This window comes from Kitasatospora sp. NPDC023120 (assembly GCF_055560835.1).
Window position 1 is genome coordinate 54,484 of the sequence record NZ_JBVHHY010000010.1, and the last position, 223,774, is coordinate 278,257.

Annotated in this window: 199 protein-coding genes and 12 pseudogenes (2 of these 211 running past the window's edge); 91 read left to right on the plus strand and 120 right to left on the minus strand. The window is 74.4% G+C overall.

Going from position 1 to position 223,774, the window contains the following annotated elements:
- Positions 1 to 426 (plus strand): annotated as a pseudogene (locus tag ACZ3TI_RS16435) (phosphotransferase family protein); it begins 545 nt to the left of the window's first position.
- Positions 427 to 476: 50 nt separating this feature from the next.
- Positions 477 to 794, plus strand: a complete 318-nt coding sequence (locus tag ACZ3TI_RS16440) for a hypothetical protein (protein WP_465727090.1) — start codon at positions 477 to 479, stop codon at positions 792 to 794.
- On the opposite strand, the gene ACZ3TI_RS16445 is transcribed toward ACZ3TI_RS16440, so the two are convergent.
- The 6 genes from ACZ3TI_RS16445 to ACZ3TI_RS16470 form a co-directional block, all read right to left on the minus strand.
- The gene (locus tag ACZ3TI_RS16445; protein WP_465726893.1) at positions 770 to 1,039 is read right to left on the minus strand and encodes a hypothetical protein; all 270 of its coding nucleotides are present in this window, start codon (positions 1,037 to 1,039) and stop codon (positions 770 to 772) included. The two genes, ACZ3TI_RS16440 and ACZ3TI_RS16445, sit on opposite strands and share 25 nt — an antisense overlap.
- Positions 1,040 to 1,050: 11 nt before the next feature.
- Positions 1,051 to 1,887 carry an NUDIX hydrolase gene (locus tag ACZ3TI_RS16450; protein ID WP_465726894.1) on the minus strand — a complete coding sequence of 279 codons (837 nt, stop codon included), beginning with the start codon at positions 1,885 to 1,887 and terminating at the stop codon, positions 1,051 to 1,053.
- Positions 1,888 to 2,089: 202 nt separating this feature from the next.
- The gene (locus ACZ3TI_RS16455; protein WP_465726895.1) at positions 2,090 to 2,740 is read right to left on the minus strand and encodes a hypothetical protein; all 651 of its coding nucleotides are present in this window, start codon (positions 2,738 to 2,740) and stop codon (positions 2,090 to 2,092) included.
- 102 nt (positions 2,741 to 2,842) lie between these two features.
- Positions 2,843 to 3,520, minus strand: a complete 678-nt coding sequence (locus tag ACZ3TI_RS16460; protein WP_465726896.1) for a response regulator transcription factor — start codon at positions 3,518 to 3,520, stop codon at positions 2,843 to 2,845.
- A complete protein-coding gene (locus tag ACZ3TI_RS16465; protein ID WP_465726897.1) occupies positions 3,517 to 4,959 on the minus strand; it encodes a sensor histidine kinase in 1,443 nt (480 codons plus the stop codon). The genes ACZ3TI_RS16460 and ACZ3TI_RS16465 overlap by 4 nt, the downstream gene beginning before the upstream one ends.
- 97 nt (positions 4,960 to 5,056) lie before the next feature.
- The gene (locus tag ACZ3TI_RS16470) at positions 5,057 to 7,258 is read right to left on the minus strand and encodes an MMPL family transporter (RefSeq protein ID WP_465726898.1); all 2,202 of its coding nucleotides are present in this window, start codon (positions 7,256 to 7,258) and stop codon (positions 5,057 to 5,059) included.
- Positions 7,259 to 7,724: 466 nt separating this feature from the next.
- Here ACZ3TI_RS16470 and ACZ3TI_RS16475 point away from each other — a divergent pair, with 466 nt between their 5' ends.
- Genes ACZ3TI_RS16475 through ACZ3TI_RS16485 form a run of 3 tightly spaced genes read left to right on the plus strand, consistent with a single transcriptional unit; the run spans position 7,725 to position 10,936 of the window.
- Positions 7,725 to 8,849, plus strand: a complete 1,125-nt coding sequence (locus ACZ3TI_RS16475; RefSeq protein WP_465726899.1) for a DegT/DnrJ/EryC1/StrS family aminotransferase — start codon at positions 7,725 to 7,727, stop codon at positions 8,847 to 8,849.
- 39 nt (positions 8,850 to 8,888) lie between these two features.
- Entirely contained in the window at positions 8,889 to 9,830 is a 942-nt protein-coding gene (locus ACZ3TI_RS16480; RefSeq protein ID WP_465726900.1) for an NAD-dependent epimerase/dehydratase family protein, read from the plus strand.
- 14 nt (positions 9,831 to 9,844) lie between these two features.
- Positions 9,845 to 10,936 carry an MGDG synthase family glycosyltransferase gene (locus tag ACZ3TI_RS16485; RefSeq protein ID WP_465726901.1) on the plus strand — a complete coding sequence of 364 codons (1,092 nt, stop codon included), beginning with the start codon at positions 9,845 to 9,847 and terminating at the stop codon, positions 10,934 to 10,936.
- A gap of 62 nt (positions 10,937 to 10,998) precedes the next feature.
- On the opposite strand, the gene ACZ3TI_RS16490 is transcribed toward ACZ3TI_RS16485, so the two are convergent.
- From ACZ3TI_RS16490 to ACZ3TI_RS16510, 5 genes are all read right to left on the minus strand, one after another.
- The gene (locus ACZ3TI_RS16490) at positions 10,999 to 11,763 is read right to left on the minus strand and encodes a polysaccharide deacetylase family protein (RefSeq protein WP_465726902.1); all 765 of its coding nucleotides are present in this window, start codon (positions 11,761 to 11,763) and stop codon (positions 10,999 to 11,001) included.
- Positions 11,764 to 11,770: 7 nt separating this feature from the next.
- Positions 11,771 to 12,571, minus strand: a complete 801-nt coding sequence (locus ACZ3TI_RS16495; protein WP_465726903.1) for an SDR family NAD(P)-dependent oxidoreductase — start codon at positions 12,569 to 12,571, stop codon at positions 11,771 to 11,773.
- A 153-nt stretch (positions 12,572 to 12,724) separates the two neighbouring features.
- Complete coding sequence (locus ACZ3TI_RS16500; protein ID WP_465726904.1) at positions 12,725 to 13,612, minus strand: DMT family transporter; 888 nt, start codon at positions 13,610 to 13,612, stop codon at positions 12,725 to 12,727.
- A gap of 283 nt (positions 13,613 to 13,895) precedes the next feature.
- Positions 13,896 to 14,816 carry a class A beta-lactamase gene (gene bla, locus ACZ3TI_RS16505; RefSeq protein ID WP_465726905.1) on the minus strand — a complete coding sequence of 307 codons (921 nt, stop codon included), beginning with the start codon at positions 14,814 to 14,816 and terminating at the stop codon, positions 13,896 to 13,898.
- 126 nt (positions 14,817 to 14,942) lie between these two features.
- The gene (locus ACZ3TI_RS16510) at positions 14,943 to 15,746 is read right to left on the minus strand and encodes an SAM-dependent methyltransferase (protein WP_465726906.1); all 804 of its coding nucleotides are present in this window, start codon (positions 15,744 to 15,746) and stop codon (positions 14,943 to 14,945) included.
- Between the two features lie 226 nt (positions 15,747 to 15,972).
- Here ACZ3TI_RS16510 and ACZ3TI_RS16515 point away from each other — a divergent pair, with 226 nt between their 5' ends.
- Both ACZ3TI_RS16515 and ACZ3TI_RS16520 read left to right on the plus strand, forming a co-directional pair.
- Positions 15,973 to 16,605 carry an RNA polymerase sigma factor gene (locus tag ACZ3TI_RS16515; protein ID WP_465726907.1) on the plus strand — a complete coding sequence of 211 codons (633 nt, stop codon included), beginning with the start codon at positions 15,973 to 15,975 and terminating at the stop codon, positions 16,603 to 16,605.
- Positions 16,602 to 17,330: a hypothetical protein gene (locus ACZ3TI_RS16520; RefSeq protein WP_465726908.1), complete on the plus strand. Its 729-nt coding sequence runs from the start codon at positions 16,602 to 16,604 to the stop codon at positions 17,328 to 17,330. Before ACZ3TI_RS16515 ends, ACZ3TI_RS16520 begins: the two co-directional genes overlap by 4 nt.
- Before the next feature lie 84 nt (positions 17,331 to 17,414).
- Here ACZ3TI_RS16520 and ACZ3TI_RS16525 read toward each other — a convergent pair whose 3' ends face one another.
- Positions 17,415 to 18,383 carry an acyltransferase gene (locus ACZ3TI_RS16525; RefSeq protein ID WP_465726909.1) on the minus strand — a complete coding sequence of 323 codons (969 nt, stop codon included), beginning with the start codon at positions 18,381 to 18,383 and terminating at the stop codon, positions 17,415 to 17,417.
- Here ACZ3TI_RS16525 and ACZ3TI_RS16530 point away from each other — a divergent pair.
- The 5 genes from ACZ3TI_RS16530 (at position 18,350) to ACZ3TI_RS16550 (ending at position 23,544) form a co-directional block, all read left to right on the plus strand.
- On the plus strand, positions 18,350 to 20,704 hold the full coding sequence (locus ACZ3TI_RS16530) for an ABC transporter ATP-binding protein/permease (protein WP_465726910.1): 2,355 nt from the start codon (positions 18,350 to 18,352) through the stop codon (positions 20,702 to 20,704). The genes ACZ3TI_RS16525 and ACZ3TI_RS16530 overlap by 34 nt on opposite strands.
- Before the next feature lie 221 nt (positions 20,705 to 20,925).
- Positions 20,926 to 21,546, plus strand: a complete 621-nt coding sequence (locus ACZ3TI_RS16535; RefSeq protein WP_465726911.1) for a hypothetical protein — start codon at positions 20,926 to 20,928, stop codon at positions 21,544 to 21,546.
- Complete coding sequence (locus ACZ3TI_RS16540; RefSeq protein WP_465726912.1) at positions 21,543 to 22,547, plus strand: serine/threonine-protein kinase; 1,005 nt, start codon at positions 21,543 to 21,545, stop codon at positions 22,545 to 22,547. The genes ACZ3TI_RS16535 and ACZ3TI_RS16540 overlap by 4 nt, the downstream gene beginning before the upstream one ends.
- 37 nt (positions 22,548 to 22,584) lie before the next feature.
- Positions 22,585 to 22,959 (plus strand): DUF1304 domain-containing protein, encoded by a 375-nt coding sequence (locus tag ACZ3TI_RS16545; RefSeq protein ID WP_465726913.1) that lies wholly within the window; start codon positions 22,585 to 22,587, stop codon positions 22,957 to 22,959.
- A gap of 87 nt (positions 22,960 to 23,046) precedes the next feature.
- Positions 23,047 to 23,544, plus strand: a complete 498-nt coding sequence (locus ACZ3TI_RS16550) for a hypothetical protein (protein ID WP_465726914.1) — start codon at positions 23,047 to 23,049, stop codon at positions 23,542 to 23,544.
- Between the two features lie 13 nt (positions 23,545 to 23,557).
- Here ACZ3TI_RS16550 and ACZ3TI_RS16555 read toward each other — a convergent pair whose 3' ends face one another.
- Positions 23,558 to 24,898 (minus strand): streptophobe family protein, encoded by a 1,341-nt coding sequence (locus ACZ3TI_RS16555; RefSeq protein ID WP_465726915.1) that lies wholly within the window; start codon positions 24,896 to 24,898, stop codon positions 23,558 to 23,560.
- A 386-nt stretch (positions 24,899 to 25,284) separates the two neighbouring features.
- On the opposite strand from ACZ3TI_RS16555, the gene ACZ3TI_RS16560 reads away from it, so the two are divergent.
- Positions 25,285 to 26,640, plus strand: a complete 1,356-nt coding sequence (locus ACZ3TI_RS16560; RefSeq protein ID WP_465726916.1) for a DUF6777 domain-containing protein — start codon at positions 25,285 to 25,287, stop codon at positions 26,638 to 26,640.
- Positions 26,641 to 26,813: 173 nt separating this feature from the next.
- Here the strand turns inward: ACZ3TI_RS16560 and ACZ3TI_RS16565 are convergent, their stop codons facing one another.
- Entirely contained in the window at positions 26,814 to 27,251 is a 438-nt protein-coding gene (locus tag ACZ3TI_RS16565) for a DUF4259 domain-containing protein (protein WP_465726917.1), read from the minus strand.
- A 157-nt stretch (positions 27,252 to 27,408) separates the two neighbouring features.
- Between ACZ3TI_RS16565 and ACZ3TI_RS16570 the strand changes: the two genes are divergently transcribed.
- A complete protein-coding gene (locus tag ACZ3TI_RS16570; RefSeq protein ID WP_465726918.1) occupies positions 27,409 to 28,218 on the plus strand; it encodes a nucleotidyltransferase domain-containing protein in 810 nt (269 codons plus the stop codon).
- A 51-nt stretch (positions 28,219 to 28,269) separates the two neighbouring features.
- Here ACZ3TI_RS16570 and ACZ3TI_RS16575 read toward each other — a convergent pair whose 3' ends face one another.
- Positions 28,270 to 29,943, minus strand: coding sequence for an LCP family protein (locus ACZ3TI_RS16575; protein WP_465726919.1), 1,674 nt, complete (start codon positions 29,941 to 29,943; stop codon positions 28,270 to 28,272).
- The gene (locus ACZ3TI_RS16580; RefSeq protein ID WP_465726920.1) at positions 29,936 to 30,553 is read right to left on the minus strand and encodes a DUF6542 domain-containing protein; all 618 of its coding nucleotides are present in this window, start codon (positions 30,551 to 30,553) and stop codon (positions 29,936 to 29,938) included. The genes ACZ3TI_RS16575 and ACZ3TI_RS16580 overlap by 8 nt, the downstream gene beginning before the upstream one ends.
- 256 nt (positions 30,554 to 30,809) lie before the next feature.
- Between ACZ3TI_RS16580 and ACZ3TI_RS16585 the strand changes: the two genes are divergently transcribed.
- Together ACZ3TI_RS16585 and ACZ3TI_RS16590 are read left to right on the plus strand one after the other, a co-directional pair.
- Positions 30,810 to 31,016 (plus strand): antitoxin, encoded by a 207-nt coding sequence (locus tag ACZ3TI_RS16585; protein ID WP_465726921.1) that lies wholly within the window; start codon positions 30,810 to 30,812, stop codon positions 31,014 to 31,016.
- A gap of 73 nt (positions 31,017 to 31,089) precedes the next feature.
- Positions 31,090 to 31,782 (plus strand): transglycosylase SLT domain-containing protein, encoded by a 693-nt coding sequence (locus ACZ3TI_RS16590; RefSeq protein ID WP_465726922.1) that lies wholly within the window; start codon positions 31,090 to 31,092, stop codon positions 31,780 to 31,782.
- A gap of 66 nt (positions 31,783 to 31,848) precedes the next feature.
- Here ACZ3TI_RS16590 and galE read toward each other — a convergent pair whose 3' ends face one another.
- From galE to ACZ3TI_RS16615, 5 genes are all read right to left on the minus strand, one after another.
- Positions 31,849 to 32,862 (minus strand): UDP-glucose 4-epimerase GalE, encoded by a 1,014-nt coding sequence (gene galE / locus ACZ3TI_RS16595; protein WP_465726923.1) that lies wholly within the window; start codon positions 32,860 to 32,862, stop codon positions 31,849 to 31,851.
- 167 nt (positions 32,863 to 33,029) lie between these two features.
- A complete protein-coding gene (locus ACZ3TI_RS16600) occupies positions 33,030 to 33,671 on the minus strand; it encodes a hypothetical protein (RefSeq protein ID WP_465726924.1) in 642 nt (213 codons plus the stop codon).
- Positions 33,672 to 33,914: 243 nt separating this feature from the next.
- The gene (locus ACZ3TI_RS16605; protein WP_465726925.1) at positions 33,915 to 36,143 is read right to left on the minus strand and encodes an RICIN domain-containing protein; all 2,229 of its coding nucleotides are present in this window, start codon (positions 36,141 to 36,143) and stop codon (positions 33,915 to 33,917) included.
- Positions 36,144 to 36,572: 429 nt separating this feature from the next.
- Positions 36,573 to 37,010, minus strand: a complete 438-nt coding sequence (locus ACZ3TI_RS16610) for a hypothetical protein (protein WP_465726926.1) — start codon at positions 37,008 to 37,010, stop codon at positions 36,573 to 36,575.
- Between the two features lie 166 nt (positions 37,011 to 37,176).
- Entirely contained in the window at positions 37,177 to 37,941 is a 765-nt protein-coding gene (locus tag ACZ3TI_RS16615) for a sigma 54 modulation/S30EA ribosomal C-terminal domain-containing protein (RefSeq protein ID WP_465726927.1), read from the minus strand.
- Positions 37,942 to 38,282: 341 nt separating this feature from the next.
- Here ACZ3TI_RS16615 and ACZ3TI_RS16620 point away from each other — a divergent pair, with 341 nt between their 5' ends.
- Positions 38,283 to 40,739 (plus strand): cytochrome P450, encoded by a 2,457-nt coding sequence (locus ACZ3TI_RS16620; protein ID WP_465726928.1) that lies wholly within the window; start codon positions 38,283 to 38,285, stop codon positions 40,737 to 40,739.
- Between the two features lie 54 nt (positions 40,740 to 40,793).
- On the opposite strand, the gene ACZ3TI_RS16625 is transcribed toward ACZ3TI_RS16620, so the two are convergent.
- The 5 genes from ACZ3TI_RS16625 to pdxR (ACZ3TI_RS16645) all read right to left on the minus strand — a co-directional run bounded on the left by ACZ3TI_RS16625 (position 40,794) and on the right by pdxR (ACZ3TI_RS16645) (position 45,201).
- A complete protein-coding gene (locus tag ACZ3TI_RS16625) occupies positions 40,794 to 40,925 on the minus strand; it encodes a DUF6126 family protein (protein WP_465726929.1) in 132 nt (43 codons plus the stop codon).
- A 60-nt stretch (positions 40,926 to 40,985) separates the two neighbouring features.
- Positions 40,986 to 41,330 carry an ArsR/SmtB family transcription factor gene (locus tag ACZ3TI_RS16630; RefSeq protein ID WP_465726930.1) on the minus strand — a complete coding sequence of 115 codons (345 nt, stop codon included), beginning with the start codon at positions 41,328 to 41,330 and terminating at the stop codon, positions 40,986 to 40,988.
- Positions 41,331 to 41,570: 240 nt separating this feature from the next.
- Positions 41,571 to 42,035, minus strand: coding sequence for a hypothetical protein (locus tag ACZ3TI_RS16635; protein ID WP_465726931.1), 465 nt, complete (start codon positions 42,033 to 42,035; stop codon positions 41,571 to 41,573).
- Positions 42,036 to 42,269: 234 nt separating this feature from the next.
- Complete coding sequence (locus tag ACZ3TI_RS16640) at positions 42,270 to 43,289, minus strand: glycoside hydrolase family 3 N-terminal domain-containing protein (protein ID WP_465726932.1); 1,020 nt, start codon at positions 43,287 to 43,289, stop codon at positions 42,270 to 42,272.
- A gap of 421 nt (positions 43,290 to 43,710) precedes the next feature.
- The gene (gene pdxR / locus ACZ3TI_RS16645) at positions 43,711 to 45,201 is read right to left on the minus strand and encodes a MocR-like pyridoxine biosynthesis transcription factor PdxR (protein ID WP_465726933.1); all 1,491 of its coding nucleotides are present in this window, start codon (positions 45,199 to 45,201) and stop codon (positions 43,711 to 43,713) included.
- Positions 45,202 to 45,229: 28 nt separating this feature from the next.
- On the opposite strand from pdxR (ACZ3TI_RS16645), the gene ACZ3TI_RS16650 reads away from it, so the two are divergent.
- On the plus strand, positions 45,230 to 46,093 hold the full coding sequence (locus ACZ3TI_RS16650) for a methyltransferase domain-containing protein (RefSeq protein ID WP_465726934.1): 864 nt from the start codon (positions 45,230 to 45,232) through the stop codon (positions 46,091 to 46,093).
- A 33-nt stretch (positions 46,094 to 46,126) separates the two neighbouring features.
- Here the strand turns inward: ACZ3TI_RS16650 and ACZ3TI_RS16655 are convergent, their stop codons facing one another.
- The gene (locus ACZ3TI_RS16655) at positions 46,127 to 46,624 is read right to left on the minus strand and encodes a MarR family winged helix-turn-helix transcriptional regulator (protein WP_465726935.1); all 498 of its coding nucleotides are present in this window, start codon (positions 46,622 to 46,624) and stop codon (positions 46,127 to 46,129) included.
- Between the two features lie 153 nt (positions 46,625 to 46,777).
- On the opposite strand from ACZ3TI_RS16655, the gene ACZ3TI_RS16660 reads away from it, so the two are divergent.
- From ACZ3TI_RS16660 to ACZ3TI_RS16670, 3 genes are all read left to right on the plus strand, one after another.
- Complete coding sequence (locus ACZ3TI_RS16660; protein ID WP_465726936.1) at positions 46,778 to 47,701, plus strand: EamA family transporter; 924 nt, start codon at positions 46,778 to 46,780, stop codon at positions 47,699 to 47,701.
- A gap of 62 nt (positions 47,702 to 47,763) precedes the next feature.
- Positions 47,764 to 48,405, plus strand: coding sequence for an NAD(P)-dependent oxidoreductase (locus ACZ3TI_RS16665; protein ID WP_465726937.1), 642 nt, complete (start codon positions 47,764 to 47,766; stop codon positions 48,403 to 48,405).
- A 156-nt stretch (positions 48,406 to 48,561) separates the two neighbouring features.
- Positions 48,562 to 50,172, plus strand: a complete 1,611-nt coding sequence (locus tag ACZ3TI_RS16670) for an alpha/beta hydrolase (RefSeq protein WP_465726938.1) — start codon at positions 48,562 to 48,564, stop codon at positions 50,170 to 50,172.
- Between the two features lie 42 nt (positions 50,173 to 50,214).
- Here the strand turns inward: ACZ3TI_RS16670 and ACZ3TI_RS16675 are convergent, their stop codons facing one another.
- On the minus strand, positions 50,215 to 50,517 hold the full coding sequence (locus ACZ3TI_RS16675; protein ID WP_465726939.1) for a hypothetical protein: 303 nt from the start codon (positions 50,515 to 50,517) through the stop codon (positions 50,215 to 50,217).
- 41 nt (positions 50,518 to 50,558) lie between these two features.
- On the minus strand, positions 50,559 to 50,942 hold the full coding sequence (locus ACZ3TI_RS16680; RefSeq protein WP_465726940.1) for a hypothetical protein: 384 nt from the start codon (positions 50,940 to 50,942) through the stop codon (positions 50,559 to 50,561).
- Positions 50,943 to 51,460: 518 nt separating this feature from the next.
- Here ACZ3TI_RS16680 and ACZ3TI_RS16685 point away from each other — a divergent pair.
- Positions 51,461 to 52,942 (plus strand): lytic transglycosylase domain-containing protein, encoded by a 1,482-nt coding sequence (locus ACZ3TI_RS16685; RefSeq protein ID WP_465726941.1) that lies wholly within the window; start codon positions 51,461 to 51,463, stop codon positions 52,940 to 52,942.
- 111 nt (positions 52,943 to 53,053) lie between these two features.
- Here the strand turns inward: ACZ3TI_RS16685 and ACZ3TI_RS16690 are convergent, their stop codons facing one another.
- The 4 genes from ACZ3TI_RS16690 to ACZ3TI_RS16705 all read right to left on the minus strand — a co-directional run bounded on the left by ACZ3TI_RS16690 (position 53,054) and on the right by ACZ3TI_RS16705 (position 55,373).
- Positions 53,054 to 53,641: a TerD family protein gene (locus tag ACZ3TI_RS16690; protein WP_465726942.1), complete on the minus strand. Its 588-nt coding sequence runs from the start codon at positions 53,639 to 53,641 to the stop codon at positions 53,054 to 53,056.
- Between the two features lie 179 nt (positions 53,642 to 53,820).
- Positions 53,821 to 53,973: a hypothetical protein gene (locus tag ACZ3TI_RS16695; protein ID WP_465726943.1), complete on the minus strand. Its 153-nt coding sequence runs from the start codon at positions 53,971 to 53,973 to the stop codon at positions 53,821 to 53,823.
- Between the two features lie 69 nt (positions 53,974 to 54,042).
- Positions 54,043 to 54,684 (minus strand): hypothetical protein, encoded by a 642-nt coding sequence (locus ACZ3TI_RS16700; RefSeq protein ID WP_465726944.1) that lies wholly within the window; start codon positions 54,682 to 54,684, stop codon positions 54,043 to 54,045.
- Positions 54,685 to 54,719: 35 nt separating this feature from the next.
- Positions 54,720 to 55,373 carry a class I SAM-dependent methyltransferase gene (locus ACZ3TI_RS16705; RefSeq protein WP_465726945.1) on the minus strand — a complete coding sequence of 218 codons (654 nt, stop codon included), beginning with the start codon at positions 55,371 to 55,373 and terminating at the stop codon, positions 54,720 to 54,722.
- A 162-nt stretch (positions 55,374 to 55,535) separates the two neighbouring features.
- On the opposite strand from ACZ3TI_RS16705, the gene ACZ3TI_RS16710 reads away from it, so the two are divergent.
- On the plus strand, positions 55,536 to 55,682 hold the full coding sequence (locus ACZ3TI_RS16710; protein WP_465726946.1) for a hypothetical protein: 147 nt from the start codon (positions 55,536 to 55,538) through the stop codon (positions 55,680 to 55,682).
- 250 nt (positions 55,683 to 55,932) lie between these two features.
- Here the strand turns inward: ACZ3TI_RS16710 and ACZ3TI_RS16715 are convergent, their stop codons facing one another.
- The 5 genes from ACZ3TI_RS16715 to ACZ3TI_RS16735 form a co-directional block, all read right to left on the minus strand.
- A complete protein-coding gene (locus ACZ3TI_RS16715) occupies positions 55,933 to 56,703 on the minus strand; it encodes a bestrophin-like domain (RefSeq protein WP_465726947.1) in 771 nt (256 codons plus the stop codon).
- 1,358 nt (positions 56,704 to 58,061) lie between these two features.
- Positions 58,062 to 59,468 carry a family 2B encapsulin nanocompartment shell protein gene (locus ACZ3TI_RS16720; protein ID WP_465726948.1) on the minus strand — a complete coding sequence of 469 codons (1,407 nt, stop codon included), beginning with the start codon at positions 59,466 to 59,468 and terminating at the stop codon, positions 58,062 to 58,064.
- Positions 59,469 to 60,040: 572 nt separating this feature from the next.
- On the minus strand, positions 60,041 to 60,553 hold the full coding sequence (locus ACZ3TI_RS16725) for a hypothetical protein (RefSeq protein ID WP_465726949.1): 513 nt from the start codon (positions 60,551 to 60,553) through the stop codon (positions 60,041 to 60,043).
- Between the two features lie 249 nt (positions 60,554 to 60,802).
- Positions 60,803 to 62,257, minus strand: a complete 1,455-nt coding sequence (gene pdxR, locus ACZ3TI_RS16730; RefSeq protein ID WP_465726950.1) for a MocR-like pyridoxine biosynthesis transcription factor PdxR — start codon at positions 62,255 to 62,257, stop codon at positions 60,803 to 60,805.
- A 77-nt stretch (positions 62,258 to 62,334) separates the two neighbouring features.
- Positions 62,335 to 62,931 carry a universal stress protein gene (locus tag ACZ3TI_RS16735; RefSeq protein WP_465726951.1) on the minus strand — a complete coding sequence of 199 codons (597 nt, stop codon included), beginning with the start codon at positions 62,929 to 62,931 and terminating at the stop codon, positions 62,335 to 62,337.
- 554 nt (positions 62,932 to 63,485) lie between these two features.
- Between ACZ3TI_RS16735 and ACZ3TI_RS16740 the strand changes: the two are divergent.
- A pseudogene (locus ACZ3TI_RS16740) lies at positions 63,486 to 63,809 on the plus strand (transglycosylase family protein); the annotation flags it as partial.
- Between the two features lie 82 nt (positions 63,810 to 63,891).
- On the opposite strand, the gene ACZ3TI_RS16745 reads toward ACZ3TI_RS16740, so the two are convergent.
- Entirely contained in the window at positions 63,892 to 64,476 is a 585-nt protein-coding gene (locus tag ACZ3TI_RS16745) for a pyridoxamine 5'-phosphate oxidase family protein (protein WP_465726952.1), read from the minus strand.
- A 130-nt stretch (positions 64,477 to 64,606) separates the two neighbouring features.
- On the opposite strand from ACZ3TI_RS16745, the gene ACZ3TI_RS16750 reads away from it, so the two are divergent.
- Positions 64,607 to 65,500 carry a helix-turn-helix domain-containing protein gene (locus tag ACZ3TI_RS16750; RefSeq protein ID WP_465726953.1) on the plus strand — a complete coding sequence of 298 codons (894 nt, stop codon included), beginning with the start codon at positions 64,607 to 64,609 and terminating at the stop codon, positions 65,498 to 65,500.
- Positions 65,501 to 65,671: 171 nt separating this feature from the next.
- Here ACZ3TI_RS16750 and ACZ3TI_RS16755 read toward each other — a convergent pair whose 3' ends face one another.
- Complete coding sequence (locus ACZ3TI_RS16755) at positions 65,672 to 66,106, minus strand: CBS domain-containing protein (protein ID WP_465726954.1); 435 nt, start codon at positions 66,104 to 66,106, stop codon at positions 65,672 to 65,674.
- Between the two features lie 172 nt (positions 66,107 to 66,278).
- Between ACZ3TI_RS16755 and ACZ3TI_RS16760 the strand changes: the two genes are divergently transcribed.
- The 4 genes and pseudogenes from ACZ3TI_RS16760 (at position 66,279) to ACZ3TI_RS16775 (ending at position 69,614) form a co-directional block, all read left to right on the plus strand.
- Complete coding sequence (locus ACZ3TI_RS16760; RefSeq protein WP_465726955.1) at positions 66,279 to 67,175, plus strand: helix-turn-helix domain-containing protein; 897 nt, start codon at positions 66,279 to 66,281, stop codon at positions 67,173 to 67,175.
- A 95-nt stretch (positions 67,176 to 67,270) separates the two neighbouring features.
- Positions 67,271 to 67,696, plus strand: a complete 426-nt coding sequence (locus ACZ3TI_RS16765; RefSeq protein ID WP_465726956.1) for a VOC family protein — start codon at positions 67,271 to 67,273, stop codon at positions 67,694 to 67,696.
- A 106-nt stretch (positions 67,697 to 67,802) separates the two neighbouring features.
- Positions 67,803 to 68,672: pseudogene (gene ligD / locus ACZ3TI_RS16770) on the plus strand (non-homologous end-joining DNA ligase); the annotation flags it as partial.
- 87 nt (positions 68,673 to 68,759) lie between these two features.
- The gene (locus tag ACZ3TI_RS16775) at positions 68,760 to 69,614 is read left to right on the plus strand and encodes an ATP-dependent DNA ligase (protein WP_465727091.1); all 855 of its coding nucleotides are present in this window, start codon (positions 68,760 to 68,762) and stop codon (positions 69,612 to 69,614) included.
- A gap of 58 nt (positions 69,615 to 69,672) precedes the next feature.
- Here ACZ3TI_RS16775 and ACZ3TI_RS16780 read toward each other — a convergent pair whose 3' ends face one another.
- From ACZ3TI_RS16780 to ACZ3TI_RS16825, 10 genes are all read right to left on the minus strand, one after another.
- The gene (locus ACZ3TI_RS16780) at positions 69,673 to 70,257 is read right to left on the minus strand and encodes a type 1 glutamine amidotransferase domain-containing protein (protein WP_465726957.1); all 585 of its coding nucleotides are present in this window, start codon (positions 70,255 to 70,257) and stop codon (positions 69,673 to 69,675) included.
- Positions 70,258 to 70,269: 12 nt separating this feature from the next.
- Positions 70,270 to 70,566 carry a PRC-barrel domain containing protein gene (locus tag ACZ3TI_RS16785; RefSeq protein WP_465726958.1) on the minus strand — a complete coding sequence of 99 codons (297 nt, stop codon included), beginning with the start codon at positions 70,564 to 70,566 and terminating at the stop codon, positions 70,270 to 70,272.
- 20 nt (positions 70,567 to 70,586) lie between these two features.
- On the minus strand, positions 70,587 to 70,985 hold the full coding sequence (locus tag ACZ3TI_RS16790; protein WP_465726959.1) for a hypothetical protein: 399 nt from the start codon (positions 70,983 to 70,985) through the stop codon (positions 70,587 to 70,589).
- 65 nt (positions 70,986 to 71,050) lie between these two features.
- Entirely contained in the window at positions 71,051 to 71,494 is a 444-nt protein-coding gene (locus tag ACZ3TI_RS16795) for an HAD family hydrolase (protein ID WP_465726960.1), read from the minus strand.
- Positions 71,495 to 71,542: 48 nt separating this feature from the next.
- A complete protein-coding gene (locus ACZ3TI_RS16800; RefSeq protein WP_465726961.1) occupies positions 71,543 to 72,481 on the minus strand; it encodes a DUF2268 domain-containing putative Zn-dependent protease in 939 nt (312 codons plus the stop codon).
- A 176-nt stretch (positions 72,482 to 72,657) separates the two neighbouring features.
- A complete protein-coding gene (locus ACZ3TI_RS16805) occupies positions 72,658 to 73,590 on the minus strand; it encodes a carbohydrate ABC transporter permease (protein WP_465726962.1) in 933 nt (310 codons plus the stop codon).
- Positions 73,587 to 74,900: a carbohydrate ABC transporter permease gene (locus ACZ3TI_RS16810; RefSeq protein ID WP_465726963.1), complete on the minus strand. Its 1,314-nt coding sequence runs from the start codon at positions 74,898 to 74,900 to the stop codon at positions 73,587 to 73,589. The genes ACZ3TI_RS16805 and ACZ3TI_RS16810 overlap by 4 nt, the downstream gene beginning before the upstream one ends.
- Before the next feature lie 6 nt (positions 74,901 to 74,906).
- Positions 74,907 to 76,235, minus strand: coding sequence for an ABC transporter substrate-binding protein (locus ACZ3TI_RS16815; protein WP_465726964.1), 1,329 nt, complete (start codon positions 76,233 to 76,235; stop codon positions 74,907 to 74,909).
- 53 nt (positions 76,236 to 76,288) lie between these two features.
- Positions 76,289 to 77,992, minus strand: coding sequence for a glycoside hydrolase family 13 protein (locus ACZ3TI_RS16820; protein ID WP_465726965.1), 1,704 nt, complete (start codon positions 77,990 to 77,992; stop codon positions 76,289 to 76,291).
- Between the two features lie 188 nt (positions 77,993 to 78,180).
- A complete protein-coding gene (locus ACZ3TI_RS16825) occupies positions 78,181 to 79,488 on the minus strand; it encodes an ABC transporter substrate-binding protein (RefSeq protein ID WP_465726966.1) in 1,308 nt (435 codons plus the stop codon).
- A 144-nt stretch (positions 79,489 to 79,632) separates the two neighbouring features.
- Between ACZ3TI_RS16825 and ACZ3TI_RS16830 the strand changes: the two genes are divergently transcribed.
- From ACZ3TI_RS16830 to ACZ3TI_RS16845, 4 genes are all read left to right on the plus strand, one after another.
- Positions 79,633 to 80,136: a PadR family transcriptional regulator gene (locus tag ACZ3TI_RS16830; RefSeq protein ID WP_238864452.1), complete on the plus strand. Its 504-nt coding sequence runs from the start codon at positions 79,633 to 79,635 to the stop codon at positions 80,134 to 80,136.
- Positions 80,133 to 80,894: an ABC transporter ATP-binding protein gene (locus ACZ3TI_RS16835; protein ID WP_465726967.1), complete on the plus strand. Its 762-nt coding sequence runs from the start codon at positions 80,133 to 80,135 to the stop codon at positions 80,892 to 80,894. The genes ACZ3TI_RS16830 and ACZ3TI_RS16835 overlap by 4 nt, the downstream gene beginning before the upstream one ends.
- A gap of 4 nt (positions 80,895 to 80,898) precedes the next feature.
- Entirely contained in the window at positions 80,899 to 83,265 is a 2,367-nt protein-coding gene (locus ACZ3TI_RS16840) for an FtsX-like permease family protein (RefSeq protein ID WP_465726968.1), read from the plus strand.
- Positions 83,266 to 83,349: 84 nt separating this feature from the next.
- On the plus strand, positions 83,350 to 83,508 hold the full coding sequence (locus ACZ3TI_RS16845; protein WP_465726969.1) for a hypothetical protein: 159 nt from the start codon (positions 83,350 to 83,352) through the stop codon (positions 83,506 to 83,508).
- Here the strand turns inward: ACZ3TI_RS16845 and ACZ3TI_RS16850 are convergent.
- Positions 83,490 to 84,182, minus strand: coding sequence for a TNT domain-containing protein (locus ACZ3TI_RS16850; RefSeq protein WP_465726970.1), 693 nt, complete (start codon positions 84,180 to 84,182; stop codon positions 83,490 to 83,492). The genes ACZ3TI_RS16845 and ACZ3TI_RS16850 overlap by 19 nt on opposite strands.
- Positions 84,183 to 84,395: 213 nt before the next feature.
- Positions 84,396 to 85,709, minus strand: coding sequence for a geranylgeranyl reductase family protein (locus ACZ3TI_RS16855; protein WP_465726971.1), 1,314 nt, complete (start codon positions 85,707 to 85,709; stop codon positions 84,396 to 84,398).
- Positions 85,710 to 86,159: 450 nt separating this feature from the next.
- On the opposite strand from ACZ3TI_RS16855, the gene ACZ3TI_RS16860 reads away from it, so the two are divergent.
- A complete protein-coding gene (locus ACZ3TI_RS16860) occupies positions 86,160 to 87,146 on the plus strand; it encodes a PT domain-containing protein (RefSeq protein ID WP_465726972.1) in 987 nt (328 codons plus the stop codon).
- 381 nt (positions 87,147 to 87,527) lie between these two features.
- Here the strand turns inward: ACZ3TI_RS16860 and ACZ3TI_RS16865 are convergent.
- The 3 genes and pseudogenes from ACZ3TI_RS16865 to ACZ3TI_RS16875 all read right to left on the minus strand — a co-directional run.
- Positions 87,528 to 87,665, minus strand: a pseudogene (locus ACZ3TI_RS16865) (ionic transporter y4hA); the annotation flags it as partial.
- Positions 87,666 to 87,689: 24 nt separating this feature from the next.
- Positions 87,690 to 89,258: a serine/threonine-protein kinase gene (locus ACZ3TI_RS16870; protein WP_465726973.1), complete on the minus strand. Its 1,569-nt coding sequence runs from the start codon at positions 89,256 to 89,258 to the stop codon at positions 87,690 to 87,692.
- 8 nt (positions 89,259 to 89,266) lie between these two features.
- Complete coding sequence (locus ACZ3TI_RS16875; RefSeq protein WP_465726974.1) at positions 89,267 to 90,025, minus strand: serine/threonine protein kinase; 759 nt, start codon at positions 90,023 to 90,025, stop codon at positions 89,267 to 89,269.
- A gap of 338 nt (positions 90,026 to 90,363) precedes the next feature.
- On the opposite strand from ACZ3TI_RS16875, the gene ACZ3TI_RS16880 reads away from it, so the two are divergent.
- Entirely contained in the window at positions 90,364 to 90,771 is a 408-nt protein-coding gene (locus ACZ3TI_RS16880; protein WP_465726975.1) for a hypothetical protein, read from the plus strand.
- 231 nt (positions 90,772 to 91,002) lie between these two features.
- Positions 91,003 to 91,785 carry a glucosamine-6-phosphate deaminase gene (locus tag ACZ3TI_RS16885; RefSeq protein WP_465726976.1) on the plus strand — a complete coding sequence of 261 codons (783 nt, stop codon included), beginning with the start codon at positions 91,003 to 91,005 and terminating at the stop codon, positions 91,783 to 91,785.
- Positions 91,786 to 91,879: 94 nt separating this feature from the next.
- On the opposite strand, the gene ACZ3TI_RS16890 is transcribed toward ACZ3TI_RS16885, so the two are convergent.
- The gene (locus ACZ3TI_RS16890) at positions 91,880 to 93,010 is read right to left on the minus strand and encodes an aminotransferase class I/II-fold pyridoxal phosphate-dependent enzyme (protein WP_465726977.1); all 1,131 of its coding nucleotides are present in this window, start codon (positions 93,008 to 93,010) and stop codon (positions 91,880 to 91,882) included.
- An 83-nt stretch (positions 93,011 to 93,093) separates the two neighbouring features.
- Positions 93,094 to 93,738, minus strand: coding sequence for a helix-turn-helix transcriptional regulator (locus ACZ3TI_RS16895; protein WP_465726978.1), 645 nt, complete (start codon positions 93,736 to 93,738; stop codon positions 93,094 to 93,096).
- A gap of 43 nt (positions 93,739 to 93,781) precedes the next feature.
- Here ACZ3TI_RS16895 and ACZ3TI_RS16900 point away from each other — a divergent pair.
- A pseudogene (locus ACZ3TI_RS16900) lies at positions 93,782 to 93,904 on the plus strand (hypothetical protein); the annotation flags it as partial.
- Positions 93,905 to 93,981: 77 nt separating this feature from the next.
- On the opposite strand, the gene ddaH reads toward ACZ3TI_RS16900, so the two are convergent.
- Complete coding sequence (gene ddaH, locus ACZ3TI_RS16905) at positions 93,982 to 94,809, minus strand: dimethylargininase (protein WP_465726979.1); 828 nt, start codon at positions 94,807 to 94,809, stop codon at positions 93,982 to 93,984.
- Positions 94,810 to 95,078: 269 nt separating this feature from the next.
- Entirely contained in the window at positions 95,079 to 95,972 is an 894-nt protein-coding gene (locus ACZ3TI_RS16910; RefSeq protein WP_465726980.1) for an MBL fold metallo-hydrolase, read from the minus strand.
- A gap of 219 nt (positions 95,973 to 96,191) precedes the next feature.
- Between ACZ3TI_RS16910 and ACZ3TI_RS16915 the strand changes: the two genes are divergently transcribed.
- Both ACZ3TI_RS16915 and ACZ3TI_RS16920 read left to right on the plus strand, forming a co-directional pair.
- Positions 96,192 to 96,974, plus strand: a complete 783-nt coding sequence (locus ACZ3TI_RS16915) for an SGNH/GDSL hydrolase family protein (RefSeq protein ID WP_465726981.1) — start codon at positions 96,192 to 96,194, stop codon at positions 96,972 to 96,974.
- 265 nt (positions 96,975 to 97,239) lie between these two features.
- Positions 97,240 to 98,727, plus strand: coding sequence for a DUF2252 domain-containing protein (locus ACZ3TI_RS16920; RefSeq protein WP_465726982.1), 1,488 nt, complete (start codon positions 97,240 to 97,242; stop codon positions 98,725 to 98,727).
- Between the two features lie 3 nt (positions 98,728 to 98,730).
- Here the strand turns inward: ACZ3TI_RS16920 and ACZ3TI_RS16925 are convergent, their stop codons facing one another.
- Genes ACZ3TI_RS16925 through ACZ3TI_RS16940 form a run of 4 tightly spaced genes read right to left on the minus strand, consistent with a single transcriptional unit; the run spans position 98,731 to position 101,478 of the window.
- Entirely contained in the window at positions 98,731 to 99,417 is a 687-nt protein-coding gene (locus ACZ3TI_RS16925) for an alpha/beta fold hydrolase (protein WP_465726983.1), read from the minus strand.
- Between the two features lie 28 nt (positions 99,418 to 99,445).
- A complete protein-coding gene (locus ACZ3TI_RS16930; protein ID WP_465727092.1) occupies positions 99,446 to 100,744 on the minus strand; it encodes an MFS transporter in 1,299 nt (432 codons plus the stop codon).
- 3 nt (positions 100,745 to 100,747) lie between these two features.
- A complete protein-coding gene (locus ACZ3TI_RS16935; protein ID WP_465726984.1) occupies positions 100,748 to 100,918 on the minus strand; it encodes a hypothetical protein in 171 nt (56 codons plus the stop codon).
- Complete coding sequence (locus tag ACZ3TI_RS16940; RefSeq protein ID WP_465726985.1) at positions 100,915 to 101,478, minus strand: helix-turn-helix domain-containing protein; 564 nt, start codon at positions 101,476 to 101,478, stop codon at positions 100,915 to 100,917. The genes ACZ3TI_RS16935 and ACZ3TI_RS16940 overlap by 4 nt, the downstream gene beginning before the upstream one ends.
- A gap of 193 nt (positions 101,479 to 101,671) precedes the next feature.
- Between ACZ3TI_RS16940 and ACZ3TI_RS16945 the strand changes: the two genes are divergently transcribed.
- Entirely contained in the window at positions 101,672 to 102,943 is a 1,272-nt protein-coding gene (locus tag ACZ3TI_RS16945; protein ID WP_465726986.1) for a DUF5685 family protein, read from the plus strand.
- Between the two features lie 188 nt (positions 102,944 to 103,131).
- Here ACZ3TI_RS16945 and ACZ3TI_RS16950 read toward each other — a convergent pair whose 3' ends face one another.
- Both ACZ3TI_RS16950 and ACZ3TI_RS16955 read right to left on the minus strand, forming a co-directional pair.
- Positions 103,132 to 103,275, minus strand: coding sequence for a hypothetical protein (locus tag ACZ3TI_RS16950; RefSeq protein WP_465726987.1), 144 nt, complete (start codon positions 103,273 to 103,275; stop codon positions 103,132 to 103,134).
- 466 nt (positions 103,276 to 103,741) lie between these two features.
- A complete protein-coding gene (locus ACZ3TI_RS16955; protein ID WP_465726988.1) occupies positions 103,742 to 104,305 on the minus strand; it encodes a TetR/AcrR family transcriptional regulator in 564 nt (187 codons plus the stop codon).
- Between the two features lie 103 nt (positions 104,306 to 104,408).
- Here ACZ3TI_RS16955 and ACZ3TI_RS16960 point away from each other — a divergent pair, with 103 nt between their 5' ends.
- The gene (locus ACZ3TI_RS16960; RefSeq protein WP_465726989.1) at positions 104,409 to 104,891 is read left to right on the plus strand and encodes a nuclear transport factor 2 family protein; all 483 of its coding nucleotides are present in this window, start codon (positions 104,409 to 104,411) and stop codon (positions 104,889 to 104,891) included.
- 210 nt (positions 104,892 to 105,101) lie between these two features.
- Positions 105,102 to 106,154, plus strand: a complete 1,053-nt coding sequence (locus ACZ3TI_RS16965; RefSeq protein ID WP_465726990.1) for an LpqB family beta-propeller domain-containing protein — start codon at positions 105,102 to 105,104, stop codon at positions 106,152 to 106,154.
- Between the two features lie 73 nt (positions 106,155 to 106,227).
- Here ACZ3TI_RS16965 and ACZ3TI_RS16970 read toward each other — a convergent pair whose 3' ends face one another.
- A complete protein-coding gene (locus ACZ3TI_RS16970; protein WP_465726991.1) occupies positions 106,228 to 106,821 on the minus strand; it encodes a hypothetical protein in 594 nt (197 codons plus the stop codon).
- 173 nt (positions 106,822 to 106,994) lie between these two features.
- Here ACZ3TI_RS16970 and ACZ3TI_RS16975 point away from each other — a divergent pair, with 173 nt between their 5' ends.
- Positions 106,995 to 107,519 (plus strand): hypothetical protein, encoded by a 525-nt coding sequence (locus ACZ3TI_RS16975; RefSeq protein WP_465726992.1) that lies wholly within the window; start codon positions 106,995 to 106,997, stop codon positions 107,517 to 107,519.
- A 20-nt stretch (positions 107,520 to 107,539) separates the two neighbouring features.
- Here ACZ3TI_RS16975 and ACZ3TI_RS16980 read toward each other — a convergent pair whose 3' ends face one another.
- A complete protein-coding gene (locus tag ACZ3TI_RS16980; RefSeq protein WP_465726993.1) occupies positions 107,540 to 108,091 on the minus strand; it encodes a MarR family winged helix-turn-helix transcriptional regulator in 552 nt (183 codons plus the stop codon).
- A gap of 80 nt (positions 108,092 to 108,171) precedes the next feature.
- Between ACZ3TI_RS16980 and ACZ3TI_RS16985 the strand changes: the two genes are divergently transcribed.
- Positions 108,172 to 109,482 (plus strand): MFS transporter, encoded by a 1,311-nt coding sequence (locus tag ACZ3TI_RS16985; RefSeq protein WP_465726994.1) that lies wholly within the window; start codon positions 108,172 to 108,174, stop codon positions 109,480 to 109,482.
- A gap of 10 nt (positions 109,483 to 109,492) precedes the next feature.
- Here ACZ3TI_RS16985 and ACZ3TI_RS16990 read toward each other — a convergent pair whose 3' ends face one another.
- The gene (locus ACZ3TI_RS16990) at positions 109,493 to 110,389 is read right to left on the minus strand and encodes an alkaline phosphatase family protein (RefSeq protein ID WP_465726995.1); all 897 of its coding nucleotides are present in this window, start codon (positions 110,387 to 110,389) and stop codon (positions 109,493 to 109,495) included.
- A gap of 328 nt (positions 110,390 to 110,717) precedes the next feature.
- On the opposite strand from ACZ3TI_RS16990, the pseudogene ACZ3TI_RS16995 reads away from it, so the two are divergent.
- Positions 110,718 to 111,122, plus strand: a pseudogene (locus tag ACZ3TI_RS16995) (serine hydrolase); the annotation flags it as partial.
- 32 nt (positions 111,123 to 111,154) lie between these two features.
- Here the strand turns inward: ACZ3TI_RS16995 and ACZ3TI_RS17000 are convergent.
- Both ACZ3TI_RS17000 and ACZ3TI_RS17005 read right to left on the minus strand, forming a co-directional pair.
- Entirely contained in the window at positions 111,155 to 113,524 is a 2,370-nt protein-coding gene (locus ACZ3TI_RS17000) for an ATP-binding protein (protein WP_465726996.1), read from the minus strand.
- A gap of 439 nt (positions 113,525 to 113,963) precedes the next feature.
- Positions 113,964 to 116,711: an AfsR/SARP family transcriptional regulator gene (locus tag ACZ3TI_RS17005; protein ID WP_465726997.1), complete on the minus strand. Its 2,748-nt coding sequence runs from the start codon at positions 116,709 to 116,711 to the stop codon at positions 113,964 to 113,966.
- Positions 116,712 to 117,090: 379 nt separating this feature from the next.
- On the opposite strand from ACZ3TI_RS17005, the gene ACZ3TI_RS17010 reads away from it, so the two are divergent.
- Positions 117,091 to 119,988: an AfsR/SARP family transcriptional regulator gene (locus ACZ3TI_RS17010; protein WP_465726998.1), complete on the plus strand. Its 2,898-nt coding sequence runs from the start codon at positions 117,091 to 117,093 to the stop codon at positions 119,986 to 119,988.
- Between the two features lie 29 nt (positions 119,989 to 120,017).
- On the opposite strand, the gene ACZ3TI_RS17015 is transcribed toward ACZ3TI_RS17010, so the two are convergent.
- The 4 genes from ACZ3TI_RS17015 to ACZ3TI_RS17030 form a co-directional block, all read right to left on the minus strand.
- Positions 120,018 to 120,764: a sigma-70 family RNA polymerase sigma factor gene (locus tag ACZ3TI_RS17015; RefSeq protein ID WP_465726999.1), complete on the minus strand. Its 747-nt coding sequence runs from the start codon at positions 120,762 to 120,764 to the stop codon at positions 120,018 to 120,020.
- A 253-nt stretch (positions 120,765 to 121,017) separates the two neighbouring features.
- Complete coding sequence (locus tag ACZ3TI_RS17020; protein ID WP_465727000.1) at positions 121,018 to 121,371, minus strand: hypothetical protein; 354 nt, start codon at positions 121,369 to 121,371, stop codon at positions 121,018 to 121,020.
- A 417-nt stretch (positions 121,372 to 121,788) separates the two neighbouring features.
- A complete protein-coding gene (locus ACZ3TI_RS17025) occupies positions 121,789 to 125,151 on the minus strand; it encodes a right-handed parallel beta-helix repeat-containing protein (RefSeq protein WP_465727001.1) in 3,363 nt (1,120 codons plus the stop codon).
- 170 nt (positions 125,152 to 125,321) lie between these two features.
- Positions 125,322 to 127,661 carry an ATP-binding protein gene (locus ACZ3TI_RS17030; RefSeq protein ID WP_465727002.1) on the minus strand — a complete coding sequence of 780 codons (2,340 nt, stop codon included), beginning with the start codon at positions 127,659 to 127,661 and terminating at the stop codon, positions 125,322 to 125,324.
- 627 nt (positions 127,662 to 128,288) lie between these two features.
- On the opposite strand from ACZ3TI_RS17030, the gene ACZ3TI_RS17035 reads away from it, so the two are divergent.
- From ACZ3TI_RS17035 to ACZ3TI_RS17045, 3 genes are all read left to right on the plus strand, one after another.
- A complete protein-coding gene (locus ACZ3TI_RS17035; RefSeq protein WP_465727003.1) occupies positions 128,289 to 130,349 on the plus strand; it encodes a phosphocholine-specific phospholipase C in 2,061 nt (686 codons plus the stop codon).
- Between the two features lie 172 nt (positions 130,350 to 130,521).
- On the plus strand, positions 130,522 to 131,724 hold the full coding sequence (locus ACZ3TI_RS17040; protein ID WP_465727004.1) for an MFS transporter: 1,203 nt from the start codon (positions 130,522 to 130,524) through the stop codon (positions 131,722 to 131,724).
- Positions 131,725 to 131,774: 50 nt separating this feature from the next.
- Positions 131,775 to 132,509 carry a class I SAM-dependent methyltransferase gene (locus tag ACZ3TI_RS17045; protein WP_465727005.1) on the plus strand — a complete coding sequence of 245 codons (735 nt, stop codon included), beginning with the start codon at positions 131,775 to 131,777 and terminating at the stop codon, positions 132,507 to 132,509.
- Between the two features lie 45 nt (positions 132,510 to 132,554).
- Here ACZ3TI_RS17045 and ACZ3TI_RS17050 read toward each other — a convergent pair whose 3' ends face one another.
- Complete coding sequence (locus ACZ3TI_RS17050) at positions 132,555 to 133,673, minus strand: tryptophan 7-halogenase (protein WP_465727006.1); 1,119 nt, start codon at positions 133,671 to 133,673, stop codon at positions 132,555 to 132,557.
- Complete coding sequence (locus tag ACZ3TI_RS17055; RefSeq protein ID WP_465727007.1) at positions 133,670 to 135,685, minus strand: LodA/GoxA family CTQ-dependent oxidase; 2,016 nt, start codon at positions 135,683 to 135,685, stop codon at positions 133,670 to 133,672. Before ACZ3TI_RS17055 ends, ACZ3TI_RS17050 begins: the two co-directional genes overlap by 4 nt.
- A 210-nt stretch (positions 135,686 to 135,895) precedes the next feature.
- On the opposite strand from ACZ3TI_RS17055, the gene ACZ3TI_RS17060 reads away from it, so the two are divergent.
- Positions 135,896 to 137,209, plus strand: a complete 1,314-nt coding sequence (locus ACZ3TI_RS17060; RefSeq protein ID WP_465727008.1) for an MFS transporter — start codon at positions 135,896 to 135,898, stop codon at positions 137,207 to 137,209.
- A gap of 106 nt (positions 137,210 to 137,315) precedes the next feature.
- Here the strand turns inward: ACZ3TI_RS17060 and ACZ3TI_RS17065 are convergent, their stop codons facing one another.
- Positions 137,316 to 137,822 (minus strand): mycothiol transferase, encoded by a 507-nt coding sequence (locus ACZ3TI_RS17065; RefSeq protein WP_465727009.1) that lies wholly within the window; start codon positions 137,820 to 137,822, stop codon positions 137,316 to 137,318.
- 411 nt (positions 137,823 to 138,233) lie between these two features.
- Here ACZ3TI_RS17065 and ACZ3TI_RS17070 point away from each other — a divergent pair, with 411 nt between their 5' ends.
- The 6 genes from ACZ3TI_RS17070 to ACZ3TI_RS17095 all read left to right on the plus strand — a co-directional run bounded on the left by ACZ3TI_RS17070 (position 138,234) and on the right by ACZ3TI_RS17095 (position 143,740).
- Positions 138,234 to 138,914 (plus strand): L,D-transpeptidase family protein, encoded by a 681-nt coding sequence (locus ACZ3TI_RS17070; protein WP_465727010.1) that lies wholly within the window; start codon positions 138,234 to 138,236, stop codon positions 138,912 to 138,914.
- 53 nt (positions 138,915 to 138,967) lie between these two features.
- Positions 138,968 to 139,351 (plus strand): transposase, encoded by a 384-nt coding sequence (locus tag ACZ3TI_RS17075; RefSeq protein ID WP_465727093.1) that lies wholly within the window; start codon positions 138,968 to 138,970, stop codon positions 139,349 to 139,351.
- Between the two features lie 120 nt (positions 139,352 to 139,471).
- Positions 139,472 to 139,978 carry a DUF6624 domain-containing protein gene (locus ACZ3TI_RS17080; protein WP_465727011.1) on the plus strand — a complete coding sequence of 169 codons (507 nt, stop codon included), beginning with the start codon at positions 139,472 to 139,474 and terminating at the stop codon, positions 139,976 to 139,978.
- A 322-nt stretch (positions 139,979 to 140,300) separates the two neighbouring features.
- Positions 140,301 to 140,621, plus strand: coding sequence for a hypothetical protein (locus ACZ3TI_RS17085; RefSeq protein ID WP_465727012.1), 321 nt, complete (start codon positions 140,301 to 140,303; stop codon positions 140,619 to 140,621).
- A 3-nt stretch (positions 140,622 to 140,624) separates the two neighbouring features.
- Positions 140,625 to 142,751, plus strand: coding sequence for a DUF6571 family protein (locus ACZ3TI_RS17090; RefSeq protein ID WP_465727013.1), 2,127 nt, complete (start codon positions 140,625 to 140,627; stop codon positions 142,749 to 142,751).
- On the plus strand, positions 142,751 to 143,740 hold the full coding sequence (locus ACZ3TI_RS17095; RefSeq protein ID WP_465727014.1) for a hypothetical protein: 990 nt from the start codon (positions 142,751 to 142,753) through the stop codon (positions 143,738 to 143,740). Before ACZ3TI_RS17090 ends, ACZ3TI_RS17095 begins: the two co-directional genes overlap by 1 nt.
- A 93-nt stretch (positions 143,741 to 143,833) precedes the next feature.
- Here ACZ3TI_RS17095 and ACZ3TI_RS17100 read toward each other — a convergent pair whose 3' ends face one another.
- Positions 143,834 to 144,973 (minus strand): PP2C family protein-serine/threonine phosphatase, encoded by a 1,140-nt coding sequence (locus ACZ3TI_RS17100; protein WP_465727015.1) that lies wholly within the window; start codon positions 144,971 to 144,973, stop codon positions 143,834 to 143,836.
- A gap of 282 nt (positions 144,974 to 145,255) precedes the next feature.
- Between ACZ3TI_RS17100 and ACZ3TI_RS17105 the strand changes: the two genes are divergently transcribed.
- The gene (locus ACZ3TI_RS17105) at positions 145,256 to 145,858 is read left to right on the plus strand and encodes a TMEM175 family protein (protein WP_465727016.1); all 603 of its coding nucleotides are present in this window, start codon (positions 145,256 to 145,258) and stop codon (positions 145,856 to 145,858) included.
- 48 nt (positions 145,859 to 145,906) lie between these two features.
- On the opposite strand, the gene ACZ3TI_RS17110 is transcribed toward ACZ3TI_RS17105, so the two are convergent.
- The 3 genes from ACZ3TI_RS17110 to ACZ3TI_RS17120 all read right to left on the minus strand — a co-directional run bounded on the left by ACZ3TI_RS17110 (position 145,907) and on the right by ACZ3TI_RS17120 (position 147,991).
- Positions 145,907 to 146,812, minus strand: a complete 906-nt coding sequence (locus ACZ3TI_RS17110) for an SDR family NAD(P)-dependent oxidoreductase (protein ID WP_465727017.1) — start codon at positions 146,810 to 146,812, stop codon at positions 145,907 to 145,909.
- A gap of 281 nt (positions 146,813 to 147,093) precedes the next feature.
- Positions 147,094 to 147,672, minus strand: coding sequence for a TetR/AcrR family transcriptional regulator (locus ACZ3TI_RS17115; RefSeq protein ID WP_465727018.1), 579 nt, complete (start codon positions 147,670 to 147,672; stop codon positions 147,094 to 147,096).
- A 133-nt stretch (positions 147,673 to 147,805) separates the two neighbouring features.
- Complete coding sequence (locus ACZ3TI_RS17120; RefSeq protein ID WP_465727019.1) at positions 147,806 to 147,991, minus strand: hypothetical protein; 186 nt, start codon at positions 147,989 to 147,991, stop codon at positions 147,806 to 147,808.
- A 461-nt stretch (positions 147,992 to 148,452) separates the two neighbouring features.
- On the opposite strand from ACZ3TI_RS17120, the gene ACZ3TI_RS17125 reads away from it, so the two are divergent.
- Both ACZ3TI_RS17125 and ACZ3TI_RS17130 read left to right on the plus strand, forming a co-directional pair.
- Positions 148,453 to 148,767 (plus strand): metalloregulator ArsR/SmtB family transcription factor, encoded by a 315-nt coding sequence (locus tag ACZ3TI_RS17125; RefSeq protein ID WP_465727020.1) that lies wholly within the window; start codon positions 148,453 to 148,455, stop codon positions 148,765 to 148,767.
- The gene (locus ACZ3TI_RS17130) at positions 148,764 to 149,168 is read left to right on the plus strand and encodes an SRPBCC family protein (protein WP_465727021.1); all 405 of its coding nucleotides are present in this window, start codon (positions 148,764 to 148,766) and stop codon (positions 149,166 to 149,168) included. The genes ACZ3TI_RS17125 and ACZ3TI_RS17130 overlap by 4 nt, the downstream gene beginning before the upstream one ends.
- Before the next feature lie 131 nt (positions 149,169 to 149,299).
- Here the strand turns inward: ACZ3TI_RS17130 and ACZ3TI_RS17135 are convergent, their stop codons facing one another.
- The 3 genes from ACZ3TI_RS17135 to ACZ3TI_RS17145 all read right to left on the minus strand — a co-directional run bounded on the left by ACZ3TI_RS17135 (position 149,300) and on the right by ACZ3TI_RS17145 (position 151,553).
- Positions 149,300 to 149,701, minus strand: coding sequence for a pyridoxamine 5'-phosphate oxidase family protein (locus tag ACZ3TI_RS17135; RefSeq protein WP_465727022.1), 402 nt, complete (start codon positions 149,699 to 149,701; stop codon positions 149,300 to 149,302).
- 137 nt (positions 149,702 to 149,838) lie between these two features.
- Entirely contained in the window at positions 149,839 to 150,471 is a 633-nt protein-coding gene (locus ACZ3TI_RS17140; protein ID WP_465727023.1) for an MBL fold metallo-hydrolase, read from the minus strand.
- Positions 150,468 to 151,553 (minus strand): S-(hydroxymethyl)mycothiol dehydrogenase, encoded by a 1,086-nt coding sequence (locus ACZ3TI_RS17145; RefSeq protein WP_465727024.1) that lies wholly within the window; start codon positions 151,551 to 151,553, stop codon positions 150,468 to 150,470. Before ACZ3TI_RS17145 ends, ACZ3TI_RS17140 begins: the two co-directional genes overlap by 4 nt.
- A 540-nt stretch (positions 151,554 to 152,093) precedes the next feature.
- On the opposite strand from ACZ3TI_RS17145, the gene ACZ3TI_RS17150 reads away from it, so the two are divergent.
- From ACZ3TI_RS17150 to ACZ3TI_RS17160, 3 genes are all read left to right on the plus strand, one after another.
- Positions 152,094 to 153,314, plus strand: a complete 1,221-nt coding sequence (locus tag ACZ3TI_RS17150; protein WP_465727025.1) for a cytochrome P450 — start codon at positions 152,094 to 152,096, stop codon at positions 153,312 to 153,314.
- Positions 153,311 to 153,568 carry a ferredoxin gene (locus tag ACZ3TI_RS17155; protein WP_465727026.1) on the plus strand — a complete coding sequence of 86 codons (258 nt, stop codon included), beginning with the start codon at positions 153,311 to 153,313 and terminating at the stop codon, positions 153,566 to 153,568. Before ACZ3TI_RS17150 ends, ACZ3TI_RS17155 begins: the two co-directional genes overlap by 4 nt.
- Before the next feature lie 137 nt (positions 153,569 to 153,705).
- Positions 153,706 to 154,902 (plus strand): MFS transporter, encoded by a 1,197-nt coding sequence (locus tag ACZ3TI_RS17160; RefSeq protein WP_465727027.1) that lies wholly within the window; start codon positions 153,706 to 153,708, stop codon positions 154,900 to 154,902.
- A gap of 37 nt (positions 154,903 to 154,939) precedes the next feature.
- Here ACZ3TI_RS17160 and ACZ3TI_RS17165 read toward each other — a convergent pair whose 3' ends face one another.
- From ACZ3TI_RS17165 to ACZ3TI_RS17175, 3 genes and pseudogenes are all read right to left on the minus strand, one after another.
- On the minus strand, positions 154,940 to 155,887 hold the full coding sequence (locus tag ACZ3TI_RS17165) for a LysR family transcriptional regulator (RefSeq protein WP_465727028.1): 948 nt from the start codon (positions 155,885 to 155,887) through the stop codon (positions 154,940 to 154,942).
- Between the two features lie 163 nt (positions 155,888 to 156,050).
- Entirely contained in the window at positions 156,051 to 156,926 is an 876-nt protein-coding gene (locus ACZ3TI_RS17170) for a PhzF family phenazine biosynthesis protein (protein ID WP_465727029.1), read from the minus strand.
- Positions 156,927 to 156,982: 56 nt separating this feature from the next.
- A pseudogene (locus ACZ3TI_RS17175) lies at positions 156,983 to 157,405 on the minus strand (ArsR/SmtB family transcription factor); the annotation flags it as partial.
- A gap of 35 nt (positions 157,406 to 157,440) precedes the next feature.
- On the opposite strand from ACZ3TI_RS17175, the gene ACZ3TI_RS17180 reads away from it, so the two are divergent.
- The 5 genes from ACZ3TI_RS17180 to ACZ3TI_RS17200 all read left to right on the plus strand — a co-directional run bounded on the left by ACZ3TI_RS17180 (position 157,441) and on the right by ACZ3TI_RS17200 (position 161,304).
- Positions 157,441 to 157,944, plus strand: a complete 504-nt coding sequence (locus ACZ3TI_RS17180; protein ID WP_465727030.1) for an MFS transporter — start codon at positions 157,441 to 157,443, stop codon at positions 157,942 to 157,944.
- Between the two features lie 22 nt (positions 157,945 to 157,966).
- Positions 157,967 to 158,533, plus strand: a complete 567-nt coding sequence (locus ACZ3TI_RS17185) for a hypothetical protein (RefSeq protein ID WP_465727031.1) — start codon at positions 157,967 to 157,969, stop codon at positions 158,531 to 158,533.
- Positions 158,534 to 158,614: 81 nt separating this feature from the next.
- On the plus strand, positions 158,615 to 159,418 hold the full coding sequence (locus ACZ3TI_RS17190) for an MBL fold metallo-hydrolase (protein ID WP_465727032.1): 804 nt from the start codon (positions 158,615 to 158,617) through the stop codon (positions 159,416 to 159,418).
- A gap of 7 nt (positions 159,419 to 159,425) precedes the next feature.
- Entirely contained in the window at positions 159,426 to 159,857 is a 432-nt protein-coding gene (locus tag ACZ3TI_RS17195) for a nuclear transport factor 2 family protein (RefSeq protein ID WP_465727033.1), read from the plus strand.
- 181 nt (positions 159,858 to 160,038) lie between these two features.
- On the plus strand, positions 160,039 to 161,304 hold the full coding sequence (locus ACZ3TI_RS17200) for an NAD(P)/FAD-dependent oxidoreductase (protein ID WP_465727034.1): 1,266 nt from the start codon (positions 160,039 to 160,041) through the stop codon (positions 161,302 to 161,304).
- Positions 161,305 to 161,319: 15 nt separating this feature from the next.
- On the opposite strand, the gene ACZ3TI_RS17205 is transcribed toward ACZ3TI_RS17200, so the two are convergent.
- Entirely contained in the window at positions 161,320 to 162,306 is a 987-nt protein-coding gene (locus tag ACZ3TI_RS17205) for a right-handed parallel beta-helix repeat-containing protein (RefSeq protein ID WP_465727035.1), read from the minus strand.
- A gap of 136 nt (positions 162,307 to 162,442) precedes the next feature.
- Between ACZ3TI_RS17205 and ACZ3TI_RS17210 the strand changes: the two genes are divergently transcribed.
- The gene (locus ACZ3TI_RS17210) at positions 162,443 to 162,859 is read left to right on the plus strand and encodes a DUF3592 domain-containing protein (protein ID WP_465727036.1); all 417 of its coding nucleotides are present in this window, start codon (positions 162,443 to 162,445) and stop codon (positions 162,857 to 162,859) included.
- On the opposite strand, the gene ACZ3TI_RS17215 is transcribed toward ACZ3TI_RS17210, so the two are convergent.
- Positions 162,846 to 163,811: a Clp protease N-terminal domain-containing protein gene (locus tag ACZ3TI_RS17215; RefSeq protein WP_465727037.1), complete on the minus strand. Its 966-nt coding sequence runs from the start codon at positions 163,809 to 163,811 to the stop codon at positions 162,846 to 162,848. The two genes, ACZ3TI_RS17210 and ACZ3TI_RS17215, sit on opposite strands and share 14 nt — an antisense overlap.
- 167 nt (positions 163,812 to 163,978) lie before the next feature.
- Between ACZ3TI_RS17215 and ACZ3TI_RS17220 the strand changes: the two genes are divergently transcribed.
- The 5 genes from ACZ3TI_RS17220 (at position 163,979) to ACZ3TI_RS17240 (ending at position 168,866) form a co-directional block, all read left to right on the plus strand.
- On the plus strand, positions 163,979 to 165,022 hold the full coding sequence (locus tag ACZ3TI_RS17220) for a S1C family serine protease (RefSeq protein ID WP_465727038.1): 1,044 nt from the start codon (positions 163,979 to 163,981) through the stop codon (positions 165,020 to 165,022).
- A gap of 601 nt (positions 165,023 to 165,623) precedes the next feature.
- Complete coding sequence (locus ACZ3TI_RS17225) at positions 165,624 to 165,971, plus strand: GntR family transcriptional regulator (RefSeq protein WP_465727039.1); 348 nt, start codon at positions 165,624 to 165,626, stop codon at positions 165,969 to 165,971.
- Positions 165,968 to 166,975 carry a DUF1648 domain-containing protein gene (locus ACZ3TI_RS17230; RefSeq protein ID WP_465727040.1) on the plus strand — a complete coding sequence of 336 codons (1,008 nt, stop codon included), beginning with the start codon at positions 165,968 to 165,970 and terminating at the stop codon, positions 166,973 to 166,975. The genes ACZ3TI_RS17225 and ACZ3TI_RS17230 overlap by 4 nt, the downstream gene beginning before the upstream one ends.
- Positions 166,976 to 167,154: 179 nt before the next feature.
- Positions 167,155 to 167,904, plus strand: coding sequence for a hypothetical protein (locus tag ACZ3TI_RS17235; RefSeq protein ID WP_465727041.1), 750 nt, complete (start codon positions 167,155 to 167,157; stop codon positions 167,902 to 167,904).
- A gap of 122 nt (positions 167,905 to 168,026) precedes the next feature.
- Positions 168,027 to 168,866 carry an SAM-dependent methyltransferase gene (locus tag ACZ3TI_RS17240; protein ID WP_465727042.1) on the plus strand — a complete coding sequence of 280 codons (840 nt, stop codon included), beginning with the start codon at positions 168,027 to 168,029 and terminating at the stop codon, positions 168,864 to 168,866.
- 27 nt (positions 168,867 to 168,893) lie between these two features.
- On the opposite strand, the gene ACZ3TI_RS17245 is transcribed toward ACZ3TI_RS17240, so the two are convergent.
- Positions 168,894 to 169,562, minus strand: a complete 669-nt coding sequence (locus ACZ3TI_RS17245; RefSeq protein WP_465727094.1) for a response regulator — start codon at positions 169,560 to 169,562, stop codon at positions 168,894 to 168,896.
- A 50-nt stretch (positions 169,563 to 169,612) separates the two neighbouring features.
- Positions 169,613 to 170,863: a sensor histidine kinase gene (locus tag ACZ3TI_RS17250; RefSeq protein ID WP_465727043.1), complete on the minus strand. Its 1,251-nt coding sequence runs from the start codon at positions 170,861 to 170,863 to the stop codon at positions 169,613 to 169,615.
- A gap of 135 nt (positions 170,864 to 170,998) precedes the next feature.
- Between ACZ3TI_RS17250 and ACZ3TI_RS17255 the strand changes: the two genes are divergently transcribed.
- Together ACZ3TI_RS17255 and ACZ3TI_RS17260 are read left to right on the plus strand one after the other, a co-directional pair.
- Entirely contained in the window at positions 170,999 to 171,922 is a 924-nt protein-coding gene (locus tag ACZ3TI_RS17255) for an ABC transporter ATP-binding protein (RefSeq protein ID WP_465727044.1), read from the plus strand.
- Positions 171,919 to 172,752, plus strand: a complete 834-nt coding sequence (locus ACZ3TI_RS17260) for an ABC transporter permease (RefSeq protein ID WP_465727045.1) — start codon at positions 171,919 to 171,921, stop codon at positions 172,750 to 172,752. The genes ACZ3TI_RS17255 and ACZ3TI_RS17260 overlap by 4 nt, the downstream gene beginning before the upstream one ends.
- A 58-nt stretch (positions 172,753 to 172,810) precedes the next feature.
- Here the strand turns inward: ACZ3TI_RS17260 and ACZ3TI_RS17265 are convergent, their stop codons facing one another.
- Together ACZ3TI_RS17265 and ACZ3TI_RS17270 are read right to left on the minus strand one after the other, a co-directional pair.
- Positions 172,811 to 173,452: a maleylpyruvate isomerase N-terminal domain-containing protein gene (locus ACZ3TI_RS17265; RefSeq protein WP_465727046.1), complete on the minus strand. Its 642-nt coding sequence runs from the start codon at positions 173,450 to 173,452 to the stop codon at positions 172,811 to 172,813.
- A 120-nt stretch (positions 173,453 to 173,572) separates the two neighbouring features.
- Positions 173,573 to 175,042 carry an MFS transporter gene (locus tag ACZ3TI_RS17270; protein ID WP_465727047.1) on the minus strand — a complete coding sequence of 490 codons (1,470 nt, stop codon included), beginning with the start codon at positions 175,040 to 175,042 and terminating at the stop codon, positions 173,573 to 173,575.
- Between the two features lie 261 nt (positions 175,043 to 175,303).
- Here ACZ3TI_RS17270 and ACZ3TI_RS17275 point away from each other — a divergent pair.
- Positions 175,304 to 176,737, plus strand: a pseudogene (locus ACZ3TI_RS17275) (MFS transporter).
- A gap of 118 nt (positions 176,738 to 176,855) precedes the next feature.
- Positions 176,856 to 178,133: a serine/threonine-protein kinase gene (locus ACZ3TI_RS17280; protein WP_465727048.1), complete on the plus strand. Its 1,278-nt coding sequence runs from the start codon at positions 176,856 to 176,858 to the stop codon at positions 178,131 to 178,133.
- A 12-nt stretch (positions 178,134 to 178,145) separates the two neighbouring features.
- On the opposite strand, the gene ACZ3TI_RS17285 is transcribed toward ACZ3TI_RS17280, so the two are convergent.
- The 7 genes and pseudogenes from ACZ3TI_RS17285 to ACZ3TI_RS17315 all read right to left on the minus strand — a co-directional run bounded on the left by ACZ3TI_RS17285 (position 178,146) and on the right by ACZ3TI_RS17315 (position 189,622).
- Complete coding sequence (locus ACZ3TI_RS17285) at positions 178,146 to 179,651, minus strand: hypothetical protein (RefSeq protein ID WP_465727049.1); 1,506 nt, start codon at positions 179,649 to 179,651, stop codon at positions 178,146 to 178,148.
- Positions 179,652 to 179,654: 3 nt separating this feature from the next.
- Complete coding sequence (locus tag ACZ3TI_RS17290) at positions 179,655 to 183,236, minus strand: hypothetical protein (protein WP_465727050.1); 3,582 nt, start codon at positions 183,234 to 183,236, stop codon at positions 179,655 to 179,657.
- Positions 183,237 to 183,272: 36 nt separating this feature from the next.
- On the minus strand, positions 183,273 to 184,343 hold the full coding sequence (locus ACZ3TI_RS17295; protein ID WP_465727051.1) for a hypothetical protein: 1,071 nt from the start codon (positions 184,341 to 184,343) through the stop codon (positions 183,273 to 183,275).
- 94 nt (positions 184,344 to 184,437) lie between these two features.
- Positions 184,438 to 185,535 (minus strand): WD40 repeat domain-containing protein, encoded by a 1,098-nt coding sequence (locus ACZ3TI_RS17300; RefSeq protein ID WP_465727052.1) that lies wholly within the window; start codon positions 185,533 to 185,535, stop codon positions 184,438 to 184,440.
- A 99-nt stretch (positions 185,536 to 185,634) separates the two neighbouring features.
- Positions 185,635 to 185,829, minus strand: a pseudogene (locus tag ACZ3TI_RS17305) (Uma2 family endonuclease); the annotation flags it as partial.
- 112 nt (positions 185,830 to 185,941) lie between these two features.
- Complete coding sequence (locus ACZ3TI_RS17310; RefSeq protein ID WP_465727053.1) at positions 185,942 to 186,727, minus strand: hypothetical protein; 786 nt, start codon at positions 186,725 to 186,727, stop codon at positions 185,942 to 185,944.
- Between the two features lie 114 nt (positions 186,728 to 186,841).
- Complete coding sequence (locus ACZ3TI_RS17315) at positions 186,842 to 189,622, minus strand: SdrD B-like domain-containing protein (RefSeq protein ID WP_465727054.1); 2,781 nt, start codon at positions 189,620 to 189,622, stop codon at positions 186,842 to 186,844.
- A 435-nt stretch (positions 189,623 to 190,057) separates the two neighbouring features.
- On the opposite strand from ACZ3TI_RS17315, the gene ACZ3TI_RS17320 reads away from it, so the two are divergent.
- Complete coding sequence (locus tag ACZ3TI_RS17320; RefSeq protein ID WP_465727055.1) at positions 190,058 to 190,858, plus strand: hypothetical protein; 801 nt, start codon at positions 190,058 to 190,060, stop codon at positions 190,856 to 190,858.
- Positions 190,859 to 190,885: 27 nt separating this feature from the next.
- Here ACZ3TI_RS17320 and ACZ3TI_RS17325 read toward each other — a convergent pair whose 3' ends face one another.
- Positions 190,886 to 191,869 carry a CapA family protein gene (locus tag ACZ3TI_RS17325; RefSeq protein WP_465727056.1) on the minus strand — a complete coding sequence of 328 codons (984 nt, stop codon included), beginning with the start codon at positions 191,867 to 191,869 and terminating at the stop codon, positions 190,886 to 190,888.
- A gap of 191 nt (positions 191,870 to 192,060) precedes the next feature.
- Positions 192,061 to 193,098, minus strand: a complete 1,038-nt coding sequence (locus ACZ3TI_RS17330) for an aldo/keto reductase (RefSeq protein WP_465727095.1) — start codon at positions 193,096 to 193,098, stop codon at positions 192,061 to 192,063.
- Between the two features lie 203 nt (positions 193,099 to 193,301).
- On the opposite strand from ACZ3TI_RS17330, the gene ACZ3TI_RS17335 reads away from it, so the two are divergent.
- Entirely contained in the window at positions 193,302 to 193,931 is a 630-nt protein-coding gene (locus ACZ3TI_RS17335; RefSeq protein WP_465727057.1) for a TetR/AcrR family transcriptional regulator, read from the plus strand.
- Positions 193,932 to 194,486: 555 nt separating this feature from the next.
- On the opposite strand, the pseudogene ACZ3TI_RS17340 reads toward ACZ3TI_RS17335, so the two are convergent.
- Both ACZ3TI_RS17340 and ACZ3TI_RS17345 read right to left on the minus strand, forming a co-directional pair.
- Positions 194,487 to 195,038, minus strand: a pseudogene (locus ACZ3TI_RS17340) (TerD family protein); the annotation flags it as partial.
- A 111-nt stretch (positions 195,039 to 195,149) separates the two neighbouring features.
- A complete protein-coding gene (locus ACZ3TI_RS17345; protein ID WP_465727058.1) occupies positions 195,150 to 196,391 on the minus strand; it encodes a cytochrome P450 family protein in 1,242 nt (413 codons plus the stop codon).
- Between the two features lie 69 nt (positions 196,392 to 196,460).
- On the opposite strand from ACZ3TI_RS17345, the gene ACZ3TI_RS17350 reads away from it, so the two are divergent.
- The gene (locus ACZ3TI_RS17350; RefSeq protein ID WP_465727059.1) at positions 196,461 to 197,804 is read left to right on the plus strand and encodes a pyroglutamyl-peptidase I; all 1,344 of its coding nucleotides are present in this window, start codon (positions 196,461 to 196,463) and stop codon (positions 197,802 to 197,804) included.
- Positions 197,805 to 197,867: 63 nt separating this feature from the next.
- On the opposite strand, the gene ACZ3TI_RS17355 is transcribed toward ACZ3TI_RS17350, so the two are convergent.
- Complete coding sequence (locus ACZ3TI_RS17355; protein ID WP_465727060.1) at positions 197,868 to 198,368, minus strand: inorganic diphosphatase; 501 nt, start codon at positions 198,366 to 198,368, stop codon at positions 197,868 to 197,870.
- A 203-nt stretch (positions 198,369 to 198,571) separates the two neighbouring features.
- On the opposite strand from ACZ3TI_RS17355, the gene ACZ3TI_RS17360 reads away from it, so the two are divergent.
- Positions 198,572 to 199,312 carry a hypothetical protein gene (locus ACZ3TI_RS17360; RefSeq protein ID WP_465727061.1) on the plus strand — a complete coding sequence of 247 codons (741 nt, stop codon included), beginning with the start codon at positions 198,572 to 198,574 and terminating at the stop codon, positions 199,310 to 199,312.
- A 126-nt stretch (positions 199,313 to 199,438) separates the two neighbouring features.
- The gene (locus ACZ3TI_RS17365) at positions 199,439 to 200,512 is read left to right on the plus strand and encodes a restriction endonuclease (RefSeq protein ID WP_465727062.1); all 1,074 of its coding nucleotides are present in this window, start codon (positions 199,439 to 199,441) and stop codon (positions 200,510 to 200,512) included.
- A gap of 49 nt (positions 200,513 to 200,561) precedes the next feature.
- Here ACZ3TI_RS17365 and ACZ3TI_RS17370 read toward each other — a convergent pair whose 3' ends face one another.
- Both ACZ3TI_RS17370 and ACZ3TI_RS17375 read right to left on the minus strand, forming a co-directional pair.
- Positions 200,562 to 200,987, minus strand: coding sequence for a cupin domain-containing protein (locus tag ACZ3TI_RS17370; RefSeq protein WP_465727063.1), 426 nt, complete (start codon positions 200,985 to 200,987; stop codon positions 200,562 to 200,564).
- A 94-nt stretch (positions 200,988 to 201,081) separates the two neighbouring features.
- On the minus strand, positions 201,082 to 201,834 hold the full coding sequence (locus tag ACZ3TI_RS17375) for a Mut7-C RNAse domain-containing protein (RefSeq protein WP_465727064.1): 753 nt from the start codon (positions 201,832 to 201,834) through the stop codon (positions 201,082 to 201,084).
- A 478-nt stretch (positions 201,835 to 202,312) separates the two neighbouring features.
- On the opposite strand from ACZ3TI_RS17375, the gene ACZ3TI_RS17380 reads away from it, so the two are divergent.
- A complete protein-coding gene (locus tag ACZ3TI_RS17380) occupies positions 202,313 to 204,679 on the plus strand; it encodes a xanthine dehydrogenase family protein molybdopterin-binding subunit (protein ID WP_465727065.1) in 2,367 nt (788 codons plus the stop codon).
- Between the two features lie 67 nt (positions 204,680 to 204,746).
- A complete protein-coding gene (locus ACZ3TI_RS17385; protein ID WP_465727066.1) occupies positions 204,747 to 205,214 on the plus strand; it encodes a (2Fe-2S)-binding protein in 468 nt (155 codons plus the stop codon).
- 70 nt (positions 205,215 to 205,284) lie between these two features.
- On the opposite strand, the gene ACZ3TI_RS17390 is transcribed toward ACZ3TI_RS17385, so the two are convergent.
- From ACZ3TI_RS17390 to ACZ3TI_RS17420, 7 genes and pseudogenes are all read right to left on the minus strand, one after another.
- Positions 205,285 to 205,890, minus strand: a complete 606-nt coding sequence (locus tag ACZ3TI_RS17390; protein WP_465727067.1) for a TIGR03086 family metal-binding protein — start codon at positions 205,888 to 205,890, stop codon at positions 205,285 to 205,287.
- Positions 205,891 to 206,066: 176 nt separating this feature from the next.
- Positions 206,067 to 206,822: an SDR family NAD(P)-dependent oxidoreductase gene (locus ACZ3TI_RS17395; RefSeq protein WP_465727068.1), complete on the minus strand. Its 756-nt coding sequence runs from the start codon at positions 206,820 to 206,822 to the stop codon at positions 206,067 to 206,069.
- A 337-nt stretch (positions 206,823 to 207,159) separates the two neighbouring features.
- A complete protein-coding gene (locus tag ACZ3TI_RS17400; protein WP_465727069.1) occupies positions 207,160 to 207,930 on the minus strand; it encodes a transglycosylase family protein in 771 nt (256 codons plus the stop codon).
- A gap of 558 nt (positions 207,931 to 208,488) precedes the next feature.
- Positions 208,489 to 209,157: a response regulator transcription factor gene (locus ACZ3TI_RS17405; protein ID WP_465727096.1), complete on the minus strand. Its 669-nt coding sequence runs from the start codon at positions 209,155 to 209,157 to the stop codon at positions 208,489 to 208,491.
- Between the two features lie 103 nt (positions 209,158 to 209,260).
- Positions 209,261 to 210,931 (minus strand): sensor histidine kinase, encoded by a 1,671-nt coding sequence (locus ACZ3TI_RS17410; protein ID WP_465727070.1) that lies wholly within the window; start codon positions 210,929 to 210,931, stop codon positions 209,261 to 209,263.
- A gap of 108 nt (positions 210,932 to 211,039) precedes the next feature.
- Positions 211,040 to 212,317 carry a PP2C family protein-serine/threonine phosphatase gene (locus ACZ3TI_RS17415; protein ID WP_465727071.1) on the minus strand — a complete coding sequence of 426 codons (1,278 nt, stop codon included), beginning with the start codon at positions 212,315 to 212,317 and terminating at the stop codon, positions 211,040 to 211,042.
- A 46-nt stretch (positions 212,318 to 212,363) separates the two neighbouring features.
- Positions 212,364 to 213,581, minus strand: a pseudogene (locus ACZ3TI_RS17420) (PAS domain-containing protein); the annotation flags it as partial.
- Between the two features lie 94 nt (positions 213,582 to 213,675).
- On the opposite strand from ACZ3TI_RS17420, the gene ACZ3TI_RS17425 reads away from it, so the two are divergent.
- The 3 genes from ACZ3TI_RS17425 (at position 213,676) to ACZ3TI_RS17435 (ending at position 216,345) form a co-directional block, all read left to right on the plus strand.
- Positions 213,676 to 214,008, plus strand: coding sequence for a DUF4326 domain-containing protein (locus tag ACZ3TI_RS17425; protein ID WP_465727072.1), 333 nt, complete (start codon positions 213,676 to 213,678; stop codon positions 214,006 to 214,008).
- 310 nt (positions 214,009 to 214,318) lie between these two features.
- Positions 214,319 to 215,638, plus strand: coding sequence for an outer membrane protein assembly factor BamB family protein (locus ACZ3TI_RS17430; RefSeq protein WP_465727073.1), 1,320 nt, complete (start codon positions 214,319 to 214,321; stop codon positions 215,636 to 215,638).
- A gap of 71 nt (positions 215,639 to 215,709) precedes the next feature.
- The gene (locus tag ACZ3TI_RS17435; protein ID WP_465727074.1) at positions 215,710 to 216,345 is read left to right on the plus strand and encodes a nucleoside/nucleotide kinase family protein; all 636 of its coding nucleotides are present in this window, start codon (positions 215,710 to 215,712) and stop codon (positions 216,343 to 216,345) included.
- Here the strand turns inward: ACZ3TI_RS17435 and ACZ3TI_RS17440 are convergent.
- The 5 genes from ACZ3TI_RS17440 to ACZ3TI_RS17460 form a co-directional block, all read right to left on the minus strand.
- A complete protein-coding gene (locus ACZ3TI_RS17440; RefSeq protein ID WP_465727075.1) occupies positions 216,342 to 217,163 on the minus strand; it encodes a DNA-formamidopyrimidine glycosylase family protein in 822 nt (273 codons plus the stop codon). The genes ACZ3TI_RS17435 and ACZ3TI_RS17440 overlap by 4 nt on opposite strands.
- Before the next feature lie 52 nt (positions 217,164 to 217,215).
- Positions 217,216 to 217,668, minus strand: coding sequence for a universal stress protein (locus ACZ3TI_RS17445; protein WP_465727076.1), 453 nt, complete (start codon positions 217,666 to 217,668; stop codon positions 217,216 to 217,218).
- Between the two features lie 103 nt (positions 217,669 to 217,771).
- Complete coding sequence (locus tag ACZ3TI_RS17450; protein WP_465727077.1) at positions 217,772 to 218,761, minus strand: zinc metalloprotease; 990 nt, start codon at positions 218,759 to 218,761, stop codon at positions 217,772 to 217,774.
- Between the two features lie 97 nt (positions 218,762 to 218,858).
- A complete protein-coding gene (locus ACZ3TI_RS17455) occupies positions 218,859 to 219,566 on the minus strand; it encodes an AAA family ATPase (protein ID WP_465727078.1) in 708 nt (235 codons plus the stop codon).
- Between the two features lie 149 nt (positions 219,567 to 219,715).
- Positions 219,716 to 220,642, minus strand: coding sequence for an LLM class F420-dependent oxidoreductase (locus ACZ3TI_RS17460; protein WP_465727079.1), 927 nt, complete (start codon positions 220,640 to 220,642; stop codon positions 219,716 to 219,718).
- Between the two features lie 153 nt (positions 220,643 to 220,795).
- Here ACZ3TI_RS17460 and ACZ3TI_RS17465 point away from each other — a divergent pair, with 153 nt between their 5' ends.
- The 3 genes and pseudogenes from ACZ3TI_RS17465 to ACZ3TI_RS17475 all read left to right on the plus strand — a co-directional run.
- A complete protein-coding gene (locus ACZ3TI_RS17465; RefSeq protein ID WP_465727080.1) occupies positions 220,796 to 221,152 on the plus strand; it encodes a DUF6401 family natural product biosynthesis protein in 357 nt (118 codons plus the stop codon).
- Between the two features lie 145 nt (positions 221,153 to 221,297).
- Positions 221,298 to 222,053: an alpha/beta hydrolase gene (locus tag ACZ3TI_RS17470; RefSeq protein WP_465727081.1), complete on the plus strand. Its 756-nt coding sequence runs from the start codon at positions 221,298 to 221,300 to the stop codon at positions 222,051 to 222,053.
- Positions 222,054 to 222,083: 30 nt separating this feature from the next.
- Positions 222,084 to 222,191, plus strand: a pseudogene (locus tag ACZ3TI_RS17475) (LuxR C-terminal-related transcriptional regulator); the annotation flags it as partial.
- Positions 222,192 to 222,256: 65 nt separating this feature from the next.
- Here ACZ3TI_RS17475 and ACZ3TI_RS17480 read toward each other — a convergent pair.
- Complete coding sequence (locus ACZ3TI_RS17480) at positions 222,257 to 222,847, minus strand: isochorismatase family protein (protein WP_465727082.1); 591 nt, start codon at positions 222,845 to 222,847, stop codon at positions 222,257 to 222,259.
- A gap of 154 nt (positions 222,848 to 223,001) precedes the next feature.
- Here ACZ3TI_RS17480 and ACZ3TI_RS17485 point away from each other — a divergent pair, with 154 nt between their 5' ends.
- A protein-coding gene (locus ACZ3TI_RS17485; RefSeq protein WP_465727083.1) for a GlxA family transcriptional regulator crosses the window boundary here: on the plus strand, positions 223,002 to 223,774 show its 5' portion. The gene runs 238 nt beyond the window's last position; only the first 773 of its 1,011 coding nucleotides appear in the window; its start codon is at positions 223,002 to 223,004; the stop codon falls past the right edge of the window.

Genomic DNA, 223,774 nt, shown 5'->3' on the forward strand with positions numbered 1-223,774 from the left:
CCTCGCCGAAGCCGCGGCGCGCGACCCTCGGGTCGCGCAGGCCCACGGCCGGCTGGAGGAGCGGCTGGCGGGCCTGGCGGCGGCGGTGCGCCCCCGCGCCGAGTACGCGGTCGTGCACGGCGAACTCGGGCCCGACCACGTCCGGGTGGACGAGGACGGGCACCCGGTGCTGATCGACCTCGAAGGCACGATGTACTTCGACGTCGAGTGGGAGCACGTCTTCCTGCGGATCCGCTTCCACGACGCCTACCGGCCGCTCGCCGCGGACGGCCTGGACGAGGACCGGCTCGCCCTCTACACCCTCGCACAGCGGCTGTCCCTGACCGCGGGCCCGCTGCGGCTGCTCGACGGCGACTTCCCCCCCCCCGCTCGGCCATGGCGGACATCGCCGAGTACAACCTCCGGCACGCTCTGGACCTGCTGTGATGAACGGGATGAAAGGGATCACCTTCCCGGCGTGGCAGGGCTCGCACTATGTGACGCTCGCTGAACTGCTGGCCTGCCTCGGCGACTTCGGCCTGAGGCTGCGGTGGCGGGTCGAGTGCGACGAGAGGTGGGACCTGCCCGCGGAGCTGGAGCGCCGTTCCGCGGGTGACGGCATGGACACCCGGACGCTGCGCTCACTGGTGCCCCCGGGAGTCCAGCTGGTCGATGCCGAGGCCCGCGGCAGCGCCGAGGACGCGCTGGTGGTGGTCCTGACGGAGGTGGACAGCTCGTTCTGGGAGGTCAGGGCTGTCGACGGGCGCGTGATCGACGAACTCCGGCGCCACTACCCGGATGCTTCGGCGCTCTGACGCGGTCTGACGTGCTCTAAGCGGACGGCCTCGTTCGCAGGGAGGCGCAGGCGGACGGCGGCGACCGTCGCGGCGCGATGCGGCAGGATCCGCCACTGCAGGACGGCGAGGCCGCCGATGTCGCCGAGGTCGCCCGGGTAGCGGACGTCCGAACCGGGCCCGCCGGGCAGTACCACCAACGCCTCGCCCTCGCCCGCGAGTTCGTAGGCGATCCGGGAGCCGTCGAAGGACGGGAAGCTCTGCATGCGGCAAACGATCACACGCGGGACGGGCCACCGCCATCGCGTTCCACATGGTGGTCTGGACCACCTTGAGCCGCCGAGACGGATCCCTGACCCCTCAGGAGGCGGCGCAGCACCGGACGGAGGTGGTCGGCCTGCGGGCCGGGGAGAGCGGCGGCCTCGGCCGGGGAACCGAGCAGGGCGATCCGGTCCAGCTCCGGCTCGGTGCCGAGCGACCGGTGGGCGGCGCACAACTCCGCGTGACGCTCGATCAGTTCACGGGCCGGACGGGGAGGGGCGAGGTGGAGCACGCCGAGGTCGCCGTGCTCGCCCTGGACGAGGGTCCAGCGGGTGAGGCGCTCCGGGGGCGTGAACACGCCGGTCTCCTCGGCGAGTTCCCTGGCGGCGTGGCGGCGCAGCGCGGACGGGTCGAGGGGGCGGCCGGGCGGGGGCGGTTCGGCGGAGCCGCCGGGCAGGCCCCAGCGGCCGGGGCGGGCGGTCGAGCCGCCGGACCGGCCGACCAGGATCCGTCCGTCGTCGGCGGGTTGGACGACCGCGACGTACAGCGGGCCCACCCGGGCGGTGGCACCCGGGACGAGGCGCAGGGCGAAGCGGCGGTAGCCGATGCGCGCCCAGTGCAGGACGAGCGTGTCGGGCCCGTCCGGGGTGAGGCCGGTGCAGGCGACGGCCGGACCGTCGAAGAGCCCGGGGTGTGCTCGGACGGCCTGCGTCCAGGCGCGGTCCATCGCGGCCCGCTCCGCCGCCGTGAGGGGCGGTGCGGGGGTCTCGGCCAGCCGGATGCCAGCGGGTTCGAGGAGTCGGACTTCCGCTGACGAAGCCGCTTCGGCCGCGGCTGTCGTGTCTTCGGTCATTCCGCCATGGTGGCAGGGCTCCGGGATCGGTGGCAGGCGATCAGCATTGGCGTGATCGGACGACAAGCTCACGAATCAGCGGGCGGGGAATGCCGGTTGGCGTGCGATCGGCCGGATCGTGGGCGGATCTCGTAGCAGGGAGGGGAATTCCGCTCCGGGTACGCACTCGTTGCGCGCACCCGGAGGCGGGGGCGTACGAAGGTCAGAGTCCGACCTGGATCTCGGCGCGGTGCCGGATGTACTCGTCCGGGTGCGCGCGAGCGATCGTGACCGCCGCCTCGACCAGGCCGTGCAGCTCCGCCGGGTAGGCGCGCGGCACGAGCGGGAGGCCGGGGAGGATGCAGCGGCGGACGTCGAGGTCCGGGTTGGCCACGAACTCCCGCAGCGCGGTCTCGTACCAGGTGTCCCGGACGCTCGAGCCCTCGTCAGCGGCGGCGCCGTTGCTGCCGTCGCCGATCGACAGGGCCGTCCAGTACCAGGCCCGCGCGGCGCCGGCCCGCTCCGGGTTGGTGCCGGTGCGCAGGTAGCCGAGCAGCGCGAGCCGGACCCGGCGCTGCCCGAAGGCGAGCAGGGCGGGCTCGACGAAGCGGCGGTTGAAGCTCGGGTTGGGGTCGTGGACCGCCGCCTCCAGCAGCGCCTCGAAGTACGCCTCGGGGAGTACGGACCGTCCGGCGACCGCCTTGTGGACCTCCCATCGGGCCGCGCCCTGGTAGTCGGGCCCGGGTGCGACCTGGACCCCGAGCAGGTGGAGCAAGCGCGCGAGCCGGAGGTCGAACGCCTGCGATTCGTCCGACGTGCGCCCGGGCAACGGCTGGAGATTCCGCACTTCGCCTGCCGTGTCCTTGGTTTCCACGAACATCCTCCTCATTCTGAGTCACCGGAAGACTACTCGCTGATACACCAGTTCGGAGGTCGTTTTCGGCCAGGCCGTCGCAGGCGCTCGGGCGCAGGGCGATCAGGACGGTCGGCCGGGCGGGACCAGTCCGGATTGGTAGGCGATCGCGACGAGTTGGGCGCGGTCACGGGCGTCGAGCTTGGACATCGCCCGGTGCACATGGGTGCGGACCGTGAAGGGGCTGACGAACATCCGCTCGGCGATCTCCTCGTTGGTGAGGCCGGTGGCCGCCATCGACATCACCTCGCGCTCGCGGGCGGTGAGGACGGCGAGCCGCTCGCTCACCGGGCCGGCGGCGCCCGGGTCGGGCTGGGCCAGGAACTGGTCGATCACGGCCCGGGTGGCGGCGGGCGAGAGCAGGGCGTCTCCGGCCGCGACGGTACGGACGGCGGCGAGCAGCTCCTTCGGGTCGGCGCCCTTGCCGAGGAAGCCGCCGGCGCCCGCGCGCAGCGCCTGGGCCACGTACTCGTCGATCTCGAAGGTGGTGAGGATGAGCACCCGGGTACCGCACAGCTCCTCGTCACCGCAGATCGCGGCGGTGGCGCCGAGGCCGTCGGCACCGGGCATCCGGATGTCCATCAGGACGATGTCGGGCTTGGTGGCCCGGGCGAGCGCGACGGCCTCGTGCCCGTCGGCGGCCTCGCCGACCACCTCCATGTCCTCCTCCGCGTCGATCAGCATGCGGAAGGCACCGCGCAGCAGGGCCTGGTCGTCGGCGAGCAGTACCCGGATGGTCATGCGTGGTCCCTGTCCTCTCGAACGGCGCGATCCTGTCGTTCCGTTTCGTGCGTGGGAGCGGCTTCGGGCGTGCGGGCCGCTTCGTGTGTACGGGCGGCACGCGTGATTCGGGGGCCGCAGTGCGGTGCGGCGCCGCCTCGCCGAACGGCGCGATCCCGTCCCCCGGCCGCTGTTCCCCCGGCTGCCGGTCCACCGACGACCGCGCTGCCGGTGACCGCGTCGGCCTGGGCCGGGCCGTCGTCGCGGGCTCCGGTGCGCAGGGGCAGCTCAGCGGTGACCAGGAAGCCGCCGTCGGACTGCCCGTCGGCGCTGAGCCGGCCGCCGACCGCGCCGGCCCGCTCCCGCATGCCGATCAGGCCGAAACCGCTCTCGCCCGGGACGGGCTCGGGCAGCAGCGCGGCCCGGGGGCGCCCGGTCGCGGTCGGGCGGCCGTTGGCGACGCTGACCGTGACCCGGCTCTCGCTGTAAGCGAGGGTGACCTCGGCGTCGGCGCCGTGGGCGTGCTTGGCGACGTTGGTCAGCGACTCCTGGACGATCCGGAAGGCGGTGAGGTCGACGCCGGGCGACAGCGACCGCGCTTCACCGCGGACGGTGAGCCGGACCGGCAGCCCGGCCCGTTCGAAGGAGCCGATCAGCTCGGGCAACCGGTCGAGGCCCGGGGTGGGCTCCAGCGGGGCGGGCTCCTCGGCGCGACGCAGCAGGCCGACGGTGGCGCGCAGCTCCTGCAGGGCCGAGCCGGTGGCGTCGGTGATGTGGCTGAGCACCTCGCGGGCCTGGACGGGGTGGCTGTCCATGAGGTGGACGGCGATGCCGGCCTGGGCGTTGGCGAGGGCGATGTGGTGGGCGACCACGTCGTGCAGGTCGCGGGCGATCCGGATCCGCTCGTCGGCGACCCGGCGGCGGGCCTCCTCCTCGCGGGTGCGTTCGGCGCGTTCGGCGCGCTCCTCGATGGCCGCGAGGTGGGCGCGGCGGTTGCGGATGGAGTCGCCGAGGGCACCGGGCAGCAGGGACCAGGCGAGGACGCCGAGCCGCTCGCCGAGGGAGCCGCCGCTACCGACCGTCAGCGCGATCCCGGTGAGCAGGACGGCACTGGCGATGGAGGCGCGCAGCGCGGTCGCGCGGTCGGTACGGACGGCGAGGAAGTAGAGGGCACAGAGCAGCGGGGCGGCCAGGGCGATGGTCAGCCGGGGGCTGGTGAGCGCGAGCAGGACGGTGCAGGCGAGGGTGACGGCGGTGACCGCCCGGGGGTGTCGGCGGTGACCGAACACGGCGAGCGCGGAGACCAGCCCGAGGACTGCGGAGACCGGGTCGGGGCTGCTGAGGTGGCCGGTCTGGTCGACCGTGGTGCCGATGCCGACGACCGCGATCAGGGCGGCGCCGCCGATCACGTCCAGTCGCCGGGGATGGTTCCGGCGCAGGCGCTGCCAGGTGGTGGTCATGGTGCTGGTCTCCGGGTCGCGAGTCAGGGGCTGTCGGCGCGAGCGGCGACGGCCCCTGACTGCAACGGTAGCGGTGGGCGTGCGGATCAGGGCCCGGCTAGACGGTGACCGACTCCCGGTCCGGGGGCGGTTCTGCGGCGGGCGTCTGCAGCTTGCTGCCCTCCACGTCCACGTCCGGTATGAGCCGGTCGAGTCGGCGCGGCAGCCACCAGGCGCGGCGTCCGAGCAGTGCGAGGACGGCCGGGACGATGGTCATCCGGACGATGAAGGCGTCGAAGGCGACAGCCGCGGCGAGGCCGAGGCCCATCATCTTGATCATCGGCTCGCTCATCCCGATGAACCCCGCGAAGACGGCGATCATGATGAAGGCCGCGGCGGTGACCACCCGGGCGTTGTGCCGGAAGCCGGTGACGATGGCCTTGTCTGGCTGCTCGCCGTGGACGAAGCCTTCGCGGATCCGGGTGACCAGGAACACCTCGTAGTCCATGGCGAGGCCGAAGACCACGCCGATCATGAAGATCGGCATCATGCTCATCACCGGGCCGGTCTGTTCCACGCCGATCAGGTCCGCCAGCCAGCCCCACTGGAAGACCGCGACCACCGCACCGAGCGCTGCGGCCACCGAGAGCAGGAAGCCGAGTGCCGCCTTCAGCGGGACGAGCACGGAGCGGAAGACCACCAGCAGCAGGAGGACGGCGAGGCCGACGACCAGGGCGAGGTAGGGCACCAGCGCGTCGGTGAGCTTCTGCGAGACGTCGATGTTCATCGCCGTCGTGCCGCTGACCAGGATCGTCGCGCCGGTGGCCGACTTCAGGCCGGCGGCGTCGCCGCGGATGGCGTGCACGATGTCCTTGGTCTGGGCCTCGCTCGGGCCGGTCGCCGGTATCGCGTTGAGCAGCGCCGTGTCGCCCGCCTTGTTGAACATCGGCGGCGTCACGGTGACGACGCCGGGCAGGCCGGCGACCTTCTTGGACACCGCGTCGGCCGCCGCCTTCGGGTCGGCGACGCCCTTGGCGTCCACCAGGACGGTCAGCGGGCCGTTGAAGCCGGGGCCGAAGCCCTCGGACAGCAGGTCGTAGGCGCGGCGCTGGGTGGTGGAGGTGGGCTTGGCCTCGTCGCCCGGCAGGCCGAGCCGCAGGTCGAGCGCGGGGGCCGCGAGCACGCCGAGGCCGATCACGCCGCCGAGCAGCACCGCGAGCGGGCGGCGCAGCACGAACCGGGCCCAGCGGGCGCCGCCGTTCTCCTTCGCGGACGCGCGGGCGGTGTCGCCGCCGGCCTTGCGGACCTTGCGCGGCAGCACCTTGCGGCCGAGGAAGCCGAGCAGCGCGGGGACCAGGCTGAGCGCGACCAGCACGGCGATGACGACCGTCCCGGCGGCGGCCATGCCCATCTTGGCCAGCAGCGGGATGCCGACCACGGAGAGCCCGGCGAGGGCGATCACCACGGTGAGCCCGGCGAACACCACCGCGGACCCGGCGGTGCCGACGGCCCGGCCGGCCGCCTCCTCGGGCGTCCGGCCCTCGGTGAGCTCGGCCCGGTAGCGGGAGACGATGAACACCGCGTAGTCGATGCCGACCGCGAGGCCGAGCATCATGGCGAGGGTGCCGGTGGTACCGGACAGGCCGAGGGTGCTGCCGAGCGCGGTGATCAGCGCCATGCCGAGCCCGACGCCGACGACCGCCGTGAGCAGCGGCAGGCCGGCCGCGACCAGCGAGCCGAAGGTGATCACCAGGACGACCGCGGACAGCGCCATGCCGATCGCCTCGCTGCTGCCGCCCGCCTCGGGCTTGGCCATCAGCGCGTTGCCGCCGACCTCGACCTTGAGCCCGGCGCCCCGGCCGTGCTGCGCGGCCTGCTCCAGGGCGTCGGTGGCGCCCTTGGACAGCTCGCCCGCCTTGGCGGAGTAGCTGACCGTCGCGTACGCGGTGGTGCCGTCCTTGGAGACGGCGCCGGCCTTGAACGGGCTGACCGCCCCGGTGACCTGGTCGGCGTGCGCGAGCTCGTCGACCGTCCGCTCGACCGCCTGCTGGTTGGGCCCGGCGGTGATCTTCTGTCCGGAGGGCGCGACGAACACCAGCCGGGCCGAGGCGCCGTCGGCGTGGCCGCCGGGGAAGCGCTCGTTCATCAGGTCGAAGGCCTTCTGCGCTTCCGTGCCGGGCATCGCGAAGCCGTCGTCGGGTGCGGCGGGCGCCTTGGTCGCCAGGACTCCGCAGACCGCCAGCACGGCGACCCAGAGCAAGGTCACCAGCCGGCGCCGGACGAAGGCCCATCGGCCCAGACGGTAGAGGAACGTGGCCACGGGAGAGCGGCCTCCTTCGGACACGGGTGCGGTTCGGACACGGGTGTGGTGCGGACACGGGTGCGGTGCGGTGCGGGTACGGTGCGGTTCGGATGTAGGCGAGGTGCGGCTTTCGGTACGGGGCGTGCCGCGGGCGCGGGCCGTACGCCCCTGAGGACGCGGTCCACCGCAGCGTGACCAATCCTTGATCGCCGACCCCTGCTCCGTCGTCGTCCCTGCGCAGGCCGTTTGCGTACTGCGGACGCAGTACGCCCCTCCCCCGTACGGAGGAGCGCACGCCCGGCGTCAGGAGTAGGCCTCCTACCTGCGGCGGAAGCAGCCGGGTCACCCGTGCGGGTGGCGACGACGGGCCGCGACCCCGCCGGGCGAAGTAGCGTGATGTGCCTGACCCGACCGCTTTCCGTGCGGTTCGGGAGGATCCGACCCGATCGGTGCTGCTCGCGCAGCCCGCCGCCGGAGGTGCCCCATGGGCGTTCCAGCCGCCCGCATCGTGTTCGACGAGAGCGACCGCGCGGCCGTCGCCGAGGCGGTGACCGAGATGCTCACCACCGGCGCCCTCACCCTCGGCCCCTGGACCGAGCGCTTCGAGCAGGCCTTCGCCGCCGAGCACGGCGCCACCCACGCCGTCGCGGTGAGCAGCGGTACGGCGGCCCTGGAGGTGATCCTGCGCACCGTCGACGTCCGGGACCGCGACGTGGTCGTGCCCGCCGTCACCTTCTATGCGACCGCCGGCGCGGTGGTCCACGCGGGCGGGCGCCCGGTGTTCGCCGACGTCGACCCGGCCACCCTCGCGCTCTCCCCCGAGACCCTCGAAGCGGCGCTCACCCCCGACACCGCCGCCGTCGTCCTGGTGCACATCGGCGGGCTGGTCACCCCGCAGGTCGACGCCCTGCGGGCGCTCTGCGACCGGCACGGCATCCCGCTGGTCGAGGACGCCGCGCACGCGCACGGCAGCAGCGTGAACGGGCGCGCCGCCGGGACCTTCGGGCTGGCCGGGGCCTTCTCCTTCTACCCGACCAAGGTCACCACCAGCGGCGAGGGCGGCATGATCCTCACCGAGTCGCCCGAGCTGCGCGACGAGGCCAGGATCTACCGCGACCAGGGCAAGGGGTCCTTCACCACCAACCACCACGTGCTGCTCGGCTACTCCTGGCGGATGAGCGAACTCCATGCGGCGGTCGGCACGGTGCACCTGCGCCGGCTCAAGGAGTTCATCGAGACCCGCCGGGCCGTCGCCCACCGCTACGACGCGGCGCTGGCCGGGCTGGACGGCTTGGAGCCGCTGCTCGAACCGCCCGGCTGCCGCGGCAACTACTACAAGTACGTGGCGCTGCTGCCACCCGGGACCGACCGCGTGGCGTTCAAGCGGGCGGTCGCCGAGGAGCACGGCGTCCGGCTGTCCGGCGAGGTCTACGACCTGCCGCTGCACCTGCAGCCGGTGTTCGCGCCGTACCGGGGCGGACCGCTGCCGGTGGCCGAGGACGTCTGCGCGCGGCAGGTCTGCCTGCCGGTGCACTCCGACATGACGGAGGACGAGACCGAGCAGGTCATCGGGGCCGTCTCGACGGTGTACCGACGGCTGGTCGGCTAGCTGGCCGGAGCGACCGGCCGGAGCGAAGGGAGCAAGATCGTGCGGATAGCCGTCACCGGGGGCTGCGGATTCATCGGTTCACACGTCGTGGACCACCTGATCGCGGCCGGCCACGAGGTCCTCGCGGTGGACACCACCGACAAGTACCTCAACCCCGACGCCGAGCACGCCCGGATCGACGTCCTCGATCTGAAGGCCCTCACCGCCGCGCTGGCCGGCAGCGAAGTGGTCTACCACCTCGCCGCGCTGGCCGACGTCGAGCAGGTCTGCGCCGACCCGGTCCGCGCCGTGCGGACCAACATCGACGGCACCGAGGCCGTCCTGGAGGCCGCCCGGCGCAGCGGCCTCAGCCGGACCGTTCTGGCGAGCACCGTCTGGGTCTACGGCGCCGCCCTCGCCGGCGAACAACTAGGCGGTGAGGAACAGGAGTTGGACGAGCACGTCCCGATCGAGCTGGAGCACAGCGGACACCTGTACGTGGCCACCAAACTCGCCGCCGAGATGCTGGTGCACAGCTACCGCGAGCTGTACGGGCAGCACTTCACCATCCTGCGCTACGGCATCCCGTACGGGCCCAGGATGCGCGACGAGCTGGTCGTCGCCCGGTTCGTCCAGGCGGCCCTGGCCGGACGGCCGATCACCATCGCCGGCGACGGGCGGCAGAGCCGCAACTTCGTCTACGTCGAGGACCTCGCCGACGCCCACGTCCGGGCCCTCTCCCCCGCCGCCGAGGACCAGACCTTCGCCCTCGAGGGCTCCACCGCCGTCTCGGTGCGCGACATCGCCGACACCGTCGACAAGTTGCTCGGGCCCGTCAGCATCGAGCACATCGGCGGCCGGAAGGCCGACTACGCGGGGCGGCGGATCTCCTCCGCCCAGGCCAAGCGGCTGCTGGGCTGGTCGCCGCGGACCAACTTCGCGGACGGCGTACGGCGGTACGCCGACTGGTACCGGGCCGCCACCGCCTCCACCACCACCTGACCGGGGCCCGCCCGATGCCGCACGCCCTGCTGGTCTCCGGCTCGCTCGGCCAGGGCCACGACGTGATGGCCCAGGCCTGTGCGGACACCCTGCGGGACCGCGGCTGGACCACCGACACCGTCGACGCGATGGCCCTGCTCGGCGAACGCTCGGGTGCGGCCGGGGAGGCGGTGTTCCGCCGGTTGCTCGACCTGCCCGGCGTGTACGACGCCTTCCACTTCTCGGCACTGCGGCCGGGCGCGCGGATCGCACTGCTCGCCGACGCGGCTGCCCGGACCAGGCTGGTCCCGGCGCTGCGGAAACTGGTCGAGGCGCAGCGGCCGCAGCTGGTGGTCTCGGTGTTCGCCACTGCGACCTCGGCGGTCAACCGGCTGCAGGAATGGGGGCAGGGGCGGGAGTTCCGGCACTTCGTGTTCTGCACCGACGTGACACCGCACCGGCTCTGGGTCCAGGAGGGAACCGACCTGTTCCTGGTCACCTCGGAGGTCGCCGCCTGCGCGGTGCGGCGCTACCGGCCGGACGCCGACATCGCCGTCGTGCCCGCGCCGCTGCGGCAGCCGTTCTACCGGCCGCCGGGGCGGGACGAGGCTCGAGCCGGACTCGGGGTGCCGGCGGACGCCCCGTGCGTGCTGCTGATGTCGGGCTCCTGGGGGCTCGGACCGCTCGCCCGCACCGCCGCCTCGCTCGCCGCGGCCGGGCCGCACGTGCTCGCGGTGGCCGGGCACAACCCCGAGCTCGAGCGCCGCCTGCAAGCCGCCGCACGCCGACAGCCCCGGCTGCACCCGTTCGGCTACACCGACCGGGTCCCCGCGCTGATGGCCGCCGCCGACCTCGTCGTCACCAGCTCCGGCGACACCTGCAGCGAGGCCCGCGCACTCGGGCGGCGCCTGCTGCTGCTCGACGTCGTCCAGGGTCACGGACGCGACAACCTCCAGCACGAGCTCGAACTCGGCCACGCCGACGTCACCTCGGCCCGCCCGGCCGAAGTCGTCCGCAACGCCCTCGCGGCACTGCGGCGGCCGTCCCCGGAGCCCTCGCCGGGGGCCACACCGGGTCGGTGGGGGGCGGGGTTCGAGGAGGCACTGCGGCGGGTGGGGTTGGGGTAGAGCCGGGGAGGGGGCCACACCGGGACCGTGGGAGGCCGGGTTCGGTGAAGCGCTGCGGCGGGTCAGGGCGGCGGGGGCGTCCGGTTGGTCCGGGACGGACAGGCGGTCGAGGGCACGGCGTGGTCGCGGAGTGGGCCGAGGGTGAGGTGGCGCGTGCGGCAGTGGGTGGCGATCAGGGGGAGGGCGGCGAGGGTGGCGCGCCAGGAGTCGGGGGCGGAGGTGCAGTCGGAGTCGTGGAGGAGGAGGGTCGCGCCGCCGGTGAGGCCGGGGCGGGCGGTCGCGTAGACGGAGGCGCCGGTGGCCTCCGCAGTCCAGTCGCGGCCCCAGGCGGTCCACAGCACGCTGCGCAGGCCGAGACGGTGGGCGGCCGACGCCGGGCCTGCGGTCAGCACGCCGTACGGCGGGCGGTACCAGAGCGGGCGGACGCCGCAGAGGTCGGTGACCGCCTCGGTGGCGCGGCGCAGTTCCCGCAGGTCGCGGGCGGGCGCCGGGTACCACTGCTGCCGGTGGTGCCAGCCGTGGACGGCGACCTCGTGGCCGCGCCGGACCAGTTCGCGGCCGAGTGCCGGAGCGCGCTCCAGCATCGCGCCGAGCAGGAAGAAGGTGGCGCGGGCGCCGAGGTCGTCCAGCGCGTCGAGCACGTACGGGGTGCTGCGCGGGTCGGGGCCGTCGTCGAAGGTCAGCGCGACGTGGCCCGGGGCGGTGCCGTGGCCCGCCGTACGGCGGAACAGGGTGCGGCGCAGCGGCGGGAGGCGGACGGCGGCCGGGGCGAGGTGCAGGAACTCCACTGCGGCCGCGGCGGCGAGGGCCGTGCTCGCGATCGTCACCCCGGGCTCACCCGAAGCGGGAGGCCATCCGACGGAACACGCCCGGCGCGACGCCGTGGATGCGGGCCGGGAAGCCGAGCCAGTGCGGCACGTAGAGGCGGTCGCGTTCGGTGGTGATGGTCGCGACCACGGTGTCGGCGACCCGCTCCGCCGAGACGGGGCGCGGCCGTTCGCGCTGGTAGGGCGTGCCGCGCCGGTCGAAGAACGGGGTGTCCACCGCCCCCGGGAGCACCAGGCGCACGCCCACCCCCGTCCCGCGCAGCTCGTACCAGAGGCTCTCGGCGAACATCGTCAGCCCGCCCTTGGTGGCCGCGTAGCCCGACTCGTCGCGCACGCCGACCTGGCCGGCCATCGAGCCCAGCAGCACGATCCGGCCGTGGCGGCGCTCCAGCATGCCGGGCAGGAGGAGGCGGACCAGGCGCAGCGGGGCGGCGAGGTTGACCTCGATCATCCGGTCCAGGGTGTCGGAGGGGGTGTCCGCGAACGGGCCGCGCCAGCCGAGGCCGGCGCTCGCGACCAGGGCGTCCACCCGGCCGGCCTCGGCCAGGGCGGCGTCGGCGAGGCGGCGCGGGCCGTCCGGCTTGCTGAGGTCCTCGGGCAGGGCCAGGCCGCCGGTGCGGTCGGCGATCTCGTCGAGGCGGGCACGGTCGGTACCGGAGAGCAGGAGCTGCCAGCCCGCCTCGGCCAGGCGGGTGGCGGTGGCGAGGCCGATCCCCGAGGAGGCGCCGGTGATCAGCGCGACGGGGCGCTCGGTCGGCGCCGACCGTCGGGATCGGGGGTGGGGTTCCGATCGGTGTTCCTCCGCCATCGCGCACCTGCCGCTCTGAGGCCATGTCGCCGTCCGTTTTGTCCGGCAAGCCACCTTCGCACGGCGGAGCCGCCCGGGCTACCGGGGCGGGGCGACGGTCGGCTCAGCGGGGTGGAGCGGCGAGCGGCTCAGCGGGGCGGGGCGGCGAGCGGCTCAGCGGGGCGGGGCGGCGGGCGCCGCCTCGGTGTGCGGGTGTCCGGCCGACAGTTCGGCCGACTCCCCCTCCAGTTCACCGAAGCGGGACAGCAGGAAGGTGCCGCCCACCGCGACCGCGAAGCCCGTCAGCGCGCACCACTCGAATCCGGGGCGCGCGGCGTCGCCGAGCGCCACCACCCCGACCAGGGCCGGGCCGAAGGTCTCGGCCACCGTCCCGGCGGCGGTCGCGGCGGTCACCGTGCCGCGCTGCAGGGCCAGCGCGTACGCGAGGTAGCCGCCGAGGCCGCCCACGACCAGGGCGTAGGTGGCGGGGTCGGTGAGGACGGCGAGCAGGCTGGAGGCGTCCAGCACGCGCACCGCGAGGCTGGTCACCCCGAAGCCGGCCCCGGCCAGCAGGCCCAGCCCGGCGGCGGCCGCGTTGCCCGACCGGCGCACCAGGAGGAGGGTGGCGGGCACCATCACGGCGGTGGTGACGAGCAGCGACCAGTGGAACGCGGCCGGGGCGTGGTTCCGGCCGTCCTCGCCGGAGCCGAGGGCCAGCAGGGTCAGCCCGACGACGACGGCGAGGATGCCCGCGACGTCCGCCCGGTGCAGGCGCGCTCCCAGCAGCCAGACGGCGGCCAGGGCGGTGACGGCGAGACTCGCGTTGGTGACGGCCTGCACCAGGAAGAGGGGAAGGGTGCGCAGGGCGACGATGCTCAGCACGAAGCCGACGATGTCCAGCAGCGTCCCGACCAGGAACTGCCAGGACCGCACCAGCGCGGCCAGCAGGCCCGCCCGCACCCGGTCGGCACGCGGAGCCGACCGCGCCCCGCGCGCCTGGAAGACCGCCCCGAAGCCGAAGCAGACGGTCGCGACCAGCGCCGTGGTGAGTCCCAGCAGCATGCGTCTCCCAGCGTCGCGGGACAGCATCGGTTCACCACCAGTCTGTGCCCGGGGAGACGGGGGTGCACAGGAGGGAGAGGCGGGGTGGAGGAGGCCCGGCGCGGCGGGGGCTCCCGGGTGGAACGGGTGAGGTGGAGGAGGCCCGGGAGACGGGGGTGCACGGGAGGCCGAGGCGGGGTGGATGAGGGCCGGCGCGGCAGGGAGCACCGGTGGGACGAGGCAGCGCCCGGCAGGACGGGGCCGGTGCCCGGCGGGGTGGGGTGTCCCCGCCGGGCGGGAGGGGTCAGCCGAGGGCGGAGGCGAGGAGGGTGGCGGTCTTGGCGATGAGGGGTTCGTCCTTCAGGGCGGCCTCGTCGGGCTTGGTGGTCAGGACGGCGAGGACGACAGGCGCGCCGGACGGGGTCCAGGCGATGCCGACGTCGTTGGCGGTTCCGTACCGGCCGGTGCCGGTCTTGTCGGCGAGGGCCCAGTCCGCCGGGAGGCCCTTGCGGAAGCGGTTGGTGCTGGTGGTGTTGCCGCGCAGCCAGGTGGTGAGCTGTTCGCGCTTGGCGGACGGGAGGGCGTGGCCGAGGGTGAGGCGGCGGTAGGTGCGGGCGATGGCGCGCGGGGTGGTGGTGTCGGTGGTGCGGTCCGGCTCGGCAGAGTTGAGCTCGGACTCCCAGCGGTCCAGGCGGGTGATGCGGTCGCCGATCGAGCGGCAGAAGTCGGTGACGGCGGTCGGTCCGCCGAGTTCGCGGAGCAGCAGGTTGCCGGCGGTGTTGTCGCTGTGGTCGATGGCCGCCTTGCAGAGCTCGGCGACGGTCATGCCGTCCGCCAGGTGGTCCCTGGTGACCGTCGAGCTGTCGTTGCCGCCGGACCTCGTGATGTCGGCCGCCGTGTAGTGGATCCGCCGGGCGAGGAACTCGCCGTCCCGGTCGAGGTCGCGCAGGACGGCGGCGGCCGCGAGGGTCTTGAAGACGGAGCAGATCGGGAACAGTTCGTCCGCGCGGTAGCGGATCGTCTCGCCGGTCTGCACGTTCTGGGCGAACACGCCGAGCCGGGCGCCGTGTTCCCGCTCCAGGGCGGCGAGCAGGCGGTGGGTGTCGGAGCCGCTCTCCGCGTACGCCAGTCCGCTGGTCGAGGCCGTGACGGCGACTGCTGCTCCGAAGCCGAGCCCCAGGACGGCTCGGCGGCTGTGGCGGGCTTCCGAAGACTGCGTGGACATGGTTCCCCCTCTATCCGAATGTCGCGGCCGGAGCCGCTTCCTGAGTCACAGGACGCCACTCGCGCCCCGATGGTTCGTCAACGGCGCGAATCGGCAGGGAATCGGAGGGGAACCGACCCGAACGGGTCAGGGCCGGATGGCCACCGCCGCGTACGCGTTCGCCTCCGGGGCGGAGACGGGCGGCTCGTCCGGGGCCGGGCGCCACAGCGGGGTGGGGACGATGCCCGGGGGCAGGAGCGTCCAGCCGTCGAAGAAGCGGGCGAACTCGGGGAGGGTGCGGGCCTGGACGGGCGTGCCGCCGGATTCGTAGATCCGGATGAGGTTGGCGATGTCCTCGGGCGCGAAGTCGGGCGTGGTGTGGGTCATCACCAGGGCGCTGCCGGGGGCGAGGACGGACGTGAGGTGCTCCAGGATCCCGTACGCGCCGTGGGCGTCGGGGACGAAGTGGAGCAGGGCGTTGAGGGAGAGCGCCACGGGGCGGGCGAGGTCGATGGTGTCGCGCAGGCCGGGGGCGGAGAGCAGGCGGGCGACGTCCGTGACGTCGGCCTCGACGTAGGCGGTGCGGCCCTCGGGGGTGCCGGTGAGCAGGGCCTGGGCGTGCGAGAGGACGATCGGGTCGTTGTCGGCGTAGACGACGCGGGCGTCCGGCCGGATGCGCTGGGCGACCTCGTGGAGGTTGGGCGAGGTGGGGATGCCGGTGCCGATGTCGAGGAACTGGTCGAACCCGGCTTCGGCGAGGACGCGGGTGGAGCGGTGCATGAAGGCGCGGTTGGCGTGGGCGCCGGTGCGCAGCCAGGACGCGACGGCGAGGGCGCGTCCTGCGGCCTCGCGGTCGGCGGCGAAGTTGGTGAAGCCGCCGAGGAAGTAGTCGTACATCCTGGCCGAGTGCGGCACGTTCAGCCGCAGGTCCACCCCGTCGTAGAGTCCCATCGCGTTTCCCCCTCGGCACCGTGCGCAACCGATCGCATTGCTGCCCACGGTAGCCGGGGGGCAATCACGGCTGGAGCGATTCAATCAGTCACCAGATCCCATGAGATGACAATCTGTATTCGCTTTGCAGCCTGGAGTGACAGGCCTGATGGAATGAGGATGGGCGCGGACAGCCCGACCCTCGGGTGGCGCGGTGAGCAGCCGGCGGCCACGGAAAGCAGGCTCGATGACGATCGACAGGGGTGCCCCCGTGCACGGGTACCGGGGCGGGACGGCAGTGGACTGCACCGGCGGGACGCGGCCGGAGCGAACGGGCGGCGCGGACCTCGGCCTGCGCCTGGACCTCACCTACTCCGCGTTCTGCGAGACGCACGAACCCGCCTGGCACGCCCTCGCGTTGACCAGGATAGGCAGCCAGGCCGACGCCGCCCTGGTGGTCGAGGCCGTGAAGGCCGACCTGGCCCGCTGCTGGCCGCAGGTGCTGCGCTTCGAGGAACCGGCCGCGTACGCCTGGCGGTTGGCCAACCGGCACGTCTCGGACTGGGTCGCCGCCGAGGAGCCGGTAGAGGTGGAGGCGGTCACCTTCGCGGCGGTGATCGGCGCGTTCAAACAGGTGGCGAACGGGCTGCTGCACAGCGAGGCGGACGAGGTGCGGCTGTACGCGGCGATCCTCGAACTGCCGGACCGGCAGCGGGACGTGGTGATCCTGCGCTACCTGCTGGGACTGCACGTCAAGGTGATCGCGGCGTACCTGGGACGGCCGGTGGCGACGGTGCACTCCAATCTGCGGCACGCTCGCGAGCGGCTGGCGCGCCGGCTCGGGGTGGGCGAACTCCCGGACCGCGGAGGTGAACTGTGACGGACGCCTGGCCGGCCGAGCCGTCGGGCGGGGCGTGTACGGCGGGCGGGGGGCGCGCGGTGTTCCACGTGCCCCGGCCCGAACGCGCCCATGCCGAGCGGATCGCGCAGGTGCGCCAGGCCCGGCTGACGGCCGCGCCGACCCACCTGCCCTCGGAGTACGAGCAGGCCTCCTTCGAGCTGGGGCTGGTGGTGGCGCTGGTGCTGGGCGCGCCGGACGCCTCCCGCGGGCTCGACCTGCTGGTGAACGCGCGCCGGATCCAGCCGGAGGGGGCGGAGGTGTTCGGCGCGCTGCTGTACGCCACCGGCAAGGAGGAGGGAGCGGAGTTCTGGTGGCGCTTCGCGGCCGGCTCGGGCAGCGGGACGGCCGCGTACTGCCTGCACCTGCACCACCTGATGCTCGGCGAGACCGACGACGCCGACTACTGGCGGGCCTGGTCGGACCAGCTTTCCGCCGCCGAACGCCCGCCCGGTCCACGGGCGTTGTGGATGAGCAGACCGCTGCTGCCGGAGGCCGTGCGCCGCGACATCCTGTCCCGGGTGCATCGGGGGCTCGCTCCGCAGCTGCCGCCCGCGCTGGTGGCGGTGATCGACCGGCTGCCACTGCAGGGCGACGACGCGGAGGAGGTCCCGAGCCCGTGGGGGCTCACCTCGGGGGCGACCGCCGCCTGCTCGTGGGACCTCGCCTGGGGGCTCGCCGACGACGAGGACGGCGCGCCGGCGTGAGCGGCGACCACGAGGACGGCGCGCCGGCGTGAGCGGCGATGACGCGGAGGAGTGAACGGCCGACGGCGGCCCGCGGTCATCCCTTCAGGTAAGCGCCGACAGCCGGGCGGCGATCTCCGGGTCCCGTCCGCTGCCGGCCACGACCTCCTCGCCCTCCGGCGTCGCGCGCCGGACGAGGTAGTGGTGCGGCGCCATCGCGGTGTCGCGTCCGGGCAGCGCGGCGACGACGGCGCGGCGGGCGGCGGCCGGGTCGCCCGCAGTCCTCGGCGGGCAGCGCTCGTCCAGCAACACGTCCTGGTCGTCGACGAGTTCGGCCTCCGGCAGCGGCTCCCTCTCGACCGCCGCCGACCAGATCCGCAGCAGCAGGAAGCTGTGCAGGTCGCCGACCGCGTGGTGCCAGGAGCAGCCGAGCACCGACCCGCCATCGGCGGTGCGGGTGATCCGAACGGTGAGCAGCGGGGCGCCGCCGGCCCGCGCGCCCGGGGCGTCCACCCGGTCGACCAGTTCGGCGCCGACCGCCGTCACCCGGCCCATCGCCTCGGCGAGCGTGCCGTCCACGGTGTGGACGTCGAGCGGTACGCCGGAGTCGTCGCAGACCGCCTCCAGCACGCCGTCGACCGTCCGCAGCCGCCTGACGAAGACCGGGACCCGCTCAAGGGCGCGGGCCAGTCCGGCGGCGAGCCGGTCGTCGCCCAGGGGCTGTTCGAAGCAGAGCACGACCGAGACGGCGAGGTCGGCGAGCATGGTGTCCATCAGGCCGCAGCGCAGCACCCGCCGGTGGCGTGCCCGGCGCGGACGGTCCGGGATCGGCGCAACTGGGGCCAGATGCTCATGGGTTCCGTTCCGAAGCACTCGATGACACTCGGCTACACCCGGCACTGAGTACCCGGCACTGGGCGGAATGCGAGGGCACGCCGAACGATAGTGCCGCCTCCGGCCAGTGGTCCAGTCCAATCCTGCAGTCCGTAAAGGCCGGTCCGGAAAGGCCCTTCGCGGCCCCCGGCGATAGAATTCCGAGCATGGCAGAGCGCGCCGGCGCAGCCACCGCGCCACCCCTCGTCCTGGTCACCGACACCGACTCCCAGCTGATCGACCCGGCTCGGGCCTACCACCTCGGCCGCGACCCGAGCAGCGAGATCGTGCTGGACGACCCCCGGGTCTCCTGGCATCACGCGATCCTGCGCGCCACCGAGGGCCACTGGCTGCTGGAGGACGTCGGCAGCACCAATGGAACCTACGACCAGGGCCAGCGGGTCAGCCGCGAGGACGTCGGCCCGGGCACCCGGCTGCGCTTCGGCGATCCGGCCGACGGCCCGTCTGCGACCTTCGCCGGCCTGCCCGCCCCCGCCCGGGACGAGCGCCCGTCCCTGGTCGCCCCGCAGAGCTCCGGCACGTTCCGCAGCCCGAGCTCCGTGCTCCAGCTGCCCGGCCACACCGTCCGGATCGGCCGCTCGCACGACAACGACCTCGTCCTGGACGACCTGGTGGTCTCCCGGCACCACGCCGAACTACGCGAGCTGCCGGACGGCGGCCACGAGATCGTCGACCTGGACAGCCACAACGGCACCTACCTCAACGGCAGCCCGGTCCAGCGCGCGCCGGTCGGCCCGGCCGACATCGTCGGCATCGGCCACTCCGCGCTCTGCCTCGCCGACGGCCACCTGGTCGAGTACACCGACACCGGCGAGATCTCCCTGGACGTCCAGCACCTGGTGGTGCGGGTCGGCCGCGACCGGCGGGTACTGCTGGACGACGTCGGATTCCCGCTCGCCGAGAAGGCCCTGCTCGCGGTGGCCGGCCCGAGCGGCGCGGGCAAGTCCACCCTGCTCAACGCCCTGACCGGGCTGCGCCCCGCCGACGAGGGCACGGTGCTGTACGACGGACGCGACCTCTACCGCGACTACGCCGAACTGCGCCGCCGGATCGGCCTGGTGCCGCAGGACGACATCCTGCACACCCAGCTCACCGTCCGCCGCGCCCTGTCCTACGCCGCCGAGCTGCGCTTCCCCGGCGACACCGACCCGCACGAGCGGGAGGCCAGGGTCCTGGAGGTGATCCACGAACTGGGCCTGGACGACCGGGCGGACCAGGTGATCGCGAGTCTGTCCGGCGGTCAGCGCAAGCGGGTCAGCGTGGCCCTGGAGCTGTTGACCAAGCCGTCCCTGCTCTTCCTCGACGAGCCGACCTCCGGCCTGGACCCGGGCATGGAGCGCTCGGTGATGCAGATGCTGCGCGGGCTGGCCGACGACGGCCGCACGGTGGTCGTGGTGACGCACAGTGTGCTCAGCCTGAACGAATGCGACCGGCTGCTGGTGCTGGCCCCGGGCGGGCGGACGGCGTACTACGGGCCGCCGGGCGAGGCGCTCGGCTACTTCGGCTACGAGGAGTGGCCGGAGGCCTTCGAGGCCTTCGAGAACGAGGACCACGCCGGCTGGCAGACCCGCTTCCGTGCCTCCCCGCAGTACCGGCGGTACGTGACGGCCGAGGCGGTGCCCTCGGTGCCCGCCCCCGCGCGGACACCGGAGCCGGAGCGGGCACCGGCGATCGGCCGGGAGAAGCCGCAGGGCTGGTTCTCCCAGCTCGGCACCCTGGTGCGCCGGTACGCCTCCGTCCTGGCCGCCGACCGGCTGTTCCTCACCATCATGGTGGTGCTGCCCTTCGTCATCGGCCTGATGTGCCGGGCGATGGCCGGCTCCCGCCTCACCCCGGTCAACGCCGTCAACTGCCTGCTCACCCTGTGCATCGGCGGGCTGCTGACCGGCTCTGCCAACTCGGTGCGCGAGCTGGTCAAGGAGCGCGCGATCTACCAGCGGGAACGGGTGGTCGGGCTGTCCAGATCGGCCTACCTGGTGTCGAAGGTGGTGATCCTCGGCGTCGTCACCGTGAGTCAGGCTGCGGTGCTCACCGTGGTCGGCCTGGCCGGGGTGGACCTCTCCGCGGCCGTGCCGACCGGCGTCGTGATGCCGCACCTCCCCGAACTGATCATCGCCGTCGCGCTGCTCGCGTTCTCGGCGATGATGCTCGGACTGGTGGTCTCCGCGCTCGTGGACAAGGAGGAGGCCACCATGCCGCTGCTGGTGCTCCTCTCCGTCGTCCAGATCGTCTTCAGCGGCCTGATGCTCAAGCTCTACGGCGTGCCCGGGCTGGAGCAGTTCGCCTGGCTGATCCCGTCCCGCTGGGGCATGTCGGCGATGGGCCGCACGGTGGAGCTGCACACGCTCTTCCCGAACGAGATCACCCAGGACCCGATGTTCCGCCACGAGCGGCGCGGGTGGGAGCTGTGCATGGTCCTGCTGCCGCTGCTGTCGGCCGGGTACGGGCTGCTGGTACTGGCCCTGCTGCGACGGCACGAGCCCGCGATCATGCGCAAGTAGCGCCTCGGACGTGCGCAGACAGCGCCGCGGATGTGCCCGCACAGCGCCCCGATCATGCGCGAGTGGCGCCGCGGACGTGCGCGGTCGGCCTCGGCCCGGACACGGACCGGCGTGCGACGCCGGGTCGGCCCGGGCCACCACCGGTAGAGTGGGAACAGCCCTGTGGTGCGAGTCGTGCCGCGCGCGGCGGGGGTCGCGCGGCGGAGGAAAAGTAGCCGCCCATGGACGAGTTCGCTTTCCGCCCCACCCACGTCGCCCCGCCGGGCGGACTGGCCTCCTGGACGGCCCCGGACCCGGCACGGCCCTCCGCCCGGCTCGACGCGCTGCTTCCGCTGCAGCTGCTCGGCCGCCACGGCGACTGGGCGCAGATCCTGTGCGCCAACGGCTGGACCACCTGGGTGGACGGACGCCTGCTGGTCGCCCTCCCGCAGCCGCCGCCCGCCGCCGGAGGCCCGCCCGCCCGGACCGCCGACCCGCGCCCGGCGCTCGCCGACGCCGAGACCGCGCTGGCCCGCTACCGCGCCCTGCTGGAGGACCTCGCCGCGGGCACCCTCGACCTGGAGGCCTTCCGGGAGCGCACCCGCGGCCTGCGGGTGGGCCTGGTGGTGGACGGCGAGGCGCTCTGGGTGTTCGACCCGGTGCACGACCGCTGGTGCTACTGCGACGGGCTGCAGCTGCAGACGTACGCGGGCGCCGACCGGCCGCCGTCCTCCTCGCCGACGCCAAGGCCCGCACCGGCGCCGACACCGGCACCGACGCCCTCCCCGGCGCAGACACCCCCGCCAGGGGCCGCGTCGCCGGCGCACAGCCCGTACGCCCCGACCCAGGCGGGCGAGCCGTGACCCCGGCCGAGCAGCCGTCCGCCCCCAGCCTGCCCGCCGGACTGGTCGGGCGGAAGGTCGCGGGCTACCGGCTGGAGAGCGAGATCGGGCGCGGCGGGATGGCCGTGGTCTACCGGGCCAAGGACCTGCGGCTCGGCCGGACCGTCGCGGTCAAGCTGCTCGCCCCCGAGCTGGCCCGCAACGAGGTGTTCCGCCAGCGCTTCATGCACGAGTCGGAGGCCGCCGCCGCGATCGACCACCCGCACATCATCCCGGTGTTCGAGGCGGGCGAGCAAGACGGCATCCTGTTCATCGCGATGCGCTACGTCGAGGGCGGCGACCTGCGCGCCCTGATCAACCGGGGCGGCCCCTTCCCGGTCGAGCGGACCACCCGGCTGGCCCTGCAGATCGCCTCCGCCCTGGACGCCGCGCACGACCACGACCTGGTGCACCGGGACGTCAAGCCGGGCAACGTGCTGGTCGCCGCCGGCACGGACAGCGAGCACCCCGAGCACCTGTACCTGGCGGACTTCGGGCTCACCAAGAAGTCGCTCTCGCTCAGCGGGCTGACCAGCGTCGGCCAGATCGTCGGCACGCTCGACTACGCGGCGCCCGAGCAGATCTCCGGCAAGCCGCTGGACGGGCGCTGCGACCAGTACAGCCTCGGCTGCGTGGTCTTCGAGATGCTCGCGGGCGTTCCGCCGTTCCGCCGGGAGAGCGACCTCGCGCTGCTCTGGGCCCACCTCAACGACCCGCCGCCCGCGCTGGACGAGCACCGGCCCGACCTGCCGGCCGCCGTGGCGGCGGTCGTCACCCGGGCGCTCGCCAAGACCCCCGAGGAGCGGTACGCCAGCTGCCTGCAGTTCGTCGCCGAGCTGCGCGCCGCGACGGCGGCCACCCGGGCCCGGTGGAGCGGGGAGGGTCCGCCCACGCAGGTCGTCCCGGCGGCCTCCGCCGGCCGGACCGCCGTGCCCGAGCCGCCCGTCTGGGCCGCCCCGGTCGTCCACCCGCCGCTGTGGTGAGCCCCACCGGGGAGCCCGCCGAAGGGAGCACCGCGCCATGAATGCCGTGAGCCAGGTCTTCGCCATGATCGCCGCCGCGATCCACCTCGGTGTCTGGCCGCTGGAGAGCTTCCTCTACGGCCACCCGCGGGTGCGCTACCTGCTCACCGGCAACACCGCGGACGCCCCCGAGGTCCGGCTGTGGCGCTTCAACGTGGGCTTCTACAACCTCTTCCTGGCGTTCGGCCTGGTCGCGGGCTTGGTCCTGCTGCACACCGGGCACAGCGGCTCCGGACGCGCGGTGATCCTCTACATCGGCGCCTTCCTGGTCGCGGCCGGGATCACCCTCTTCGTCTCGGAGCCCAAGGTGTGGCGCGGCGCGCTCGGCCAGGCCGTCCCGGCGGTGGTGATCCTTCTGGCGGAAGCCTTCTGACGGCCGGTCACCCGCTTTCCCCCGACCTCCGGCGCCGCTACAATCCGCCTACCCCGCGACGGGCGCGGCGGCGGTTGGGGGTGGCAGGTGGCGCGGTCCGCGATCGGCGACAGGTACGTGGTGAGCATCGGCTGCAGGGCGGGCGTGGAGCGCGGACTCACCACGACGACGGTCACATGGAGCATCTCCCACGTGCCGACGGGCGGCGCGCCCCGCCCGGCTCAGGGGGACGAGGACATCGCGATCCTCTGCCCGCGCTGCACCCGGGCCTTCTCCGTCCGGGTGGAGAGCGCCACCCGGGCGAGGACCAAACAGCTGGTGCACCGCGCGTTGGGCTGGCTGCTGCTGCTCTCGCTCCTGGTGACCGTGCCGATGCTGATCCACCTGGGCGGCCAGACCGTCGAGGAGGGAGACGACCGGACGACCGACAACATCGGCCTGCTCGTCGCGCTGGCCGCCGCGGGCGTGATCATCGGCCCGTCGCTGCTGTTCAGCGCGACGGTGCACAGCGGGGTGAAGAAGCTCCGGCTCGTCCGGGAGGACGGCACCAGGACCGCCCTGGTGCAGGGCCACCGACTGTTCTGAGCGCGGACGGACCCTACGGCTGACCCTCCTCGACCTCGCCCGGGTGTCGCACCCGGGCGGCGAGCAGCGCACCGAGCGCACCGGTGAGCAGGCCCCAGCCCGCCGCCAGCGGAACGGCCGTCCACAGCGACGGGCGCAGCTCGAGGCTGCCGCTGCCGAGGTCGGGCAACGGATTGGAGCCGCCGAGAACGGAGTCGAGCAGGCCACCGAGGCCGCCCTGACCGAGGCCGACGCCGAGGACGGAGAGCCCGTACTCGGCGTCCATCCGGGTCCACAGGCCCACCAGCAGCATGGTGACGGCGGTGGCGAGCGCGAACCGCACGGCGTGCTGCCAGAGCCGGACGGTGCGGGGCGAGCGGCGGGCCGCGAGGAAGGCGGCCGCGAGCAGCAGGACGGCGGCCAGCGGCAGCAGCAACCAGGCGCGGGCGTCCTGGTCGGCCAGGGTGCCGAGGTCGATCGTCGCCTGCTGCCCGTCCGGCGCGCGCAGCACGTCGGAGAGCGGTTTGGGGACGGGCAGACCGATCGCGCCGACCAGCCGCCCCTGCCACTCGGCGCCGAGCCCGACCCCGAACGCCAGCCAGACCAGGTCGGGCAGTGCGAGCAGCACCACGGCCAGGGTCTGCCGGGCGTTGCCGTGCACGATCGCGGTCACCACCCCGGCCACCGCACCGATCACCAGGTACGCCACCAGCACCATCCAGAGCGCGAACGCGGCTGGGCGGACGGCGAGTTGGTAGCGCACCAGGGCGGGCGGCAGCGGTGCGCGGCGGGACACCGCGAAGATCGCCGCCAGCACCAGCAGCATCCAGGCCAGCCCGATGCCGACCGTGCTCGGGCCTTCCGCGTGGAAGCCCACCTCCGGGGTGAGTCCGAGCGCTCCGCCGATCGACTGCACCAGGTCCGGGCCGAGCGGGACGGCGAAGCTGTGCCGGGCGCCGAGGGTCAGCAGGACGAGGCCGAGCACCCAGAGCACGACCGTCCGGACGATCCGGCCGAGCAGTTCGCCGCCCGAGGCCACCGCGCGGAAGCGCAGTTGACGCAGGAACACCTCGGCCATCGTGACCGCTCCGGCCACCGAGACGGTCAGCGGCATCGCACTGATCCCGGCGTCCACGGCGGCGAAGTTTCCCGCACCGCCGTCGAGTTGGACGGATCCGCCGACGGCGAGCGCCATCGTCGCGGCGACCACGGACAGGAAACCGCCGTCCGGGAGGCCGTCGGCGCCGGCCAGCCAGAGGCCGAGCGCGGCCACCGCCGCCATCGCGACCAGCCCGGCCAGCACGACGGCGAGCGCGTCCAGCCAGCCGCGGACGGCGCCGGGCGGGCCCGCGGCCCGGGTGGTGGGCTGCTGCATTGCCGCCTCCTGGTCGCTGGATCGGTCACTCGGTCACTGGGCTACTCGGCCACCCGGTCACTCGGCCGGTGGCGCACTGCCGGCCTGCCGGCTCGCCGACCGGCCGCCGGGTTCCAGGGTGGCCGACGGTCGGGGCGCACGCTCGGCGACGGTCGGGGTACCTGCTGTTGCGGCGAGCGGGGCGCCGGGGGAGAAATGGAAGCCAATGGCAGGAGCTTCCTGTGCCGGCCGTGATCGCCGGCCGCCTGCGAAACGGAGCCTCGATGACCTCCCAACCGCCTCCGTCCGGCCCGCCGAGCGAGCCCCCGTACGGCCCTCCGTCCGGTCCCCCGTCCGGCCCGCTGGCCGGTCCGCCGTCCGGTGGGGGCTCGGCCGGACCGCCGTCCGTGCCCCCACCGCCCTCGGGCCCGCCCGGCGGCCCGCCCACCGGAAGTACCGGTGGCAGGCCGCGCAAGCCATGGTGGCGCTCCGGCAAGGGGCTGGCACTGGCGGCGGGCACCCTGGTGGTGGCCGTGGTGGCCACCGTGCTGATCGTGAACAACCAGAGCAGCCACAACGAGGCCATCCCGGCCGCGAACGAGGTCGCACTGCAGACGCCGGCCGACCCCGGGCCCGCGCCGTTCACCCAGTCGGTGGAGACCCAGGGGGTCAGTGCCCCCGCCCCCGTCACCTCACCGGCGCAGCAGCAGCCCGGCGGCGCCACGTCCAAGGTCAGCTCGCCGGCCGCGCTGCACAGCGTCGAGGGCAGCTCCGCCGGGCTGTACGGCGGGAACATGGGCAAGTCCAGCTGCGACACCGAGCGCCTGATCGGCATGGTCTCGACCGGGGACACCGGGCGCGCCTGGGCCTCCGCGGCCGGCATCGGGCAGGCCGACATCCCCGGCTACCTGCGCTCGCTGACGCCGGCGTACCTGCGCGTGGACACCCGGGTGACCAACCACAGCTACAAGAGCGGCGCCGTGGTCGAGTACCAGTCCGGGCTCCAGGCGGGTACCGCCGTCCTGGTGGACGCCCAGGGCGTGCCCCGGGTGCGCTGCGCCTGCGGCAACCCGCTGCGGCCGCCGAAGCTGGTGAGCAACGCCAAGTACACCGGGAAGGCCTGGGCAGGCTTCCAGCCGACCTCGCTGATCGTCGTGGTGCCGGCGCCGCAGCCGGTGACCGAGATCATCCTGGTGAACTTCGAGACCGGCGGCTGGTTCGCCCGGCTGACCGGGCGGATCGAGATCGTGGACAAGCACGTCGAGCCGCCGAAGGGCCCGCTGGTGCCGGGCATCCCGCCGGCCGAGCCGTGGAAGCCGTCCACACCATCGGGCAAGACGACGACCTCGGGGAAGCCGACGTCGGGGTCCACCACGTCCGGGTCCACGACCTCGGGCTCGACCACCTCGGGATCCACCACCTCCGGCTCGACCACCTCCGGCTCGACCACCTCGGGCTCCACCACCTCCGGATCCACGACCTCCGGATCCACGACCTCCGGCTCGACCACCTCCTCGGGCGGTCCGTCGTCATCCTCGGCGACCTCCTCCACCTCCTCGGGCACCCCGTCCGAGACGAAGACGACGACGAGCGCCTCGACCGCGACCGGCACGACGACGAGCGCGAGCTCGACCACCACCAAGCCGACGGTGAGCGTCTCGTCGGCCCCGAGCACCACCATCAGCCCGAAGACGCCGACCGCGACCTGCGCGACCACCTCGCCGTCGACCCTGCCCCCCTGCCCGACCACCGCGCCCAGCTGACCCGGCGCAGCCTCACCTCACCCCGCTGCCGCCGCCCGACTCCCGGCCGGTGGCAGCGGCGCGTCTCCGGTGCCCCCGGGACGCGCCCCAGGGGCACGTCTGCCCCCTCGGAGCCGCCACCAGCCGCGCCACGCGCCTCGCCCGGTGGGCGGCCAGCCGCCGCTGACCGCCGCTCAGAGTTCGAACATCGGCACGTCGACCGACGGCGGAACCGGCTCCAGGATGTCCCGCAGCACCCGGACGCCCCGCCGCCACGCCGGACCCTCGCCGGTCTCGTCCCACAGCTCCGCCACCTCCGACTCCTCCGCCACCACCCGGTCGAGCGCCTCCACCGCGAGCGCCCGCAGCTCCACCGGCAGCGCCGGTATCGCCTCCTTGGGACCGTAGGCGCTCGCCACGGCCGCGCCGCCCGGGCACTGCGCCGCCACCAGGGCGGCGGCAGCGACCGCTTCGACGCCCTCGCTGTCGTCCAGGTACTCCCCCGCCCGGGCGGCACTCAGCAGCGCCGTCCGGAGGATCGCCTCGCGCTCGCCCGCCTCCGCGTCGTCGAGCCCGCCGGCGAAGTCCGCCGCGGTGTCGTTGTCGAAGTGCCCGATGTCCCAGGTGCCCATGCCGATCCCCTCACGCCCCGCGCCGATCCCTCGTGGCCGATCCCTCGTGTTCGTGTGCGACGGATACTTGCACGCCCCACTGACAATCGACGCCGACAACCGACCGCTGGCGGGATATTCGCTGGTCAGCGGAGTGTCAGTGCGGCAGAGTGCCCCCATGACCACCACCCGGGGACTGGACGCCGACGGATTCATCGCGCGCGAGGGCTCGCTCGCCCGCGTGCCGGCGGAGTTCTCGTCGGTGGTCGATGCCGCCCGCGAGCGGATCGCCGGTGCCTTCGGCCCCGACCGGCTGCACAGCGCCTACCTCTACGGCAGCATCCCGCGCGGCACCGCGACCCCCGGCGTCTCCGACCTCGACCTGCTGCTCGCCCTGCACCGCCGGCCCACGCCCGCGGACCGCGCGGACGCCGACGCTCTGGAGGCCGCGCTCGACGCCGAGTTCGCCCAGGTCGATGGGGTCGGCGTGCTGCTCTTCGACACCGGCACCCTGCTCAGCGAGCTCGAACGCCACGACCTGGGCTGGTTCGTGGCCTGCCTCTGCACCCCGCTGCTCGGCGCCGACCTCGCCACCCGCCTGCCCCGCTACCGCCCCACCTCCCTGCTCGCCCGGGAGACCAACGGCGATCTGGCCCTCGCCCTCCCGGGCTGGCGCGTCCGCCTGGCCGCCGCCACCACGGACGCCGAGCTCCGCACCCTCAGCCGGGCGGTCACCCGCCGCATCGTCCGCACCGGCTTCACCCTGGTGATGCCCCGCTGGGGCGGTTGGACCAGCGATCTCGCCGCCTCGGCCGAGGCCTTCGCCGCCCACTACCCCGAGCGTGCCGCGGGGATGCGCCTCGCCGCCGCCACCGCCCGTACCCCGGGCGCGGACCGGGCCGTCCTCACCATGCTCATCGACGACCTGGGCCCCTGGCTCGCCGCGGAGTACACCGCCGCCCACGGCGAGAAGGCCCCGCGCCCGTGACACCGCACCCCAGGCACCCGCGCCCCCGCGTCCCTGCCGCCCGGGCACCCCTCAGTCCACGCAGGGGATCCCGCCCGCCTTCACTGCGGGCCCCTGCATCGGCAGGCCGGCCGCCGGGTCGGCGGACGGGTCGCCCGACGCCGCGGCGCCCGGGGGAGCCGCGGCGGGGGTCGGGGTGCGGGCAGCGGCGAGGGTGAGCAGGATGTGGCCCGGCGGAACGGTGTTGGAGGGGGCTGCCGTGACGCCGTAGCGGCCGGCGAGCTGCTGGGCGTCGGCCTTCGCACCGGTGCCGTAGGCCACGGTGGTCGCCCGGGTCCTGGCCGGGGCGTCGCCGATCCGGCCCGCCTGGTAGCCGAGTTCGGCCAGCGCCCTGGACTCGGCGGAGGCGGCGCCGGCCCCGGCCGCCGCGTTGATGTCGACCACCGCCTTCGCCGACCCGCCCGGCGAGGCCGTGGCAGAGGTGGAGGCGGTGCCGGGGGAAGCCGCAGGATCGCCTGGCGCGTCCCCCGGAGCCGGGGCCGGAGCGGCCGGAGCCTGCTCGTGGTTGAACAGCTGTCGGACGATCTTCTTGATCAGGTCCGGGTTGACGGTGTTGACCTCCTGCCCGCCGACCGTCTTGAACCCCGAGATCGGCAGGGTGTTGAACTCCACGTTGCCGCCCGTCAGGTTGGGCGCCTGCTGGGCGAAGTCGAGGATGTTCCACTCGTTGTCGATCACGACGTCCTTCTTCACCACTCCGAACAGCTTCTGCATCTGCCCGAAGTCGTTCAGGATCCCCTGCTGTTTGAGCTTGTACTCGACCGAGGAGATGAACGCCTGCTGCCGGTGGGTGCGGTCGAGGTCGCCGTTGGTGAGGTGGTGGCGCTGGCGGACGAAGGAGAGCGCCTGGGCGGCGTCGAGGGAGCTGATCCCGGCCGGGAGCTTGAGGCCGGTGCCGCCGCCCTCGTGGGTGGCGGTCCGGGCGGTGATCGGATCGTCCACCGGGTGGTTGAGGCAGACCTGGATCGGCTCGACCGCCTTGGCGATGTCGTAGAAGCCGATCAGGTTCACCTCCGCGAAGTGGTCGATCGGGACGTCCAGGAAGCTCTGCACGGTCTGGATGGTGGCCGAGCGGCCGGCCTCCCGGCTCTGCCGCTCCAGCTCCGCCTTGGAGAGCCCCTTGCCGGAGAGCTTCTGCTCGGCGGCCTGCTTGGCGATCCCGTACGCCTCCTTGACCTTGTGCATCTTCCCGTCGGCACCGACGGTCTGCACGTAGTCGTCGCGCGGGACGGACAGCGCGGTCACCTTGCCGCCGTTCGCCGGGATGTGCAGCACGATCAGGGCGTTGGTGTTGTAGCCGCCGATCTCGCTGGAGCCGGCGTGCAGTTCGTCCTCCACGAACTGCTTGGGCAGGTCGTTGCCGTCCATGTCCTTGCGGCTGTCGAGGCCGATCAGCAGCAGGTTGACGGACTTGTCGAGGTGCGGCGGGGCGTTCTTCTTGGCCTCGCTCAGCGCGGTGGACTTGATCATGCCGTCGTCCAGGCTGCGGTACTCGTACCAGGTGAAGCCGCTGGCGCCGAGCACCGCGACGGACACGGTGCAGGCCAGGGTGCGCCCGGCGACGGTCAGCGGGGCGGCGCCGCGGCGCGGGGCGCGCCCGCGTGGGCCGCCGGTGCGGCCGACCGGACGCCCGCCGGAACGGCCTCCGCCGCCGGCGCTGCCGCGGCTCCGGTTGCGCTCAGCCACGGCGGCTCCTTCCCGTCGGGGCGCACGCGCCCTCGGGCGGTCGGTGCTCGAGCCCGGCCCGGCGGCGGTCGGCCGCCGCCCGGCCGACCACCACCAGCAGCGCCACCCCCACCGCGGCGGCCATCACCGGGAACGCCTCGACCACCCAGCGCAGCGCGCCGGTGCCGAGGTTCCCGCCCCGGTACCTGTCGGGGTGCGCCGCGTACTCCAGGCCCGAGGCGGCGAGCAGCACCACGACCGGAGCCGCCGTCACCACCCACCAGCGGCCCGGCCGGCTGCACACCGCCGCCGCGGCGGCCGTCCCGAGCACCGAGCCCACCGCGAACAGGATGCCGACGCCGGGCCCGCCGAGCTCGTCCGCGACTCCGCCCAGCACCGGCAGCCCGACCGCCGAGAACACGACCACCGGGCCGCCGCGCCGGCGCACCTGCTGCCGACGGCGCGCGACGCCCGACCGGGGCGCGCGGGCCGGCCGCTCCGCGCCGGTGCCTCCGGCGCCCGACGCCGTTCCCGCGCCCTCGGCCGCGCGGGAGCGCTGGGCGGGGAAGGCGCGGTCCTCGGTGCGCGGTCCCGCGTCCTGGTACGGCGTTCTCGCCCGCTGGCCGGCCATGCGCACTTCCCTCGATCGTTGCGGCTGCGACGGCGCGTTCGCACCGCTGCGGATGCCGGGACGCCCCCGGTCCCGGCGGCAGCCCCTTCCTCTACAGCTCTGTAGAAGTAGGGCTGGAGCATACAACCCATTTCAGCAAAGTCACCCGCCGCCGATCGGCAGCAGGCGAACCGTCGGCGGGCCGTCGTGAGGATGGACATGATCCCCGCCACGTCGGCACACCATCAGGAACGCATCAGAGGAGCAGAGCGTCACCATGTCTGAGAACCTGAAGAACCTTGCGGACAAGGCCACCGACCTCGCCCGCGAGCACGGTGACGTGATCGGGCAGGGCCTGGAGAAGGTCGGCGACGCGATCGACGACCGCACGGACGGCAAGGACAGCGGGCAGATCGACACCGGCGTCGAGAAGGCGAAGGACGTCCTGCGCAACCTCGACGGCGACCGGAAGCCCGCCGAGTGACCTGCCGCCAGGCACGATCGCCCGTACGGTGATCGAACGGACACACGGGCGGAACGGGGAGGGACCGGCAGCGGTGAGCGAGGGAAAGAAGGGGCTGGGCAAGGGGAGCTGGCTGGTGATCGGCATCGCGGTCGTGATCGGACTGGGCCTCGTCCGCGGCAACGGCCACGACGGCGCGACCACCGCCGACCCCGCGCCGTCCGTCGCGGCGCCGGCCCCGGCGTCCGGCGGCCCGGGTGCTCCGTCGGCCGGCGCCTCGACCGCGCCGTCGAAGCCCTCGGGCCGGTACGACCCCGCCGACTACGCCGCGCCGGTCCGCCAGTACGCCGCCGAGGCCGGGGTCAACCCGCAGCTACTGATGGCGATCCTCTACAACGAGTCGTACAAGCCGCACGACCCCGAGCTCGAACGGGCGTGGCAGCGCAGCAAACCGGACGCCTCCTTCGGCATCGCCAACATGCACCGGGCCGCGTTCGACGACACCAAGCCGGGCCGCCCCTTCGCCTCCCGCCAGTGGGAGGAGCTCCCGGACGACCGCAACCTCGCCGTCCAGGCCGCCGCCTGGCACCTGCACGACCTCGCCGAGCAGCTCCCGGCGCGGGTGGGCGTGCCGCTGAGCCGCGACGAGCTCGTGGCCCTCGGCTACAACGCGGGCGCCGGCAACATGCTGGCCTTCGCCCGGGGCGTCAAGATCGGCTCCCAGGCGCAGTCCTACCTGGACCGGCTGCGCGACAACTGGACGAAGTCCGGCGAGGCCGTGACGTAGTACCCGTCGCGGAGCCACCGGTCGCCCGGCGGGGTTGGTCCCGCGACGGGCCGGGGCCGTCGCGCGTCAGACGCCGAGGCGGGCCGACCACTTGGCGCGCCAGGCCAGCGCGTCGGCGACGCCCTCGGCGATGCCGCGCTGCGGCTGCCAGCCGAGCAGCTCCCGGGCGGTGTCGACGGCGGCGTAGCAGCCGATCACGTCGCCGGGGCGCGGGCCCGCCTCCCGGACGTCGAGCTCGGCGCCGACGGCCTGCTCGAAGGCGGTGACCAGCTCGCGGACGGTGGTGCCGTCCCCCGTCCCGACGTTGATCACCCGGTAGCGGTCCGCCGCGTCCGGGGCGACCACCCGGTCGAACCGCAGCAGCGCCGCGACGTGCGCCTCGGCGAGGTCCTGGACGTGGACGTAGTCGCGGATGCCGGAGCCGTCGCGGGTCGCCCAGTCGACGCCGGTCACGGTGAACGGCGCGCCAGTGCCGTGCGCCTCGATCAGCTTGCCGAGGGCGTGGGTGGGGTTGAGGTCCTGCAGACCGGTGCGCAGCTGCGGGTCGGCGCCGATCGGGTTGAAGTAGCGCAGGGCGATGACCCGCTGCCGCTCGGCCCCCTCGCCGCGGGTCCAGTCCTGGAGCACCTGCTCCATCATCTGCTTGGTGCGCGCGTACGGGCTGTTGGCGTCGACCGGGCAGCTCTCGTCCACCCGGGCGTCCGGCGTGGGCGCGTAGATGGAGGCGGAGCTGCTGAAGACGACGCGGGTGCAGCCCTGGCGCTGCAGGGACTCCAGCAGGTCGATGGTCTTGGCGACGTTCTCCCGGTAGTAGTACAGCGGCTTGGCCACCGACTCCGGTACGACGATCTTCGCGGCGCAGTGCACGGTGGCGTCGATGTCCGGGTGCTCGGCGAAGATCCGGTCGAGCAGATCGGCGTCGGCGACATCGCCCCGGTAGAAGATCCGGTCCTCGACGAACTCGGCCCGGCCCTTGGAGAGGTCGTCCAGTACGACCGGGGTGATCCCCCGGTCGAGCAGGGCGGACGCCACCGTGCTGCCGATGAACCCCGCGCCGCCGGTGATCAGGACCTTCTTCATGCGCGGACGCTCCCTGCGATCGGCCGGACGCCCGGTGGCGCCCGATGACCGGAAAGGACGTCGGTTCGTGTCCGGGTGGTTCCCCGGCGGTCCTCCGGCGGCCCCCCGGTCCTCCGGCGGCCCCCCGGTGCTCCTTCGGCGCCCCTCGGGCGGGGTGGTCCGACGGCTCAGGCCGCCCGGCGGCGTCGGCGGAGCCAGAGGCCGGTGCCGGTCAGGAGGACGGCCGCGGCCGCGGTGCCGATGGCGGCCCAGGTGGTGGAGTCGGAGGTGCTCTCACGGGCGGACGCGACAGCGGCGGCCCGCGTGGAGGTGGGGGTGGCAACGGGAGCGGGAGCGGGCTCGGCCACCGGCCCGAGCGTGGGCACCGGGACGGGCGCGGCGGTGGTCCCGGTCGACGGCGACGCGGCCGCCGTGCCCGCGGGCACCGGGTCGTTGATCACGGCGTCCGCCACGTCGAGCTCGCGCTGGGCGTGGCCGAGCGAGGGGAAGGCGCAGTCCACCGTCACCTGCCAGTGCCCGGCGGGCAGGATCTCCCGGGTGGTGTACGTCCCCGGGCGGCCCGGGACGGCGACCAGGCGCCAGGGGCCGACCGCGCGGCCGTCCGCGGCGGTGGCCGAGAGCGTGCCGGCGAATTCCTCGGTGACCGGGTCGTGGTCGTTCTCCCAGGTGGCGACGGTGCTGACGTGGCCGTTCTGCTGCCCGGTGACGTCGAGGTGGACGGTGTCCCCGTGGGCGGCGGCGGGTGCGGCTGCGGGCAGGACGGCCGCGGCGGCGAGGGCGCAGGCGGCGAGGAGCGGGCGGGTTCGCATGACGGGCATTCCTCGTGGCGGTGTGGGGGACGGGCGCGGGAAGCGGGGAGCCGGGCGCGGCCGCCTCGGGTGGAGGGCGGCCGCGCCCGGCGTAGGGCCGAAACGGCTTGCGGTCGAATCGCTTGCGGTCGAACCGCCTTGCGGTCGAACCGCCTTGCGGTCGAATCGCCTTGCGGTTGAACCGCTCTGCGGGCGAGTCGACTTACGGACCTGCGGGCTTGCAGGCTCGTGGACGTACCGGCATCACGAGGTCTTCAGCAGCGACCAGTTCTGGTACGGCCGGTCGTTCGCCTGCTGCAGCTCCAGCAGCCAACCACCGTAGTACCAGCGGTCGCTGAGCCCCAGCACCAGCGAGCCGCCATCCGCCTTGATGGAGAATCCGCCCTCACCGGCGGCGAGTTGCCACTTCTGCGCGGCCGCGTCGGAGCACGGCTGCTGAGCGACGTACTGACCGGCGACCGGGGCGCCGCCGAGCTGCAGGCACTTGCCGGACCGCGCGGACTTGATCCGCACCGCGCCGTTCCCGGCGTCCTCGAACTGCCACTTCTGGTTGGCGTAACCGGTGCGCTGGTAGGCGATCGCCACGGTGCCGTCGTTCATCGAGCTGCCCCAGAGGTCGGCGGCCTGGCCGGTGAGACCGTTGACCAGGGTGTAGTTCGCACCCGGCTGCGGGCGTCCGGCATCGGCGACCGTACGGAAGGTGACGGCGCGACCGGGCTTGCCGACGGCACCGGCGGCGTCGCGGACGGCGACGGCCACGGTGTACGAGGTGCCGGGGGCGAGGCGGACCAGGCCGACCACGGTCGAGTGGACGGTGCCGATCGTCTGGCCGTTCAGCAGGACGTCGTAGCCGGCCGCGGCGGGGGCGGCGTTCCAGCTCAGCATGGCGGAGGTCTGGGTGACCTGGCTGACGGTCATCGCCGGGCCGGTGTTGCCCGACGTCGGGGTCGGCGACGGGGAGCCGGTCGGAGTCCCGGTCGGAGTCGGGGTCGCGGTCGGCGACGGGGAGCCGGTCGGCGAGGGGGTGGTGCTGCCGGTGGGCGTCGGGGTCGGCGAGGGCGTGCGGGTCGGCGTGCCGGTCGCAGTCGGGGTAGGCGTCGGGTTCGGGCCGGTGCCACCGCCGGCGATGAGGAAGCGGTTGTTCGCGACGTTCCAGTGCGTGGTGAGGTAACTCCCGGGCGACGGAGCGGTGTTGTAGTAGTCGTCGTGGTTGCAGTCGAGCCGGTCGTCATGGGCGCGGTCCGGGCAGACGGTCCGCATCTGCGGGTAGTAGGGGGCGTCCGAGTAGCACATGACGTCCCACTCGTCGACGCAGTGCCCGGCCTTGCTGGAGTTCGGCGCGCTGTTGTTCACCGCACCGAGGTTGTGCCCGAGTTCGTGCGCTGCGGTGCTGCCGCTCCAACAGCCGGAGTCGGTCCGGCCGTACGAGGGGCCGAAGTTGCTCAGGTTGTCCTGGCCGGGGCGCTCGTCGCCGGCGAAGGTGCCGATCCCGCAGTACACCTTGGCGTCGGTGAACATCATGTACTTGCGGTCCTTGCGGTTGAACCCCTGCGCGGCGAGGGCCCGGTTGCTCGCGTTGAAGTCCTGGATCTCGGAGTCGGAGATCTGCACGTTCAGCACCGAGGCGGTGCAGTCGGATTCGGTGACGAAGCGGACGTGCCGCTCGCCGCCGGTCTCGGCGGCGCTGGCGTTGTAGATGACGTCGACGTCGCCGGCCCACTTCTTGAACGAGGGCAGGTACTGGGCGAAGCGGTCGTTGCCCGGGGTGTGCACGTACACCACCTGGATGCGGTTGCCGCTGCTGCCGTCGCCCTCGCAGACCAGCTTCGACCCGGCGGGCGCGGCGGCCGCGGCGGGGGCGGGCTCCGCGGCGGCGCTGCCGGAGCCGCCGAGCAGCGTCTTCTGCGTGGCGTCCAGAACGGGCGCCCCGCCCTTCAGCAGGTCGGCGGCGGCGGGCGGCTGGGCGCTGGCCGCGGGGGTGAGCGCGGGCGCCTGGGCGGCCGCCGCGACCGGCGCGACGTCCTGGTGGATGTCCACGCCCTTGGGCGGCACGTCCGGGCCGTGGCTGCACTGGGTGCTGCCGGTGACCTCCAGCGTGCCGCCGCAGCGGTCGCTGCCGGGCAGGCTCAATCCCGCGTAGACCAGGCCGCGTTCGGGCTGGTCCTTGGGTATCGCCTTGAGCGGCGCGGCCTTCTCGTCCCGCTTCGGGGCGGGCGCCTGGGTGGCCCCCTCGGCGGTACCGGTCTCCCCCGGCCCGCCGTCGTCGCCGACCAGCCCGGCCTGCGACCCCGAGTTGTCGGCCGCGTCCGCCGCGGCCGTGACGGCGCCGTGCACGCCCGCCGGCTCCAGCGCGGTGCGGATGCCGAGCGTCCCCGCCACCAGCCCGGCCGCCAGTGCTGCGGCGACCAGGGCGCTCCTGCGGGTGAGCCTGCGGCGCTTGCGCCGACGAAGCTCGCTGCTCCGGTGTCCCATCGCGTTCCTTTCCTCGTGCGACAGCCCGCGCCCTGTGGTGAAAGGGGGCTCGGGCCTTCCGACACAAGGGAGAGCGGATGGGACGGCCGGGAATAACAGAAACATCTTGCGAGATTCTTCGACCCGTTCGAACGGGGAGTCACAACCGGGCACTGGGGCCCCACCGGCTGGGCCCCGCGGCACCGGCCCGGGTCCGGCGGCTCGGGCTCGGGGCATGAAAGAGCCGGGGAGCGCACTCGGGGGGTGTGCGCTCCCCGGCAAGGGGTGGTGGCGGCCACCCGGCCGGAGCCCCGGGGCCTGTGGCTCCGTCGGCCGTGACGGAATGCTAGACCTGTCGAAGGACGCTGACCAGAGCCCTGACCAGGCGACTTTCCGCCCCGGACATGCCAGCACATGGCGGCATATGACGGATCGTCAGGCAGGGGTGGGTCAGGCCGCAGCCGTCGCCGGCCCGGCGCCGAACCGCGGCGCCACCGCGACGACGCCGCAGCCGCCGTGCAGCCGGGTCAGCGCGCCCGCCAGGGCGACGCGGTCCCCGGCGAGCCAGAGCCGCAGGGCTGCGGAGAGCGCGGCACTGGCCGGCCCGGCCGCCGGTCCGCCGGTGCGGGCGAGCCGCTCGCCGAGCAGCGGCAGCAGGTCCGCGACCGGGGCGGGCAGCCACAGCGTGAGGGCGAACGGCGCCGGCCGGGCCAGCACGCGCAGCAGCGGCAGGACGGAGGCGTCGTCGTGCAGCGCGGGGATCACCTCCAACAGGCCGTCCACCGCCACCTCGGACACGTCGCCGCCGTGCCCGCGCGCGAGCTCGCGCAGCAGCGCCCGCTCGGCCGCGGTGATCCGGACGGTCAGCATGACCTCGTCGCAGTCCATGGTCCCGGCCCCCTGTCGTGGAGTTCGTGGAGTACTGGATTCGTGGAGTACTGGAACAACGAGCACCGAGGTACCGGGGTACCGGGGTACCGGGGTACCGGGGTACCGGGATGCGCGGAGTACCGGAGTGACGGAGTGTCCGTGTGCAGTCATGTCGTCGCCGTGTTCAGTCCCGTGCCGACAGGATTCCTGCCCCGATCCGGGCGCCCGACACCGGTTCGATCAAGCCGTAATGGCCGTCATGGCGGCGGTAGAGCACCCGGATCCGGCCGTCGCCGGGGTCGGTGTGGCCGAGGAAGGGGCGCCCGGTGAGCCAGAGCCGGCGGGCCGCCTCGGCGAGGTCCAGCGGCGGTACGGCGTCGCTGCCCGCGGCGCACGGCTCCACGGCACCGCTCAGCGGGCAGCGGTGCACCAGGCTGTCCCGCCCGGTCGCGGCGTCCGCGAAGAGGTGGAACCGCCGGTCCAGCGCGAGCAGTTCGCGCACGGCCTGACCGGTGGTGCGGCGGGCGAGCACCACCGCCTTGTGCCGGGCGATCCGCCGCTGCGCGAGCGGGCGGTCGACGTACTGCGGGCGGTAGGCGCTCTCGTAGCTGACGGCGAAGCCGATGTCGCCCTGTTCGCGCAGCCGGACGGCCCGGCCCGCGAGCGTCCCCAGCACCAGGTCGACGGACTCCCGCGCGGTCCCGGTGGCCAGCTGCACCCGCACCGGCCCGGCGCCGTCCAGCTCGACCTGCGCCTGGGCGAGAGCGGGCCGGCTGACCGACCGGTCGCGGGTGCGGGTGAGCCGCAGCCGCAGCGCGCGGGCGCCCGGGCCGAGGTTCGTGACGGTGTCCAGCGCACGGGCCCTGGCATACTCGGCGTCCTCGCGCGGCAGCTCGCCGCGGATCTCCACCCGGACGTCGAGCGCCGGCCGGTGGCGCAAACGGGTCATCAGGCCCCTCCTTCTCCTGCCCCCATGCTGGCCCTCGCCCGGCCGTACGGCGAGGGTCCAAAGACCCTCCGCCCCGGCCCTTCCGCGAACGTTCCGACCCACGGCATCCGCGCAGGTCAACCCGGCTCCGCGAGCGAGCGCGGAAGGCCGGGGAGATCGGCCGTTGGAGTGATCCGCGCGCGTTCGGCGCAACGCCCGTGGGACCGGCGCGTTTGCTATGACGTACGCCCTCCCGCGGGGGATGCGCGCGGGGCCCGCACCAGCCGGTCCCCCACACCGCGGCCGACCCGCCGGTGCCTCCCGGCACCGCCCGCACCGGCCCCTCTGTGAGAGGTAATGTCATGACCCTGCTAGTCGAGACCCGGAAACGGATCGTCCCCCCGAGAACCGCGCCGCGCCCCTCCCCCCTGGCCCGTTCCGCCGTCCCCCCGCTCGCCCCCGGAGCGCTCCCCGGCCTCGGCCACGCCGCCGCCCTGCTGCGCGACCCGCTCGGCTTCCTCGGCTCCCTCGCCCGATACGGCGGCGTGGTCCGCATCCGGCTCGGGCCGCGCACCGTCTGCGTGGTCACCGACGCCCGGCTGGCCCACACCCTGCTCGTCGCGCTCGCCTACGACTGTCCGCGCGGCGCCGTCCAGGACACCCTCAAGACGGCCTTCGGCGACGGCCTGCTGATGTCCGAGGGCCAGGCCCATCGCGACCGCCGCCGGATCATCCAGCCCGTCTTCGGCCCGGACCGGATGGGCGAGTACCTGGCCGTCATGCACCAGGTCACCGAGGAGCGGGCCGGACGCTGGCGCCCCGGCCAGGTCCTCGACGTCGCCAAGGAGATGAACCACCTCGCACTGGAGATCGTCACCCGCTCACTGTTCGACGCCCGGCTCAGCGAGGACGCCACCCTCGCCTTCCACCGGGCGCTGCCGGACCTGGTGAAGGGCCAGATCGTCCAGTCCCTCTACCCGAACCCGGCGCTCGCCCGGCTGCCGCTGCCCGTCAACCGGCGCTTCGACGCCGCCGTACGGGCGCTCAACCGGATCGTCGACCAGGCCGTCAACGGCCGGACGGCGGACGCGCGCTCCGAGGAGGGCCGCGGCACCCTGCCCGCCCTGCTGCGCGCCACGACCGACCCGGCCACCGGCCGCCCGCACACCGAGGCCGACGTCCGGTCCGAGGCGATCACCATGTTCGGCGCGGGCACCGAGACCGTCTCCACCACGCTGACCTGGCTGCTCGACGAGCTGCTGCGCCACCCCGACGTGGAGGCCCGCGTCCTGGCCGAGCTGGACGAGCACCTGCCCGCCGGCACCGTCCCCACCCCCGAAGCGCTGGCCAGGCTCCGCTACACCCGCAGCGTCACCCAGGAGGTGGTGCGGCTGCACGCGCCCAACGCCTTCCTGATGCGCACCGCGCAGGTCCCGGTCGAGCTCGGCCCGTACCGGATCCCGGCCGGCACCGAGCTGCTGTACAGCCTCACCGCGCTGCACCGCGACCCGGTGCGCTACCCCGAGCCGCTCGACTTCCGCCCCGAGCGCTGGCAGGACGGTGGCGGCGCCGGCCGACCGTCCTTCCTGCCCTTCGGGGCGGGCAAGCACAAGTGCATCGGGGAATCCTTCGCCTGGGCGGAGCTGACGGTCGCGGCCGCCGCGATCCTGCGCCGCTGGCGACCGGAGGCCGTACCGGGGGCGCACGCCCGGGAGGTGGTCTGGACGACCGTCCAGGCGCAGGGGCTGCGCGTCCGGCTGGCGCCGCGCGAACAGCGGGCGGCAGGCGCCGAACGTGCTGCGCGCGGGAACGGCGCGGTGCCCGCGGCGACGTCGCTCGACGAGCCGGGGGTACCACGCGGCTGTCCGTTCACCGGCACCCCCGCGGCGGCCCTGCCGCCCCGCCCGCCCGGCGAACTGCGCGCCGCCGCGGACCGGCACGCCGACTGGGTCCTCCACCACGGCCTGCTCACCCCGTCCGAGCTGCCCGGCTACCGGGCCTACGCCCTGCACGAGCTGATCGGCCACTCCTTCCCCCGCACCCGGGGCGCCGAACTCGACCTGCTGGTGGACGTGCTGGGCTGGTTCACCATCCTGGACGACCGCTTCGACGGCACCCCCGGACGCCGCCCGGCCGAGGCGCACGCCCTGGTCGATCCGCTGATCGCCGTCCTCGACGGCAGCGACCCACCCCGCGAGTGCCGACTCCTCGCCTCCTGGCGGGAACTGTGGGACCGCCAGACCGCGCCGATGTCCCCCGCCTGGCGCGCCCGGGCGGCCCGCGAGTGGCGGGCGTGCCTCGCCACCTTCCCCGCCGAGGCCGACCACCGCGACCGCGGCACCGTGCCCGCCCGCGGTCTCGGCCTCGCCGACACCATGCGGCTGCGCCGGCACGGCAGCTGCCTCTACCCGTTCATGAACATACTGGAACGGGTCCACGGCGCCGACGCCCCCGCCGCCCTGCACGCGGAACCCGCACTGCACCGGCTGCGCGCCAACACCGCCGACGCCGCCACGCTGATCAACGACCTCTACTCACTGGAACGGGAGGAACGGCAGACCGCGGCCGCGTTCAACACCGTGCTCACCCTGCAGCGGGCCCGCGGCTGCACCCGCAGCCGGGCCGTCCGCGCGGTGCGGGACCGGGTGGCGCGGCTGCGGCAGGAGAGCGAGGAGCTGCGCCACGAGCTGCGGCGCCGCCACCCCACGGGGCACTGGTACCTGGACGGCACCCGGGAACTGGTCGCGGGCGTGCAGACCTGGTCCAGCACGAGCAACCGCTACCTGGTGCCGGACGACAGCGGGCACCGACACCGGTGAACGCACGGCCCCGGTGAACGCACGAACCGGTGAACGCATGGCGCCCCGGGTGCGCTACTTCCGCCCGCCGAGCGCGAACAGCAGCAGCACGAAACCGGCGAACAGGTGCGTGGCGAAGATGTAGATGCCCGCGCGGATCAGCATCGCCTTGCGGCGCTTCTTCTCCTCGTTCGTGCTGTCGCTCATGGTGGGTGGTTCTCCTCGGGTCGGGCGGCCTCGGGCCGGGGCGGACGGGCCGGGGGCGGCTCAGCGGAGCGGTCGACCGCCGGTTGCGCGCAGCTCGCTGAGCAGCGCTCCCTGGTCGGTGATCAGCTCGGTCAGGATGCGGCGTGCCGCGCGCAACAGCTCGGCGACGTCCGGGGTGCTGAGCGCGTACACCACGGTGTTGCCCTCACGGGTGGCCGTGACCAGCTGGGTCCGACGCAGCACCGCGAGCTGCTGGGAGAGGTTGGACGGTTCGATCTCGATCTCCGCCAGCAGCTCGCGCACCGGCCTGGGCCCGTCCTGGAGCAGCTCCAGGACCCGTATCCGCACGGGGTGGCCCAGGGTTCGGAAGAACTCGGCCTTGGCCTGGTACAGCGGGACCGGCATCGTCCGCGCGCCTCCCTCGAATCCGGCTCGGTGGTCGTCCCGGCCGGGCGGGGGTCGGTGCCGCGGCCGGTAGGCATCATCGCGGACAGATGAAGATTTCTTCAAGTCGCCACAGTCCGGCGGCTCCGGTCCGGCGCGCGCAAGTGACCCACCTCACCTGCGCACCCCCGCCCGGGCATGCCTGCGCCGAGCCCGGGATTGCTGCCAACTCCCGGGCCCGGCAGTCACAATGACGAGCCGTCAGCAGACTACCGACACATCGACCGTCACCGGGGCCGGTCCCCGCCACATCGACTCGACCGAGAAGGACGCGTGCACGGTCGAACCGCACGGCACGGTCGCGGTGACCCCGTCGACCCGCACGGTGCTGACCTGGAACACGGTGCGGCCGCTCACCGCGCCGAGCGCGTTGCCGCCGACCACGTCGGCCGACACCCGGGTCAGCAGCTCCTGCGGCGCCGGCGGCCACGGGGTGCCCGGCGACGGCGGGCCGGCCAGCCCGATCTGCCCGTAGAGCACGACGCTGTTGCCGGTCACATCGGCGCAGACCTTGGTGGACAGCCCGGCCTGCAGGCCGGACCACCCGCAGGTGGTGACGGTGGTGGCGGCGGCAGCCGTCGAGGCCGAGGCGAACGCCGGCACGGGCGCCGCGAGCACGGCGACGGCGCCGACGGCACCGGCCGTGATCCTGGCGATGCGGTTCATGAGTTCCTCCCTGGGAGGCGAAGGCGATCAGGGACAGGTGGCGTGGCACATATGACATTTCATAGGCCCACGACAGAAACTCTGTCATGCGATTCCGATGCCCCAAGCCGCTTTTACCTTGGAAGTGCCGCCTCGACCGAAACCAGGCCTTAGATGGCGTGATCACCCTCGGACGACCAAACCCCACCAACCGCCCGGGCGACCTCCACCTTGCCCCCAGGTGAACGACCCGCCCTAGCCGAGGGCGGCGCGGAGGGCGTCGATGCGGGAGACGGCGGCGGTGAAGGTGTCGCGGTCGAGCCGTCCGGAGTCGAGGGCGGCAGCGAGGGCCTCGGCGGCATCCTCGGCCTGCTGCGGGTCGCGGGCGGAGCAGAGCAGCAGGTCCATGCCGGCCTCGGCGGCGGCGACGGCGCGGTCGCCGGTGTCGCCGTACGGGGCGAGGGCGCCGGCTTCCATGGCGTCGGTGACGGTCACGCCGTCGAAGCCGAGCCGGCCACGCAGCTCGCCCTGGATGACGGTGGGCGACAGCCCGGCCGGGCGCTCCCGGTCCAGCGCCGGGTAGACGGCCCAGGAGGCCATCACCAGTCGGACGCCCGCCGCGATGGCCGCCCGGTAGGGCGCCTCGCCCCGGGCCCGGAGCTGCTCCAGCGGGACGGTGAGGGTGACCGGGCGCTCGTCGGTGTTCTCGTCGCGGGCGGCGGCGCCGAGGCCGGGGAAGTGCTTGGCGGTCGCGGCCACGCCGAGGCTCTGCTGGGCGGCGAGGAAGGCGCCGCCCAACTCCCCCACCGTGGAGGGGTCCTGGCCGTAGGAGCGCTCGAAGTGGTCGATGAAGTTGTCCGGGGTGTCGTAGACGTCGAGCACCGGGGCGAGGTTGACGTTGAGCCCGGCGTCGGCGAGGGTCCGGGCCGCGCCGGTGCCGGAGTCCACCGCGGCGGCCAGTGGGTCCGCCGCCGACCCGGTGCGGCGGGCGGAGAGTTCGGGCGCACCCGGCAGCCGACGGATCCTGCCGCCCTCCTGGTCGGTCATCAGCAGCAGGGCGCGCGGCTCCGGCGCCTCCGCGGCCGCCTGCTTCAACGCGGCTACGGCCTGCGCGAGTTGCTCCGGACCGGTGATGTTCTCGCCGAACAGGATCACCCCGGCGGCCCGGCCCTCCCGGATCGTCTGCAGCACTCCGGGCGGCGGCGTCGGGCCCGCGTACGAGAGCACGATCCGCCGTCCGGCGAGCACGCGGGAGTCCTGGTCCTGGGCGGTCATCGCCACGGTCCTTCCGGGGTGGGGCGTGCGGGACGCGGAGGCCGATCCGATCGGGGCGGGCCCGGCCACGGCCCCCAGGACCGCCAGCACCACCCCGAACCGGGCGGCTCGCCGGAACCGGGCCATCACGCCTCCTGAGGCAGCAGCGGACTACGGCCCGTCAGCCTACCCAGGAGCCCGCTCCACCAGTCCGCGCCGCACCGGATTCATCCGATCCCCCGACGGCGACTTCACGGGCTGACCGCAGGACCGGCCGATGTCCGACCGACCGGAGCCCCCCGGCGCTCAGGACCGCCGGAGCCCGGCCGGGACCTCGAGGACGGGCAGGCCCTGCGGCTCCCCCTCGTAGTCCACGGCGTGCTGCCGGGACAGCGGGCGCGCTTACGCGACTCCGCACCCTCGGGTACCCGGGTGGCGGTGCTCACCCCGCGGCGCGGACCAGCCGACCCAGGACGGCGATGCCTTCGGTGAGCTCGGGTGGTGAGCCCGCCGCGTAGCCGAGGACCAGGCCGGGCGGGTACGGGAGGCGGGCGTGCCAGGAGAGGGGTTGCGTCTTCACGCCCCGGGCCAGCGCTGCGGTGGCCAACTCGGTGTCGGTGCAGCCGAGTTCCTTCGGCAGGGTGAGCATCAGGTGGAGGCCCGCCGCCGCGCCGTGGACGGTGGCGGTGGGCAGGTGGGTGCGGATGGCGGCGATCATCGCGTCCCGGCGGCGGCGGTGGCGGCGGCGCAGCAGGCGCAGGTGGCGGTCGAGCTCGCCGGATTCCATCAGGCGGGCGAGGACGAGCTGGGACAGGGCAGGGTTGCCGAGGTCGGCGAAGCGTTTGGCGTCGAGGACGGCGGCGCGGAGGCGGGCGGGTACGAGCAGCCAGCCGATCCGCAGGGCGGGGGCGAGCAGCTTGGAGATGCTGCCCGCGTAGCACACCTGCTCCGGCAGGGCGGCCCGCAGCGCCGGGACGGGCGGGCGGTCGTAGCGGTGCTCGGCGTCGTAGTCGTCCTCGATGACCAGGCCGCCCTCGGCCGCCCAGCGCAGCAGCTCGCGCCGGCGGTCGCCGCCGAGGACGACGCCGGTCGGGTACTGGTGGGCGGGGGTGAGCAGGACGGCCGGGGCGCCGGTGGCGCGCAGGGCGTCGACCCGGATGCCCTCGGCGTCGACCGGGACGGGTGGGGTGGCGGCGAGCCAGTGGGCGAGGTGCTGGCGGGCGCCGAGCGAGCCCGGGTCCTCGACCGCGACTTCGGTGATGCCGCTCCGTTCGAGGGCGCGGCCGAGCAGGGCGAGGGCCTGGGCCGTCCCGGCGACGATCAGCACCTCGTCGGGGTCGGCGCGGATGCCCCGGTTGCGGGCGAGCCAGTGGGCGACCGCCCGGCGCAGGGCGGCGGTGCCGCGGACGTCGCCGTAGCCGAGGTCGTGCGCGGCGAGGTCGTCGAGGACGGCGCGTTCGGCGCGCAGCCAGGCGGTGCGGGGGAAGGCGGCGAGGTCGGGCAGGCCGGGGGTGAGGTCGATCCGGGCGGGGGTGCCGCGCAGGAGGTCGAACACCTCGGAGTCGGGGTCGTCCCGGAAGAGGGCGGGCGCCGGGGCCGGCGGGCGGGGCGGTTCGGGGGCGGGTACGGCGGGCGGAGGAGCCGCGACCACGACCGTGCCGCCCCGCCCACGCCCGGCGACCTGCCCCTCCTCCGCGAGGCGACGGTAGGCGTCGGTCACCACTCCGCGGGAGACGCCGAGTTCCGCTGCCAGCACCCGGCTGGCGGGCAGTCGGCTGCCGGCCGGGAGCCGACCGTCGGCGACGGCCTCGCGCAGCCTGCGGGCGAGCCAGTCGGTGAGGCCGCCGGGCGGGGCGTCGGCGGTGTCGAGCTGGAGGAAGTCGGCACCGGCCTCTTTGGACCGGTCCGATGCGTCGCCATTGGACCTGTTCACCGGACCATAGTGACGCGAGGGTGGAGCCATGACCACGGAAACGGCCCAGCCCGGCACCACGAACCCCGCGCACACGAACCCCGAGCACACCACGTACGTCCACGGCTACTCGGACACCGAGGCGCGGCGCCTCGGCGACCAGGCCGACACCCTCGCCGAGCTGCTGCACGCCGACACGGCGTACCCGGCGGGCAGCCGGGTGCTGGAGGCGGGCTGCGGGGTGGGGGCGCAGACGGTGCACCTGCTGGCCGCCGGCCCCGGCGTGGCGCTGACCGCGATGGACCTCTCGGCGGAGTCGCTGGCGCAGGCCCGCGCCCGGGTGGCGGCGCAGGCGCCCGACGCGGACGTCACCTGGCACCACGGGGACCTGCACCGACTGCCGTTCCCGGACGGCGCGTTCGACCACGTCTTCCTGTGCTTCGTGCTGGAGCACCTGCCCGATCCGGCGGCCGGGCTGGCCGCGCTGCGACGGGTGCTGCGGCCGGGTGGGACGATCACGGTGATCGAGGGCGACCACGGCTCGGCCTTGTTCCACCCGGAGAGCCCGGCGGCCCGCCGGACCATCGACCACCTGGTCCGACTCCAGGCCGACGGGGGCGGCGACGGGCTGCTCGGCCGCCGCCTGTACCCGCTGCTGACGGCGGCCGGGTTCGCGGAGGTGGCGGTCCGCCCGCGGACGGTCTACGCCGACGGCGGCCGACCGGCGCTGGTCGAGGGCTTCACGCTGCGGACCTTCGTCGCGATGGTCGAGGCCGTCCGGGCGGAGGCGCTGGCCGCCGGGCTGACCACGCCGGAGGCCTTCGACCGGGGCATCGCGGAGTTGCGCCGCGCGGCCGAGCCGGGCGGGACCTTCCACTACACCTTCTTCAAGGCGGTCGCGGTCAACCCGTGAGGCCGTCCGGCGCGGTTCCCGACGCGGGGCGGGTCAGTCCGGACCGTCCCCCAGGGTCACCAGCAGGGTGCGCATGGCGTCGACCAGCGCGGCGGTGCGGGCGTCGTCCAGCCCCTCGAGGAGACCGAACTCGGTGGCGAGGTGGTCGGGCAGCGCGCGCTCGATCAGGGCATGCCCCTCGGGGGTGAGGGCGACCTCGCGGCTGCGGCCGTCCTGCTCGCTGCGGGTGCGGGTGACCAGCCCGCGGGCTTCCAGCCGGTCGAGGCGCTGGGTGATGGCGCCGGAGGTGACCATGGCGGACTGCATCAGCCCGGTGGGGGTGAGGCGGTAGGGCGGGCCGCTGCGCTTGAGGGTGGCGAGGACGTCGAAGGAGGGGGCGTCCAGGCCGTGCTCGGCGAAGGTGCGGTTGAGTGCCGCGTCCACCAGGCGGTAGAGGCGCTTGAGCCGGCCGAACACCTCCATCGGGGAGACGTCCAGGTCGGGGCGCTCGGCGGCCCACTGCGCGACTACGCGGTCCACATGATCTGCCACGGCTCCAGGGTAGGCGATCGGGCCCGGGTTTCTTAGCGCTGAGATACATCGGGGCGGGAATCCTTCGGGATTCCCTGCCGCCAGGGCGACTGTGAGCCAGGTCACCGGCATGGCGCAGTGAAATATGCCTTAGCGATGAGATACATTGGCTTAGTGCTAAGACATCGCCTCGCCGTCGTACTGCTGACGGCCCTCGCCCCCGCAGTCTGGGGGACGACCTACCTCGTCACCACCGAGTTACTCCCGCCGCACCGCCCGCTCCTCGCCGCCGTGATCCGCTGCCTGCCCGCCGGGCTGCTGCTGATCGCCTTCACCCGCCGACTGCCGCAGGGCAGCTGGTGGTGGCGCTCACTGGTCCTCGGCGCGCTCAACATCGGCGCCTTCCAGGCCCTGCTCTTCATCGCCGCCTACCGCCTCCCCGGCGGCATCGCGGCCACCGTCGGCGCCGTCCAGCCGCTGATCACCGCCGGCCTCTCGGCCGCGGTCCTCGGCGACCGACTCACCCTGCGCACCGTGCTCTCCGGCATCGCGGGCGTGGCGGGCGTCAGCCTGCTGGTCCTGCGGGCCGACGCGAAACCGGACGCGCTCGGGGTGGCCGCCGCGCTCGGCGGCGCGGTGGTCATGGCCGCCGGCGTCGTCCTCTCCAAGCGCTGGGCGTCCCCCGCGCCGCTGCTCGCCACCACCGGCTGGCAACTCACCGCCGGCGGGCTGATGTTGGTGCCAGTCACGCTGCTCACCGAGGGTGCGCCGCCGACCCACTACAGCGCCGCCAACCTGCTCGGCTACGCGTACCTGTGCCTGATCGGGGCGGCCTTCACCTATGTGCTCTGGTTCCGCGGACTCCAGGCGCTCACGCCGACCTCGGTCTCCTTCCTCGCCCTGCTCAGCCCGGTGGTCGCCACCGTGATCGGCTGGCTGGCGCTCGGACAGGATCTCAGCCCACTGCAGGCCCTCGGCGCGCTGGTCGTGCTCGGCTCGCTCGTCGTCGCCCAGACCCAGCGGCCCGGCGCCGCCAAGCGGTCGGCGCCCGTGGCCGGCCCGGCCTCCGCGCCGCCGCCCGTACGCGAGAACGCCTGAGCCCTCACCGTCCGCATCCGGACCCGCATCCCGCATCCCGCACCGAATCAAGGAGAATCCCCATGCGCATCACCGTCTTCGGCGCCACCGGCAACGTCGGCAGCCGAGTCGTGACCGAGGCGCTCACCCGCGGTCACGAGGTCACCGCCGTCGTGCGGGACCCGGCCAAGCCGCACGGTCTGCCGTCCTCCGTCGCCCTCACCGTGGGCGACGCCCGCAACCCCGAGGACGTCGCCCGGATAGCCGCCGGCCAGGACGTGGTGATCACCGCCACCCGCCCGGTGCCCGGCAGCGAGCACGAACTGGCCGTCGCCACCAAGGGATTGCTGGCGGGCGTCGCCGGCAGGGGCGTGCGGCTGCTGGCCGTCGGCGGTGCGGGCAGCCTCACCCTGCCGGGCACCGACGGGATGACCCTCGTGGAGGACCCCGGCTTCCCCGCCGAGATCCGGCCGATCGCGCTGGCCTGCGGCGAGCAGTACGACCTCTACCTCGCGGCCGACGCCGAGGTCGACTGGACGTACCTGAGCCCGGCCGCGCTGCTCGAGCCGGGCGTGCGCACCGGTCGGTTCCGGATCGGACGTGACGAGCTGCTGGTCGACGCGGACGGCAACTCGGCGATCTCCATGGAGGACCTCGCCGTCGCGCTCATCGACGAGGTCGAGACGCCCGCCCACCGCCGCACCCGGTTCACGGCCGGCTACTGACCGGACCGCGGCGGCCTCGACGGGGGTGAGGCCGCCGCGGTCCGACACCGCTCCGGAACTGGAGCAGCCGCCCGGACGGGGGTGTACCCAGCACCACCCCGAAGACGGATGCGGGCATGATCGATCGTCAGGGCGGCCTCGGACAGGATCGATCCCGTGACCACGAACAACGCGAGCACCGCGAACACCGCAGACACCGACACCGCCGCCGAGAACGCCGGCACCAGGACCGCCGCCACCGCGCCCCGCGCCCGGCGCGCCGCGCTGGCCGTGGCCGCCGCCGTCCTCGCCGGTCTGGCCCTGCCCGCCACCGCCGGTGCCGACACCGCCCGCGACCCGGGCGACGCCGACCCGGCACCCGCCCGCTACACCCACCAGACCCTGAACTGGCAGCCCTGCGCGACGCAGCCCGCCCTGGAGTGCGCCACCATGGCCGCCCCGCGCGACTGGCACCACCCCGGCACCGGGGCCGACCTGACCATCGCCGTCTCCCGGCACCGCGCCACCGACCCGGCCAAGCGCAAGGGCGTCCTGCTGATGGCGGCCGGCGGACCGGGCGGCACGGGCCTGCTGCGCCCGGCCGGGCTGGCGAAGGCGGCGCCCGCCGTCAGCGCCGCGTACGACATCGTGGGCTTCGACCAGCGCGGGGTCGGCGAGAGCACCAAGGCCGTGTGCCAGACCCCGGAGGAGTTCCAGGAGTTCCTGGCCGGCGACTACCGCGACCAGTCCCCCGCCGCGATCGACCGCGTCATCGCCAACTCCAAGAAGCTGGCCGCCGGTTGCCGGGAGCGCAGCGGCGACCTCATCCCCTACCTGAACACCGAGCAGACCGCCCACGACATCGACCTGTTCCGCTCCCTGCTCGGCGAGCGCAAGCTCAGCTACTACGGCCCCTCCTACGCCTCGATGATCGGCGCCTACTACGGCACGCTCTTCCCGCACCGGGTGGAACGGATGGTGCTGGACAGCAACATCGGCTTCGACGGCACCTGGGAGAAGTTCCAGCTGGGACAGCCGATGAGCTTCCAGCGCCGCTTCGACGAGGACTTCGTGCCCTGGCTCGCGGCCCGGGACACCACCTACCACTGGGGCTCGACCCCGGAGCAGGTTCGGGCGCACTGGGAGCAGCGGCGCGCCGCCCTGCACGACGCACCCATCGTCGAGGGCTCGCTGACGATCGGCCCGAACCAGCTGGACAGCCTGGCGATCTCGGCGATCTACTTGACGTCGCACTTCCCCGAGCTCGCCCGGCTGCTGACCGTCCTCGACAACTGGCAGACCGCCGACGCCGCCACCAGGACGGCGGCCGCGACCGCGTTCAACAGCTACCTCAGCCCTGAGTTCCTCGCCGAGTTCTTCTCGGTGACCTGCTCGGACACCCCGTGGACCAAGTCCATGGACACCTGGGTGCAGCGCGGCGCCGAGAACACCGCCCGCCTGCCGCTGGTCGGCGCCCGGACGCTCGCCTTCGGCGCGGTCTGCGCCTCCTGGCCGGTCGACCCGGCACCCAAGGTCAAGGTCACCGGCGCCCACCTGCCGACCACGGTGATGCTCAACTCGGTGCACGACCCGGCGACCTACTACGAGGCGGCGCTCGGCGCCCACCGCGCGCTGCGCGGCTCGAAGCTGGTCACCGTCACCGGGAACGGCGACCACGGCCAGTACCCGGGGCCCAACTCCTGTGTCACCGACGTGGTCGAGCGCTACCTGCTGGACGACAAGGCGCCCGCGCACGACCTCACCTGCGCCTCCCCGCAGGCGAGTTGAGACAGCGGACGCAGTGCGCGGCAGCGGTGAGCCGGCCCCCGGTCAGCTCCGGGGCCGGGCCCGCAGCCAGGCCCGGAGCCAGGCGAGGCCGACGGCCAGCCCGGTGAAGCCGCCGACGGCGAGCTTGATCCCGGCCTTGGCGACGATCCAGCCGATCCCCGGGACGGACCACCCCAGCCAGTGGAAAACGGCCAGCAGCACCGCCGAAGCGCTGAGCGCGGCCACGACGGTGGCAGCGACGGCGGCGGCCCGCGAGAGCTCCTGCGGGCCGTCGGCCTCGGGAGTCGCGGGTGTCTCGGGTGTCTCGGCGGTGCCGCCCGCACCGCCTGCGGTCTCGTTCACCATGTCGTTCGTACCCCCTCATTCATGGGGGCGATGATACGGCCTCAGCGCCGGGCGTGGTGGGTGTCCCCGAGGTGCTCGCCGGTCTCGCCGTCGGGGAAGCTGACGGCCATGGTGACGCGGTACTCGTGGACGTCGTCGCGGTGCCCCGGCACCCGGGCCCAGGCCAGCGAGTGCACCTCGGCCTCGGGGGCCTGCCGGCACCAGGCGGCCGCCTCCTCCAGGGCGCGGGCGGCCGAGAGTCCGGTGCACACCACGGCGGTGTACGCGGCGACCGCGACGTCCCCACCGGAGCGACAGGTGCGCGACACCGCCCGGACGGCGGCGGCGGCCTGGGTCAGGTCACGGGCCAGGTCGTCCACCACCCGAGGGGGCGCGGGCAGGACGACCGCTCCCTCGGCGAGGGTCTCCGGCAGGTTCGCGCTCACGGTCTGGACCTCCATCCGCATCATCACGCGGCACAGCATGCCGGGCGGCGATTCCTGGCATGCCCACTTTCACCGGAACGTCACCCGTCCAGGGCGGAGTTGGGGACGCACCCTGGCGCCCGCAGGCCCGTCCTGCTAAGGGAGAGGACTCACGCGCCGGACGTTCCGCCAGGTCAGCGGGGTCGGCCGCGGGCGCCGCCGGGGAGCCCGAAACGCCGCGCACGTACCACCCCCGCGCTCCGAAACGCCGGTCCGGCGCCCTGGGCGCCCGCCCCACCGAGTTGGCCGCTTGGTCAACTCCCCGTAGCCGAACGGAAGATGCCGCCGGATCCGGACGCGACAACCGCAGGCCGCAGGCCCCGCGCGGAGCCCCGGGGACCGCCCGCACCCTCGCTGAAGTGCTCGGTCAACCTCTCGGTGGGCCTCGGGCCGCCCCCGGGTCACTCTGTCCCTGTCAGATCGTCGTGATACTAATCGTGCGCACGGCGGGTGCCGCCCCCATCAGGCGGACGGGCACGATGACGACAGCTCAACCGTTCTGGGGTGGTCCGGACGGCGACGGGGAGGGGAAGCGGATGGCGGCGAGGTTCGGCACGTCCCAGGGCGGGCGGAAGCTCCGGATCGGCAAGCGGGTCACGGGGACGGCGGCGGCCTTCGTCGCGCTGGCCGCGCTGACCGGCTCTCAGGTGACGGGGCTGGGCCTCGCGCCGAGCGCGGCCGCCGACACCGGGTCGAACGGCACCACCGCCGAGGACAGCGACGGCTACGGCACCGCCGGCTCCCCGTTCGGCACCCCCGCGCCCGGCACCGGGGTCCCGGCCGACGGCGGCGGCACCCTGCAGTTCCCGCAGCCGCCCGGCACGCTGCCCGGCGTGCCCGACGCCGGCCCGTTCGCGGCCACCGGGCCCGCGCTGCCCGCCACGGTGCTCGCCGCCTACCGCCAGGCCGAGGCCACGCTGGCTCTGCGCTCCCCCGGCTGCCACCTGCCCTGGCAACTGCTGGCCGCGATCGGCCAGGTCGAGTCCGGCCAGGCCAACGGCGGCCAGGTGGACGCCTCGGGCACGACCCTCACCCCGATCCTCGGCCCGGCCCTGGACGGCAACGGCTTCGCCGCGATAGCCGACACCGACGGCGGCCGCTTCGACGGCGACTCCCGCTGGGACCGCGCCGTCGGCCCGATGCAGTTCATCCCGTCCACCTGGGCCTCCTGGGGTGTGGACGCCAACGGCGACGGCAAGGCCGACCCGAACAACATCTTCGACGCCGCCGAGGCCGCCGGGCGCTACCTGTGCGCGGGGGGCCGCGATGTCTCCGACCCGGCGCAGCTCGACCGGGCGGTGCTCAGCTACAACAACTCGGGCGAGTACCTGCGGACCGTCCGCAACTGGATGGCGCACTACGGAAGCGGCACGGTGACCACCGTCCCGAACCTCCCGGGGTCCTCGCTCCCGTCCTCCTCGCTGCCCTCGCCGTACCTCCCGGGCGTCGGTCTCCCGACGGTCGGCGGCGGCACCACCGGCACCACCACCACGACGCCGGCTCCGGCGCCGAGCCCGACGCCGACCCCGCAGCCGACGACACCGGTGACGCCAGCCCCGAACCCCTCGCCGACCCCGCAGCCGACGACGTCCCCGAGCCCCACCACGACGCCCACGCCCACCGGTTCGCCCTCGCCGACCGGGACGCCCACCGGCACCCCGACCGCAACGCCCACGGGCACCCCGACCGGCACGCCCACGGCCTGCCCGGACCCGACGGCCACGGCCACCCCGACCGGCACGCCCACCGGCACCCCGACCGCAACGCCCACCCCGACGGGCTCCCCGTCCCCCACCGCCACGCCCACCGGTACCCCGACGGCGACGCCCACCGGCGCCCCCGGCTGCCCGACCCCCACCCCGACCGCCACAGGCACTCCGACCGCCACGGGCACCCCGACCGCGGGGCCCAGCACCACTCCCAGCGCCTCGCTCTCGCCCTCCGCGGCCCCGCGGCCGTGACCTGAGGAATCGACCCGGGGGAATGACCGGACGGGGGCGCGGTTCCGCACAGGGAACCGCGCCCCCGTCCGCATGGTCGAACGTCCGGCACCGGGGCAGTGCCGATGGCGCTCAGAGGTGCTTGACCAGCTCCGGCATCAGGTCCTGGAAGGTCCGCCCGCTGGCCGGCTGGCCGATCGCGGTCATCTGCCAACCGGTCGCCGTCCGCTGCACCTTGGCCATGATCTGCGCGGTGTACGGGCCGCCGCCGGTGAGCGTGTAGCGGGCCAGCTCGGCGCCGGTGGTCTCGTCCACGAGCCGGCAGAAGGCGGCCTCGACCTCCTGGAAGGTCTGCCCGGTGAAGGAGTTGACGGTGAAGAGGATCTGGTCGACCTCTTCCGACACCGTCGTCAGGTTGACCGTGATCGACTCGTCGTCGGTCGCGTCGCCCGCGCCGCCGACCAGGTTGTCCCCGCTGTGCCGCACCGAGCCGTCGTTGCTGGTGAGGTGCTGGAAGAACACCACGTCCACCGGCCGCCCCTGGGCGAACAGTACCGCCGAGGCGTCCAGGTCGATCTCCCGGCCGGCGGCGAGCAGCTTGGCGAGGAAGCCCTTGCGCTCCGCCGCCCTCCAGCCGAGGCCCATCCGCACCAGGCTCAGCTGCCCACCGCCCGGCTTCTCCAGACTGATCTTCTGCCCCTTGGCCAGCGAAACGCTCATCGCGCCCTCCTCGTTCTGACACCGCCGCGTGCCGCGAATCTATAGCACTGTAGAAAGTTTTCTGATCATCCGACGGCATCCCGGGAGCTCCCCTACCCCGCGCTCCCCCGTGCCTCACCCCGAGAACGGTCCGCACGCTGATGGAACCGGCCGACCACCCCGGCCAACTGCACGCTCCCCTACGCCCTCCCGGCCGGGGCCGGCGTCACGGCCGTCACCGTCGCCAGTCCGGACGGCACCGACCCGGCCCCCAAGCCCGTCCCGTACACCGTCACCGCCGGGACGGTCGGCGTGCCGCTGACCGTCGCCCAGTACGCGGTGGTGACGATCACCGTCGCCTAAAGCGCCCGGCGCGGGGAGCAGCACCGACGCGGGGAGCAACGCCGGAGCGGAAAGGCGGATCAGGCGTCGCCGTCCAGCAGGTGCTGCCGCACCTCCTGGAAGGTCCAGGCGCCGCCGGCCGGGCGGGAGAACACCCAGACCTGGTCGAACCGGTCCGGCCAGACGGCGGGCGCGCCGCTGCCGGTGGCGCCGAGCGCCTCGACGATCCGCGGGATCCGCGAGTGCTCCCAGCAGATCAGCACCGGCTGGGGCCCGGCGAGCACGGCGCCCGCCAGCGCGGACTCCTGCGACTCCGCGTACTGCGTGTCGACCGTCAGCCCGAGCTTGTCCGCCAGCGGGGTGACGGTCTGGCGCATCCGGTGCGCTCCGGCCAGCGGGCCGCGGTCGACGGCGGCGAAGATCCGCGCCGGGGTGCCGAGGCCGGGCGCGGGCGGTGGCACGAACAGGGCGGGCAGCGCCTTCGCACGGGCCCAGCCGCGCTCGGTGAGCGACTTGCCGTCCGGCTTGCCGTTCTCGTCCAGGCCCGGGTGGCTGCCGTCGGGCTTCTCGCCGTGCCGGATGACCATCACGAGGGCCTCGCCGCCCGGGTCGCTCGCCCGGGCGGCGGGCGCGGTCTTCTTCGACCCGCCGGAGGAGCAGCCCGCCATCACCAGCGGGGCGACGCCCGCCAGTCCGGTCAGCAGGGCCCGCCGGGTGGGCACGCGCCGGGCGGACCCGTGCCGCGTGGCCCGGCCCGTCATGCGGCGGCCCGTTCCAGCCGCACCAGCGCGTCCACCGCGACGCCGCCCGCGCCCCCGGTGCCTGATCCCCCGCCCTTGTGCCCGGGCTCGCCGCCGACCGTCCGGTGCACCCGCTCGGCGCGGACGGTGCGCAGCCCGGAGTCGGCGAGGTCGGCGAGCACGTCCTCCGGGGTGAAGAGCACCGCCGGGTCCTGCGGGCCGCCGACGCCCTCGGTGAGGTTGCTCAGGTCGTGTCCGACGACCAGCAGGGTGCCGCCGGGGGCGAGCGCGTCGGCGGCGCGGCGCAGCGCGGTCCGGCGGTCCTCGGCGGGGATCTGCAGGTAGGCGACCAGGACCAGGTCGTAGCCGGCAGCGGGGGCCGCAAAGGTGCGGGCGTCGCCGTGGCGCCAGGTGAGGCGGTCGGCGACGTCGTCGGGCAGGTCGGCGGTGAGGCGTTCGGCGCGTTCCAGGGCGACGGCGGAGAAGTCCACCCCGGTGACCTCCCAGCCCTGGGCGGCCAGCCAGATGGCGTTGCGGCCCTCACCGGCGGCCAGGTCGAGGGCGTGGCCGGGGGTGTGGCCGGTCAGTTCACGGACCACCCACTGGTTGGGCGCGGCACCCCACACCAGCTCGCTCGCCGCGTAGCGGTCGTCCCAGTCCTGGCTGTCCATCGCGCCTCCTCCGTTCGACTGTTCGTGCGTCGGTGTGTACGTCGGCCGTTCGTCGCTCGTGCGTCGGCCGTTCGACGGACCCGCCCGCACCGGTCAACCTACCGGGCCGCCGCGCCGCGGGCCCGGAACGGTCCAGCGGGCGGACACCCTTGCCGGCGAATATTGGTCCAGTCCAACGCCTACGCCGACTACCAGGCCGACTACAACTCCGGCACCAGCGTGGACGGCAGCGGCGACACCTGGGAGCAGCCGCGCAAGGGCAACGTCAACCAGCTGCGGCAGCTCAAGGCCAGGTACGCGAACCGGTGACACCCCGCAGGCCTTCCAGGCGCGCGGGGCCTACGCCAGGAGCAAGGGGCTGGGCGGCCTGTTCGCCTTCTCCCTGGAGAACGACGACGCGTCGAGCAGCATGCTCAACTCGATGGACGGCAGCCTTCGCTGACGTTCCGTCGGTTCCGTGGGAGACGGAGCGGCGGACGACCCGTTGCGGTCGTCCGCCGTTCCGATCCTTCCCGGACGTCCGAGCCGTCAGCGCGGCAGTCCAGGGCGTTCCCGCGCCTCAGTCCTTGAGGTTGAGCGAGGGGAAGAGGTCCTGGAACGGCTCGGTGGTCACCGAGACGCTGCGGGAGTACGGATTGTCGAAGTCCCAGATCATGAACAGCAGGAAGGCGATCAGCGCGCTGAAGCAGAGCGCCAGGACCAACTCCCTCGGCGTGCGCCGGATCTGCAGGGCGAACAGCATGCCGACGGTCACCACCGCACCGCCGATCAGCCCGAACCAGACGATGCCCGGCATCATCGGACCGGCGTTCTGACCGCGCGCGTTGCGGGCGTCGGAGGCCTGGCTGATCCGGTCCATGATCGGCTGGTAGGCCTGCGACTCCAGCTCGGAGGCCGGCGGGCGGGTGGCGACGTCCGTCTGCAGCTTCTGCAGCAACTGGTCGCCCTTCTCGGTGATGTCGCCGTTCTCCCGCATGTAGTCCCACTCGGTGTTCACCACGTACGTGACGTAGGCGTCCACGTCGGCCCGGACCTGGTCGCGGAACTCGACCGGGTAGACCACCGCCCGGTCGCTCACCTCGCGCAGCGACTGCGCCTCGCGGAACAGGTCGTCCTGGGCGGCGCCGCGTCCCTCCCAGACACCCGCGATGGCGAGACCGAGGACGATCGCGTAGACCACGCCGATCATCATCGTGATGTACTCGATGACGTCCGGGGTCTCGTCGGTGTTCTCCTCTGCGGTGACCCGGCGGTTCCTCAGCAGCACCACCGCCACCACGACGGCACAGGCCGACGCCATGGCAATGGTCAATGCCACCCACTCGGACATGGGAACTCCCTTCTCTGGCTTGGCTTGTGACGGAACGAAAACGAAGAGGTCTGAGGGGCGGCCCCGGGCCGGAGGCGCCCGGCGGCGCGGTCCAGCGGTCGGTCCCCGGGGCCGGACGGCGGGCGCGGAGCCCGCGGGTGGATCAGGACCGGCCCGAGCGGCCTCGGCCGCCACCGCGACCCGGGCGCAGGACCGCCGCCGCGAGCACACCGGGAACCATGATCAACAGGACCGTGGTGGTCATCGGGGTGCTCTGATGGCGCTGCGGCAGCGGCATCGGCTTCGCCACCGGGGCGTGGAACACCTGTCGCGGCGCAGGGTACGGCCACAGCGGGCTCGGGCGCTGCGGGATCGGCAGGGCGGCGCTCGGGGCCGCCGGGCTCGGGATCGCCGGGACGACAGGTGGGTCCGGCGCGGGAGCGGGGGGTGCGGGTGCCGGGACGGCCGGGACGGCCGGGACGGACGCCGGCGGAGGCGGCGGTTGAGGTGCGGGTGACGGAGGCACGGGCGACGCGGGCGGCGGGGTGGGGGCCGGCGTCGGCGCGGGGGTCGGTGTCTGCGTCGGAGTCGGCGTGGGGGTAGGTGTCGGAGTCGGCGTCGGCGTGCGCGTAGGCGTAGGCGTGGGAGTCGGCGTCGGGGTGGGCGTGTGGGTCACCGTGGGCGACGCGTCCGGGCTCGGGCACGGGTACGGGTGGTGGTGATGCCAGCCGTGCCCGCCGTGCTCGTCCTCCGGCCGGCGGGGCTCCGGCCGGAGCCCCGCCGAGGCCGTGGGCGCCACCGGCGCCGGGGTGGCCCGGGGAGTGCGGCACGGGTGGTGGTGATGGTGGTGCCCTGGCGTGGGCTTGTGGCCGTGGTGCCCCGGGTCGGCGTTCGGGGCGACGCTGACCCCGACCTGGACGTCGACTCCCACCCCTACGTCCACACCGCCGCCCGGCCGCACCGACACCGACACGTCCGTTCCGGTGCAGACACAGGTGTCCACCACCGGACCGTGCGGGTGTCCGCCGGCGTGCTCGGCCCCGGAGGCGGTCGCACCGGTGACCAGTGCGCACATCGCGACCACGCCGACTGCCGCACCGATCAGCCGCGCCCGTCGCCCGGCGGCAGCCGTCCCACCGTCGTGCAGCGGTATCCGTCGTAACTGCCGACACTGGGACATGGGGCTCCACACACCTCTCGGGTCGTCTGCGAAGAACGGAACAGAACGGGCAGGACGCAACAGGGGGATCGATCGAGCACGTCCGGACGTGGCCGAACGTGATGGCGGACGGCCCGCCTCCGGGAGGCGGGCCGTCCGTCGTCAGGTCAAACGATCTTCGAGCCGGCCGGTTACGGCCCGCGCCCGCTGTTCCGCGCGCTCAGTGGCGGCGGTGCGCGATCTCCACGTTCTCCAGCACGCCGACCGCGTCCGGCACCAGGATCGCGGCCGAGTAGTAGGCGCTGACCAGGTACGAGATGATCGCCTTCTCGTCGATCCCCATGAAGCGGACCGAGAGCCCGGGCTGGTACTCGTCCGGGATGCCGGTCTGGTGCAGGCCGATCACACCCTGGTTGTCCTCACCGGTACGGATCACGAGGATCGAGCTCGTGTTCTCCTTGGTGATCGGGATCTTGTTGCACGGCAGGATCGGCACCCCGCGCCAGGCCGGCACCTGCTGCCCGCCGAGGTCGACGTGGGTGGGGTACAGGCCCCGCGCGTTGAACTCCCGGCCGATCGCGGCGATGGTCCGCGGATGGGCCAGCAGGTAGTCGGGGTCGCGGCGGCGGTTGAGCAGCTCGTCCAGGTCGTCCGGGGTGGGCGGGCCGGAGTGGGTCTGGATCCGCTGGTCGAAGTCGGCGTTGTTGAGCAGGCCGAACTCCGGGTTGTTGACGATCTCGTGCTCCTGGCGCTCGCGCAGGGCCTCGATGGTCAACCGGAGCTGGTGCTCGGTCTGGTTCATCGGCTTGTTGTACAGGTCCGCGACGCGGGTGTGGATCTTGAGGACCGTCTGCGCGACGCTCAGCTCGTACTCACGCGGCTTGAGCTCGTAGTCCACGAAGGCGCCGGGGAGCTCGTACTCGCCGTGGTGGCCGGCCGACATGGCGATCTCGGCCTCGCCGCGCTCGTTCTGGGCCTGCAGCGGCAGGGCCAGGAAGCCCTGCAGGTGCTCCTGCAGGGTCGGCGCGTTGTCCCGGATGGCCGCGAAGTCCGCCCGGGAAAGGGTGAGGGCGACACCGGAGGTGGCGGTCTTGGCGGTGAAGTCCCAGGCGGCGTCCGGGTTCAGCAGCGCGTCGTCGCCGAAGCGGTCGCCGTCCGCGGCCACGCCGATCTCGGTCTCGTCGCCGTACTTGCCGGTGCCCACCAGGTTGACCCTGCCGTGGGCGATCAGGAAGATCCGGTCGGCGGCCTCGCCCTGGGTGGTGAGCACCTCGCCGGGGCCGAAGTCCCGCTGCTGGCAGCGGTCGGCCAGTGCGGTGAGCACCTCCTCGTCCTCGTAGCCGCGCAGCAGGGCCAACTCGCCCAGCTCCTCCGGGATCACCCGGACCTGGGAGCCGGTCTTGATGAACTCCACCACGCCGTTGCCGACGGAGTAGGTGAGACGGCGGTTGACCCGGTAGGCGCCACCGGCGGCCTGCACCCAGGGGAGCACCTTGAGCAGCCAGCGGGAGGTGATCTCCTGCATCTGCGGTGCGGACTTGGTCGTGGTGGCAAGGTTGCGGGCAGCGGCCGTCGCAAGGCTCTGCTGCTTGACCTGCTCTGTCTCCGGGCTCGTGTCCACGGGCATCGGCAGGGTCTCCATTCCTGTGGTCGAATCACGCGGCCAGGGCCATCGGAGCGCCCTGGCGCATGTCATGACGGATCATCAGATCCGCAGTTCGGTGGGGGCGTTGGCGAAGTATCGCGATGCGGTCGCCAACACGCGGCGACCCATCCGGAACCCTAGATCACCAGAACCCGACCAAGCCCGCACGGACGCTGTGTACCCCCCGATAGGGTGAATCTCGCACCGTCCGCCCCCACCGCGCCGCAGACCGTAGGAACATCCGTTCGCGACCGCCACCCCTGTGCCGCCAACGGCTTGCCCGCTCCGCCGGGACCCGGCCGGACAGCCCGGCGGCCACCGCTCGGCGTCAACCCGGCACACCGACGGGGTGGTTCGGCCGGGGGCACCCGGTGGCGCGTCCGGTTGACGCGCGAGCCATCGGCCCCGGCCCGGCGGAGCGCGCCCGCGACCCGATCCGTCACCCGCCCTCGACCTGCCCTCCACAACGCGAACGGCCCCGCCGGGTGCCGGCACGGGGGAGCCGGCACCCGACGGGGAACGGGGGTGCTCAGTGGGGGGGACTCGCGGACGGGTCAGGCGCAGGCGACCTGGGTGCCGGGGACGCCGACGATGCCCGAGTTGCTGCTCAGCCCCGCGTTGTACTCGTAGTACAGGTAGGAGTAGAAGTCGATCCGGGTGGTGTCGCCGCAGGCCGAGTCGGGGGCGATGGCGTAGGTCACCGTGAAGGTGCTGCTGGCACCGGGAGCGAGCGGCACGTTGTACCGGGCGATGCCGCCGTTGACGTTGTCGCTGCAGCCGTTGGTCTGGGTGCCGCAGGCCGCCGCGGTGAACTTGAGGCCGGTCTGCAGGCTGGTCTCGTAGGTTTCCTGGACGCTCTGGTAGACGAACTGGATCGGTGTGTCGTACGGATTGGTGAGCGTGAGTGTGAGCGTGAACTCGCCGCCCCGGACGGTCGTCTGCTTGTCGGAGACGGCCGTGAGCGGCAGTGGGGAGTCGGCCCGGGCGGGAGCGGCGGAGAGGAGCAGACCGACGACGAGGGCCGGGCACGCGACGAGCGCGGCGCGGATCGGATGTGTTCTGCGCATGACCATGGAGCGTAGGCGGCGCCACCGCTTCCGTTGCCCTCCTCGGCCCGGTCCGGTACCGACGCAGGAGCGGTGGGCGGACGCCGCGTACCGGCCGGTCGCGTTCCGGCCCCGCCGGATCGCCCGGGGCCTATGCTTCGCCGCTCCCCCGGTCCGACCGCCCTGCCGTCGCCACTCCGGGCCTTCGCCGTCCCGCTACTTCCCCTCCACCCCGACCGCCCCTCGCGTTCAGGCCCACCGCCCCGGCGTTCAGGCCGACGGCGGCAGGATGTCGCAGAGCGCCTCGACGGCCGCCGGATAGGCGTGGTCGGGCGGCGTGGCGTAGCCGACCACCAGGCCCTCGACGGCGGGCATGGCCTCCGGGGTGATCGCCGGGTGCCGGTAGTCGGCGAGGCCGTCGACGGCCAGGCCCCGGTAGGCGGCGGCCTTGAGCACCGAGCGCTCGGTGCCCGGTTCCAGCCGCAGGACGGCGTGCAGGCCGGCCGCGATGCCGGAGACCCGGATGTGGGGGGCGTGCGCCGCCAGCGCGGCCACCAGGTGGTCGCGGCGGTCGCGGTAGCGGCGGCGCATCCGGCGCACGTGCCGGTCGTAGCCGCCCGAGTCGATGAACTCGGCGAGGGTCAGCTGGTCCAAGGCGCTGGCCCAGCCCTCGCGCTCGCCCTTGGCGGCGAGCACCCGGTCGACCAGGTGGTCCGGCAGCACCATCCAGCCGAGGCGCAGCGCGGGGGTGAGGCTCTTGCTGGCACTGCCGAGGTAGACCACCCGCTCGGGGTCGAGCCCCTGGAGGGCGCCGACCGGCTGGCGGTCGTAGCGGAACTCGCCGTCGTAGTCGTCCTCCAGGACCAGCCCGCCGCGGCCGCGCGCCCAGTCGACCACGGCGGCGCGGCGGCCCGGGTGCAGCGGGCCGCCGGTCGGGAACTGGTGGGCTGGGGTGAGCAGTGCGGTACGGACGTCCGCGTGGTGCGCCAACTCGTCGACGAGGGCTCCCTGTCCGTCGATCGGCAGGGGCACGGCGGCGACCCCGGCGGCGGCCAGCAGCCCGCGGTGGAAGCCCAGTCCGTAGGCCTCGACGGCCAACGGTCCGTTCTCGGCGGGCGGTAGGACGGGGCGCGCGCCGTCGAAGAGCAGCCGCAGCGCGTGGGCGAAGCCGGAGCAGACCACGATCCGGTCCGGGTCGGTGCGCACCCCCCGGGCGCGGGCCAGGTAGTCGGCGAGAGCGGTGCGCAGCTCGCGCCGGCCCCGTGGATCGCCGGGTCCGAAGGCCTCGTTGGGGGCGGCGGTGAGGGCCCGGCGGGCGGCGGCCAGCCAGGCGGTGCGGGGAAAGGAGGCGGCGTCGGGCTGGCCCTGGCGCAGGTCGTGCCGGGGTCCGGGCGGGGGCGAGGGCCGACGGGCCCGGGCGGGCGGGACGGGTTCGGCGCGTTCGGCGACGGTGGTGCCGGAACCCTGCCGGGCGGTGAGCCAGCCCTCGGCGACGAGTTCGGCGTAGGCCTCGGCGGCGGTGTTGCGGGCCAGGCCGAGGTCGGTGGCGAGTGTGCGATACGGCGGCAGCCGGGTGCCGGGCGCCAGGCGGCCGCTACGGATCGCCTCGCGCAGGGCCGTCATCAGCGCGGCACGTCGGCCTCCGGTGGCGGGAAGGTCGAGATGCAGGTCGCTGCCGGTCGGGTGGGCGGGCTCGGAGGGGTGCGTGCCCCGCGTGTCCGTCATGTTCACGCACCCTACCCGCCGCCCCGCCCCCGCCCCGCGGGCGGTCGGCCCGCTGCACCGGCCGCTCCTTACAAGAACTAGGGAACGACGGTCACCGGCCAGCGGCCCGCCTTCACCAGCCGGACCGCCACCGATCCGATCACCTTGTGACCGGCCTGCTCGGAGACGCCGACCACCACGGCGTCGGCGCGCAGCTCGTCGGCGAGCTTGGCCAGGCCGCCGTACGGGTCGCCGCGCATGGTCAGGAAGCGCCAGTCCACCTTCCACACCTCGCGCACCCGCTGCTCGGCCTCGCGCAGGGCGGCCAGCAGTTCCTCGGCGATCTCCTGGGTGGTCTCCTCCACCGCGGCCCCGGCCAGGGCGGTCGCGGCGCCGAGGATCGGCTGGACGTACGCCACCGCGAGCACGGCGCCCTGCCGACGGGCCAGGCCCGCGGCGTAGGCGGTGGCGCGCCAGGAGGAGTCGGAGCCGTCCAGCCCCGCCAGGATCACCTTGGGTCCGTCGGTTCCCAGCTCGAAGCCGTGTGGGGCGACCGCGGCCTCGTGGTCCCCGGCCCCGGCCTCCGCTCCCGCGTCCGCACCCACACCCGCGCCCGTGGCTCCGGCTCCGGCTCCGGCTCCTTCTCCCGGGTCCGCCAGGCCCGCCGCGTCCGCTGCATCGCTCTCGTCACTCATGCGCCCGAGGCTATGCCCGGCACCGTCCGTGGGCGCCGCGGGCACTCCGGGTGAGCCCTGTGGTGCGGGCCACCCGGAGCGGCGGCGGGCCCGGCTGATTCGGCACCGGCGGCTGGCGGATGGTGACGCACTGTCGACGATGTGCGCGGCCTCACACGGGGTCCGGCGGATTCCGGTGTGGTCCGGAGCACTTCCGAAGGCAATTTGATCTTGGAAAGGGTGGCAAATCGGGCGAAATCACCTCGATTCCTTGATCATTACTTCCGGTAACAGGCCGCTGACGTGCCTAAACCTTCGAATCCTTGAATCGGCCCGCGCCGCCCCCGTAACTTCGAACCCGTTGCACCGAGCGATCCGCTCCGGACGGGCCTCACCGCCCCCGAGCAGGACACGGTGCCGGACCACGCGAGCGACGTGTCCCCGAAACCGACGGCCTTCCGAGGGCCTGGTTCCGCGTGCTCGCAACCCCCTCCGAAAGGAAATCCATGACCTTCCGTAACGAGACCGCCGCTGCCACCACCACTGCCACCCCGAAGCGCCGCAACCGCGTCCGGATGGCTCTGATGGCCGGGGCGCTCACCGCGCTTCCGGTGGCCGGCCTCGTCACGGCCACCAGCGCCTCCGCCGCGCCGGCCTCCGTCTGGGACAAGGTCGCCGCCTGCGAGGCCACCGGCAACTGGGCCATCAACTCCGGCAACGGCTTCTACGGCGGTCTGCAGTTCACCTCCAGCACCTGGGCGGCCTTCGGCGGCACCTCCTTCGCCCCGCGCGCCGACCTGGCCACCAAGGACCAGCAGATCTCCGTCGGCGAGAAGGTCCTCGCGGCCCAGGGCCCGGGCGCCTGGCCGGTCTGCTCCGTCAAGGCCGGTCTGACGAAGTAAGACCCCCGGCGCTGCCGCCGCACCCGCTACCGGGTGCGGCGGCAGCGTCGTACCACGACGCGTGACGCACGGTCGGCGATCAGGCGGGCCGGGGCGGGAGCGGCAGCGGGAGGCCGGGCAGGCCGTCGATGCTGGTGGCGACGAGCGGCTTGCGCTCGCAGTAGGCACCGAACTCCTCCTCGTCCTTGCGGTCGAAGTACTGGGCGTGCAGGTCGCGGTCCGCGCGGTAGTCCATGAACGGCACCGCGTACCCGCAGGAGTCGCTGACCCGCTCGGCCGTGACCAGCACGATCGCCCGCAGGCCCGACCCGTCGACGGCCGGGTCGAAGTGGCCGAGCAGCTCGGCGAATCGCGGGTCGTCACGGAAGACCGGCTCGCCCCGGCCGTGCACCCGCACCACGGTCGGCGGGCCCTCGAAGGAGCACCACATCAGGGTGATCCGGCCGTTCTCCCGCAGGTGGGCCACGGTCTCCGCCTGCGAGCCGCCGAAGTCCAGGTAGGCGAGGGTGAGTTCGTCGATCACCGCGAGGGTGCCGGAGCGGCCCTTGGGCGAGAGGTTGACGTGCCCGTCGGCGGCCAGCGGGGCCGTCGCGACGAAGTAGACCGGCTGGCGTTCGATGAACGCGCGCAGTCGGCCGTCGATGGATTCGTACTGCTTTCCCATGGGCGCGATTGTGCCCGCATCCCGGCCGGCGAGAACGAGAAAACCGCTCCCCGGGACGGGCCTCGGGAGGAGACCGGCCCTAGGATAGCCCGTGCACATGTCACCAGCCCGGCCGAGCACGGGAGTTGAGATGGCCCGGAGCACCCTCGCGACGACCGCGCCCGGGATGGTCCTCGGCACACCCGCCCCACCGCTGCGCCGGTACGTGCTCGGCTACCGCGGCTACCGGATGGACCTGCGACAGCCGCGCCGCCGACTGGAAGTGCCGACCGACGTGGTCACGGTGGCGCTCGCCTTCGAGGGCACGATGCGCCTCACCGACGCCGTCTCCCCCGCGCCCGCCGCCTCCTTCGGGTCGGTCGCGGCCGGGCTGCGCCGCACCGCGACGATCGCCGAACACTCCGGCGTCCTGCACGGGTTGGCCGTCTCGCTCACCCCGCAGGGCGCGTTCCGGGCGTTCGGCCCGCCGGCCGGAGACCTCGGCGGGCAGTGGGCCGAACCCGGGGACGTCCTCGGCCCCCGGCTGCGGGCGCTGACCGACCGGCTGGCCGACACTCCGAGCTGGCCGGCCCGGTTCGCCATGCTCGACGGGTACTTCGCCGCGCTGTTCGCGTACGGCCCAGACTGGGAGCCGTCCGTCCGCTGGGCCTGGCACCAACTGCGGCGCTCACACGGGCGGGCACCGATCCACTCGCTGGTCGAGGGCACCGGGTGGAGCCGCCGCCGACTGGAGCTGCGCTTCCGCGAGCACCTCGGGCTGGCTCCCAAGCAGGCCGCCGGGATCCTCCGGCTCCAGCACACCCTCGGTGTCCTGGCCGCCCGCGCGGACCACCCGACCGGCGCCGACCTCGCCGCGCTCTGCGGCTACTACGACCAGTCCCACCTCGACCGGAGCTTCCGCGGCATGGTCGGCTGCTCGCCGCGCGAATTCCTGGCCACCCGCGGCGCCGCCGCCCTGCCCGATCCGACCGACCGGGTGGCGGGCCGGGTGACCAGCGCCGTCCTCGACGCGGGCGCCGCGTAGCGCCGGGCGCGGCGCGCAGCACGGACGCAGCCCGCTTGCGCATTCGTACAAGACGCACGGCGGCCCCGTCCGGCACCCTCGGAGTGCCCGGCCGGTTACGGGGGGCCGGCCGGTCACGGGGTAGGGGGCGGACGGGGCCGGGGCTCGGGCTCGGAAGCCGGCCGAGCCCGGTCAGCGCTTCATGTAGACGCTGTCCATGAAGTCGATGATCTGCTGGTCCGTCAGCCGCTGGCCGTCGCGGTGGCCCATCGCCAGGTCGGCCTCGCTGATCATGCCGACCAGCCGCTCCCCGTCGATCACGGGGATGCGCCGGATCTGGTGCTGCTCCATCTTGCGCAGCACCTCGTCCATGCTGTCGTCGGCGCGGACGCAGTGCAGGTGGCCGGACAGGTCCATGGCCGTCATCGTGTTCGGGTCCTTGCCCTCCGCGATACATCGCAGCACGATGTCGCGGTCGGTGATGATGCCCTTCAGCTTCTGGTCGTCGCCGCAGATCGGCAGCGCGCCCACGTTCTTGTCGCGCATCATCCGCGAGGCCTCGGCCAGCGTCTGGTGGGCGCCGATGCACTGGGCGCCGGTGTGCATGATGTCTCGGGCAGTGGTCACGGAGACTCCTTCGTCGGTGGTTCCCCCCGACTCCCCCCGGACGGTGCTCCCCCACGCGCCCGATCCGGGCACGAGCGGGGTGACCGCGCCCTCACCATAAGCAACACCGCGCCCGTCCGCGACCGCGCCGGGGAACCGCCCGGGACCGCGCGGGACCGCCGATACTGGCAGGGTGACCACGGACACCGCCGCGCACCCCGGAGGAACCGTCGACGAGGCCGTCCGGGCTCGGCCCGCGACCGCGCTGCGCCCGTACGTGGCCTGGTACTCCGGCTACCGGCAGCGCGGACTCGCCCCTGCCGTGCACCGCGGGCTGCCCTCCCCCTACCTGACCTTCATCCTCACCCTCGACGAGCCGCTGGTGATCGCCGGGCACCCCGATCCGGCGCAGCCGCCCGGCAGCTACCCGACCCTGCTCGGCGGCCTGCACACCACCCCCGCGCTGATCACCCACGAGGGCGCGCAGTCCGGGGTGCAGATCGCCGTGCACCCGCTCGCCGCCCGGGCGCTGTTCGGGCTGCCCGCCGGGGAGTTGGCCGGGATCGACCTGCCCGCCGACGCGGTGCTCGGGCGCCTGGGCCCGCTCCTGCAGGAACGGCTGCAGGCCGCGCACGGCTGGGCGGAGCGCTTCGTCGCGCTGGACGAGGCACTGCTGCGGGCCACCCGGCCGTCCGGGCGGGTGCCGCCGGAGGTCGGCTGGGCCTGGCGGGCGCTGCGGCGCAGCGGGGGCGCGCTGCCCGTGGCAGAACTGGCCCGGGAGACCGGCTGGAGCGCCCGGCACCTGCAGGACCGGTTCCGCCGGGAGACCGGGCTGACGCCGAAGGCCGCCGCCCGGGTGATGCGCTTCGACCGGGCCCGGCACCTGCTCGCCTCCGCCGATCCGTCGCTCCGGCTGGCGGAACTGGCCGTGCGCTGCGGGTACTTCGACCAGGCGCACCTGGCCCGCGAGTTCCGCGCGCTGGCGGGAGCGGCACCGAGTGCCTGGCTGGCGGCGGAGGGCGCGGAGACGGCGAAGTTCCGAAACGTCCAAGGCGGGGCGGGTGGGGTGGTCGCAGAGTGGGAGGCGTAGCGGAACCCCGCACCCGCCCGACACTCCCGATGTTCCCGACACTCCCGACGCTCGCGCCACCCGGTTGCCGCCGAGCCGACCCCGAGGAGAGAACCATGGCCGCCACCGGATCCCCCGCCCCGCAGGTCTGGCCCGTCCTGCGCGCCACCGACGCCCGTGCCCTGATCCGCTTCCTGGTCGAGGCCTTCGGCTTCCAGGAGGTCGTCGCCTACGGTGAGGGCGATTTCGTCGCCCACGCCGAACTGGCCTGGCCCGAGGGCGGCGGAGTGATGCTCGGCTCCGACCGCGAGGAGCCCGAGGGCACCGACCCGTGCGTGAGCAAGCCGGGCGGCTTCAGCGCGTACGTGGTGACCGCCGACCCGGACGCGGTGCACGCCCGCGCGGCGGCCGCCGGCGCCCGGATCACCACCGCGCTGCACGGGACGGACTACGGCTCACGGGACTTCGCCGCCGCCGACCCGGAGGGCAACCGCTGGTCCTTCGGCACCTACCCCGGCGCACCCCGGTCCGCCGCGGGATGAACCCCGGCCCCCGCAGCGGTGGCCCCCGGAGCAGTGGCTGCCGGGCCGGGGCAGACTGACTGCGGGGGCCACCCATCGGAGCCTTCGGAGACGGACCGTGCCGCAGATGACGGTGGACGGGCGCACCCTCGCGCTCTCCCACCTCGACAAGGTGTACTACCCGCGCACCGGCACCCTCAAGGGCGAGGTGCTGCGCTACTACGCCGCCGTCCACACCGCGCTGCTCCCCCACCTGCGCGACCGCCCGGTCTCCTTCCTGCGCTGCCCGGACGGCGTCGAGGCGGAGGTCTTCGTCGCCAAGAACCCGCCCCCGGGCACCCCGGACTGGGTGCGCACCGTCGACGTCCCGAGCAGCACCGGCGAGCTGCGGCAGGTGGTGCTGGAGGACGGCGCGGCGCTGCTCGCCGTCGCCAACCTGGGCTGCCTGGAACTGCACGTCCCGCAGTGGCACGCGGTCGCGCCCGCCCTCGCCGACCGGCTGGTCCTGGACCTCGACCCCGGCGAGGGCGCGGACGTCCTCACCTGCCGGGAGGTGGCGCTGCTGCTGCGCGAACGCCTCGCGGCGGACGGCCTCACCGCCTGGGTGAAGACCTCCGGCTCCAAGGGCCTGCACCTGCTCGTCCCGATCGAGCCCACGCCCAGCAGCAAGGTCTCCGGCTACGCCAAGGCGCTGGCCGCCGCCCTGGAGACCGAGCACCCGGAGCTGGCGGTGCACACCATGGCCAAGGCCCGGCGCCGGGGACGGGTGCTGGTCGACTGGTCCCAGAACAACGCCAAGAAGACCACCGCCGCGCCGTACACCCTGCGGGCCCGGTCGCTGCCCACCGTCTCCACCCCGCTGTCCTGGGCCGAGCTGGAGCGGGCGGGCGGTGAACGGGAGCTGACCTTCACCCTCGCCGACGTCCCCGACCGGCTGGCCGCCGACGGCGACCTGTTCGCCCCGTTGCTGGACCCGGAGCAGGCCCGGCCGCTGCCCTCCGCCCCCTCGGCGGCGCCGCAGCGGCAAACGCAGCGGCACGCGCGACCGCAACGCGCCGAGGTGCTCCAGCCGCCCGTCGAGGTGATGCGCCCCGCCGCCGTCACCGCCCTGCCGCTCGCCGACGGCCTCGGCGGTGGCGGCGTGCAGTACGAGCTGAAGCTGGACGGCTTCCGCTGCGTCGCCTTCGCCCGCGGCGACCGTCCGCCGGTCCTGCAGTCCCGCTCCGGCCGCGACCTCGCCCCCGAGTTCCCGCCGATCGCCGCCGCCGTCGCCCGGCTGCCCGAAGGGCTGGTCCTGGACGCCGAACTGGTCGCCTGGCGCGGCGGCCGCTTCGCCTTCGGCGAGCTGCTGCGCACCCGCCAGGCCCGCGCCGCCGCCCCGGACGTCGCGCTCGGACTGATCGCCTTCGACCTGCTGGCGCTGCCCGGGCGCGATGTGCGCCGGCTCCCGCTCACCGACCGCCGCCGCCTGCTGCTCGCCGCCCTCGCCGACGTCCCGCCGCCGATCCAGCCGGTCATGGCCACCACCGACCGGACGGAGGCGCTGGAGTGGATGGCACAGCTCGCCGACACCGGGGTGGAGGGCCTGGTCTGCAAGGCCGCCGCCTCCCCCTACCGCCCGCGCGGCGCCGGGCACGCCTGGGTCAAGTACCGCCGCAGCGACACCCTCGACGCCACCGTCCGCGCCGTCACCGGCCCGGCCTCCCGGCCCCACGCGCTGATCCTCGAACTCGAGGACGGCCGCGTCTTCCTGACGACGCCCCGGCTCACCCCGGTCCAGTCCCGCGAGGTCGCCGAGGTCGTCCGCCCGCTCCTCGGCCCGCCCGCCACCGACCCCGACCACGGCCCGGTCCACCCCCTGACCGCACCGCTGCGCGCCGAACTCACCCTCACCGGACGCCCGCCCACCGCCACCTTCGTCCGCCTCCGCGGCGACTGACCCCGCCGGCGCGACGTCCGATCGCGCTCCGAGGCCGACCGGCGCCGCTCCCGTCGGGCTACTTCGGCCGCTTCGCCGTCGCGTGGGCGAACTCCGTCACGCACGCCTCCTCGAAGAGCGGCAGGTCGCCGGGTTTGCGGCTGGTGACCAGGAGGCCGGGGCCGTCGTGGCAGACGTGCACCGCCTCGTCCACCCAGTGGGCGCCCGCGTTGACCAGGTCGGTGCGCAGGCTGGGCCAGGAGGTGAGGGTGCGGCCGCGGACGGCGTCGGCCTCGATGAGGGTCCAGGCGGCGTGGCAGATCGCCGCGACCGGGCGGCCGGAGGCGCAGCAGGCATGGACGAAGGCCACCGCCGGGCGGTCCAGCCGCAGGTGGTCGGGGTTGGCGACGCCGCCGGGGAGCACCAGGCCGTCGTAGTCGGCCGGGTCGGCCCCGGCGACCAGGGCGTCCACGGCGAAGGTGTCGCCCGGGGCGCGGTGCCGGACGGCCTGCACCCGTCCCTCGGCGGTGGACAGCAGGCGCGGGGTGCCGCCGGACTCGGCGACCGCCTGCCAGGGGGAGGTCAGCTCGGCCTGCTCGACGCCGTACGGCGCGACCAGGAAGGCGATCGTCCGGCCGGTGAGCGTGGTGGACGGCCAGCCCATGGGATCGGCCGCTCAGCGCGGATGGGGGGAGGTGAGGTCGACCGCGGCGGGCGGGGCGGAGCTCAGCTTGGCCCGCGGGCAGTCGAGATGGACGGCGCGCACCAAGTGGTCGACCCGGGCGACCAGTCCGACCGGGACGAGCACCCGGGTGCCCGGCACCCAGGGCTCGGCGTCGACCAGCAGGTGGTCCCCGGTGTCCTGCTCGACCCGGCCGACCGGGCCGTCGGTGGCCCGCACCTCGTACCCGACCAGCCCGAGGTCGGCGGCGGGGTGGGAGCCCGGGCGGTGCTCCCAGAGATCAGTACTCATCGCTTCGCTCGCTCATCGGTTCACGCCTCCGGACGGTCCCAGGGCCGCCGTTCGCGGTGCTCCTCCGGTTCGACTGCCTCGGCGCGGCCCGCCCGGGAGGCGCTGCGGCGGCGCAGCAGCTCCGAGGTGGCGACCGCGGCGGCCACGGTGGCCGCCCAGACCACTCCGAGCGCGGCCAGCACGGCCGTGGTCGGAGTCCGCACGCCCACGCTGAGGCAGATCGCCGTCATCAGCAGCGCGGTCAGCACCACCCCCGCCGTGACCCGGCGCCCAACGGCGCGGAGCACGCCCCGGACCCGGCTGGGCCGCTTGGCGCCCATCGTGCTCAGCTTCCGGTCGAGCCGTGTGTCCTGGCGCAGATCGGACTCGATCTCCTCGAGGAGCCGCCGCTCCCATCCACTCAAAGCGGGTCCGTCCATCTCGGTCACCTCCGACACTCCGGTGACTAGCTCGCACCGGGTCGGTTGCCCGGTACGGGCCGGCGCTAACCGTTCCGGGCACCGCCCGTTCCCGCGCCGACGGGTCCGAAGGCCCGGGGGCGGGCGAGCAGGCTGTCGTCCAGAACGCGCAGCAGGGCGGCGGCATCGCGGTGGACCTCGGCCGCACCCGCCGTCCGCAGCTCCGGACCGGCGTCCCCGCCGGCCTCCAGGGCGACGCACGGCACCCCGATCCGCCGCGCCGCCCGTACCTCGCGCACGCTGCCGGCGACGGCCACGGCGTGCGAGGGCACGCCGTCCACCAGCTCCAGCCCGGCCCGCACCGGGTCGCCCCCGGGGTCGGCCACGGTCAGGGCCGGGGCCCCGGCGGGCCCTGGCCCGGTCAGCACGACCGTCCAGCCCCGGGCGGCGCACTCGCGAAGCAGCTCGGCACTGCCGGGCAGCGCGGGCCGCCAGTCGGTACCGAAGAGAGCCGCCGAGATCACCGTCATGGCCACCGCTTCCGTTCGCAGGCCACGCACCGTACGCGCCCTTCCAGGTTAGGCCGCTCCCCCGTCCGGCGCGCTGCCTGCCGGCGGTGACTTCCGGGCGGGGGCGGTGGGCACACCCGCGTTGGCGAGGACCTCCTGCGCCGGCAGCGCGACGCTCGCGGCGGCGGTGAGACCGGTGGCCGCCAGGTGGGCGTCCGCGATGCGCAGCCCGGCCGCGTACCCGGCGAAGTCGGGCAGCCCCACCGGTTCGGTGCCCATGAGCCGAGCGGTCGCGTCGCCGTAGACGTACGGGGGCAGGTTCGGCATCCCGGCCACGTCGATCCCGGCGGTGACCTTCCCGTAGGCCCGCTCCAGTTCGGCGCCGGTCAGCGTGGTCGACCACGGGCCCAGGGCCCCCTCGCCGGCCAGTTCCCGGACGAAGGCCTCGGCCAGTCCTTCGGCGACCACCTGCTCGCCGACGGTGACGGTCATCGGGTTCCAGGTCACGTTGGCGTAGCGCACGTTGTGGTGGAGTTCGTGGGCCGCCGCATGGCCGATCTTGGCCAGGGCGGTCTCGGTGGGCCACATCGTCAGCTGGATCGCGCCGGGGAAGCCGCCCATGCCGAAGTAGCCGGCGTTGCGGACGGTCAGGTGCTCGTCGTCGGGGTCGCCGAGCACCACGACGACGTGCACGGTGTCGGCGTGCGCGATGCCGGGCACCGCGCCGTCGATCCGCTCCCACGCGGCGGCGAGCGACTCCTCGACCCGCTGCCAGACCCCGGCCTCCCGCATCCGCCGCACGGCGGGGCGGTACCGGTCGTCCTCGCGGTCGAGCCGGAACCCGCTGCCCATCCGGTGCATCGCGGCCGGGTCGGCCCCGCCCAGCACCTTCGCCAGCACGCCCTCCAGCGGGCGGTACAACTCCCTCAGGGCGTCGGGCCGGTCCTCCGCCGGACGCCGGAACAGATCGAGCATCGCGCTCGCCGTGTCGTGCACAACGATCTTCATGACACGGGACGCTAGGTCCTCCCGTTACGTGAGGGTCAACGCGTGGGGTCGAGGCGTGGGGGTCAAGGCGTGGGGGGTCAAGGCGTGTCGCCCCGGCGGACCGCGCCTACGTGGGGAGGCGCGCAGCGTCCCGGCCCGGCCGGGACGGTCGCCTCGCATTGCCGCCCGCACCGGTGTCACTTGACGGATCCGGCCATCGCTCCCTGGATGAAGAACCGCTGGAAGCAGAGGAACACGACCACGGGGACCAGCAGGGACAGGAACGCGCCGGGCGCGAGGATGTCCATGTTGCTGCCGAACTGCCGCATCTGGGACTGCAGGTAGACGGTCAGCGGCTGCGAGTCGTTGCCGGCGAAGATCAGCGCGACCAGCATGTCGTTCCAGACCCAGAGGAACTGGAAGATGCACAGCGAGGCGACGGCCGGCGCGGCGAGCGGCAGGGCGAGGGTGCGGAAGATCCGCCACTCGCCGCAGCCGTCCATCCGCGCCGCCTCCAGGAGTTCGGCGGGGATCTCCAGGAAGTGGTTGCGCATCAGGAACACGGCGAACGGCAGCCCGTAGCCGACGTGGAACAGCACGACGCCTGGGATGGTGCCGAACAGCCCGACGGCACCCTCGAGTTTGGCGACCGGGATGAGCCCGACCTGGACCGGGACGACCAGCAGCCCGACCACGCCGAGGAAGACGGCGTCCCTGCCCGGGAAGCGCATCCAGGCGAACGCGTAGCCGGCGCCCGCGGCGAGGGCGACGGTCAGCAGGGTCGCCGGGACGCTGATGAGCACGGTGTTCCACAGCGCCTCGGGGACGTCGCCGCCGCCCAGCAGCGCGGTGTAGTTCTGCAGGGTGAGCTGGGCGGGCTCGGTCAGTGCCGTCCACCAGCCGCCGGTGGCGGCGACCTGCTTGGGCCGCAGCGAGGAGACCAGCAGGCCGACGGTGGGCACCAGCCAGGCGACGGCGGCCACGATCAGCACGGCCTGGACGAGGCCGCTTCGGGTGAGGGCGGCGAGCCGGGTCGTGAGCGGCTCGGCGGGCCGGCCGGCGGGCACCGGCGCGGTGGTGGTCGGGACGGTGGTGCTCGGCGCGGACGGGGCCGTCTGGGGGGTGGTCATGCGCGGCTCCCTCGGAAGCGTCGGACGTTGAGAAGCATCACCGGGACGACGAGGAGGAGCAGCAGGACGCTGAGTGCGCTGCCGAGGCCCTGGTCGTTGCCGCCGCCGAAGGAGACCAGGTAGAGCCGGAGCGCGAGCACGCTCGCGTCCTGCTGCACCGGTCCGGGCGCGATGATGTAGACGAGGTCGAAGATCTTCATCACGTTGATGACCATGGTGATGAACACGACGCCGAGGACCGGGGCGAGTTGGGGCACGGTGATGCGGCGGAAGATCTGCCATTCGCCGGCGCCGTCGATCCTGGCCGCCTCGATGGTCTCGCGGGGCAGGTTGGCGAGGCCCCCGGCGATGATGACCATGGCGAAGCCGGCCCAGATCCAGATGTAGGCGCCGATGATGGCGGGGGTGATGAAGGCCGGGCCGAGCCAGTCGACGCCGCGGTAGGGGGCGGTGAAGTTCGCGGCCGGCAGGACCACCGAGGTGGTGGCGGACGGCTCCGCGCCGAACCGGAAGGTTCCGTCGTCGGCCGTGGTCGTGGTGGCCACCGTCCGTCCGCCGTCCCGGAGTTGGACGGTGACGCCGGGCAGGCCCTTCTTCCCGGCGTCCAGCCGGCCGGGCCGGCCGCCGCCGCCGGGGACGAAGTCCAGGAACACCGTGCCGCCGACCCCGCCGCTGCCGGCCGGCTCCTGGGCCGTCCGGGCGGTGGCCGGGAGCGCGCCGGGCTGCACGCCGACCAGCGGCAGCAGTACGACGCGCGTGGGGGTCGGCGCCGTGACGTCGCCGCCCTGGCCCTGGTCGACGCCGCCGCCGGGGCGCGGGTGGGCACCCGGGTAGGTCGGCCGGTCGTTGAAGGTGTCGTGGACGGCGACCGCGGCGGCGTTGAGGACGCCGCGCTGCGGGTCCGCGTCGTACACCGTGCGGAAGATGATCCCGGCGGCGAGGAAGGAGATCGCCATCGGCATGAAGACGAGCAGCTTGAACGCGGTGGCCCAGCGGATCTTCTCGGTGAGCACCGCGAACACCAGGCCGACCGCGGTCACCAGGGCCGGGGCGACGGCGACCCAGATCGCGTTGTTGCGCACGGCGGTGAGGGTGGCGTGGTCGGTGAAGGCGGTGCCGTAGTTGTCGAGTCCGACGAAGCGGTGGCCGGAGGCGTCGAAGAGGCTGCGCGCCACCGAGTAGCCGATGGGGTAGACGACGAGAGCACCGAGCAGCAGCAGGGCGGGCAGGACGAAGAGCAGGGCGAGGCCCCGGTGGCGCCGGAGGGCGCCACCGGATGCCCGGCCGCTGCGGGGTGAGCGCAGAGACATCGTGGATCAGCCCTTGTAGGCCTTGGCCGCGTCGGCTTCGAGCTTGGCCGCGGCGCCCTGGACGTCGGAGGGGTCGGCGAGGAAGTCCTGGAGGTCCTTCCACTCGCCCTGGCCCGCGGTGCCGCCGAACGCGGCGGGGGCCTGGTCCGACATGTCGAAGCGGAAGGTGTCGCCGGCGTCGATCACCGACTTGGCGAACTGCCGGGTGGTGTCGTCGGGGTAGACGGACGGGTCGACGGACTTGTTGGGCGAGATGAAGCCGCCGGCCTTGGCCCAGACGGTCGCGGCCTCGGGTCCGGCCAGGAACTCGACGAACTTCTGCGCGGCCTCGGGGTGCTTGGCACCCTTGAGGACGACCGCCGCGTCGCCCGCGCCCATCACCGGGGCCTTGCCGCCGTCCACGGCGGGGAAGGGGAACACCTTGGCGTCGGTGCCGACCTGCTTCTTCAGCTCGGAGGCGATGACACCGCCCACGAAGTCGCCCTCGTGGGTCATGGCGGCCTTGGGCTGGGCCCCGAAGACCTGCTGGACGGAGGTCGGGAAGTCGGTCTGCAGGGCGCCCTGCCCGCCGCCGGCGACGAGTTGCTTGTCGCCGAAGACCTTGCCGAGGGTGGTGAGGGCCTTGATGACGGACGGGTCGGTCCACGGGATCTCGTGCCGGGTGAGCTTGTCGTAGAGCTCCGGCCCGGCCTGGGAGAGGTAGACGTTCTCGAACCAGTCGGTGAGGGTCCAGCCGGCCTGGGCGCCGACCGAGAAGGCCGGAGTACCGGAGTCGGAGAGCGTGCGGCCGGCCTTCAGCAGGTCGTCGAAGGTGGCCGGGGGCTGGACTCCGGCGTTCTGGAAGGCGGTGGGGCTGTACCAGACGGTCGACTTGTCGGCGGCCTTGAAGTAGAGGCCGTACTGGGCGCCGTCGACGGTGCCGAGGCTGGACCAGATGCCGGCGTAGTTCTTCTTCGCGGCGTCGGTGACGGCGGGCGGGAGCGGCGCCAGCCAGCCCTTCTCGGCGAACTGCTTGATCACGCCGGGCTGCGCGACCATGACCACGTCCATCGGGTCGCCGCCCTCGATCTTGCTGCCGACCACGGTGGAGAGGTTGTCACCGGTGGAGGTGTAGCTGACGGTGGCGCCGGTCTTGGCGGTGAAGGCGTCCAGCACCTTCTTGAAGTTCTCCTGCTCGGTCCCGCTCCACACGGCGGCGACGGTCAGGGTCTGTCCCTTGAGTTCCTGGGTGGCGGAGTCGGCGGCGGTGCCGCCTCCCCCGCTACCGCAGGCGGTTGCGGTGGCGGCCAGCACGACGGAGGCGGCCAGGGTGGGGAGGGCGCTACGGAGTCTCATCGTCGAGTCTTCTTCCGTGAGGCGGGTGGGGGGCTTTGGGATGTGATGGTCGGTCAGATCAGGCTGACGAAGGTGGGGTTGATCCACCAGGCGGCGGTGGCGGGCGGCAGGAGGCCGTCCTCGCACGGACCGCTGGCCAGCAGCGGCGGACCGGCGACCGGGGCGGGCGCGGGGGTGTCGCCGAAGTTGACGGCGCACACCAGGCCCTCGCCGCGGACGAACGCGAGGACCCCGGGCGGGGTCTCCATCCACCGCAGCGTGCCTTCGCCGAGCTGCGGGAGTTCGCGGCGCAGTTGCAGGGCGGTGCGGTACAGGTGGAACACGGATCCGGTGTCGGCCCGCTGCCGCTCGGCCGTGTGGGCGGCGAAGGAGTCCGGCTGCGGGAGCCAGGGGGCCGCCGGGCTGTCCGGCGGGCTGAAGCCGAACGGGGCCTCGGCGCCCGACCAGGGCAGTGGTATCCGGCAGCCATCGCGGATCCCGGTCCGGCTGCCGGTGCGGTGGAAGATCGGGTCGGTGATCGACTCGTCCGGCAGGTCGAGGACTTCGGGCAGTCCGAATTCCTCGCCCTGGTAGATGTAGGCGGCTCCGGGCAGGGCCAGCATCAGCAGGGCGGCGGCCTTGGCCCGGGCGGGGCCGGAGGCCGGGTCCTCCCCCGCGAAGCGGCTCACCGTGCGGACCTGGTCGTGGTTGTTGAGCACCCAGGTGACGGTCGATCCGGTGGCGGTGATGTCCCGTACGGCGTCGTCGATGACCCGGTGGAAGTGCGCGAGGTCCCACGGTGCGTGCAGCAGGTGGAAGAAGAAGGCCTGGTGCAGTTCGTCGGGCCGCACGTACAGCGCCTGCTCGGCCGGCGTGGGCACGGACGCCTCGCCGACCAGCAGCCGCTGCCGGCCGTCGCGGGCGGTGTACTCCTCGCAGATCGCCCGCCACCGCCGCCAGACCTCGTGCACCTCCGGCTGGTTCCAGGCCAGCGGGTTGACCGAGTCGCGGGTGCGCTCGTCCACGGCCGGGTCGGGCGAGTCCGGCAGTTCGGGGTGCTTGTACAGCCCGGCCGCCACGTCGATCCGGAAGCCGTCGACGCCACGGTCGAGCCAGAACCGCAGCACGTCCTCGAAGTGGGCGGCGACGTCGGGGTCGCGCCAGTTGAAGTCCGGCTGCTCCGGGGTGAACAGGTGGAGGTACCACTGGCCGGGCCGACCGTCGGCTTCGGTGATCCTGGTCCAGGCCGGGCCGCCGAACATGGCCCGCCAGTTGTTGGGCGGCAGCTCCCCGGCCTCGCCACGCCCATCGGCGAAGTGGAACCGCGCCCGCTCGGGGCTGCCGGGGCCGTTGGCGAGCGCCTTCCGGAACCACGGGTGATCACTCGAGCAGTGGTTGGGGACGACGTCCAGGACCAGCTTGAGGCCGAGCAGCCGGCAGTCCGTCACCAGGCGGTCGAACTCGGCGAGGTCGCCGTAGGCCGGGTCGACGGCGCAGTGGTCGGCGATGTCGTAGCCGTGGTCGTGCTGGGGTGAGACGTAGAACGGGTTGAGCCAGACGCCGTCGGCTCCCAGCTGCCGCACGTGGTGCAGCTGTTCCCGGACGCCGGCGAGATCGCCGACGCCGTCGCCGTCGGTGTCACGGAAGCTGCGCACGTAGATCTGGTAGATCACGGCGTCGCGCCACCAGGGACGGGCGGCGGGGGTGGTCGTGGGGGCGTGCGAACGAGCGCGCGGCAGGGTGACCGCGTCGCCGTCGGGGAGGGTGGGGTTGGGCATCTCGCTACTCCAACGGTTATGCATTCGCGTTAGGTATAGCAGGCAGATGCTGACGTTGTTAAGCCCTTGTTTGGCGGCGTTTCCCAGGAGTTACGCGGAGACGCGACCGGCCGGACATAGATACGTGTTAGGTACTAGCGGGTAGGGCTCGCGAAACGGGGGCCGAGCGCCCCGGGGTCGACGTCGACTCAGCCGACAATGGCGCGCAGCTCCGCAGCCAGCCGGGGCAGCGCCGCCTCGGCGGTCCGACGGCCCGACACGACCTCGAACGCCGTCTCGCTGAACGCGAGGCTCAGCTGCTGGTACTGCGGCACGCCGGGGCGCGCCCCGGCCGCCAGGATCGCCGTGCGCAGCACGGGCAGGTACGGGAACCGCGCCGTCAGGTCCGGGTCCGCGTAGAGGTCGGCCCAGACCGGCGGCAGCCCGCCCTCGGTCAGCACGCGGTACTGCGCCCGGCGGCTCGTCAGGTAGCCGATCAGTGCCCGCGCGGTGCGCTGGCGCCGGGAGAACCGGCTGACCGCCAGCCCCGAGCCGCCCAGCACACCGCTGCCGGGCCCGTTCGGGCCGGGCAGCGGCACCACACCGAACCGCCCCTCCACGGGGGAACCGGCGGCGCCGACCGCGTGGTAGACGTACGGCCAGTTCCGCAGGAAGAGCAGGCCGCCCCGGCCGAAGGCCGCGCGGGACTCCTCCTCCTGGTAGCCGAGCGCCTCGGACGGGATCCAGCCCTCGCGCACGCCGCCGGCCAGGAACTCCAGGCCGGCCCGGGCCTGCGGGCTGTCGACCACCACGGTTCCGTCGCCGGCGAGCAGGTCCCCGCCGGCCGAGCGGATCGCCTCCAGGGCGTTGACGGCGAGTCCCTCGTACGGGCTCAGCTGCCCCGCGTACCCGGACAGCCCGTGCGCGGGGGCCAGTGTCCGTGCCTGCCGTGCCAGGTCGGCCCAGGTGGTGGGCGGTTGCTCGCCGGCGGCGTCCAGCACGTCGCTGCGGTAGTACAGCAGGGCGGCGTTGGCGACGAACGGCACCGCGTACAGCCGCCCGTCGTACTGCCCGGTCCGCACGACCGGCGGCAGCAAGCTGCCCAGGGCGAAGTCCGACCCGTCCAGCGGCACGGTCCAGCGCCGGGCCGCGAACTCGGCCGTCCACACCACGTCGAGGTTGAGCACGTCGAAGCGGCTGCCGCCGGCCGACAGCTCCCCGGCGAGCTGGGCGTGCACCTCGTCCGCCGCCTCCGGCAGCTCGACCAGTTCGGCGGGCTGGTCCGGGTGCTCGGCGTTCCAGTCGGCCAGCAGCCCGCGCAGGTAGCGGGTGGTGTCCCGGCCGGTGGCCAGCGTGACCGGCCCGACGCCCTCCGGATCGCCCGCCGCCCGCGCACCGTCGGCCAGGCCGTACCAGGCGGACGCGCCCCCGGCCGCGAGCACCGCCGCCCCGCCCACCAGCGCGCGCACCACGCGCCGACGGCCCGCGTCGGGCCCGGTGGGCGGCCGGTCTTCCATGGAACTCCTTCGATCCGCCGGCACGGGTGGGCGCCGACGCACGTCCCTTTATACGGCCTCCCTGCTGGTGGGGGCCCGCCTGCCCGTACTGTGTGACCGAGGTGTGACCAGCGAACAGGAACGAGAAGGAAGAGGTGACGCCCGGTGCGCCATCAGCTGCTGGCGCTGCTGGCCCGGCAGCCCGCCTACGGGTACGAGCTCAAGCAGGGGCTTGAGCAGACCTTCGGCGCGGCGTACCCTCAGCCGAACATCGGCCAGATCTACGTGACCCTGAGCCGACTGGAGAAGTCCGGACTGATCCGCGGCACCGAGGTGACGCAGGAGGGCAGGCCGGACAAGAAGGTCTACGAGATCACGGAGAAGGGCACCGAGGAACTCGCCGGCTGGTTCGAGGCGCCCACCGAGGGGCCCCGGGTCAGGGACGAGTTCTTCATGAAGCTGATCCTTGCCGAAGGCACCGACCTCGCCGACCGGCTGACGCTGATCAACAACCAGCGCCGGCACTGCATCAACACGATGCGCGGACTCAACAAGCTGGCCGCCACCGAGCGCGGCAACCGGACCTCGCTGCTGCTGATCGAGGGCGCCGTCCTGCACCTGCAGGCCGACCTCGACTGGCTGGAGCGTTGCCAGGAGGAGCTCACGTGACCGGCCCGGAGCCGATACCGCCACTGCTGGCCGCCGACTCCGTCGTGCGCTCGCACCTGAGCGGCTCGACCCTGATACCCGCGGTCCGCGGCATCAGCCTGCGGATCGACCGGGGCGAGTTCGTCGCCGTCACCGGCCCCTCGGGCGCCGGCAAGTCCACCCTGCTGCACCTCCTCGCCGGCCTGCTCCGGCCCGACGAGGGCGAGCTGTGGCTCGACGGCCGCCGGGTCGACCGCCTCCGGGAGTCCGCCTGGGCCCGCCTGCGCCGCCGGCACTACGGCATCGTCTTCCAGAGCGGCAACCTGCTTCCCGACTTCTCCGTCGCCGACAACATCGAACTGACCGCGGTGCTCGCGGGCATGTCCGGTCGCACCGCCCGGGAACGCCGCGAGGAACTCCTGGAGGACCTCGGCCTCGCCCACAAGGCCACCGCCGGGCCCGGGGAGCTGTCCGGCGGCGAGCGCCAGCGCGTCGCCCTGGCCCGCGCACTGGTCAACCGGCCGCAGCTGCTCCTCGCCGACGAGCCGACCGGGAACCTCGACAGCCGCAGCACCCGCGACGTCCTCGCCCTGCTCAGCCGCTATCACGAACAGGGCACCACCATCGTGCTGGTCACCCACGACGCGCGGGCGGCGAGCACCGCCGACCGGGTCGTCAGCCTCTTCGACGGCCGGATCGCCGACGACGCCCGGGTGGAGGAGCCCCCGGCCGCGCGGCGCGCCGTCGGGGTCCGCGACGTCATCGACTTCGGCGGGTGAGCCGGTGCGTGCCCTGCTCCGCTGGATCCGCGCCGACCTGCGCTCGCACCGCGTCCACGCGTTTCTGATCGTCCTCGCCACCGGCGGCACCACCGCCGCTCTCCTCCTTGCCGGCACCCTGCTCGGCGCCGCCGCCGACCCGTGGCAGCGGCAGTTCCGAGCCGCCGGATCACCCGACATCCGGATCGACCTGCGCCCGTCCGCGACCGCCCGGGGCGGCGCCGACGAACCCTCGGCCGCCCTGCTCGCCCGCGAACCCGGCGTGCTCGACGTCTCACCGCCTCAGCACACCGCCGAGACCACGCTGGTCGGCCGACGCGCCGACGGCGCCGCCACCGCGGGCCCGCCCGGCCGCACCGCGCTGGTGCTGCGCGGCGACACCCCGGGCGCGGCCCGCCCCCTGCTGCGGTCCGGTGGCTGGCTCGACCCGGCCGACAGCCACGGCATCGTGCTCGAACAGTCCGCGGCCGATGCCGTCTGGGCCCACCCCGGGGACCACCTGACCGTCCTCGACAGCCGCGGCGCGACCGTCGAACTACAGGTCCTCGGCATCGCCGACAGCCCCGACCAGCTGCCCAGCCAGGCTGCGGGCTACGACCTCGGCTGGGCGCTCCCCGCCACCCTCGACCTGGTCCAGCCGGACCAGGCGGCCCGGGGTCTCACCCTCGGACTGCACCTGGCCCACCCCTCCGACGCCGCGTACACGGCCCAGCGGGTGGTCAGCGTCCTCGGCGCCGAGCGGGTCTCCCGGATCACCACCTGGCTGGACGCCCGGGCCGCCCGCCAGCAGGACAACCGACTGACCGGCCTGCTCCTCGGACTCAGCGGGCTCGCCGCACTGCTCGCCGCCGCCCTCGCGGTGGCCGGCGCGGCCGGCGGGCGGATCAGGACCAGGACCGGCGACATCGCCCTCCTCAAGGCGCTCGGCTTCACCGCCGGCCAGGTCGCCTGGATGTTCATCACCGAACAGCTCCTGCTGGCCGGCACCGGAGTGCTGCTCGGCGCCGGCGGCGCCGCGATCGCCGTCCGGACCGTACCGGCCCTCGGCGGCGGAACCGACGCACTCCACGGACTCGTGCCCGGCGGCACGGTGACCACCATCGCCGTCGTCGCAGCCGCACTCCTCGCCGTCGGGGCCGCCGCCGCACTGCCCGCCCTGCGGGCCTCGCGGGTCACCCCCGTGCCCCCGACCGACGGCACCCGGCCACCCGCCATGACGGCCCGACCGGTCCGGCTCGGCCCACTCCGACGGCTGCCTCCGGCCCTCGCGCTCGGCCTCGGCAGCGTCCTGCGCCGACGCTCGGACCTGCTCGGCAGCGCCCTGCGGCTGTCCGTCCCGGTCGTCGCCTGCACCCTCGCCCTGAGCACCTGGGCGACCCTCGACGCCGTCACCCGGCCCGATCACGGCGCCACCGTCCCGTCCGTCACCGCCCGCCGCACCACCCCCGACCGGACGTCCGGCGACGGGCAGCTCGCCGCCGCCCTGGCCGCCGACGCCGCGGTGCGGGGCGTCTACCCGGGCACCGAGATGCAGGCCCTCGCACCCGGCCAGTCCGCGACACTCACCCTGCGGGCCGTCGGCACCACCGACGCGCCGTACCCGTACACCGTCGTCGAGGGCCGGGCGATCAGCGCCACCGACGAGGCCGTCGCCGGACAGGGCGCCCTGGACCTGCTCGGCGCCCGGGTCGGCCAGTGGGTGCGGCTCACCACCGGGAGCACCCCGCGCATCCTGCACATCGTCGGACGCGACCTCGAACCGGAACACGGCGGCCGCGTCCTGTCCACCGGCTTCGACACCCTCGACCGGCCCGGCGACCCCACCCACCCGGACTTCTGGCAACTGACCCTGCGTCCCGGCCAGGACCCGGCCGCCGTCCAGCGCGACCTCCCCGCCCGCGCCGGCCTCGCCGGCCAGACGGAGATCCGCCTCCCCACCGGCCCGGTCACCAGGCCCGGCGCCCTGCGGGCCAGCGTGGTCGGCCTCCTGCTCCTGCTCGCCCTCATCGGCCTGGTCGACCTGCTCACCACGGCCACCGCCGGTTTCCACGAGCGTCGCCGGGACCTCGGCCTGCTCAGGGCGATCGGCCTCACGCCGGGCCAGTGCGCCGTCGTGCTCGCCGTCCGCGGGACGGCCATCGCCCTCGTCACCGTCGCCGTCGGCTCGGCCCTCGCCGTCCCCCTCGTCCGCCGGCTCATCGACCGGCAGGGCGAGCTGAGCGGCATCGGCGCGGGCATCGCCCGCGCCCCCTCCACCTGGACGCTCCTCGCCATGGCCGCCGTCTGCGCCACGACGGCCGCCGCCCTCTGCGCTCTCCCGGTGCTGCGCATCCCCCGGCCCACCCGGACCCCGGACGGCACCGGCCGGTAGCCCCGGTCCTGCTGTCCCTGACCTCCGGTGCCCGCCGGCGAACAATCGGTTCCGGGCTTCCCGTCCGGGTGCGAGGATCGGCCCGTGATCGAGCTGCTGACCGCCCATACGGCCGAGTTGGAGCGCGCCGTGCTCGACGAGGCGCAGGCCCTGCTGGTCGATGTGTTCGAGGGCGACACCCGCGCGGGGCGGGTGGACCGGACGCCACCGCCCGTGAGGTCGGCTCAGATCCGGGCCAGGTAGCCGTTCTCCACCAGCCAGAGCACGTTCAGCTTGGCCGGGCCGCCGGGCACCAGGGCCGTGTCGAGCTGGTACTGCAGACCCCAGCCGGGCTGGTTGAACCAGGGCGCGATCGGGCCGGCGTGCACCTTGAACGCGTTGACGACCTTGTAGTCGTGGTAGTTGCAGGCGGCCGCCGGGTTGCCGTCCAGGCTCTGCGGCGGTATCGCGCGGTTGGCGTAGGGCAGGCCCTCGGGGGCGAGGAAGGCGCCGTACTCGCTGCCGTAGCGGTCGATGTTCTGGTTGGGGTAGAGCGTGATGTCGAACTCGACCGGGCTGCCGTCGGGCAGGGTGACGTACCCGTCGGCGGGCGGGTAGATCCAGCCGCCCTTGCCGCCGTTGGCGGCCGCGTCGTAGTACTTCGCCAGGAAGTCCTGGTCGGCGGCGCCGCCGGTGCGCTGGTAGCCGATCAGCTGGCGGCCGACCCGGCCGGTGCTCGGGAGGTCCTGCGGGCCGAGGCGGGCGTCGTCGTGGCGGAAGGCGGTGGAGCACTGGTCGACGGGGGTGGCGGCCGTCCACCCGGCGGTGGTGGTCGCGGCAGTGGTGGTCGGGGCGGCCGCGGCGGCCGGGATGCTCGAAGCGAGTACGGCCGCGGCCGCGGCGAGGGGTGCGGCGAGCAGGCGAAGGCGAAGGCGCACGGTGTCTCCGTCGAACGGTCAGCGGTCGAAACAGGAGCCACGGAGGGGCGTTTCGCTCACCCTCCGTGGCTGGTTCGACACCAGGCAATCGGATCGTCTGATCATTCGTCAACATGATCAGAACAACTGCCTGTTGAACTCCGCGTATTCGGCCGAAACGGGGGCGCCGCGGCCGCCCGGCGTGGAGGATGGCCGGTCCGGCGCCTCTTCCGCTCACCGCCCCGGGGCGACCCGCCCGAGCAGGTGGAGCAGCCGGTCGAGGGCGTCCTTGGAGTTGGGCTCGGTCAGGTTGACCATCAGCCGGAACGCGACCTTCAGCAGCGCCGGGTTCCCGAGCCCGGCGGCCCCGGCGGCACCGAGCAGCTTGGGGCGGCCGAGCAGGTCGGCGGCCAGGCGGCCGAGCGCGAAGTAGCCGGCATAGGCGGAGCGCAGCGCCTGCGGGTAGGCGCGCAGGGCGAGTTCGCGGCCGCGGTCGGTCCGGCGGGCGAGTGCCTGGACGATGGTCTCGGCGGCGTAGCGGCCGGATTCCATCGCGTAGGCGATGCCCTCACCGGTGCCCGGGCTGACCGTGCCGCCCGCGTCGCCGACCAGCAACAGGCCGTCGGCGTAATGGGGTCGGCGGTTGAGGCCCATCGGGAGGGCGGCGCCGCGGATCGGCTCGGTGACGCCGTCGGGGGTGTAGCCGTACCCGGGCGGCAGGTCCTCGCACCAGCGGCGCAGCAGCTCCCGCCAGTCCACCTCGGCCTTGGCGGTGTCGAGGACACCGAGCCCGACGTTGGCGGTGCCGTCGCCCATGCCGAACACCCAGGCGTAGCCGGGCAGCAGGCGCCGAGCCGGGTCGTTGGGGTCGCGCAGGTCGAGCCAGGCCTCCAGGTAGCGGTCCTCGTGCCGCGGGGTGGTGAAGTAGGTCCGGTAGGCGACGCCCATCGCGCGGTCGGTGCGGCGGTAGCGCTTCATGGCGACGGACAGCCGGGTGGAGTTGCCGTCGGCGGCGACCACGATCGGGGCCCGGTAGGCGACGGGTCGGCGCTCGTCGCCCAGTTTGGCGGTGACGCCGGTGATCCGGCCGGTCCGCTCGTCGACCAACGGGCCCGCCACGTTGGCGCGTTCGATCAGGCGGGCACCGTAGGAAGCGGCCTTCTGCGCGAGCAGCTGGTCGAAGTCGGCGCGGCGGCGGACCAGTCCGTACCCGGGGAAGGCGGAGAGCTCGGGCCAGTCGAACTCCAGCGTGCGCCGACCCGAGATCAGCCGCAGGCCGCGGTTGTGCAGCCAGCCGGCCTCCTCGGAGACGTCGATGCCGAGGTCGGTCAGCTGCTTGACGGCGCGCGGGGTAAGGCCGTCGCCGCAGACCTTCTCGCGCGGGAAGGCGGACTTCTCCAGCAGCAGGACGTCCAGGCCGGTGCGGGCGAGGTGGGCGGCGGCGGTGGAGCCGGCCGGGCCCGCGCCGACCACGATGACGTCGGCGCTCTCCTCGGCAGCGCTCTGCTCGGCGGTGCTCTCCTCCGCGGTCTGCTCTGGGCCGGGCATCGCACTCTCCCACGGGTCGGATCGGCTGCACACGCAACACGCAACGGAATCGGCGGACTGGGCGGTTCCAGACGGACGATAGAGAAACCTGGCGCCCGCCCGCCGCCCCGACACGCAGGCCGTCCTCGCGGAGCGGTCAATACCGGCCACGTGGGTTGCACGGGTTCACCCGCCGGGTCAGGGTCCGGAGTTGACCGGACCCGAGCGCGCCACCGGCTGGAGCGCACACGAATCCATGACAACCGGGTGATCGGATCGTTGTAACGAACTAGTCGGACCAATCGTGCGCAGGGACGCATTTCGGCCAAACCTCCCTTGCGTCACGTTTCCCACTGCGGGAACTTTTGTGCCCCTCCTGTCGTACGGCACGGGCTCCCACCGAACGGCCGACCAGAGGCTCCCTCCCACCGCGCAGGCTCGTCCCGGCCTGCCGTACCCGATGGAACACACATGCACATCCGCTCCACCGCCGCGCGCTCCCTGGTGGCCGTCCCGACCGCCGCCGCCCTGATGCTGCTCGCGCCCGCAGCCGCCCACGCCACCGCGGGCGGCAAGGGCGGCGCCCCCGGCAACAACGGCACCGTCAAGATCCACGACGCCGCCACCGGCCAGGAGGACGTCCGCAACGAGCCCAAGGTCTGCACCTTCTACCTGGACTCCTTCGGCTTCGACGCCAACCAGGACGTCATCTGGGCGATCACCACCGTCGGCGGCGGCCCCAAGGAGAAGCTCGTCGCGTACGGCGACCTCCCGGTCGACGGCAAGGGCCACGTCCGCACCGAGGACATCCACCTGCCGGACGGTCACTACAAGCTGTACTGGCAGTCCGTCGAGCTGGTCAACGGCGAGCTGCCGAAGGACACCAAGCTCAACAACCCCAAGCACAAGGTCTTCAAGGTCGACTGCGGCGGCCAGACCCCGGCCCCCACCGGCAAGCCCTCGCCGACCGGGAAGCCGACCCCGACCCCGACCAAGACCCCGTCGACCAGCCCGACCGCCGTGCCGACCACGCCGTCGCACAGCCCCTCGGCTCCGGCCTCGCCCACGGCCACCCCGACCACCCCGGCTCCGACCACCCCGGCGCCCACCACCTCGGCCCCCGCCACCCCGGTTCCCACCGGCCCGGCGACCGACGAGCCGACCGAGGAGCCGACCGGCGCCCCCACCGGTGCCCCGACCCCGGGCCCGTCGACCGCCCCGACCGGCACCGTTCCGGTGCACAAGCCGACCACCGACACCCCGGTCAGCCCGGAGGAGCCGCTGCAGCTGCCCGACAAGGTCAGCGTCCCCACCCCGATCAAGGGCACCGACTCGGACGGCAAGAAGCTGGCCAGCACCGGTAGCGACGGCACCCTGCTGTACGCGGGCGCCGGCACCGCCCTGCTGGTCGCCGGTGCGGGCGCGGTGGTCTACACCCGCCGTCGCCGCACCTCCTGAGGCACCGACTGCTGCGGCACCGAGCCCGTCCGGGGCGCTGACCCCGCCCCGGACGGACCCTAGGCCGCGGCACCCATCGAGCCCCTGGCCCGGCGAGCAGCTGCCGGTCCAGGGGCTCGATGCCGTTCGGCGGCGCCCGCGCCTCCCGGAGGGGGCGCGGCCGAAAGGCGCCGCCGACGTCGGCGGGCCCCCGGTACGGGGGTGGAACCGGGGGCCCTCATCCGGCTCTACGGACGGTCCGCCCGCCCGGGTTCACCACCCGCCCCACCGATCCGGACCGGTCCGACCGGTCCGACCGGCCCGGGAACGCCGGAAGCCCCCGGCCGCACGGGGGGAACGGGGGCCAGGGGGCTTCCACTCCCGACTACGGGCGGCCGGCCCTCACGGGTTCACCGCCAGGACCACGTACCCCGCCGGCACCGCCAGGTGCACCGCGCCCTGCAGCGGCGTCGCCCGCCCGGCGCGGATCACGGTGAGGATGCCCAGCACGACCGTCAGGGTCAGCAGGACCATGTGGGTGCCCCACGCATCCCGTGCGCCCGCTCACCCTCCGTAGTCGGCCAGGTAGCGGAGCACCGTGTCGACGTGGGCCCGCACCCGGTCCGGAACGCCCCCGGCCGCCTCCACGGTCTTGTCGCTGGTCCGGTAGGCGGCCGTGACCAGGGCGGGCAGGTCGCGGGTGAAGCCGGCCCGCTTGAGCTGTTGGTCGAGCCAGCACACGTAGTTGCCCATCGCGGCGATCGCGTCGCCCGGGTCCAGGTAGGACTTCGGGCCGGCGTGGGTGGCCGCCTTGGCCCAGGCCTCGAAGACGGCGGGCGTCCACATGGCGATGCCGTACTCGCCGGTCTCCGGGCGGGCCGCGTCGGGGTCGAAGCCGCTCTCGGCCTTCAGCATCGCGGCCAGCAGCACCGGGGTGACCTCCGGTTCGGGGCAGCGCCGGGCGGCGTTCAGGATCATGTCCCGGTAGGCCGGCGGGACGTCCGAGCCGGGCGGGATCGCTCCCCGCAGCGCACCAGGGACCGGCAGCGCTCCGGGGCCGGGCGGCGCACCGGGGCCCGGCCGCGGGGGCGGGGCGCGGTGGGCGCCCGGTGCGGCGGGCTCGGGCCCGCCGGTCAGCGCGAGCACGGCGCACACGCAGGCCAGCAGGCCCGCGCCGGCCCGTACGGCGGTGCGGCGGCGCCGGGCCGGACGGGCGGTGGCCCGGGCGACCAGCGCGACGAGGTCGGTGCGGGCCCGCTCCTCCCGCCCGGGGGCGAGGCAGGCGGCGACCACGGGCCGCCAGCGTTCGGGCAGCGAGTCGTCCAGCCGCAGCGGCGCCGCGCCGCGCGCGTACGCCTGGGCGGCCAGCGAGCGGGCCCGGGCGGTGGCGCCGAGAAAGGGGTGCAGGCCGCCGGTGAGCAGCTGGTGGGCGATCACCCCGAAGGCCCAGACGTCGGCGCTGGGGCGGACGACGACTCCGCGCGCGCCGGTGCGCTGGGACCACCACTCGGGCGGGACGTGGTCGGGCGAGCCGAGCGGCGGGGCGTAGGCGTGGGTGCCCTCCAGCTCGGCGGTGAGACCGAAGTCGGCGATCTTGGCGGTGCCGTCGGGCATCAGGAGGACATTGGCCGGTTTCAGGTCCCCGTGCACCCAGCCGGCCCGGTGCATGTGGGCCAGCCCGGCGCAGACCTCGGCGAGGATGCGCTCGGCGCCGGGCACCGCCGCGCCCGGGCGGGCGGCGGAGAGCAGGTCCTGCAGGCTGCGGGCGGCGCGCTCCATGACCAGCGCGACGGCGCCGTCCAGGCCGGGGTGGTCCGGGTCGTCGACGGTGGCGACGGCGAGGGTGCGGATCAGGTGGGGGTGGTCGGCGCGGAGGCTGAACTGCTGCTCGCTGCGGGCCATCCGGGCGACGGTCCGCCGCTGACCGGGGCTGAACCGGGCGGCGCCGAGCAGTTTGACGGCGGCCTGGGTGCCGTCCGGGCCCTCGGCGGCGTGGACGCTGCCCCAGGCGCCCGCGCCGAGGAGGGCACCGAGGCGGTAGCCCGCGATCGGGTAGCCGTCCGGGACCTCGCAGGGCGGGCCCTGCGGCGGCCGCCGCCCGGGCGGCTCCGCGTCCGGGGCGGCGGGCTGCACGGTCTCCACTACCGGGCGGCCGCGCGCCGCGGCGGGAGCAGGGCCAGGTGCTCCTCCCGGACGAGGTCGAACCTCAGCGCCAGGGCCGCGAGTTCCTCGCGCTTGCCGCCGCCCGGGCTCTCCTCGTACGGCTCGCGCAGCCGCAGCTTGGTCTCCACCAGGTAGTCGATGTGGTAGTTCACCGCCGAGCGGGTCAGCCCGCGGCAGGAGGGCAGGGGGCGCAGCCGGGCCAGCACCTCGGTCACTCCGGGGACGGCGGCGACGGAGGGCGAGCGCAGCCGGGGCTCGCAGAGCGCGAGGAGCACCAGGAAGTACTTGGCGGTCGGGTCCAGGGCGAAGGGGCTGACGGTGTGCTCGCCGTCGGCGCTGCCGGGCCGGCCGTCCAGGTAGGCGTGCTGCGGGGCGAAGACCTTGAAGGAGGCGGGTTCGCCGAGCGCGGGCAGCAGCACCCGGGAGAGCTCGAAGGGCACCGGCGCACCGAGCCGCCCGGGCGCCACCTTGACGTGCTCCCCCGCGCCCTCCAGGTTCTCCACGACGTAGGTGGCGGAGGCGCTGAAGTTGGACAGCCGCCAGTAGTCCTCGGCCGCGACCACCTCGCCCGCGCTCCGGGAGACCCCTTGGTCGGGCAGCGGGATGGCGACCGGACGACCGGGTTCGCCGCGCCCGAACACGGCAGCCTCACCCGGGCCCATCCGCAGCAGTTCGGGTGCTCGTCCGGGCGTCATCTCGGGCCCCGGACAGGGAAGTTGCACGATGACGGTGTCCACGCAGCCACCTCCGTGGGATCGGGGTCGATGGTATCCGCCCGATTCGCCCCGGCGGCAAGCCGCGCCACTCGGACGGGTGAGGGGACATCGCCGGCCCCAGCCGGCAGCGCCGGGGTCGGCGTCAGCACCAGAGCCGGAGCGGCGAGCCGGTGTCGCCCACGAACCGATCCGCCATCGGGCCCCCAGCTGACCGGATATCGAACACTCGGCGAATGGTTGCAGCACGTAGTTGAACGGTCACCATGAGTGTGACGTAACACACACGCAACATGTTCACGACATGTGCAAGACTCATCTCAAGGAGTGAGATCCCCTTAATTTCCAAGGAGGTTCGAATCATGCGCGCTCGGATCGCAGCTGTGATGATGACGGCGGCAGGGATCGCCGGACTGACGGCAGGCCCGGCGATGGCCGCCACGGCAACGTCCGAGACCGGCACCACGGTCTGCGCCACCGTGCTCAACCAGCCCTGCACCTCGTACCAGGCCGACGGCAACGGCATCGTCGGCGTCGCCCGGGTCACCGCCGACCCGGCCCAGTTGACGGTCGTCAGGGTCGAGGTCCGCACCCAGGCCGCCTGGGGCAGCCCGTGGGAGACCGCCGCCTCGGCCACCACCGTGCGGATAGGTTCCGCGAAGGCCGTCACCCCGCGCGTCACCACCACCGACCTGCGCATGGTCTGCGCCACCGCCGGTCCGGCGCTGGACGCCGCCAAGCAGGTCACCACCTGTACCGGCCCGTTCTGAACCACCCGCTGAGCACGGGCACCGCCTTCAGGGCCGGCCGCCGGGACCCCCGCTCCCGGCGGCCGGCCCGCCCGCGTTCGCGCGCCGTCACGCCGGGTCCGGCACCGGCGGACAGGGCGACGGAGAGGGCGGCTGACCTGGCCCGGGTGGACCTGGGGCCCCGTTCACGGCAAACTGGTCTAGACCTCGGAGGTCTAGACCTCAGACTCGCCTCAGAACGGTGGACCCAGTATGGAAATCGTGATCGTCCCTGACGCCCCAGCGGCCGGCGAACTCATCGCCGCGGCGATCACCGATCTGCTGACCGACAAGCCCGACGCCCTGCTCGGCGTGGCGACCGGCTCGACCCCGCTGCCGATCTACCAGGCCCTCGCCGCACGGGTCGCCGACGGCCGCCTGGACGCCTCCCGGGCGCGCATCTGCCAGCTGGACGAGTACGTGGGCCTGCCGGCCGGCCACCCGGAGTCCTACCGCTCGGTGGTGCTGCGCGAGGTCGTGGAGCCGCTCGGCCTGACCGAGGACTCCTTCCTGGGCCCGGACGGCAACGCGACGGACATCGCCGGCGCGGCCACCGCCTACGACCGCGCGCTGGCCGAGGCCGGCGGCGTCGACCTCCAGCTGCTCGGCATCGGCACGGACGGCCACATCGGCTTCAACGAGCCCTGCTCCTCGCTCGCCTCCCGGACCCGGATCAAGACCCTGACCCGGCAGACCCGCGAGGACAACGCGCGCTTCTTCGACAGCATCGACGAGGTCCCGCACCACGTCATCACCCAGGGCGTCGGCACCATCCTGGAGGCCCGCCACCTCGTCCTGCTCGCCACCGGCGAGGCCAAGGCCGAGGCGGTCGCCCTCTCCGTCGAGGGCCCGCTCTCCGCCGCCGTCCCCGCCTCGGCCCTCCAGCTCCACCCGCACGCCACCGTGGTGGTCGACGAGGCCGCCGCCTCCCGTCTCAAGCTCGCCGACTACTTCCGCGACACCTACGCCGCCAAGCCGGCCTGGCAGAAGCTCTGAGCCTCCCGCGCAGCGCGCGAACGAGCCGGGGTGCCGGCCACCGATCCCGCCGGTGGCCGGCACCCCGGCTCGTCGGCGTCCGTCGCGGCGCCGGTCAGCGCTTGCGGAGCCAGCCGGCGAAGGCCTCCAGGGCCGGGGCCGGGTCGCGGCGGGCGACGCCGATGCGGAAGCGGTCGGTCGGGACGGAGGTGAGCTCGGAGCGGAAGACGCTCGCGGGCAGGAGGAGGACGCCGGCCTGGGCGACCAGGTCGGTGCAGAAGTCCTCCACCCCGTCCGCGCCGAGGTAGCGCGGGAAGGCGACGCCGCCGCCGTCGGGGGCGCGCCACTCGAAGAGGTCGGCGAAGTCGGCGAAGAAGGCGTCGAACAGCGGGAGGTTCTCCGCGACTATGCCGCGGTTGCGCGCCAGGATCCGGTCGCGGGCGGTGATCGCGATCCGGGCCAGCACCTCGCTCGGCGCCGAGTTGCAGATCGTGGTGTAGTGCTTGGCACGCTCCAGTCGGGCGCGCAACTCCCGGTCCCGGCAGGCGATCCAGCCGATCCGCAAGCCGGGAAGGCCGAGCGCCTTGGAGGTGACGTTGAGCGAGAGGGCGCGCTCGGAGAGGTCGGCGGCCTGCGGCAGGGTGCGGGCCGGGTCACGCTCCAGGCCGCGGTAGACCTCGTCCGAGAAGAGCCGGATGCCGCGCTCGTCGCAGAGTTCGGCGAGCCTGGCGAGATCGGTGGCGGGGATCAGCGCGCCGGTGGGGTTGTTGGGGAAGTTGACCGACAGCACCTTGGTGTTCGGGCGCAGCGCCGCCTCGACCGCGTCGAGGTCGAGCGCCCAGTCCTGCCGTTCGTCCAGCGCGACGCCGGTGACCTCGCACAGGGAGAGCGGGATGGTCTCGGCGGACTGGTAGCAGGGGGTCACCACCACCGCGTGGTCGCCCGGTTCGAGCAGCACCCGCATGGCGAGGTTGAGGCCCTCCTGGGCGCCACCGAAGCAGATCACGTCGTCCGCGTCGACGTGCTCGTACATGCCGGCGATCGCCCGGCGCAGCCCGGGGTCGCCGAAGGTCTCGGTGTAGCCGAGGGCGAGGGTGTCCCAGGCCTCGCGGTCCTCGGGGCCGGCCAGGGCGAGCAGTTCGGCCAGCGTCATGGTCTGGGCGTCGGAGGCCGTGAGGTGGTACCGGGCGGTGAACTCCCAGCGCGAGAGGTGGGTTTCGAGCCTGAACTCGGGGAGCTGGGGCATGGGGGCTGTTCCTTCCTGAGGCCGGCGTGGGTTCACCGGCGGGCGGGCGGGGCCGGCGGGGTCCGGGGCGTGTCCGACACGCCTTAGGGAGCTGCCGGGCCCGCGGGGTGCTTGAGTTCGGCGAGCAGGCTGTAGGCGGTCGAGCGGGAGATCCGCAGCGCGGTGGCGACGACGGGGACGGCGCGGCGGACGGCGAGCACCCCGGCCCGGTCGAGTTCGCGCAGCACGGCCAGCCGGTCCTCGCGGGTGAAGCGCTCCAGCGGGCGGCCCTGCGCGCGGACGTAGCCGCCGATCACGTCGTTCATCCGCTCCGTCCAGTCTCGTTCGAAGAGCGGTTCGGGGCGCGGTGCGGTGGGGGCGGCGAAGCCGGCCAACAGGGCGGCGGCCTGTTCCAGCGGGCCCCGGTCGAGGTTGACGCAGAGCACCGCCGAGGGCCGTCCGGCGTCGTCGCGCAGGACGGCGCTGACCGAGGAGAGCCGGCGGCCGTCGGGCAGCGCCTTCTCGTACGGGCCGTAGACGTCGGGCGCGGACGGGTCGACCTCGTCGAGTTCGCCGAGCATCGACGGGTCGCCGGGGGCGCGGGGGGTCATCGGGTTCCAGATGGCGAGCACCCGGTCGGTGGCCGGGTCGTGCAGCACCACCTCGGCGTACGGGCCGAGCAGCAGGGCCACCGCGCGGCAGACCGGGGCGAAGGTCCGCACGCGCGGGTCAGGGTTCTCCAAGGGCATGTCTGGACTTTACGTCCAGTCCGGACGATTCGTCCAGGAGGGGCGCACCCGCGCGCTGCACCCGCGCCGGCTGCCCGGGCCCGGACGGGCCTGGACCGACACCCGGGACCTGCCGGAGGTGCCCGCCGAACCGTTCCGCGACTGGTGGCGGAGGAACCGCGCATGACCGCGACATCGAACTCGACCGGGTGGAGGGGGTGCACGGTCCGCGCACCCTGGAGGTGCTCCTCGTCGGGCGGGAGTTCAGGCCGGCCTGAGCTCCAGGGTGCAGCACTTGGCCCCGCCGCCGCCCTTCAGCAGCTCGGAGACGTCCACCGGGATCGGCTGGTAGCCGTGCTCGGCGAGGCGGCCCGCGAGGTTCTTGGCCGTCTCCGGCAGCAGCACCCGGCGGCCGTCGGAGACCGCGTTGAGCCCGAACACCTCGGCGTCGGCGCGGTCGGCGAGGATGGCGTCCGGGTAGAGCGTGCGCAGCAGGGCGCGGCTGTCGGCGTCGAAGGCCTCCGGGTAGTACATGACGTGGTCGTCGGCGAGGACGGCCAGTGCGGTGTCCAGGTGGTAGAAGCGCGGGTCGACCAGGTTCAGGGTGACCACCGGGACGCCGAACAGCTCGCCCGCCTCGGCGTGCGCGGCGCGCGAGCTGCGGAAGCCCGTCCCGGCGAGCACCCGGCGGCCCACCACCAGGTGGTCGCCCTCGCCCTCGTTGACGTGGCCGGCGCGGCGGACCTCGCGGTAGCCGCGCCCCCGGAACCAGGCCTGGTAGGCGTCGGACTCGGCGGCGCGCTCCGGGTGGCGGAAGGTCGCCACCAGGGCCCGGCCGTCCAGCACGGTCGCGCCGTTGGCGGCGTAGACCATGTCGGGCAGGCCGGGCAGCGGGTCGATCAGCTCGACGGTGTGGCCGAGGCGGCGGTAGGTCCGGTGGAGCCGCTCCCACTGACGCAGCGCGAGCGCGGTGTCGGTGGGCTGGGCCGGGTCCATCCACGGGTTGATCGCGTAGTCCACGGTGAAGTGCGTCGGCCTGCACATCAGGTAGCGGCGTGGCCGGGCGGTGCGCTCCGGGGTCTGCGGGGGCATGGCTCAACCGTCCTTGGCTCGCGGGAGGTCCGGGGTTTCCGGAGTTCCGCCGGTACGCCGGTGGGCCGGTCGGCCGGTACGCCGGTGGATCGGTGCGTCGGTCGGCCGGTGCACCGGGACGCCGGTGCGGAACGCCGCTCTGTTCCAGAGGCGGCTGCCCCGGCGACACCGTTCGCACACCCGCGCGGGCGCCCCGGCTGGACGCACGCCCCCGCGCACCCGGCGCGAGCCCCGGCGCACGGGCCCTCCGCAGCGGGCTGCCGGCGCGGCTACCAGCGGACCGCCGTGAAGTCCACCGGCGCGGACCGCAGCTCCCGGCAGCGCTCGGCGAGGGCGCGCAGCCGCCGGTCCGTCTCCTCGGCGGGCATCCGGCGCCGGTCGCCGTGGCCGGGCAGCAGCCACTCGAAGCGGAGCACGTCCAGGCTGCGCCCCAGCGAGGCGGCCTGCTCCTCGATCGAGTACCAGGTGATGGCCTCGTGCACCTCCAGGTCCTCGGTGGTGCGGGACCAGTAGAGGCTGTCGCCGCTGAAGCAGTACCGCTCCTCGACGACGAACAGCACGCTGCCCCGGGTGTGACCGGGGAAGGGGTGAGCGACCAGGCCTGGGGCGATCTCCACCGGCTCTGTCCCGCGCAGCACCCGGTCAGCGCCGGGGGCGGCGTCGAGGTCGCCCTCGTGGATCCAGAGCCGGGCGCCCAGCCGGTCGGCGTACTCCCGGCCGTGCGCGGCGTGGTCGCGGTGGGTGAGCAGGACGTCGGTCACCGGGCCGAGCGCGGCGTAGCGGGCGGCGAGGGCCTCGCTGTAGCGGGGCGTGTCGATCATCACCCAGCCGGTGGGGCGGCGGCAGAGGTAGGAGTTGGCGCCCGCGGTGAGGCGGGAGTTGTGGCCGAGCAGCAGCACCTCGTCGTCGAGCGCGAGCGGGAAGGGGTCGGCGGCCGGGTCGAGCGGGCCGGTGCCGGGTCGGATGGAGCGGGTCGGGCAGGCGTGGGCGGCGGCCTGCAGTTGTCGGCGCTCGGCCTCGTCGCGCGGTTGGCGGACCAGCTCGGAGCGGCCGGCGTGCTCGCGGACCAGGCCGGGTGCGAGCTGCCGGGCGACGTCGCAGTTGGTGCAGCGGTCGTCGATGGACCAGTTCTCGGGCGCGTCGGAGCGCGGGTTCGCAGCCATGGATGTCTTCCCCCAGAAGGACGGCGGCCGGGGCGGTCGCTCCCTTCGAGCATCGGCCCGGCGGCCCCAAAAGCGGAAGGGGGTACGGATCTTGTGCTTTCCGGGGCCCGGCGCTCCGGGCGGCGCGCGGGGGCCGAAGAGGGTACGTGGTCCATCTCACGTGCCACCGGGGTCACCTACGGTGGCGTAGGTCACTTGATTGGGTGAACTATCTCTTTCATGCCGAACCTCCAGGAGACCCTTGACCTCAGTTCGTACGCCGCCCTCGGGGACAGCTTCACCGAAGGCCTGAACGACCCCGGTGTCGACGGCAGGTTCGCCGGGTGGGCCGACCGCCTGGCCGGGCTGCTCGCCGACGGGCGTCCGCCGGGCGCGTTCCGCTACGCCAACCTGGCGGTGCGCGGCCGGCTGCTGGACCAGATCGCGGCCGAGCAGGTGCCGGAGGTCCGCCGGCTCCAGCCCGACCTGGTCACCTTCTGCGCCGGCGGAAACGACATCCTGCGACCGGGCGCCGACCCGGACGAGGTGGCCGAGCGCTTCGAGGCCGCCGTCGTCCAACTCGCCGAATCCGCCGGGACGGTGCTGATCTGCACCGGCTTCGACACCCGAGACGTGCCGCTGCTCAAGCACCTGCGCGGCAAGATCGCGACCTACAACGGGCACATGCGGGCCGTCGCCGACCGCAACGGCTGCAAGGTGGCCGACCTGTGGTCGCTGCGCTCGGTGCAGGACCGCCGCGCGTGGAGCGAGGACCGCCTGCACCTGTCTCCCGAGGGCCACCAGCGGGTCGCCCTGCTGGCCGCCCGCTCGCTGGGCCTGGCCACCGAGCAGGACCCGGAGGCGCCCTGGCCGGACGCCCGCGTGCTCACCTCCGCCGACCAGCGGCGGGAGAACATCCAGTGGGCCCGCGAGCACCTGATCCCCTGGGTCGGCCGACGCCTGCGCGGCGAGTCCTCCGGCGACCACGTCGAGCCCAAGCGGCCCGAGCTGATGCCACTCTGACGGTTCGTCGGTCCTCGGGAGTCACACACCACCGGGTGCTGCGGTCCGGGCAGCCCGCAGCACCCGGTGCACCACGCACACCCCACGGCTCCGACCGGGCGCCGCTCACGTCCGCCCACGCGCCCCCGCCCCGGGACGCCGACGCATCTCACGCGTCCCGCAGGAACCACCGCAGCGCGTCGGACGTCCCTCCCCCCGATGAACCATCCGCGCAGGTCGCGGGCGGGTGAGGACCGGAAGGGACGGGCGGGGCGCGGTGGCGCGGATGACCGAGGCAGTGGACGGGTCGGGGCCGAGAACGGCGGGGGGCCGGGGCAGGCCGACCGTGGTGGCACAGCGGAGCACGGCCGGTGCGGACGGCCCGGGCGGGCAGGCGCGGCGCGGCTTCGCGGTGGCCGGGTTCGCGTCGACGCAGGACGGGCGGGCGCGGGAGCGGGGCAAGGAGCTGCGGGCGCGGGTGCCCCGGGAGCGGCACGCGGAGTTCGCCCTCACCCCGGGGCGCCCGACCGCCGTGGAGGCGATCGAGGCGTCGAACGCGGGCCGGATAGCCGAGCTGGTGCCGATCCGGGTGGGGCGGATGGCCGCCACGCCGTTCGCGTTCCTGCGCGGGTCGGCCGGGCTGATGGCCGCCGACCTCGCGGGCACGCCGGTCACCGGGGTGAACGCGCAGCTGTGCGGCGACGCGCACGCCGCGAACTTCGGCCTGTACGGCGATGCGCGCGGCCAACTGGTCATGGACATCAACGACTTCGACGAGACCGTGCCCGGCCCGTGGGAGTGGGACCTCAAGCGGCTGGCCGCCAGCCTGGTGCTGGCCGGCCGGGAGACCGGCGCGAGCGAGAGCACCGCGCGCGAGGCCGCCGAGCACGTGGCCGGCGCGTACCGCCGCACCATGCGCACGCTCGCCAAGCTGCCCGCACTGGACGCCTGGAACGCCGTCGCCGACGAGCAGCTGGTGTCCTTCGCCGAGGCGCACGACCTCGCGGACGTGCTGCGCAAGGTCGGTGCCAAGGCGCTCGGCAACACCAGCGCGAAGTTCGCCGCCCGTAGCGCCGACCGTACGGCGGACGGCGGGTGGCGCTTCACCGCCGCTCCCCCGGTGCTCACCGAGGTGACCGACGCGACCGCCCGGGCCGTCGCCCACGCGCTCGGCCCGTACGTGGAGACGGTGCCCGCCGAGGTGCGCACGCTGCTGTCCCGCTACCGGGTGCAGGACGTGGCGTTCCGGGTGGTGGGCACCGGCAGCGTGGGCACCCGCTCGTACGTGGTGCTGCTGACCGACCACCGGGACCAGCCGCTGGTGCTGCAGGTGAAGGAGGCCCGCCCGTCCGCGCTGCTGCCGTACCTGCCGCAGGCGGGCCGGGTGGACCAGGACGGGCACGAGGGCCGCCGGGTGGTGCTCGGCCAGAAGCACATGCAGGTGGTCAGCGACACCCTGCTGGGCTGGACGACGGTCGACGGACTCCCGTACCAGGTGCGGCAGTTCCGCAACCGGAAGGGCAGCGTCGACCCGGCCGCGCTGCAGCCCTCGCAGCTGGACGACTACGCGCGGATCACCGGTGCCCTGCTGGCCCGGGCGCACGCGCACACCGCCGACCCGGGCCTGCTCGCCGGGTACTGCGGCAAGGGCGAGGCGCTGGACGAGGCGGTCGGGGCCTTCGCCGTCGCCTACGCGGACCGCACCGAGGCCGACCACGCCGATCTGCTCACCGCGGTGCGCAGCGGGCGGCTGCCCGCCGAGCACGGCGTCTGACCGTCAGCGGGACAGGAACGGCGCCACCGCGGCGACGAACTCCCCGGGCCGGGCACCGTGCACCAGGTGCCCGGCCTCGACGGTGACCAGGCGGCAGTCCGGGATCAGCCGGGCGAGTTCGGCGATCCGCTCCTGGGGGACGGGGCTGCTCGGACCGCCGGCGACCGCCAGGGTGCGGGCGGTGATCCCCGCCAGCCCCTCCCGCCAGGCCGGGTCGGGGGTGTCCAGCTGGGCCTTGACGGCCCGGACCATCGCCCAGTCGAAGTGCACGTCCTCGTCGGGGTCGTCCGGCACCGCGCCGGCCGGGCGCGGGTACAGCGCGGGGATCTCCTCCAGCACCAGCCGGCCGATCCGCTCCGGTGCCGCCTGGGCGAGGAGGTAGGCGACGGCGCCGCCCATCGAGTGGCCGACCAGGTCGACCCGGTCCAGCCCGAGCGCGTCCAGGAAGGCCAGCACGTCGTCGCGCATCGCCTGCAGGCTGTACGCCCCGGTGCGGCCGCTGTCCCCGTGGCCGCGCAGGTCGAGCGCGTACACGTGGTGGCCGGGCGCGAGGGCGGGCAGGACGACGTCCCAGTCGGAGGCGCGCTCGCCGAGCGCGTGCAGCAGCACCAGCGGCGGGCCGTCGGCGCGGCCGCTCTCGCGGTAGGCGAGCGTCACCTCGGGCAGGTCCACGCTCCGTACGTCGGTCATGCCGACCACGGTAGGGGCCTGGGAACGGCTAGCGGACGGGTGTTCGCCCTCGGCGCAGGGCTGTCGGCTCCCCTTCGAGCCGCTCCCGGGCGGCGGTGCGGCCGGCGAGGACGGAGGTCAGCACGGCGAGTGCGGCCACCGCCGCGCAGACCGCGCTCGCGGCGAGGTAGGCGGAGCGGTGCCCGCCGCCTCCGGCGGTCTGCCGCAGGTAGACGCCGGACAGCGCCGAGACCGCGACGGCTGCCGCGATCCGCTGCGTCATCTGCAGGATCGCCCCGCTCACCCCGGCCGCCTCGGCGGGTGCGTGGCGCAGCACGTAGGCCTGGTTGGTCGAGCCCATCAGGCCGATCGAGGCGCCGCCGAGGAGCTGCAGGAGGGCCAGCAGCCAGGGCAGCACGGCGGCCGACGCCCAGTGCGCGACCAGCCCGCCGGCGAGCATGGTCAGGGCGGATCCGGCCATGCCGACGGTGACGGTGCGTCGGCCGAAGCGCTGGACGACCCGCCAGGCGAGCGCGGAGGCCACGCCCATGGCGACCGCAGAGGGCAGCGCGACCAGCGCGGCGCCCATCGGGGAGAGCCCGAGGCCGTCCTGGAGGAACATGGTGAGGACAAGCGAGGCGGCCAGTGAGGAGCCGAACTGGGCCATCGCCGTCGCCGTGCCGAGCGCGTACGGCGCGGAGCGGGTGAGCGCGGGGTGGATCAGCGGATGGCCGCCGGCACGGGCGTAGCGGCGCTGCCACCCGGCGAGCGTGCCGAGCAGCAGGAGGGCGGCGGACGCGAAGGCCAGCCAGCCCAGCCAGCCGGGCGGCTGGACGAAGGGCAGCATCAGGGCGAGGGTGAGCGCGCCGACCAGCAGCAGGCCGAGGATGTCGAGATCGGCGTGCCGGGCGCTGGGGCGGGGCTTGGGCAGGTGTCTGGCGGCCAGGACGGCGGTGGCCAGACCGAACGGGACGTTGAGCAGGAAGGTCAGCCGCCAGCCTTGCTCGGGGCCAGCCGCCGCCAGCACCGCGCCGCCGATCGGCGGGCCGAGGGCGAAGGCGAGGCCGCCGGTGACGGCGTACATGCCGAGGGCGCGGGCCCGCAGCTGGCCGTCGAAGACGTCCTGGAGGGTGCCGATCATCTGGGAGTTGACCAGACCCGCCCCCGCGCCCTGGAGCAGTCGGGCGGCGATCAGCACCCCGGGCCCGGTGGCGGTCGCGGAGACCAGGCTGACCAGGGTGAACAGGGCGAGTCCGGAGACGAAGAACCACTTGCGGCCCTTGACGTCGCCCAGCCGCCCGCCGGGGATCAGCGCGAGGCCGAAGGCGAGCGAGTACCCGGCGACGATCCACTACAGGTCGGCGGGCCCGGCGTGCAGGGTCTCACGCAGGGCGGGGACGGAGGTGTTGAGCACGGACTGGTCGAGCAGCGTGGTGAAGCCGCCCGCGACGCAGACCAGCAGCACCCGGCGCCCCGCGGCGTCGAAGCGCTCCCTCGGTATCGGACCGGTGGCGGCGCTCACGGCTCGACCACCACCAGCGCGTACCGGGCGTCGCCCGGGCCGAGGCTGCGGAAGCGGCTGGTCCCGGCGACGTAGCGCAGGCAGTCGCCGGGGGCGAGCGCTTGCGCCTCGCCGTCCACGGTCAGCTCCAACCGCCCCTCGAACAGCCAGAGGTGGTGCTCCCGGCCGGGCGTGCAGGCCCGGTCGTAGGCGATGTCGGCGCCCGCGGGCAGCCGCCCCTCGATGATCTCCGCCCGCAGCGAGCCGTGCGGCGGCGAGACCGAGCGGCGCACGAAGCCGGTCGTCGCGTCCCGCCACACCTGCTGGTCCCCGGCCCGCACCAGCCGCGCCGGGCCCGCCTCCACCTCGGCGAGCAGCCGCGACATCGTCCGCCCGTACACGGCGCACAGCCGCCCGAGCAGCGCGGCCGTCGGGCTGACCTCCGCCCGCTCCACCCGCGACAGCGTCGACCGGCTGACGTCCGCCAGCCGCGCCAACTCCTCCAAGGTCCACCCGCGTTCGAGCCTCAGCTCGGCGAGCCGCTGTGCCAGCCGGTCGTCGGCGGCCGTGTCGATTCCCATATTCGCGATGCTATCCCGGATATGAGATCCACTCTCCCGGATTTCGGCGTCCCGTGATCGCCCCATCGGGAACCGGATCGCTCGCTCGGCGAGTGTCCGTTCTCGTCAGGGGGTCGGCCCAGGCGGGTCGCTGATCATATGATGTGCGGCGAATCGTGGCCGGTCAGCGGCCCGAACGGCGAGGGGGACGATCGTGTTCGGCATCATCAGACCATGCAGGCACCGGCTGTCCGAGCGACTGCAGACCTCCTGGATGGCCCATCTGTGCGGGCTCTGCCTCGCACTGCGCGACGACCACGGCCAGCTCGCCCGGACCGCCACCAACTACGACGGTCTGATCATCTCCGTCCTGGTCGAGGCCCAGGCCGGCCGGGAGGACTCCTCCTGGCGCCGCACCGCCGGGCCGTGCCCGCTGCGCGGCATGCGGACCGCCTCCGTGGCCAAGGGCGAGGGCGCCCGGCTCGCCGCCGCCGTATCGCTGGCGCTCGCCTCGGTGAAGATCCGCGACCACGTCGAGGACCGCGACGGCGTGTTCGCCCGCCGCCCGGTCGCCGCGGGCGCCCGGGCGGTCACCCGGCGCTGGGACCGGCAGAGCGCCGGCAGTGCCTCCACGGTCGGCTTCGACACCGCCGTCCTGCTCGAAGCCGCCTCCCGACAGGGCGAGTTGGAGCGCTCCCTGCAACCCGGCGGCTCCGTCCTGCTGGTCACCGAGCCCACCGAGACCGCCACCTCGGCCGCCTTCGCACACACCGCCGTGATCGCCGGACGCCCCGGCAACGCCGCCCCGCTCGCCGAGGCCGGGCGGCTGTTCGGCCGGCTCGCCCACCTCCTCGACGCCGCCGAGGACCAGACCGCCGACGCCGCCTCCGGCGCCTGGAACCCGCTCACCGCCACCGGGACCGACCGCGCCGAGGCCGAGCGGCTCTGCCGCGACGCCGTCCACGGCATCCGGCTCGCGCTGCGCGAGGTCGAGCTGACCGACCGGGCGCTGGTCCACGTCCTGCTCGCCCACGAGACCGAGAGCGCCGTCGACCGGGTCTTCGGAGCCCGGCACGCGGCGAGCTGCCGCACCAAGGGCGGTGCGGGGCACGGCGCGACCGGGGGCGCCTCGGCCGAGCACCCGCACCAGGCGCCGCCGCACCAGGCACCGCCCGGTCAGGACCCGGGCGCGCCCGTCCCGCCGTGGGTGCCGCAGGGCCCCGGCTTCACCCCGCCCGGCTCGAAGCCGCCGCACCCCCGCAACCTGCTCGCCGGGTGCGCGGTGTGGGCGCTGATGGCCTGCACCTGCCAGCTGCTCTGCTGCGAGCACAACGACCCGTTCAGCCGCGAGCGCCGCAAGGGCTTCTGCGACCGGCACGACTGCTGCGACTGTGACTGCGACTGCTGCAGCGGTTGCGACGGCTGCGGCGACTGCTGCAGCTGCTGTGACGGGTGCGACGGCTGCGACTGCGGGTGCGACTGCTGATCCTCCGTCAGCCGGACGCCTGGACTCCCGCGTTCCCCTCCTGATCGACCGCCACCGGCCCGGGGTGCCCCCGCAGCACCCCGGGCCGGTCCGCGCCCCCGCGCTCCTTCCGCGCACCGCCCCCCTCGCCGCGCCGCCACAGCGGAACCACCGCCACCGGGCGCGGCCCGGGCAGGACGGGCGCTCTCTCAGGCATCACGCCGTGCCGCCTCCCGGTCCGCCGCCAGCGAGTGCTCCAGCCTCGCCAGCAACTGCCGGAACCGCTCGGCGTCCTGCTCCGTCATCCGCCCCTCGGGCACCGCCCCCGGCCGCTCGGCCGCTCTCTCGTCCATGCGCACGACGCTAGGCGGTGACGATCAATGGCCGATAAACGCGCCCTGAAGAACGCGGCTCGGAGCCGGGCGCTCAGACCGCCGGGACCGGGATGCAGATGCTCCCGGTCACCGGGTCGAACCCGGGAGTCTGCCCGGGGGCGCAGGGAACGATCGGGATCTGGCCCGGGTACGGGCAGGAGGCCGTCGGCGGGGGCCGCCACGGCACCGCCGGCGCCGCCGCCCAGCAGCGCGGCGGCGGCGAGCCCGGCCGCCCAGTGGAGCACACGGGTACGCATCATCGGATTCCTCTCGGAAACGGGATGGGTGCGGCCATCAGACCGTCCGCCGGTCGGGGCGCGCCGCGATTGGTCGCACACGATCGGCTGACACCCGGGGCCCGGGGCCCGGGATGTGGGACCGGGCCCCGATCCGGCCGCCGCCACCGACGGGCGGTCGGACGTCGGCCGTCCGGCTGCGACTCGCCCTACCGCACCGACGCGGCATCGAGGAGCAGCCGGGCGGCCTCCTTGGCGTCGGCGGCGACCGCCGGATCGCCGTGGATGGCGGCGGTGGTGATGGCGCCCTCGGCGAGCAGGGCCAGGTGGGTGGCGGCGGCGGGCGGGGCGCCGGCGGCCTCGGCGAGGCCCGCGAGGTAGCCGCTGAACTCCTCCTTGTGGTGCCGCGCGGCGGCAGCGACGACGGGCGTGGTGGCGCCCAGTTCACCGAAGGAGTTGACGAACGCGCAGCCGCGGAATCCGGGTTCGGCGAACCACAGGCCGAGCCAGTCGTAGACCGCGAGCAGCTGCTCCCGGGGCGGGCCGCCCGCGCGGGAGACGTACACGGCGAGGCTCGCCCGCCAGCGGCCGTCGCGGCGCAGCAGATAGGCCTCGACCAGGTCGTTCTTGGACGGGAAGTGCTGGTAGAGGCGGCGCATCGTGATGCCGGAGGCGGCCCGGACGGCGTCCATGCCCACCGCCTGGATGCCCTGCCCGTAGAACAGCTCCTCGGCCGCGTCGAGGATCCGGGTCCGCGGGTCTTCGAGGTCCATCTGCCGTGCCCTTTGCGTGAGAACGATGGTTCTCCTATCGTAGCCACTACCGTGAGAACGATCGTTCTCGCCGGCGGAACGCCCGTTCTCGAGGAGCTCACCCATGCCCGAACAGCGCGACGGACAGCGCCCGCCCCTGCCCCCGTTCGCCGAGGAGACCGCCCGGCAGAAGGTCCGGGCCGCCGAGGACGCCTGGAACACCCGCGACCCGCGGCGCGTCGCCCTCGCCTACACACCCGACAGCCGCTGGCGCAACCGCGACGAGTTCCTCACCGGCCGCGAGCGGATCGCCGAGTTCCTCACCCGCAAGTGGGACCGCGAGCTCGAGTACCGACTGATCAAGGAGCTCTGGGCGTACGACGGCGACCGCATCGCCGTCCGCTTCGCCTACGAGTGGCAGGACGACGCGGGCCGGTGGTACCGCTCCTACGGCAACGAGAACTGGGAGTTCGCCCCGGACGGTCTGATGGCCCGGCGGCACGCCTCCATCAACGACGTTCCGATCACCGCCGAGGAGCGCCTGTTCCACTGGCCGCTCGGGCGCCGCCCCGACGACCACCCGGGCCTCACCGAACTCGGGCTCTGAGGGCTCCGAGGACGCCGAGGACTCCGGGGACTCTGCGGGCTCCGAGGGTTCCGAGGGCTCGGACCGGATCTGTCGCCGCGTCGGGGTACCGGGTCGTCAGGGCATCGCACGGGGACTGTTCCACGCCTGTGACACGTCGCGAACAGGCCTTCGACCTCGCGCTGGGACGCTTCATCTCGAAAGCGAACAGCACTCGAGGGGGACCTGGAAATGTCCGTGCGCAACAGATTCGGCACCGCCGCCGCGATCGCCCTGATGACCACCGTCGGCGCGGTCCTGCTCTCCGCCTGCGGTCCTGACACCACGGACTCCGGTCCCACCACGGCCCCGACCGGCGCCGCCCCCGGGTCGGCGGCGCCCGGGACGGGCGCGCCCGCCGCCCCGTCCCGCTCCGGCAGCCCCGCGCCGGGCGGCAAGGAGGTCAACGGCACCTCCGCCGCCAACCACCTGACCATCAGCACCGGCACCCAGACCGTCGCGATGAACGGCGCCACCGTCGACTTCGGCACCGCCGTGCGCGACCTCGCGTGGTCCCCCGACGGCAAGAAGGCCGCCTTCGTCAACGGCAACGGCGACCTGGTGGTCGCCAACCCGGACGGCACCGGGAAGGTCACCCTCGCCAAGAACCCCGGCGGGGAGACCTGGTCCCATCCCACCTGGCAGCGCGCCACCTCGGACCCCGGTGTCACCAGCGTCCCCGGCGCCCTGGAGCGCTTCGACACCATCGTGTTCGCGAGCAGCAAGGGCGGCGTGCTGAAGCTGGAGAAGGTCCCCACCAAGTCCCCCGGCGCCACCCCCGAGGTGCTCACCCCGCACAGCTCCGAGGGCGGCAACGACAACCTGCCGCAGCCGCCGCAGACCGGCAACGCCTGGGCCAACGCGGGCGGCCACCGCGGCGAGATCGCGTACGCCAACACCCCGGCCAACGAGGTCTACATCTACGACGACTACATCCGGCCCGCCGCGCGGGACATGGGCAAGGGCTCCCAGCCGGCCCTCTCCCCCGACGGCGAGCACCTGGTCTTCGTCCGCTCGGTGAACGGACACGACCACCTGTTCACCCGCTCCACGCAGTGGGACCAGAAGGCCGAGAAGGACCTCACCCCGTCGGCCACCACCGACTACACCGAGCCCGCGTGGTCCCCCGACGGCAAGACCATCGCGGTCCGCACCCCGGACGGCGTCTCCACCCTGCCCGCCGACGGCTCCGCCGCACCGACCCAGGTCTCCACCCTCAAGGGCCTGCCCGCGTACCGGCCGTAACCCGGGCAACCGGCCGTGACCCGGGTGGGCGGTCACTGACCCGGGCCCACGGGCCTCGCGGGTCGGTGACCGCCTACCGCCCCTGGCCGGGCTTCGCCAACTCCGCGCGCAGCTCGGCCAGGTGCTCGTCGGCCGACGCGTGCGGCAGGTACTCGACCAGGTCGAGGAAGCGGAACAGCACCCGGGTCTCGGTGACGGCGTATTCGTAGTCCCCGAACCCGACCACCGCGCCCAGCCCGCCGCGCGCCGCCCCGCGGACGGCGGCCGAGGTCAGTTCGTCGGCGGCGTCCTCGGCGGTGACCCGCCGCCGGGCGTTCGGGCGCGCCAGGTAGGGGCAGACCATCGACGCGTAGAGCATGCACGCACGGTGCCCGGGGCCCTCCATGGTCGGGGCGAGGTTGCGGTACGGCCGCCCGTCCGCGAGGGCCTCGGCGATCGCGGCGCTCTCGGCGGCCCCCACGACCCGCCACACCGGTCCGCGCTCCATGAACCCGCCACACACCGAACACCGGCGCTCCAGCGCGCAGTCGGCGCTGCGCCCGTGGTCCGTCAGCGCGAACTGCGGCTCGCCCCCATGCCACGGCGTGATCGCCGGCACCGGGTACCCCCGCCCGTCCCGGGGCCGTGCCCCCACACCGTCCGGCATCGGCACAAGTTCGAATCGCACGCCCCTATCGATACCAGGGACGGGTACGGCCGGTCGACCCCGGGGCCCGCACCCCCGCCCACCGGAACCGCCGCCGAAATTCGCGGGCGGTGCGCCGTCCGGCGCCCTATCGTGAACCGCCGCCGTCCGGACCGGACGGCCCCGATGGGAACCCGACGGAAGGACGAGGCGGAGTGCCGGACCCGTACACGATCATGCTGGACGCCGATTTGAGCAAGGCCTTCGACGTCTGGTCCGGCTACCTGGACGCCCGGACGAAAGAGGATCCTCGGGCCCTTGCCGCGCTGCGCGCCACCCTGGAGTCGGCCCGCGCGGCCGCCGCCGAGGGCGACGGAGGGACGGCACGCGCCCGGGTGGCGCAGCTGTACGACGACGCCCGGGAGGCCGGCCTGCGCTGGGCCCCCGCGCGGCCCCGCCCGCGCGAGGCGGACCGGCAGGCCCACGACTACGTCAAGGACACCCTCCCGCAGGTGCTCCCGCGGCACGTGCGGGAACGGCTCTTCCAGATCGAGCTCTTCCTGAGCGTCACCGGCCGCCGCCTCCGGTGCGCTTCCGGCCTGGACGAGGCCACCCGTGAGGACATCCTCTACGTCACCGCGCGGGCCGAGCTGGCCCTCGACCTCGTCCACCTGCCCGCGGCGCAGCGCGAACTCGAGCGCCTGAAGGAGATCGCCCGGCGCGTCGGCGTGGAGGACTGACCGCCGTCAGCCGACTGCGGTCAGGTCGACCGCGGTCGGTCCGATCGGCCGTCCTCCGTCGCCTCCTGGGCGAGCATCACCTTCCGCAGCAGGTCCGACAGCGTGCGCCGCTCGTCCTCCGAGAGCACCCCCAGCAGTCGGCGCTCCTCCCGCCCGACCACGTCGAGGGCCTCGTGCCACGCGGCGCGCCCGGCGTCCGTCAGTGCGATGTCGACCTTCCGGCGGTCCGCCGTGGAGGGCGTGCGCTGGACGAAGCCGCGCCGCTCCAGGGTCTCCAGGCGGCCGGTGATGGAGGCCGGGGCGAGGTTGAGGTCGGCGCGCAGGTCGGAGGGGGCGGCGTGGCCGCCGCGGCCGGCGAGCTCGTGGAGGGTGTCGAACTCGTGCTTCTGCAGGCCGTAGTCGGCAACGCCCTGTTCGCGGACCCGGCGGAAGTGCCTGGTGAGCTTGGACATGCGGGTGACGGCGGCCTCGATGTCCGGGTCGAGGCCGGGCAGCACCGGCCGCCAGCGCTCGACGTGGCCGTCCGTCCAGTCGCGGGGCGGGGTGTCGTGCTGGTGGAGGTGCTCGGCCATGGCAGGAGTCTACAAACCCTGAAGCGCCGCCACCAAGATATTCGTTGCCAAAATTTCGACACCGAAATACAGTGCGGCGCGTGACGAGCCACCCTTTGCGCCTCCCCGCCTTCCGCCTGCTCTTCCTCGGCCGGACGATCTCCACGCTCGGCGACGCCGTCGTCCCCGCCGCCCTCGCCATCGCCATCACCCGGGCCACCGGCTCCTCCGCCGCGCTCGCCCTGGTGCTGGCCTGCGCGATGGTGCCGAGGCTGCTCCTGCTGCCGTTCGGCGGGGTCGTCGGGGACCGCTTCGACCCGCGGCTGGTCGCGCTCACGACCGACCTGGTCCGGGCCGTCGCCCAGCTGCTCGTCGGTCTGGAACTGCTCGGCGGGCATCCGAGCCTGCCGCACATCGCCCTCGCCTCGGCGGTCGGCGGTGTCGCCTCCGCTTTCGCCATCCCCACCGCCACGCCGCTGGTCGCGGCCACCGTCCGGGGCGAGCAGCGGCTGCGGGCCAACGCCCTGCTCGGCACCGCGAACGGCGCCGCGCGCCTCGGCGGCCCGGCGCTCGCCGGGCTGCTGGTGTACACCGCGGGGCCCGGCTGGGCGTTCGTGCTGGACGGCGCGTCCTTCGTACTGAGCGCCGCGCTGCTCGCCCGGCTCACCGTGGACCGTGAGACGGGTGCCGAGCGCGCCACCGACGGACCGCGCTCGCTGCGCCGGGACCTCGCCGAGGGCTGGAGCGAGGTGCGCGCCCGGGACTGGTACTGGACCAGTCTGATCGCCCACGGCGTGTGGAACGGCGCGAGCGCCGTTCTGCTCACCCTCGGCCCGCTGATCGCCGCCACCCGCCTCGGCGGCGACGGCGTCTGGGTGGCGCTCACCCAGGCCGGGGCGGTGGGGCTGCTGGTCGGCTCGCTGATCGCCGGACGGGTCCGGCCCCGGCGCCCGGTACTGGCCGGCAACCTCGCGCTCGCGCTGTACGGGCTGCCGCTGCTCGCGCTCTCCGTCCCGGCCCCGGCGCCCGTCGCGGTGGCCGCGCAGGCGGTGGCGATGGCCGGGCTGGGCTTCCTCAACCCGGTGTGGCAGACGGTGGTGCAGCAGGACTTCCCGGCCGGGACCCTGGCCCGGGTCACCTCGTACGACTGGCTGCTCTCGCTGGGCGCCGCCCCGGTCGGGTACGTCCTGGCGCCGCTCGCCGCCGACGCCTGGGGCAGTCGGGTGCCGCTGCTGGCGGCGGCGGTGCTGGTGACGCTGGTCTGCGCGGGCACCGCGGCGGTGCCCGGCGTGCGTGGGCACCGCGCGCGACCGGCCTCCGCGGGCGAGCCCGGACCGGTGACCGAACAGCAGCCACCGGTCCGGGCTCGGGATCTGGTTCAGGATCGGGCTCGGACCGGGGTCAAGCCCTGATCACCGCGGCTCAGTTCCAGATGCCGGTGATGTCGCTCGCGGTGGCCGCGTTGCCCGCGTGGCCGCCGGCACCGGACAGGTCCTCCAGGGTGCGCAGCACGTTGTAGTGGTTGTAGGTGGTGGCGGAGCTGCTGCCGGGGATGACGTGCGCGCCGTAGACCACGGTCGGGATCCGGTTGCCGGACAGCTTGTTGTCCTCGTCGAAGGTGACGACCAGCAGGCTGTTGTGGGTCTGGGCCCAGGTGGCGTAGGCGCCGAGGTTGTTCTTGATCCAGGTGTCGCCGGTGCTGACCGAGCAGTCGTGCATGTCGCTGCAGAGGTTCGGCACGACGAAGGAGACGTTCGGCAGGGTGGTGTAGTCGGTCGGGAACTGCGCGAAGGTCTTGGCCGAGCTGAGCGGCACGTTGCCGAAGCCGAACCACGGGTTGTGCTTCTGGGCGTAGTTGCCGCTGCTGCAGGTGGTGCTGCCCTGGCTCGGCAGGGACTCGTTGTAGCTGGCCCAGGTCTTGCCGGCGGCGATGACCTCGGAGGCCAGGTTGGCGCTCTGGAAGCCGCCGACGGTCACACAGCTGTCGTCGACGCGGCCCTGGGTGGAGCCGGAGAACAGCGCGTAGTAGTTCGGCTCGCTCGGGTGGGTGATGCCGAAGGACTGGGTGAGGTTGGCGCCGCCGGCCTTCAGGGTGTTGTTGATGTACGGGGCGCTGCTGCTGCCGATGACCTGGGTGTAGGCGTGGTTCTCCATCACGACGACGACGATGTGGTCGGGCGTGGGCAGGGCGGCCGCCTGCGCGGTGGTGGCGGTCGCGGCCCACAGGCCGGCGGAGGCGGCGACCAGGGCGACGGCGGAGCCGATCGCGGTGGCGGTGCGGCGGGAACGGGGGTTCAGGGGCTTCGTGGACGAAGTCATGACAATCCTCGGGTGAGGAGCGGCCCGGCGAGCCGCTCGGCTTGGGGGGTGAGGGGATCCGGCGGTGCGGGGGCCGGCACGGGGGGTGCACCGGACCGCGCGTCGAGCGCCCGAACAGCATGAGGGCCGGGCCGTCGACGCGGGTAGACGACAGCAGGTAAAACCTTGGCTCCGGAGCGGGAAACGAACGGTGCGCCCGCCGGGCCGGTGCCCACGACGGACGATGCGGGCGAACCGGTTCACATTGCCTTCGCCCGCCCCGCCGGTGATGGTGATCAGCGAACGGCACGGCCCGACGCCGCGTCAGCTGACGAGAGGACCGAGGAACATGGCGAAGAACAGCCTTCTGCGTCCCCTCGCGGTGGCCGCCACCGCTGCCGTCCTGGTGGCCACCGGCGCCGCGCACGCCGTGGCCGCCGACCGGGGCACCGCCGACGCGCCGCCCGCCTCCGACATCGCCGGCGTGCTGGCCGCCCTGCAGGCCGCCACCGGCGCCGGCGCCCCGGGCGCCTTCGCGGTGATCCGCGACCACGGCGGCAGGGAGGGGACCCGCCGGGTGTCGATCGGCCAGGCGAACCTGGACGGGACCCCGATGAACTCCTCGTGGAGGTTCCGGGTCGGCCGCAACAGCAAGATGTTCACCGCCGTTCTCGTGATGCAGCTGGCGCAGGAGGGCCGGATCGACCTCGACAAGCCGCTGCGCGACTACCTCCCCGAGGGCACCCTGCCGGAGGGCTGGACGATGACGGGCTGCGCCCGGGTGGGTCAGCGCCTCGGCGGCCCCGGCCGGGGGCCGTCCGCGCTCAGGTCGGTGAGCGCCTCGGTGAGCAGTTCGCGGGCCTCCTCGGCGCGGCCCTGCTCGATCAGCGCGGTGCCCAGTTCGGTCAGGGTCTTGGTCGTGCTGTCCGGCCGCCCGACCGCCTCGTAGTGCGCCAGGGCCTGCCGGTAGGCCTTCTCGGCGGCCGGCCAGCGCTTCAACGCCGCGCGGTCCAGGCCCAGTTCGTGCGCGGTCATGGCCGCCAGCAGGTTCATCAGCGGCGAGGACCAGCGCTCCACCAGCTCCAGCGCGCCGGCCAGGGCCCGGCGGCGGGTGTCCGCGGCCTCCTCGGCCCGGCCGGAATCCCGCAGGCAGTTGGCGGCGCCGCGCAGGGTGCCCAGCCGGCCGATCATGGCGGAGCGGTTGTCGACCGCGGCGAAGGCGTCCGCCGCCCGCTCGAAGGCCTCGGTCGCCTCGCGGTGGCGCCGCAGGTAGCGCAGCCCGGAGGCGAGGTAGGTGAGCGCCCAGCCCTGCTGCTCCCGGTCCCCCAGCTCCTGCGCCAACTCCAGCCCCTCGGCGGCCAGTTCGATGCCACGCTGGTAGCGGTGCAGACAGGTGACGTACGTCCAGGCCAGGTAGTTGACGTGCACCGCCTCGGCCCGCCGGTCGCCGAGCGCGCGGGCGGCGTCCACCGACAGCTGGAACACCTCCGCCCAGATCCCCCAGCTCAGCAGCCGGTCGGAGAACCAGTGCATGGCCTCGGCGGTGTCGATCACCTCCCGGTAGCGGCCGGACCGCTGCGCGTGGTGCAGGGCGGCCAGCCACTCCGGGTGCTCGTACTCCAGCCAGCGCGCCGCCTCGGTGAGGTGCGCGGGCGCGGAGCCGGGCGGCTCGGCGCCGTCCTTGGGGTGCTGCGGGCCGGCGTGCTGCAGGTCCGCGTGCGGCGTGCCTGCGTGCTGCGGGCCTGCCTGCTGCGGGCTCGTGTGCTCCGGGTCGAAGCGCAGTCCGTAGGCGGCGGCCCGGTCGAGGATCCGGCGCCCGGCCCGGGTGCGGGCCTCGGCCAGCTCCTCGGCCGTCTCGTCGACGGCCAGCCGCTCGCCCGCGTAGAGCCGCACCAGGTCGTGCAGGCGGTAGCGGTCGGAGGAGGCGGGCTGCACGAGTCCGGCGTCGACCAGCTGCTCCAGCACCAGCTCGGTCCGGGCCGCCGACAGGCCCGCGTAAGCGGCGGCGACGACCGCCGTGAAGTCCGGTCCCGCCGTCAACGCGCAGCGCCGGAGCACCAGTCGGGACTCGGCGGGCAGCCGGCGGTAGGACAGCTCGAAGGCCGGGCGGACCGCCAGGTCGCCGGTCTCCAGCAGGTCCAGGCGGGTCTCCTCGGCGGCCAGCTGGCGCACCAGGTGGGCGACCGGCTGCTGCGGCCGGGCCACCAGCCGCTGCCCGGCGATCCGCAGCGCGAGCGGCAGGTAGCCGCAGAGCCCGGCCAGTTCGGCGGTGGCATCGGGCGCGGCCTCGATCCGCTCACGACCGGCGATCCGGGCCAGCAGGCCCGCTGCCTCGGCCGGGGCGAGCACATCCAGGCTCAGCCGGTGCACCGACTCCAGGCCGGGCAGTGCGTTGCGGCTGGTCACGATGGTCACGGCCGGCCCGGAGCCCGGCAGCAGCGGGCGCACCTGGCCCTCGTCGGCGGCGTCGTCCAGCACCAGGACCAGCCGCCGCTCGCGTACCAGGGCGCGGTAGAGGCCGGCCCGCTCCTCCGTCCCGGCGGGCACCGCGGCGTCCTCGACGCCCAGGGCGCGCAGCACCTGGCCGAGCGCGTCGCGGGCGGGCAGCGGCTGGCCGGACATGCCGCCGAGGTCGAGGGAGAGCTGTCCGTCCGGGAAGCGCTCAGCCAGGGTGTGGGCGGCGTGCAGGGCGAAGGACGTCTTGCCGAGGCCGGGCTGACCGCTCACCAGCACCACCCGGGGGTGGGCGGGCCGGTCGTCCTCGGCGAGGCCGGCCAGCGCGGCGAGGGCGCCCTCCCGGGCGGTGAAGTCGGCGATGTCGCGCGGCAGGGCGAGGGCGCTCTGCCCCGCCGTGACGGGCGGCGCCGCGGGCTCCCGCTGCCGGGGCGCGGTCTGCGCCACGACCCGCGCCGGTCCCGGCCGGACACCGCGCGGGCGCCCGGACTGCGCGGCGCCGTCCAGCAGCCGCGTCTGCTCCCCGTCCAGGCCGAGGGCGACGGCCAGGGCCCGTACGGTGCGCCGCTGCGGCCCGCGCGTCCGGCCGCGCTCCATGTCCCCGAGGGCGCGCAGGCTGACCCCGGCGGCCGCGGCGAGCTCCTCCTGGGTCAGGCCGGCCGCCACCCGGTGACCGGCCAGCAGCCGGCTGAACTCGCCCACGTCCGCACCCGTCCCGCTGCCCCCTGCCGCCACGCCCCGCCCCCCACTCACTCGGTCCTGCCACTTGCGCACTTCTGCCTGGACTCTGCCTGGCTCCGCACCCGGCAGGCGGTACCAGGCAGAAGTATGCCCAGGCGGCGGAAATTCCCCGTACCCGATCCTTCATCGACGTCGCGTCCCAGTTCAGGGGCGCCGCCCGGGTGTCGGGCGGTCCGGCGGCGACGGCGGTTCCACCCGCCGGAACTGCCGGTGGTTCCGCCTGTGGTTCCGCTCTCCGGTGAACGGCTGGACGGGTGCCCGCGGTTCACCGGGTGCTCCCGGGGTCGGGCGGGACGGCTTCGACCGGCGCTCAGCGGTTGCCCCCCGCTCAGCGGTTGCCCCTCGCTCAGCGGTTACCCGCCGCTCAGCGGTTACCCGCCGCTCAGTGGTTACCCGCCGCTCAGTGGCTGCCCGCCGAGAGTGCCGCCGCCCGCTGCCGGGCCTCGGCGCCCTCCACGCTGCGGCCCAGCTCGCACAGCAGGTCCGCCAGCAGGCCGTGCGAGCGCGCCTCGAGCGCGGGATCGCCGACGGTACGGCCGAGGGCGACGGCGAGCCGGGCCGAGGAGAGCGCGGCGTCGCGACGGCCCAGGGCGTGCAGGGCGCGGGCGCGGCTGTGGGTGGCGAGGACGGCCTCGGCGCCGTCGGGGCGGGTGGTGGCGGTACGGACGGCCTCGTCGGCGTGGGTGAGGGCCGGGCCGGGGGCGCCGGCCAGGACCAGGGCGTCGGCCAGGCCCGTGAGCGAGTGCACCAGCAGGTGGTCGGTGGCCGGGGTGCGGGCGGCGGCCACCAGGTCGGTGAGCATCGGCAGCGCCCGCTCGTAGCGGCCGGCCCGCAGCAGTGCGGCGGCGACCCGGCTGCGGCAGTGGTGGCGCAGCGCCGCGTCGCCGGCCCGGTCGGCCGCGGCGACGGCGCGCTCCAGGTGCTCGGCGGCGGTGCGGTGGGCGGCGCGGGCGATGTGCAGGACGGCGAGGTCGGTACCGAGCCGGGCCACGGCCGCGTCGTCGCCGTCCGCGTGCGCGGCCTTCAGCCCGGCCTCGACGACGGCCCGCCAGTGCGTCCGGTCGTGGCCGGTGGCCTCGTACAACAGGGCGATCCGGTGGGCGAGTTGCCAGGACTCGGCGGTCCGCCCGTGCTGCTCGGCGCAGACCACGACGGCCCGCAGGGCGCTCTCCTCGCGGCGGAACCAGGCCGCCGCCCGCTCGTCGGCGCCGGCCGCCGTGCACTCGGCCGTCCAGCCGGCGGTGACGTCCAGGTAGTGGGCGATCAGCCGGTCGAGGGCGACGAACCGTTCGTCGCAGGTGAGTTCGGCGGCCTGCCGGGCGGCGTAGCGGCGCACCAGCTCACTCCGGGCGTAGCGGCCGGGCGCCGTCTCCTCCAGCAGGTGGACCGTGTCCAGCGCGGCCAGCAGGGTGCGGGCGGTGACGGGCGGGAGGTCGGCGATGGCGGCGGCGGTGTCGGTGTCGATCACCGCTCCGGGGTGCAGGCCGAGCAGGGTGAACAGCCGGGCGGCGGCGGGCGGCAGCGTCCGGTGGGTGCGCTCGAGGGCGGTGGTGAGGCCGATCGGGCCGCGGGTGGAGCCCGCTCCGACGCCGGTGCCGATGCCGGAAGTGCCGGCGCCGGAGAGGGCCGCCAATCCGGTCTCCTCGTCGGCGAGTTCGCGGACGAGGTCGCCCGGGGACCATTCGGGTCGGGCGGCCAGCCGGGCGGCGGCCAGACGCAACGCCAGCGGCAGGCGGTCGCAGCGCTCGGCGAGTTCGGCGAGTTCGGTGGCGGCCTCCGGGTCGGATCCGTCCGTCCGGTCCGGTCCGAGGGTGCGGGCGAGCAGCGCGGCGGCGTCCTCGCCGGTGAGCACGCCCAGCGGGATCGGGACGCCGCCCGCGCGGACCAGCAGGTGACGCAGCCGGCTGCGGCTGGTCACGACGGCGACGGGCGCCGGTGCATCGCCGTCCGCGGGGTCGGCGGGATCCTCGAAGTCCGCGCGGTCTGCGGGGTCCGCCGACGGCGGGTCGGGCAGCAGCGGGGCAAGCTGCTCGTAGGAGGCGGCGTCGTCCAGCAGGATCGCCATCCGCCGGCCGGCGACGAGTTCGCGGAACCGACGGGAGCGGTCCTCGGTCGAGGCGGGCATGGCCTCCGGGGCCACGCCGAGGGCGATGAGGAACTCGCCCAGGATGTCGGCGGGTTCACGCGGCCCGTCCGGGTCGAAGCCGCGCAGCTCGGCGCGGAGCAGGCCGTCCGGGAAGTGCCCGGCTCCGCGCTGTGCCGCCCAGTGCTGGACCAGGGCGGTCTTGCCCACCCCGGCCGGACCGGTGACCAGGACCGGGCGGCCGGAGCGGGCGGCGGGCAGGGCCTCGTCCAGCCGGGCGAGTTCGGCGCTCCGGCCGACGAAGCGGCGGTCGGGTGCGGCGGGCCGGGCGCCGAACCGCTCACCGGCGCGGCGCAGTTCCGGGCCGGGCGGGCCGGAGAGCCGGGCCACCGCGCGCTCGTACCGCTCCCGTGCCTCCGCGTGCCGCCCGGACTGCTCGAGGCAGCGGACCAGCCGGGCGGTCAGCGTCTGGCGGGACGGGTTGGCGTCGGCGGCTTGCGCGAGTTCGGTGACCGACTCGCCGCCGCGACCCGCCCGCAGGAGCCCCTCGGCGAACCCCTCCAGGGCGCGCAGCCGCAGGTCGGTCAGCTGCGGGAGGATCAGCTCGCGCAGACGTGCGGAGCCGCAGTCGGCGAGCGCCGGGCCGCGCCACAGGTCCAGCGCGGCGCGCAGCAGCGGCAGCGCCCGGCCTTCCGGTGCCGCGTCGCCCGGGGCGGCGGGCCCGGGCAGCAGCACGCCCGCTTCCTCGCAGAGGCGGACGAAGCGCAGTGCGTCGACCCGGTCCGGCTCGCCGGCCAGCAGGTACCCGGAGCCGCGGGTGCCCAGCTCGAAGGGCGTCCCGTCCAGGAGTTGGCGCAGCGCGGCGACGTGCCCCTGCAGCGCGGCCCGAGCGGTGGGCGGCGCCGCGCCGTCCCAGACCAGCTCGATCAGCTCCTCGGTGGCGAGCGTCTGGTTCAGCCGCACGGCGAGCGCGCTCAGCAGCGCCCGCCGTTTGGGCGCGGAGGGCGTCGCCGCCGTCCCGTCCTCCCGCCGCACGACCACCGGACCGAGCAGATCGATGTGCACGCGCCCCTCTCCTCCCCACCTGCCGAACCCGCCGACTCCCGTCCGAGGATAGGCCCGACCTGCCCGTTCACGCGGGGCCGGGCGGGACGGTCCGTCCGAGGGGCCTCGCACCCCGCTCCGGGCCGTCGATGTCCTGGCTCTCCGTCATGCCCGCACGCTACCCGGTCGGTCCGACACGAAGGCCCGGGCGCCCTCCGGGTTTCGGCCCCTGTCCGGACGCGGTCGGAGCGGCTCGTCGGCGGCCGACGCAACCGGGAGCCGCCCCGACCGCGTCCACCGAGGGCAGGGCGACGGGCCCGGGCTACCCGGACGGGTCGTCGCACTACACTGCTCCACCCCGGGGCCGCCTCGGGCGTGGTGTGTGGCGAGGTGGGGGTACGTGGTGCGGATTCGGCTGCTCGGCCCGGTGGAGTTGCGGGCCGGGGCGGACGGCTTCGCCACCTTGGCGGGGGCGCAGCGGCGGGCGATCCTGGCGCTGCTGGCGCTGGGGCTCGGGCGCGTCGTCACCGTGGACCGGCTCTGCGAGGTGCTGTGGGGGCAGTACCCGCCGGCCAGTGCGCGGTCGGCGGTGCAGGGGCACGTGGCCGCGCTGCGCAAGGTGCTCGCCGGGACGCCGTTCGAGCTGCACACCCGGGCGTCGGGCTATCTGCTGACCGGGCCGTCCGAGGAGGTGGACGCGCTGCACTTCGAGGCGCTGACCGCCCGGGCCGCCGGACTCGCCGAGCAGGGCGGTGCCGGTACCGGCGCCGACTCCAACTCCGGTTTCAGCTCCGGCTCCGGCTCCGGCTCCGACGCCGACGCCGACGCGGACGCCGAGGCGATCGCGCTGCTCGAGGAGGCGCTGCGGCTGTGGCGCGGCGAAGCCCTGGACGACCTGCCCGACACCCCGCTGCGCACCGCCGCGGTGGACAGCCTGACGCAGTCCCGCACCGCCGCCCTGCTCTGCTGGGCCACGCTGCGGCTGCGCCGGGGCACGGGTGCGGCGGCGGTGGCCGTCCTGGAGCAGTACGTACGGTCGGACGGCCTGCGCGAGGGGCTGGTGGCGCTGCTGATGCGCTGTCTGCGCCAGGCCGGCCGGCCCGCGGACGCGCTGGCCGCCTACCACCGGGCCCGGCTGCAGCTGGACCGGGAGCTGGGGATCCGGCCCGGTCCGGCCCTGCAGGCGGCGCTCGCCGAGGTGCTGGCCGACGACGACTCCGAGCGGCTGCCCGTCGCGCCGCCGGGGCCCGGGCCCGCCGCCCGCGTCCCCGACCGACTCCCCCGCCGGCCGGTGGACTTCGTCGGACGGCAGGCCGAGTTCGACCGGCTCGACCAGGCCTGCGACCCCGAACGCGCCGGAGACGGCCCGGTGCTGGTGGTCGGACCCGCCGGGGTCGGCAAGAGCGCACTGGTCACCGCCTGGGCGCACCGGGCCGCCGCCCGTTTCCCGGACGGCCGGCTCCACGCCGACCTGCGCGGCCTCGCCCCGGGCGGGCCGGCACACCCCGCCGCCGTCCTGGCCGACTTCCTGCACACGCTCGGCGTCCCGGCGGACACCGTCCCCGCCGACCGCGCCGCACGCGCCGCGCTCTTCCGCGAACTCAGCAGGGGGCGAAGGCTGTTGGTCATCCTGGACGACGCCGCCGACGCCGACCAGGTCGCCGACCTGCTGCCGGAGGGGCCCGGCTGCGCCGCCGTCGTCACCAGCCGGGGTTCGCTGGAGGAGCTGGTCGCCCTCGAAGGGGCTGCTCTGCTGCGCCTGGCCGCGCTGTCCGAGGCGGACTCCCTGCTGCTCCTGGAACGCGCCCTGACGCCCGAACGGGTGCGCGCCGAGCCGCAGTCCGCCGCCCTCCTCGTCCGCCACTGCGACCGCCTGCCGCTCGCCCTGCGGATCGCCGCCGCCCGCCTCGCCGCCCAGCCCGACTGGACGCTCGCCGAGCTGGCCGAGGAACTCGCCGACGAGCCCACCCGGTTGGCCGTCCTGGACGCCGACGGAACCCTCGGCGTCCGATCCCAGCTGCACCTGACGTATCGTCAACTCTCGAAACGCTCCGCCGAACTGCTCACCGCCCTGGCCGTCCACCCCGGCGGCGAGGTGGACACCCCGGCGAGCGCCGCCCTGCTCCACGCCGACAGCGCCACCGCCCACCGGGCACTCGGCGAGCTGGCCGCCCACCACCTGCTCACCGGCACCTCCCCCGGACGCTACGGCCGCACCGACCTGGTCCGGCTGTTCAGCGCCGGCCTGCTCGCCGAACAGCCGGAACCGCGCCGCCGGTTGCTCCGCGAGCGGCTCGCGGACCACTACCTCGCGGCACTCCAGCACTGCGGCTCCTTCCTCGACCCCGGGCAGGAGGAGTCCGACTCCCCCGCCCACCCGCCGCAGGCCCTGCCGGCGGCCGGTGACATCCGCAGCGCGCTCGACTGGTTCCGCGCCGAGGAGCCCGCCGTCCGCGCGCTGGTCGACGCCACCGCCGTCACCGACCCCGAACGCGGCTGGCGGCTCGCCCTGACCACCGGCTCGCTCTACTACGGCGCCAGCCGCTTCACCGACTGGCTCGCCCGCGCCCGGGTGGGGCAGGAGGCGGCCGAGCGGTCCGGCGACCCGGTCGCGGTCGCACTGCTGCACAACTGCCGGGCGCAGGCCCTGGTCGCGCTCGAACGGCGGCAGGAATCCGCGGAGGCGGCGCGAAAGGCGGTGGCCGCCACCGAGGGCGTGGACGGGCCGCGGGCCGCGTCCGCGCGCATCCGGTCGCTCGCCACCCTCGCCCTGGTCACCGCGATGCTCGGCAACCCCGCCGAGGCCGAGCGGCTGGCGGCCTCCGCCACCTCCCTCGCCCTCGCCTCGGGCAACCTCCGGCGGCTGGTGGACGCCAAGGTCCACCAGGGCTGGGTGAGCCTCGCGGCCGGTGACCGCGAGGGCGCGCAGCGGCGCTCCCGCGAGGCCCGCGAGCTGCTGCCACCGGCCCCGGTCACCCAGGTCCACCTCTGGTCGCTGCTGACCGAGGCGCAGGCGCTGCCGCCGACCGTCCGCGACGAGGCCGCCGACCTCGCCTGGCACGGGCTGCTCGCCGCGTGCGAGGAGGCGGGCCTGCTCTACCTGCACGCGGTCACCGAACAGTCCTACGCGGCGCACCTGTTGGCCCGCGGCCGAGAGCCGGAGGTGGGTGCCCGGCTGCGCACGGCGCTCGACCGGTTCCGCGCCCACGACCGGGAGGCGGGCTGCCGGAGCGAGTTCACCACCAGCCTGGAGGAGTCGCTCGACCTGCGCTCGACCGGCCGACCGCCGGGCCGCTGAGGCACCGGGCCGCTGAGGCGCGCGGACGCCTACCGGGCCGCCGAGGCGGCGCCGCGTCCGCCCGGGGCGTGACCGCTCGGGGCGTGTCCGGCCGACGCGTGTCCGGCCGGGGCGTGCCCGCGCTCGGCCTGGGCGGGCACCCGGTCGACCGGGGCGTGCCCGCGTTCCGCCGGGGCGTACCCGTGCTCCGCCGCCAGGACCGGGCGCAGCGCCCGGATCGCGTAGAAGTTGCGGGACTTGACCGTCCCCGGCGGCACCCCGAGCCGGGCCGAGGCCTCCAGCACCGACCGGTCCTTCAGGTGCAGCTCGACCAGCACCTCGCGGTGGTGCTTCTGCACCCGCCGCAGCGCCAGCGCGATGTCCCGGGCGACCACGACCCGTTCGTACGGGTCCTCGGCGAGCGGGCGGTCCTCCAGTGGCTCGCCGAGCACCTCCTTGGCGCGGGCGGCGGCCATCCGGTAGTGGTCGATGGCTATCCGCCGGGCCACCGTGAACAGCCAGGGCCGGCTCTGCTCGGGCCCGGCGCTCAGCGCCTCCGGGTGCTGCCAGGCGCGCAGCAGGGTCTCCTGCAGGATGTCCTCGGCCTTGCCGCGGTCCCCGCCGGTGGCCCGCAGCAGCGCGCGCAGCAGGTAGCCGCCGTGCAGCCGGTGGATCTCGGCGAGCGTCTCGGGGTCGAGGGTCGGACGGGCCGGGGCGGTGGCGGCCACCGCCGCGTCCGACGGGCCCTCGACGGGCTCGGCGACGGGCGTGGACTGGGCGACGGACGGCTTCGACACGCGCTACCTCTCAGGTCGGGCAGGGGGCACGGTACGGGCAGGGCACCGCTGGACACCGGCCGGAGGTTCCCGGCGGCTACGACAGCACACTGCCGGAGCCCGCCAAGTCCTCACCAACGATCCGCCAACGCCCCCGCCCACGGCACCGTTACCGCCGCCGGATGCCGCGTGGGCGGCGCCCCGCCGGGCGCCGAACCCCTGCCCGGGGCGCCCGGCCCGAAAGCCCTGCCGGGTGCCCGCGACCCGGTTGCGCTCAGCCGCCGTTGAGCTCCCGGACCAGGTCCTGCACCCCGTCCTCGCCGCGGTGCTCGATCAGCATCGCGACCCAGGTCGCCAGCCGCTCCCGCTCCGCTGCCGACCACCCGGGCGCCGACGGGTGCTCGTCCACCACCAGCCCGGCCGCCACTCCCAGCAGCCCCGGCGGCGCCGAGCCGGGCTGCCACCGTCCGTCCGGCACCGCCCGAAGCGCCAGCCGCCGGGCGACCGCGATCACCTCGTCCGCCGCCGCCTCCGGCACCCCCAGCCCGGTCGGTCCCGCCACGATCGGCGCGCCCGTCCGCACCAGGGCCGCGACGAACTCGCGCGCCTCCGGCCCGTCCGCATCCATGCAGTGCCCCTCCCCCGTCCCGATCACGGGACTCGCGCTCGTTCGACCTCGCCGGCACTCGGCGGGCGCCGGGTGCCAACGGACGACGGTACCGAGCGGTGGCCGGTCGAGCGGGGGAATTCGTGCCGAACGACCGGACGGGCGGCCCCGCGGTACGGTCACCCGACACGTCCTCCCGACACGACGAGGGGCACGCGGTGCGCCCTGCCCCGCTCAACGGGCCCCCCGCCGGGAGTGGTTCAGCTGAACCGGAACGGGCCGTTCGACCGTAGTCCCGGGTGGACGGGCCGACCGGAGGCACCGGTCGGGCACGGCACGGACCGGGAGGTCGGGCGATGGCGGGCTCCGAGGGCACCCCGGGCGACGCGGGCACACCCGGCCCGGGCACCGGCGACTACTCGCCGACCGCCCCCGCCCTCACCCGAGGCCGCCGATCCGCTCGACCGGGATGTCCTGCGGCAGCAGGAGGCTGAGCTCGTCGAGGTCCGCCACGTCCAGCCGGGACAGCCGCCCCGCCTGCCGGGTGACCATCGCCTCCAGCACCTGCCGCGCGAACCGCCCGTTGCCGAAGGAGCGGTCGCGCGGGACGGACCCGAACAGGGTGCCGAGCGCCGTCAGAGTCTCCGGGGTGCAGCGGTACCCGGCGGTCTCCGCCTGCAGCCGGACGATGGTGACCAGCTCGTCGTCCGCGTAGTGGTCGAAGGTGATCTCCCGGGAGAAGCGGGAGGCCAGGCCGGGGTTGGAGGCGAGGAAGCCTTGCATCTCCTCCCGGTAGCCGGCGACGATCACCACGACCTCGTCGCGGTGGTCCTCCATCAGCTTCATCAGGGTGTCCACCGCCTCCTGCCCGAAGTCGCCCCCGGCGCCGTGCCGGGGCGTCAGGGTGTAGGCCTCGTCGATGAAGAGCACGCCGCCGCGGGCGCGTTCGAAGGCGTCCCGGGTGAGCTGGGCGGTGTGGCCGATGTAGCGGCCGACGAGGTCGGCGCGGGCGGTCTCCACGAGCTGTCCGGCGGGCAGCACGCCGAGCTCGGCGAGGAGTTCGCCGTACAGCCGGGCGACGGTGGTCTTGCCGGTGCCGGGCGGGCCGGAGAAGACCAGGTGGTGGCTGACGGTGGCGGCGGGCAGGCCGGCCTCGACGCGGCGGCGGGTCTGCCGGGTGAGGTTGACCAGGTCCTCGACCTGTTCCTTGGCGGCGGCGAGGCCGACCATGGCGCGCAGCCGGTCGACCAGCCCGGGCTCCCCCGCCGCGGTGTCCCCGGCGAGGGCCGCGGCAGCCTGCTCGCCGACGTCGACGGGCAGCAGCCGGGTGAGCGCGGCGTTGTCGAACTGCTCCAGTTCGGCGAGCCGGGAGGCCTGTCGGTCGACCATCTCCTCGAACACCGTGCGCGCCGCCCGGCCGTTGCCGAAGTCGGCGCCCTTGGGCATCTTGTCGAAGTGGACGGCGAGCGCCTCGCGGGTGCCCTCGGCGAGTTCGTAGCCGTGGCCGCCGGCGGCGCGCTCGACGATCGTGGTGAGTTCATCGACGCTGTAGTTCCGGAACTCGACGGTGCGGCTGAACCGGGAGGCCAGGCCGGGGTTGGAGGCGAGGAACCCGCGGATCTCCACCTCGTACCCGGCGACGATCACCACCAGGTCGTCGCGGTGGTCCTCCATCAGCTTGACCAGGGTGTCGACGGCCTCGCGGCCGAAGTCGGGACCGGTGCCGCCGGAGCCGGCCGACAGGGTGTACGCCTCATCGATGAACAGCACGCCACCGAGGGCCTCCTTGACCATCTCGGTGGTCTTCAGGGCCGTCCCGCCGATGATCGCGGCGACCAGGTCGGCACGGGCGACCTCGACCAGGTGGCCGCTGCGCAGCACGCCGAGCTCGGCGAGGATCGCGCCGTAGAGCCGGGCGACGGTGGTCTTGCCGGTGCCGGGCGGTCCGGCGAAGACCAGGTGCCGGCTCATCGGGAGAGCGGGAAGGCCGACCTGCTCGCGGCGCCGGGCCAGCTTGTTGAGGTTGACCAGGGTGGCGACCTGCTCCTTGACGCCCTCCAGCCCGACCAGGGCCTGCAGCACGGCCTGCGGCCCCTGCGCGCCGGCGTCGGCCCGTCCGGGCGGGGCGGTGCCGTCAGCGGGCGCGCCCTCCCCCGCGGTGGTGGCGGCACCGGGCGCGGCGGCGGCGACCGACGCCGAACCGTGGGCGTCCGGCGAGCGGTTGTCCCGGCTGTCGAGGTTCTCGACCGCGAGCCGGTCGGTGGGCTCGGTCTGCCGCAGCCCGGCACCCTGGTTCCCGGCGGTCAGGCAGTCGGTGAGCCGGACGGGCTCCGCGGTCTCGGAGCGCAGCCCGTCCACGGTGTTGTCGGTGAGCCGGCAGGCGGTCAGGGTGGCGCGGGCGCCGGCCGTCAGGTGCAGCCCGTGGCGGCGGTTGGCCCGCAACCGGGAGCGGGTGGCGGTGAGTTCGCCGCCGCGCTCGACGCTCGCGCCGTCGAAGGCGTTGTCGGCGGAGTCGACGTCGCGCAGGGTGGCGGCGCCCTCGGGGCCCACCGAGATGCCGCAGGACCTGCTGCCGCGCACCTGGCTGCCGCCGAGGTAGGTGTCGGCGCCGTCGGCGATCCGCACGCCGTGCTTGCCGGAGTCGAGCACGGTGCTGTCCTCGATCCGGCCGCGCCCGTCGCGCAGCACCTCGATGCCGTGGCCGCCGGCCGCGGTGACGGTGGTGCGGCGCAGCAGCGGGTCGGCGCCCTCGCGCACCACGATGCCGGCGCCGGCCGCGCCGCGGACCTCCAGCCGGTCGAACTCGGCGGCGCTCTCCCCGGTGAGTTCGACGCCGTCGGTCTCGGCGTCGCGCACCACCACCCGCACCAGGCCGGGGCCGGCGCACTCGCCGACGTGGATGCCTGCCTGGGCGGGGGCGGTGACCTCGCAGTCCTCGAAGGTGCCTCTGGAGCGGCCCGCGATGTGCAGGCCGTGCCCCTGGGTCCGGACGGCGCGGCAGCGGCGCAGCAGCGGATCGGTGCCGTCGGTGAGCACGTAGCCGTGGCCGCGGACGGCGGTGACGGTGCAGTCCTCCAGCACGACCCGGGCGGTGGAGCCGACGAACACGCCGAGCGCGCTGTCGCGGATCTCGGTGCGCAGCAGGTGCGTGGTGCTCTGCTCCTCCAGGGCGACGGCGGGCTTGTCGGTGGCGGAGATCTCGCAGTCCTCGACGACGCCGCGCGCCTCGCCGTTGGCGCACACCCCGTTGCCGCGGGCGTCGCGCAGCACGCAGCGCCGGACGGTCGGGTTGGCCCGCTCGCCGATCACCAGGGCGGAGGTGCCCAGGTGCTCGATGACGCTGTCCTCGACGACGCTGGTGCCGGTGGACGTCTCGACCAGCCCGGCACCGGCCGGGTTGACCACCCGGCAGCCGCGCATGGCGAGCTCGCCCTGCTGGCGGGTGAGCACGGCGGTCCACGCGTTGCCGGCCACCTCGCAGTCCTGCAGGGAGAGTCGGCCGCGCGGGATGTCCACGGCGGGCAGTTCGTCGTCCTGCCCCTGGAGCACCAGACCGGTCAACCGGACGGCTTCGGTGAGCACTTGGACCACCGAGCCACGCCGCGGGCTGATCCGCACGCTGCCCCGGACGTCCTCGGCGGTGATGCTCACCACCTTGGTGAGCACCAGGTTCTCGTCGTAGCGGCCGGGGCGTACCGAGATCACCGCGCCGCTGCGGGCGGCCTGGAGGGCTTCGCCGATCGTGCGGTAGGAGCCGGGCTCCCGCTGCTCCGCGCAGACCGTCAGCACCGGGCGCGACATGCCTGGGTTCCCTTCGTCGTGGCCGGCCTGCTCATCACGAACAGGTGCGCCTGCACCTGGTCGCGTCGGGACTGCATCCGGTTCCTCCCGGCCTCGCGGCGCACCCGCTCCTCAGGGCGTGCCTTCCGCGCGCCCCTCTCCGGTGCTACGGGCGGCGGGGGCGGTCCGGTTCAGGGGCGGGCGTCCGGGCCGGCGAGGGCGTTCAGGCGGGCGCGGACGGCGTCGGCGTCCCGGTGCTGCAGGTCGTCCAGGATGGCGAGGCTCCGCGTCCAGGCGGCCCGGGCGGCCTCGGCGTCGCCGAGGGCGAGGTGGGTGTCGCCGAGGTGGGTGTGGATGTCGGCCTGCAGGAAGTAGTCGCCGACCGCCTGCCGCAGCCGCAGGGACTCGCGGTAGGCCGGGAGGGCCTCGTGGTACTCGCCGAGGTGGTGGTGGATGAAGCCGATGCTGTCCCAGATGGACGACTGGCCGGGGAGGTTGCCGGTGTCCCGGGCCAGGTCGAGCGCCTGCCGGCAGTACCCGAGGCCCTCCCGCGGCTCGCCCTGGTGCGTCAGGTACCAGCCGATGCTGTTGAGCGCGAGGGCCTGCCCGTTGAGGTCGCCGATCACCCGGAACAGCTCCAGCGCCCGGTGGGACTCCGCGACCGCTTCGGCGTCGGCCTGCTCCTCGCCGAGGGCGAGCGCGAGGTCGAGCCTGGTCCTGCCCTGGCGCGGCCGGTCCCCGAGGGTCTCGAACAGGTCCAGGGCCAGGCACAGTTCGTGCCGGGCCTCGGGCTGGCGACCCTGGGAGCGGTGCACCTGGCCGAGCCAGCGGTGCGCCTGTGCCTGTCCGCCGAGGTCCCCGGTCCGCTCGGCGGCGGCGAGCGCGGTCTCGCTCGCCCGCTGCCACTGCTGCCACAGCCCCGACTTGAGCAGGTAGGACACCTGCGCGCCGACGAGCTGCCAGGCGTGCGCGTCGAGCCCCTCGCGGTGGGCCAGGTCGACGATCCGTTCGAGCACCGGCTGCTCGGCGCGGTACCAGGCGAGCGCCTGCCCGCGGTCGGCGAGGCCTTCCGGCTCCACCCCCGCGGCCGGCTCGGCGAGGGGCAGCGGCTGCCAGGAGGCGTCGTCGGCGTACGCGAGGCAGCCGGCGCGGTGCGCGGTGTGCAGGTAGTGGTCGAGCATCCGCAGGGTCGCCGCGGCCCGCTCCCCCGCGGGCTCGTCGGCGGCCGCCCGTTCGGCGGCGTAGGCGCGCAGCAGGTCGTGCAGGGTGTAGCGGTCCCGGTCCGTCTCCGTGATCAGGTGGGCCCGGTGCAGGTCGTCCAGCAGCCGGCGGGTCTCGGACGGCGGCAGGCCCGCGAGGCTCGCCGCCGCGTCCGCGTCGACGTCCGGGCCCGGGTGCAGGCCGAGCAGCCGGAACAGGCGGGCGGCGGCCGGTGCCAGGGCGCGGTAGGACCAGGAGAGCACCACCCGCACGTCCGCGTGGCCGTCCCCGGTGGACAGCAGGTCCAGGCGGGCCCGGGAGTCGCGCAGTTCGCGCGCCCAGACGCCGAGCGGGGTGCCGGGGCGGTCGGCCGCCCGGGCGGCGGCGATGTTCAGGGCCAGCGGCAGCCGGGCGCACAGCTCGATCAGCTCGTCGGTCTCCTCGGGCTGCTCCTCGACGGCCGCGGGGCCCAGGCGGCGGGCGAGCAGCTGCCGTGCCTCGGCGCGGGAGAGCACGTCGAGGGCGAGCGGGACGGCGCCGTCCAGGGCGACCAGTCCGGGCATCCGGTTCCGGCTGGTGACCACCACCAGGCAGGTGTCCGAGCCGGGCAGTAGCGGACGGACCTGCTCCGCCTCGCGGGCGTTGTCGAGGACGATCAGCGTCCGGGTGCCGGCCAGCCGGCTGCGGTAGAGCGCGAGTCGCCCGTCCGGGTCGGCGGGGATGCGCGGGGCCGGGACACCGAGCGCGTCCAGGAAGCCGCGCGCCACGTCGGCGGCGTCGACCGGGGCCCTGGCCGGATCGAAGCCGCGCAGGTTGGCGAAGAGCTGCCCGTCGGGGAAGCGGTCGGCCACCCGGTGGGCGAAGTGCACGGCGAGCGCGGTCTTGCCGACGCCGGCGGTGCCGGCGATCGCCGAGATCACCACCGCGCCGCAGCCGAGGACCCGCTCGCCCAGCAGTTCGTCCAGCGACTGGAGTTCCCGGGACCGGCCGGTGAAGTGCCGGATCGCCATGGGCAGTTGCTGTGGCACGGTCGGTCCGGTCGGTCGGGGCGAGGAGCGCGGGAACGGCGGGGCGTCCGGTCCGCCCGACCCCTCCGGCTGCTGCGGATCCGCGTCCCGGACCGCGGCCAGCCACCGGGCGCGGGTGTCCGGGTCGACGCCGAGGGCCTCGGCGAGCCGGACCACCGAGGACATCCGGGGCCTGCGCCCACCCGCCTCCAGCGCGCTGATCGACCGGGTCGACACCCCCGAGCGCTCGGCGAGCTCGTCCTGGCTCCACCCCGCCGACAGGCGACGCTCGCGCAACAGCACGGCGAACTCAGCAGCCCCCACACGTCCCCCAGACCCCGGCCAAGCCTGCCGTCGCCCCGCCCCTCCGGCGCGGACCGCGGACGAGCGTAGCGGGAGCGAGCCGAAGTGTCAGGTCAACGTCAGGTCAATGTCGGACCAACGTCGTGGTCGCCCGGACCGCCCGACGGCGACGATGAACGCCCGACGGACCCACCGAGGAGGAGCCCATGAACGCTCGTACCGAGCGAGAACACATCGCTGGCGGGCGTCAGTTCACGCCCCTCGGCCTGCTCGGGCGACATGTAGCCGGGCGAGCCGATCATCGCGCCGGAACCGCACCCGGAACCCGTCGTCCTCGGCGAACTCGGCGTGCACCTGCTTGACCGCCGCGGGCCGCCCGTCCGGCGACACCCCCAGCAGCACCCGGCCCATCCCGCCACGCCCCAGCTCGGCAAGCACCCGGTACGGGCCCGTCGCCCCTGCCCCCTTGTCGCTGCGTGCGAGCAGATGATATGGACGGCGGGACCGACAGAACGTGTTCAGACAACTCGAGGCGTTCGTCCGCCGTACAGCGGGCAGTCATGAGTGGTCCGCCGGGCGGTACCCCGCAGCCGCTGTCCTTAGGGGTGCCGTCCTCCACCCTCGTGACACCCAGAGGTCATTTCACCCATGGCAGAGCTGAACCGCCGCCGTTTCCTCCAACTCGCGGGCGCCACCGCCGCGTTCACCACGCTGTCGCAGAGCATCGCGCGCGCCGCGGCGATCGCCCCGCAGGGCGCCACCGGCACCCTCCAGGACGTCGAGCACATCGTCGTCCTGATGCAGGAGAACCGTTCCTTCGACCACTACTTCGGCGCGATGAAGGGGGTCCGCGGCTTCGGCGACCCCCGCCCGGTGACCCTGCCGAGCGGCAAGTCGGTGTGGCACCAGACGGACAGCAGCAAGAAGGAGGTGCTGCCGTTCCGCCCCCAGGTGAACGACCTGGGCATGCAGTTCGTCCAGGACCTCAACCACGACTGGGCCGGCGGCCACAAGGCCTTCAACAACGGCAAGTACGACCAGTGGGTACCCGCCAAGACAGCCACCACCATGGCCTACCTGACCCGCCAGGACATCCCCTTCCACTACGCGCTCGCCGACGCCTTCACCCTCTGCGACGCCTACCACTGCTCGTTCATCGGCTCCACCGACCCGAACCGCTACTACATGTGGACCGGGTTCACCGGCAACGACGGCACCGGCGGCGGCCCGGTCCTCGGCAACCAGGAGGCCGGGTACGGCTGGACGACCTACCCCGAGCGGCTGGAGCAGGCCGGAGTCTCCTGGAAGATCTACCAGGACATCGGCGACGGCCTGGACGCGGCGGGCTCCTGGGGCTGGATATCCGACGCCTACCGCGGCAACTACGGCGACAACTCGCTGCTGTACTTCAACAACTACCGCAACGCCAAGCCCGGCGACCCGCTGTACGACAAGGCCCGCACCGGCACCAACGCCAAGGCGGGCGACGGCCTGTTCGACGTCCTGCGCCGCGACGTCCAGGCCGGCACGCTGCCGCAGATCTCCTGGATCGCCGCCCCCGAGGCCTTCACCGAGCACCCCAACTGGCCCGCGAACTACGGCGCCTGGTACGTCTCCCAGGTGCTGGACGCGCTCACCTCCAACCCCGACGTGTGGGCCCGCACCGCGCTGTTCATCACCTACGACGAGAACGACGGCTTCTTCGACCACGTCGTGCCGCCCTTCCCGCCCTCCTCCGCCTCCCAGGGCCTGTCCACCGTCTCCACCACGGCGGACTACTTCCCCGGGAACATCTCCAACGCGGCCGGCCCGTACGGCCTCGGCCAGCGGGTGCCGATGCTGGTCGTCTCGCCCTGGAGCACCGGCGGCTACACCTGCTCGGAGACCTTCGACCACACCTCGATCATCCGCTTCATGGAGCGCCGCTTCGGCGTCCTGGAGCCCAACATCTCGCCCTGGCGGCGCGCCATCTGCGGCGACCTGACCTCCGCCTTCGACTTCACCGCCTCCGACGCCGCCCCGGCCGCGCTCCCCTCCACGGCCGGCTACCTCCCGCCGGACCGCAACCGGCACCCCGACTACGTGCCCACCCCGCCCGCCACCGGCACCATGCCCAAGCAGGAGCCGGGCACCAAGCCCACCCGCCCGCTGAAGTACGCCCCGTCCGTGGACGGGGCGGCCGACACCGCCACCGGCAAGTTCCGCCTCACCTTCAGCGGCGGCGCGGCAGCCGGCGCCCAGTTCCTGGTGACCTCCGCCAACCGCACCGACGGCCCGTGGACGTACACCGCCGAGGCGGGCAAGTCGACCTCGGACGCCTGGAACACCACCTATTCCAAGGGCGTCACCGACCTGACCGTCCACGGCCCCAACGGCTTCCTGCGCCGTTTCCGCAACCCCGGCAAGACCGCCGGGCCCGAGGTCACCGCCCGCCACAACCCGACCACCGGCAACCTCGACCTCACCCTCACCAACGCGGGCACCGCGGACGCCGTCCTCACCGTCGCCAACGCCTACGGCGGCACCCCGCAGACCGTCACCGTCCGCCGGGGCACCACGGTCGCCCACACCGTCGACCTCGGCGCCTGCCGCAACTGGTACGACGTGACCGTCACCTCCACCGCGACCGCCGACTTCGTCCGCCGCCTGGCCGGCCACGTCGAGACCGGGGCCCCGGGCCTGTCCGACCCGGGGATCATCACCTACTGACCCGCCCCGGCACCGACACCGGCGACCCGCCCCGGGCCCCCTCACCGGCCCGGGGCGGGCCGCCGGGCCGGGCGGAGCGGGCCAGCGCGGGTCGGCGGTGTGACCGCCATTCGGCGCAGCGCTGCCCCGCACGCCGCGGGCCCCGCCCGGCGGGCCTGCCTATCGTGGGCGAATGACCGACCGTCGGACCGCCCGGCCCGTCGCGAGCCGTCACGGCTACCTCGTGGCAGCCGCCGCCTTCGCCGTCTGCATGACCGGAACCACCCTGCCCACCCCGCTCTACGGGCTGTACCAGGACGAGATCGGCTTCTCCGAGCTGACGGTGACGGTCGTCTTCGCCGTCTACGCCTTCGGCGTCATCGGCGTCCTGCTGCTGTTCGGCAACGTCTCCGACACCGTGGGGCGCCGCCCGGTGCTGCTCTGCGGACTGGGGTTCGCGGCCTGCAGCGCCGTCGTCTTCCTGGCCGCGGACTCCGTGCCCCTGCTCCTCCTCGGCCGACTGCTGTCCGGCTTCTCCGCGGGCCTGTTCACCGGCACCGGCACCGCCTACGTGCTGGAACTCGCCCCGCCCGGGCACCGGGCCCGTGCGGCCTTCGCCGCGACCGCCGCCAACATGGGCGGGCTCGGCTGCGGACCGCTGCTGTCCGGCGTGCTCGCCGAGTACGCGCCGAACCCGCTGGTCCTCCCGTTCGTCGTGCACCTGGTGCTGATCGCCGTGTCCCTGGCCCTCACCCGGCAGCTGGCGGAGACGGTCGCCGGGGCCCGCCCGCTGCGCACCGCCCGGCCCAACCGGCCGTCCCTGCCGCCGGAGGTGCGCCGGGTGTTCGTCCCGGCCGGGATCGCCGCCTTCGCGGGCTTCTCCCTGCTGGGCGTCTTCACCTCGGTCAGCCCCGCCTTCCTCGCCACCGACCTGGGCGTGCACAACCTCGCCGTCGTCGGGCTGATCGTCTTCACCGCCTTCTTCGCCTCCACCCTGGGCCAGCTCCTGGTCCCCCGACTGGGCACCGCGCGGGCGATCCCGCTGGGCTGCCTGGTCCTCATCGCCGGGCTGGCCCTGCTCGCCGCCTCCCTCGCCTGGACCGCCCTCGCCCCGCTGGTCCTCAGCGCCCTGGTGGGCGGCGCGGGCCAGGGCATGGCACTGCGCGGCGCGGTGGGCGAGGTCGCCGCCGCCAGCCCCGCCGAGCACCGCGGCGGCGCCCTCTCGGCGCTCTTCGTGGTCGCCTACTTCGGCATCTCGATCCCGGTCATCGGGGTGGGCCTGCTCTCCGGCCCGGTCGGACTGGCCCACGCCGGCCTGCTCTTCGCCGCCTGCATGGCCGCCCTGGCCGCCGCCTCCGGGGCGTACCTGCTGCGCCAGGCGAGCGCCCAGGCCTGACGCCGTGTTACCGTCCCGACGCGGTGCGTGAACACCTGGAGGCCTCCGCCATGAGCGTGACGAGTCGGTACCGGGACGCCTGGGAGGGCTTCTGGCGCGATGCGCCGGAGGAACCTGGCGCGGTGATCTGGGACGCGGAGCCCGCCCTCACCGCGGAGCGCCACCTCGCGCTGTTCGACCCCCACCTCGCCGACCCGGAGCTGCCCGTGGTCGACCTCGGCTGCGGCAACGGCACCCAGACCCGCTTCCTGGCGGGCCGCTTCCCCCGGGTCGTCGGGGCCGACCTGTCCGCCGCCGCCCTCGATCTCGCCCGCCGCCAGGCTCCCGCCGGGCAGCCCGAGTTCACCCGTCTGGACGCCACCGACCCCGAGGCCGTCCGGGCACTGCACGACCGCCTCGGCGACGCCAACGTGTACGTCCGCGGGGTGATCCACCAGAGCGAGCCCGCCGACCGCCGACCGGTCGCCGAAGCCGTCGCCACCCTGGTCGGCGAACGCGGACGCGCCTTCGTCGTCGAGCTCTCCGAGGCCGCCAAGCAGGTCCTCGCCGACCTCGCCCGCTCCCCCGCCGGACCGCCCCCGAAGCTGCGCCCGGTCTTCGCCCACGGCCTCACCCCCGCCGAGGTCGCCGACGCGGCCCTCACCGAGCTCTTCCACGCCGCCGGCCTCACCGTCCTCGCCTCCGGCGACCTCCCGCTGACCACCACCGAGTCCACCCCCGACGGCCACCGGATCGAACTCCCCGCCCGCTGGCTCGTCGCAGGCACCCGGCCGGGCCGGCCCTGATCCCCGGGCGGGCAGGCCCCGAGTCCGCAGCAGCCGGGCTGGCCGTCACGTCACCGGTCGGACCGGAGCCGCTCCCTGGCGGGCCGGGGCCGGAGCCGCTCCCCGGTGGCGGCGGTGCCAGAACGGGTGGTCGGGCCAGCGCTGTTCGAGGACGTAGTACGCGGCGTGGTGGCGCCGGTAGGCGGTGGTGACGGCGGCGACGTCGGCGGTGTAGCGGTCGAGTGCGTGCGGGTCGCCGTCGAGGTGGGCATGGACGGCGGCCCCGGCGGCCTGGCCGGTGTAGAGGGCGGTGAGGATGCCCTGGGAGGAGAGCGGGTCGAACGCGGCGACCGCGTCGCCCGCCGCCGTCCAGCCGTCGCCGTGGACGCGGTCGAGCCGTGCGGTGTGCGCGGGTGCCCGGATGGGTGCGGGGAGTTCGCGCCGGGCCGCAGCGGCGCGGTCGGCGGTGGGGCCGGTGGCGGCCAGGCGCAGCCCGAAGGCCCGGCCGTCGATCCGGGCCGCGGGCAGGTCGGCGTCGGTGAAGCAGCTGACCAGCAGCCGGCCGCCGGGCAGCTGGGCGCTGTACCACCAGCCGTCGGGCGCGGCTTCGACGAGCGTGGTGCCGTCCGCGGTGCCGTGGGCGTCGAGGGTGAGGTGCAGCGCCACCAGGCGGTCGCCGAGGATGCGGCGGGCGCCGTGGGTGGTGGCGAGCGCGGCACGGCGGCCCATGGCGTCGACGAGCCAGCGGCAGCGCACCGTCCGCCCGGCCAGGCTGACGGTCCAACTTCCCTCACGGTACGGAGCGTTGGGCCGCAGCACGCCCTCGCGGACATCCACGCCGACCGCGCGGGCGCCCGCCCGCAGCCGCCGGTCGAACAGCGCGCGGTCGAGGTGCCAGCCGGGCCCGTACGGGTCGTTGATGCTGTCGACCGATCCGAGCCGGGGCGATCCCCAGGCGGAGTGGTTGCCGTAGCAGGGCAGGTGACCGTCGCCGGGGACGGTGTCGGCCACCCCCAGGTCGCGCAGCAGCATCCGGGCGACCGCCGGCAGCGCCTCACCGACCGGCGGCGGGCCGCCGGGGGCGTGGGCGAGCAGCACCCTGCGCCCCCGGGCGGCCAGCGCGAGGGCGGCGGCCGTACCGGCCGGGCCGCCGCCCACCACCGCGACGTCGAAGTCCGCCGTCACACGCCACCCTCGGTCGGCGCACTGCCACCCTCGGTCGACCCGCTACCGCCCCCGGCGGGCAGGGCCTCCTCGCCGAAGGGGTCGAGCTTGTCGAAGTACCCGACGGTGACCTCCTCCGCCGAGAGCCCGGTGAGCGCAAGGACCTCCACGGCCGCCTGCATGCTCAGCCCGTCGTGGGCGGCGGTCGCGGCGGGGACGTGGATGGCGCTCAGGTTCCGGGTGTCGGAGACGCCTTCGAGCGCGAAGCCCGGCGTGGACTCGACCTGCATCCGCTCCGGGAACCGCCCGTCGCCGACGGTGTACGGGCGGACCTCGACGATGCCGAAGTCGTGCCACTGCGCCACGGCCTGCTTCAACTGCTGCTTGTAGTCGCCGTGCAAACCCCGCAGCCAGGAGGCCCGCCGGGCGAACGCCGCCTCGCGGCCGTCCTCGTCGGCCTGGGTGACCTCCTTGTTGACGATCCGGTAGTCGCTCTCCTTGAGCACGTGGTTGGGCACCCGGGCCGGCCAGAAGGTCGGCAGGTAAGGGTCGTAGCGGGGTCCGAGCTGGTTGGCGGCCTCGTAGCCCGAGCGGCAGCTGGCGGTGTCGGTCTGCCAGGGGACGGCCATCCACCGGGTGAGGTCGCCGGGGCCGGACTGGTGCAGCGGCCCGTCGGGTCCGAGGGCCCGGGCCTGGCTGAGCGTGTCGCCGTAGTCCGGCTCCTCGGTGCCCTCGGCGCGGTGGCGCAGGCGCAGCGGTTCGCTGTACATCGTGGTGTGCCTGATCGGCCAGGTGACCTCGCAGCCGGGGTGGAAGGCGTCGGCGAGGCAGAAGTCGAGGGCGGCGCGGTCCAGCAGGGCCGGCTGGTCGGCGACCGGTGCGTCCTCCAGGCGCCGGGGGAAGCCCGGCCACGGCGTGGTGGTGAACTCGCCCTTCATCCAGGCGAGGAGGATCGCGTCCTGGGTCGGGGAGAGCGTGAGGTACTGCAGGAGCGAGGTGGGGATGCTCTTCATGCCGTCGCCGTAGATCCACGGCCAGGGCATCGGCGAGGTCCCGTCCCGCTTGGGGTCGCGCAGCGCGGTGTAGACCTGGCGGCGCAGTTCCTCGTTGGTCGGAGAGGGGCTGGCGAGCCTGGCCAGGTGGTCGGGGGTGAGGAAGTGCTCGGGGCCGCCGAAGCCGAAGTGGGTGGCGAACCCCTTGTTCACCCACTGGAGTTCGCAGAACCGCTGCAGGATCGGCTTGACGTCCCGGTCGAAGTCGACGGTCTTCGGCGGCTCCAGCGTGCCCTGGGCGACGAAGAGGTCGTACAGCAGGTCGTGCAGGGTGCGGACGGTCTTGACGTCGGGTGCGTAGTTCGGCGGGGCGACGACGACCCAGGCGGGGTCGACGCGGACCGGCGTGCCGCCGATGGTCACCGTGGCGGTGACCGGACCGTCCGAAGTGTCGTCGCACCAGCCGTCGTTGTTGCCGTACGAGCCGAGCTCGCCGCCCCGGGGGTTGCGGGACTTGCCGACGCCGCCGAGCACGACCAGACGGCCGGCCTCGTCGGTGTGCATCCGGCCGAGCGGCACGGGCTCGCCGAGGAAGGAGCCGCCGGTGAACTCCACCGACTGCCCGCTGCCCGCGACGAGCGTCTTGCGGCCCGGGTCGACGACCAGGCTCGACCGGTCGGTGACCTTGGCATTGCGGCGTGGTTCGGGCTTGTCCTTCATGTCGGGGATGTCGAGCGGGAGGCTGAACTCGTACCAGGCGGCCTTCTTGTTGGCCACGTGCACCGCCCACTCGATGCCCACCTGCGGATCGGCGGTGGTCACCTCGCGGACGACCCGGCCGTCCGCGCCGTAGCCGTAGATCCGGAAACGGGCGGCCTGGCGTCTGATCGCACCCTGGTCGTCCTTGTAGAAGCCGGGCTGCTCGGCCGGTGGGTCCGGCACCTCGGGGCCGAGGAACCAGCCGTCCTCCCGGGTGCTGTTGCCGACCCGGGCGATGCCGATCGCGGGGTGGATCCTGGCGTAGGCGATGTCGCTGCTCAACGGGCTCTCCTCTGCTGGCGGATGCCGGCGGTTCTCCGGGGGCGCAGGCGCGCGGCCGACCGGGGCGGCGCAGGCGGGGTCGTCCGGTGCGCCCCACACCCCAGGGTCTTCGGTAGGCGAACGGGCGGAGTTGAGAAGGCGCCCGAGTGAAGCAGGGGCACTCCCGGGGAAACCGACTGCCCGTCAAACAGTTCGAGTAGTCTCGATCGGGTGGAAGCTTCCCCGGCCTCGGATTCGCCCTTACCCCCGAAGTCCGGCCCGTCCGGTGGCCCGTCCGGTGCCCTGCTGCTGCGCCGGCACCGCCCGCTGCTGCTCCTGGTCGTGGAGCAGCTGACGAGCTCGGTGGGGCGACAGGTCACGGCCCTGGCACTCCCGCTGCTGGCGATCGCCCATCTGGGCGCCGGTCCGCTGGGCGCCTCGGCGCTCGTGGCGATGACCTATCTGCCCGGTGTGCTGCTGAGTCCGCTGATCGGGGTGGCCGTGGACCGGGCCCGGTTGCGCCGGCTGCTGGTGACGGTGGGCTGGCTCCAGGTGCCCGCCATCGGCAGCGTGCCGCTCGCGGCCGCGCTGCACGGGCTGACCTGGCCGCACCTCTTCGCCGCGGCCGCCGTCTCCGGCGCGCTGGGCTCCACCCAGAGTGTCGCGCTGCAGTCCTGCCTGCCGCGCGTGGTGCCCGCGGACCACCTCCTGCCCGCCAACTCCTCGCTCACCGGCGCCCGGACCCTCGGCCTCATCGGCGGGCCCGCGCTCGGCGGCATCCTGATCGGCGTCGTCGACCCGGCCCCGGCGCTGCTGGCCGAGTGCGCCGCGTACCTCGTCGGCGGGGCGCTGTTCCTCGCGCTGCCGGCTTCGCTGAACCGCTCGCCGCAGGAGGCGGGTACGGGCGCGCGCTCCCGAATCGACGCGCTGCGGGAGGGCCTGGCGGTGATCCGGCGCGGGACGCTGCTGCGCCGCCAGGCCCTGGCCGCGGCCGGGCTCAACCTGGGCGGCGGCGCCGGCAGCGGGCTGTTCGTCCTGTACGCCGACCGGGAGTTGGGGCTGCCCCCGTGGCAGCTCGGCACGGTCTACGCCGCGTACGCCGTCGGCATGGGGGCCGGCGTGCTCGCCGCGACCTCCGTCACCCGGGCGCTGGGCATGGCCCGGACCATCCGGGTGTGCGCGGTGGGCGCGGGGGCGGCCCTCTTCCTCATCCCGGCGGCCTCCCTGGGGGCCGGGTTCCCGGTATTGGTCCTGTACCAGCTGGTGTTCGGGCTGCTGGCCACCGTGTGGTCGATCGCCATGACCACCGGCCGCCAACTCATCACCCCCGCCCACCTGTTGGGCCGCGTCAACGCCTTCCTCCAGGCCGTGCTGACCGCCACCCTGCCGGTCGGCGCCGTCACCGGCGGCTGGCTGGCCTCCCGCATCGGCATCGTCCCCGTCCTGACCGGAGCCGCCGCCGTCGCCCTGGCCGGCGCGAGCAGCCTCTGGTTCCCCCGCGACATGCTCGTCGGCGTCGAACGGGCAGCGGCGGCCGGCTCCTAGGATCCTCGGCCAGGCCGGGCACTCCGCTCCGCCGCCGAGTCCCACCGCCACCCGGACCTCCCGGCCGCCCTCACCGAACGCGTCGGCAGACTCAGCGCCGGGAGACTCAGCGCCGGGCCAGCAGGCCCCGCACGTAGGCCGCCTGGCCGACGTGCTGGAGGTCGTCGGCGATCACACTGATCAGACGCACCCCCAGGGTGACCGGGGGCTGCCACGACTCGTCGACGATCCGGCCGAGGGAGCGGTTGTCGAGGCCTCGCACGTAGGCGACGGTGCTCGCGTGGACCGCTTCGTGGTAGCCCACGAGAAGGTCGGCGGCGGCGGTGACCTTGGCGACCTGCGCGGGTCGGTGCCCGTAGCCCGTGGCCGACGCGGCGAACGGCAGGGCGAACCGCTCCGCCCAGCCGTCGGCGGTCCACACCTGCTCGCGGTCGGCCGCGTCGGCGAGGTGGTCGTCCTGCACCCGGGTGAGGTGCCAGACCAGCCAGGCGATCGAGTTGGCCGAGTCCTGCACCCGGAACGCCAGCTGCTCGGGGGTCAGGCCGTCGACCACGTCGGCGACGGTGTCACGGATCCTGTCGAATGCGTCCACGAGAAGATCGGTGCTGGTCACACCTGCCACTGTCGCCTCGCTTCCCGGTCGAGTACCCCGCCCTACCGGCGGCGTGGCGGGTCACGCGCCGCCCCGACGATTGTTTCCCGCCCGTGGAGTCCCGGCCACCCGAAACCGACGCGCCGGTGCGCTTGGTCCACAGCCCGGCGGTGTCGGTGCCGGCGCGGCTGCCCCGGCGAGCCGATCATGGCCCTGGCGCGGTCGAGCCCCCCAGGTGTGGGGCGGCCGGCCGAAGCACCACCCGATGGCATGCGGTCGGTGGAGCCCCGTTCTCGCCCACCGCGGGCCGTCCCGCCGTTTCGCCGTTTCGCCGTCCCGCCATTTCGCCCGTGTCGTCCACACCAGAAAGGTCCCTCCATGGCCGCCTCCCGGACTCTCCCCGCCGACCGCCGCGGCTCGGCACTCCGCTGCGTGAGCGCGGCTCTCGCGCTCGGTGTCGCCGTCGCACTGACCGGTACGGGCCCCGCCCCGAGGGCATGGGCCGACGACGGCCCGTTCCCCGTACCGGTGACAGTCGGCCAGTCCGATCAGGTGATCACGGTCAAGGCGGACGGCACCCGCGCCACCGTGACCCTGTGGGTTCGCCAGGACGGCGTCTGGCGGTCCCTCGACTCCACCACCGACGCGCGCATCGGGTCCGGCGGCGCGCACGACGGCCTCACCCGCGTCCAGGGGACCGAGACCACACCGACCGGCACGTACTCCATCACCCAGGCCTTCGGCATCTCCCCGGACCCGGGCACGAAGATGCCCTACCACCACGTCACCCCGCACGACTGGTGGGTCCAGGACCCCTCCTCCGCCCACTACAACCGCATGCGCACCGACACCGAGGGCGGCTTCCACCTCACCGAGCAAGGACCCCTCGGCAGCGAACACCTCGTCAACTATCCGGTCCAGTACGACAACGTCCTGGTCATCGACTTCAACACCTCCCCCGTGGTGAAGGGCCGCGGCGCCGGCATCTTCCTCCACGACCTCGGCCCCCAGGCCGGCGCCACCGGAGGCTGCGTCGCCGTCCCCGCCGCCTTCATGGCCCGGACGATGCGGTGGATCGACCCCGCCGACCACCCCGTCATCGCGATCGGCTAGGGCCTGTCCGGTGGATCTTGCGACTGTCCGACGATCCGATCGTTGTTCTGGTCATGGGGCGGGGATATCTGACCAGGGAGGAGTGGATGCGGCTTGAGCCGCATCTGCCGAAAACCGGTGGTCGCGGCGGGCGTTGGTGCGACCACCGGCAGGTGATCAACGGGATCCTGTTCCGGGTCCGCACGGGAGTGCCCTGGCGTGATCTGCACCTGGAGCGGGTTCGGGTCGAGCGCCTCGGTGGCGGCCGTCCGCGTACCCGCCCTGACCACCTGGGCGGCGATAAGGCGTACAGCTCTCGCCGCAATGAGGTCGAGCGCACGATCAATCGCCTGAAGCAGTTCCGCGCCGTTGCGACGCGCTTCGACAAACGCGCCTACGTCTTCCACGGGACAGTCAGCGTTGCGTCGATCCGGCTCCGGCTCCGGCTCCGTCGGTAGATCAAGTATCCCAAGATCCGGACGTGCCTGTCACCGTCCTCCGGGAGGAGATTTCGTCGTGATTTGCACACCTAAGGTTGCGGATGACCAACGAGAACCTCGATCTGACCTGGAGTCGGGATGGCATCTGACATTGCCGAAGTGGCTGCGGAGCTCAACATGATGGTTGCGGCAGATCACCAGGCCGCGCGCAATGCGAACAGTGAGGACCCGGCGGAGCAGTTGGCCTGGCGGCGCTTGACCGCGCAGCACGCGGACCGTCTCAGCGAGATCATGGACGAGCACGGATGGCCGACCGCAGAACTGGTCGGTGCGGACGCGGCCCGGGCCGCGTGGCTGATCGCGCAGCACGCGGACCGACAGCTCGACGTTCAGCGGCGCGCGTTGCGACTGATGGAGCAGGCAGTGGCCGACGGCACCGCCAGCCCGCGAGATCTAGCCTTCCTGCGGGATCGCACCCTTGTGAACGAAGGGCGGGAGCAGATCTACGGCACGCAGATCGCCGGCGTGAAGGACGGCTCGCCAACCCCGTGGCCCTGCGAGGAACCCGAGCGCATGGACGAGCGCCGTGCAGAAGTGGGAATCCCACCGTTCGCCGAGTACATCGCTCAGTTCTCCATCGCCTGACGCCCTAAAGATGGCATGTCGGGAGTCCCCGACGCATGGTGGGGGCATGGCGGCCGTCGATGTCTTCAGCGCGCCGGCCAACCCGGCTGTTGGGCCCGGTTCCTCGTCCGGGACGGGTTGGAGATCGAACGGTTCGTCGGCGTCCGCTCTTTGTATGATCGCTTCGACGGGGCGTGAGCGCCGGGCCCCCGCATGACAGGGCGGTTGGCCTCGATCGGCCGTGTATCCGGCCGAGGGCCGGGGGTACAGCCCAGCCTCGACGCGGCCGTGGCGTTCGCAGTCGACGCCCCGCGAAGTGGCATCGTCGATGGGGGAACCACACGTGAGTACACCTGCAGCGAACGGGCAGTTCAGCCTCAACAGCCAAGCCATGAACGGGGCCGTGGCCGCGTTGAACGGGATGGCGTTCAACAATCCGACCATCGGTGGGGGCGCCGACGAATCGACCAACGCCGCCGCGACCGCCCACAGCGGCTGGGACACCGCGGGAGCACTGCGGGCGGCGCTCGCCGAGTGGCACGAGCAGGTGGGCCAGTTGACGGAAAGGCTGCACCAGAACAGTACGGCGATGGAGCAGACCACCTCGAACTACCACAGCACCAACACTTCCATCGCCGACGCGCTGAAGCCGAAGGAGAACTGAGCGGTGCTGGGATACGAGGACGTACTCAAGGCGAACCCCGGCACGCTCACCACGGCGGCAGCCAAGTGGCGTGAGATGGCGCAGAAGTTCCACACCATGGAGACCGACTTCGACCAGAAGGTGCTCTCGGTGACCCGCAAGGGGCTGTGGACTGGCGGCACCGCGAGCATGGCGAACTTCCAACTCGTCCTCACCAAGGGACAGATCACTGCTGCCCAGACCGAGGCGAACGCCGTGGCATCGCTGCTCGACGACGCGAAGTCCGACTTCGAGGCCGCTCAGAAGCAGGTCCGCGACGCTGCGGACGGCGCCGTCAAGGCCGGGTTCAAGGTCACCGGCGCCGGCGTCGCGGTCCTGGACACCAGCACGATGGACAAGGCCACCCTGGAGGCGCTGCACCACGACCGCGAGACCCAGGACGCCTACAACGAGGCAGCAGCCAAGTGGACCAAGGCCATCGAGGCCGGTCTGCAGGCGGCCACCGACGCCGACAAGCGGGCCGCGACGGCCCTGCGCAGCGCGTCGAAGGCCGGCAGCCCGGACAACACCTTCAACGGTGAGGCGGTCGGCGGAGGCGACGCCGCCGACGCGCAGCGCGCGGCCGCGCTCGCCACGCGCATCGACAGCCTGAGCGCGGAGGAGCGGGACCAGCTGGCGAACCTGATGAAGGCGAACGCGGACAGCCCGCAGTTCTCCCGGACGCTGCTGGACAAGCTCGGCCCCGACGGCATGCTGAAGCTCGCGCAGCAGCTCGACTCCCCCGGCGACGACGGTGGGAAGAAGGCCTCCTACCCGGGGCTTCGGACGGACCTGACCCGGGCGCTGGCCTCCGCCACCCAGGACCCGAACAGCGACTTCTACAAGAAGTGGCGCGCGGACATGAAGGGCGCCGGAGACAAGAACTTCGGTTCCAACACCGAGCCGGTGTACGGCTACCAGATCCTCACCACGATGATGACCAAGGGCAGCGGGAAGTACTCCACGCCCTTCCTCACCGACCTCGCCGACGACATCACGGCCACCGAGCAGGACCACCCGGGCCTGTGGAGCTACAAGGCCAACCACAACGGCACCGCGCTCGGCGCCGACCCCCTGGACAACGTCCTCACCGTGATGGGCCGCCAGCCCGAGGCCGCGACGGCGTACCTGGATCCCGGCGCCGACGGCTCCAACAAGCGCCTGCAGTACCTGATGAAGGAGCGGCACTGGCCGGAGGGATACCTCACCGGCTACACCACGGTCAAGATGCCGGACCCGCTCGCGCAGAGCGGCCTGGCCGCCGCGATCGAGGCCGCCACCACCGGCGAGCCGGCCGGCAGCGCCCACGACGGCAAGCACACCGAGGCGCAGGCCCGGGTCATGCACGACACCATCGTCACCCTGGACGAGGGCCAGGGCGGCGACAAGATCAAGGACACGCTGCGCCGACCGCTCGCCAACGCGCTGGCCGACTATGTCGGGGACACTCACGAACTGCTCAACGGGCGCAACGACGTCTACGGCGCCCACACCGGCCACGACTCGGTCTGGAAGGACGGCGACACCGTCCGGATGGCTGTCGGCCAGGACAGCCTGGTCCGGGTCATGCGCGGCCTCTCCGACGACCCGGCCGCCTACGGCGCGCTGCACCAGGCGGAGACCGGACAGATCGCCCAGGACCTCGCCGCCCTCGGCCCTCACCCCGACCGCGACGCGGTGAAGGACGTGATGGGCAAGGGCGCGGCTGCCTTGGGTGTCTACGACGCCATCCGGGCCGATGCGGCGATGGACCTGCGTGACGACAAGAACGCCCAGGCCGACTGGAAGGCCAAGATCCTCTACCACACGGTCGGCGCCCCCATCACCCCGATCCCCGGAGTCGGTGACGCGGCCCAGCGCCTGGTCGACACGTGGACCTACGAGGTCAGCCTGAACGAGAAGGACCAGAACAACTCAGAGGCCAACGCCAAGATCTCGGACACCTACCTGGACGGCACCAAGCAGATGTCCGACCTGGTCGGCATCTGGGCCCGGGACCGCGGCATCAGCCCCGAGGACCACATGATCAACGGGCTCCAGGACGACGTCCTGAACACCCGCAACCGCAGCAGCGACGTCGCCGGCCACTACCTCGGCCGGGGCAACGCCTGATGGCCGCCGCCCGCACCTCCCGCCGCACCGCCACCGCCGTCATCGCCCTGGCGGTGGCGGCCGCGGCCGGCCTGGGCCTGTGGTGGGCGCTCGGCCGCGAGGACCCCGACCGCGGCTGCGCGGGCCTGCGCGGCGACGACCGCGTCCGCACGGTGCTCGGCTCCGCCTGGCGCTCCGACCTGCCGTGCACCGACCTGGCCGAGGGTCTGCGCCGGGCCACCACCGGCGACCGGCCCGGCGTCCACACCGTGGAGCAGGCCCGTGCCATGCGCGCCATCGTCCTCGCGCTGGCGGCGGCCAAGGACCACCACGTCCACCCGGACGTCCGCCGCCCCCTTGCCGAAGCCCTCGCCGACCACGCCACCGACACTCACGCCATACTGGCCGACACGAGCTTCCGCTACCACAGCCACGACGGTCCGAACGGCGACGCCTGGCAGGACGACCAGGGCGTTCACTTCGCCGTCTACAGGACTCAGCTGGTCCAGGCCCTGCGCGGCCTCTCGGAAGACCCGACCGCCTACGCCCTGCTGCGCGCCGCCGACCTGCGACAGGCAGCCGCCGGGCTCGCCACGGTCAAGCCGAACCCGCCCGATGCCCAGATCGAGAACCAGGTGGGGCTTGCCGCCATGCCCGCCGGAGCCTATGACGCGATCGCCGACGACGTGATGCGCGAGCGCGACACCGACTCCCAACGTACCTGGGAGAGTGAAGCGCTGAGCCGGCTCCGGGGCTCCGGGGCCTCCCCGGTGCCGGACTACTCCACCGACCCGGTCGGCCACCTCACGGCCAGCTGCCTCGACAGGATCGACCCGAACAGCGCGAGCCTCCCCGTCCAGCTCAAGGACCAGACCGTCTGCCTGCTCAACCGGTGGTCGGCATCCTCTGGCGCGAACCTCGATCAGCACAAGCTGGGAGTACTCGGAGACCGGGCGTTGAACACCACCTACACCGGGCAGCAGGAAGCGAAGAAGGCCCTCACCCCGTAACTGCCCCCCCCCGAGACCGTCCAGTCGGCTCCCGGAGCCGACTGGACGAACCGGACCGGCTGTTCCGCGGGATGCGGCAACCATCCGCGACGGTTACCCGTCCCCAGTGGCCGTGGCGTCGCGCTTGATGGCGACCATCGCGGCATCGTCGCCGAGCCGCCCGCCCGCGTGGGCGAGGAGGTCCCGGCAGAGTCTGCGCAAGAGGGTGTGGGGATCGCTGGGCGACCATGAGGCCAGCCGCTCGGCGAGCGGATAGAAGGCCCCCGACTCGTCGCGCGCCTCGATGACACCGTCCGTGTACAGCAGCGCGATATCACCCTCCTCGAAGGCGAAGGTCTCGACCTCGACACCGGACGATCCGGCCAACTCGGTGAGACCCAGAGGCGGAGCGGGCCGGCTGACATCGAGCGATGTGACTCGGCCGTGGCGAAGCAGCAGCGGGGCCGGGTGCCCGCAGTCCGCGAGGTGGATCACCGGCTCCTGGTCGGGGATGTCGAGAACGGCCGCGGTGATGAACGACTCGCTGCCGTCAGCGCCGACTGCGTCGTCAGCCGGTTCACCGGCTTCTCCCGTGCCTCCGAAGACCGCTCCCTCCAGGTGGGTGACCAGGACGGGCAATTCGACCTGACGGTATGCCGCGGTCCGGAAGGCACCGAGCACCAAGGACGCCTCCCCGATCGCGTCGAGACCCTTGCCCCGGACGTCGCCGATCAGGAAGCGGCTGCCCCGCCGCGTGCGCACGGCCGCGTACAGGTCGCCGCCGATCTGGGCCTCGGCCTCCGCCGCGAGGTAGACCGACGCGATCCGCAGCGGGCCCATGCCGGCCGGAATGGGCCGCTGGAGCACCGCCTGCGCGGCCTCGGCCACCGAACGCAGCTGGGTCATCTCCTTCTCGTGCTGCTCGCGCAGATGGGCGAAGAGGGCCACGAGCAAGGAGATCAACGCCAGGGCGACGATCTGGACGGAGTGGTTGAGGTCGACCAGCGTGGTCCGCGCAGCCGCGACGATTCCCTGGGCCAGGACGGCTGCCGCACCGACGACGGCGGTCGTCCGGGGGCCGGCGAAGGAGGCCGTGATCGCGGGGGCAGCGACCAGGAGCGGGCCGAGGTGCACCTCCGGAGGCGCCAGCATGTCCACGATGGAGATGGCCACGATCAGCGCCAGCGGGATGAGGATCAGCAGACGGCTCTGTTGTCGCGGCCACCGCAGGTCCGAACGCCACCGAGAATCCATGCCCCCTGCATACCTCTTCCCGTCGCCACGCCGCGGTCACCCGGCCTGGTCTCCTCCGCCGTGTCGGCGCACGCTCAGCACCACGCGCCTCGAGGTGTGGCGGCTGGATGTGCCGGGTGCGGGCCGCCATGCCGGGCGGACCGGCGGGTCGGCCCCCGTCTGAAGGCGTTGCCGGAGCGGAAGCGCCGGTCGGAGCGTCATCCCCGGTCTCTGGCCCGGTTCTGGCATTCTCACCGGGTGGCGACGGAACGGGCAACGGCGGGGACGACCGACTCGGGACGGGTGGAGGCTTTCAGCGACGGCGTGTTCGCCATCGCGATCACCCTTCTGATCCTCGAGATCAAGGTGCCGGAGGCCCACGGCGGGAGCGAGCTGTGGCACGCTCTCGGGGAGCAGTGGCCCTCGTACTGCGCCTACGTGGTCAGCTTCCTGGTGATCGGCGTGATGTGGGTCAACCACCACACCGTGTTCACCTACATCGCCCGCGTCGACCGCACTCTGGTCTTCCTCAACCTGCTGCTTCTCCTGGTGGTCGCCGCGCTCCCGTTCCCCACCGCGCTGGTCGCCGAGAACCTGCGCGAGCCCGACGCCTCGAACGTCGCCGCCGCCGTGTACGGGGCGGTGATGGTGGCTCATGCCGTCACTTTCGTCCTGTTCTGGTACTACGTCACCCGTACCGGCCACTGCTTCGACGAGCGCGTCGACGTCCGGGCCGCCCGCGCCACCCGTGCCCGCTTCAGCCTCGGCCTGATCGTCTACCCCGCCACCGTCGGCCTGGCCTTCGTGTCCGCGGCGCTCGCCCTCGCCGTCCACGGCGCCCTGGCCGTCTACTACGCCTTCAACCAGACGCCCGTCCCCACCCGAGACCCCGGGAGCCGACCGTGAGCGAACCGACCTACGTCCTGGCGCTGGTCGGCCGGCCCCCGGGCGCCTTCACCGCGGCTCCGGCCCGCACGCGGCTCCCGGCCCCGCTACTGGTGCGTACTCCCTGCTGAGCCGGATGACGTCGGCGGCGATCCCGGGGTCGGTGCTCGCCGGGAGGACGGGGACGGGGTGGGCTTCCGGGCCGATGAGCAGGCCGGTCCGTCCGTCCAGCGACAGGTCGGTGGCGGCGAACACCGAGGAGCGGGCGGCCTCGGAGGCGGGTCCGGCGGTCGAGCGCTCGAAGCGCCGGCGGACCAGCGGCCACAGCAGGCGCAGGGCCGGGGAGACGATGCTCGGTGAGGTCATGGTGCCGGTGGTCATGCCGGTGGCCGCGCCGCCCGGGTCGGCCGCGAAGACGCTGACGTCGCTGCCGCGCAGCCGCCCGGCCAGGTCCAGCGTGTAGACGAGGTTGGCCAGCTTGGCCCGGCCGTACCAGTGGAAGCCGTAGTAGCCGCCCGGCGGCTCGACGGCATCGAACGTGCGCTTGGCCACCTTGACGGCGCCGGAGCTCACGTTCACGATCCGGCTCGGCCCGCCGGCCCGGAGCCGGTCCAGGAGCAGTTCGGTGAGCAGGTACGGCGAGAGGTGGTTGACGGCGAAGGACGCCTCGATTCCGTCCACGGTCCGCTGCCGCTCCGCGAACATCGCGCCGACGTTGTTGACCAGCACGGTCAGCGGGCCCGCCGCGGCCAGGTCGACGGCGAGGCGCCGCACTTCGCCGAGCGACGACAGGTCGGCCGCGATGAACATCGGCCGACGCCCCGTCGCCACGGCCGAGATCCGCTCCACGGCACGGGCGCCGCGATCCGCATCGCGGCCGACCACGGTGACGGCGTATCCGCGCTCCGCGAGGCCCAGCGCCGTCTCCAGTCCGATCCCGCCGGTCCCAGCGGTCACCACTGCCTGGCGTTCCATCAGCTTCGCCCCTTCTCCCTGACCCGCAACAACCGGATAGCTATCCGCTTCGCTTCGACACGCTAGCACAAGCGGATAGCTATCCGGTTTGGTTCACGCGGCGCTGCCCACCACCCGCATCCGCAGATACCCCGTCGCACGCACGCCTGCCGTCGACTGACGCGCGGCACCGTGCCTGCACGGTGAGTTGACACCGGAGGACCCGGGCGCCTCCCGGGCACGTACGTTCGCCGTCCGTAGGACTTGGAGGCCGCGCACCCGCCTCGGGTCACCGAGCCGCGTCAGCGCGGAGGACGCAGCCCCTCGAGGAGGACACCGAGGTAGATCTCGACCCTCGCGGGACCGTGGTCGCCGCTTCGCAGTGCGTGTTCGATCCCGCAGAGCAGCCGGCGCACGTCGCCGGACCTGATGTCGCCGCGGACCGCGCCGTGCAGACGAGCCCGGTCGAGCAGGCCCGCGACCACCTCGTCCAACTCGGCCTTCAGAGCCGAGGTCTGCGCCTCGGCGTCACTGGCGGACTCGAGCACGGCGCCCAGGCCGTCGTCGTGCAACGCCATGACGAGCGTGAAGCGCAGCAGCCGACGGAGACCCTCGGAGGGATCCTCGGCGTCAGCGGCGGCGCGGGCCTCGTCGACCAGCTCCCGGAACCGCTCCACCAGGAGCGCCTCGCGCAGTGCCTGGGGGTTGGGGAAGTGCCGGTAGACGGTTCCGACGCCGACCCCGGCCAACCTGGCGATGACGTTGAGCTGCAGCAAGTCGTCCCCCACGGCCAGTTGCTCCCGGGCGACGCGCAACACCAGGGCCCGGTTCCGCGCGGCGTCCGCCCGCAGCACCGGTCCCCGTCCCTCGTTCGCCGTCACGGTCCCAGCATATGCAGCCCGTCGCGCTGCCGTTCAACCATCCGTCGACCGCCGTGGTGGTGACGGCTTTCCGCAGGTGAGCGCAGCGGGCTGGAGCGTTCGCCTCGGGAGACGGGCATCCGCGCACGGGAGGTCAGCAAGGAGCCCCGCGGCCTTCCCGACGGCGGGTGCCGAGAGCGGCGAGGGCGGCGGTGAGTTTGACGCGATCGGCGTGGTCGGCGGCGCGGCTGAGATCGCCCATCGCGGTGGCCAGCCAGGGGCGGGGGACGGCGGTCGCGTCGGGGCGGGGCAGCAGGGCCAGGCCTTCGCAGACGGTCACCTGGGCGAGGACCGGCCGGCCGATGAGCCGGTCCAGCTCGGCACGGAACGGACTTCGAGCTCAGCAGGTCGGCCGTCTCCGAGCACCTGGCGGTGCTCCGGAACGCCACATCCGGCAGGCGTCGGCCGCCCCGCGAGCAGCCGGCGCGGCCGCGTCAGGCTGCCGCGCGGGCAGCCTTGGTGCGGGCGGCGTCGAAGACGGCGTGCGTGCGGTGAAGATCTTATCGTTCGACCACAGAGCCGCGAACGGGTTTTCCGGTAGACCGACGCGTGTGCGCGCCCCTGTGGCGGGCCATGGAGGCCAGGCGACCTCTGCCGGTAGCTCCGGTACAAACCTCCCGCCAGGGCAGCGGCTGCGACTACCCCGGAGGCCGGCCGCCCGGGACGGTCATGCATCTCGGACGCACAGCCATGCGTCGGGAAGAGTTGACATGTCGGGAGTCTCCGACACATGGTGGAGGCATGGCGGATGTCGATGTCTTCAGCGCGCTGGCCAACCCGGTGCGACGGAAACTGCTGGAGAGCCTCCGGAGCGGGCCCAGGGCGGCCGGCGAACTGGCCGGGGACTTCGAGCTCAGCAGGCCGGCCGTCTCCGAGCACCTGGCGGTGCTCCGGAACGCCGGGCTGGTACGCGAGGAGCCGCGCGGGCGGCACCGCTACTACCACCTGGAGGCCGCACCACTGGCCGAGGTCGGCCAGTGGCTGCACCCCTTCGAGCACTACTGGCGGGCGCGGATGCGTTCGCTGCGCGAGCTCCTGGACGAGGAGAGTTCATGACCGAGAAGGCCGCGATCAACTGCGACGAGTTCCTGCCGTACCCGCCGGCGCGGGTGTGGGAAGCGTTGACCGATCCGGAGCTGCACGCGCGGTGGTGGGCTGCCGGGGACGTGAAGGCGGTGGTGGGGCACCGGTTCACCCTGGACATGGGGCCGTGGGGGCAGCAGCCCTGCGAGGTGGTCGAGGTGGAGCCGGAACGGCTGCTGCGGTACAGCTTCGCCGCGGGCACGCTGGACACCACCGTCACCTGGCGGCTGGTGCCGGAGGGGCACGGGACGCGGCTGCTGCTGGAGCACGCGGGCTTCGACCTGGACACGCCGATGGGGCGGCAGGCCCACCAGGGGATGGGGCAGGGCTGGCCGTCGGTGCTGCGGCGGATCGCTCCGGCGCTCGCGGAGTGACCGTTCTCGGAGCGGACGGGAACTGACGAAGGACGGAACGACCGTTCCCGGAAGCGAGAACGGTCGTTCCGGCGGCCGGGGCCCTTACCCCGCGCCCGGCCCCGCTCCCGACCCCGCTCCCGGCTGCGTCCTCAGCCGCGGCCGAGGACGCGGTCCACGGTGATCTCGATGACCACCCGGTCCGGGTTGACCCGCGGCTGGCGGTAGCGCTCGGCGTAGCGCCGCTCCGCCTCGGCGACCTGCTCGGGCTCGTCGCGGACGACCGCGACGCCCTCCAGGGTCGCCCAGCGCGCCCGGTCCACCTGGCAGACCGCGACCCGCAGGCCCTCCGGCCCGGCCTCCGCGACGTTGCGCGCCTTGCGGCTGGTACGGCTGGTGATCACCCGGGCGGTCGCGGTCTCCGGCTGGAACGTCACACCGACCGGCACCACGTGCGGCGTGCCGTCCGGGCGGGTGGTGGTCAGGGTGGCGATGTGCCGCTCGCGCCAGAAGGCGAGCATGGCGTCGTCGAGGTCGCGCGGGTCATGGGCCATGATCGCGATGGTACGGCTCCCGGGGAACGACCGGCCCACCCGGGGCCGTACGGGCGCGACACGACGCACCGCGACGCCACGCACCGCGACACCACGACCGCGACGCCACGGACCGCGACACCACGCACCGCCAGGGCTCAGTGCCCCCGGGCGATCCACTCCGCCAGCGCCGGGGCTTCGGCGCCGATGGTGGTCGGGTCGCCGTGCCCGGTGCGCACCACCGTCTCGGGCGGGAGCGTCAGCAGGCGCTCGCGGATCGAGTCGATGATCGTCGGGAAGTGCGAGAAGGACCGGCCGGTCGCGCCGGGGCCGCCCTGGAACAGGGTGTCGCCGGTGAAGACGGTGCCCAGCTCGGGCGCGTACAGGCTGACCGCGCCCGGGGCGTGGCCCGGCGTGTGCAGGACGGTCAGCTCGGTGCCGGCCACCTCGATCCGCTGTCCGTCGGCCAGTTCGCCGTCCGGCAGGCGGTCGGGGTGGGTGAGCTTCCAGAGCGGCAGGTCGTCCGGGTGCAGCAGGATCGGTGCGCCGGTGCGGGCGGCGAGCGCCGGGGCCGCGTCGATGTGGTCGTTGTGCGCGTGGGTGGAGACGATCGCCCGCAGCCGGCGGCCGCCGAGCGCCGTCTCGATGGCCTCGGCGTCGTGCGCGGCGTCGATCACCACCGCTTCCCGGTCGTCACCGACGATCCAGACGTTGTTCTCCACCTCCCAGCTGCCGCCGTCGAGTTCGAAGGTCCCGGCGGTCACCAACCGGTCGACACGGGCCGACGTCACAGGATCACCACCGAGCGGAGGACGTCGCCCTGGTGCATGCGCTCGAAGGCCTGCTCCACCGCGTCGAGTTCGATCGTCTCGGTGACGAAGGCGCGCAGGTCCAGGCGGCCCTGGAGGTAGAGGTCGATGAGCATCGGGAAGTCCCGCGAGGGCAGGCAGTCTCCGTACCAGGAGGACTTCAGGGCGCCGCCGCGACCGAAGACGTCGAGCAGCGGGAGCTCCAGCGTCATCTCCGGGGTCGGCACGCCGACCAGGACGACGGTGCCGGCCAGGTCGCGGGCGTAGAAGGCCTGCTTGTACGTCTCCGGGCGGCCGACCGCCTCCACCACCACGTCCGCGCCGTTGCCGCCGGTCAGCTCGCGGATGGCCTCGACCGGGTCGGTGGTACGGGAGTTGACGGTGTGGGTGGCACCGAGGGCGCGGGCGGTCGCCAGCTTGCGGTCGTCGATGTCGACGGCGATGATCTTCGCCGCACCGGCCAGCCGGGAGCCCAGCACGGCCGCGCCGCCGACGCCGCCGCAGCCGATGACGGCGACCGAGTCGCCGCGGCCGACGTTGCCGGTGTTGATCGCGGCGCCGATGCCCGCCATCACACCGCAGCCCAGCAGGCCGGCCACGGCGGGCTCGGCGGCCGGGTCGACCTTGGTGCACTGGCCGGCCGCGACCAGGGTCTTCTCGGCGAACGCCCCGATGCCCAGCGCCGGGGACAGCTCGGTGCCGTCCAGCAACGTCATCTTCTGCTTGGCGTTGTGGGTGTCGAAGCAGTACTGCGGGCGCCCGCGCCGACAGGCACGGCACTGGCCGCACACCGCACGCCAGTTGAGGACCACGAAGTCGCCGGGCGCGACCTCGGTGACGCCCTCGCCGACCGACTCCACGATGCCCGCGGCCTCGTGGCCGAGCAGGAACGGGAACTCGTCGTTGATGCCGCCCTCGCGGTAGTGGAGGTCGGTGTGGCAGACGCCGCATGCCTGGATCCGGACCACCGCCTCGCCCGGACCGGGGTCCGGCACCACGATCGTGGTCACCTCCACGGGCGCGCCCTTGGCGCGCGCGATCACTGCCTTGACCTGCTGGGCCATCCGATTCCACCTCCGACGGCCGGTGCGGCTCTGCACCGGTGTGACCTGCGACGAAACGACCGCAGCCGCACCGTAGAAGGGCTGCGGGGGGACTGCGGAAGCACTGCCCACGAAGCGTAGCGCCCGCTCCGCCGACGACCGACGGGGGCCGTCCGGCGCGGCTCCGGAGGAGGGGGGCGCACGGGCGGCGCTGAGCGCTCGTCAGCGCGCCTCGAACTGCCCGGAAAGCGCCGGTGTTGGCTGGAAGTGCCGCAGACGGGCGCCCCGCGGCCCACGTACGGTTCGTAGCAGAGACGGTCCACGCGACCACGCTCAGCACACCCGCCCCACCTGACGGCGCGCCACCGCGCGCCGCCGTGCCCGGAGCGTACCGACCGTACGCCCCCGCACGTTTCGCGCCACCCCGCAGCAGACGCCCGACCAGCCCCGGCCCGTGTCGAGCCGCCAGCCGGCCGCACCACCCGTCCCCCGCACCATTCCCGGATCCACCCCCCGCCGGACCGCCGCGCGCGGTCCACCGCCCTGGAGTCTGGAGTACGGATGTCCACCGAGAACAGTGCGACCGGTGCCGGAACCGGCACCGCCCCGCTCCCCCCGCTGCACTGCCTGCGCCACCTCGACCCCGGCCCGCCCCGGCTCGCCGCGCTGCCCACCGGCACGCCGGTCTGGCTGGTCAGCCGGCACGCCGACGTGCGGCAGGTCCTGACGGACCCGCGGCTGGGCCGCGCCCCGCTCTACGCGCCGGACGCGCCGTCGATCACGGTCACGCCCAACATCCTGGACGACCCGCAGAGCATGCTGAACATCGACGGCACCGAGCACCAGCGGCTGCGCCGCACCGTGCAGCGGGCCTTCACCCCGCGCGCGATAGCCCGCTGGAAGCCGTGGGTGGCCTCGGTCGTCGAGTCCCTCATCGACGAGCTGATCGACCACGGCTCCCCCGCCGACATCGTCGCCGGTTACACCCGCCCGCTGCCCGTCGCGGTGATCAGCCGGCTGATGGGCCTGGACAACCTGAACACCAAGCGGCTCGCCCACTGGAGCGACCACGCGCTGTCCACCACCGCCTACAGCGCCGAGGCGATCGTCACCGCGATGACCGAGTTCGCCGACTTCGGCGCCGGGGTGATCGCGGAGCGGCGTGCCGAGCCCGGCGATGACCTGGTCAGCAGCCTGCTCGCGGCCGCCGCCGAGGACGGCTCGATCACCGAGGCGCAGCTGGTCGCCCTGGTCATCGGCCTGGTCGTGGCGGGCCACGAGACCACCATGACCAGCCTCGGCAACGCCCTGGTCTACCTGCTCCAGGACGGCAGCGAGGCCTGGCAGCAGCTCGCCTCCGACGAGACCAGCGCCGCCGCCGCGACCGAGCAGCTGCTGCGCGCCGTCCCGCTCGGCGACGCCCACGAACACATGCCCGGTCTGATGCGCCGCACGGTCGAGGACGTGGAGATCGGCGGGGTGGTCATCCCTGCGGGCAGCGTGGTCGCCGCCGACACCGGCGCCGCCAACCAGGACCCGGAGGTCTTCACCGGGGACCTGCGCACCGAGCTGTTCTCCCCGCTCGCCGCGCCGATGCTGACCTTCGGGGCCGGGCCGCACCACTGCCTGGGCGCCTGGCTGGCCCGGATGGAGCTGGAGCTCGCCCTGCACCGGCTGGCCCGTCGGCTGCCCGCCCTGCGGATGGCCGACGCGGTCGAGCGGATCGACTGGCGCCGCGGCCTGCTCACCCGCAGCCCGAACTCCCTGCGGGTGACCTGGTGACGGGCCGGGCGGACACCGATCCGGTGATCGTCCGGGTCGACCGGGACCGCTGCATCGGCTCCGGGATGTGTGCCCTCAGCGCCCCCGAATCGCTGGCCCTCGGCGCCGACGGACTGGCCGCGCCCCTGGCCGAATACGCCGACGGCGGGGCGGAGTTGACGGATCAGTTGACCGAGGCGGTGGACTTCTGCCCGGTCGAGGCGCTCACCCTCCACTCGGCCCGCGGGGGCTACCGGATCGACCCGGCGGAGTGACCCCTCCCCGGTGGTGTCCGTCGACCCCGACCACAGCGGCGGGCACCACCGGGACATCCTGATCAATGAGCCCGGCTCATGGGTCGATGAGCTTATCGATCTTGTTCGGCCTTCGCGCCGACTGATGAGCTGACCGCATGACAAACGCGGAACCCCTTGCGGACACGGACACCCCCGCACCACCGACCGCGTCCGGCCCAGCCCACCGCTGGTCACCGGTCCTCGCCGTCGCCCTCGCCACCTTCACCGTGGTCTCCTCCGAGATGATGCCGGTCGGCCTGCTCACCCCCATGTCCCGCAGCCTCGGCGTCACCGACGGGGTCACCGGCCTCTCCCTGACCATCACCGGCCTCCTCGCCGCCGTCCTCTCCCCCTTCGCCCCGGTGCTGACCGGGCTGCGCGACCGCAGGACCGTCCTGGTCGCCTTCATGCTGCTGCTCGGCACCGCCGACGCGCTGACCGCCCTCGCCCCGAACTTCGCCGTACTGGCCGCCGCCCGGGTACTGCTCGGCGCGGCGATGGGCATCGTCTGGGGCCTCGCCGCGAGCATCGGCCCGCGCCTGGCCGACGGCCCGCGAACCGCCCTGGCCATGACGCTGATCTTCTCCGGCGTCTCCATCGCCTCCGTCCTCGGCGTCCCGCTCGGCACCTACCTCGCCGCACTGCTCGACTGGCGCGCCGCGTTCTGGGCACTCGCCCTGCTCGGCGCCGCCTCGGCCGCCGTCCTCGCCGCCACCCTGCCCCCGCTGCCGGTCCACGAACGCGGACGGCTGGGCGGCCTCACCGGCGCCCTGCGCAACCGGGGCGTCGCCGCGGGGTCGGCGATCACCACCCTCGTCGTGCTCGGCCACTTCACCGGCTACACCTACGTCCGCCCGGTCCTCGAAGCCGACGCGGGCCTGAGCAGCGGGGCCATCGCCGCCTGCCTTCTGGTGTACGGACTGGCGGGCGTCGCCGGGAACTTCACCCTCGGCCCGCTGTCCGGACGCCGCCCGAGGACCGCCGTCGCCCTCGCACTCACCGGTCTCGCCCTCGCCGCCGCCCTGCTGCCGTACGCCACCGGCGGCGTCGGCACCGTCCTGCTCACCCTGGTCGTCTGGGGCGCCGCGTACGGCGGGGTGTCGGTCTCCACCCAGAACTGGGTGCGCACCGCCGACCCGGCCGGGCTCGAAGCCTCGGCAGCCGTCTGGGCGGGCGTCTTCAACGCGAGCATCGCCCTCGGCTCCTTCACCGGCGGACTGGTCGTCGACCAGGCCGGGAACCGCGCCGCCCTGCTCGCCGCGAGCGCCCTGGCAGCCGCCGGCCTGCTGCTCACCGCCGTGTCCCGCCCCTGAAGCCCGCCACCTCCCGTCCCCGAAGGTTGTCGCAGCTTCAGTCGACGTGCTCGACCAGCAGCTTGACGAACTCCGCCGCCAGCGGGTGCGGCCGCCGCTCGTGCTGCACCGCCTCCAGGGTGGTCGGCGCCAGCTCCGGCACCGGCAGGAAGCGGATGTCCGGGCGCCGGACGTACGTGGTGCTGCGCTCGCACAGCAGCAGCCCCCGGCGGGTGCCGGCCACCATCGACAGTCCCTCCTGGATGGTGCCGGCGCCCGCCGCGTAGGCCAGCTCCCGGCCGCCGGGCGTGCGCCGGGGCGCGTTGGCCTCGCGCCAGTACTCGGGGGCCGGGCCGCGCGGTTCGATCAGCGGCAGCGCGGCCAGCTCCTCGGCGGTCACCCCGGTCATCCCGGCCGCGGTCTGCGCGGCGGAGACGGCGAGGTACACCGGCTGCCGGGAGAACTCCAGCAGCACCTCCAGCCCGGGCTCCCGGCAGGGGGCGAGGACGATCGCCAGGTCGACCTCGCCCCGGATGAGGTGCGAGAACGGGTCCGCCCAGGGCAGTTCGACCAGCTGGGCCGCGCCCTCCGGCAGGCTCGCGATCGCCCGGGCGACCGGTTCGTACACCGCGCACTGGAAGCCCAGGCGCAGCGGTCGGACGGTCGCCGCCGCGGCCCGGGCGGCGGCGAAGCCGTCCCGGAGCCGCTCGAAGGCGGGCACCGCCTGCTCGGCCAGGGCCCGTCCCAGCTCGGTCACCTCGACCCGGCGGCTGGTCCGTCGGAACAGCGGGGCGCCGACCCTGCTCTCCAGACGCTTGATCAGCTGGGAGACCCGGCCCTGGGAGACGCCCAGGAGCTGCGCCGTCCGCCCGAAGTGCAGCTGGTGGACGAGGACGGTGAAGCACTCCAGCTCCTGCAGCGGCAGCTCGGGGAGGACTTGGGCCCCGGTGGCCCAGGTGGCCCCGGTGGCCACGGGGCTGCCCGGGCCCGGCGTCGGTCGTTCCACCCCGGCAGTCTACGCGCGGCCGCCCGCCCCGCCGCAGGCCGGGGCGGCACGCAGCTCAGCGGCCGGATCGCCTTCGTGGTACGGGCGTTCGCTCGGCTCGACGTGGCCCAGGAACTCCAGGTAGCGCAGCGCGTAGGACAGGTGGTGGGGTCCGCACCCGGGCCTAACGGATCGCCACCGCCGTGCCCGAGACGCGCACCCGTGCGTCCTCCGCGCGCAGTTCGACCCGCAGGACGCCGGGGCGGCCCAGGTCCTCGCCCTGGTGCAGCGTCAGCACCGTCGGGGCGGTCACCGCGCCCAGGTCCCGCAGGTAGGCGCCGAAGGCGGCCGCGGCGGCTCCGGTGGCCGGGTCCTCGACCACGCCGCCGACCGGGAACGGGTCGCGGACGTGGAAGACCTCGGCGGCCTCGCGCCAGACCAGCTGGAGGGTGACCAGGTCGCGGGCCCGCATGAAGTCCGCCAGGCCGTCGAAGTCGTAGTCGAGGCGGGCCAGCCGGTCGCGGGTGCCGGCGGCGAGCACGAGGTGCCGGGCGCCGGCGTAGCCGACGCGCGGCGGCAGCGCCGGGTCCAGGTCGGCGGCGGACCAGCGGAGCAGGGCGAGCGCCTCCTCGACGTCGGCCGCGGGGACCTCCTCGACCTTCGGCTCGACGCTGGTGAGGGTGGCCCGCAGCAGCCCGTCGGCGCCGCGCTCGACCTCGACCGGGACGTCCCCGGCCGCCGTGGCGAAGACGTACCGCCCGGGGCCGGTCTGCTCGGCGACGGCGACGGCGGCGGCGACCGTCGCGTGCCCGCAGAACGGCACCTCGGTGAGCGGGCTGAAGTACCGTACACGGTACGCCCCTTCGGCCTGGCCGGCGGTCAGGAAGGCCGTCTCGGAATAGCCGAGCTCGGCGGCGATGGCGAGCATCCGCCGGTCGGTCAGCCCGGTGGCGTCGAGCACCACGCCCGCCGGGTTGCCGCCCTCGGGGCGGGTGGCGAAGGCCGCGTAGCGGAGGACGTCGGGCGATGGGGCAGCGGTGGCGGTGGAGTCGTCGGTCATGCCCGGACGAACGCGCTCCGCCCCTCCGGTGTTCCCGCCCGCCGGGTCACGGTGGCTCACCGCAGCACCGCCTCCAGGAAGTCCGAGCCGAGCCGGGCGCTGCCCGCCAGGTCGAGCTGGTAAAGCATGTACCGCCCGCGCCGCTGCGTCGTGAGCAGCCCGGCCTTGCGCAGCACCGCGAGGTGGCGGGACACCTCGGGCGCGCTGAGCTGCCAGGCGGGGGCCAGTTCGCCGGTGGTGTGCGGGCCGCGGGCCATGGTGCGGGCGAGCCGCAGCCGGACGGGGTGGGCGAGCGCCTCCAGCCGCTGCTGGACGACGGAGAGCGAGACCGGCTCGGGCAAGCCGGCCTCGGCGACCGGGTACTGCAGGACGGGCCGCCAGCCGGGGGCGTACACGACCAGGAGGTGGGGGCGACCGAAGGCGGTGGGGATGAAGGTGACGCCCCCGCTGTCGGCGGCGTTGGTGGTGCTGTCCTGCAGCCCTCGCCAACCTGCCGTACGCGTTCTGCTTCGACGTGCTGGAGGTGGCGCTGCCCGCGCTGCTGGTGCTGCAGCTGCACGCCTCCCCGGCCTGGTCCTCGGGCCTGTTCGTCGGCAACACGGTGCTGGTGATCGCGCTGCAGCTGGCGCTGGTGCTGCGGCTGGCGGACCGTTCGCGGCGCGCCGTCCTCGCCGCCTCGGGCGCCCTGCTGACGGTCTCCTACCTGGGCTTCTGGGCGGTCGGGGCGCTGGGCGGCACGCCCGGGGCGGCGGGCATCGCGGTGGTCTCGGTGCTGTACACGCTGGGCGAGATCCTCTACACCGGCTCGGGTACGGCGCTGGCGGCCGTCGCCCCGCCGCAGCTGCTCGGGCGGGCGCTGGCGCGCTGGGAGCTGTCGATGGGCGTGGGCCGGGCGGCCGCGCCGGCGGTGCTGACGGCCCTGCTCGCCGCGGGTCCGGGGGCACTGTGGGTGCCGCTCGCCGCCGCCACCGCGCTGGGTGCGCTGGCGGTGCTGCGGCTGGGCCCGGCGCAGTGGTAGCGCGGGTGGGATGATCGTCCCCATGGCCCTGACCCCGTACCAGCAGCACCTCCGCGACCGGATCCTGGCCGCCGCGGTGACCGCCCCGCCGGAGCCGTGGCGGCCGGTCGGCCGGGGGCTGATCCCGGTCGGCGGGCTGCTCGGCATCGGCTTCGCCGTCCACCCGGAGAGCGGGCACGACCTGGTGCTGACCGTTTCGACCGCCGGGCACGGCCTGTTCGACGCGGTGACGGGCATGAAGCTGGCGCGCGACCACGAGCCGGACGAGGACCCGGACGGCCCGGACCTGTGCTGCCCCGGCCTCGGCCAGGTCACGGACGTGCGGATCCCGGTGGCCGGGACGTGGGGCGGCGGCCTGCACACGAGTGCCGAGGGCGGCTGGCACCTCGAGGTCGCCGCCCCGGAGTGGCCGCACCACCGGGTGCTGCTCGCGACCGGCCGCGGGCCGTGGCAGGGCGAGCACGGCGAGAGCTGGTGGCAGGTCTTCGACGCCAGCTGGTCCACCCTGCGCGCCGCGGGCTTCTCCCCTACCGGCCGGACCCTCGCGGTCGCCACGAGCAGCGACCTCACGCTCTGGACCCGCGCCTGACGCCTTCCGGATGCGGGCGCCGCGCCCAACGCCGATCCTGGCGGCGAGGCGCGCCCGGCCCGAGGAAGGACGGCAATCTCCATGAGTGCTCTCGACTTCGAGATCATCGACAGCCCCGACAGCTCGCTCAACAAGACCTCCGTCCTGGTCACCGGCCCGCGGGACGCCCTGTTGGTGGACGCCGGGTTCACCCGCTCCGACGGCCGCCGCCTGGTCGAGCGGATCAAGGCGAGCGGCAAGCAGCTGACCACCGTGTTCGTCAGCCACGGCGACCCGGACTTCTACTTCGGCGCCCAGGAGGTCCAGGACGCTTTTCCGCAGGCCCGCTTCCTGGCCACCGCCTCGACCGTCGAGCACATCCAGGAGACCTACGACGCCAAGCTGCGCGCCTGGTCCCACCTGGGTCCCGAGCTGCCGACCCGGCTGGTGCGGCCCGAGGTGCTGCCCGGGGACGAGATCGTCTTCGAGGGCCACCGGTTCGAGCTGCGCGGCGCCGACTTCCACCTGCCGGACCGGCACTACCTGTGGCAGCACCACCACCGCGCCGTGCTCGGCGGGGTGCTGCTCTTCGAGGGCCTGCACGTGTGGACGGCCGACACCCCCGACTCCGCCCAACGGGCCGCCTGGATCGACATGCTGGACGACATCGAGGCGCTCCACCCGACCTGGGTGGCGGCCGGCCACCGGGTCGCCGACGCGCCCACCGACCTGAACGCCGTCGACCACACCCGCGCCTACCTGCGCGCCTTCGAGACCGAGATCGGCCGGGTCGCGGACGCCTCCACCGCCAAGGCGGCGCTGGAGCGGCGCTTCCCGGAGCTGGGGCTGCGGATCGCGGTGGACATCGGCACCAAGGTCGTCATGGGCGAGATGGCGTGGGGGTGAGCGGGCGGTGATCGAGATCCCCCGGGACGTCGCCGGCTTCGCCGAGTCCGGCGCCCCCGCCGACGTGGTCCGCCGCCAGTACCTGGCCTCCGCCCGGGGCGACCTGGCCGCGCTGCGCGCCACCCTCGCCGAGGACGTCGAGTGGACCGAGATGGCCGGCTTCCCGCTCGCCGGCACCTACCGCACCCCCAAGGGCGTCACCGCCCACGTGATGGAGCGGCTGGCCGCCGAGTGGGACGACTGGACGGCGCACGACGACCACTACGTGGTGGACGGCGAGGACGTCGTGGTGCTGGCCCGCTACACGGCCGTCCACAAGGGCACCGGAAAGCCGCTCGCGGTCCGGGTCGCCCACCACTTCACGGTCCGCGGCGGCCGGATCGTCCGCTTCGAGCAGTTCACCGACACCGCGCTGGTCAGGGACGCCATGACCGCGTAGCACCGGGCGTCCGTCCCGGCCCCGTCCACCCGGCCCCGTCCACCCGCTCCGGTCTCCCACCCGGCCCGTCGTTCACCCGAACGGGCGAGCGTGGCGCGGCGCGCCCGACACGGCCTCGACACACCACCCGGACGGCGGCAGGCTGACCCTGATCTGCGGCCGGAGAACGAGGAGTTGAGCCATGGCGGGCACGGACAGCGGCACCACCGGAGCGGGCGGCGGGCAGGACCGCCCGGTCGTGATCGTCGGCGCGTCCCTGGGCGGCGCGAAGGCGGCCGAGGCGCTGCGCGAGGCAGGGTACGGGGGCGGCATCGTCCTGATCGGCGAGGAGCACGAGCGCCCGTACGAGCGGCCGCCGCTGTCCAAGGGGTACCTGCTGGGCAAGACGCCCCGGGAGAAGATCTACGTCCACCCGCCGCAGTGGTACGCCGAGCACGACGTCACGCTGCGCCTGGGCACGGCGGTGTCCTCGATCGACCCGGCCGGGCACAGCGTGACGCTCACCGACAACGGCCGGGTGGAGTACGCCAAGCTGCTGCTCACCACCGGCTCGGTGCCGCGCCGCCTGCCGGTCCCGGGCGCGGACCAGGACGGCGTGCTCTACCTGCGCCGGGTCGAGGACAGCGAGCGGATCAAGGCGGCGCTGCGGCCGGGCGCCCGGATCGTGGTGATCGGCGCGGGCTGGATCGGCCTGGAGGTGACGGCCGCGGCGCGGGAGGCGGGCGCCGAGGTGACGGTGCTGGAGGCGCTCGAACTCCCGCTGCTGCGGGTGCTCGGCCGGGAGGTCGCCCAGGTCTTCGCCGACCTACACCGGGACCACGGCGTGGACCTGCGCTTCGGCGTCAAGGTGGCCGAACTGACCGGCGACGGCGGCACGGTGAGCGGCGTGAAGCTCGCCGACGGCACGACGGTGGCGGCCGACGCGGTCGTCGTCGGCATCGGCATCGCGCCCGCCGCCGGCCTCGCCGAGGCGGCCGGGCTGGAGGTCGACAACGGCATCAGGACCGACCGGCACCTGCGCACCTCGGACCCGGACGTCTACGCCGCCGGCGACGTCGCCAACGCCTACCACCCGCTGTTCGACAAGCACATCCGGGTCGAGCACTGGGCCAACGCCGTCAACCAGCCGCAGACCGCCGCCCGCGCGCTGCTCGGGCAGCCGGACGCGGTGTACGACCGCGTTCCGTACTTCTTCACCGACCAGTACGACCTCGGCATGGAGTACGTCGGCTACGTCGAGCCGGACGGCTACGACCGGGTGGTGTTCCGCGGCGACCCGGCCACCCGCGAGTTCATCGCGTTCTGGCTGTCCGGCGGCCGGGTGCTCGCGGGGATGAACGTCAACGTCTGGGACGTCACCGACCCGATCCGCGAACTGGTGCGCTCGAAGCGGGTGGTGGACACCAAGGCGCTGGCCGACCCGAACGTCCCGCTCGGCGAGCTGTAGCGCGGGCCGGGACGCTCAGCCCACCGGGACGCCGGGGTTCACCAGGCCCCGGCCCCCGGTGACGGTGTTGCCCGCGCCGATCGTCACCTTGCACCTCGCGGCGTCGTAATTCGTCACGTCGATCGCGTACCGGTCCGCTCCGGCGGCACCGGTGAGGTCGGAGCGGTTGCCGCGGAACACCGTGCCGCAGCCCCAGCCCGGCTGGACGCTGTGGGTCTGGTAGCCGTCGTCGGTGGTGCGCCGGCCGGTGTTGTTCTCGATGACGTAGCCGTTGCCCTTCACGTCGACCCAGGAGTCGTCGTAGTTGCGGCCGGTGAGGCCGTCGCCGTCGAAGGAGTTGCCGGAGACCAGGCCTCCGGTGGTGCCCTCCTTGAGGTCGACGTTCTCGGCGCCGATGTTCGGGCCGAAGGTGTTGCCGATGATCTGCACGTAGTCGCTGCGGTCGGAGAGGGTGTTGGCGGTGCCGACGTAGACGCCCTCGCCCAGGCCGTCCCGGTTCAGGCCGGTGTCGTGGATGCGTGAGTCGCGCAGCGTGCCGTGGGCGCTGGAGTTGCGGAAGTGCACGCCCTCCATGGTGGTGTGGTGGACCGTCACGTCGTCGAGCACCACGTAGTCCGCGGCGTCCGCCATGATGCCCTTCTGGGCGCCGGTGACGGTCAGGCCCTGGACGGTCCAGTAGCTCGCGCCGTCCAGGTGGAGGCCGTAGCCGCCGCCGGTCGGGGTGGTGAGCACGGCCCTGGACGAGCCGGTGAGGGTGATCCGGGCGGCGGCGGTGCCGGGCACGGTGGCCTTGAAGCTGCCGGAGTAGGTGCCGTCGGCGAGCTGGATGGTCTGGCCGGGCACGGCGGCCGCGAGCGCGGCCTGGAGCTGCTTGGCGGTGCCGACCTTGACGACGGCCGGAGCCGGAGCCGGGGCTGCCGCCGCGACGGGGGCGGCGGGCGCGGCGCCGAGGAGGAGGGCGGTGGCGGCGGCGCCGAGGGCGAGGCGGGACTGCGGGTTCACGGACGGTGCTCCCTATGCGGTCGATGGTGACAGGAACATGTCGTCGATCACAGTGGGCTGGACCATTCCGGAGCGTCAAGAGTGCCTGCGGTGGGCGATACTGGGCCGCAGGGGCATTCCTCGGGCAGGAGACGCGGTGGGCGGGACGGCCGGATTCGCCGTGGTGGTGTTCGGTGCGCTGGGCGGCGTGGTCGCCTACCTCGCCGGCGCGGTCGGGCTGCGCGAGCTGCGACGGTTGCGCCGGGTCGGCGTCCCGGCCTCGGCGCTGGTGCGGGCCCGCGCCGCGGACCGGGAGGCCGGCGCACTGCCGCCGCGTCCGCTGCTGCAGTTCGAGACCGCGGACGGCCGGGTGGTCGAGGTCTTCTCCCCCGTCCCGTCCACCGCCCGCCACCCGCTGCCGGACGGCCGCTACGTACCGGTCCGCTACGACCCGGCCGACCCCCGACAGGTGCTGGTCGACGGGCGGGAGCGGGCGGGGCTCGAGTACGGGTTCCTCGCGCTCGGGGTGCTGGTGGTGCTGGGCGCCGTCGGCCTGGCGGTCACGCTGCTCTGAACCCGCCCGGGCGTCGGTCGTCTCCTCCGGCTTCGTCGGCACGCAGCGCCTCGACCAGCCGCCGGGCCCGGGTGTCCTCCTCGAGCAGCGCCCGCACCAGCGGGCCGGGGTCCGCACCGGCCAGGTAGGCCTCGACGGAGCGCGGGTCGGCCGGGAGCGCGACCGTCCCGGCGGTGACGGCGGCGTGGACCCGCGCGTAGTCGAGTCCGAGCCGGGCGAGCAGCTCGCCGCCGGTGTCGTCCACGTCGCCCCGCGGGTGCCGGCGCAGGACTTCGTGGACGGCCAGGACGGCGAGCAGGACGTGCTCGGTGCCGGGCGTACGGCGGCCGAGCCGCTGGGCCTGCTCGTCCGCCTCCCGCCGGATCCAGTCCGCGGAGGGGGCCGCCGCTGCACCCGGCCCGGGCTTCAACATCCGCTTCCAGAGCGGGAGTCGGTGCGGCCGGCGGCCGAGCAGCGCCTCCCGGGTGGGGATCAGCAGCGGGTCCAGCCCGGCGGGCGGGCCGGCCAGACGGTCCCGGACCGCCTGCGGTGCGACGCCCGCCGCGCGCAGCAGTTCAGCGGCGCGGGTGCGGTCGTCGGCGAGCAGGGCGCGCAGGACGTGCTCGGCGGTGAGCTTGCGCCCGCCGCCGTGTCGGACCTCCGCCACCGCGGCGGCGAGCGCGCGGGCGGCGGCGCCGGTCAGCACGAGCTCCGGGGCCGCGGGGGCGCCGAGGACCTCCCGGGCGGGCACTGCGGTGTCGGCCTCCTCGTCCGCGTCCCAGCCCTCTCCGTGCGCGCGGTCGCGCTCACGCAGCAGGGCGCGCAGCTCGCCCTCGGTGGCCCCGGCGGCGGCGAGGGCCGCGCCCGCAGGGCCGTTCGACCCCACCGCCGCGACCAGCAGGTGCTCGGTGCCGAGCCGGCCGCCGCCCGGGGTCCCGAGCGTGTGCCAGTCCGCTTCCAGCGTGGTCTCCATCAGGCCCTCCCCGCACCGGTGGCTTTGCCCACACCATACGCTTGCTTTGCCGCCTCTTTGTAGTCGGCCGCACGTAGGGGCCGCGTCAGGAGCCGGCCGCGGAAGCTTCGACGCCGCACCGTTGTTGGAACCGTGAGAAACCCGCGCCGGCGAGAGGGGTGAGCACCGTGGCCGACACACTCCCCGGGCCCGAGCACGCCCCCGACGGCGTCCCGCCCGGTCCGCACGTCCCCACGGACGGAACCGAGGACGGAACAGCGGACGGAACGGCTCAGGCGCTGGACGCCTACTCGCGGATCGTCACCACCGTGGCGGCCGCGGTGACCCCGCGCGTCGCCGCCCTCCAGGTGCCGCGGCGCGGCCGGGGCGGCTGGTTCAGCACCGCGCTCGGCTCGGCGGTGGTCTTCACCGACGACGGGTTCCTGCTCACCAACGCCCACGTGGTCGGCCACGCCGACGCCGGGACGCTGGCCTTCGCCGACGGCACCACCTCCCCCTTCCACACCATCGGCGCCGACCCGCTCTCCGACCTCGCCGTGCTGCGCGCCGACGGCCCGACCCCCACCCCGGTGCGGCTCGGCAACGCCACCGCGCTCTGGGTCGGGCAGCTCGTCGTCGCCGTCGGCAACCCGCTCGGGCTGGCCGGGACGGTGACGGCGGGCGTGGTCAGCGCGCTCGGCCGTTCGCTCCCGGCCCGCTCCGGCACCGCCGTACGCGTCATCGACAACGTCATCCAGACCGACGCCGCGCTCAACCCCGGCAACTCCGGCGGCGCGCTGACCACCGCGAACGGCGAGGTCGTCGGCATCACCACGGCGGTGGCCGGCAACGGGCTCGGCCTGGCCGTCCCGATCGACGCCACCAGCCGGCAGATCATCGCCACCCTGCTCACCGACGGCCGGATCCGCCGCGCCTACCTGGGCCTCGCCGGGGTGCCCGCCCCACTGCCGCCCGCCCTGCACCACCGCACCGGGCAGCCCGCCGGCCTGCGGATCGTCGAGGTGGTCCCCGGCTCCCCCGCCGACCAGGCCGGCCTGCACGAGGGCGACCTGCTGCTCACCGCCGCCGGAGAGCCGATGGGCAGCGCCCGCTCCCTACAGCACCTGATGCTCGCCGACGCGATCGGCCGCCCCCTGCCACTCACGGTGCTGCGCGGCCAGGCCCTGGTCGACGTCATCGCCGTCCCGGCGGAACTGCCCTCGGACGATTAGGCCGCCTCCCCCTCGCCCCGGAGACCGGCAGAGCGCGCGGAGCGGGTCGCGTCGGGGTCCGTCCCTCCCGGACGGGCCCCACTGTCCGAACCGGCGACCGCTCCGCGCGCCCCGCCGCCTGCTGTCCACCGGTTCGCCGTGGGCTCCGGAGTGCCGGCCGGTGCCCAGGGCCTCCGGCGCGGTCCGCCGGACGGCCGCGAGCAGCGGCGGGCAGGGCGAGCGGCGGTAGCCGTGCTCGCCGCCGGGCGGCTCCCAGGCCGGCACGGGCAGCAGTTCCGCTCCGCGCTCCCGCGCCTCGGCCGCTCCCCGGTGCAGCGCCGCCAGGTTCCCCAGCGATCCGCTGACCCCGACCACCACCCTGGGTGCCGCGCCGTCCTGGTGTCGCCCGCTGCCGTGCATGATCCGTCCGCGTGTCGTGGTGACCGTCCTGCTCGTCCTCCACCCAACCCGCGCCCGGCACACCCACCGGCACGTCTTGATGCCTCCCTGACGGTCCGGGAAGCGATCCGAACGCACTCCCTACGCGCGGGCCGAGCGGGGGCGTCCGGTCCTCCCCGGCACCCTAGACCAAGACATGAATGGTGCTATCGTCAGTAGCACCATGTTGCTGAAGCTGGACATCGGGGACACCCGACCACTGCACGAGCAGGTCGCGGGGGCGATCAGACGGGCCGTCGCCGAGGGCGAGTGCGCCCCCGGGGACAAGCTGCCGCCGGCCCGGGAGCTCTCCCGGGCGCTGGGGGTGAACGCCAACACCGTGCTGCGCGGGCTGCGCACGCTGCGCGACGAGGGAGTGCTGGAGTTCCGCCGGGGCCGCGGCATCACGATCGCCGCCGGTGCCGACAGCCGGTCCGAACTGGTCGAGCGGGTACGGCAGTTGGTCGCGGACGCGGCCCGGTCCGGCTACAGCAGGAACGATCTCGTGGACATGATCAGGGGGATGTCGTGACGGACGAAGGACGAGCGAAGGGACGCCCGGCCCGCCGGGGCGCGCTGTGGGGTGCTGCCGCCTGGTCGCTCGGCGTGCCGGCCCTGCTGGTCGCGCTGCCACTGGCGGCGCGCGACCGGCTGCCGGACCCGCTGGCCACGCACTGGGGCGGGCGGGACCCGGACGGTTCGATGTCGCTGACGTGGGCGGTGCTGTTCCCGGCGCTCTTCTGGCTGGTCCTGGTGCTGGTCGCCGCGCTGCTGCAGCGGTACTGCGCCGAGCGGACGCCCGGCTGCGCGGCGGTGACCCTGGCCTCCGGCGGGATGCTGCTGACGGGGGCGCAGGCCTCCATCGTGCACGCCAACCTGGACCGCGCCCGCTGGCAGGACGCCGCGTCGATGGGCATCGAGCTTGCCCTGGTGCCGCTGGCCGCGGCCGTCGCCGGGGTGCTGACCTGGCTGGCGAGCCGCCGGTTCAGGGGTCGGACCGAGGAGCGCACCGGTGAGCAGCCGCCCGGGGCGCCGGGGCTGGAGGTACCGGAGGGCGAGCAGTTCGTCTGGCTGTCGTGGGCCACGAACCCGTGGCTGCAGCTGCTGGCCGCCGTGCTGGGACTGGTCGCGGTGGCGGGCGTGCTGGCGGCCGCGAGCGGACTGGCCGGGCTGGACTGGTCGCTCGTCCTGCCCTTCGCCCTGCCTGCCGTCGCCGTCCTCGGCTGCTCCTCGGTGCAGGCGCGGGTGACCGCCCGGGGCCTGACCGTCGGCTTCGGCCCCTTCGGTTGGCCCGCCCGGCGGTGGTCCCCCGCCGACCTCGCCTCGGCCCGCGCCGAGGTGCGCACCGCCGCGCAGGCGGGCGGCTGGGGCTACCGGGTCAACCGGCTCGGCACCACGGTGATGCTGCGCGGGGGCATGTGCCTGGTGGTGCGCACCCGCCGCGGCACCGAGTTCGCGGTCAGCGTCGACGACGCCGAGCGCGGGGCGGCCCTGCTCAACGCACTGATCGCGCGCAGCGAGCAGCCCGCCGGCTGAGCCGCGCCAAGGCGTAAACCACTCAATTCGGTGGTGCTTCGAACGCCAATGCGGGTACAACAGTTGACGGCCGTTCAGGTTCGGCGGCGCCCGTCGATACGCCCCCGCCCTGTCCCCCTCGCGGCCCGAGAAGTCCACGGGCGCCCACGCGCGCCCGTACGCATGGCAAGGAGGCGTCCGTGGCTCACGACTCACGCGCGCAGGACTCCCCGGACACCTGGCGGGGTGTCCAGGACGGACGGACGGTCACGTTCCTCCGCCTCGGCGTCGGCCTGATCGGCATCCTGCTGCCACCGGCCCTGCCGTTCGGCAACTGGCTGGCCGCCGAGGTGATGGGGCGCAGTACGGACGGCTTCTGGCCGGGCTCGATGAGCGCCTCGTACTACACCGACACGCGGAACATCTTCGTGGGTTCCCTGTGCGCACTCGGGGTGTTCCTGGTCTGCTACCGCTTCGACCGCCGGGACGACCGGTGGAGCACGGCGGCCGGCGTCTTCGCGGTCGGGGTCGCGCTGTGCCCGACGTCCCCGTCCGGGGCCTCGGACGTCCAGCGCACCATCGGGGTGTTCCACCTGGTCTTCGCGAGCCTGCTGTTCTTCATGCTGGCGATGTTCTGCCTCTACTCCTTCCGCAACCCCCGGTCCACCCAGCCGGCCCGGGTCGGCGCGGCCTACCTGGTGGCCGGGGTGGTGATCCTGGTCGCCCTGGCACTGTCCGTCGCGGCCGGGGCGACGGGCATCGGCGACGACTGGCCGGTGCGACCGCTGTTCCTGTGCGAGTGGCTGGCGACGTGGTCCTTCGGTGCGGCCTGGATCGGTGCCGCGATCGAGCTCGCCGCACACCGACGCAACGGCTCCGACCAGGCCGTCGTGCCCCGGCAGCAGGGCGGCGCGGCGGTGGAGGCACGGCACCCGGAGGCCCAGGCCTGAGCGTCCGCCCGGAAGTCCTGTCTGATGGTCCGTCATCTCGCCCTCCCGGTCGACCGTTACCATGCGCACGGAGGACCGCCACCCACGGCGGCCCGGTGACGGATCCCCACGGGAGGGCGAGCATGGCGAACGAGGTCCGGGCGGAGCGCGATCCGCGGCGGAAGAGCCCGTCGGTGGACCTGCGGATGGACGTCCCGCACTCCGCCCGGGTCTACGACTACCTCATCGGCGGCAAGACCAACTTCGAGGCGGACCGGGTCGCCGCGCACGCCTCGGTGAAGGCCTGGCCGTCGCTGCCCGTCTCGATGCGCACCACCCGCGACTTCATGCAGCGCTCGGTGCGCCACCTCGCCGAGCAGTACGGTGTGCGGCAGTTCCTGGACATCGGCACCGGCATCCCCACCTCGCCGAACGTGCACGAGGTCGCCCAGGCGGTCGCGCCCGAGTCCCGGATCGCGTACGTGGACAACGATCCGCTCGTGCTGACCCACGCCCGGGCGCTGATGTCCAGCACGCCCGAGGGCCGTACCTGTTACGTGGGCGCCGACTTCCGCGACCCGGAGTCGATCCTCGGCGACCCCCGGCTGCGCGAGGTGCTCGACCTCTCGCAGCCGGTGGCGCTGTCGCTGATCGCGATCGTCCACTTCGTGCTGGACCGGGACGACCCGCAGGGCATCGTGCGCCGCTTCATGGACGCCCTGGCGCCCGGCAGCTTCCTCGCCCTGACCGTCTTCACCGGCGACACCGACCCGGTGGGCGTGGGCGGCGTCGGCCGGGAGTACAACGCGCGCGGCATACCGCTGCAGATCCGCGACAGGGCCGAGACGGAGGCCTTCTTCGACGGCTACGAGCTGCTCGACCCGGGTGTCACGCTGGTCCACCACTGGCGCCCGGACGCCGCCGCCGCGCCCGTCCGCGACCGGGACATCGCGATGTACGCGGGCGTGGCGATCAAGCGCTGAACCGTTCCTGCGGCGCTGCGGGCCCGGTCAGCCGGGGACGGAGACCAGGCCCGCCTCGTACGCCAGGATGACCAGCTGCACCCGGTCGCGGGCGTCCAGCTTGGCGAGCAGCCGGGTCATGTAGGTCTTGACGGTGGCGATGCTGAGCACCAGCTCGGCGGCGATCTCGGTGTTCGACAGGCCGCGGCCGACCAGGGTGAGGATCTCCCGCTCGCGCCCGGTGATCGCATCCAGCCGGCGTACGGCCGGGGTCGCCGCGTCCGGACCTGCCCCCCGGCCCGGCGCCCCACCCGGCGCCCGGCCGCCGACGAACGCGCCGATCAGCCGCCGGGTGACGCTCGGGGCGATCAGGGCGTCCCCGGCGGCGACCACCCGCACCGCGCCGAGGATGTCGTCCAGCGCCATGTCCTTGACCAGGAACCCGGACGCCCCGGCGTGCAGCGCCGCGTAGACGTGCTCGTCCTCGTCGAAGGTGGTGAGCATCACCACGCGTGTCGGTCCGTCGGCGGCGGTCACCAGCCGGGTGGCCTCGATGCCGTCCATGACCGGGGGCACCTCCCGGCCGCCAGGCTGGGGGCGCATCCGGATGTCCATCACCACCACGTCCGGGCGCAGTTCGGCGGCCAGCCGGACGGCCTCCGCGCCGGTACCCGCCTCGCCGACCACCTCGACGTCGGCGGTCTCCGCGATGACCATCTCCAGCGCGGCCCGCACCAGCGGCTGGTCGTCGGCCAGGACGACCCGGATCACGCGCCCACCTCCGACCCCGCAGCCTCCGAGGAGCCCGCCTCCGACGGCTCTGCCCCCGCCGGTCCCGCCACCGCGGGGACCGGCAGTCGGGCGGCGACCCGGAACCCGCCGCCGGCGCGCGGTCCGGCGTCGAACTCGCCGTGCAGCAGGGCGACCCGCTCACGCAGCCCGGCCAGCCCGAAGCCACCGCCCCGGGCGGTGCCGTGCCCCCGGCCCCGGTCGGTGACCTCCACGGACAGCTCCCCCGCCGTCCGGTGGTCGACGGACACCACGCAGGCGGTCGCGGCCGCGTGCCGGACCACATTGGTGATCGACTCCTGGACGATCCGGAACACCGCGAGGTCGATCTCCGGTGGCAGCGGCCGCTGTTCGCCGTGCCGCCGGATCTCCACCCGCACCCCCGCCGCCGTGGTCGCCCCGGCCAGCCGGTCGAGGTCGGCCAGGCCCTGCGGCACGGTGGCCGAGGCCTCGCCGTCGGCCCGCCGCAGCACGACGAGCATCCGGCGCAGCGCGGCCAGCGTGTCCCGTCCGGCGGACTCGATCTCGCCCAGCGCCGCCTTGGCCCGCTCGGGTCGGCTGTCGATGACCCGGCGGGCGGCACCGGCCTGCAGTGCGACGATGCCAAGGCTGTGCGCGACGGTGTCGTGCATCTCGCGGGCGATCCGCAGCCGTTCCGCGGTGACCGCCTCGGCGGCCGCCCGGGTGCTCAACGCCTCGGCGTGCTCCCGGTTCTGCCGCACCGAGCGCCCGACCAGCCAGGCGACCAGCGCGAGCAGCGCGGCGCCGTCGGCGGAGCCGATGTGGGTGCCGGTGAAGATGCCGACGGTGTTGCCGCGCACCAGCCCGATGTGCAACACCAGGAAGGCCATGACCAGGGCGAACACGGCCCGCGAGGTGCGGCGCGGCCGGGCGGCGGTGATCAGGCAGAGCGCGGTGTCCACGGCGAGCAGCGCGCCGGGCGGCACCTGGACGCCGCCGGCCCAGCCGTCGGTCTCGGTCCAGGCGGCGATCAGCAGCAGGGTGACCGAGAGCACCGGCAGCCGGCGCACCAGCGCGGCGCCCGCGAAGGCCACCGCCGTGTCGGCCAGGGTGAACGCCCATCCCCCATGCGCGGCGGCGCCGTGGTGCTGCCCGGCGCCGCCGCCGAGCCGGACGGCGGGATAGGCGACGGCCACGCACCAGGCGAGGCCGACCCAGACCTCGGGCGGGACGCGCCGGAACAGCGGCGGGGAGGGGGTCGAGGGCATGGTTCAAGATCGTAACGACAGTCCGACGAGCCGTCATCCACCCCTGGTTGTACGGCCGGGGGTGACGCACACCGGCGCGCACTGTCGACACCGGTCCGATGCGGCGGCACCGGCTCCCCCGGCACCGTGGAGCCCATGATCGAAGTCACCGAGCTGACGAAGCGCTACGGCCGTGGCAACGCCGCCCGCACCGCCGTCGACCGCCTCACCTTCACCGTCCGCCCCGGCCACGTCACCGGCTTCCTCGGCCCCAACGGCGCCGGCAAGTCCACCACCCTGCGGCTGGTCCTCGGCCTGAACGACCCCACCGCCGGCGCCGTCACCGTCGACGGCCTCCCCTTCCGCGACCGCCCGCGCGGGCTGCGGCACGTCGGCGCGCTGCTCGACGCGGGCGACGTGCACGGCGGGCGCACCGGCCGGGACCACCTACGGGCGCTGGCCCGCAGCAACGCGATCCCGGCCGCGCGGGTCGAGGAGGTGCTGGCGGAGGTCGGGCTCACCGGGGCCGCCGGGCGGCGGATCCGCGGCTACTCGCTCGGTATGAAGCAGCGGCTCGGCATCGCGGGCGCGCTGCTCGGCGACCCACCGGTGCTGCTCTTCGACGAGCCGCTGAACGGGCTGGACCCGGAGGGCGTGCTCTGGGTGCGCGGGCTGTTCCGACGCCTGGCCGCGGAAGGGCGGACGGTGTTCGTCTCCAGCCACATGATGGCGGAGATGGAGCACACCGCCGACCGGCTGGTGGTGATCGGACGCGGACGGCTGATCGCCGACGAGAGCCTGGCGGAGTTCTCGGCCCGCAACGCGGTGACGTCGGTGGCGGTGCGGACTCCGGAACTCACTCTGCTGGCGCAGGTGTTGCGCACCGAAGGAGCCGAAGTACGGGAGTCGGACGCCCGGTTCGGGACGGTGACCGGCATGCCCGCCGAGCGGGTCGGCGAACTCGCCCTGCGGAACGGCGTGGTGCTGCACGAACTCACCGTCCGGACGTCATCCCTGGAGTCGGCGTTCATGTCCCTGACCACCGACAGCGTCGAGTACCAGGCTGGAGAAGCCCGATGAGCACGACCCCCACCGTTCGTCCCGGTGAGCCGGCGCCCCGGTTCACCGACCTGCTCGCCGCCGAGTGGATCAAGTTCCGCTCGCTGCGCTCGATCCCCTGGGTGCTCGGCCTCAGCGCCCTGGCGATCGTCGCCGCCAACCTCAAGTCCGCCCTGTACACCCGCGACCACTACACGCCGGGCGACGGCGATCCGGCGGCCATGGCGCAGGGGGCGCTGAACGACGCCTTCAACCTCGCCTCCGCCGACATCCTGCTGCTCGTCGGGGGCAGCCTCGGCGCGATCGCCATCGCGGGCGAGTACGCCACCGGGCTGATCCGCACGACCCTGGCGGCCGTACCGGACCGCCGGGCGGTGCTGGTGGCGAAGGCCTGCGTGCTGGCTGCCGCACTGCTCTGCTTCGGGGTGCTCACCGTCGGCGTCTCCTTCGGCGTCAGCCAGGCGATCCTGTCCGATGTCGGCATCGGGCAGTCCCTCACCGACCCCACCGCCTTCCGGTACGTCGCGGCGGCCGTGCTCTTCGCCCCGGTCTGCGCACTGGTCGGGCTCGCGCTCGGCACCCTGATCCGGCACAGCGCGGGCGCCGTGGTGGGCACCGTCGTGGTGCTGTTCTTCGTCCCGTCCCTGGTCACCGAGCGCTACCGCTGGACGGCCGACCTGCTGCACGCCCTGCCACTGCCCGCCTGGCAGCGCCTGGCCCGCACCACCCTGGCGGGCCTGCGCCCGAGCGAGTACCCGGCCACCGTCACGGGCTCCTGGATCACCTTCGCGGCCTGGGCGTTCGCCTCGGTGGCGATCGCGGCACTCGCGATCCACCGCCGGGACCACTGAGGGGACCATCACCGGGAACGCCAGCGGGACCGCTGAGGACGGGACGGGGCGGGGCGGTTCAGAACGCCGAGATGCTCCCCGGCGCCCGTTCGGCCCGGCTGAGCGCCCGCAGCACGTCCACCTGACCGTGCCGCCGAACCGCCAGCCGGGCCAGCAGGCCGACCACGAAGTCGGCCGTCTCCGGGGGGAGTTCAGGGGTCGGAACGCCGACACTGACCGCGAGGTCGTCGGCGTGGACGGCCAGTTCCATCGTCCGGGTCGCCAGCAGGTCGTCGAGGGTGAGCGACCACGGCCCCCAGAACGGCAGCCGGGCCGGACGGGTGCCGTCCGCCGCCGCCAGGGCGGTGGTGAGGTCCGCGAGCACGGCGGCGACCCGGCGGTGCACCGCCGCCGGCCCGTCGGCGGCGAACGCCTCGCTGCCCTGCCGGATCCGCACGTTGACGTCCGCGTCGAGCGCCGCGTCGATCCACGCCACCCGGGCGTAGTGGTCGAGCAGGCCGACCGTCTCCTCGGTCGGTGCCGCGGCGGCCAAGGCCTCCTGCACGCACAGGACTTGGTAGGCCAGGTGCCCGGCCAGCCCGCCGACGCTCCACTGCGCCAACGCGCTCGGCCCGCGCCAGGACTCGGCCACCTCGGGGCGGCGCAGCAGCCGCTCGGCGGCGCGGGCCGCCGCCAGGAAGTCCGCTCGGGAATCCGTCACGATCCGCTCCCTACCGCCTCACGCCACTCCGGAAACCGGACCGTGGTGTCGGACCGGCGCGCTACCTTCTCCCCCACCCGGTCCTCCCCTGCCCGGTCCTCCCCTGCTCGCCGACACACCCTAGGCACGCCGGCCCGCCCAGTCGTCGACCGCCGCCACCAGCAGTGCGGCCAGCACCAGGCCCGCCGCGACCGTCACGCCCAGTTGGAAGGCCGCCGCCCAGTCGGGGTGGCGGCCGTGGGCGTGGGCGAAGAACACCGAGCCGACGACGGCGATGCCCACCGCCGAGCCGACCCGCTGCGCGGTCTGCAGCACACCGCCCGCGCTGCCCGCGCGGGCGACCGGCACCTGCTGGAGGGTCAGCGTCTGGTTCGGGGAGATCACCAGCCCGCTGCCCACCCCGGCGAGCAGCAGCGGCAGCGCCGTCGTCCAGCCCACCCGGGGCCCCGACCACAGCTGTACCGCGAGCGCCGCGGCCAGCAGTCCGCCCAGCACCAGCAGCAGCCCGGTCACCACCAGCCGCCGCCCGAGCCGGGCGACCAGCCGCCCGCCCACCGCCGCGGCCACGCCGGAGCCGACCGCGAACGGGGTGATCGCCAGACCCGCCGCCAGCGCCGAGTAGTGCAGCCCGGTCTGCAGGTACAGCGTGAAGATGAAGAAGATCGCGGTGAACCCGGCGAAGTACACCAGCGACAGCAGCACGCCCGCCGCGTACGGGCGCACCGTGAACAGCGCCATGCTCACCAGTGGTTCGTGCCACCGCCCGTAGCGCACCTCCCAGCCGACGAAGGCCGCGAGCAGCACCGCCGCCACCGGCAGCAGCAGCCAGCGGGTCGCGCTGTGCCACTGCTGCCCCTGGACGAACGGCAGCAGCAGCGCGACCGTGCCGGCGCCGAGCAGCAGCACGCCGACCGGGTCGAAGTCGCGGTGCCCGGCCCGCTCGGCGGCGGGCAGGGGCGGCGGCAGCAGCCGGTGGGCGATCGGCAGGGCGGCGACGCCGATCGGCAGGTTGACCAGGAACACCCAGCGCCAGCCGTCCTGCGGCCCGAACAGGTGGATCAGCAGACCGCCGAGCAGCGGTCCGACGGCGGTGGACACCCCGATGGTGGCGCCGAGCGCACCGAACGCCCGGCCGCGGTCGGGCCCCTGGAAGAGGACCTGGATGAAGCCGGACACCTGCGGCACCAGTACGCCGCCCGCCGCGCCCTGGAACAGCCTGGCCAGCACCAGCCACTCCTGGCTCCGGGCCGCGCCCGCCAGCGCGCTGGCCGCGGTGAACAGGGCGAGCCCGGCGAGGAAGACGGCCCGCCGGCTGCGCGCGTCGCCGAGCCGCCCGGCCGGGACGAGCATCAGGCCGAAGGCCAGCGCGTAACCGCTGAGCACCCACTGCAGTCCGCTCTCCGACATGTGCAGCCCGGCCCGTACGGTCGGCAGGGCGACGTTGACGATGCTGACGTCCAGCAGGGTCATGAACCCGGCGACCAGGCAGACCGCGAGTGCCCGCCAGCGCCGCGCGTCGGCCCGTCCGCCCACGGCGGTGGCGCCGGGCGGGCCGGTGTGCGCGATGCTGCACGGGGGTTGGGCGGTCATGAGAGCCTCTTCCCGGTGTCCGGGGCGGCCTGCCTGTCCGGCCGGTCGCCGGCCGGCTCCGCTCGGCTCATCGTCACCCGGCCCACCCGGCACCGCCACCCGGGCCGGCCCCCGGGCCGAACCTCGGGCGGGCACCCTTGCGCGTGCCCTGCCCACGCCCTGCCCGCACGCTTGCGCGCCCCGCGCACCACGCCCCGCACACCCTCACCCGAACGGCCGAACCGGATCGCGGTCGGCGCCCGCACCCCAGAGGCTGACGGCATGACCGTCGTCACCGAGAGCCCGCCGTCCGCCCCGCCGGTCCTGGACGTGCGGCAGCGGAACGTCGTCTTCGGCACGATCGTGCTCGGCATGCTGCTGGCCGCCCTCGACCAGACCATCGTCGGCACCGCCCTGCCCACCATCGTCGCGGACCTCGGCGGGGCCACCCACATGTCCTGGGTCGTGACCTCCTACCTGCCGGCCGAGACGGTGGCCACCGTGCTGGCCGGCAAGTTCGGCGACCTGCTTCCTGCCGACCTTCCTGCAGTACGTCGACGGCGACTCGGCGACGGTCTCGGGCATCCGGATGCTCCCGATGGTCCTCGGTCTGCTGATCGCCTCGATCGCCAGCGGCAACGTGGTCAGCAAGACCGGGAAGTACCGGCTGTTCCCGATCGTCGGCACGGCGGTGATGGCGCTCGGGCTCTACCTGCTCTCCCGCCTCGAACCCGGCACCAGCACGGCGCTGGCCTCGTTCTACATGTTCGTGCTCGGCGTCGGCATCGGGCTGAGCATGCAGGTGCTCACCATCGCCGTGCAGAACACCGTCGACTACGCGGACCTCGGCACCGGCACCTCCGGGGTGGCCTTCTTCCGCACCATCGGCAGCTCGTTCGGCACCGCCGTGTTCGGCACCATCTACGCCAACAGCCTCAAGACCGAGCTCGCCAGGGGCATCGCCGCCTCCGCCCGGCTCACCGGCGTCGACGCGGCCCTCCTCGCCCGCGCCGCCGAGAGCCCCCAGGGCCTGCACCGCACCGCCTGCCCGCCGTCCAGGCCGCGCCGATCGTCCACGCCTACTCCGACGCCCTGCACACCGTGTACCTGTGGACGATCCCGGTGGCGGCGGTCGGCTTCGTGGTCGCGCTCTTCCTCAAGCAGGTGCCGCTGCGCGACACCGCCCGGGCCGGCTCGACCGACATGGGCGAGGGCTTCGCCCAGCCGACCACCGCCGACTCCGACCCGCACCTGGAGTACGCGGTCTGCAAGATCGTGCGCGGCGTGGACCTCGACACCGTCCGGACGATCGTCGCCGACGCCGACACCCGGGTGGACCTCGCCGGAGCCTGGGCGCTGATGGAGGTCGCCCAGCACGCCAAGGTCATCGGCCACGCCGACCTCGACCTCATCTCCGCCTGCAAGCGGGTGCCGCCCGAGGTGCTGGAGCCGGTCTTCGACCGGATGGCCACCGAGGGCTACCTCGTCCGCGACGGCGACCGTCTCGTCCACACCGAGGCCGGCACCCGGGAGGTCCGGGCCCTCGGCCGCGCCTGGTCCGACTGGCTCAACGCCCGCCTCGACGCCGACGCCGGCCGACCCCGCAGCGCCCGGCTGCGCACCGCGGCGGACGCCATCGCCTGGCGCCTGCTGGTCGAGGACCTCACCAACGGCCTTCCCTCACACGCCCGTTCGAAGGACGGCGTGCGGGTTTAGGGGCCGTCTTCAAGCCCCCGTCGTCCGCCCGGAGGGCGGGCGGGGCGGTGTCCGATGGCCTGCGGTCGGCGCGGGCGGGAGACTGACCGTGGGGCCGAGGCACGGTTGGAGCAGAGCGATGGCCGATGGGCGGACCCTCGCCGAGGTGATCGCCACCGGCGGCCCGCTGCCGCCGCGCGAGGCGGCCCGGGTCGGCGCCCAGGTCCTGGCCGCGCTGGCCGCGGGGCACCGGTCCGGGCTGGTGCACGGCGCGGTCGAACCGGAGCGGGTGGCGCTTGAGCAGGGACGGGCGGTGCTCACCGCGTTCGCGGACCGCCCGTACGACGGCGCCCCCGCGTACCTGGCCCCCGAACGCGCTCCCGGCGGTCCGCCCGGCCCGGAGGCGGACCTGTGGTCGCTGGGCGCCACGCTGTACGCGGCCGTGGAGGGCAGGCCGCCGGAGGCGGGGCAGCCGCCCGAGCCGCGGCGCGCCGGTCCGCTCGCGCCGGTCATCGAGTCGCTGCTCCGCCCGGACCCGGCGCAGCGGCCGGGCGCGGAGTGGACCCGCCACATGCTGGACCGGGTGGCCGCGGGTCTCACCGTCGGTCCGGCGACGGCCGAGGCGCTGCCCGTCCGGGAACCGGCCGCGGAACCGGCTGCGGAACCGGCCGCGGAGGCGGGTGGACGGCCCGGCGGATGGTCACGGCGGCACTGGGTGCCAGTGGCCATCGTCCTCGCGCTGGCGCTGATCGGCGGGCTGGTCATCCTGCTGGTCGGCCGGGGCACGCACCACCAGGCGACCGTCACCGCCCCGACCACGCCGCCGTCGGCGACCGCACCGGCGACACCCGAGACGCCCGAGACCTCACCGTCGGCCCCCGAAACACCCACGCCCGAAACACCGGCACCCCAGACACCGGCACCCCAGACACCGCAGACCCCTGCGCCCCAGACACCGCAGACGCCCGCACCGCAGACCCCTGCGCCCGCGGTGCCCCCCGGCTACGTCCGTACCACCGACCCGGCGGGCTTCAGCTTCGCCGCCCCCGTCGGCTGGACACGGACCGACAACGGCCTGGGCGCCGGCGACTACTCGCCGGACGGCGGCGGTCAGGTGCTGCGGTTCACCCTTGTCCCCAACCCCTCCGGTCAGGCGCCCCTCGTCGGCTTCCGCCAGCTCGAACAGTCACTGACCCAGCAGGGCGGCTACACCCGGATCGACCTGCGCACCAACACCTACCAGGGCAACCCGGGCGCCTACTGGGAGTTCACCTTCGGCTCGGAGCACGTCGGCGCGCAGTCCTTCCTCGCCCCGAACGGCACCGAGTACACCGTCTACCTCTCCACCTCGGAATCCGACTGGGCCGCCTACCAGCCGGTCCTCACCACCGCGCTGAACACCTTCACCATCCCGTGAGCAGCCGGGCCGCTACGCCCCGATCTCCTCGATCCGCCGGCCGTCCACCCAGGCCGACCAGCCGTTGGAGCAGATGATGTGCGCCCAGTCCCCGGCCCGTTCGAGCACCTGCAGCTCGACTCTCGCGTCGATCCTGGTGATGGCGGTGAGGGCCGGGTCGGGTGCGCTCCAGGCGGACATGCCGCCGGACGGGACACGGTGGGTGGGGCGGAAGCCGGGTTCGCTGGGCGGGAGCGGCGGCACCGGGGACGCGGGCGCGCGGCTGACCGGTTCGGTGACCTCGGTGACCGGCTCCGCCTCCGAGCGGGAGGCCTCCTCGGCGGCCTCCGGCCGGTAGAGCTCCTCGGGCAGCGTCAGCCCCGGGATCGGCCGCAGGAAGTCGGCGGCCAGGTTGGTCGCCTCCACGACGCCGAGCGCCCGGAGCCCGAATCGGACGTGCGACCAGTCCTCCCCGGCCCGGGTGAGGCTCTGGCTGGCCAGGGCCCAGACGGTCGGCTCGGTCACGACGAACAGGACCATGTCCTCCTGCGCGACGGGCCGCCCCTCCTCGTGGCCGGTCACCTGGACGTCGTGCAGGGAGAGCAGGCTGATCCAGGTGAACAGGGTGCCCGCGAAGGTCGCCAGGGTGAGCCCGGGTTCGTAGGCCCTCGGGTCACCGGTCCCGGCCGGTTCGAGGTCCCCGGCGTCCGCGTAGCGGCGCAGCTCCCGTTCGGCGACATCGGCCGTGACGGAGGGCAGGAGCGTGCCGGTCCGCCCGCCGGGGTGCAGCTGGGCGGCGAACAGCTCCGCGACGCAGTGGCTGATCCAGCGCCGGTCGGCCACCCGGAGGGCGTCCTGCTGGGCCTCCAGGACGTCCGTCAGGGAGACCGTGACCGGCGCGGGCCGCTGCCGCCGGCCGGCGAAGGAGCGGAAGAAGGCGGTCTTGTAGGCGTCGACCAGCACCAGCAGGAAGGCCAGCTGTTCGGCCGTCAGCTCCTCCATCGCCGTCGGCAGCGGGATCGGCTGCCCGTTGGAGAACTGGACCTGGAGCTGCACCCACCAGGCGAGGTCCTGGGGTGCGAACGGGGCCATCAGCTCGTACTCGCCGGACGGGCCGGGCCGCAGGCCGACGAAGACGTCCTCGGCCTCGTGGGAGGCGTACAGCCGGCACGGGGTCGGCGCGCTGTCGAACAGGGCGCTGCGGGCGTCCACCACGCGGTCGGGGACGGCGAGCGGGAGCAGCGCGGCCCGTACGACGGCGGTGGACAGACCGGTGAACTCCCGGAGCAGCTCGCCGGGTTCGCGGACGGGTTCCGTCTCGTCGGCACCGGCGGCGGCCAGGTCGGGCAGCGGCGACAGCAGGGCCGGCTCGGGCAGGTCCACGTGGCGTGCCAGCGGCCCGAACTCGGCCCGCCGGAGGCGGATGGTGCGGGCCAGGCCCCCCGGCGAGGAGAGCTCCCGGCTCTCGGCCCCAGGCCCGGTCGCGGTGCCGGTCGCGTTGAGGATCCTGGTCTCGGTGAGGGCCGCTTCGCTGTCCATGGCTCACCTCTCCTTCTGCGGTTCGTTCCCGGGTTCCGGGCCGGAGGCGATGCCCCTGGCCACCGTCCCGGCCTGACCGCCGACCGCCTGCGCGGCGACGCCGCCGACGTCGCTCAGCCCGGGCCCGGGCAGGGCGCGGAACGCGGGATACAGGTCGCCGTGGCTCTGGACGAAGGCCGTCAGGTTCGAATCGACCTGCTGGGCGAGGCCGTTGATCGAGGTGCCGAACTGCTGCTTGGACAACAGCTCCATCTGCGACGGGGTGTACATGCCCTTGCCGCAGTCGGTCAGGAACCTCTTCATGTCCAGGACCCGCTGGTAGGCGGCCGGGTCCGCGCCCTTGTAGTAGTACATCATCGGTTCGAGCTTGGTGGAGATGTCCTTGGCCACGCCCCGGGCGGTCTCCTGCAGCGCGCTGCCCGGGCTCAGCCCGGTCTCGTGGGTCGGGTTCATATACGCCTTGTAGGTGGTCACCGATCCGGTCTGCGCGGCCCACTTGGGGTCGGGCGGGTAGCCGAGGGCGTCGTTCTTGAGCACCGGCAGGTTCTGGTACGCCTCCGGGTGCTTGCTCTGGGTCACCGACTGCAGCGCCTTGCCCGCGTCCTGTCCGCCGGTGGCGTCGGCGTAGGCCTTGTTGTACGCCTGCTGGAACGCGTCGTTGGCGTTGGACGGGCTCACCGGCTTGCCGTTGAGCGTCAGTTGGTCGGTGGTCCTGATCTCCTGGAGCTTCTTGTACAGGTCCTCGGCCCGTTGCGAGGTTGGCGGGGCCTTCTCCAGTTGTGCGAGCGTCTCGCGGTAGGTCTTCTGGTTGAGGGCCAGGTCGCGGTCCATCCCGACGGTGCCCTTGCTCTTGTCGTTGCGCAGGTCGGTCAGGTCGTCGACGGTCAGCTCCCGTCCGCCCCTCTTCCAGCCCTGTGCGTTGAGCTCGGCGACCTGGTCCTGCTGCACCTTCCTCAGCACCGGTTCGAGGACTTCGGCGTACTCGCCCTGGATCTCCGTGCGCGCGGTCTTCAGGGTGGCCTTCGCCTGGAAGTTGGAGTTGATCTCGATGGCCTTCTGCTTCAGCGCCTGCCGGGCCGCGGCGATCTCCTCCGCGCTCGCCCCCTGCGCCCGCAGGCCGCGCAGGTCGCTAGCCATCTGCTGGAACTCCTCGGCCGCCTTGCGCCCGGCGGCCTGCTCGGCGCTGAAGGCGGCGTCGGTGGCGGCGTTGGCCGTCGGGACCGGGCCGGGCGGCGGCTGGGCGGGTGGCGCCGCCGAGGCCTTGAGCTTGTTCAGCGCGGAGCTCTCGGTGGCCACCTCGGCCGCCGCCGGAGCGACGCTGCTCAGGAGCCCGTGCAGCCCCACCGCGTTGCCGAGGTCCTGGACGAGGGCGAGCGCGATCGCGGCCCGACCGGCCTGCGGGGCCGGGCTGTTCGGGTCGATGACCTGGCCGACGGTGGCCTGGTAGGCGGCCTGGAGGGTGTTGATCGGCAGCACCGCGTCGGCCGCGCCGAGCAGGGCCTTGCCGATCCCGCCCTCCTCGTAGCCGACGCCGAAGCCCTGGACGGCGTTGCGGCCGACCATGAACGCCCCGAGCTGGGCGGCCCCGGCGGCGGTCAGCGGCACCGCGAACGGTGCCAGCAGCATCTCGGTGGCGATGGCGACGTGCTGCACCCGGGTGGCGCCGGCCTCGTGCTCCTCGGCCTCGACCGCCGCCAGCTGGGCCGCGGCCGCCTCCCGCTCCGACGCGCCCTGCGACTGGTTGAACACGGCGGTGGTCAGCTGCCGCAGCGAGCCCTCGGTGTCGGTGCCCGGGGCGCCGCTCTCGAGCCGCTGCAGTACCCGGTTCGCCGACTCGAATTGGCCGGGCGGCAGGTGGTCGATGAGGTTGCTCAGGTAGTTCTCCCGGGCCTCGATCCCGTCCAGCCGGTGCAGGAAGTCGGTGTAGTCGCGCTCGGCCTGGCTGCCCCGCGCCACGGCTGCGACGAACGTGTCCCTGCCCGTGTCGCGGAACCTCTCCCGCGCCGTGTCCACCGCGGCGTCGGCGGCGGGGATCATCGCCGCCAGGTTCTTGACGGCCTCCAGTTGGTCGGCGGTGAGCCCCTGGGCCGGGTCGAGGCCCTCCTTGAGGGTCCGCAGCTGCTGCCAGTAGGACGGGTCGTTCATGTTGGCGCCGTCGAGCGCGCTGAGCCGGTCCCGGATCACCTGGGCCGGGTCGGGCGCGGGCGGCGCGGGTGCGGGTGTGGGGGCCGGCTGGGCGGCGGGCTGGTCGGGCGCGGGCTGGGAGTCCCCGGCCGGCGGTTCGGGAGCGGGCTCGGGACCGGGAGGCAGGGCGGCCAGCACCGGCTCGGGCTCCTCCGGCGGGAGCGGCGGGAGCGGTCCGGCGTCCACCGGAGGTGCCGCCTGCGAGCTGGGCAGGGTCAGGGCCGGATCCGCCATCCCCTGTGCGCGGCGCCAGTTGAGGTACTGGTTGAACTCGGCGTCGCCGGGCTGCCCGGTGAAGCCGGGGTGGGTGGCGCGCCACCGCTGGAACGCCGGGTCGTCCAGCAGCCCCTGGATCCAGTTGTCGATCGCCCGCCGGTCACCGGGCGGCATGCCCGGCTGCGGCTGCACCGGCGGGCTGCCGCCGCTGTCGTCCGGGCCCCCGGTACCCGGGCCGCCTGCGAGGGTGCCGGCCAGGTTGCCGAGGAAGGAGCCCAGGACCCCGCCGGCGCCCGCCGCGACCGCCCCGACGGTGGAGTACCGCAGCACCGTGCCGCTGCCGGTGCAGCTCAGCCAGGCCTGGCCCGTGCACTCGAGCGATCCGCCGTCGTCGGCGTGGGCCGGGAGGGCGTCGGTGAGCCCGTGCAGGGCCAGCGCGGTGCCGAGGAGCAGCAGGACGCAGGCGGTGGCGGGCGGGCGCGTGCCGGTGCGGCCGATCAGGACCGCGGCCACCGCGAGGGCCCCCGCGAGGACGTACTTGACCACGCCGTCGGGGACGAACGAGGCGACGATCAGCGACACCGCGGAGCCGAGCATGCCGACCGTCACGCCGGTGACCCCGGTGACCCGGTGCCGGCGGGTCGGGGCGACCTGCTTGACCACCGCCGACCAGATCCGGCGCAGGAACGTCGACACGATGCCGCCCAGCACGGTCGGCGCGCCCGCGAGCAGCCCGACGGCGAGCACCGCCCCGGCCGCGGCGGGCACGACCTGCGCGGCCAGCAGTGCGACCGCCGCGCCCCACAGCAGGTGGACGCCCGCCGCCCGGTCGCCGCGGACCAGCCCGGCGAGCGTGTGCGGCAGCCCGCGCAGGTCGGCGAGGAAGCGCGCGGTCCCGACGGCGTGCCAGTAGCCGAACACCCCGAACAGCACCGTGGTGAGCAGGCCCCAGAACAGCGCGCCCTGGAAGAAGTTGCCCTGGCTGGTGGCCGGCGCCCCGTGCGGTACTTTGCGCCAGCCGCCGTAGCGGACGGCGATCAGCCAGACGTTCATCGCGTAGCCGATCAGGCCGCCGACCACCGCCCCGGTCACGGCGGAGAGGACGTTCTCGCGCAGCCACCCGGGCAGCCGCCGGGCCACATCGCGCAGGGTTGGGACGGTCTGCGGGGCCGTGGCCGTGGTCATCTCGGCGCTCCGTCGGTCGACGCTCTTCCGGTCATCTCAGCGCTCCGTCCGGTCCACGATGACGAACCCGCCCGCGTACGGCTGGGCGGAGGTGCGCACCCGCAGCACGGCGTTGCCCGCGGAGGCGAAGCAGGCCGTGGTCGTGCGCCCGGGCTCCAGCCGCGGCGAGCCGACGGCTGCGGGCAGGGTGTACGGCACCCGGTCGCCGTTGTGCAGGGCCACGCAGCCGTACGAGGGCACCCGCAGGTACTGCGGGTGGAACCGTCCGTCCAGCACCACGGCGCTCGGGCCGGGCGCCACCCGCTCCCCGGCCCGGACGGCGGCGGGCGTGCCGAACGGCCGCTGCCAGACCACCAGCGCCAGGAGGACCGCCAGCAGCGCGTACGCGGTGGTGTGCGGCCCGACCTCGCGCAACCGGCGGACGGTGCGCTCCGGATCCGCGGCGAGCAGGCCCAGCGGCGCCCCGTACGCCAAGTGCCCGGCGTAGGCGATGGCGATCAGCCCCGGTCCGCGCAGCGCGTAGACGCCGGCGACGGGCGAGGCCACGGCCAGGGTCTCGATCATCAGGCCCCAGACCAGCGCCCACTGCCAGCGGCGGCCGGAGGCGAGGACGGCATAGCCGATCCCGAAGCCGATGCCGACGGCGAAGTGGAACGCCCAGCCGAGCAGCCCGGTGCGCGGGTCCGAGGAGTCCGCGTCCAGGGCGAGGACGCCGTAGGTGTCGATCGGCGCGAACAGCCGGACCCCGGCCAGCGCGAACGGCACCCGGAACAGGTCGTAGCCGAGGGTGCCGAGCAGTCCGCCGACGGTCCCGACCACCAGGGCGCGGTGCAGACGGGCTCGGCGCGGGCGGCGGGCGGTCGCGACGCCGAGGGCGGCGAGCAGCGCCAGGCTCGGGACGGTGACGGCCCAGAACCAGACGGCGAACGGCGCCGATCCGTACGCCCAGGCCAGGACGGGGGTGACGGGGAGCAGGCCGAGAAGCGCGCAGAGGACCCCGGCACCTCGCCAACCGGGGACACCTCGCCCGCCGGGCCCGGGAGCGGCCCGGACCACCGGGCATCCCACGGTCGAGGTGTGCTGCTCTCCTCGTGCCCGCTCGGCCATGTCAGGATCCGATCCGACCTTCTCCTGCCACGATTCCACCGGCGAGTGACCACGGGCAACCGGCCCGGGCGGCGGCTACGCTCCGAGGTCCCGGCTACGCTCCGAGGTCCCACAGCCGGACCGTGCGGTCCGAGCCCGCCGAGACCGCGCGGCGGCCGTCCGGGGTGAAGGCCACGGCGTTGACGTTCCCGGTGTGGCCCTCGTAGCGGGCCAGCTCCCGGCCGTCCCCCGGGTCGACCAGCCGCACCCGGTTGTCGACACCGAGGGCCGCGAGCAGCTCGGCGTCGTAGTAGTCGGTGCCGCTGCCGGTCAGCAGCCGTCGGCCGTCGGGGGACACCGCGAGGCAGAGCAGGTTGCCCGCGCCGACCTCGAAGTCGCCCGTCTCCGCACCCGTGACCGGGTCCCACACGTGCAGTCGGCAGTCCATGGTCGTGGCGACGGCGAGGCCGCCCCGGGCGGCGAAACCGACGGCGGTGACCACGAACAGCCGCTCGCCGAACCGGCGCAGCTCCGTACCGCCCTCCACGTCCCACAGCCGCACCTGGTCGGCGCCGAACTCGGTCTGGGCGGCGCCGGACAGCAGCTGCCGGCGGTCCGGGGAGAACGCGACGGCGGTGACGTCCGCGGTGTGCCCCGGGAAGCGCCGCAGCTCCTGCCCGGTCGCCGGATCCCAGCAGCGAACGGTGCGATCCCCGCAGCCGGTGGCGACCAGTCGGCCCTCCGGCGAGAAGACCGCGGACAGGCAGCCCTGCTCCTGCCCGCGGAGGCGCCGCAGTTCCGTCCCCGTGGCGGTGTCCCAGACGACCGCCGGCCCCCAGACCCCGCCGGACACCGCGAGCCGCCCGTCCGGCGCGAGCGCCACGCACTGCACCCCGTCCTCGTGCGCCGTCCACCGCCGCACCTCCGCCCCGCCCGCGAGCTCCCACAGCCGCACCGTCCGGTCCTCACTGCCGGACAGCACCAACCGGCCGTCGCCGGACACGGCGACGCAGGTCACCGGCCCGGTGTGCCCGGTCAGCACCGACGGCGGCCCGGGCGGAGGCCCAGGGGGCGGGCCGGGCGGCGGGCCGGGCGGTGGTCCAGGCGGCGGGCCGGGCGGTGGTCCCGGCGGAGGCCCGGGAGGCGGCTCGGGCGGTGGACCCGACGGAGGCCCGGGAGGCGGGCCCGAGGGAGGTGTCGCGGTACCTGGCATCTCAGCGCTCCAGCCCCCAGGGAGGTGACCCGCCCGCGACCACTGTCGACGCTACGCCTCCCCCCGCCCGGCCATCCACCCCGCCGACGGCTGCCCCGACTACAGGCAGGTGGTATCGAGTTCGAGGTCGAACGGCGCCGGGAGGTGAACGGGTGTGCCGAAGGGGTGCGGGCCGCTCTCACCTGCGTACCCGAGGCGGGTCGGTTCGCTGTACAGCGTGCAGCTGCGATCCTGCCGGTCGATGAGGAGGTAGAGCGGTGCACCGTACTGGCCGTAGCGGCGGCGTTTGACGACCCCAGACCATGCGCCCGCACGGCCACCCGACCGCTTTGGACTGCTCCTGGCCGTCCAGGCGCCGTGACCGGGTCACATCGCCTTTCCTCCGTCATCGGACCACCGAGCGTCGTCAGCCGGTCAGCCAGGGGGCTTCGGGGAGTCTGGCGGCGGGGTCGGGGCCGGAGAAGTCCGCGGTGGTCGGGGTGCCCAGTCCCTGCATCTGCATGGTGACCCGGCGGAGGGTGCCGTCGCCGTCGACCCAGTAGGTGAGGGGCGAGCGGCCGCCGTCGGGGGCGGAGCCCTGGGCGCGTGGTCCGGCGATGCGGTCGTAGCTGCGGGCGTCGATCCGGTCGCGGCCCAGCCAGCGGGCTCCGGACTGGGCGAGCAGCAGCGGGTTGTCGGGGCGGTCGGCGCCGAGTCGGGCCACCAGGCTGAGCCCGGCGTCCAGGGGGTCCGCGGTGTAGGAGCGCGGTGACCAGCCCTGTCGGGGGACGTGCTCGGCCTGCTGCCACGCCGGGCCGTCGATGCCGGCCGGCTCGGGGGCCAGGCCGAGGCCGCCGGTGTCCCAGACGACCAGCCCGTGGTCGAGCGGACCGCTCGCCCCCATGGTCCGGTAGCGGCCGACGCCCCGGTGGGTGCGGTAGTCCACGACGCCCTCGACCCGGATGGTGACTCCCCCGCCCTCGGCGGCGGTGAGCGTCACCCCCACCGGGCTCGCCTGGTAGAGGTTGAGCCGCGACAGGGCCAGCCGGGAGGCCTCGTCCGTGGTGACCGGCCGCTCGCCGGCCTCCTCGGAGACCGTCCGCCGGGCGACCAGGCCGCCCGCCACGGTGCCGCACACCGCTATCGCGACCAGGATCAGGAGCCGGCGGCGCCGACGCGGCCTCCGGGGGTCGGTCTTCACCTTCCGGGCCATGCGGGTGCCTTCTCTCGTCGCTCGATGTTCGGTCGGGTCGGTCACAGCAGTCGGGCGGGTTCGGGGACCGGTGGTCCGCGAACCCGCCCGATCCGGCTCGGGGCGTGCAAGCCCTTAGCCCTGCCGGAGGGCCCTGCGCCTACGGACCAGCAGCACCAGCGCCGCGCCCAGGGTGATCAGCACCGCCGCGCCCGCCACGGCGAACGGGATCGCCGCACCCGCACCGGTGGCGGGCAGGTGCCCGGGTCCGGGAGCGGGCGGGGCCGGGGGTGCCGGGGGCGCCGGCACCGGGGTGGACGTCGGCGGCGGGGTCGGCGTCCCGGTCGGCGTCGGGGTAGGTGTCGGCGTCGGCGTCGGGGTCGGGGTCGGGATCAGCCGGTTGACCGCCGTCACCGAGAGCCCGTCGTCGAGGTTGCCGGAGTTCAGCACCAGCGGCCCGAACACCGTGACCTCCGGGGCCGCGTAGCCTTCCGGCGGGCTCACCTCCTGCCAGTAGTACGTCCCCGGCACGCCCTTGCCCTGGCAGAGCCCGTCGGCCGCGGTCGTGCACGGTTCGCCGACCTTGGTGTCGGGCTTGTCGCCGGTCGGCTGCAGCCCGTCGGTGCCGTTCGTCTCGTGCCACAGCTGGAACTTGGCGCCGGCCAGCGGCTTGCCGTCCTGGTCGTGCTTGACCAGGCGCAGCACGCCCTCCTGTTGGCGGAAGCCGAAGTCGTAGGTGTGGTCGTTCTCGCCGGGCCCGCCGGTGGTCAGTTCCCGCTCGGGGTACTTGCCGCCGGAGGGGACGATGCCCTTGGAGTCGATGAAGTGGTTGTCACCGACGTCGTGTTCGGTCGGCACCCACTGGAACAGCGGGCCGTCCTTGGCGTAGTCGGCCGGATTGTCCAGCCTGATCGTGTACGTGGTCCTCGGCTTGAGGCCGCCCTCGACGTTGCTGTCGTCGAAGTAGTACTCGCCGCGCGCCGTCGTCTTCGTCGTGCCGACGAGCTTCCCCGACCCGTCGTACAGGTGGACGGTGGCGCCGGGCACCGGGCGCTGGCCCGGCAGTTGGAGGCCGCTGCGCTCGGGGTCGTACCAGACCCGGTTGCCGATCTGCAGCGGCGCCTGGTCGCAGAGCACTTCGAGGTCGCCCATCGCGGCGCCCTTGCCGAACGGCGGGAGCGGGCCGACCGGGTTGAGGCGCAGGCCTCCGTCGGCCTTTCCGTCGCGCTTGTCGAAGCCCGGGCCGTAGCCGAAGGCCATGCCGTTGGTGTCGTAGCCCGAGGTCGCGATGGAGTTCTCGACCTTGGAGAAGGCCATCCCGGCGTTCAGGGCGTTGTTGTGGCCGATCCGGTTGTTGTCGAAGAACCGGGTGCCCCGCGTGGTGGCCCCGCAGCCGTTGTTGGTGTCCAGCACGTAGGCGCCGTTCACCAGGCAGGCCTTGTTGAGGTCGCCGCCGGGCAGGACCTTGGCCATCGTGCCGGCGGTCGGACCGGCCGCCGACTGGTCGCCGAAGCGGTCCCGGAAGGCGATCAGCATCGAGCCGTCGGTCTCGATGGCGATCTCGGCCACCGCCGGCTCGGGGTTGGCCATGTAGTCGGTGCCGCAGGACCGGCCGTTCTGCGTGGCCGGGTAGGTGTCCTGCCAAGCGAACCAGCCGGCGCCGGGGCAGGCCGTGCCGACCGTGTTGCCGCGCGGGTAGTCGAGCTTCTGGTCCAGCACGGCCTGCTTGAACGACCCGGTGGCCGGGTCGAAGGGCAGCACCACGGCCCGCAGGTCCGAGGCCTTGCCGGTCGACTCGCCGGAGCAGACGCCGCCGAGGTAGCCGGTGCCGTCCTGCAGGCCGAGGCCGTACGGACGCCAGTCCCCGGCGGCCGGGCAGCCCGGGTCCGGGATCGGGTACGCGGCCTTCGGCTCCGCCGCCGTCGGCGCGGTGGCGTCGTAGCGGTAGAGCTTGCGGTCGTGGAGGTTGACGACGAAGAGGTCCTTGCCGTCCTCGCTGACCTTGATGGCGCCGAGGCTCTCCTTGCCCACCGCGGGCAGGAAGGCGTCGTCGTCGCCCGGGCCGTGCGGCGTGGTGCCGGCGTCCGGGACGGTGGCGAACAGGCTGGTCGTCTTCGTCGCCGGGTCGGTCACGTAGATCGCTCCCGCGCCGCCGGGACCGTACGCCGTGGTGCGCTTGGCCGAGGCGGCGGAGAAGAGCCGCTTACCGGCCCGGCTCCACGCGACGCCGTAGATGTTGCCGGTCTGCGCGGCGGTGGCCAGGTCGGTCACGGTCGCGTCGGTGCCGGCCACGCCCCGGGCGCTGTACGGGAAGGAGACCAGCGTGCGCGCCGATCCGCCTTCCTTGACCGCGGGTTGACAGGTCGACACCAGCGGCGCGTTCTTCTGGCAGTAGTCGCCCGGGTTCCACAGGCCCGTGGTGAACTCGGCCTTCTTGCCGCCGGAGAGGTCGACGAACTCCTCGTTACTGCTGAGCTGGTTCGGCGCGCCGGTCAGCCCCTGGCGCGAGGCGAAGGCCGGGAACAGCACGCCCGGCTTCGGATTCACCACCTGCACCCGGTACTTGCCGCCGGTCAGCTTGCCGGCGGCCGGGGCCAGCGTCACCGTGCCGTCGGCCGCCGTGGTGCCCTCGATGCCGACGCCCGCGTCGTCCGTGAGCGTCACCTTCACGCCCGCCATGCCCGGCTCCAGCACGGGCGTCCACACTCCGCTGGTGTCCACGGCCCGGATCACCCGGACCGTCACCGTGCCGTCGCCCGTCTGCGGAAACGCCGACGGGGCCGCGGCCAACGAGCAGGCGCCGATCGCGACGGCGAGCGCCACCGCGCCGCCCGCGGTACGGCGGCCGAACCCGTCCGACCGCCGTCGGTCCGGGCCGCGCGCGGCACCGGCTTTTCGTTCACTTGTCGTCGTCATCCCTGCTCTCATCGTCAAGTTGGGCATTGTCCGACGGGGCCTGCCGCCCGATCTCGCGAGGGAGTTCGTGAGTGGCGGAAAGCCGCCATTGTCAACGGGATCTTAAAGGGACTGTGGGGAAGTTCGCAGGAGAACAAGGAACCTTGACGGCCCGTCAGGCGTTCCGAGGGCCGTCGCACCATCGCGCTCCGCACCCGGCATCCGGTCGCTGACCTGCACGGAAGCACCATCCGGAGCCCACATCCGGCACCCCGGGCGCCGGATGAACCTATCGACTTTCGAACACACTTCCTGCCGGAACTGCGCACACCATGCCCAGGCGGCGGGCCAGGACCTTCAGTGGGAACTCGCCGGGCTCCGCGGCAGCCGTGCCGGCGACGGCCCGGACCGTGCCGCATCCTGACCACAGACCGCCGAGCCCCGAAGGAGACGCCCTTGCGCATCACCGACGCCCGCACCGGGCAGCGCACCGAGATCCGCCCGCGCCGTGTCGGCCTCCTGCACGCGACCGTCGCCGTCGGCGAGCGGGGCCGCCCGTTCGGCCCCGGGGACTTGCGAGCGCTGGTGACCGGCGACGTGCTGGCCCGCGTCTGTGAGGCCCGGAGCCTGCAAGTGATCATCGAACTCGCCGTCCCGGACACCCCCGGGGAGCAGACCCGGGCGCTGCTCGAAGCCGCCGACCGACTCGGTGTCCATCCGCCCGCCGAACTGCGCACACGGCGCGAGGAGGACGGCTCCGACCCGGCCGCCGACCTCGTCATCACCAGCAGCTCCCGGCTCCGGCCCGGCCCGGCGTCCGCGCCGCTCCTGGTCACCGGCCCGGTGACGGCGCCCCCGCACGCCCGTCCGGCTTCCGGAGCCGACGCGTCGACCTCGACCACCTCGGACGCGCACGATCCCCTCGCGCTGCGCCTGGCCTTCCTCGAACACGCCGTCACCGCCCCGGTCCGACTCACCGACGACGACCTGGCGAACGCCTCGGAGAGGCTGGCCCGCTGGCGGGCGCTGGTGGCCGACTCCGCCAACGAGCCGTCCCGTCCGCCGGAGGCCGACATGGTCCGGGCGAGCTTCGACGGCCTCGACGAGGATCTGGACGCCCGCGTCGCGGTACGCGCCCTGCACGCGCTGGAGGCCAGGGCCACCCTGCCGGACGGTGCCCGCTTCGAGACCTGCGTGCGTCTGGACCAGATCCTCGCCCTCGAACTCGGCCGGGACATCGGCCGGGCGCCGGGGTGATCCGGCCGGGAACGGCAGCCCCCGTCCTCAGGTCCAGTCGACCGTCAGCCACCCGCCCCGCTCGCCCACCTCGGTGCCGAACTCGGCGCAGGCGGCGGTGAACCGCTCGCGGATCCACTCCCGGTCCTCGCCCCGGGCAGGGCGGGTGCGGCAGAACTCCAGGGCCAGCGGCAGAGCCTCCAGGCGGACCGGCGCGAGGTGCGCGCGGTCGGGGCCGTCCAGCGTCACCAGGAAGAGCAGACCGAGATCGTTGCGCAGCACCGGGTCGACCGCGTAGTCGTCGACGAAACCGCCCAGGTCGTACAGGACGCGGTCGGCGACGCCGTGGAAGACGTGGGCGGAGTGACCGGCGACCAGGGTCGCCCCGGCAGCCAGCAGCCGCGGGGCCGCCTCGCGTACGTGCGGTGGCGGCCGGGAGGTCATGTTGGGGCCCCAGTGCGGGGTGACCAGCACCGCGTCGGCCGCCCGCGCGGCCCGGGCCACCAGCGTGGTGAGCCAGTCGGGCACCCCCGTCCAGAGGTCGGCCCACGCCACTCCGGGCCGCCCCGCCCCGGCCGCGTAGTCCGCCGGGTGGTCGCAGACCCCGACCACCGCCACCCGCACCCCGCGGGCCTCCAGCACGGCGAACTCCCGTGCCGCCGAGACGCACCGTCCGGCGCCGACCGCCCGGACGCCGGCCCGTTCCAGCAGGGTGCCGGTGTCGGCGAGCGCGTCGAAGCCGTAGTCCAGGGCGTGGTTGTTCGCCAGCGTCACGCAGTCCACCCCCGACTCCGCGAGCACAGTGGCGGCCGAGGGAGGGGCCCGGAAGAAGAACGGCTTGTTCGCATCCGGCCACCGCTCCCCGCGGTCGGAGACGCAGCACTCCAGGTTGAGCACGACCAGATCGGCGGCCGCCAGCACCTGCAGCACCTCCGTGGAGAACAGCGTCCCCGGTGTCGGCGAGCGCCGCAGCTCCGGGGCGACAGCGCGCCCGAGCATCGTGTCGCCGGCCAGTGCCACCGTGAGCGCCATCCTCCGGCGCCGCCCTTCCACCCGGGTGCCCGAAGGGCGCGGACCGCACCCCTCCCCTCCAGGCTCGGCCCGCACTCCGCGGCGGGCAACCGGCAACCCCCTCCGCAGGCGCACTCGGAGGGTGGAAGGCCACCGGCCCCGCGGGAACCCGTGAGCGGCCCGCGGGAACCGGTGAGCACCGCGCCCGCGGGTCAGCCCGCCAGTGGCGGGTTGAGGCGGGCGAAGGCCTCCTGGCGGCGGTACGGGAAGTACGGGTAGGGCGCGGTGCGGGTGCTGGCGGCGTCCAGACGGGCGACCTGCTCGTCGGTCAGCGACCAGCCGACGGCGCCGAGGTTCTGGCGCAGCTGTTCCTCGTTGCGGGCGCCGATGATCACCGAGGAGACGGTCGGGCGGCGCAGCAGCCAGTTGATGGCGACCTGCGGGACGGTGCGGCCGGTCTCGGCGGCGATCCCGTCCAGGGCGTCGACGACGCGGTAGAGCAGCTCGTCCTCGACCGGCGGGCCGTAGTCGGCGGTGTCGTGCAGGCGGCTGCCCGCCGGGAGGGGCTGTCCGCGGCGGATCCGGCCGGTGAGGCGGCCCCAGCCGAGCGGGCTCCAGACCAGGGCGCCGACGCCCTCCTCCCGGGCGAGCGGCATCAGCTCCCACTCGTAGTCGCGGCCGACGAGGGAGTAGTAGACCTGGTGGGCGGCGTAGCGGGGGCGGCCGTGGCGGTCGGCGAGGGCGAGGGACTTCATCAGCTGCCAGCCGGAGAAGTTGGAGACGCCGGTGTAGCGGATCTTGCCAGCCCGGACCAGGTCCTCCAGGGTGGCGAGCACCTCCTCGATCGGGGTGCCCGCGTCGTAGGCGTGCAGCTGGAAGAGGTCCAGGTAGTCGGTGCCGAGGCGGCGCAGCGCGTCGTCCACGGACCGGGTGAGGCGGGCGCGGGAGGTGCCGGCGTCCTGGGGGCCGTCGCCGGTGGGCAGACCGGCCTTGGTGGAGACGAGCACCTGGTCGCGCCGGCCGCGGATCGCCTGGCCGAGCACCTCTTCGGAGGCGCCGTCGGAGTAGACGTCGGCGGTGTCGAAGAGGGTGACTCCGGCGTCGATGGCGATGTCGAGCAGGCGGCGGGCCTCCTGGACGTCGGTGGTGCCCCAGGCGCCGAAGAGCGGGCCGCGCCCGCCGAAGGTGCCGGTGCCGAGGCTGAGGGCGGGGACCTTGAGCCCCGAGGCGCCCAGTCGGCGGTATTCCATGTCGGTGCCGGTGGTGGCGGCAGTGCCGGTGGCGGCGGCAGTGCCGGTGGTGGCGGCAGTGCCGGTGGTGGCGGCAGTGCTGGTGGTCCTGGCGGTGCTCATGGCTGTTCTCTCCCCTCGAAGCCCCTAATGGGACTCCCGTTCCGTTAGGATGCCTTGAACCTAGCAGACTCCTTCGACTTAATGGAACAGGAATCCCGTTAATGACCGCAGAGCCCGCCGATCCGTCCACGCCCGGCACCGTCCGCCCCGGCGGCCGGACCGCCCGGGTCCGCACCGCCGTCCTGCGGGCCACCGAGGACGCCCTGGTCGAGCACGGTTTCAGCGGCCTCGACCTCGGTGACATCGCCCAGCGGGCCGAGGTCGGCCGCACCACCGTCTACCGCCGCTGGGGCAGCACCACCGCGCTGGTCGCCGACCTGCTCGCGGACATGGCGGAGCAGTCCCTGCCGCGCACGCACAGCGGCTCCCTGGCCGGGGACCTGCGGGCCAACGCCCGGCTCGTCCAGCGCACCCTGGCCGATCCCCGACAGGGCGCGCTGTTCCGCGCGGTCCTCGTCGCCGCGAACTGCGACGCGGACGCCGCCGAGGCGCTGCGGCACTTCTACCGGCGCCGCGTGGAGGAGTGGGCGCCGTGCGTCACCGAGGCCGTCGAGCGCGGCGAACTCCCCTCGGGCACCGATGCGTCGGAGGTCGTCCGGGCCGTCTCGGCGCCGCTCTACTACCGGATGCTGACCACCGCCGAGCCCTTGGACGAGGACGCCGCCGACCGCGCCGCAGCCGCCGCCGAGGCCGCCGCCCACGCCGGGGCGTACCGGCGTGACCCGGCCTGAACGCGCGAACGGCCGCACAACGCAAGCGCGTTGTGCGGCCGCCGGGTGCGGAGGGAGAGGTCAGTCCTCGTAGTAGTTGTTGACGACGACCTCGGGCCCGTCGTCGAACGCCTCGTTGAGCAGCGCACCGCCGACCAGGCCCGCCGCGCCCGCGCCGATCAGCGCCCCGGCGCCGAAGCGCCGACCGCCGCCCTGGCCCTGCTGGCCGGGCGCCTGCGGGTAGCCCTGCTGCTGGACGGGCTGCGGGTAGCCCTGCTGCGGGGTGTAGAACGGCGGGACGGTGGTCTGCACCCGCTGGGCGCAGGCGACGCAGGTCTCGATCTGGCGCGGCACGCCCCACTGCGGCGACCACAGCACCGCCGTCGTGCCGGCACCGTGCGAGGGGTCGAAGAAACACGTCACGGGGGAACTCCCTGTTGCTGGCTGGGTCTGCGGCACGGCGGGCACCACCGGGGCCGGCGGTACGGTGGGCAGGGCGGGGGGCAGCACGGGCTTCACCGGAGCCGGGGCCGGAGCAGGAGCCGCGGTCGCGGCGGGCGTGGGCGCCGGCTGCAGGACGTCCACCCCGAAGTCCGCGGCGATGCCCGCGAGCCCCGAGGCGTAGCCCTGCCCGACGGCCCGGAACTTCCAGTCCGCGCCGTGCCGGTACAGCTCGCCGAACACCATCGCCGTCTCGCTGCCCGCCTCGGGCGCCACGTCGTAGCGGGCCACCTCGGCGCCGCCGTCCGGGTCGGTGATCCGGACGTACGCGCCGCGGACCTGCCCGAAGCTCTGGCGCCGCTGCGCCGCGTCGTAGATCGCCACCGCGAAGACGATCTTCTCCACGTCGGCGGAGACCTCCGCGAGCCGGACCTCGATCTGCTCGCGGTCCGCCCCGCCGCCCGAGCCGCCCTGGTGGCGGACGGAACCGTCCGGGCTCCGCAGGTTGTTGAAGAAGACGAAGTTCTGGTCCGAGCCGACCTTCCCGTCCGCCCCGCACAGCAGCGCGCTGGCGTCCAGGTCGTACCCGGCCCCGGCCGTCCAGCCGAGGCCGATCCGGACCACCCGCAGCCCGGGGGCCTGCTTGCCCAGGGAGACGTTGCCACCCTTCGTCAGGGCCACACTCATGGGATTTCCTCCACGACCGTACGAGTACCGCTGCCACCGCTGTGTGCACTGTTCGAATACGACAACGCTGTAGAACTGGCGCCGGTTCCCGGCCCTGCCGCCAGGATCGCGTCAGTACCGGACGGGGAGTTCCAGCAGGCCACGGGCCCGCAGGGTGGGGCGGTGGCGCAGCTGCTCGACCGGCACGTCGAGGGCGAGGTCGGGGAAGCGGCGCAGCAGGACCGTCAGTGCGATGGCGGTCTCCATCCGGGCGAGCGGCGCGCCGAGGCAGTAGTGGATGCCGTGGCCGAGGGCCAGGTGGCCGGTCTCGCGGCGGCGCAGGTCGAGCCGGTCGGGGTCGGCGAACTGCTCGGGGTCGCGGTTGGCGGAGCCGAGGGCGAGCAGCACGGTCTCCCCCGCCGGGACGGTGACGCCGCCGATGGTGACGTCCTCGCGCGGGAAGCGGCGGATCGCCAGCGGGGTGGGGCCGTCGAAGCGGGCGAACTCCTCGACGGCGCCGTCGATCAGCTCCGGTTCGGCGCGCAGGGCGGCGAGCTGCTCGGGGTGGGTGAGCAGGGCGAGGACGGCGTTGGCGATGAGGTGGACGGTGTTCTCGTAGCCGGCGATGAGGATGAGGAAGGCGAGTGAGGTCAGCTCGTCCTCGCTGAGCCGGTCACCGCCCTCCCGTTCCTGCTCCCCTTCCTGCTCGCCACTCACGGCCTCGTCGCGGACGGCCTCGTCGCGGACGGCGATCAGGTCGGAGAGCAGGTCGTCCCCGGGTTCGGTGCGCTTGCGCTCGATCAGCCCGGTGAAGAACCCGAGCATCGCCTTGACGGCGGCGCGGGTCGCCTCGGGGTGCTCGGGGTCGGGGGTGATCAGGCTGTCGGTCCAGGCGCGGAAGTCGTGCCGGTCGTCCTCGGGGACGCCGAGCAGGTCGCAGATGACGGTGATCGGCAGGGGCGCGGCGTACGCGGCGAGCAGGTCGGCGCGGCCCGCCGGGGCCATGGCGTCGAGCAGCTGCTCGGCGACCTTCTCGATCGGGGCGCGCAGGGCGGCCACCCGGCGCGGGGTGAAGGCCCGGGAGACCAGGCGGCGGATCCGGGTGTGGTCCGGCGGGTCCATGTTGAGCAGGTTGGCGTCCAGCGCGGGCGGCAGCGCGAAGCCGCGGTAGTTGCCGGGCGCGGCGTGCACCTTGTCGAGGGCGAGCCGCGGGTCGGCGAGGGCCTGGCGCACGTCCGGGTAGCGGGTCACCAGCCAGAAGGGCAGCCCGTCCGGTCCGACGACCCGGTGGACGGGAGCGTCGGCGCGCAGCCGGGTGTAGCCGCCGTACGGGTCGGTGACCAGGGACTTCAGGGTGAGATCGGGCGCTGTCACCCGCCCAGCCTACGGGCAGCGCGACGGCACCCTGGCGGGGCGTCAGGTCCCAATCTATTGTCAGGTTACATGACACTTCTACGCCGTACCGCCGGGCTGGCCGCCGCCCTCACCGGAACGCTCGCCGCGCTGCTGGCCCCAGCCGTCGCCCAGGCCGAGCCGGCCGGGTGCCGCACCGCCGCCACGGCGGCGCTCGACGCCGAGCAGACCCGCCTCCAGGACGCCCGCACCGCCGCCTTCACCGAGCGCTCCGGCCTGAGGGACCTGCTCCGCGGCTTCCCCGCCGCCCTGTGCGCCGCCCGCAACGCCAACCGCGCCGAGCGGGTCGTGGACGCCTGGGGCCGGGCGCTCTGGCAGGCCGGCGTGGACCGCGCCCAGGGCCGGCGGCCCGGCGGCGAACTGCCCGCCCGCGACGACCGCCCGCTGTACTGGACCAGGCTCGCCATGACCGTCCAACTCGAGCGCTGGCAGCCCGGGTTCACCGTCGACCACGCCGCCCTGCGGGCCACCTTCGAGGACGCCTCCCGAGGCCTGGGCGAAGGCTTCAGCGACACCGGCTCCGGGGACGCCCGCTCCGGGGACGCCGGCTCGAGGGACGCCCGCTCCGGGGACGGCGCGTCCGGTGCGGACGGCGCCGTGCACGGCATCCGGCGGATCTTCATCAGCGGCTTCGACCCGTACGGCCTGGACACCGAGCCGCGCCGCGCAAACCCCTCCGGCTCTGCCGTCCTGCAGCTGAACGGACGGCAGATCACCCTCGCCGACGGCAGCACCGCCGAGGTGCGGGCCGTCGTCCTCCCGGTCCGCTACGGCGACTTCGACCGGGGGATCGTGGAACGCGCCTTCGGCCCGCACCTGGCGCCCGGCCCGCAGTCCGCCGACCTGATCACCAGCATCAGCCAGGGCTACCCCGGCATGTTCACCCTGGAGGCCTGGGCCGGGCGTGCCCGCTCCGCCGACCCGTACACCGACAACGTCGGCGCGCTCTCCGGCGGGACCAGCCGGCACCCGGTCGACGCCCCGGGCCTGGCCGACGGGCCGCAGTTCATCCGCACCACGCTGCCCGCGGACGCCATGACGGCCGTCCAGCAGCCCTACCCGGTGCTGCTCAACACCCCCGTCACCGAGATCCCCGCGGGTGCCACCGACCCGGTCGTGCGCTCCGACGGCCCCACCCCCGGCTCCCGCGCGGTCGCCGGAGGAGGCGGCGGCTACCTCTCCAACGAGGTCGCCTACCGCTCCAACCGGCTCCGCCTCGACCTCGCCCCCGACCTCCCCGGCGGCCACCTCCACACCCCGGTCCTCACCGGCCTGCCCGCGGACCAAAGCCTCCTCACCGCACCGGAGTTCGAGCAGAACGAGGCAGCCATCGCGGACCAGGTCCGCGCCATCCTGAGCAGCGCCCGGCTCTGAGCACCCGCCGGAAACGACCGGGGCGGGCCGCACCCGACGGCCCGCCCCCGCCGCCCCGCCGCCCTACGCGGGATCGGCGAAGCGCGTCCCCATGGCACGGGCACGGGAGGCGGCGATCTCGGCGTGGGCGGCCTCACGGTCGGCCCAATGGGAGCCCTCGACGGACTTGCCGCGCTCCAGGTCCTTGTACACCTGGAAGAAGTGGGTGATCTCCAGCAGGTCGAACTCGGGCAGGTCGCCGATGTCCTGCAGCGCCGCGTAGCGCGGGTCGCCGGCCGGGACGCAGAGCACCTTCTGGTCGGGGCCGCGCTCGTCGCGCATCACCCACATGCCCACCGCCCGGCAGGTCAGCACGCAGCCGGGGACGGCCGGTTCACCGCCGATCACCAGGGCGTCCAGCGGCTCGCCGTCCCCGCCGAGGGTGCCCTCGACGTAGCCGTAGTCCGCGGGGTAGCGGGTGGCGGTGAACAGGGTGCGGTCGAGGCGGATCCGGCCCGCCGCGAAGTCCATCACGTACTTGTTCCGCGACCCCTGCGGGATCTCGATCATCACCTCGAACTCCACCGCGGCCTCCTCCTCGGCTCCTGCCGAGAGCTCCCGGACTCCCGAACTCCCGGAACGATTGTCGGCCGTTCGGGCACCACCCGAAACCGCCTCCGCCGTTCGGCCGAGTCCACTACCATCCGGCCATGGGGAGCTGGCGGGTCACTGTCATGGGCCATGATCGCAGGAGTGGTGGACGGCCGCAGGGCCGTCCGGAGGGGCCGTTGGCCCGGCGGGACGGGCTGGAGGTGCACGCGCGGGACGGGGAGCTCAGCTGCGTGGACGCCACCGGCCGGGTGCGCTGGCGGCAGCCCTGCCCGGGGCGCCCGAACGCGGCACACCTCTCCTCCGGCCGGGTGCTGGTCACCACCGACTCCTTCGAGTACACCGCCTGGGGCCACCTCGGCCCGGCCTTCCTGCTGGACCTCGCCGACGGCACCAGCCTCGCCGAGCTGCGCGGACGGCGCGCAGCGGCCCTCGGCGGCGGCCGGTTCGTGCTCGGCCTGGAGGGCTACGACACCTTCGACACCTGGGCGTACGACCGCGACGGCACCCTGGTCGACTCCTGGCGCAGCTACGGCCACTACGTGGTCGGCGGCGGTCTGCGCGTGGTCGAGACGGACCGCCGCCGGCCGACCGAGAGCCGGGTGGTGCGGCTGTTGCCCGGCGGCCGGATCGAACGCGGTCCGCTGCTCGCCGATCCTCAGGTCCCCGAGCCGCTGGTGCTGCCCGACGGCACCCTGCTGGTGCTCGACGCGGGCGTGCTGCGCGCCGTCGGACGCGACCTGGACGACACCGTCCTCGCCGAGCTGCACCCCCTCGCCGTCGACCAGCTGCACCGCTTCACCGGCTCACTCCACCGCACCGCCGACCGCCTCCACGCGACCTTGGTCGAGCGCCACCCGACCCGCATGGGCGCGTACACGACCCACGCCTGGCGCCTCGCCCTGCACCCGCCGGACTAGGTTCCCTTCTCCGGGCCCCCACCAGGTCTCGATTGTGCTGCGGAACTGACGGGCCGACAGTACTTCGCCCACGATTCCCCTACGGTGACGCCTGCAACAGCCGTCACCTGCAAGAGGGGGCACTCCATGTCCCGGAGCCGGAAACTCCACCGCCTCAGCACTCCCGACGCCGACGAACGCCGCGCCCAGCGCGTGCTGTTCCGCCACCTCCGCGACGACACCAACGCCAACCGGGGCCGGATGGCCAGGCGCGTGCGCGAGCTCCAGGTCCTGGTGGCGATGGACCCGGTCGAGTTCGAGCAGCTCATCGCCCGGCTGATGGAGGCGATGGGCATGAAGGTCGAGCTCACCGCCCGGTCCCGGGACGGCGGGGTGGACGTCCGCGGGATCGACACCGACCCGTTCCGCGGCGGCAACGTGATCGTGCAGGTGAAGCGCTACCGGGACACGGTGCCGCCCTCGGCGGTGCGGGACCTCTACGGCACCCTGCGGGCCGACCAGGCGGCGACGAAGGCCGTCCTCGTCACCACCAGCAAGTTCGGTCCGAGTTCGCACCAGTTCGTCACCGGCAAGGCGGTCACGCTGATCAACGGCGCCGAGCTGGTCGGGCTGCTCAAGCACCACGGCTTCCACGAGGTGTTCGCGCCCGCCCAGGAGGACGCCTCCGCCGAGGCGGCCGGACTGGACGGGCTCCCCGCGATCGAGGTCGCCGCCGAGCCCGCCCGGCTGCTCCTGCACTGGACCGGCGAGGACGAGTACGACATCGCCGCCCTGGTCTGCCGCGGGAACGTCGCGGTGTCGGACGACCACCTGGTGTTCTACAACAACGCCTCCACGCCGGACGGTTCGGTGCGGCTGGTCACGGGCTACGAGGACGCCAACGCCTGCCTGATGGTCGACTTCGACGCGTTGCCCGCCGACGTCGACCGGCTCGTCGTCATCGCCGCCGCGGACACCGGGAACCACCCGGACGCCACCATGGCCGGCTTCGCCGGACCGGCGCTGATCCTGGAGGCCGGTGGACAGGACGCCGCCGTGATGCACCTGGCGGACGGCGCGCAGACCAACACCGCCATGCGGCTCGGCCGCTTCGACCGCGACGCCGTCGGGGACTGGGAGTTCACCCCGGCCCTCGCCGGCTACCCCGGCGGACTGCACCAGGCCGTGGTCGCGTACGGCCTGGAGGTCGACGACGCGTGACGGGCCTCGGGCGCCCGGCCGCGGAGGATCCACGACCGGGCGCCCCGCCTCATCGGGCGGTCGCCTTCCAGGGGCCTTCCTCCGGGCGGGCCTCGCTGTCCGTCCCGGGCCAGGGCGGCATGGTGACGGCGGTGATGCGCAGCGGCCCGTCGGAGTCCTCGTCGGCCCGGAACTGGAAGGCGGTGCCGAGCGGTATCGACACGGCGGTGCCGGGCGCGAGCCGTACGGCTTCCTCCCGCACACCCTGGCGGCGCCACAGTTCGCCGCTGCCCGTGGTGACGTGCCAGAGCTCCTGGACGGTGGCGTGCGAGACCGCCCGCGTCACCTGCCCGGGGGCGAGGGCGAACACCGCGAGGCTCCCCCCGCCCTCCAGGACCAGCAACGGGTACACCTCGGCCCCGTCCGGGGCGGTCACGGCGGGGGTGTCCCCGGTGTCCGCGGTGTCGAAGGGCTGGTGCCCTGCCTCATTGCTCATCCGACGACCTGGCCTCTCTCGTGTGACCGAGTAGCGTGGTCCCCTCCCCCACCGCCGATGGGACCACGGACCCGCGGCCGCCCGCCAGGGCGCGCTACCCGGAGACCGCCCCGAGCTGCCCCTGGCCGTTCCCGAAGTCGCGGACCGCCTCGGTGACGATCGCCTCCAGCCGGGCGTGGTGGGCGCCGCGCCAGTAGGCCTGGCCGCAGTCGGCGCACTGGGCGAAGGCGTCGTAGGAGCGCTCGGTGCCGTCCCGCAGCTGCTCGCGCACCGAGGTCTTGGTCACGGTGCGCAGCGTGCCGTTGCAGGTGGTGCAGCGGCTCCAGGGGGCGAGCGGCGGGGCGAAGCGGGAGAGCACGTCGCGCAGCTGCTCGGCGGGGCGGTGGCTGTAGACGTAGGCGCCGGCCCACAGTTCCCGGCGGCGCAGCAGGCCGCGGTCGCGGGAGAGCATGATGCGCTGCTCGGCGGCGGAGCGGGCGGCGAGCGCGGCGTCGCCGATGTCGGGGTTCTCGTACGCGGCGTCCACGCCGAGCAGGCGCAGCCGGCGGGTGAGGGTGCCGAGGTGGACGTCCAGCAGGAAGCGCGGCGGGGCGGGCGAGGGCTGCGGCCTGGTCACGGCCCGGACGGTGATGTGCTCGCCGTCGGCGGGGACGTGCGCGTCGGAGACGGTCCGGCCGTCCGCCAGCAGGGCGCCGACCTCGGTGAGCGGGACGCCCAGGGACTCGACGACGTGGCCGAGGGTCGAGGCGCCGTCGGTGTGCAGCGCGGTGCGGCCGGCCCGCCGGGGCGCGGAGACGAAGAGGTGCAGCTCAGGGGCGAAGTCGAGCCAGATCTGGGGTCTGTCCACGCGGCCAGCATGCCAGCGCGCGGCGGTCGGGGGCCAGCGGTTTCCGGTCTCCCCGCTCCGGGCCCTGACCGTGGGCGTCCCGGGGCGTGTGTCTCCTACGCCCCCTCCGCCACGGTGCCCGTGACGACCGGGGCGACCGGTGGCGCCAGGTGGTCGCCCAGCAGCGGCCCGAGGGTGCGGGCGACGGCGATCAAGGAATTGCTTGGGCCACTTCCGTGCGCCGCCGCACCGCCGAGCGAGCGCTGAACTCCTGTGCGACAGCGGCTCGTTGTGCTATCCGGGCACATCGTCACCATCCCGTCCGGGCCTTCCCCGCGCCGCCGAAGCGCCGTCCGTACCCGCTCCGAATCCGCTCCCGCGGAACGCTGCAAAAGCCCGATCAACCAATTCGGGGGCCAACGTTGACCGTGTTGACCCGTCAGTAGCGCCCTTTTATGCTCAACGGCGTTCGCGATCCGGCACCGGGGCCGGGGCCGTCGTGCCCGCCCGATCCGGCGCTCTCTCCGGCTCGAAGGGGCTTCCTCCCATCAGCACCTCCATCGCCCCCTCGGACTCCACCGGCCACCCGGGCGACACCGGACACCCGCGCACCCTCGACCGCCCGGACGCCACCCCGGACGCCACTGCCACCGGCCGCCGCCGCTTCCTCACCTACCTGCTGGCCGCGCCCACCCTCACCGTCGCCGCCCGTCTCGGCCTCGACAGCGCCGCCACCGCACAGGCCGCCACGCCGGGCGCCGGAGGGAGCCCCGCCGCGCACGCCCTCGACGCCGCCGTACCCCCGCAACTGCTCGGCCTGCCCGGCATCCCGGACATCGTCGACCTCGGCGACGCGATGATCCTCGCCGGCCTGCCGACCTCCCACCTCCTCGTCCTCGAAATCACGCCCGCCGGGCGCGCGGCGCTGTACCTGCCCCGGCTGGAGGTCGGCCAGGGCCTGACCACCGCGATCGCGATGCTGGTCGCCGAGGAGCTCGACGCCCGGCTCACCGACGTGGACGTACCGCTCTCCGACGGCCGCCCCGAACTGCTCTTCAACCAGCTGACCGGCGGCTCCAACTCCATCCGCTCGCTGTACGACCCGGTGCGCGGCGCGGCCGCCGCCGCCCGCGCCCGCCTGGTGACCGCAGCCGCCAGGCGCTGGAACGTTCCCGCGACCACCCTGCGCACCGCCGACTCCGCCGTCCTCGCCCCCGACGGCCGCCGGCTCGGCTACGGCGAACTCGCCGCCGACGCCGCCGCGATCGCCGCGCCCGCCGTCCCCGCCCTGCCCAAGGCCGCCGACCGGCTGCGCCTGGTCGGCAGGCCGACCGGCCGGATCGACGCCCGCGACATCGTCACCGGGCGTGCCAAGTACACCGGGGACCTGCAGGTCCCGGGCGCCGTGCCCACCGTGGTCGCCCGCCCGACCACCGTCAACGGCACCCTCAAGTCCCTGGACGCCTCCGCCGCCCGCGCCATGCCCGGGGTGCTCGGCGTGGTGCAGATCCCGAGCGGCGTCGCCGTCCTCGCCGAGACCTTCGACCAGGCGCTCAAGGCCCGCGACGCGCTGCGCACCACCTGGAACCCGGGGCCGGTCGCCGGGCTGTCCGACGACGACGTCAAGGACCGGCTGCGCGCCGCCCACCTGCCGTTCCTCGCTCCGCCGCTGCTCGCGCAGCACCTGGACGCGGAGTTCGACTTCGCCTTCGTCAACCACGCCCCGATGGAGGTGCTCACCGCCATCGCCGACGTCCGGCCGAACCGGGCCGAGCTGTGGTTCGCCGCGCAGAGCCCGATCGTCGCGCAGCACACGATCGCCGCCGAACTCGGCCTGCCGCAGGACGCCGTGACCGTCCACGTGGTGCGCGGCGGCGGCTCGTTCGGCCGGCGGCTGTTCTTCGACGCCGCTCTGGAGGCCGCCCGGATCTCCAAGGCCGCCGGCCGCCCGGTCAAGCTGATGTGGACGCGCAACGACGACATGCGCCACGGCCGGATGCGCCCCGCCAGCCACCACCGGATCCGGGCCGTCTACGGCCTCGGCCAGGTGCTCAGTTGGGAGCACCGCGCCGCGAGCGTGCAGACCGACTTCGGCCACGGGCTCGGCGAGGCGTTCACCGCCGCCGGCTACAACCTCCCGCTGGCCGGGCTCACCGCCTCCGAGCTGTTCTTCCTGCTCACCGAGAAGAACCCGTACGACGTCGGCATCCCGACCCAGCTGCTCGCCGAGGTCCCGCTGGAACTGCACACCGGCAGCTGGCGCTCGGTCTACTCGGGCACCGTCCGGGTCTCCGACGAGATCGTGATGGACGAACTCGCCCGCCGGATGGGCCAGGACGAGGTCGCCTTCCGCCGCGCCCGGCTGCGCAGCGCCGCCGGCCGGGCCGTGCTGGACACCGTCGCCGCGAAGGGCAGTTGGGGCCGCCCGATGCCCTCCGGCCAGGCCCAGGGCATCGGCTACCACGACGAGAACGGCGGCATCGCCGCCTACCTGGTCGAACTGGACGCCACCGACCGGGCCGGCCCCCGGGTCACCAAGGCCGTGGTCGCCGCCGACGTCGGCCGGGTCATCAACCCCAAGGGCCTGGAAGCCCAGTTGACCGGCGCGCTGGTCGACGGCATCTCGGTGATCCTGCAGGCGGGCAACCACCTCGACAACGGCGCCTTCCGGGAGGGAAGTTACGGCGACTTCCACTACGCCCGGCAGCGGCACACCCCGCCCGCGGTGGAGGTCCACCTGATGCCACCGAGCGGACCGCCCGGCGGCGCCGGCGAGTTGGGCGTCCCGGCCGCGTGCGCCGCCGTCGCCAACGCCTACGCCCGCGCGACCGGAACCAGCCCGCGCTCCTTCCCCATCAACTTCTGAGCCGGCCCCGAGCCACCACTTCTCCCACCACCTCCCGACCTTCCAGAGCCGAGGATCCCGACTCCCCATGCCCAGCCACACCTTCGTCCTCAACGGGCAGTCCGTCACCGTCGAGGCCCCGGACGACATGCCGCTGCTCTGGGTGCTGCGCGACAAGCTCGGCGTCACGGGACCCAAGTACGGCTGCGGGGTCGGCGTCTGCCGCGCCTGCACCAGCCACCTCGACGGCGAGGAGTTCCAGCCCTGCACCCGCTCCGTCAAGGACTGCGCGGGCCACAGCGTCACCACCATCGAGGGCCTCGCCGACGGCGAGACCCTGCACCCCGTCCAGGAGGCCTGGCTCGCCTGCGACGTCGCCCAGTGCGGCTTCTGCCAGCCGGGGCAGATCATGACGGCGGTCGCCCTGCTGCGCCGCACGCCGAACCCGACGGACGCGGACATCGACCGGATCCAGAACGTCTGCCGCTGCGGCACCTACCCGCGCATCCGGGAAGCGATCAAGCAGGCGGCCGCCCGGCAGGCAGCGCGGTCCTGAGCCCGGGTGCGCCCCCAGCCGGAGGGTCGGCGCGGGCGCACCCGCGTCGGCGGTGCCACCGCCGCCCGCACTACCCGGTGACCGGCGCCGCCGGGTCGCGCCCGAAGAATCCGGCGAGCCGGTCGTACGGCGGCGCGTCCTCGGGCACCGCGACGGCGGGGCCGAAGGCGTGGTGGTCCTCCTCCGCGCCGCGGTACTCGGGCTTGAGCGCGCCCTGCGCCCAGGCGAGCGCGGCGAGCGCGACCTCGTGGTCCAGGCCCTCGGTGCTCTGCCCGGAGGCGCGGGCCAAATCCCAGGCGTGGACAGCGAATTCGGCGGTCTGCTGGTCCACCGGGAAGCGGGCCGGCAGGGTGCCGACGCCGGGCACCTCCAGCGTCCCGCCGAGCTCCCCGGCCGCACGCCAGGCGTCGATCAGATCCTCGGCCCCGGCCTCGAAGGCGTGCAGCCAGTCCTCCTCGACCCGCTCGAAGGACTGCGACCAGTCCGGCTGCCCGCCCCGCGCCCGGACGGTGAACTGCCGCAGGTCGTGGAGCAGATGACCGATCAGGTCGCCGACGTCCCAGGAGCGGCAGGGGGTCGGGTGGCCGGCCAGTTCGACGCCGGTGCCGTCGATCAGCCCGGCGGTCTGCGCGAGGGCCCGGGCGAGCAGTCCGATCGGGTCATCCGCTGCGGTCATGGCACACCTCTCGGTCGGGGCACGGGTCGGGGGCACGGGTCGTGCCGGGTGATCGTAAGCGCGAGCGCCGACAACCGCCCGGCACGACACCGCACCCCCTCCCGTCCGGTTCCGGACCGTCAGGCGGTCAGGGTTCCGGACCGTCAGGCGGTCGGCCCGTCGGACCGCCGGTCCGGTCAGGCCGCGAAGCCGCCGTCCACCGCCAGCTCCGCGCCCGACACGTACCGGCCGTCCTCGCCCACCAGGTAGGCGACGGCGGCCGCGACCTCCGCGTCGGTGCCGAAGCGGCCGAGCGCGGTGAGCCCGCTCTGGAACTCCGCCGACGGGCCGTCGGCCGGGTTCATGTCGGTGTCGATCGGGCCCGGGTGCACCAGGTTGGCGGTGATCCCGCGCGGGCCGAGCTCCCGGGCCAAGGCCTTGGTGAGCCCGACCAGCGCAGCCTTGCTGGTCGCGTACAGCGTGGCGCCGGGGAAGGCGACCCGCTTGGCGATGCAGCTGCCGACGGTGACGATCCGTCCGCCCTCGGACAGGTGCGCGGAGGCGGCCTGGGCGAACAGGAACGGCGCCCGGACGTTCACCTCCAGCACCCGGTCGACGTCGTCGAGCGACAGCTCGCCGATCGGCCCGAGGGCGCCGACGCCCGCGTTGTTCACCAGGACGTCCAGCCGCCCGAACCGCTCGGCGACCGCCGCCACCGCGGCCCGCACCGCCTCCGGGTCGGCGCTGTCCGCGCGGACGGCCCAGCCGCTCCGCCCCATCGCGGTGATCTTCGCGACGACCTCCGCGGCCCGCTCCGCGCCGCCCTGGTAGGTCACCACCACATCGGCGCCGTCCTCCGCCAGGCGCAGCGCGACCGCCGCCCCGATCCCCCGGCTGCCGCCGGTCACCAGGGCCACCTTGCCGTCGAGCACCGCGGTTCCGTTCATCGTCATATCTCCAGAACTCCTCGTTCCGATCTCGGACATGACTCGATCCTGGCCCGGGGCGCTTCAAACCTCCGGCGGTATTCGGACGTTGCGTTCAATGTTCAACCAATCCTCGAAACGCCCCCGCACCCCGGCGCGCACGCCGCCCGCCGGTCGTACGGACCGACCACCCGGACCACCCCGCGACTCGACGCGCCGAGCGGCCGCCCCCTGCGCGGGGGCGGCCGCTCGGCCGGGATTGCGAGGCTCCACCGGAGGCCGGGTCAGGCGCCCTGCCGGATGGTCGGGCTCCGTCGGACGCACGGGCCCCGTCGGACGGTCGGGCTCCGCCGGACGGGCGCCGTCAGACGGCCAGGGTCTGACCCGGGAAGATCAGGTCCGGGTCGCCGCCGATGACGCCCACGTTCTTGCGGTACAGGCCGTCGGTGTCGACGCCGAACTTGGCGGCGATCTCGCTCAGCGTGTCACCGCTCCTGACGGTGTAGCTGCCGTCCGCGGTGTTCTTCGGGGTGGACGGCGCGGACTGCGCGGGCTTGGCGGACGGCCGGCCCTGCGCCGGGGCGGCGGCCCTGGGCGCCTGCTGAGCGGCCGCCGGAGCCGGCTTGCCCACGGGCTTCACGTCGGGCTTGGCGACGGGCTTCGCCGCCTTCGTCGACGGCTGGGCGGGCTTGGCGGCGGGCTTGGCGCCCGACGAGGTGTCGACGGCCGCCGGGGCCCCTCCCCTGGCGAGGCCGGCCTTCTTCGAGCAGACCGGCCAGGCGCCCGGCCCCTGCGAGGCCAGCACCTTCTCGGCGATCGCGATCTGCTGCCCCTTGCTGGCCTGCTCGGCCTGGGACGCGTAGGCGGTGCCGCCGTACGCCCGCCAGGTGCTCGAGGAGAACTGCAGGCCGCCGTGGAACCCGTTGCCGGTGTTGATGCTCCAGTTGCCGCCGCTCTCGCACTGGGCGACGGCGTCCCAGACGGAGGCCGGTGCGGCGGAGGCCGAGGTGGCCGTGACGAGGCCGGCCACCGGCAGGGCCGCGACAGCGGCGCCCGCGACGACCGCCATCCGCACGCGGTTGCGCTTGGTGACGGTGGTCTCGGTGGCAGCGGCGGTCTCGTGACGGTGAGTCATGAAGGTCCTCTCGACAAGCCCCGGGCGGGCAGGCGGAACCAGGCCCGGGACATGGGCAGGTCGTCTTTCCGCGCACCTCACTCGATGGGCGGCCGCGCACGTGTCGGACGTGCCGTGCCGCCCCGGTCACCTCCGCACGCCGACGGCCTGGTTCGAGCCGGCCTGGTCGGCGGTCACCGCCCTCGCGCCGTGGGTCAGTCGGCGGGCGGTGTGTCGGGGTGAACCCGGGTGGCGCTCGTTGCGCCGCCAATGAAGCTAGGGGGCATTCCCGGGGCGCAGCAAGCGATTCTTGGACATCGCAGGTCAGTTGACTGTTACCGGCGGTATCGATCAAGAAACGGTGATCGGTTTGACCAGGTCTGACCACATTTTCAAGATCGAATGGTCAATTCCCGTGCCATCGCTCACACCTGTCCATTCGTCAGAGCCGGCACACCATCAACTCATCGCAACGAATGACTGACGGACCGTCACCAGCGCATCCGGAGTTCCCGATTCCGCGCACGCGTCGAGTGGCATCCGCCACATCGACCACGATCGGTGACCACGCGGACGCGCTCAGCTCCGCCCGTCGAGCTCCGCGTCCCGCGCCAGCAGCGCCGCCTGGACCCGGTTCTCGCAGCCGAGCTTGGCCAGGATCCGACTCACATAGGTCTTCACCGTCGCCTCGCTCATGTGGATCCGGGCCCCCGCGTCCGCGTTGGACAGGCCCTCGCCGAGCAGCGCCAGCACCTCCAGCTCGCGCCCGGTGAGCACCTCCAGCCGACGCCGGGCCGCGGTGCTGCGGGCGGCCAGCGAGCTGCTGCGCCCGGCCGCCAGCGAGTCGACGATGTGTCGGGTGGCGGCCGGGGAGAGGAAGGCGTTCCCGCCGGCCGCCGCCCGGACGGCCTGGATCAGCTCGTTCGGCGCGGTGTCCTTGAGCAGGAATCCGGCGCCGCCCTCGGCCACGGCGCGCAGGACGTTCTCGCGCTCCCCGAAGGTGGTGAGGATCAGCGCCCGCGCGTCGGGTGCGACCCTCGCCAGCTCCCCGAGCGCCGTCAGCCCGTCCATCACCGGCATCTGGATGTCCAGCAGCACCACGTCCACCCGGTGCGCCCGCGCGAGCTCCAGCGCCTCCCGGCCGTCGGCGGCCTCGGCGACCACCTCGATGTCGTCGGCGGAGCCAAGGATCATCCTGATCCCGGCCCGGATCAGCGGCTCGTCGTCGGCGACGAGGACTCGGATCACGCTGGTCATTCCCCTCGAACGGTGCTCTTCGGCTGCGGCACCATCCTCACATCTCCGCCGACCCGCCCGGACCGCCGGTCCCCCGGTCCGGGCGGGTGCGCCGTCAGTCCTTGGTGACGTACTCCTGCTTGTCCACCAGCAGGCCGTCCTTGAAGCAGAACCGCGCCACGTGCTGCTCGTTCCAGGCCTCGTCGGACGGGCCGGCCAGCATGTACCAGCGGCAGTGCGCGCCCTCCGGCACGGCCGGTCCGGTCCTCTTGTAGTCGTCGGTGAAGAGGCTGTTGCCGGGCGGCAGCTCGGGCAGCACCGCGGCCTCCGCCGTACCGACCTGGATCCGGTCGTACACCGGCTGGTGGACCGTCGCGTCGTTGTTGCCCTTGACCAGGCCGACGATCCCCCAGGCCACCAGCCCCAGCAGGGCCACCCCGACCCCCACCACGCCGACCGCGCAGCCCATCGCGGGGCTGCGGCGCTTGCCGTCCACCTCGTCGACCGGCGGCAGGCCCTCGAACACCCAGTCGTCCACCCCGGCCGTGGCGGCGGCGCCCTCCTTGTCGCCGTCCGCCCCCTCGTACGGCAGCACGGCGGCGAGCCGGAACCCCTGCTCGGGCGTGGGCCCGGCGTGCACCATCCCGCCGACCAACCGTGCGCGCTCCCGCAAGCCGGTCAGCCCCTGACCGCCGCTGACGGCCTGGCCCGCACCGGCGCGCACGCCCACCAGCTCCGGCGCACAGGTGTTGGTGACCTCCACCACCAGCGCGTCCGGCTCGTACCGGAGCGCGACGCCGATCGGCGCGCCGGGGGCGTGCTTGTGGGCATTGGTGAGCGCCTCCTGCACGATCCGGTACGCCGCGTGGTCGACCGCGGCCGGCAGCGGACGCCGCTCGCCCTCCTGGGAGAGGGCGACAGCCGCCCCGGCCGCCCGGGAGGACTCCACCAGCCCGTCGATCCCGTCCACCCCGCCGCGGACGGGCCCCGCGGCCGCGGCCCCCGGCGCGGGCGGCAGCGCCGTCGACTCGTCGTGGAGCACCCCGACCACCTCGCGCAGCTCGCGCATCGCCGCGACCGCCGCCTGCCGCAGCACGCCGACCGCCTCCCGCTGGCGGTCGGTGAGCGTACGGTCCACCTCCAGCGCGCCCGAGTGCACCGAGATCAGCGCCAGCTGGTGGCCCAGGCTGTCGTGCATGTCCTGGGCGATCCGGTGCCGCTCGCGCAGCCGCGCCTGGTGCACCACCATGACCCGCTCGCGCAGCAGCTGGTCGTTGCGGTCGCGCAGCGCGTCCAGCAGCGCGCGCCGCTGCGCGCGGTAGCGGGCGTAGAGCGCGGGCAGCACGGCGAGCACCAGGAAGCCGCCGAACGACAGCCCGAGGACCAGCTTGAACGAGACCGTGGCGGCGTCCTTCAGCACGCCCGTCACGGTGAACAGCACACAGCCCAGGACGAAGGTGCCGACCAGCGTCCAGACCCGGCGGATCCGCGCCCCGGCCGACCAGCCCGCGCAGATCAGCAGCAGCACCGGCCCCCCGGACCAGCCGGCGGCGGCCGAGGCCGCCAGCAGCACGGTGGCCGGCAGGCCTCGCCGCAGCACCGACAACACGGCGACGCCGAGGCCGAAGGGCACCGCCAGTCCGGAACCGACGGCCAGCTCCGCCAGGGCGGCGAAACCGCCCATCAGCAGGGCGAGCGCAGCCTCGCCCACCACCCGCCCGGGCCGCCAGGGTCCGGGCAGCGCCGTCCGTACCGCCTTCTTCCAGGCCCGCGCGATCGCATCCACCCGTCGAGGCTATCGGGCCGGTCACCGCACCCGCCGTCCACCTTCGTCGCCGCGGGCACCGACGAAAGTCGCCGCACCGGACCTGACGAGAGCGGGCCCCGCGGTCGCTCAGTCGAAGGCCGTCAGCAGCAGCGCCACGTCGTCCACCCGGTGGGTCGAGCCGACCTCGTGCAGCAGCCGCTCCGCCGCCTCCTCCAGCCCCTCCCCCTCCGGCGCCCGGGCCAGCGCGGCCCGCAGCCGGTCCACGCCCTGGTCGATCGCCACCGCCGGGTCCTCGACCAGCCCGTCCGTGTACAGGGCGAGCACCGACCCCGACCGCAGCCGCAGCTCGCTGACCGGGTACGTGGCCCGGTCGTCCACCCCCAGCAGCGGCCCGCCCGCCACGTACAGCGCCTCGGCCCGCCCGCCCGGGTGGCGCAGCACCGGCGGCAGGTGCCCGGCGCGGGCGATCCTGGCGGCGCCGTCGGCGGGCGTGAACCGGACCAGGCAGCAGCTGGCGAGCAGCCCGGGGTCGAGGTCGAGCAGCAGCCGGTTGGTGCGGGCGAGCACCTCGTCGGGCGGGTCACCGCCGCTCGCGAAGGCGCGGACGGCGCTGCGCAGCTGGCCCATCGCGGCGGCGGCGGCGACGCTGTGGCCCTCGACGTCGCCGATCACCAGGGTGACGTCCCCGCCGGTGACGATCACGTCGTACCAGTCGCCGCCGATCTCCATCCCCTGGGTGCCGGGCAGGTAGCGGGCGGTGATCCGGATGCCGGGCACCTCGGGCAGCCGGTGCGGCAGCAGCGCCTGCTGCAGCCCGCGGGCCACGGCGAACTCCGCGTCGTACAGTCGGGCGCGCTCCAGGGCCTGGGCGATGAACCCGCTGAGGGCGGTGAGCAGGCCGCGCTCCTCGGCGGTGAACGGGCGCGGGCGGTCGAAGCCGAGGATGCAGCTGCCGACCGGGCGGCCGGAGGCGATCAGCGGCAGGAAGGCCCAGGCGCCCATCTCGTCCAGGGCGAGGCCGGGGTAGGCGGTGGCGAGTTCGCGCACCGACTCGAAGAAGATCGGCGTGCCGGTGCTGAGCGCCTCCGCGCCGGGCACCCGGGCGTCGATCGGGGTGCCCTCGAAGGTGTCCAGGAAGCCGTCCGGGTAGCCGGACTGCGAGACCAGGTGCAGCTGCTGGTCGCGCACCGTGTAGATGGCGAGTTCCTGCCCGCCGAAGGCCGGCAGGATCTGCTCGGACACCGCCCGGCACACGTCGCGCACGGTGACCGCCTCGGTGAGCACGCTGGCGAGCTGGAGCAGGTGGTGGGTGCCGGCGACACCGGTACGGGCGGCGGGCGGCGCGGCGGCCGCCGGCTCGGCGGCGCCCGCGGCGGCGTCCGGCGGGGACTCCGCGGCGACCACCCGGGCGGTGACACCGTGGGTGTCGGGGAAGAGCGAGAAGGCGAGCCAGCCCTCCGGCGGACGGGAGGCGAGGAAGGCGGTGGGCCGCTGGGAGAGCAGCGCCGCGCGGTAGCGGGTTCTCGTAGAAGGGGTCGGCGAGCCAGGGCAGCACGTCCCAGGGGTGCCGGCCGATCAGGTCCTCGCGGCGGGCCCGCAGCAGCGGCTCGGCGGCGCGGTTGGCGTAGCCGATCCGGCCGTCCGGATCGAGCGAGACCACGCCCTCGCGCAGCCGCTCGACGGCGGCCGCGGCGGCGGTCAGGTGCCGGACGTCCAGCACGGCCCCGACCAGGTGGGTCCGGCCGTCCGAGATCGCCGTGGGCACCCGCGCCCACAGCTCCACCGGGTACGGCAGGCCGTCCGGCCCGAGCACCCGGACGCGGGCGGCCAGCACCTCGCCGTGCTCCAGCGCGGTCCGGGCGGCGGCGCGGAACTCCGGCAGGTCACCGGGGGCGATCCGGCGGTTCAGCGCCGCCACCGTGCCGTCGAACTCCCCCGGTCCGAAGCCGAAGATCTCCAGGAACTGCGCGTCGGTGGCGAGCGCCCCGGTCGCCACGTCCCAATCGAACAGCCCGACCCGGGTGCTCGGCACCGACGGCGGCGGCAGCTCGACCACCACCACCGGCCCGCCCGGCTCCGCCGACTGCCCGTCCGCATCCAACTCGGCCAGCTCGTCGCCCAGTCGAGCAGCCACCGCGGCGAGCGCCGGGCCCGCGGCGGCCGGCACCCCGTCGTCCGAGGCGGGCCACAGCCCGCTCAGCACCCCGAACCGCTCGTGGCCGTGCTCCACCGGCACGCAGGCGGAGGCGAAGTCGTACGGCAGGCCGACCGCGAGCTGCGGGAAGCGCCGCATGGTGTCCTCGGAGTCCGAGAGCAGGATCTCGTGCCCGGTCCGGAAGCAGACCGCGACCGGCAGCGGCCCGGCCGCCGCGATCTGCCGGAACGGGCCCATCACCGACATCGGCACCCCCACGATCGTCCGCAGCACCAGCGACCGCCGGTCCGGAGAGCGCAGGTGCACCATCGCGCCGTACGCCCCGCTGGACCCGAGCACCCGGCGCACCGCGTCGGCGAGCAGCTCGTCCCGCCGGTGGTCCGCCTGCCCGGCCGTCTCCCCCACAGATCGCGGAACCGCCCGGCCCACCGGCGCGTCGGCCCCTGGCTCGCGCGGCAGGTCCGGCCCGGACCGCGCCCCAGGGGCCCCACCGGTCGCATGCGGATGGCGCATGCTCTTTTGCTACGCCGGGCCCGGAACCGTGTCAAGGCGAGCCCGCCCCCGCCCCGCGCTGCCGGACCGCCCCGCTTGCACCAGCATGGACGGCATGCCGAGCACATCCCGCCGCACCACCGTGGTCAACCTCAAGGGCCACCGCGACGACCCCGACTACGACGACGTCGTCTACGTCGGCCGCGCCATGCACCGCGGCGGCTGGCACCTCGCCGAATCCCCCCTGCACTGCCCCTACCGCCCGGGCCCCGACCTCACCCGCGAGGAGATGGTCGCCGAGTACCGCGCCTACCTCCTCGCCCGACCCGAGCTGCTGGCCCTCGTCCCACCGCTGCGCGGCCGCCGCCTCGGCTGCTGGTGCGCCCCGCTCCCCTGCCACGCCGACGTCCTCGCCGACCTCGCCGACCACCCGCCGGAGAAGCCCTGACGGCGAACTGCTCAGAGCCCGGAGCGGTCCACCTCCACCGGGTACGGCACCACCGCCCTTGACCACCCCGGTGAACGGCTCCCCCGCCCGGTACACCCCCTCGGCCGCGTCCAGGACGTACGTGTGGACGACCGGCACCCGCCCAGCCCCCTGCTCGACCCGCCGGTGGAAGGGGATACCCGCCCTGGCGTACCGGTCGAGCGCCCCGGCATGGTAGGGGCGTTGCCGGGGTTTCGGACGGTTCGGGGACTGTTCGGTATCCTCCGGGCGGGTGGCGGCGTGGGGCCGCCGGTGGGGAAGCGAGAGCGGTATGCAGTCTCCGTCGTCCGAGGAGGCCGCGCGCGAGGCGTCGTGGCAGTGGGACGGGGAGGAGGACGGCGGCGGCGAGGCGCCCCAGGACGTGATCGTCGGGGGCGGGGACGGGCCTCGGCCGAGCCGGCGCCGGATGCTGATCGGGGCCGGGGTGCTCGCGGCCGGCGGGGCCGTGTGGGCGTTCGGCCGTTCGGGTGCCGGCGAGGCACTGCCCGCGCCGAAGCCGACCCGGCCACAGCCCACCGCCCTGTCCGGACCGACCCCGCTCTGGACCTACCGCGGCCCCGAGGCGATGACCCCGGAGCGGCTCACCGACCCGCCGGGCCGTCCCGTCTACCTCTCCAGGAACGGCCTCCAGGTCCTCGACCCCGCCCGGGGCACCGCCGCCCGGCTGCTGGTCTTCGACCCGCCGCCCTCCCGGGACTGGCCCAGCGACCTCGACATGCTCGGCAAGGTCGTGATCGGGCCCGAACACCTCTTCGCCACCACCTACCAGGGCCACCTCGAAGCCCGTCACCTCACCGACCCCGCCGCCGACTGGAGCCTGCCGCTGCCCGACGAGCTGCAGGGCCAGACCCGCCTGACCGGCTACGACCACGGCATCCTCTACGGCTACTCCTGGGGCCGCCCCCGACTCGAGGGCACCCCGCCCAACAACCGCCTCTTCGCGCTGCGGGTCTCCGACCGCTCCTTCCTCTGGTCCGTCCCCACCGAGCACCTGGAGCAGCCGGTCACCCCCGCCACCTCCCTCGGCGGCCACCTCCTCGCCTGCGTCCGCTTCCTCGGGAGCCGCACCGAGCTGGTGGCCCGGGACGCCACCACCGGCCGCGAGCTGTGGACCGCCCCCGGCGACGAGGACCTGCGCTGGTGCACCACCGACGCGCAGAACGTCTTCGTCCCGGACGGCAACGGCGGCGTGCGCAAGCTGCGCCCCACCGGCGAACCCGTCTGGACCTACTCCCCCGCCCCCGGCGACTCCTGGCGGGCGCTGCCGCCCCTCTCGAACGGCGACCAGGTGTTCGTCCCGAACGACCACGGCACCGTCACCTGCCACGACGGGATCACCGGCGCGGTGCTCTGGTCCTGCCGACTGCCGTTCCTGCTGGACCGCCGCAGCCGACCGCTGCTCGCCGACGGCACGCTGTTCGTCCCGGGGACGGCGGCGGGCGGGGTCAGCGCGATCCACACCTCGACCGGCGAGCTGGGGTGGACCTTCCACGACTCCGGCCCGGGCAAGGACGTCTGGACCGTCGCGTGCGACGGCGGCCGGCTCTACGCGGGGCACGACGACATCCTGCACGCCCTTCCGCTGCGCTGAACCACGCCGGACCGGACCGGACCGGACCGGATCCAGCTGAGCGACCCCCGACGAAACGGCAGGACGGCCCGATGCAGGTACGCCCGATCTCCCCCGACAACCTGGCCGAGCTGCTCGCCGACCGCGTCACCGCCCTGCCCGACGCCGCCGGGCGCCGGCTGCGGGTGGCCGTCGACGGCGCCCCGGCCGCCCGCCCCAAGGCGCTGGCCGACGCCCTGGTGGAGCCGCTGCGGCTGCGCGGCCGCCCCACGCTGCGGGTGTCGGCGGAGGACTTCCTGCGCCCGGCGTCGATCCGGCTGGAGTACGGCCACCACGACGCGGACGCCTTCCACGACCTCTGGCTGGATGACGGCGCCCTGCTGCGCGAGGTCCTGGACCCGCTGGAGCCCGGTGGCACCGGCCGGGTCCTGCCCTCCCTGCGCGACCCGGTCACCGACCGCTCCACCCGCGCCCCGTACACCGTGCTCCCGCCGAACGGCGTGCTGCTGCTGGACGGCGCGCTGCTGCTCGGCCGCTGGCTGCCGCTGGACCTCACCGTCCACCTCGCCCTCACCCCGGCCGCCCTGGCCCGCCGCACCCCCGCCGACCGCCAGTGGACCCTCCCCGCCTTCGCCCGCTACGAGGCCGAGACCGTCCCCACCGAGCTCGCCGACCTCACCGTCCGGATGGACGACCCCCGCCACCCCGCCCTGGTCGAGCAGTTCTAACCCCGCCGCGCCGCCCGGGCCGGGGTCGGGGCCGGGCCGCGCTGGCAGTACGGGCACCAGAACACCGACCGGTCCCGCGGGGGCGAGCCCTGACGCCCGCTCACGACGGGGGTGACGCAGCGCGGGCAGGGCCGTCCGGCCCGGCCGTAGACCCAGTGCCGGTAGCCGGGCCGGGTGTCGCCGGTGGTGATGTGGCCGGGGCGCAGCTTGTTGGCTTCCAGCATCTGCCGGGCGCGCTCCACCAGCCGGTCGGGGTGCGGGAGTTCGCCGACCTCGGTCCACGGCGTCACGCCGGCCACGAAGCACAGCTCGTTGGCGTAGACGTTGCCGATCCCGGCCAGGTTGCGCTGGTCGAGCAGGGCCTCGATGACCGGGCGGCTCGGGTGGGCGAGGAGTCGCCGGACGGCCTCGACCGGGTCCCAGTCGGGGCCGAGCAGGTCCGGGCCGAGGTGGCCGACGATCCGCTGCTCGTCGGTGGTGCGCAGCAGCTCGACGACCGGCAGCCGGTAGCCGACGGCGGTGCCCTGTTCGGTGCCGAGGACGGCGCGGACCTGCCAGGCGGGGCCGCCGGTCCACCGCTCGCCGGGGCGGTAGACCTCCCACCGGCCGTCCATCCGCAGGTGGGTGTGCAGGGTGAGGCCGCCTTCGAGGCGGGTGAGCAGGTGTTTGCCGCGGGGGGCGACCTCGAGCACCCGGCGGCCGGCGAGGCCGGCGGTGGCGTGCGCGGGCACCCGCAGGTCAGCGCTGGTCAGCAGTTGTCCGGCGAGGGCCTCGTGCAGCCGGGCCGCCACGCGGTAGACGGAGTCACCTTCTGGCATGCCTCCATTCTCGTCCGCATGGCGGCCCGGTGCGGCCCCGCGCCCGGGTGCGCTACTCCGACGGGGCCTGACCCTCGCGGACGACGACCACCGGGCACGGCGCGTGCTCGGTGAGGTGGCGGCTGACCGAGCCGAGCAGTACGCCGGAGAACCCGCCGAGCCCGCGGCTGCCGACGACGAGCAGCGCCGCACCCTTGGCCGCCTCCAGCAGGGCCATGGCGGCGTTGCCGGGCATCACGCTCTCGCTGATCCGTACGGCCGGGTCGTCGCCGACGACCTTGTGGACGGTGTTGGAGAGGGTCTTGCCCGCGAGCTCCTCGGGGTTGTAGGTCTCGACGGTCGGCACGCCCTGTCCGGCCCAGCCGTAGAAGGCGGGGTACTCCCAGGCGGCGATCGCGCTGACCGTCCCGCGGACGGCCGTCGCGTAGTCGACGGCCCAGCGCAGCGCCTGCTCGGAGGCGGGCGAGCCGTCCACGCCGACGACGATCCGGGGGATGGAACTCATGGCCTTGCTCCTTCGGTTGCTCCTGCTGGACGGGGCTGGTGGACGGGCCGCTGACAGGCCCCGACCCTACGAACATAGATCAACTGCTAGCTCGCCTTTCAGATCAACTCCGGTAAGCCGCCCAGGTGTTCGCCATCCTCCTGACCTGTCCCGGGGTGAACTGGCTCATGCAGGAGTCGTAGCTGTAGTCCATGAAGTTGTGGATCGGGTCGAGCCCCGGGGTCGGGCAGGTGTCGCGGCCCTCGGGGCAGCCGTAGGCGGCGCCGCGCTCGGGCGGGGTGTCCTCCACGTAGTCGCCCGGGAGCAGGCAGCCGCCCTGGAAGGTGTGGAAGAGGCCGAGCCAGTGGCCGACCTCGTGGGTGGCGGTGTTGCCCTCGTTGTAGTGGGTGGCGGAGCCGCCGGGCAGCGAGTCGTCGAGCACGACCACGCCGTCGTCGGTCGGGTTCGACCGGTACGCGTTCGGGAAGGTCGCCCAGCCGAGCAGGGACTGGCCGAGTCGGGCGGTGTAGAGGTTGAGGGTGCCCTGGTCGCCCCTGTGCAGGGCGGTCTTCATCGCGCGCTCGGTGGCCGAATCGGGCGTCATGCCGGTGTACCAGGAGGCGTTGTCGGTCCGGTCGGCGCCGGCCAGCTCGAAGTGGAACTGGGTGCCGGTGTTGCCCGTACCCTGACCGCCGTAGGTGGTGTTGAGGTGGTCGACCTGGGCGGCGACGGCGAGGTCGTCCAGGTTCCCGGAGTCGCCGTCGTGGATGACGTGGACGTAGACGGGGATGGTGGTCGGGGCGCCGATCGGCGCGCGGGTGGTGGTGAGGGCGGCGAGCCGGTCGTCGAGCTCTGCCTGCATCGCCCGGGCCTGGGCGGCGCTGACGGCGTTCGGGTCCTTCCCGGTCTGGCTGCCGGCCGGCTTCCGGGCAGCGGCCCCGACGGCTCCGGCGTCGGCCTCGGCGCCGTCGCACACGGTGCTCGGGGCGGCCACGGCGGCGGCCCGGTGTGGGACCGGTGCCGCGAACTGGCTCAGACCGGCGGCGGCGACCAGCGCGGCGGCGCAGGGGAACAGGCGGGGGGCACGCGAGCGAACCCGGGCAGTACGGCGCATCTGCGCTCCTGACGGGGAGAGTTGACGGAGTCTCGGCCGCGCCCGGGCGCCCTCCGGCCGGACCCGCCGGCGTACTGCCCGGCGCGACCCGCCGAGACTACGACGCCGTGAAGTCGATCTCCCGCAGGGCGCGCGCGGCGCCCCGGTCGAGTACCACGGCCGACGCACAGCCCGTCGGCAGCCGCCCGTCCCCGAGGATCCGCCGGCGCAGCCGGGCGACGGCGGTCCGGTGCCGGGCGAAGGCGTAGCCCGAGACGCCGCGCCCGCGCCGCCGCTGCCCGTCCAGCGCCTCGGCCGGGTCGGCGTCGAGCAGCAGCAGGTGCACCCGGCGGCCCTGCCGGGCGGCGGTGTGCGCGAGCCAGGTCCGTACCCAGGGCAGCGTGCCGCAGTCGTGCACCGCGAGCGGTCCGCCGTCCAGCACCGCGCGGCGCAGCCGCCGGTAGTGCGCGAGCCGGGCGACCGGGCGGTAGAGGGCGTACGGGAGGCGGCCGGGCAGCCGGGCCGCGTACTCCTCGCGGACCAGCTGGGAGTCGATCAGCGGGGCGCGGACGCAGCGGCGCATCAGGGTGCTCTTGCCGCTGCCGGGCAGTCCGGTGACGACCAGCAGGTCGCCGGCGGGGTAGCGCAGCGCCGCCGGGCCGGGTCCGCGCAGCTCGTGCAGGGCGGGCGGGTCGTGCGGAGGGGGGAAGACGACGCGCTCCGCGGTGGTGCGCGGCAGCGGCACCCTCGGCACCGCCGCCCGCGCCGTTCCCGTCCCGCTCACCGGATCTCCCCCCGCCGTTCCCTGGTCAGGAGCATGGCGCATTCCCAAGAGCGAGTAAAGGGCGGAGGTCGGAACGGGTACGGACGGTCCTTGCCGGGCCCGGGCCTGTTGCAGGACCGGGCCCGTTTCGGGACGTTTTCGTCACTGGCCCGGCTCCCGTCGGAGGCGCGCGCCGGGGCTCCTCAGTCGGGTCAGTCGAGCTGCGGGGCGACCCGGGCGGCGACCAGCTCCAGGTGGTCGAGGTCGTCCAGGTCGAGGATCTGCAGGTAGATCCGCTCACTGCCGATGGCCGCGTACCGGCCGATCTTCTCGACCACCTCGTCCGGGGTGCCGGCCAGGCCGTTCTCCTTCAGCTCGTCGACCTCGCGGCCGATGGCGGCGGCCCGGCGGGCCACCTCAGCGTCGTCCCGGCCGACGCAGGCGACCAGGGCGTTGGAGTAGACCAGGTCGTCGGCCGAGCGCCCGGCCCCCTCGACGGCGGCGCGGACCCGGCCGAACTGGGCGGCGGAGTCGTCCAGCGAGGCGAACGGCAGGTTGAACTCGTCGGCGAAGCGGGCGGCCAGCGCCGGGGTGCGCTTCGGGCCGTGGCCGCCGACCAGCACCGGGATGCGCTCCTGGGCGGGCTTGGGCAGCGCGGGCGAGTCGGTCAGGGTGTAGTACTCGCCGGCGAAGTCGAAGGTGTCGCCGAGCTTGGTGTTCCACAGCCCGGTGATGATCGCCAGCTGTTCCTCCAGCCGCCCGAACTTCTCCTTGGGGAAGGGGATGCCGTAGGCGGTGTGCTCGGCCTCGTACCAGCCGGCGCCGAGGCCGAACTCGACCCGGCCGCCGCTCATCGCGTCGACCTGGGCGACCTGGATCGCGGTGACGCCCGGCAGCCGGAAGGTCGCGGCGGTCATCAGGGTGCCGAGGCGGATGGTGCGGGTGTCGCGGGCGAGGCCGGCCAGGGTGATCCAGGCGTCGGTGGGGCCGGGCAGGCCGTCGGCGCCGCCCATCTTCAGGTAGTGGTCGGAGCGGATGAAGGCGCTGAAGGCGCCGAGGTCCTCGGCGGTGCGGGCCACCTTCAGGAGGGTCTCGTAGCTCGCGCCCTGCTGGGGTTCGGTGAAGATGCGAAGATCCATGCGGCCCATTCTGGTACGGACCGCCCCGATCGTGAGCGTAGGGAACCGGCCGGACCACGGAACGTACCGACACCCCGCACGGGTGGCCAAGGTCTCAGCACGGAACCGTCACGGCCTTCCGCTCCCGCCGCCGGGCTCGCCTACCGTGGACGGATGTTCGCGACCCCCGACGAATCCTCCCGGCGCTCCCCCGACGAGCCGGCCGGCTGCCCGCTGCCCGGCATCGTGACGGCCTTCACGCCGCGGCTGGCCGAGTTCGCCTTCGAGCCCGGTTTCGTCGCGGCGGTCGACCAGCACGCGGCGATGCTGCGCGAGCTGCTGTACGCGCAGGGGCCGGAGCTGGCGCCCCGCCCCCTGGACCGCGCGGAGCTGTCGGACTACGCGCTGGGGTTCCTGGACGCCCTCGCCGAGATCGGCTGGCGGGAGCCGGTCGGTTACGACTACGCCGTGCTCCGGCTGACCGCGATCTGCTGGCTGGTGCGCGAGCAGGGCCTGCTGGAGGTCCGGTAGCGCCGGCCCGGTCGGCGGACCCCGTCCGGTCCGCGCGCCCGGTGTCCGGGATGGCTCCCTCGGGTGAACGGTCCGGCGGTCCGCCCGCGTACAGTGGCGGTCCCGAGGACGGGTGACGGGGCGGGACGGACGGGACGGTGCGGCAGTGAGCGGTACGGCGGCGGACAGCGCGGTGGGACACCCGGCACTGCACTGGCGGACCAGCCCGGAGCGGGCGCGGGCCGCCGTCCTGGTGCTGCACGGCGGCGAGGAGCACAACCTCGCCCGGCCCGGCCGCCTCAACCTCCCCCTGCTGCGGATGCACGGCTTCCTGCGCGCGCTGACCAGGGCGACCGCCGACGCCGGGATCGCCGTCGGCACCGTCCGCTACCGCCACCGCGGTTGGAACGGCGAGCGCGCCGACGCCGCCCGCGACGCGCTCACCGCGCTCGACGAACTGGCCGCGCTGCTCGGCCCGGTACCGACCGTCCTGATCGGCCACTCGATGGGCGGACGCGCCGCCCTCCAGGCCGGCGGACACCCGTCCGTCACCGGCCTGGTCGCCCTCGCCCCCTGGTGCCCCGCCGAGGACCCGTGCGAGCAACTGGCCGGCCGGGACGTGCTGATGCTGCACGGCGACCGCGACAAGGTCACCCCGCCCGCCGACACCCGCGCCTTCGCCGCCCGCAGCCGCGCCGCCGGCGCCCGGGTCTGCGGCTACACCGTCACCGGCAGCGGCCACGCCATGCTCCAGCGGGTCCCCGACTGGCACCGCGCCACCACCCGCCTCACCGCCGCCCTCCTCGGCCTCCACGCCCTGCCCGCCGAGACCGCCTCCGCCCTCGCCCTCCCGCCCACCTCCCCCGAGGCCCTCGCCCTCCCCCTCCCCCGCCAACCCCGCCGCACCCCGACCCACCCCTGACCGGCCTGTGGCGGGAGGGACCTTGCCGGGATCCGGGACAGCGCCCGCGAACGCGAGGTGCCGGCCCTGATGGCCCAGGGCCGTTCCAACGCCAACCTGGCCGCCGAACTCTTCATCAGCGACGCGGCGGTGAACAAGCACATCGGCAACCGGTCGGGCTCGCACGACCGGGCAGGCGGCGGGTGCGGTCGGTCGGGCTCGCCTCAGCCCAGGTCCGCCGGGGACTCCACCACCACCCCGTACAGGTCCCCGATCGTCGCCAGCGCGCCGCGGTGGACCTGGGCGGCGGTCAGCTCGGTGCCCGCGGCGGGCAGCGGGCGGGTCGCGCAGGCGGCGGCCACGACGGTCGGCCGGTTGCCGCGCAGGAAGGCTCCGGCGGTGGTGAAGGCGACGCACATGTGGGTCATGAACCCGGCGACGACCACGTCCTGGTGGCCGGCCGCGTCGACCAGTTCGCCCAGGTCGGTGCCGACGAAGGCGTCCGGCACCTGCTTGACCACCACCCGCTCGCCCTCGGCGGGCGCCACGCTCGGGTGGATCCGCCCGATCTCGGCCCGGATGTCGTACGGGGTGCCCGCGCCGCCGTCGTTGATCACGTGGATGACGGTGGCGCCGGCCGCCCGGGCCCGGGCGAGCAGGTCGGCGGCGGCGTCGAGCGCCTCCTGCCAGCCCTCCAGTTCCATCACGCCGCGCACGTAGGTGTTCTGGTAGTCGATCAGGATCACGGTCGCGTCGCCGAGCGAGGCCGGCTTCTCTTCGAGTCCGCCGAGGGTGCGCAGGGTCGTCGTGGGCACAGCGGTGCCGCCTTTCACAAGCCGGAAGGGGTCGGATTCCTGCAGGTCACGTCCGGTGCCGCCCGGTGCGCCCTGCCTCGGGAAACGCTACGGGCGGCGCTCGCATGTCGGCAATGCCGTCTAACATGCAGATTCCGACATCGAGGGGGCACCCATGGAGACCGACACCGGGAGGGCGACCGTCCGGCGGCTGATCGTCATCGTCCTGTTCGAGGGCGTGGACCTGCTCGACGTGACCGGCCCGCCGGAGGTGTTCTCGCTGGTCCGGCGGGAGACCGACGACGCCACCGGCTACCGGGTCGTCCTCGCCGCCGAGACCCTGGCGCCGGTCACCACCGCGGCGGGCGTGCGGATCCTGCCCGACATCACCTTCGACCAGGCCGCCGAGGGCGGCATCGACACCCTGCTGGTGCCCGGCTCCGTCGAGGTGGACGACCGGCGCCGGGTCCGCGCGCTCACCGATCCGGCGGTGGTCGCCCGGGTCCGCGCCCTGGCCGCCCGCTCGCGCCGGGTGGCCAGCGTCTGCGTCGGCGCGCACCTGCTCGCCGCCGCCGGGCTGCTGGACGGGCGGCGCGCCACCACGCACTGGTCAACGGCCGCCCAACTCGCCGCCGAGCACCCACAGATCGAGGTCGACGCCGACCCGATCTTCATCCGCGAGGGCGAGGTCTGGACGGGCGCGGGCATCAGCGCCTGCCTGGACCTGTCGCTCGCCCTGGTCGCCGAGGACTTCGGCGAGGAGCTGGCGCTGCGGGTCGCCCGCCAGCTGGTGATGTACCTCAAACGCCCCAGCGGCCAGAGCCAGTTCAGCGTTCCGCTGGAGCCGGTCTCGACCACCCGGCGGATCGAGGAGCTGCGCCACCACATCCTGCGCAACCTCTCCGGGCGGCTCACCGTCCCGGACCTCGCCGCCCACGCCCACATCAG

What these genes read in the sequence shown, in the direction of transcription:
- ACZ3TI_RS17455 (WP_465727078.1), bottom strand. Translation starts at nt 219,566, where the DNA reads ATGCGCCATGCTCCTGACCAGGGAACGGCGGGGGGAGATCCGGTGAGC.
- ACZ3TI_RS16735 (WP_465726951.1), bottom strand. Translation starts at nt 62,931, where the DNA reads ATGAGTGACGAGAGCGATGCAGCGGACGCGGCGGGCCTGGCGGACCCG.
- ACZ3TI_RS16815 (WP_465726964.1), bottom strand. Translation starts at nt 76,235, where the DNA reads ATGAGACTCCGTAGCGCCCTCCCCACCCTGGCCGCCTCCGTCGTGCTG.
- pdxR (WP_465726950.1), bottom strand. Translation starts at nt 62,257, where the DNA reads ATGACGGACACGCGGGGCACGCACCCCTCCGAGCCCGCCCACCCGACC.
- ACZ3TI_RS17435 (WP_465727074.1), top strand. Translation starts at nt 215,710, where the DNA reads ATGCAGGTACGCCCGATCTCCCCCGACAACCTGGCCGAGCTGCTCGCC.
- ACZ3TI_RS17130 (WP_465727021.1), top strand. Translation starts at nt 148,764, where the DNA reads ATGACCGAGAAGGCCGCGATCAACTGCGACGAGTTCCTGCCGTACCCG.
- ACZ3TI_RS16625 (WP_465726929.1), bottom strand. Translation starts at nt 40,925, where the DNA reads ATGAGCGACAGCACGAACGAGGAGAAGAAGCGCCGCAAGGCGATGCTG.
- ACZ3TI_RS17215 (WP_465727037.1), bottom strand. Translation starts at nt 163,811, where the DNA reads ATGGAGACCACGCTGGAAGCGGACTGGCACACGCTCGGGACCCCGGGC.
- ACZ3TI_RS16445 (WP_465726893.1), bottom strand. Translation starts at nt 1,039, where the DNA reads ATGCAGAGCTTCCCGTCCTTCGACGGCTCCCGGATCGCCTACGAACTC.
- ACZ3TI_RS16775 (WP_465727091.1), top strand. Translation starts at nt 68,760, where the DNA reads ATGCGCCCCGCCGCCGTCACCGCCCTGCCGCTCGCCGACGGCCTCGGC.
- ACZ3TI_RS17300 (WP_465727052.1), bottom strand. Translation starts at nt 185,535, where the DNA reads ATGCCAGGTACCGCGACACCTCCCTCGGGCCCGCCTCCCGGGCCTCCG.
- ACZ3TI_RS16570 (WP_465726918.1), top strand. Translation starts at nt 27,409, where the DNA reads ATGACCACCACCCGGGGACTGGACGCCGACGGATTCATCGCGCGCGAG.
- ACZ3TI_RS17440 (WP_465727075.1), bottom strand. Translation starts at nt 217,163, where the DNA reads ATGCCAGAAGGTGACTCCGTCTACCGCGTGGCGGCCCGGCTGCACGAG.
- ACZ3TI_RS16715 (WP_465726947.1), bottom strand. Translation starts at nt 56,703, where the DNA reads ATGTCCGAGTGGGTGGCATTGACCATTGCCATGGCGTCGGCCTGTGCC.
- ACZ3TI_RS17080 (WP_465727011.1), top strand. Translation starts at nt 139,472, where the DNA reads ATGGCATCTGACATTGCCGAAGTGGCTGCGGAGCTCAACATGATGGTT.
- ACZ3TI_RS17310 (WP_465727053.1), bottom strand. Translation starts at nt 186,727, where the DNA reads ATGGCCCGGAAGGTGAAGACCGACCCCCGGAGGCCGCGTCGGCGCCGC.
- ACZ3TI_RS17250 (WP_465727043.1), bottom strand. Translation starts at nt 170,863, where the DNA reads ATGCCCTCGACCCCCTCCCCGCCGCTGTTCCGGCGCGTCCCGCCCGAG.
- ACZ3TI_RS16685 (WP_465726941.1), top strand. Translation starts at nt 51,461, where the DNA reads ATGACGACAGCTCAACCGTTCTGGGGTGGTCCGGACGGCGACGGGGAG.
- ACZ3TI_RS17135 (WP_465727022.1), bottom strand. Translation starts at nt 149,701, where the DNA reads ATGGCCCATGACCCGCGCGACCTCGACGACGCCATGCTCGCCTTCTGG.
- ACZ3TI_RS16860 (WP_465726972.1), top strand. Translation starts at nt 86,160, where the DNA reads ATGCACATCCGCTCCACCGCCGCGCGCTCCCTGGTGGCCGTCCCGACC.
- ACZ3TI_RS16640 (WP_465726932.1), bottom strand. Translation starts at nt 43,289, where the DNA reads ATGACCGCCCAGGACCAGGACTCCCGCGTGCTCGCCGGACGGCGGATC.
- ACZ3TI_RS17390 (WP_465727067.1), bottom strand. Translation starts at nt 205,890, where the DNA reads ATGACCGCAGCGGATGACCCGATCGGACTGCTCGCCCGGGCCCTCGCG.
- ACZ3TI_RS16610 (WP_465726926.1), bottom strand. Translation starts at nt 37,010, where the DNA reads ATGGACTGCGACGAGGTCATGCTGACCGTCCGGATCACCGCGGCCGAG.
- ACZ3TI_RS16510 (WP_465726906.1), bottom strand. Translation starts at nt 15,746, where the DNA reads ATGGGACTCTACGACGGGGTGGACCTGCGGCTGAACGTGCCGCACTCG.
- ACZ3TI_RS17245 (WP_465727094.1), bottom strand. Translation starts at nt 169,562, where the DNA reads ATGGTCATCGCGGAGACCGCCGACGTCGAGGTGGTCGGCGAGGCGGGT.
- ACZ3TI_RS17270 (WP_465727047.1), bottom strand. Translation starts at nt 175,042, where the DNA reads ATGACCGCCCAACCCCCGTGCAGCATCGCGCACACCGGCCCGCCCGGC.
- ACZ3TI_RS17315 (WP_465727054.1), bottom strand. Translation starts at nt 189,622, where the DNA reads ATGACGACGACAAGTGAACGAAAAGCCGGTGCCGCGCGCGGCCCGGAC.
- ACZ3TI_RS16880 (WP_465726975.1), top strand. Translation starts at nt 90,364, where the DNA reads ATGCGCGCTCGGATCGCAGCTGTGATGATGACGGCGGCAGGGATCGCC.
- ACZ3TI_RS17370 (WP_465727063.1), bottom strand. Translation starts at nt 200,987, where the DNA reads ATGAGCAATGAGGCAGGGCACCAGCCCTTCGACACCGCGGACACCGGG.
- ACZ3TI_RS16450 (WP_465726894.1), bottom strand. Translation starts at nt 1,887, where the DNA reads ATGACCGAAGACACGACAGCCGCGGCCGAAGCGGCTTCGTCAGCGGAA.
- ACZ3TI_RS16925 (WP_465726983.1), bottom strand. Translation starts at nt 99,417, where the DNA reads ATGACCGACGTACGGAGCGTGGACCTGCCCGAGGTGACGCTCGCCTAC.
- ACZ3TI_RS16600 (WP_465726924.1), bottom strand. Translation starts at nt 33,671, where the DNA reads ATGCGAACCCGCCCGCTCCTCGCCGCCTGCGCCCTCGCCGCCGCGGCC.
- ACZ3TI_RS17020 (WP_465727000.1), bottom strand. Translation starts at nt 121,371, where the DNA reads ATGGATGCGGACGGGCCGGAGGCGCGCGAGTTCGTCGCGGCCCTGGTG.
- ACZ3TI_RS16810 (WP_465726963.1), bottom strand. Translation starts at nt 74,900, where the DNA reads ATGTCTCTGCGCTCACCCCGCAGCGGCCGGGCATCCGGTGGCGCCCTC.
- ACZ3TI_RS16765 (WP_465726956.1), top strand. Translation starts at nt 67,271, where the DNA reads ATGGCCGCCACCGGATCCCCCGCCCCGCAGGTCTGGCCCGTCCTGCGC.
- ACZ3TI_RS17450 (WP_465727077.1), bottom strand. Translation starts at nt 218,761, where the DNA reads ATGCGCCGTACTGCCCGGGTTCGCTCGCGTGCCCCCCGCCTGTTCCCC.
- ACZ3TI_RS17350 (WP_465727059.1), top strand. Translation starts at nt 196,461, where the DNA reads ATGACACTTCTACGCCGTACCGCCGGGCTGGCCGCCGCCCTCACCGGA.
- ACZ3TI_RS17445 (WP_465727076.1), bottom strand. Translation starts at nt 217,668, where the DNA reads ATGAGTTCCATCCCCCGGATCGTCGTCGGCGTGGACGGCTCGCCCGCC.
- ACZ3TI_RS17025 (WP_465727001.1), bottom strand. Translation starts at nt 125,151, where the DNA reads ATGTCGCGCCCGGTGCTGACGGTCTGCGCGGAGCAGCGGGAGCCCGGC.
- ACZ3TI_RS16665 (WP_465726937.1), top strand. Translation starts at nt 47,764, where the DNA reads ATGCGCATCACCGTCTTCGGCGCCACCGGCAACGTCGGCAGCCGAGTC.
- ACZ3TI_RS16585 (WP_465726921.1), top strand. Translation starts at nt 30,810, where the DNA reads ATGTCTGAGAACCTGAAGAACCTTGCGGACAAGGCCACCGACCTCGCC.
- ACZ3TI_RS17285 (WP_465727049.1), bottom strand. Translation starts at nt 179,651, where the DNA reads ATGGACAGCGAAGCGGCCCTCACCGAGACCAGGATCCTCAACGCGACC.
- ACZ3TI_RS16620 (WP_465726928.1), top strand. Translation starts at nt 38,283, where the DNA reads ATGACCCTGCTAGTCGAGACCCGGAAACGGATCGTCCCCCCGAGAACC.
- ACZ3TI_RS16825 (WP_465726966.1), bottom strand. Translation starts at nt 79,488, where the DNA reads ATGGAAGACCGGCCGCCCACCGGGCCCGACGCGGGCCGTCGGCGCGTG.
- ACZ3TI_RS17145 (WP_465727024.1), bottom strand. Translation starts at nt 151,553, where the DNA reads ATGGCCCAGCAGGTCAAGGCAGTGATCGCGCGCGCCAAGGGCGCGCCC.
- ACZ3TI_RS16800 (WP_465726961.1), bottom strand. Translation starts at nt 72,481, where the DNA reads ATGAAGATCGTTGTGCACGACACGGCGAGCGCGATGCTCGATCTGTTC.
- ACZ3TI_RS17325 (WP_465727056.1), bottom strand. Translation starts at nt 191,869, where the DNA reads ATGGCGCTCACGGTGGCACTGGCCGGCGACACGATGCTCGGGCGCGCT.
- ACZ3TI_RS16720 (WP_465726948.1), bottom strand. Translation starts at nt 59,468, where the DNA reads ATGCCCGTGGACACGAGCCCGGAGACAGAGCAGGTCAAGCAGCAGAGC.
- bla (WP_465726905.1), bottom strand. Translation starts at nt 14,816, where the DNA reads ATGTCCACGCAGTCTTCGGAAGCCCGCCACAGCCGCCGAGCCGTCCTG.
- ACZ3TI_RS17095 (WP_465727014.1), top strand. Translation starts at nt 142,751, where the DNA reads ATGGCCGCCGCCCGCACCTCCCGCCGCACCGCCACCGCCGTCATCGCC.
- ACZ3TI_RS16635 (WP_465726931.1), bottom strand. Translation starts at nt 42,035, where the DNA reads ATGAACCGCATCGCCAGGATCACGGCCGGTGCCGTCGGCGCCGTCGCC.
- ACZ3TI_RS16460 (WP_465726896.1), bottom strand. Translation starts at nt 3,520, where the DNA reads ATGACCATCCGGGTACTGCTCGCCGACGACCAGGCCCTGCTGCGCGGT.
- ACZ3TI_RS16705 (WP_465726945.1), bottom strand. Translation starts at nt 55,373, where the DNA reads ATGGACAGCCAGGACTGGGACGACCGCTACGCGGCGAGCGAGCTGGTG.
- ACZ3TI_RS16530 (WP_465726910.1), top strand. Translation starts at nt 18,350, where the DNA reads ATGGCAGAGCGCGCCGGCGCAGCCACCGCGCCACCCCTCGTCCTGGTC.
- ACZ3TI_RS17290 (WP_465727050.1), bottom strand. Translation starts at nt 183,236, where the DNA reads ATGACCACGGCCACGGCCCCGCAGACCGTCCCAACCCTGCGCGATGTG.
- galE (WP_465726923.1), bottom strand. Translation starts at nt 32,862, where the DNA reads ATGAAGAAGGTCCTGATCACCGGCGGCGCGGGGTTCATCGGCAGCACG.
- ACZ3TI_RS16795 (WP_465726960.1), bottom strand. Translation starts at nt 71,494, where the DNA reads ATGACGGTGATCTCGGCGGCTCTCTTCGGTACCGACTGGCGGCCCGCG.
- ACZ3TI_RS16650 (WP_465726934.1), top strand. Translation starts at nt 45,230, where the DNA reads ATGACCACGGAAACGGCCCAGCCCGGCACCACGAACCCCGCGCACACG.
- ACZ3TI_RS16555 (WP_465726915.1), bottom strand. Translation starts at nt 24,898, where the DNA reads ATGCAGCAGCCCACCACCCGGGCCGCGGGCCCGCCCGGCGCCGTCCGC.
- ACZ3TI_RS17335 (WP_465727057.1), top strand. Translation starts at nt 193,302, where the DNA reads ATGACCGCAGAGCCCGCCGATCCGTCCACGCCCGGCACCGTCCGCCCC.
- ACZ3TI_RS16725 (WP_465726949.1), bottom strand. Translation starts at nt 60,553, where the DNA reads ATGCGCAGAACACATCCGATCCGCGCCGCGCTCGTCGCGTGCCCGGCC.
- ACZ3TI_RS17200 (WP_465727034.1), top strand. Translation starts at nt 160,039, where the DNA reads ATGGCGGGCACGGACAGCGGCACCACCGGAGCGGGCGGCGGGCAGGAC.
- ACZ3TI_RS16940 (WP_465726985.1), bottom strand. Translation starts at nt 101,478, where the DNA reads ATGGGAATCGACACGGCCGCCGACGACCGGCTGGCACAGCGGCTCGCC.
- ACZ3TI_RS16475 (WP_465726899.1), top strand. Translation starts at nt 7,725, where the DNA reads ATGGGCGTTCCAGCCGCCCGCATCGTGTTCGACGAGAGCGACCGCGCG.
- ACZ3TI_RS16980 (WP_465726993.1), bottom strand. Translation starts at nt 108,091, where the DNA reads ATGGCCGAGCACCTCCACCAGCACGACACCCCGCCCCGCGACTGGACG.
- ACZ3TI_RS16790 (WP_465726959.1), bottom strand. Translation starts at nt 70,985, where the DNA reads ATGGACGGACCCGCTTTGAGTGGATGGGAGCGGCGGCTCCTCGAGGAG.
- ACZ3TI_RS16605 (WP_465726925.1), bottom strand. Translation starts at nt 36,143, where the DNA reads ATGGGACACCGGAGCAGCGAGCTTCGTCGGCGCAAGCGCCGCAGGCTC.
- ACZ3TI_RS16955 (WP_465726988.1), bottom strand. Translation starts at nt 104,305, where the DNA reads ATGGACCTCGAAGACCCGCGGACCCGGATCCTCGACGCGGCCGAGGAG.
- ACZ3TI_RS17190 (WP_465727032.1), top strand. Translation starts at nt 158,615, where the DNA reads ATGAGTGCTCTCGACTTCGAGATCATCGACAGCCCCGACAGCTCGCTC.
- ACZ3TI_RS16950 (WP_465726987.1), bottom strand. Translation starts at nt 103,275, where the DNA reads ATGGACGAGAGAGCGGCCGAGCGGCCGGGGGCGGTGCCCGAGGGGCGG.
- ACZ3TI_RS17400 (WP_465727069.1), bottom strand. Translation starts at nt 207,930, where the DNA reads ATGACTCACCGTCACGAGACCGCCGCTGCCACCGAGACCACCGTCACC.
- ACZ3TI_RS17395 (WP_465727068.1), bottom strand. Translation starts at nt 206,822, where the DNA reads ATGACGATGAACGGAACCGCGGTGCTCGACGGCAAGGTGGCCCTGGTG.
- ACZ3TI_RS16820 (WP_465726965.1), bottom strand. Translation starts at nt 77,992, where the DNA reads ATGCCCAACCCCACCCTCCCCGACGGCGACGCGGTCACCCTGCCGCGC.
- ACZ3TI_RS16615 (WP_465726927.1), bottom strand. Translation starts at nt 37,941, where the DNA reads ATGACCCGTTTGCGCCACCGGCCGGCGCTCGACGTCCGGGTGGAGATC.
- ACZ3TI_RS16855 (WP_465726971.1), bottom strand. Translation starts at nt 85,709, where the DNA reads ATGCCCGGCCCAGAGCAGACCGCGGAGGAGAGCACCGCCGAGCAGAGC.
- ACZ3TI_RS16890 (WP_465726977.1), bottom strand. Translation starts at nt 93,010, where the DNA reads ATGCCCCAGCTCCCCGAGTTCAGGCTCGAAACCCACCTCTCGCGCTGG.
- ACZ3TI_RS17045 (WP_465727005.1), top strand. Translation starts at nt 131,775, where the DNA reads ATGAGCGTGACGAGTCGGTACCGGGACGCCTGGGAGGGCTTCTGGCGC.
- ACZ3TI_RS17150 (WP_465727025.1), top strand. Translation starts at nt 152,094, where the DNA reads ATGTCCACCGAGAACAGTGCGACCGGTGCCGGAACCGGCACCGCCCCG.
- ACZ3TI_RS16745 (WP_465726952.1), bottom strand. Translation starts at nt 64,476, where the DNA reads ATGGGAAAGCAGTACGAATCCATCGACGGCCGACTGCGCGCGTTCATC.
- ACZ3TI_RS17075 (WP_465727093.1), top strand. Translation starts at nt 138,968, where the DNA reads ATGGGGCGGGGATATCTGACCAGGGAGGAGTGGATGCGGCTTGAGCCG.
- ACZ3TI_RS17035 (WP_465727003.1), top strand. Translation starts at nt 128,289, where the DNA reads ATGGCAGAGCTGAACCGCCGCCGTTTCCTCCAACTCGCGGGCGCCACC.
- ACZ3TI_RS17240 (WP_465727042.1), top strand. Translation starts at nt 168,027, where the DNA reads ATGGCGAACGAGGTCCGGGCGGAGCGCGATCCGCGGCGGAAGAGCCCG.
- ACZ3TI_RS17040 (WP_465727004.1), top strand. Translation starts at nt 130,522, where the DNA reads ATGACCGACCGTCGGACCGCCCGGCCCGTCGCGAGCCGTCACGGCTAC.
- ACZ3TI_RS16545 (WP_465726913.1), top strand. Translation starts at nt 22,585, where the DNA reads ATGAATGCCGTGAGCCAGGTCTTCGCCATGATCGCCGCCGCGATCCAC.
- ACZ3TI_RS16965 (WP_465726990.1), top strand. Translation starts at nt 105,102, where the DNA reads ATGTCCGTGCGCAACAGATTCGGCACCGCCGCCGCGATCGCCCTGATG.
- ACZ3TI_RS17430 (WP_465727073.1), top strand. Translation starts at nt 214,319, where the DNA reads ATGCAGTCTCCGTCGTCCGAGGAGGCCGCGCGCGAGGCGTCGTGGCAG.
- ACZ3TI_RS16780 (WP_465726957.1), bottom strand. Translation starts at nt 70,257, where the DNA reads ATGGGCTGGCCGTCCACCACGCTCACCGGCCGGACGATCGCCTTCCTG.
- ACZ3TI_RS16630 (WP_465726930.1), bottom strand. Translation starts at nt 41,330, where the DNA reads ATGCCGGTCCCGCTGTACCAGGCCAAGGCCGAGTTCTTCCGAACCCTG.
- ACZ3TI_RS17280 (WP_465727048.1), top strand. Translation starts at nt 176,856, where the DNA reads ATGGCCGATGGGCGGACCCTCGCCGAGGTGATCGCCACCGGCGGCCCG.
- ACZ3TI_RS17330 (WP_465727095.1), bottom strand. Translation starts at nt 193,098, where the DNA reads ATGGAATACCGCCGACTGGGCGCCTCGGGGCTCAAGGTCCCCGCCCTC.
- ACZ3TI_RS16990 (WP_465726995.1), bottom strand. Translation starts at nt 110,389, where the DNA reads ATGACTTCGTCCACGAAGCCCCTGAACCCCCGTTCCCGCCGCACCGCC.
- ACZ3TI_RS16750 (WP_465726953.1), top strand. Translation starts at nt 64,607, where the DNA reads ATGGCCCGGAGCACCCTCGCGACGACCGCGCCCGGGATGGTCCTCGGC.
- ddaH (WP_465726979.1), bottom strand. Translation starts at nt 94,809, where the DNA reads ATGCCCCCGCAGACCCCGGAGCGCACCGCCCGGCCACGCCGCTACCTG.
- ACZ3TI_RS17170 (WP_465727029.1), bottom strand. Translation starts at nt 156,926, where the DNA reads ATGACCGACGACTCCACCGCCACCGCTGCCCCATCGCCCGACGTCCTC.
- ACZ3TI_RS16895 (WP_465726978.1), bottom strand. Translation starts at nt 93,738, where the DNA reads ATGCCCTTGGAGAACCCTGACCCGCGCGTGCGGACCTTCGCCCCGGTC.
- ACZ3TI_RS17295 (WP_465727051.1), bottom strand. Translation starts at nt 184,343, where the DNA reads ATGGCCGAGCGGGCACGAGGAGAGCAGCACACCTCGACCGTGGGATGC.
- ACZ3TI_RS16495 (WP_465726903.1), bottom strand. Translation starts at nt 12,571, where the DNA reads ATGGCGGAGGAACACCGATCGGAACCCCACCCCCGATCCCGACGGTCG.
- ACZ3TI_RS17385 (WP_465727066.1), top strand. Translation starts at nt 204,747, where the DNA reads ATGCCCAGCCACACCTTCGTCCTCAACGGGCAGTCCGTCACCGTCGAG.
- ACZ3TI_RS16805 (WP_465726962.1), bottom strand. Translation starts at nt 73,590, where the DNA reads ATGACCACCCCCCAGACGGCCCCGTCCGCGCCGAGCACCACCGTCCCG.
- ACZ3TI_RS16515 (WP_465726907.1), top strand. Translation starts at nt 15,973, where the DNA reads ATGACGATCGACAGGGGTGCCCCCGTGCACGGGTACCGGGGCGGGACG.
- ACZ3TI_RS17185 (WP_465727031.1), top strand. Translation starts at nt 157,967, where the DNA reads ATGGCCCTGACCCCGTACCAGCAGCACCTCCGCGACCGGATCCTGGCC.
- ACZ3TI_RS17225 (WP_465727039.1), top strand. Translation starts at nt 165,624, where the DNA reads ATGTTGCTGAAGCTGGACATCGGGGACACCCGACCACTGCACGAGCAG.
- ACZ3TI_RS17460 (WP_465727079.1), bottom strand. Translation starts at nt 220,642, where the DNA reads ATGGATCTTCGCATCTTCACCGAACCCCAGCAGGGCGCGAGCTACGAG.
- ACZ3TI_RS16485 (WP_465726901.1), top strand. Translation starts at nt 9,845, where the DNA reads ATGCCGCACGCCCTGCTGGTCTCCGGCTCGCTCGGCCAGGGCCACGAC.
- ACZ3TI_RS16465 (WP_465726897.1), bottom strand. Translation starts at nt 4,959, where the DNA reads ATGACCACCACCTGGCAGCGCCTGCGCCGGAACCATCCCCGGCGACTG.
- ACZ3TI_RS16915 (WP_465726981.1), top strand. Translation starts at nt 96,192, where the DNA reads ATGCCGAACCTCCAGGAGACCCTTGACCTCAGTTCGTACGCCGCCCTC.
- ACZ3TI_RS17260 (WP_465727045.1), top strand. Translation starts at nt 171,919, where the DNA reads ATGAGCACGACCCCCACCGTTCGTCCCGGTGAGCCGGCGCCCCGGTTC.
- ACZ3TI_RS16535 (WP_465726911.1), top strand. Translation starts at nt 20,926, where the DNA reads ATGGACGAGTTCGCTTTCCGCCCCACCCACGTCGCCCCGCCGGGCGGA.
- ACZ3TI_RS16565 (WP_465726917.1), bottom strand. Translation starts at nt 27,251, where the DNA reads ATGGGCACCTGGGACATCGGGCACTTCGACAACGACACCGCGGCGGAC.
- ACZ3TI_RS16960 (WP_465726989.1), top strand. Translation starts at nt 104,409, where the DNA reads ATGCCCGAACAGCGCGACGGACAGCGCCCGCCCCTGCCCCCGTTCGCC.
- ACZ3TI_RS16885 (WP_465726976.1), top strand. Translation starts at nt 91,003, where the DNA reads ATGGAAATCGTGATCGTCCCTGACGCCCCAGCGGCCGGCGAACTCATC.
- ACZ3TI_RS17160 (WP_465727027.1), top strand. Translation starts at nt 153,706, where the DNA reads ATGACAAACGCGGAACCCCTTGCGGACACGGACACCCCCGCACCACCG.
- ACZ3TI_RS17110 (WP_465727017.1), bottom strand. Translation starts at nt 146,812, where the DNA reads ATGGAACGCCAGGCAGTGGTGACCGCTGGGACCGGCGGGATCGGACTG.
- ACZ3TI_RS17125 (WP_465727020.1), top strand. Translation starts at nt 148,453, where the DNA reads ATGGCGGATGTCGATGTCTTCAGCGCGCTGGCCAACCCGGTGCGACGG.
- ACZ3TI_RS16675 (WP_465726939.1), bottom strand. Translation starts at nt 50,517, where the DNA reads ATGGTGAACGAGACCGCAGGCGGTGCGGGCGGCACCGCCGAGACACCC.
- ACZ3TI_RS16500 (WP_465726904.1), bottom strand. Translation starts at nt 13,612, where the DNA reads ATGCTGCTGGGACTCACCACGGCGCTGGTCGCGACCGTCTGCTTCGGC.
- ACZ3TI_RS16690 (WP_465726942.1), bottom strand. Translation starts at nt 53,641, where the DNA reads ATGAGCGTTTCGCTGGCCAAGGGGCAGAAGATCAGTCTGGAGAAGCCG.
- ACZ3TI_RS17255 (WP_465727044.1), top strand. Translation starts at nt 170,999, where the DNA reads ATGATCGAAGTCACCGAGCTGACGAAGCGCTACGGCCGTGGCAACGCC.
- ACZ3TI_RS17100 (WP_465727015.1), bottom strand. Translation starts at nt 144,973, where the DNA reads ATGGATTCTCGGTGGCGTTCGGACCTGCGGTGGCCGCGACAACAGAGC.
- ACZ3TI_RS16785 (WP_465726958.1), bottom strand. Translation starts at nt 70,566, where the DNA reads ATGAGTACTGATCTCTGGGAGCACCGCCCGGGCTCCCACCCCGCCGCC.
- ACZ3TI_RS16910 (WP_465726980.1), bottom strand. Translation starts at nt 95,972, where the DNA reads ATGGCTGCGAACCCGCGCTCCGACGCGCCCGAGAACTGGTCCATCGAC.
- ACZ3TI_RS17425 (WP_465727072.1), top strand. Translation starts at nt 213,676, where the DNA reads ATGCCGAGCACATCCCGCCGCACCACCGTGGTCAACCTCAAGGGCCAC.
- ACZ3TI_RS17465 (WP_465727080.1), top strand. Translation starts at nt 220,796, where the DNA reads ATGTTCGCGACCCCCGACGAATCCTCCCGGCGCTCCCCCGACGAGCCG.
- ACZ3TI_RS16920 (WP_465726982.1), top strand. Translation starts at nt 97,240, where the DNA reads ATGACCGAGGCAGTGGACGGGTCGGGGCCGAGAACGGCGGGGGGCCGG.
- ACZ3TI_RS17365 (WP_465727062.1), top strand. Translation starts at nt 199,439, where the DNA reads ATGTCCCGGAGCCGGAAACTCCACCGCCTCAGCACTCCCGACGCCGAC.
- ACZ3TI_RS16580 (WP_465726920.1), bottom strand. Translation starts at nt 30,553, where the DNA reads ATGGCCGGCCAGCGGGCGAGAACGCCGTACCAGGACGCGGGACCGCGC.